Source organism: Citromicrobium bathyomarinum (assembly GCA_001306305.2).
In the GTDB taxonomy this organism is placed as follows: Bacteria; Pseudomonadota; Alphaproteobacteria; order Sphingomonadales; family Sphingomonadaceae; genus Alteriqipengyuania; species Alteriqipengyuania bathyomarina.
Window position 1 is genome coordinate 1347501 of the sequence record CP155577.1, and the last position, 230686, is coordinate 1578186.

The following is a 230686-nucleotide window of genomic DNA, read 5'->3' on the forward strand; positions in this document are numbered from 1 at the left end:
GGTTAGAGCGCACCCCTGATAAGGGTGAGGTCAGAAGTTCAAATCTTCTCAGGCCCACCACTATCCCGTTTGGTAAGGGGCCTTAGCTCAGCTGGGAGAGCACCTGCTTTGCAAGCAGGGGGTCATCGGTTCGATCCCGATAGGCTCCACCAGCCAACCGGAACTCCAGAGATGAGGAAAACAGATCCTGCTTCGGCAGGTAGGCGACATCTGGTCGCCGTCTTTGACATTGTGAATGGGTTTTATAATCGATGCCGCGGCGCATAGTGCGTCGGCTTTCGGGCCGACAAGCATGTGCTGCAACATTAATCAGATGATTTATCTGGCTGAGATTAAATTCTTTCCGCGCCATCGCGAAGACGAACGGGCTTTTATGCAGGCCTGTCGTTGATGGTGTGGATTCTCAAGCGTGAGGTAAGAGCATTTGGTGGATGCCTTGGCGTATACAGGCGATGAAGGACGTGGCACGCTGCGATAAGCGTGGGGGAGCCGTGAGCAGGCTTTGATCCCGCGATTTCCGAATGGGGAAACCCACCTTCACCATTTCTCTTCGATGGTCCTTCGGGACGATCGGAGCGAGGTGGACAAGGTATCACCGAAGTGAACACATAGCTTTGGTGAAGCGAACCCGGGGAACTGAAACATCTCAGTACCCGGAGGAAAAGACATCAACCGAGATTCCCGTAGTAGTGGCGAGCGAACCGGGACCAGGCCAGTGCCTTGGATTTAACTAGCGGAACAGTTTGGAAAGACTGGCCATAGCGGGTGACAGCCCCGTACGCGAAAGTGATTTTCAAGGACTTGAGTAGGGCGGGACACGTGAAATCCTGTCTGAATATGGGGGGACCACCCTCCAAGCCTAAATACTCGTATACGACCGATAGCGAACACAGTACCGTGAGGGAAAGGTGAAAAGCACCCCGATTAGGGGAGTGAAACAGTACCTGAAACCGGATGCTTACAAGCAGTTGGAGCCCCATAGGGGGTGACAGCGTACCTCTTGCATAATGGGTCAGTGACTTAGTCTATGATGCAAGCTTAAGCCGTTAGGTGTAGGCGCAGCGAAAGCGAGTCTGAATAGGGCGACAGAGTATCATGGATTAGACCCGAACCCCGGCGATCTAGGCATGGCCAGGTTGAAGGTGCGGTAACACGCACTGGAGGACCGAACCGGTGAATGTTGAAAAATTCTCGGATGAGCTGTGTTTAGGGGTGAAAGGCCAATCAAGCCGGGAAATAGCTGGTTCTCCGCGAAATCTATTGAGGTAGAGCGTCGGATGTATGCCGATGGGGGTAGAGCACTGGATGGGCTAGGGCTGCGCGAGCGGTACCAAACCTAACCAAACTCCGAATACCATCGAGTCTTATCCGGCAGACAGACGGCGGGTGCTAAGGTCCGTCGTCAAAAGGGAAACAGCCCTAACCTACAGCTAAGGTCCCCAAGTCATCACTAAGTGGGAAAGCATGTGGGAATCCCAAAACAACCAGGAGGTTGGCTTAGAAGCAGCCATCCTTTAAAGAAAGCGTAACAGCTCACTGGTCTAAATAAGGGTTCCTGCGGCGAAGATGTAACGGGGCTCAAGTGATGCACCGAAGCTTAGGGTGTACAGTTTACTGTACGCGGTAGCGGAGCGTTCCGTAAGCGAGTGAAGGAGAAGGGTAACCGACTCTGGACGTATCGGAAGTGCGAATGCTGACATGAGTAGCGACAAAGAGGGTGAGATGCCCTCTCGCCGAAAGACCAAGGGTTCCTGCTCAACGCTAATCGGAGCAGGGTTAGCCGGCCCCTAAGACGAGCCCGAAGGGGGTAGTCGATGGGAACCACGTAAATATTCGTGGGCCTGAAGATGTGTGACGGATGACGGACGTTGTGTGTCCTTATTGGATTGGGCACGCAGCCAAGTTGTCCCAGGAAATAGCCTCTTCATATAGACCGTACCCGAAACCGACACAGGTGGTCAGGTAGAGTATACCAAGGCGCTTGAGAGAAGTATCCTGAAGGAACTCGGCAAATTGCCTCCGTACCTTCGGAAGAAGGAGGCCCCATTATTGCGCAAGCAGTAGTGGGGGGCACAGGCCAGGGGGTAGCGACTGTTTAGCAAAAACACAGGACTCTGCTAAGTCGGCTTCAAGACGACGTATAGGGTCTGACGCCTGCCCGGTGCTGGAAGGTTAAGAGGAGGAGTGCAAGCTCCGAATTGAAGCCCCAGTAAACGGCGGCCGTAACTATAACGGTCCTAAGGTAGCGAAATTCCTTGTCGGGTAAGTTCCGACCTGCACGAATGGCGTAACGACTTCCCCACTGTCTCCAGGATATGCTCAGCGAAATTGAATTCTCCGTGAAGATGCGGAGTACCCGCGGTTAGACGGAAAGACCCCGTGCACCTTTACTGCAGTTTCAGAGTGGCATTAGGAAAGAGTTGTGTAGCATAGGTGGGAGGCTTTGAAGCGACGGCGCCAGCTGTCGTGGAGCCATAGGTGAAATACCACCCTGCTGTTTTCTGATGTCTAACCTCGCACCGTTAGCCGGTGTAGGGACCCTCTGTGACGGGTAGTTTGACTGGGGCGGTCGCCTCCTAAAGAGTAACGGAGGCGCGCGATGGTAGGCTCAGGACGGTTGGAAACCGTCTGCGAGAGTGCAATGGCATAAGCCTGCCTGACTGCGAGACTGACGAGTCGAGCAGAGACGAAAGTCGGTCATAGTGATCCGGTGGTCCCTCGTGGAAGGGCCATCGCTCAACGGATAAAAGGTACGCCGGGGATAACAGGCTGATGATTCCCAAGAGCTCATATCGACGGAATCGTTTGGCACCTCGATGTCGGCTCATCACATCCTGGGGCTGGAGCAGGTCCCAAGGGTTTGGCTGTTCGCCAATTAAAGTGGTACGTGAGCTGGGTTCAGAACGTCGCGAGACAGTTTGGTCCCTATCTGCCGTGGGCGTCGATACTTGAAAGGAGTTGCCCCTAGTACGAGAGGACCGGGGTGAACGTGCCTCTGGTGTACCTGTCATCCTGCCAAGGGTGCCGCAGGGTAGCTATGCACGGACGGGATAACCGCTGAAAGCATCTAAGCGGGAAGCCTCCCTTGAGATTAGGTATCTTCGAACCGTCGTAGACCACGACGTTGATAGGCCGGGTGTGGAAGCGCAGTAATGTGTGGAGCTAACCGGTCCTAATAGTTCTGATCATGCTTGAGAGTTCGCACCATCAATGACAGTCCTGCCTGCAGGCTTCGTTGACCGGAAAGAATACTCGAAGCCAGATAGACGCCTCGAATACCAACACATCGATTATAAACCGCCGCACGCAAGCTTCATTGCTTCGTGGTCATAGCGCCTGTGACCCACCCGATCCCATCTCGAACTCGGACGTGAAACCAGGCAGCGCCGATGGTACTAGTGCAAAAGCACTGGAAGAGTAGGTCGCCGCGAGGCATTGCAGCTTGCGGGCAGCGGAAGTAACCCATTCACTTGTCGAAGGGCTGACCCATCAAGGGCGGCCCTTTTGGCGTCTCTGACGCCTACGCCAAACCCGACCCCCTCGAGGGAAAGGCAAGGCACAGGCTGCCACAGCAGCCGCCGGCGGTCCTCGCCGGCTCATAGGTGACGCGGGATGGAGCAGTCCGGTAGCTCGTCAGGCTCATAACCTGAAGGTCGTTGGTTCAAATCCAACTCCCGCAACCACCTAAGCAACTCCGTCATATCCCTACCACCACCCATCCCGCAGAGACCCTGCGATCAATCGGCCGTGACCCCGCGGTCGCCCAGACGCCCGCGCAGCAGACCAAAACTGTCCTCAAAACGCTATTGCGAATTAAACGCATGAGCGCTACGCGCCCGTGAACCTTCACGGAGTCTCTCATGTACCGCTACTTCGTCGGCGCGCTCGCGCTGGCACCGCTTTCGACCATCGCGTTGGCGCAGGACATCGCGCCTCCCGATGGCGCCTCTTCCGACGCGGACGAGCAGAGCACGATTATCGTCACCGCAGCTCGCACCCAGCTTCCGGCGAGTGCGCTGCCGCTGACCGTCGACATTATCGACAGCGAGGCGCTGGAGCGGCAGGTGCAGATCTCCGGCTCCACCGTCGACGCGGTATCGGCATTGCTGCCGTCCTTCTCGCCCACTCGCGAGAAGCTGACCGGGGCGGGGGAGAGCCTTCGCGGTCGCGCTCCGCTCTACGCGATCAACGGCATTCCCCAGTCGACCCCGGTGCGGGACGGCTCGCGCGACGGCTACACGATCGATCCGTTCTTCATCGACCGGGTCGAGGTGATCTACGGCTCGAACGCGCTGCAAGGGATCGGTGCGACCGGCGGTGTGGTCAATCAGGTGACGGTTGGCGCACCGCGAGAGGACGGGGTTTCGTTCCGCACGCTGTCGCAGGTGACGCTGCCGACCAACTTCGAAGGCGAAGGTATCGGTGCGAAGACCGGGGCGCTGGTAGGCTATCGGGCCGGGCCGTTCGATGCCAGTGTCGGGGCCACCTACGAAAAGCGTGGCGCCTTCTTCGACGGGAACGACAACCGGATCGGTGTCGACGGGACGCAGGGCGACATTCAGGATAGCGATAGCTGGTCGGTCTTTGCGCGCCTGGGCTACGAGCTGGCCACTGGCGCAAAACTGGAAGTGGTCGCCAACCGGTTCGAGCTGCAGGGCAACGCGAACTATGTGTCCGTGCCGGGTGACCGCTCTGCCGGGATCCCTGCGAGCAGCATTCGCGGCGTGACGCCCGGCGACCCGCCTTCCAACAAGGCGGAACTCCTCTCCGCATCGCTGGTCGATCCCGATCTCGGCGGCGGCACCTTCGTGCTGCAGGGCTTCTACAGCCGCACCAATGATGTGTACGGCGGCGGCGTGTTCGGCACTTTTCAGGACCCGGCGATCGATCCCACGGGCAACCTGTTCGACCAGTCGGCCAACCGTTCGCGCAAGCTTGGGGGCAAGGTCAGTTACGAGCGTGCGGTTCCCGGCTTCGACGACCTGGTCCTGACGGCAGGCTTCGACGCGCTGTTCGACCGCACCGAACAGGTACTGGTGCAAACCGACCGGGTCTGGGTGCCGCAGACCGATTTCCGCAGCCTCGCTCCGTTCCTTCAGGGCAATCTCGCGCTGGCCGACGGGCTGGTGCGTCTCGCTGGCGGGCTGCGGTTCGAGAATGTCCAGCTCAAGGTCGACGATTTCACGACTCTGGCGAGCTACGGCCCGGTCAGCGTGACCGGGGGCTCTCCGTCCTTCGAGGATGTGCTGTGGAACGGCGGCATAATCGTCGAGCCGATCGACGGCCTTCGCGCCTACGGCAGCTATGCCGAGGGTTTCACGATCGCCGATGTCGGGCGGATCCTGCGAGGGATCAGCCAGCCAAATATCGACGTCGATGACTACCTCTCGCTCGAACCGGTGGTGTCGAACAATCGCGAACTCGGGCTCGAATGGGATCGCGGCGCCCTGAAAGCTTCGGCGAGCTATTTCTGGTCGTCGAGCGAGTTCGGATCGATCCTCGTCCTGCGCAACGACGTGTTCGAAGTGGAGCGCCAGCCGATCGAGATCGAGGGCTTCGAAGCCAGCCTTTCGTGGCAGACGCCGGTGCCGGGCCTCGCGCTCAGCGGGGGCTACGCCAACCTCACGGGACAGACCGATGGCGACGGAGACGGCCTGATCGATGAGGATCTCGACGGTGCGAACATCTCGCCCGACCGGATCAACCTCGCGGCGGACTACAGCGCGGGCCGTTTCAGCGCGCGAGCTCAGGCCCGCATGTATCTCGAACGCGAGTTCAACGACGCGTCCACCGCGACCGATTTCGATGGTTACACGCTGGTCGACGCGTTCATCTCCTACCGCACCGATTTCGGAGAGATTTCGCTGGCGGCGCAGAACCTCACCAACGAGTTCTTCATCACCTATGACAGCGACACCGTGCGGGTGACCGACAGCCGTCGGTTCTTCTCCGGCCGCGGGCGCACCTTCACGCTGAGCCTCCGCAGCGAGTTCTGATGAAGCTGCTCTCGCTCCTGCACCGCTGGACGGGCGGCATCGTCGGCATTTTGCTGGCGGTCATCGGCCTGTCCGGCACGGTGTTGCTGTGGGAAGGCAGCTGGATCATGCTCGACGGGGCGCATGATCCGGCAGTTACCGATCCCGTGGCGATGGGGCGTGCGATCGAGGTTGCGAGAGAGGCCGCGCCGGGCCTTTCGCGCGTGACCTTTGCCGGGGATGAGATCGGTCTGCACCAGGCGGTCTATTCCGACGGCAGCGGGGCCTATATCACGCAGGACGGGACCGTCGTCGATCGCTGGTCCGGCATGTGGGAGCGGCCCGAGCTCTGGCTGTTCGATCTGCACCACTACCTGTTCCTGGGCGAAACCGGGAAGACGATTACCGGGGTGCTGGGCATCCTCTTGCTCGCGTTCACCATCAGCGGAACGATCCTGTGGTGGCGCACACGCAAGACGTTCCGGTTTCGCCTCTGGCCGCCCCGCTACACCGCCAGCGCCATCGTGCGACACCATCGCGATCTGGGCGTGGTCGCCTCGCCGCTGCTGATCGTGGCGGCGGCGACGGGTACGCTGATGATCTTCCCGGCGGTGAGCGCTTTTCTGCTGTCCCCCTTCGGCGAGGCACACCAAAAACCCGCGGTTCCGACCGAGCTTGCCCCGGTCGGTCCGGCGACCGACTGGCAAAGCGTGATGCGCAACGCGCAAGAAGCCTTCCCGTCGGCAGCGCCGCGACGCCTGATGTTGCCATCGAAGCCCGGCGAGCCGATCGCAATCCGCTTCCGCCAGGATTTCGAATGGACGCCGAACGGGCGCAGCTACGTCTGGATTGCTCCGGACAGCGCAGCGGTGGTCGGCACGGACGACCCTGCGAAGGCCGGTGCGGTGTCGGCGATCAGCGAGACGTTCTACCCCATTCACGCGGCCAAGGTTGGCGGGATCGTGTGGCGGCTCGCGATGACCTTTGCCGGGCTGGCGCTTGTCGTCCTCGGCCTCCTAGCCAGCTATAGCTTCTGGAGAGGGCAGATCGGCAAGCCAGCCGGTCGTCGGCGAGTGGCACCGCGTCCCGGACGAGCGATCGGGCAGCCCTGACGCATCGCGGACATCACACGTCGGGCAGGCGCTGGTCGGCGAAGCCCCATCCGGCGAGGGTCTTTGACTGCGCGCGATCGTGCAGCCGCTTGGCATCGCCGATGGTAAAGCCGCGGGCGTTGTTTAGCTTCTTCAGCTCGTTCCACGCCACGGGTGCTGCGACCGGTGCGCCTTCTCGCGCGCGGGCGGAGTAGGGCATCACCGCCGTGCTGCCGCGCTGGTTGCGCAGCCAGTCGATGAAGATGCGGCCCTTGCGTTTGGCCTTGCTCATGGTCGCGGTGAACCGGTCGGGCTCGGCCTGCGCCAGCGCCTTGGCGAAACGTTCGGAGAAGCTCTTGTGCGTATCCCATGAATGACCGGGCGTCAGTGGCACGACGACATGCACACCCTTGCCGCCAGTCACCATCGCGAAACTGGTAAGGCCGATGTCGGCGAGGTGTTTGCGCAGGTCCATCGCCGCTTCGCGCACGTCGGCAAAGTCCAGCCCTTCATCTGGATCGAGATCGAAGACCATCCGGTCCGGCTTCTCGACCGCGCCGGTGCGCGCGCCCCAGCCGTGGAACTCGATGGTGCCCATCTGCACGCACTGAAGCAGGCCGCGTGCGTCCGAGACGAAGAGGTAATCTTCGGTGCCGCCGTCCTTCTCCTTGATCGGAACTGCCTTCACGCCATCGCCGAAGCCGCCGTTATCGTGCTTCTGGAAAAAGCACTTCTTCGCGCGCCCTTGCGGGCAGCGCACAAGGCTCAGCGGGCGTTCGGTCGCGAAAGGGAGCATCAGCGGAGCGATGGCTTCGTAGTAATCCGCCAGATCGCCCTTGGTCTCTCCGCTGTCGGGGAAGATCACCCGGTCGCGGCTGGATATCTCCACGCTGGCGGAGGGGGATGGCGCGGTATTCTTGCGTTCGTCGCCGACATCCTTCGCCTCCTTGTCCTGCCGCAGCCCGAGGAAGCTGGCGTGGCGGACCCGACCCTCCGCGGTCAGCTCGGCATAGGCGATTTCGGCGACCAGATTTGGGGTGACCCAATGCGCCTTGCGTGCGTCGGCCTTGGGCACGTCGAGCGGCGGTGTCTTCCGCTCGATCCGGTCGAGCTTGCTGCCGAGGCGGTCGAGATCTTCGCTGTCGAACCCGGTGCCGACCTTCCCGCGATAGATCAGGTCTTCACCATCTTTCGTGGCGAGCAGGAGGGATGCGAAGGGCCGCGCCTTGGCCGAGCTTTCGGACCAGCCGACGATAATGAACTCTTGCCGCTGGACGCACTTCACCTTGACCCAGCTTTTCGTTCGGCTGTGGCGGTAAGGTGCGTCGATCCGTTTGGCGATGATCCCTTCCTGACCCGCACCGCACATCTGGGCATAGAGCTTCTCGCCAGCGCCGATGATGTGGTCTGCGACATGTATTGGCGGCTCGGCATCGCTTAGCAGTGCCTCGAGGCGTTCCTTGCGCTCGATATTGGAATGGCCGGTCAGGTCTTCGCCATCCACTTCGAGCAGGTCGAAGGCGAAGAAGGCGAGCTTGTCCTTCGGCCCCTGTGCCCCGTGCCCGCGCTTGAGCACCGATTGCAGCGTCGAGAAATCAGGATTGCCGTTCTTGTCCAGCGCGATGATCTCTCCGTCGATCAGCGCAGGGGGCAGGTCGAGAGCGGCGATCGCTTCCACCAGCGGGCCGAACTTCTCGGTCCAGTCGTTCTGGTTGCGGGTCCACACCGTGACCTTGTCGCCTGCGACCGCGATCAGCGCGCGATAGCCGTCGAACTTGATCTCGTGCATCCAGCCATTGCCCGTGGGCACTTCGTCGACCAGCGTGGCGAGCTGCGGCTTGGCGAATTTGGGCGGCTTGCCTGCCTTCTTGCCGCGACGAGCGTGCTTCATCTCGGCGAGAGGCTCGACTGCCTCGTCTTCGCCGGTTGCTTTGTCAGGCTCGCGCCCTGCGGCGATTTCCGCCATCGAGCGTCCGGTATCGACGCTGGTCAGCGCCTTTTCGACCAGCGCATCCCCTTCCTGCGCGTGCTCGTCGTCCAGCTTGCGCAGCAGCCAGTTCTCGCGCTTCTCGCCCTTTTTCGGCTTCATGCGGATCAGCAGCCATTCGCCCTTCATCCGCTCTCCGTCGAGAACGAAGTGGAGGTGGCCTTCCTCGATATCGTCGGCGCTCTTGCCCTCGATCGGGTGCCAGGTGCCGCGGTCCCAGAGCATCACCGTGCCGCCACCATATTCGTTCGCCGGGATGGTGCCCTCGAAGGTCGCGTAATCCATCGGATGATCTTCGGTCCGCACCGCGAGCCGTTTAATGTCCGGGTCGGGGGAGGGGCCCTTGGTCACCGCCCAGCTTTTAAGCACGCCGTCGGCTTCCAGCCGTAGATCCCAATGCAGGCGCGTGGCGTCGTGCTTCTGGACCATGAAGATGCGGTCCTTGCCGCTCTTGCCTGCCTTGCCCGCAGGCTCCTTGGTGCGCGAGAAATCGCGCTTCGCGTTGTATTCGGCGAGCGGGTCGTCCTTCTTCGCCATCGCCTAGGCGCTCTTTTTCTTCTTTGTGGAGGATTTGGTGGGCTTTTCACCGTCGACCGATTTCTTGAGCGCGGCCATCAGGTCGATCACGTTGCCGCCGCCATCGCCGGACGGCTTCTCGACATCCTCGATGACCTTCTTGCTGCCCTTCGCCTTGGCCTTCTTGTCGATCAGCTTGTGCAGCGCTTCGGCATAGCGATCTTCGAACTCGCTTGCGTCGAAGGGGGCGGATTTCTTCTCGATCAGCGTGCTGGCGAGGTCGAGCAATTCCTCTTCGGGCTTGTCGTCGCCGATCGAGCCGAAGAATTTCTGCCCCTCGCGAACCTCGTCGGCATAGCGCAGCGTTTCGAGTAGCATGCCCTTTCCGCAAGGCTTGATCGCGACCAGTTTCTCCTGCCCGCGCACCGACAGTTGGCCGAGCGCGGTCTTCTTCGCCTTGCGCAGCGCCTCGCGCAGCACAATGAAAGCCTCCTCCGCCAGGTCGTCCTTGGGGACGACGTAATAGGGCTTCTCGAAATAGAGCGGATCGATCTCGGTCTGGTCGACGAACTGGACCAGTTCCAGCGTCTTCTTGCTCTCGACCTTGACCGCCTCGATCTCCTCGTCCTCCAGCAGGACGTAGTTGTTCTTCGATAGCTCGTAGCCTCGGATGATGTCGTCGCGGTCGACCGGGCCGACACCCTCGACCACCTTTTCGTAGGAGATGCGCTTGCCCGAAGGCTCGTGGATCTGCCGAAAGCTGATCTTGGCTCCGCTTTGCGAGGCGGAGTAGATTTCGACCGGGATCGACACCAGCGCCAGCCTGATTTGTCCCTGCCAATATGCGCGCGCGGCCATGCAACCTCCTTGTTTGCATGCCGAACGAGCGAGAACCGCGATTGGTTGCGAGCATGCCATCCGAGTGCCGAGGCTATCCTAGGTTGATATCGGAACGGCTGGTTCTCCCACCCGTAAGACCACCGGGTGTCAGCCAGCAGGGAGTGCGTCCATGAGTTCCGAAAATACGGTAAGCATCAATGGACAGCCCCATGCGCTGCCGGACGACCCGCGGGTCAGCCTGCTCGATATGCTGCGCCATCATCTGGGCCTGACCGGCACCAAGAAAGGCTGCGATCATGGCCAGTGCGGAGCCTGCACCGTGCTGGTCAACGGCGTGCGGATCAATTCCTGCCTGACGCTGGCGGTGATGCACGATGGCGACGAGGTGACCACGATCGAAGGGTTGGGCACTGCCGAGAACCCCTCGCCATTGCAGCGCGCCTTCGTGGAGCGCGATGCCTACCAATGCGGCTATTGCACCCCCGGCCAGATCTGCTCCGCGACCGCGATGCTGGAAGAAATCGCTGTGGGTCTGCCGAGCGATGCGAGTGCTTCCTTGGAAGGCCCGATGGAGGTCTCCGCTGACGAAATTCGTGAAAGGATGAGCGGCAATATCTGTCGCTGCGGGGCCTATGCTAACATCGTCGATGCCATCCGCGATGTCGCAGCCGGAGAGGTCGCATGAGGCCGTTCGATTATCGGCGCGCCGAGGGCATGGACCATGCGGGCCAACTGGTCGCCGCAAAGAACGCGCAGCCGATCGCCGGCGGCACCAACCTGCTCGACCTGATGAAGCTGCAAGTCGAAACCCCGCAGGCGCTGGTCGATATCAACCGCGTCGGCCATGCGGAGATCGAGGATACCGACGACGGCGGGCTGTGGATCGGCACTTTGGCGACCAACACCGCCACCGCTGCGCATCCGCGCGTGCGGGCTGACTACCCGGTGCTGGCGCGCGCGATCCTTGCCGGCGCGACGCAGCAACTGCGCAACCGCGCGACCACCGGCGGCAACCTGTGCCAGCGGACCCGCTGTTATTACTTCACCAATATCGATCAGCCCTGCAACAAGCGCGAGCCGGGATCGGGCTGCGGCGCGATTGAGGGGATTTCCAAGCTGCACGCGGTGCTCGGCACCAGTGACCAGTGCATCGCGACCTATCCGGGTGATATGGCAGTGGCGCTCAGCGCGCTGGACGCAACAATCCATATCGCCACCGCCGACGGCAGTACGCGCGCCGTGCCGGTCCGCGAATTTCACCGTCTGCCGGGCGATACGCCGTGGAAAGACAACGTGCTGGAACCCGGCGAGCTGATCACCGGCGTCACCGTACCACCGCCGGGCGAGGGCGCGCAGATCTACCGGAAGGTGCGAGAGCGTTCGTCTTACGCTTTTGCGTTATGCTCGGTCGCGGCGATTGTCGAAATGGATGGCGACCAGATCGCGCGTGCCGATCTCGCCTTCGGCGGACTTGCGCACAAGCCGTGGTTCGATCCCAAGGTCGGCGAAGTGCTGGTCGGCCAGCGCCCCGGCGCTAGGCTGTTCGACGAGGCAGCCGATATGCTGCTGCGCGATGCGCGCGGCTATGGCGAGAATGATTTCAAGATCCCGCTGGCCCGCCGCACATTGGCCGCGGTGCTGGCCGAAGCCACGGGAGTTGAACTGTGAGCACATATCTCAAGCAGGATGAACCGGACAACGCCAACCGCCTCGACCAGATGCGTCAGGGCGTGCTGGGCACCGATACGGCGCGGATCGAGGGGCTCCTGAAGGTCACCGGGGCCGCGCCCTATTCGGCGGAGTACCAGCTCGAAGCCTGCCTTGAAGGGGTGCTCGTCACCGCGACGATCGCCAAGGGAGAGGTTACCGGTATCGACACGGATTCCGTACTCTCGATGCCGGGCGTGGTGACGGTCATCGACGATCCCGCGCTGATTGCGCGACCTGCGCAGGGGACTGCCGGAGAGGCGCCGGAACAGCCCGCGCGCAAGATCGGCTATTTCGGCCAGCCAATCGCACTGGTGGTCGCCGAAACCTTCGAGCAGGCGCGCGATGCAGCCAAGCACCTTTCCGTAAGCTACCGCGAGGACGACGACGCTGCGTTCGATCCCGAAGCGGTCGAGGCGGAGACCAAAGATGGCGCAACCTCGCAGGGCGACCTTGCTCATGCAATGAAGGTAGCGGCAGCCTCGGTCGACCAGACCTACCGGACGGAGGGCCATTCCTCCGCCGCGATGGAACCGCATGCGGCGATCGCACAGTGGGATGGCGACACGCTGACGGTTTATGCATCGCTGCAGATGCTCAACTACAACATCTCCGAACTGGCGGATTCGCTGGGACTGGACGAGGACAAGGTACGGCTGGTCTCGCGCTATGTCGGCGGTGGCTTCGGATCCAAGCTGGGTATCAGCGAGGAAACCGTCGCGGCCAGCGTGGCGGCGATGAAGCTGGAACGCCCGGTCCGCGTGGCGATGCTGCGCCAGCAGGTCCTGCAGTGCATCATGCGCCGCTCCGAAACCCGCCAGCGGTTCCGGCTCGCGGCGGGCGAAGACGGGAAGCTGACCGGTTTCGGCCATGAGGCGCGCGTCTCCAACCTGCCAGGCGAGAGCTTTGCCGAGCCGGTGCTGCAATCGAGCCATTTCCTCTACGCAGGCGAAAACCGCGAACTGAGCATGGAGGTCGCGCGCATCCACCGGATGACCGCAGGCTCCGTCCGCGCCCCGGGGGAAGCAGTGGGGATGCCTGCGCTCGAATGCGCGATGGACGTGCTGGCGGAGAAGTGCGGGGTTGATCCGGTCGAGCTGCGGTTGCGAAACATTCCGGACAAGCATCCGGCCAACGGCACACCGTTCTCCTCGCACAAGCTCGCCGAATGCCTCAAGCAGGGGGCCGAGGCGTTCGGCTGGGACAGCGGTCCGCGAAGCCCGCGTCACACGCGCGAAGGCGAGTGGTGGATCGGCACGGGCATGGCGAGTGCGGCGCGCGTTCACAATGTCGGCGAGGCCAAGGCACGCGTCACGCTGAAAGCCGACGGTATCGCTTTGGTGGAAACCGACATGACCGATATCGGCACCGGCACCTACACCATCCTGGCGCAGACCGTGGGCGAGATGCTGGGCCTGCCGGTCGAGAAGGTGCTGGTTGAGCTGGGCGATACCCGCCATCCACGCGGACCGGGCTCGGGCGGAAGCTGGGGCGCGGCCTCGATCTGCTCTGCGGCCTACCTTGCCTGCCTCGCGCTGCGCGAGACGCTCGCGGAGCGGGCGGATGTTTCCGAGGAAAACTTGCAATTGAAGGACGGCGCCGTGGTCGGCGGCGCATCGCTGGTTCACCTGCTCGACGGCCGGGATTTGGCCGAGGAAGGCCATTACGAGCCGGGCGATGTCGCAGACGACTTCACCGCCGCCGGGTTCGGCGCGTTCTTCGCCAAGGTGCGGGTCAACCGCTTCACCGGAGAGACGCGCGTGCAGCACATGACCGGCGCGTTCGGCTTCGGCCGGGTGCTCAACGCCAAGACCGCGCGGTCGCAGTGCCTCGGCGGGATGACCTGGAGCATCGGCGCGGCGCTGACCGAGGCGATGCTGTTCGATCCCGTGGACGGCCACCTCGCAAATTGCGACCTCGCGGAATACCACGTGCCTGTGAACCGCGATGTCCCCGATCTCGACGTGCTGTTCGTGGAGGAACGCGACGGCGCGGCGAGCCCGATCCAGGCGAAGGGCATCGGCGAACTCGGCATGTGCGGCGGCGCGGGCGCGATCGCCAACGCGATCTACAACGCATGCGGTGCGCGCGTGTTCGAGTTTCCGATGACGCCGGACAAGGTGCTCGCCGCGATGCCGGACTGATCGGGCCGGACTGATTGGACGTCAGAGCCCGCCGAACTTGCCCGCCTGATAGTCGCGGATCGCTTGCGCGATCTCTGCCTCGCTGTTCATCACGAAGGGGCCGTGCGCCACCACCGGCTCACCGATCGGATCGGCATGCCCGAAAAGGATACGGCACCCGTTCTCGCTGGCGACCGCGAGGCCATCGCCATCGCCGACCTGGGCCAGCGTATGTTCGGGCACGGTCTCTTCGCCGATCTTCGCCTCGCCTTCGACGGTGTAGAAGAAGACGTTGCGACCTGCCGGTGCGGGGAGGGTGGCGCTTCCACCGGGCGCGACCTCCACGATAGCCAGCATCACGTCGGTTAGCGAGTGGATCGGCGCTCCGTCGGTGCCGGAGACCGCGCGCATCGAGACGCCTTCGCCCAGCTCGATTGCGGGGATATCCGCCGCAGGCACCGGGATATAGGCAGGGTCGGTCATCTTCAGCCGCGCGGGCAGGTTGACCCATAGCTGCAGGATTTCCAGCGGCCCGCCGGTGCGCTTGAACTCTTCCGGCGAAAGCTCGGCATGGACCAGCCCGCTGCCCGCGGTCATCCACTGCACGCCGCCCGCCTCGACCACGCTCGCGCCGGAACCGCTGTCGTGGTGGGCGAGACTGCCTTCGAGAATGAAGGTCACCGTCTCGAACCCGCGATGCGGGTGCGGGCCGAAAGGCAGCCCGCGATTGCCGGGCGGGTAAGTCTGCGGGCCGTGATGGTTGAGAAACAGGAACGGGTCGACCTGCGGAAGACCCGGGCCCGGCACGGGGCGGCGCGTGGTCAGGTCCTGAATGTCATCGCGCATCGCGCGGTGGAGAGAGAGAAGCTGGCGGCTGCTCATGCGTTGTTCTCCGGAATCAGCGGGTCAGGTCCGGCTGGCACGATGCCGTTCGGATTGATCCGCTCGTGACTCTCGTAATAGTGGTGTCTGATGTGGCGGAAATTGACCGTTTCCGCGATCCCGTCCAGCTCGTAGAGCCGCCGGGTCAGCGCGGAAAGGTTGGGGTAGTCCGCAATCCGGCGGATATTGCACTTGAAGTGCGTGTGATAGACCGGATCGAACCGGATCAGAGTGGTCCACAGCCGAATATCGGCTTCGGTGAGCCGGTGCCCGACCAGCCACTCCTTTCCCTCAAGCCGTTCCTCCAGCTCGTCCAGCACCGCGAACAGCGGCTTGACCGCTCTGTCGTACGCATCCTGCGTGGTCGCAAAGCCGGCCTTGTAGACGCCGTTGTTGACTGCGTCGTACACCCGGTCGTTCAGCGTATCGATCTCATCGCGCAGGTCGGCGGGGTAGAGGTCTAGGTCGTTGGCGCCGCATTCGTCGAAAGCGGTGCCGAGCATGCGCAGGATGTCCGCGCTCTCGTTGTTGACGATCGTCTCGGTCTTCGTGTCCCACAGCACCGGCACGGTGACATGGCCAGAATAGTCGGGCTTGGCGTGGGTGTAGAGCTGGTGGAGGTGGTCCGCGCCGATCGCGGGATCGCCGGTCACGCATTCGCCCTCGCGGAAGGACCAGCCGCCTTCCTTCATCAGCCAGTGCACGACGTTCAGCTCGATCGCGTCGGTCAAACCTTTCAGATGCCGCGCCGCATTGGCCCTGTGCGCCCACGGGCACGCGAGGCTGATATAGAGGCGATAGCGGCCCGGTTCGGCGACGAAACCGCCTTCCCCGGTGGGACCGGGCGATCCGTCGGGCGTGATCCAGTTGCGAAACGCGCTCTCGTCGCGCTCGAACTCGCCACTGTCCTCGTCGTTATGCGCCCACTCGTCGTGCCATGTGCCGTTCTTCAGGAAACCCATCGTTCTAGAGATCCTCTGCCGAGAAGGGGAATTGGCGCTTGCCGTGCTGCACCGAGATCCAGTGCGTGGTGGTGAAGGCCTCGATCGCCCAGCGCCCGTTGAACCGGCCGACGCCCGAGTTCTTCATCGCCCCGAATGGCGCGAAGGGGCTGTCGTTGACCGGCTGGTCGTTGATGTGCGTCATGCCCGCTTCGATCTTCTTGGCGAAGGCGAGAGCGCGGCCCTCGTCGCGGCTGAAGACCGAGCTCGACAGGCCCATTTCGGTCGCGTTCGCCAGTTCGAGCGCGTGCTCTTCGTCCCGTGCGCGCTGGATAGGGGCGACTGGGCCGAAGATCTCGTTCGCGATCAGGCAATTGTCCTCGCCCACATCGGTGAAGACGTGGGGCGGGATGACGAGCCCGTCGGGCTCTCCGCCCAGCGCGCAGGTCGCGCCCTGGTCCTTCGCCTTGGCGATCATGTCCATGATGCCGTCGAACTGGTCGCGGTTGACGACGGGGCCGATGAAGCAGTCCGCCGCATCACGCTTGCCGACCGGTAGCTCCTTCACTCGGGCGACGAACTTCTCCACGAACTCGTCGTGCACCGCGTCCTCGACCACGATCCGGTTGGCGATCATGCAGATCTGGCCCTGGTGCATGAACTTGCCCCAGACGCTCGCCTCGACCGCATAGTCGATATCCGCATCGTCGAGCACGACGATCGGCGAATTGCCGCCGAGTTCGAGTTCGAGCGACTTGATCCGGTCGCCATCGAGCGCCGCCTTGCCGACGCCGCGCCCCACGGGGGTGGAGCCGGTGAAGCTGACCACCGACGGAATCGGATCGCGCACCAGCGCATCGCCGACCTCGGAACCGCTGCCGGGAAGGACCGAGACGAGGCCCTTGGGCAGGCCCGCTTCCTCGCAGATCGCGGCGAAGATGGTCCCGCCGGTGACCGGCGAATCGCTGGCGGGTTTGAGCACCACGCCGTTGCCCAGCGCCAGCGCGGGGAAAAGTGTGCGCGCGGTCAGCTGGAGCGGGAAGTTCCACGGGCTGATCAGCGCGACCACGCCCGCCGGCTGGCGATAGGCGCGGCTTTCCTTGCCCGGGATATCCTCGGGCAGGATCGCGCCTTCGACCATGTAGGGCAGGGCGGCCGCCTCCTGCCGCGCGACCTGCGTCACCAGCATCAGTTCGAGCGCGGCCTTGACCTGCGTCCCGCCGACTTCGCGCACGATCCACGCGGCGATCTCGTCCTTGCGCGCCTCCAGAATGTCTCCGATCGCGAGCATCTTCGCCGCGCGGGCCGAGGGCGGAAGCGCGGCCCATTCGCCTTGTGCTTGCCTGGCGGCCTTGCACGCCTCGTCGACGTCGCTGGCCTGCGCGGTCTTCATCGAGAAAATCTCGCTTTCGTCCCACGGGCAGATGTTTTTCAGGGTGTCGCCTGTGCCTTCGCGCCATTCACCGGCGACGAAGAGGCGGTCGAGCTTGCTGTATTTTTCGGACATATCTGGCGAACGGGCAGCTGCCGGTATCGTTTCAGCATGTCACGGGGCAAATTCGCGATCTCTGTTATCGGAGCGAGTGGAGGGAGGCGGGCTCAGACCAATTGCTTGGCCAGCTCGCGCCATTGCCCTGCAGAAGGCTCGCGCCGCTCGTCTGCAATGTAGAACAGCGTGTCGCCACCCCTGATCTCCCGCTCGCCCACGCAGTTGAGGTCGAGATGTTTGCCGCCAGCCTCGCTCACGCCGATCAGCGTGATCCGGTGCGACCGCTTCAGCGCGACCAGCGCCTCCAGATAGGAGAGCGGCGGAGTTTCCTCGGGCACGCGCAGCGAGAAGGCGGTGCTTTCCGTGCGCGAGGAGAACAGCAGGTTTGCAAGGCGCGAGGCCCCCGGATCGTGCGCCGCGCGCACCATCATGTCGATCGAGATCGAGGAGAAGACCTCTATATTGTCGATCTGGTGTTCGATCAGCCGCGCGGCATCCTCGTTCTCCATATGCGCGACGATATGCACATCGGGTGCCGCCGCACGCGCGGCCAGCGTCGCTGCCAGCGTGTCGTCGTCGGTTGCGCCGCGGATCAGGATCGTACTCGCGCGGCTCGCGCCCGCACGCTTGTAGCTGTCGAAGTCGGACAGGGTCTCGGCGAACACGAAGTCGATCGCATCGGGCATTGGGCTCGTGTCGACCGCTGCGGCCAGCAGCACGGGCCGGGCGTGATAGGACCGGTCCGCCAGCAGGGTTTCGATCAGGCGCTTCGTCGCGCGTTCCTGCCAGCCGACGATCACGACATGATCGTGGCGGCTGGCATAGCTTGCTTTGCCGTCCAAACCTCGCCTCCAGTGGTTGCCGATATCGCTCACCGCCTTGCCCAGCACCGCGGTAAACAGCGCGATCGCGCCGGGCAGGATAATGATTGCCGCCGCCGTTCGCCCCGCTGCGGTCTGCGGGCTCAGGTCGCCATAGCCGACGGTGGTGGCGGTGGTGGTGTAGTAGTAGAAATAGACCAGGAAGTCGCTGATCAGCGCGGTCTCGCCCGTCACGACGAGCACGAAATAGCTGAGCAGCGCGTGCAGCACGATCACCGCGATCAGCACGCTCCAGCGCAATGTCGCGATCGCGTAGTAGATCCGCTGCCATGTGCGCCGCATTGCCCCCATAGGTCCACTGCATACCGGATGCGCGCGCGATACCTCAAGGGGCCACGCCGAATGCGGGAACGAGCAGTGGAGGGCACGGTTCTCGAAAGAGGAAGGTGAAAGGACCGCCATGACCGAAAAGGGGCAAACGCTTCGCGACATTCCGGTCGGGATCAAGGCGAAGGGCGACCGCGTCGAGTTCGACTCGATGGGCGAGGTTCGCGTGCCCGCCGACCGCTATTGGGGCGCGCAGACCGCCCGCTCGCTCCAGCATTTCGATATCGGCGAGGATCGCATGCCGGTCGAGCTGTGCCGTGCCTATGGGTATCTCAAAAAGGCCGCTGCCATCGTCAACCGCCGCGCCGGACTGCTTGCGGCAGACAAGTGCGAGGCGATCACGCGCGCCTGCGACGAGCTGATCGCGGGCGAATTCGATGACCAGTTCCCGCTGCGCGTATGGCAGACAGGCTCTGGCACGCAGACGAACATGAACGTCAACGAGGTGATCGCAAACCGCGCGATTCAGCTGCTGGGCGGCGAACTGGGCAGCCAGAAACCGGTCGCGCCCAATGATGACGTCAACAAGAGCCAGTCCTCCAACGACACCTTCCCCACCGCGATGCATCTGGCCGCGCTGGGCGCGCTCGACGCGCAATTGATCCCCGAGATCGAGCAGCTGGCCGAGGTGATCGAGCAGAAGGCCGGCGGCTGGATGGACACGGTCAAGATCGGTCGCACCCATCTTCAGGACGCGGTGCCGCTGTCGGTCGGGCAGGAATGGAGCGCGTGGGCCGAGGCGTTGCGCGCGGCAGTTGCCGATCTTGAACATGCGCGCGAGGGACTGCTCGCCATCTCGCTTGGCGGGACGGCTGTAGGCACCGGGCTCAATGCGCCGGACGGCTTTTCGGATCATGTCGCGAAAGAAATCGCGTATCTCACCCGCCTGCCGGTGCGCACCGCAGCCAACAAGTTTCACGCGCAGGGAACGCTCGACCCGATCGTGCGCCTGTCGGCCGCGCTGCGGGGCGTTGCGGTCGCGCTGATCAAGATCGCCAATGACGTGCGCTGGCTGGCGAGCGGCCCGCGCTGCGGGATCGGCGAGCTCAAGCTGCCCGCGAACGAGCCGGGCTCTTCGATCATGCCGGGCAAGGTCAACCCGACCCAGAGCGAGGCGCTGCTGATGGTGGCGATGCAGGTGATCGGCCACGACACCGCCAACGCGATGGCGGGAAGCTGGGGCAATCTGCAACTCAACGCGATGCGCCCGGTGATCGCGGCGAACGTGCTCCACTCGATCCGCATCCTCGCCGATGGCTGCGCGAGCTTCCGTGAAAACGCGATCGAGGGCACCACGCTCGACGAGCAGCGGATCGAGCAGCATCTGGAGCAGTCGCTGATGCTGGTGACCGCGCTGGTGCCGGAAATCGGCTATATGGACGCAGCGCATATCGCAGAGGCCGCCGCCAAGAACGGCACCACCTTGCGCGAGGAGGCGATCGCCAGCGGCAAGATCAGCGAAGAGGATTACGACCGGATCGTGCAGCCGAGGACCATGATCGGCAACGGGCTGGCCGGGGCCTAGATTCAGGTGACGTAGCGTGCCGTAGCGGCAGTGTCGCCGCGGACCTGCTACGCATTTGACTCATACCCTTCGATCGCGCCAAGCGGTTTGGAAACACGCAAAAGCGACATACGAGGAAGGACAAGAGAATGGGCATGCGCGAACTCGCCGGGCTGAAGGTTGCCGAGGAACTGGCCGACTTCATCGAAGCGCAGGTGCTTCCCGGTCTCGACATCGACGCAGACGCTTTCTGGAGCGGCGCAGCGGACATTTTCAGCCGTTTCGTGCCCCGCAATCGCGACCTGTTGCAGAAGCGCGAGGCGATCCAGTCGAAGATCGACGAATGGCATCGGCAGAACCCCGCGCCGATCGATGCCGACGCCTATCGCACCTTCCTGACCGATCTCGGCTATCTGGTGCCCGAGCCGGACGCCTTCAGCGTGAACCCGCAGAATGTCGACCCGGAACTGGCGCAGATTGCCGGCCCGCAGCTGGTGGTGCCCGTGCTCAACGCGCGCTTCCTGCTCAATGCCGCGAACGCGCGCTGGGGCAGCCTGTACGACGCGCTCTACGGCACGGACGCGATTCCCGGCACGCCCAAGCCGGGCGGTTACGACGAGGAACGCGGCGCGATGGTGATCGACTGGGGTCGCCAGTTCCTCGACCGCGCGGTGCCGCTGGAAGACCAGCTGTGGAGCAACTGGGATGGCAGCGAGCCCAAGCTGAAGGCCCCGGCTCAGCTGGTCGGGCGCAATGGCAAGAACTGGCTGATCCGCCACAATGGCCTGCACGTCGAAATCGTGATCGATCCCGATCACCCGGTCGGCGCGGGCGACAAGGCCGGGGTCGCCGACATCGTGCTGGAGTCCGCAATCTCGACCATCTGCGATTTCGAGGATTCGGTCGCGGCGGTGGATGCAGAGGACAAGGTGCTGGGCTATTCCAACTGGCTCGGCCTGATGAAGGGGGACTTGCGCGAAACCTTCATGAAGGGCGGGGAGGAGATGACCCGCACGCTCAATCCCGATCGCGAATATGTCGGCCTTGATGGCGAGAGCTTCACGCTGCCCGGGCGCAGCCTGCTGCTCGCGCGCAATGTCGGCCACCTGATGACGACGCCCGCGGTGCAGCTCCCCGATGGCGGCGAGGCGCCCGAGGGCATCCTCGATGCGATTATCACCGCGACGATCGGCTGCCATGACCTGAAGCGCACCGGCACGCTTTCCAACAGCCGCGAAGGCTCGATCTATCTCGTGAAGCCCAAGATGCACGGGCCCGAGGAATGCGCGCTGACCAATGACCTGTTCGACGCGGTGGAGGATATGCTCGGCCTCGCGCGGCACACGATCAAGGTCGGCGTGATGGACGAGGAACGGCGGACCTCCGCCAATCTCGCGGCGTGCATCCATGCGGTGCGCGACCGGATCATGTTCATCAACACCGGCTTCCTCGACCGCACGGGCGACGAGATCCACACCGCGATGCGAGCGGGTGCGATGAAGCGCAAGGGCGCGATGAAGGAGACGCCCTGGATCGCGGCCTACGAGGATCGCAACGTGCAGATCGGGCTCGCCTGCGGCCTTTCGGGCAAGGCGCAGATCGGCAAGGGCATGTGGGCCATGCCCGATCGGATGGCGGACATGCTGGCGGAGAAGATCGGCCACCCGCGCTCGGGCGCGAACACCGCTTGGGTGCCATCGCCGACCGCGGCAACGCTGCACGCGACGCATTACCACATGGTCGATGTCTTCGCGCGGCAGGACGAGCGGGCGAAGGAAGCAATCGCGCCGCTATCCGACCTGCTGACCATCCCGCTCCACCGGGGCGAGAACTGGTCGCCCGACGAAATCCGTGCCGAGCTGGAGAACAACGCGCAGGGCATCCTGGGCTATGTCGTGCGCTGGGTCGATCAGGGCGTGGGCTGTTCCAAGGTGCCCAACATCGACGACGTCGGCCTGATGGAAGACCGCGCAACGCTGCGTATCTCCAGCCAGCACATCGCCAACTGGCTGGAGCATGGCGTGGTCAGCCCCGAGGAGGTCGACGAGGTGCTGGTCGCGATGGCGAAGAAGGTCGATGCGCAGAATGCGGGCGACCCGGCCTATCGCCCAATGGCCGATAATCCGGAGCAGAGCCTCGCCTTCCAGGCCGCGCGCGCGCTGATCTTCGAAGGGACCGAACAGCCCAGCGGCTATACCGAGCCGCTGCTGCACGCCTATCGCCAGAAGGTGAAGGCGGGGGGCTAGCTCAGGCCGAGCAACTCGCACCGCCCAGCACGCAGAAGCGCGCGCAGTGGGGGTGGTTCAGCTTCACCGCGGCATTGGCATCGGCCAGCGTTTCGCCGAAGTCGAACTCGCGATCATGAGGAATCAGCGTGCACGCCACCACGCGCGGGGCGGGTTCGCCCTTGCGGTGGACGACCATGCGGCTGGTCGCGCACATGATGTCGGCAGGCGACTTGCCGAGAATGTCCCAGCAGGCGGTGGTGATTTCGGCGACGTCCTTGTCCGCGTCCATCTCGGGGAAAAGGACGCAGCGTGAGGGATCATGCGCGTCGATACGGATGGTCTCCCGTTCGAATAGCGCGGCATAGCCGTCGCGCGCCTCGACCATCCCTTCGCCGGGCAGCAGCCTCCCGGCAACCGCGATACGAAAGCCGTGCTCGGACAGCCAGCGGAGCCCGCCGATCGCGGCATCCCAGCTGTTCGGCCCGCGCTCGCCCTCGTGCACGGGTTTGGTGTGATGGTCTAGGCTGACGCGGATCGTCAGCTTGTCGCCATAGGCCTCGCGCAGGGCCAGCAGCTTGGCCTCGTGCCGACGCATCGGCTTCATCGCGTTGGACAGCACCAGCACGTCGAACCCGCGCGAGAGCGCGTCTTCCAGCATGGCCATGAAATGCGGGTTCATGAACGGCTCGCCGCCGGTGAAGCCGATCTCGCGCGTCGACCACCCATCGCGCTCGATCTCGTCGAAATAGCGCGCGGCGTACTCTGCGGTCAGGTATATCAGCGCATCGTTGGTCGGGCTGCTCTCGATATAGCAGGTCGCGCAGGCGAGATTGCACAGCGTGCCGGTGCACAGCCACAGCGTCTCCAGCTCCAGCAGCGGAACCTGCGCGCGCGGCGATCCGTCGGCGGTGATGTCGGGATCGGTGAACTTGCCTTCGGGCAGGGCATCGGCCTCGACCGCGAAGGGCGAGGGGCCTTGCGGCGCGTTGCGGCTTTTGGAACGCGACGCCATCAGCGCAGCGTCTTCCTGAACCATGCGCGCGTTTTGGCGTAGCCCTTGGGCACGCTGCCGAACACCGTGCCTTCCCACGCGCTGAACGCTGCCGCCTTGGTGATCTCGCTGCGGGTCGGATAGGCGATAATCGCGCTGCCCATAGCGAAGGTGCTCGCCTTGCCGGTAATCGCTTGCGTGAAAGGCAGCAGCATTTCGCCCGCATTTTTGCCGACGATGCTTGCGCCGAGAACTTTCTTGCCGACCATCACCACCTTCAGGTGGCCCCGCGTGTCCCCTTCCGCAATGGCGCGTTCGTTGTGGTCGAAGCCTTCGCGCACCACGGTCACCTTGTCGCCCAGCTCCTCGCGCGCCTGCGCCTCGGTCATCCCGATCTGCGCGACTTCGGGGTCGGTATAGGTGCACCAGGGCAGGGCGGACCAGTCGACCTTGGTCGGCACGCCCAGCGTGATTTCCAGCGCGACGTTGGACCCTTCGTAGTCAGACACATGCGTCAGCCGCGGGCCCTCGCGGCAATCGCCGATCGCGTAGATATGCTTGAGGTTCGTGCGCCGCCGCGCATCGACCTTGATCCCGTTGCGGCCCAGCTCGACGCCGATCTCTTCCAGCCCGTAGCCTTCGGTGCGTGCCTTGCGCCCGGTGGCGATCAGCAGGTGCGTGCCAGCAACCTCCTGCCCGTCTTCCAGCGTCACGGTGAGGCTGGCGAGCACGCCGGGCGTCACCCTGGCGGCTGTGCCCTTCACGAACATCACCCCTTCGGCCTTCATCTGTTCGACCACCACCGCGACCGATTCCGGATCGTCGCGGCCCATGAGCTCGCCCGGTTCGATGATGGTGACTTCGCTGCCCAGCCGCCGGAAGCTCTGCGCCATCTCCATCCCGATCACCCCGCCGCCGATGATGACGAGGTGCTGGGGCAACTGGTCGAGATCCCAGATATTCTCGTTGGTCAGGTAGGGCACGCTATCCAGCCCCTCGATCGGCGGCACCATCGGTTCCGACCCGGTGGCGATGACGATCTTTGGGGCACTCAGCTCGACATCGCCGACCTGCACCTTGCGCGGGCCGATGAAGTGCGCGTGGCCGCGATAGACGTCGCAGCCCATCTCCTCGAACCGTTCCTGGCTGTCGTGCGGCGCGATGTGCGCGATCGCTTCGTGGATATGCGCGTGCACGCCGGTCCAGTTGACCTTCGCGGCGGCCATCTGGATGCCGAAGCGTTCGTACTCGTTCGCTTCCGCTGCGCGTTTGGCGGCGGTAATCAGCGCCTTGGACGGTACGCAACCGTTGTTGAGACACTCGCCGCCCATCTCGGCCCGCTCGATCAGCGCGGCCTTCAGGCCGAACATCGCGCAGCCGCCCGCAGCGGTGAGACCGGCCGCCCCCGCGCCGATCACGATCACGTCATGGGTAAATTTCATGCCTGTCCCTGAAACCAAGCTTGCCCGAGAACCGAACCTCGTGCTGTGTGTGGCATATTCGCAGGCAAGGGTCGAAACGTTTCATGAATCTCGAAAATTCGCAGAACTATTATGGCGAGGTGCTGCAAGGCTCCGCCGATCTCAAGACCGATGCCTGCTGCACGCTCGACGCACCGCCGCCCGCGCTGATGGCGCTGCTGCGCAATGTGCATGAGGATGTCCGCGCGCGCTATTACGGTTGCGGGCTGGTCGCCCCGCAGGCGATCGAGGGGGCCAAGGTGCTCGATCTCGGTTCGGGCAGCGGGCAGGACGCCTATCTGCTGGCGCAGATGGTGGGCGAACATGGCTCCGTCACCGGCGTCGACGCGACCCCCGCGCAGCTGGCGGTCGCCCGCGAGCATGAGGACTGGCACCGCGAGCGGTTCGGCTATGCGAAGAGCAACGTGCGCTTCATCGAAGGCGACATCGAAAAGCTGGGCGACCTCGATCTGGAAGATGGCAGCTTCGACGTCATCGTCTCCAACTGCGTGATCAACCTGGTTGCAGACAAGCGCGCGGTGTTCGACGCGGCCTACCGCCTGCTCAAGCCCGGTGGGGAGCTCTATTTCTCCGACGTCTATTCCGACCGCCGCGTGCCCGAGGGCCTGCGCGACGATCCCGTGCTGCATGGCGAGTGCCTGTCGGGCGCGATGTACTGGTTCGACTTCATCGCCTCGGCCAAGGCCGCCGGGTTCCTCGACCCGCGACTGGTCACCAGCCGCCCGCTGGGGATCAACGATCCGCAAATTCAGGAAAAGCTGGACGGGATCGCCTTCCATTCGGCCACCGCGCGGCTGTTCAAGCTGCCCGAGTTTGAGCCGCTGTGTGAGGATTATGGGCAGGCTGTTCGCTACAAGGGCACGGTCGCGGGCGAGGAGCGCGTGTTCGTGCTGGACGATCATCACAGGATCGAACGCGGGCGCATGTTCCCCGTGTGCGGCAACAGCTGGAAGATGCTGGCCGACACGCGCTTTGCCGAGCATTTCGAGTTCTTTGGCGACTTCGGCACGCATTACGGCATCTATCCCGATTGCGGCACGCTGTTTCCGCTCGCCGGAGCTACGCCCCAGGTCGCGACCGGCGGCGGCTGCTGTTGAGCCGGATTCTTGTAACGGGTGCCGCCGGGCTTATCGGCGGTGAAGTCTGCGCGCGGCTGGTCGCGGCAGGGCATGGCGTGACCGCGCTGGTCCACCGCAACCCCGAGGTGCGCGCGAACGACGGCAGCACCGTCGCGATTGCCGAGGCGGTGCCGTGCGATATCCGGCAGGACCGTCTGGCGCTGGACGCAGCGACGTTCGACCGGCTGGCACAGGCGCACGACCTCGTGATCCACTGCGCGGCCACCATCCGTTTCGACCTGACCGACGCCGAGTACGAGGCGACCAACACGCGCGGTACGGCGAATGTGATCGCGCTGGCGCAGGCGGGCGGGGCAGGGCTGCTGCATGTCAGCACGGCCTATGTTTGCGGCACGCGCGACGGGATGATCCGTGAGGACGATCCGCTGCCCGACAGCAGCTTTGCCAATGGTTATGAGGCGAGCAAGGCGGCGGGTGAGCGCCTGGTGCGTGCCTCCGGCCTCGACTGGGCGATAGCGCGGCCCGGGATCACGCTGGGCGAATATCAGAGCGGTCGGGTACGCCAGTTCGACGCTCTCTACATGGCGTTCCGGCTGATCGCGGAGGGACGCATCAGGCTGGTGCCAGCAGGGGCGGACGCGACGCTCGCCTTCGTGCCGATCGACCATGTCGCTGGCGGGATCGCGGCGATGGTCGAGAGCTGGGAGGCCGCGCGCGGTGGAACCTACCACCTCGTCCCGTCCGAGCCGCTGCCGATGGCCGATTTCGCGCGCGCGATCGGCTCGGTCGAAGGGCTGCGCTCGCCCACGCTGGTCGATCCCGCGCGCTTCGATGCAAGTACGCTGCCACCGCTCGAACGGCGGCTGCATGGGCGGGTTTCGGCGCTTTATGCCAGCTATTTCCAGCGCGACCCGCGCTTCGACGACAGCCGCTTTCGCGCGCTCACCGGGATCGAATCCGGCCCGGCGGACGAGGCCTATCTGCGCCGGTTGATCGATTTCTGCACGGAGGAAGGCTTCCTGCCCGCTGCCGGAGTGCTGGCGCGCTAGCTCACCGGATATCGGGGTAGTCGCGCTCCATGCGCCCGCGCAGGCCGAGGGCCCACAGGATGCCGACCTTGAAGTAGATCCAGTTGGCTTTGAGCGGACCCCACGCGGCGATCCGCCGGTCCGATGTCCGCACCACGCGGGGGACCATGCGGATGCGGCCCAGCCGCGCGAATTTCACGCACAGGTCCGCTTCTTCCATCACCATGTCGCCCGGCGTACAGCCGCCGATGGTCAGAAAGTCGGCGCGGCGGAAGAACATCGCATGGTCGCCGAACAGCAGGCGCACGCCGCGAAAGAACAGGTGCGGGCGGCACAGCAGCGGCGCGTACCAAGTCTTCACGTAATTGTGCGCGCTGGTCAGCCAGCGGGTCTTCGCGCCGGTAATCAGAGGAGTGAAGCTGGCGAGCGCGATGCGCTTGTCGGCGAGAGTGTCGCGGATCACCGCGACCATGTCGGCAGGCGGAAAGCTGTCGGCATGGACCACGCAAACCAGAGGTGCCCCGGCGGTTTCGACGCCCGCGTTGATCTGCCGCGCACGCCCGCGTTCGGCGGAGAGTGTCTGCCACCCGGCTGCGCGCGCCAGAGCAAGCGTGTCGTCACTGCTTCCTCCGTCGACGACGATGATCTGCGCAGGCTTTGGATCGAGTGTGGCGAGATGCTCGGCGAGCGCGGGAATAGCCGCCGCCTCGTTCAACACCGGCACCACGATCGCGACGCCTGTATCGCTCACGCCAGCAGTTCCGGCCATGCGGCGAGATCCTCGCCCGTATCGATATCGGTCAACTCGGGCAGCAGGTGCGGGACGATGCCCCTGGCCTCAAGCCGCCGCATGGTTTCGGGGAAGACCGCGTCCGTGCTCCACTCCATGTCGACGAACAGGTCGGGGCAGGGTGCGCGCAGGCCGAGCAGCCAGTAACCGCCATCATCCGCCGGGCCGATCACTGCCTCGTGGCTCGAAAGAGCATCGCCAGCCTCGCGCAACAACGCGGCCGTCAGACCGGGGCAGTCGCTGCCGATCATCATGCCCGGAGTGGGTACGCGGGTCAGCTTTTCGCCCAGATCGCCGTCACCCTGATCGCGTACGTCGAGTTCGCTGCCGAGCCACTCGCGGAAACGGTCCGGCTCGCTACCCGTCACCCGCAGATGGAACGGCAGGCCGCTGCCGCGTGCCTCGCGCACGGTCAGTTCCAGCAATGTGCGGTAGAGCTGCGCCGCGCCTTCGGCGCCCAGCGTCGGGATCAGCCGGGTCTTGGCCTTGCCCGGCTCCGGCCAGCGGGCGAAAATCGCGATCTCGGGCGTCATCCTTGCGGGCATAGCGACAGCGCGCGACTTTTCCCATAAGCCAACAGGCATGGCCCGCATTTCACCCCTGACCGTACTCGCCGTCGCGCTGGTCGGCGGGTTGTGGCTGGCCGAGCGGGCGCGGCCGCTGCGCCGCCAGACGCACTCCACCGCAACCCGACAGGCGCGCAATCTCGCGCTGGGGGCGGGTACGATGCTGGTGGTCACTGCGATCGAGATGCCGCTGCTTACCCGGCTGGCCAAGGGCAATGTCCGAGCCCGGCGGGGCCTCGTGCAAGTGCTGCCGCTGCCGCGCCCGTTGCAGATCGTGCTGGGCGTCGCGGCGATGGATTACGCTTTTTACTGGTGGCACATCGCGACCCACAGGGTGCCGTTCCTGTGGCGGTTTCACCGGGTGCATCACATCGATCCGGACATGGACATGACCACCGCGCTGCGGTTTCACGCGGTCGATATGCTGGTCTCATTGCCCTTCAGGGTCGCACAAGTGGTGCTCAGCGGGGCAGACGTGCGCATACTGATGGCACACCGGCGCTTCTTCGATGCATCAGTGCTGTTCCACCATTCCAACCTCGCGCTGCCGGGGCGGTGGGACGAGACCCTGTCGCTGATCCTCACCACGCCGAAGATGCATGGCGTGCATCACTCGAAGGTGTGGGAGGAGATGAACAGCAATTGGACCAGCGGGCTGAGCCTGTGGGACCGGCTGCACCGCACCTTGCGCAGCAAACCGCAGGAGCGGATCGAGATCGGGGTCGCGGACGCGGACGCGGACGCGGCCTCGCTGGCGGACCTGTCGCTGGGCAACAGTCTGACCGCGCCGTTTCGCGTGACGCCCGCGCCGCTCCCGCCGGGCGCTGTCAGCCTGCGCTAGCCGCCCTTGCGCTGCGCGGCTGGCGGCGTGCCGCTGAGCACCTTGCGCACCAGCAGCACCGCGACCAGCCCGCCGACGAGGTTGGCGGCCAGTTCCGCAGCGTAGATCGCGTCCGAATCCCAGACAGGCCGCAGCAGCCAGCCGAATGGCAGCATCACCAGGAACACGCGCGCGCAGCTTTGCGCCAGCGCGAGGCCTGCCTTGTCGACCGCGTTGAGGATGCCATTGCCCACGATCAGCAGGCCGAACCCGGCATAGCCCCATGCGGCGATCTCCAGATAGCGGGAGAACTGGCGCACGATGGCCGGGTCGTCGGTGAAGAAGCCTGCAAACCACTTCGCCGCTGCGACCAGCGCGACCGCAATCACCAGGCCGTAGATCACGCTGAACAGCCCTGCGCCGCGCGCCGCCGCGCGCGACCTTTCGGGCTGGTTTGCGCCCCAGTTCTGACCGACGATGGCGCCGATCGAACCCGACAGCGCAAGCAGCGGGACGATCGCGAAGCTCTGCAGCCGGCCCGCCGCGCCGAAGGCGGCGACTGCGGACTGGCCTTCCAGCGCGATCAGCGCGGTCAGCACCGACAGGCCGATGGGGTTGATCGCGTTGGAGAAGGAGGCCGGGCCTGCTACCTTCATGATCGCCACGATCGGCTCGCGCGGGTTCTCGCAATCGCGGATCAGCGCCGGATTGAACGGCAGGTGCGTTCGCCCGACGCACACGACCGCCAGCACCACCGCAATCGCCCAGCCGATCAGCGTCGCATAAGCCGCGCCTGCGATCCCGAAGCCTTCGAACCCGAATGCGCCGGTGATCATGATCGGGTCGAGCACCCAGTTGACCGCCGCGTAGGCGATGTTGATGAAGCTGCTCATCTTCGCTTCACCCTGTCCGCGAAGCACTCCGTTGAAGCCCATCAGCACGAGCGAAAACGGGAAGGCGAGCGCGAACGGGTCCATATAGTCGCGGATGAGCGGCAGCAGGTTGTCCGGCGCATTCATCAGCCGGAACAGCGGCTCCTGCAGCAGCCACAGCGCGAGCCCCAAGATCACGCCGACCACCGTGGCGAAGACCACGCCCAGGTTCGCCCGCCGTGCGGCCTGATCGTGATCGCCCGCGCCGAGCGAACGCGCGACGACCGAATTGATGCCGACCATCACGCCCACGCCAAGACTGGTCAGCGCGACCGAGATCGGGAAGATGAAGCTGATCGCGGCGAGCGGGTCGGGCCCCAGCTGACCGATGAAATAGGCGTCGATCAGGCTGATCGACATGATCGCGGCGACACCGATGATCATCGGCAGGGTCTGCGTCACGAGATGGCCCGGAATGCTCCCGCGCGTCAGCTTTGCTTGTTTGCTCATTGCGCGGGTCGGTAGACCGAACGTCGCGCAAGCTAAAGCGCCAAATCCCCGCGCTTGTGCGCGCGCCACGCGTTGTCCTATCATGCCCGGCAAACAGACATGAAGGAGAGGCCCGATGGCGACGCAGGCGAAGCTCGATTACGAATGTTCGAAGGAAGAATGGCAGGCGCGGCTCGATCTCGCCGCCTGTTATCGCATCTTCGACCTGCTCGGCTGGTCGGAATCGATCTACAACCACATTTCGGTCGCGGTGCCGGGCGAAGAGGGCGCTTTCCTGATCAACCCCTTCGGCCTGCTGTACGAGGAAGTGACGGCCTCCAACCTCGTAAAGATCGATGTCGAGGGCAATAATATCGGCGGTTCGCCCTACATGGTGAACAAGGCGGGCTTCACCCAGCACGCGCATTTCCACAAGCATCTGGGCGAGCGGGCAAATGCTATCTGCCACGTTCACACCACAGCGACGATGGCGGTGTGCAGCCACAGGGACGGATTGCTGCCGACCAATTTCTACGCCTGCAACTTCCAGAACCAGATCGGCTATCACGATTTCGAGGGTGTCACGGTGCGCGCCGAAGAGGGCGACCGTCTGCTCGAGAACCTCGGCGACAAGTCGATCCTGATGCTGCGCAACCATGGCCCGGTCGTGATGGCCAAAACGATCCAGCAGATGTTCGTGATGATGTGGTCGCTGCAACGTGCATGCGAGATTCAGGTCGCCACGCTCAGCCAGGGAGAGGCGGTAGTGGTGCAGCAGGACGTGGTCGATGTCCACCAGCGCGACCTTGCCGTCATGCAGGGCCAGGGCGGCGCGGGCGTGTTCGATTTCGAGGCGTGGAAGCGCAAGGCGACGCGGATCGACGACAGCTGGCAGCAGTGAGCGATCCTGCACCCGCCGAAGCGCGCCATTGCGGCAAGTGCGGCGGGCGCAGCGCCGAAGGGTTCGTGGTCGACATGGGCTATGGCGAGGTGCAGCCCGCCCGCTGGCAGGAAGGCACGCCGCAGACCGGCTGGACCGGCAGCGTGAAAGTGGACAAGAAGGCGCTCAAGCCGCTGCGCGCGTTCCGTTGCGAGCGGTGCCATCTGGTCGAGTTTTATGCGGATTAGCTTGGTGACGCCTTGACGAAGATGACGGTCAATAATCGGCCGGTGCAATATCTGCTCGACCCCGAAACCCCGCTGCTGTTCGCACTGCGCGAGGCAAGCAACCTCACCGGCACCAAGTTCGGCTGTGGGACGGGCGATTGCGGTGCGTGCATGGTGCTGATCGACGGCGTGCCGCTGCGATCCTGCCTCGTCTCGATTGAGGAGGCGGAAGGGCGGTTGATCACGACGATAGAGGGGCTTTCGCGCGATCGTTCGCACCCGGTGCAGCAGGCACTGGTCGCCGAACAGGCGATCCAGTGCGGCTTCTGCACGCCGGGGATCGCGATCGCCGCGGCCGCGCTGCTCGAGGCCAATCCGTCGCCGAGCCGCGCGGACATGGACGTCGCGATCCCCAACATCTGCCGCTGCGGGGTTTATCCGCGACTGGCGCGGGCAATCGTGCGGGCAAGCGAGGCGGCGAGCGGTGCGCAGGCCATTGAAGCCGCCCCGCCACCCGCGATCGATCCCCAAGAGGCGGCGCGCGATGTCCCGGCGCTCGCACCGGTCGAGCCGCGCGCCGACTAGCGGTTACATCTTCAGGCGAACGCCGAAGCGGGCGCTGAACGGACGACCCGGCTGGATGTTGTTGTCGCCGTGAGCGCTCGGATAGTAGGTCTCGTCGAACAGGTTCTCGACGTTCACCTGCACCGCGATCCGGTCCGTGACGTCGTAGAAGATCGCCGCATCCACCCGGACGTAGTCGGGCAGCGTCACGTTCTGGCTGAAGCTGGCGAACTGTTCGCCCTGATAGATCAGGCCTGCGCCCACGCCCAGCCGGTCGGTCAGGTTGAACCGGTTCCATGCGGTGATCTGGTGTTCGGGCAGTTGCTGCAGCCGCGTGCCGGCGACCGCAGCATCGGTCGTCTCGGTAATCTCGCCATCGAGATAGGTATAGCCGAGGCTCGCCTCCCAGAAGGGCAGGATTTCGCCGGTCAGGCTGATCTCGAAGCCTTCTGTGCGGCTCGCGCCGGTCTGCAGCGTCAGCCCGGTATTGTTCGGATCGGGCGCGGTTGTGTTCTCCCGCTCCAGCCGGAAGATCGATGCAGCGGCGAGCAGGCGCGGACCGATCGCCCATTTGACGCCGATCTCGTAATTGGTGAACTGCTCGGGCTCGAACGCGGCGTCGCCGGGGCTCAGGATCACGAACTGGTCGCCCGCCTGCGGCAGGAAGCTTTCGGAATAGGCGGCGTAGAGCGAGACGTTCTCGACCGGCTTGACGATCAGGCCGACGCGCGGGCTGAACTGCTCGTCCACCCGGCTGCCATCCACGGCATTGACGAGGTCGACCGTATCGAGATCGAAGCGGTCGAACCGCAGGCCCGCGACCAGTTCGACGAAGTCGCCAATTGCGATCTGGTCCTGCACATAGGCGGAGAAGGTCGTCAGATCGCTGTCGCGCGCGCGGCTGGGTGCAGTGGTGAAGGGCGGGACGAAGATCGTTTCGGCCAGCGGCGCGCTGCTCGCACCGGCGAAGGTCACGTTGTCGCGGCTATTCTGCGTGTCCTGCCTGCCGCCCTCGATGCCGACCAGCAGCGTGTGCCCGATCGGACCGGTATCGAATTCAGCGACCAGGTTGGCCTGCCCGATCAGGTTCTCGCGCTGTGTCGCATCGGCGTAGCCACCAAGGCTGACCGAGGTGCCGTCGGTGCCGCGCGGCAGGATGTTGGCATAGGCCTTGTCGTAACTGGCGTACTGCAGCGCCGCGTTGACGCTGACCGCGGGGGACAGACGATGCGTCACCCGCGCGCGGGCGATGTGCGCTTCGATCGTGCTCCGGTTGAAGTCGGGATCGCCGAAGAAGGTGTCATCGTACCCGGTCAGCGGCCCGCTCTGGAAGGAGGGGACGCCGCGGTCGGTGGTCCGCCGGTCATCATCATAGGTGTACGACACGTCGAGCCGTGTGTCCGGCCCGATATCGACGCCGAGCGTGGGCGAGATGCCGATGAAGCGACCCTCGTAGAAATCGCGGTTATTGTCGAATTCTTCGTAGGTGGCGTTGAGGCGCAGGCCGACCGTCTCGGTCAGCGGCTGGTTGACGTCGGCGAGCAGCGCGAAGGCGCCGAAGGTGTCGAGAGAGGCATCGAACTGACCGAAGCCTTCGTTCGTCTGAGCCTTCTTGCTGACACGGTTGACCACGCCGCCGCCGCCACCGCGCCCGAAGATCAGCGCATTGGCGCCCTTGAGCACTTCGACCCGGCTGATGTTGTAGAGCGAGCGATAATATTGCGCGTCGTCGCGCAGACCGTCGAGATAGAAGTCGGCGGTGGTTTCCTGCCCGCGGATGAAGATCTCGTCACGGTGGCCTTCGCCCGATTCGAGGCTGATTCCGGGCACGAAGCGCAGAGCCTCGCCCAGCTGGCGAATCGACTGGTCCTCCAGCTGGTCCTCGGTGATGAAGGTGGCCGATTGCGGCACATCGATCAGCGGGGTCGGGGTCTTCGTGGCGGTGCTGCCATCCGCGGTATCGTATCCCGCACGCTCGCCGGTCACCACAATCTCGGCGGGAAGGTAGTCGCGCTGGGGCGTCGCGCCGTCCTCTGAATCGGTATTCGCCATTGCGGGGCTGGCAGTGGCGCAGACGATCGCGGCGCCGAGGAAAAGGCCGGACCGGAAGGAAGAGCGGTGCATGAGAATCCCTGATGCGAGTAATTAGCGTTTGCGGGATGCCCGCTATTGATAATTAGTCGCACAGGCAAGCCCCTGCGTGGGGAATGAGACCCGCGCAAACGAACCGACCCAACATGAACACCCTGGCGGGGGGCAGGATGAACCGACGCGCGAGGCCCGTCTCAGGAGCCCGAACGCGCGCCGGTTCACTTGCGGCTCTAGTACGCTCCTTGCTGTGCGGGTGCCGTGGCCTCCCCGATCAGCGCGCGTGCCTCTGCAATTGCCGCATCCTGCGCGATTGTGCCTTCCTGCAGCTCGTTTCCGATGGTCAGCAGCCGGGCGCTGATAACCGTGCCGGTCTCGGCCTCTTCCTCGATCGTGATGCCGCCATTCGCCTCGGCTACCTCGGCCCACATGTCGCGCACCGCCGCCCAGTAATCCTTGGTGGCCGCCCAGTAGGCGTCGGCAGCGCCGGTGTTGTAGCCATCGAACCGGTCGTAGGTGTTGAGGACGTATTCCTGCACCACCGGCTTCAGCCCGTCTTCTGCCGAAGCATCGAGCATCATCTTGGTGTTGTCCTGCCAGTGGATCCAGCCGGTCGGGGTCAGCTGGTGGCGGTTGATCCCTTCGTAGCGGTCGTAGATCGGATGGCGCACTGCGTCGCGGCGGGCGAGCGGGCGGGTGGTCCAGTTGGAACGCCAGCGGCGAATGCCCTGACTGTCCTGCCATTCGCCCCACCCGGCATAGCGCGGGCTGTCGTCGACCTGATAGACGGTCTGCGACCAGCGGCCGTTGCGCATCCGCTCGGGCATTTCCTTCCATTCCCAGGTATTGGGGCCGGTATAGGCGAGGATCTTCTCGGGCTCGTATTGCCAGTCCTGCCGCCAGTGCTTGATGACGAATTCCTCGCCCTCGTCGCCGACCACCAGCAGGTGCTGGAGGACGATTCTTGTGCCGGTATCCTCGATCACGCGGACCGATTCATACCCGCCCGAAATCTTGCGATCGAGCGGTTCGTAGCCTTCCATCCAGGGCGTCGATTCCTGCATGTCGAAGCGCACCTTGTAGTCGCCCGCCATCGACAGGATGGTCTCGCGGTCCTTCTGGAAGTGCGCGCGCTCGACCGCTTCGCCGCGGTCCGCGATGGGGCCGTCGGCGAGCGCGGGGCTGGCGATGGCAGTGGTGGCGAGCAGGGCTGCGCCGATCAGTGTCGTCAGTTTCATGTGGTCCTCCCTCAGAATGAAAAGTTGATCGAAACGCTGGCGTTGCGGCCCGGCCGGGTGAAGGCCGAGGTGATCGTCGATGTGGCGGAAAGGCCGCGCACGTCCTGCCAGTAGGCGTAGGTCTCGTCGGTCAGGTTGAAGATGCCGGCGCGCAGCTTGAGCGCATCGGTAATCGCGACGAAGGCGGTCGCGTCGAGCACGGTGAACGCGTCGGGGCGATAGCAATCGCCGGTGCACGTGCCGGTCGTCTCGTCCAGTTCCTTGCGCGCATGGTGGATCGCGGTCAGGTTGATGCCGAAGCGCCCTTGCGGATGGCGGTATCCGATACCCGCCACCAGATTGAGCGGATCGATGGTCGATAGCGGCTGCGGCGCGGCGCCCGGCGACAGGATGTCGCCATCGGCATAGGCGATCGCGAAGTTCGCCGTCAGGCCGTTATCGGCGCGGTAGGATGCCTTGGCCTCCGCCCCCTTGATCTCGACCGCGTCGAAATTGACGTACTGGTATTGCGCCGGGTCGGCGGGGGTGAACGATCCGCCCACGATCTGCTGGCTGATGAAGTCGTCGTAATTGGCCTTGAAGCCAACCACCTGCAGCGAGACCGCATCGCTCGAAAAGCGAATGCCGCCCTCCCAGCTCTCGCTGGTTTCCGGGCCGAGGTCCGGGTTGGGCAGCGAGGTGTAGCCGTAGGCGAGGTTCTCGAAGAAATTGTTCACCTGATAGGGCGTTGGCGCGCGGAAGCCTTGTGCGTAATTGGCGAAAAGCAGGGTGTTCTCGGCCAGCTTCAGCGTGACGCCCAGCTTGGGCGACAGGCGGTTTCCGCTCTGGGCCGATCCGGTGAAGCTGGGCAGCAGCGGATCGTCGGTCGGCGAGAGGTCGTAGAAGTCGAACCGCACCGCAGGAAAGATCGTCAGCCGGTTGTCGAACAGCGCGATCTCGTCGGCGAGGAAGATCCCGCCCAGCGTGAAGTCGGTCGCGGGGAAGGCGCGCGAGGGGAAGACCTCGCCTGCGGGCGGCTCGGTCCCGTCGCGCAGGCCCTCCTGCCGGGTGAAGCTGACATCGCCGCCGAAGGCCAGCACATGGCCGATCGCGCCGGTCGAGAAGACCTTGCGCGCCTCGGCCACGCCGCCGAAGACCTCGTTCTCGAAGGTGTTGAGCCGTTCGCGATCGGGGCGCGGGGTGGCACCGACGGGGGAGCGGTCCTCGTCCGCGAACTGCACGTCCTTGCCCGTCTGATAATAGGCCGCGACATGCGCGTAATCGACCGCGCCACCGCCGCTATAGGTCCAGTCGAGTGAGACGCGCTTGCGGCTCGTCGTGTCGTTGGCGGTCAGGTCGTCGACGATCCAGCTGGGGGAGGGGCCGAACAGGAATTGCGGGCCTTGCCCGGTCAGCACGTCGGTGAACAGCGCGCTGTCGAGGTACTCGCCCGTGAGGCGCAGGCGGTGCGGCCCCTGTTCCCACACTAGCTTGCCCAGAAACGCGTCGGACTCGCCATCCTGCGGGTTGGGCAGCGTGCGCGCCTCGCCGAGCCCGCCGACCGTGGCCTTGTTCTCCAGCTCGTGGAAATCGCGGCGGGTGTAGGCGAGCATCGCGGAGAACGCGCCGCTCTGCCCGGCGAGCGCGACGGTTTCGGAGAATTCCTCGTCAGCGCTCGAATAGGAAGCGCTGGCGAAACCGCCGAAAGCATCGGTGCCGATCAGGTCGACCGGATCGCTGGTGGTGAAGCTGACCGCGCCAGCCAGCCCGTCACTGCCATAGAGCGCCGATGCGGGCCCGCGCAGGATCTCGACCGACTTGACCAGGCTGACATCGGTATAGCCGCCACGGCCCGCTTCCTGCGCGCCGAAGGTGAAGCCCTGCGGCGTGCGGATGCCGTCGACCTGGATCAGCACGCGGTTGCCGCCGATCCCGCGGATCACGAAATCCTCGTTCCGCGCGCGGCCCAGCGTGCCCAGCGCCGCCCCGAAGCGGGCAGGAGCGCGGCGGACGGAGACCCCCGGTTCGTAGCGGACCAGATCCTTGATGTCGGTCACCATGTCGTCGGCAATGTCCTCGGCGTCGATCACGGTGACGGTGGCGGGCACATCCTCGATAGCGAGCGGAGTGCGGGTTGCGGTGACGACGATCTGTTCGCCTTCGCCAGCCGCCTGCGCGGCCTCTTCGCTACCGGTGGCGGCGTCCTCCGCATGGACCGCGCCGGGCAGGGCGGATGCGCCCAGCAAAAGCGCGATACGGAAAGTGTGGTCCCTCATAGCGATCCCTTTTGTTGCAATTGATTCGCGATAGCTCCGCCTAATGAGAAGGGTTCGCAATTACAACCGCTGTATGTCGAGAGTCTCGTCTTGGCTGGGGATCGACGCGGCGCTAGGCGAGCGGCATCAGTTTCATCGAAGGGATGCGGATCATGAAAGCGACCATCTGGCACAATCCGAAATGCGGCACTTCGCGCAAGACGCTTGCGATCCTTGAGAGCCTCAAGGCGGTCGACCTCACCGTGGTCGAATATCTCAAGGAGCCGCCGACCCGCGACAAGCTGGCCCAGCTGTACCGCGATGCCGGGATCACCCCTGCCGAAGGGCTGCGCACACGGGGCACGGACGCCGAAGAGCGCGGCCTGCCCGATGCCGATGCGGACACGATACTGGATGCGATGGTCGCTGACCCGATCCTGATCGAGCGCCCGCTGGTCGAGACGGAGAAGGGCGCACGCCTGTGCCGCCCGCAGGACCGGGTGCTGGAAATCCTCTGATCTGAAGGGGCTTGGCTAGCCCGGGTACGTGCGGAGCGACCTAGTCGTCCGCGCGTGCCATCAGCGCCTCGTCGCTGTCGAGCCGGGTCCAGCCGATCACCATCACCGCCACGCAAAAGCCGATGATCGCGGCGAAACCTATCCAGTCGCTATGGCCGTACAGCCACACGCCCAGTGCGGGCGCGTAGATGTAGCTCGCGCCATTCACGCTGGCGACCTTGCCCGAAACCTGCCCCTGCTCCGGACGGCTGACCGCAAGCGACATGCCCGAGGTGAAACCGGGGCGGAACAGGCCGAAGCCGAGCGCGGCGACGGCAAAGCCAAGCGCGATTCCGTGAAGGTCGCCCGCCGTGCCGAAGATCGCCGCGCCAACCACGCTCAACGCCATGCCCGCCAGTGTCGAGACGCGCGGGCCGAGATGCAGAATGGGGATCAGCCCCCATTGCGCCAGCAGGGTCGCCACCGCGCCGATCATCAGCACGATGCTGACCGGTCCGGCACCCGCCAGCGGATCGTCGCGCAGGCCCAGCCGGTCGAGCACGAGGAAGCCCGCGATACCCAGCATCATCGCCTGCGCGTGGCCGCCCAGCAGCCCCGCCAGCAGCCACGGGCGAATGCGCTTGTCGGCCCATTTCAGAGCCGGTGCTTCGGCAGGCATGGACGTGTCCTGCCCGGGGGGCGTATCCGCGTCCTCGTCCGACGGCTTGTCGGTCGCATGGCGGCCTGCGCCGCTGCCGCCATAGGGCGCATCGAAGGCCAGCCCACGCGCGGCGAAGCGCGGCTCGTCATTGGGCAGGCGGAGCCGCAGCGCGACCATCGCGACGATCCCGATCAACGCGAAGGAGAAGAACGGGCCGGTCAGCCCCACCAGCGGGAAGATCAGCAAGGGGGCAAGAGCGGGGCCGATCACCGTGCCGAGCCCGAAGCTGGACGAGATGAGCGACAGCGCCTGCGTGCGCTCGGCGCGCGGGGTGCGGCTGGCGACATAGGCCTGCACTGCCGGCGGCGCGGCGGAACCCAGCAGCCCGTAGAGCGAACGGCACAGCGCAAACAGCAGCAGGGTCAGCAGCGGGGTCAGCCAGCCCGCAAGGCCGATCCACAGCACCGCGCCGCACAGGCCCATCGAGGCGACGAAGCCCGCGAGGCCCAGCCCCATCATCGCCTTACGGCCGCGCCTGTCCGACCGGCCTGCCCAGTAGGGGGCGAAGATCACCCAGAGCAGTGCGGACCAGCTATAGGCCAAACTGATCCACACGTCCGCAACGCCCAAGGCCGTGCCGATCGAGGGCATGACCGATTGCATCGCGGTGTTGCCCGCCGCCGAGACCAGCACGACGGTGAACAGCAGCGCCATGCGCCCGCGCGGGATGCCCTGATGGTCTGGCGGAGCCGGTGGGCTCAGAAGGGAATTCTCGGAAGCGGAGGGGGGATTGTCGGCCATTACGGCGCGACGCTAGGCCGCGCGCGCGCAGGTGGCAATCGGCGCTCCCCCATAAAGGCTATTCGAAGGTTTCGCCCATGCTTTCCGCGCTCGGCCCGGCGAGCTGGCGGTGAACTGCGGCGAGGACGCCCAGCATCAGCACGATGACGACCGCATTGACCGCCGAATTGATCAGCCCCGAACCGATCAGCATGACTTCCTCCCCCATCAGGCCGAAGACCAGCATCACGATCATGCCGATCACTCCGCTGACGACCACGAGGGCGATGAAAAGCAGCAGGTAGAAGAAGAACAGCCGCACCGAATTGCCCTTGGTCAGCCGCCACGACCGCAGCAGGGCGGTGAGGGGGTTGTAGACCTTGTCGATCGCGATGACCGGCGCGAGCAGCGAGAACTTTACCATCAGGTAGATGAAGGCGACGAACAGCAGGAGGCCCAGGATCACTGCCAGCGCGGTGATTTTGCTTGCGATTGCGACCCCCATCAGCACGCCCCCGATCACGCCCACGCCGATATACAGGATGATCGTCGCTGCGATCGAGGTGAGGAAGCCGATCGCGCCGACTGCGATCGCCTGGCCCACGGTCGGGCGGTTGTCCGCCCGCAGCAGCGCCAGCAGCGCGAGCGTGCCGACCGTCTGCGCCACCACCAGCAGCAGCATGATCCACCAGATGTCCGCGTAAAATGCCATCACCTGATCGAATGCCGCGGACGGATCGTTCGAATTGGGCTCGACCGTGAAGTTGGCCGTCTCCGGCATCAGCAGCGCGAAGGCGAGATAGGGCAGGAAGAAGAACACCCCCGCCACGGTCGCGACCACGCCCAGATTGGCCTGAATCAGGCTGAGCGCTTCGGTCCACGCGCGATTCATGTCGAGTTTCATTGGCAACCCCCTTGTGTGCGGCTCTTGATAAGCGCCGGGTCATGGGCCACGCAAACGAAAATGGCCGGACTTGAACAGATCGAATGGCACGTCGCCGCGCAGCAGGTGCCCTATCGCGAGGCGCTGGACCAGATGGAGGCGCGCAACGCAGCGATCGAGCGGGGCGAGGCGCGCGAGCTGATCTGGCAGCTGGAGCATCCCCCAGTCTACACCGCTGGCACCAGCGCTGTGGCGAGCGAGCTGCTCGATCCGCGGTTCGAAGTGGTCGAGGCGGGGCGTGGCGGGCGCTACACCTATCACGGCCCCGGCCAGCGGGTGACCTACACACTGCTCGACCTGCGCAAGCGCGGCAAGGATGTGCGCCGCTTCGTCCATTCGCTGGAAGGATGGGTGGTGGAGACGCTCGGCGGGCTGGGGGTGGAGTGCTGGACGGTGCCCGAACGGGTCGGCATCTGGACCAAGGGGCCCGATGGGCGCGAGGCGAAGATCGGCGCGATCGGTGTGCGCGTGCGCCGCTGGGTGACGATGCACGGCTTTGCGGTCAACCTGTCGCCCGACCTGTCGCACTTTACCGGAATCGTCCCCTGCGGGATCGACGAGTTCGGCGTCACCAGCCTCGCCGATCTGGGGATCGCGCTTGCACCGGAGGCGTGGGATGAGGCATTAAAGGCCACCGCGCCCACGTTTCTCGAGGCGCTCGAACGACAGGATGCGTCATGACCCGCAGGATTTTGGCCATTGGTGCAAGCGCTTTGCTGCTCGCCTCGTGCGGGGGAGGCAAGGATGCCGCCGAATCAAAAGAAGCCGAGGATACCGGCCCGCAGGGCGAAGTGCTGGGCGGTACGATCACCGACTCGATGTTGCCGGTGGTGATGGTCCAGTCGCAGTCGCCCAAGCGCGGCGGCGAAGATGGTGAAGAAGGCGAGGATGGCGACGCCTCCCAGGATGGAGCGGACGACGCCGAATAGCGCCGCCCGCTCGCAGATCATTGCGCCTGCTCGCGGCGCGCCGGGTCAGGCGCTCGCCGCAGCTTCCTCTTCCAGCGTCGGATAGTCGATGTAGCCCGCTTCGCCCGGCAGATACCAGCTTTGCGGCACGTTGACGTTCTCTGCCAGATGCGCACCCTTGGCGATCCGGGTGGGCAGGTCCGGGTTGGAGATGAAGGGCCGGCCGAAGCTGATCGCGTCGGCACGCCCGCTTTCCACATCCTTGGCGGCCTCCTCCGGCGTGTAGTCGCTGTTGAGGACCAGCGGGCCTTTGTAGATGTCCCGGATAAGCGCATCCTGCTGCGGCACGTCGGTCGCGCCGAAGGTGCCGTTCGGCCCGGGCTGGCGCAGTTCGAGGAAGGCGACCTTGCGATCTTCCGCCACCTTCGCTGCTGCGCCGAAGGTTTCCGCCGGATCGGGATCGTCCGCGCCTTGCGTCTCGCCATTGGGCGACAGGCGCAGGCCCACCCGGTCCGCGCCCCATGCGTCAATCAGCGCGTCGAGTACCTCGCCCAGCAGGCGGGCGCGGTTTTCTGCCGAACCGCCATATTCGTCTTCGCGCAGATTGGTGCTGCGACGCAGGAACTGGTCGATCAGGTAGCCATTCGCGCCGTGCAGCTGCACCCCGTCGAAACCGGCAGCCTTCGCGTTCTCGCCCGCCTTGCGATAATCTTCGACCACGCGCTTGATTTCGTCGATCGAAAGCGCGCGTGCCTGTACGTGGTCCTTGCGGCCCGTGGGGGTGTGCGCGTGGCCCGGCGCGGTGGTCGCGCTGGCGGATACCGGCGGATTTCCGCCAAGGAAATCGGGGTGAACAATCCGCCCCATGTGCCACAGCTGCAGGACGATCCGCCCGCCTTCCTCGTGCACGCCGTCGGTGATCGGCTTCCAGCCCTCGACCTGCTCGTCGCTCCAGATGCCCGGCGCGTTCGGCCAGCCGAGCCCTTCCACGCTGATCCCGGTCGCTTCGCTGATGATCAGCCCGGCGCCCGCGCGCTGGCGGTAATAGGTTTCCATCATCTTATTCGGAACGAAATTCGGCGGGGTCGCGCGGCCGCGCGTCAGTGGCGCCATCAAAATCCGGTTGGGCGCGGTGATCGCGCCGAGGCGGATCGGCTGGAACAGGGCGTCGTGCATGGAGGTGTTCTCCTTATTTGGTTGACCCGTGGGCGTCGGGCGGAGTTAGGGGCGCGCCATGGCCACGACAAGCAACGCGCATGAAAGAACGCCTTTGCAGGGGGCAAGCCAAAACCCGCGCGCGCTGCACTGGGCGGCGCTGATCGCGGGCAATGTGGCGCTCGCGCTCGGGCCGTGGTCGGTCCGCCTGGCGGACAGCGGCCCGGTGTCTGCGGGCTTCTGGCGGCTGGTACTGGCGTTGCCGATCATCTGGCTGATTGCGCGCAGTGCGCGTCAGCCTGTGCTGGGCGTGCCGCGCCGCACCGCATGGCTGGTCGCGCTGGGGGCGGTCGCCTTCGCGCTCGATCTGGCCAGCTGGCACATCGGGATCGAACATACCCGGCTGGGCAACGCGACGCTGTTCGGCAATGCGGGCAGCATCGTGCTGCTGTTCTGGGGCATCGTGATCGCGCGGACCATGCCCGCGCGGGCCGAGTGGGCGGCGATCGTGCTGGCGCTGGGCGGCGCGGCCATCCTGCTGGGGCGCAGCGCACAGATCAGCGCGGATACCCTGATGGGCGACCTGTTCTGCATCACCGCCGGGATGCTTTACGCGATCTACCTGCTGTGCCTGCAGGATGCGCGCAAGGGGCTGGGCGGGTGGAGCCTGCTGGTGCGGGTGTGCTGCATCGCCGCGCCGGTGCTGCTGGCGGTGGCGCTGTTGCGCGGCGAGCCGGTGTGGCCGCACGACTGGCCCCCGCTGATCGTGCTCGCGCTGCTGAGCCAGGTCGCGGGGCAGGGCCTGCTGGTCTTCGCTCTGCGCGCCTTCCCGCCGATGATAATCGGCCTGGCGCTGCTGATGCAGCCTGCGGTGGCGGTACTCTCCGGCTATCTCGCGTTCGGCGAAACGCTCGGCCTGCTCGATCTCGTCGGCATGGCGATGGTTGGCGCGGCGCTGGCGGTCGCGCGTGCGCGGGTCGGCTGACACCCTATTTGGGGTGGTCTTCCAGCCGCTTGCGGAACAGCGCGAAGCGGGCCTCCACCTGCTCCAGATCCGGACCGGTGAGGGAGGCTTTTGCCTGGCGCATCAGCTGGTCCGCCTCGTCGCGGATGTTCTTGTGGCGCACCGGATCGGTGATCGTCACAGCGGCGCTTTCTAGAGAATCAAACATGACCGCGGCTGCCGGCGGACTGGTCGCCGCAGCAGACCGGATCGTGCCGAAGCCGCGCCCGAGATAGTGGCTGAAATCGTCCGCCATCGGCCGCAGCGGGCGTCGCCCGTCCTCGTCGGGTTCGCCCACCGACCAGTTCAGGTCGCGCTTGCCCAGTTCGGCGGTGGCCGCGCCGATCCAGTGCAGCGCGGAGATAGCCGTGAAAGGGTCGTTGATGCCGGGCGACAGCGCGCGCAGCCCGATCTCGACCAGTTCGTCGATCATGAAATGCAGATCCTGCGCCGGGGTCCGCGCATCGCCCAGCGCAATGCACTCGCGCACCTGCTCGTCGCAGGCATCGTCCGGCTTTTCGGACCAGTACCCGATGGCGACCGAGGGGTGGCAGAAATCGCCGGTCCGCACCGCCAGTTGCAGTTCCGACCCGCTCTTGCGCGCAACCTTGAGCAGCTCGTTCCAGTTGATCACCTGGATGTAGCCGGTGCGCGAGGCAAATACGGGCGTGCCCTCGCGCACCTCGCCTTCCACGCGCGCCTTCATCGGTTCGTCGAAATTGTCGCGGATCGCGTTCAGCAGGCGGCGACCGATCCCTTCCAGCACCGCATTGATCCTGATCGAGGAGGGCACGTGGTTGAGGAAATAGACCAGCACCATGACCGAGACCGCCATCAGCACGTAGGCGATCAGCAGCGACAGCTGGGGCACGAACCCGTCGCCTTGCGAGGTCAGAACGCCCGATTCATCGGGCATCCGCACCGACAGAAGCACCGTGATCGCGTAGACGAAGGTGCCGATGAAGGTCGCCAGGCTCAGCTGGTTGCCGCGATCTTCCATGAAGTTGGTCAGCAGCCGGGGGCCGTAATTGCCGCTGGCATAGGCGACCGCCGCAATCGTAATCGAGAAGACGGTGGACGCCACCCCGATCATCGAACTGGCGATCACGGTCAGCATGTTGCTGGCCCCCTGGGGCCGGGCGGGGGGCAACCAGTTGAGATGATCGACCCACTCGGTAAGGCCCCGCCGGTCAAGCTCCACCGTCAGCATCGCCAGGAGCAGGGTCGAGATCGCGAACAGCCCCGGGAAGAACCAGTAGCTAGCGTTGATATCGCTCCATAATTTTTGAAATCTGGCGATCATCTGGGGTATTTCACTCCGGTTTGGTGGCGAAGTTAGGGACTTTGCCCGCGTGTGTCTCGCAGCGAAACGGGAATGCGCAGATTATCCTTACCAGAATTGCGCTGCGGCAGGCTTCCTGCGATTGGACGCGGGCATGGCGGGGCCGGATTTCCCGCCCTCTGAAAGGACACACATGGCTGCCCCGATCGCCGATCCCACTGTTGCAGAGCCGCAGATTGCTCAGGCCGACGCAGCGATCTCGGCCATAGAGAACCTCGTCACCCTGACCAGTCAGCAGTACCATCTGGGTTCGTTAATCCTTATGGTTAGTTACGCGGCGTTCTTCGCGTTCATTCTGTTCTTCCTGATGAGCGTGCAGAACCTCGCACCGCGTTATCGGCTGGTGCCGATTCTCTCGGCGGTGGTGATGGCGAGCGCGGGGCTGACCCTGCTGCAGGAATTCGGGCTGTGGAAGGAGAGCTATGCCTACGTCGACGGTCTGTATCGCCCGCTGGCGCAGAACGACAGCTTCTCCAACGCCTATCGCTACGGCAACTGGACGATCACCGTGCCGATCCTGCTGGCTCAGCTGGCGATCGCGATGGGGCTTCGCCAGGCGGAGGTGCATCGGCGCGCGCTGCGCATGGCGGTGCCCGGCGTACTGATGATCTGGACCGGCCTCTACGGCCAGTTCGGCGCGGTTGGCGATTTCTCGCATCTTAACCTGTGGGGTGTGATTTCGTCGATCTTCTTCCTGTGGCTGATCCTGGAAGTGCGCCAGACGCTGATCGCGGGGCTGGCGACGACGCCCGACATCCTGAAATCCTGGCCCAGCAACCTGTGGTGGTTCTTCCTCGCCAGCTGGGGCCTCTATCCGCTTGCCTATGCCCTGCCGCAGCTTGGCGCGACGGGCGATCTGGTGGTTGCGCGTCAGGCGATCTATTCCTTCGCCGATATTGCTTCCAAGCTGATCTACGGCATCATTCTCGCCCGCTTCGTCCTGCGGCGCAGCGCCTTCGAGGGCTATATGCCCGCCGCCGAAGCGCTCGCCCCCACGCCGGACAAGCCCAATACCGGCGGGCCCGGATTACGACGCGCTCCCTGACAGCAGCACGTCATGCGAGAAGGGCCGGGGAAGTGGATCTCCCCGGCCCTTTTTCGTGTGTAAGATGTTCGGCTGGCGGTGTCAGTCGATCGTGTCGAGATCGCCCTTGCCGATCGTGCCGCTGGCCATTTCCAGCATCTTGTCGAGGCTCTGCTTGGCCTGCAGGCGCAGGCCTTCCTCGATCTCGATCCGCGGCTCGAGGTCGCGCAGCGCGGTGTAGAGCTTTTCCAGCGTGTTGAGCGCCATGTAGGGGCAGATATTGCAGTTGCAGTTGCCGTCTGCGCCCGGCGCGCCGATAAAGGTTTTCTCCGGCAGCGCCTTTTCCATCTGATGGATGATGTGCGGCTCGGTCGCGACGATCAGCTTGTCGCCCTCGAACGTCTCGGCGAATTGCAGGATGCCGCTGGTCGAGCCGACATAATCCGCATGCTCGACGATCGCCGCCGGGCACTCGGGATGCGCCGCGATCGGTGCGCCGGGGTGCTGGGCTTTCAGCTTGAGCAGTTCGGTCTCGCTGAAGGCTTCGTGCACGATGCACACGCCCGGCCACAGCAGCATGTCGCGGTTGAACTTGCGGTTGAGATAGCCGCCCAAGTGACGGTCCGGGCCGAAGATGATCGGCTGGTCTTCGGGAATCTGCTGGAGGATCGTCTCGGCCGAAGAGCTGGTCACGATCACGTCCGACAGAGCTTTCACCTCGGTCGAGCAGTTGATGTAGGTCAGCGCGATATGATCGGGATGCGCCTCGCGGAAGGCCTTGAACTTTTCCGGCGGGCAGCTGTCTTCAAGGCTGCAGCCCGCGTCCATGTCGGGCAGGACGACGATCTTTTCGGGGCTCAGGATCTTGGCCGTGTCGGCCATGAACTTGACCCCGCAAAAGGCGATCACGTCCGCATCGGTCTCCGCCGCCATCTGGCTGAGCTGGAGCGAATCGCCGACGAAATCGGCCAGATCCTGGATTTCGGGCCGCTGATAGTAATGCGCCAGGATAACCGCGTTGCGTTCCTTGCGCAGGCGCTCGATCTCGGCAAGCAGGTCGTCGCCGGTCGGCGGGCGGGTCTGGTCGTTCATGGTCTAGTGGGCCCCGGTCGTTCGTGTTGGGTGACGCATATAGGACGAACGGGCCCGCGCGCGAGTGTGTTCCTCGCAAAAGCGCATCGGGGGCCTGCGAAGCAGGCTCGCCGAGAGCGAAGATGGCCAGCTTGCCTTGCCCCGGGGGCGTGGGGATGCAAGAGCGCACCTCTATGACCGATCCCGTATTGCAAGAAGCCGCCGACAATCCCTCGCAGTGGCGTCTGGTCGCCAATCGCCCGGTGTTCTTCGGGTCGGCGATCCTGATCGTGGCGTTTGCGCTGTTCGGGGCGCTTTTTTCGGAGACGGCAGGGCAGGTATTCGATCGCCTGCAGGCGCTGATCGTGGCCGATTTCGGCTGGTTCTACATCCTCACCGTGGCCGGTTTCCTGATCTTCATCGTGTTCCTAACGGTCAGCAAATACGGCGACATCAAGCTGGGCCCGGACTGGAGCGAGCCGGAATACAGCCACCTGTCGTGGTTCGCGATGCTGTTCAGCGCCGGCATGGGGATCGGGCTGGTGTTCTTCGGCGTGGCCGAGCCCATGCTGCATTATGCAGAGCCACCGCGCGGTGATCCGCTCAGCGTCGATTCCGCGCGGCAGGCGATGGTGCTCACCTTCTTCCACTGGGGCGTGCATGCCTGGGCGATTTACGCGGTGGTCGGGCTGTCGCTGGCCTATTTCGCGTTCCGGCGCGGCTTGCCGCTGACCCCGCGCTCCGCACTCTATCCGCTGCTGGGCTCGCGTATCCACGGGCCGATCGGCCATGCGATCGACATTTTCGCGGTGCTGGGCACCATGTTCGGCGTTGCGACTTCGCTGGGGCTGGGCGTGCTGCAGGTCAATGCGGGCCTCGCCTATATTGCAGGCGTCCCGCAATCGGCTGGCATCCAGATCGCGCTGATCGCCGGGATTACCCTGCTGGCGACGCTGTCGGTCTATCTCGGGCTCGACAAGGGCGTGAAGCGCCTGTCCGAATTCAACATCGTGCTCGCGGTGATCCTGCTTGGCTTCGTGCTGGTGACCGGCTCGACGATCTTCCTGCTGCAGGCCTTCGTGCAGAATACTGGGGCCTATCTCGGCCAGGTGGTGGAGCGCACCTTCCGCCTCTACGCCTATGAGCCGAACGACTGGCTGGCCAACTGGACGCTGTTCTACTGGGGCTGGTGGATCGCGTGGTCGCCCTTCGTCGGCATGTTCATCGCGCGGATCTCGCGCGGTCGCACGATCCGCCAGTTCGTGCTCGGCGTACTGGTGGTGCCGGTGCTGTTCACCTTCCTGTGGATGACCGTATTCGGCAACACGGCCATTTCGCTCGACATGGCAGGCGTCGCGCCGCTCGCCCAGGTGGTTCAGGACAACCTGCCCACCGCACTCTTCGCGACCTTGGCCGAGCTGCCATTGTCGTCGATCACATCGGTTGCGGCTACGCTGCTGATCGTGACCTTCTTCGTCACTTCGGCGGATTCGGGCGCGCTGGTGATCGATACGATCACCAATGGCGCGGCAGAGGCGCCGCCGGTGTGGCAGCGCGTGTTCTGGGCGATTTGCGCGGGCGCAGTTGCGGCAGTCCTGCTGGTCGCAGGCGGTCTGCAAGCCTTGCAGACGGCCGCCATCGCAAGCGCGCTGCCCTTTGCGGTGGTGATGATCTTCATCTGTTACGGCCTGCTCAAGGCGCTGGCGATGGAGCATGCCGGCGGTGTGCCCGATTACGGTGTGCTGCCCAGCCAGCCGCTCGACCCCGAGATCAGCTGGAAGAAGCGCCTGTCCACCATCACCGGCTCGTTCCGCAAGGAACAGGTGGCCGAGTTCCTCGAACAGAAGGCCTTGCCCGCGCTGGAAGACGTGGCGGCGGAAATGCGCCGCCGTAGTCTGGCCCCCGAACTCACCCGCGATGGCGGCGACGTGCTGCTATCGGTCCCGCATGGCGAACACGGCACCTTCAGCTACGAAGTGCGCGCGCGCTCCTTCCGCCCGCCGAGCTTCGCGTGGGCCGAAGCGCATCGCCCCGGCGACGAGAACAAGCGCCATTTCCGGGCGATGGCGCGCAGCTCCGAAGGCGGCCATCCGCTCGATGTGACGGGGTACACGACCGAACAGCTGATCGGCGACCTGCTCAACCGTTACGAGCATTTCCGCCACGCGCGGCGGCTGGCCTGATCGCCGCGCGCTGGCAGTTAGCGGTCAGCGAGTGGAGGTCTTTTCGGCAGTTTTGGTCGCCGCCTTGGCGGGGGAACCCAGCTTCCTGGGCGTATCGCCGTCGAAGCTGACCTCCACCGTGATCCCGCGATAGCCTGCCGCGGCGAGCGGCACGGCGATGTTCTGCTGCACGGCTGCGCGGGCAGAGGCGCGTGCGAGTTCCATCAGCGCCGGGCTGCGCGCGCTGTCGAGCGCCTCGCGCTCTGCGATCTGCGTGTTGTTGCGGCTCAGATCGTCTTCCGCATCGCGCGTGATCCATAGCCCCTCGCGCATGTACTTCGCGCGCGCTTCATCCAGATTGGGCTTGCTCAGCTCGAGCGCGGGTAGCCGCACGTCCATGGTCTGCGTTTCCGCGTTCCATGACAGGCGCGATCGGTCCATCTTCGACAGATCGACGGAGTAATCCACCCGCGCAGGGATCACCGCGATCTGGCGGCTTTGCAGCGCCCCGAAAAAGCGGCTGTCCTTACTCGCGACGACCGGCGCGAATTCGGCGGTGAACACCACCAGCCGGTTCTGCTTCTCGAACGAGACCAGCGTGGTGCCGATCGGGTCGCCCATCCGGTTGGGGCCGTAGGTACGCCAGCCAATCCATGCGATCGCGGCGAGCAGCAGGATCACCAGAAACCACGGCAGAAACGGCGGGCGTGCCTTCTTGACCGGTTTTGCGTCCTTCGCTGACGCTTCATGCTCGACGGCGGTCTCGGTCTGATCGTCACTCACAGGCATTCGTCTCCACTAAAGGGCGGTCCATCGCTCTTCAGAACGGTTAACCATGTCGCGCCGTTCCAGATCGATGAGGTGGGCGTGAACCGACATTTGCGCGGCCTTCTCCAGTCGCGGATCGAGCCCCTTGTACATGATCGGGATGAACTCAGGCAGACTCCGGGGGCCATCGGCCAGCACCTTCAGGATCTGGCGCTCCCGCTGACGGCGATGCCCGAGCATCGAGCGGACCAGTTGCTGGGGCGTTTCGACCGGTGCGCCGTGGGCGGGATAGTAGACCCGGTCCTCGCGGCTGTAGAGCTTGTCGAGGCTTTCGAGGTAATCCCCCATGTCGCCATCGGGCGGCACGATTACGCTGGTCGACCAGCCCATCACATGATCGCCGGTAAACAGCGCGCCGCTTTCCTCCAGCGCGAAGCACAGGTGGTTGGAGGTGTGGCCCGGCGTGTGGACCGCGCGCAGCGTCCAGCCGTCGCCCGAAACGGCCTCGCCGTCTGAGAGAACCCGCTCTGGCTCGTAGGTGGTGTCGAATGACTCGTCGAGACGCGGGCCGCTATCCGCGATCACCAGCTTTGCGCAGCCCATCACCGGGGCGCCCGTACGCTCGGCGAGCGGGGTGGCACCGGGCGAGTGATCGCGGTGGGTGTGGGTGCACAGGATCGCGGAGATGCGCGCGTCGCCCGCTGCGGCGAGGATCGCGTCGAGATGCTCTGCCTCGTCAGGGCCGGGGTCGATCACCGCCCGATCCGAACCGTGGCCGACCAGATAGGTCTGCGTCCCGGTGAAGGTGTAGGGCGAGGGATTGGGCGCGAGCACTCGGGTGACCAGCGGCTCGGGCTTTTCGGGCGTGCCGGTCGGCCATGGGCGGGGCGGAATCTGAACCATCGCCATTGCATATGGGCACCGCGCTGGCGCATGTCACGCCGCAGATAATCGAGAGAGGTCAGCCTTGAGCGAACATATCCTGGTGATCGACGCCGGAACCACCTCGACCCGCGCGATCCTGTTCGGGCGCGACGGCGCGGTCGCGGGCACTGCGCAGGCCGAGATCACGCAGCACTTTCCGCAGCCCGGCCGGGTCGAACACGATGCGCAGGAAATCTGGCAGGCGAGCCTCAATTGCGCGCGCCGCGTACTCGGCAACCGCCCGCCCGAAAGCATCGCCGCGATCGGGATCACCAACCAGCGCGAGACGGTGGTGGCGTGGGACCGCGAGACGCTGAAGCCGCTCGCCCGCGCGATCGTCTGGCAGGACCGGCGCACCGCGGATGTTTGCCGGCGGCTTCGCGACGAGGGCCGCGAAGAGCCGGTCCACAAGAAGACGGGCCTGCTGCTCGATCCCTATTTCTCCGCCACCAAGATGCGCTGGATGCTCGATAACGTCGATGCGGTCGCACAGGCGCAGGAGGCCGGGCGGCTTGCCTTCGGCACGGTCGAGAGCTGGCTGGTCGCGAAGCTATCGGGCGGGGCCCATGTCAGCGATGCGAGCAATGCCAGCCGCACTCTTCTGTTGCCGCTGGGCGAAGCGGGTTTCTCGCCCGATCTGTGCGATCTGTTCGGCGTGCCGCACGAGGCGCTGCCGCAGGTGGTCGACACGCATGGCGAGATCGCCCGTACCGATCCCGAACTGTTCGGCCGCGCGATCCCGATCTGCGGGCTGGTCGGCGATCAGCAGGCGGCGACGATCGGCCAAGGCTGCCTGTCGGAGGGCGAGATCAAGGCGACCTACGGCACAGGCGCTTTCATCCTTGCCAATCATGGAACCCAAATCCCGCATTCCGAGCATCGCCTGCTCTCAACCGTGCTCACGCAGAACGACGGCCAGCGCACCTATGCGATCGAGGGCTCGGTGTTCGTCGCGGGCAGTCTGATCCAGTGGCTGCGCGATTCACTCGGTCTGATCGACAGCGCGCAGGAAACCGAAGCGCTGGCCCGATCGGTCGAGAATTCGGGCGAGGTGGTGATCGTGCCTGCGCTTGCAGGGCTGGGTGCGCCGCACTGGCGGGCCGAGGCGCGCGGGCTGATCGCGGGCCTCAGCTTCTCCACCGGCAAGGCGCATATCGTGCGCGCCGCGCTCGAATCGATGTCGTGCCAGACCTACGATCTGGCGACCGCCTTCGCTGCCGACGGCGCACGCTGGGAAAGCCTGCGGATCGACGGGGGGATGAGCGCGAACGACTGGCTGGCGCAGGATATTGCGGACATCCTGAACATCGCGGTCGAGCGGCCGCGGTTCGTCGAGACCACGGCACTGGGCGCGGCGGTCGCGGCAGCGACCGGGGCCGGCTGGTTCGCCGATCTTCAGGGTGCGGTCGAGGCGATGCGCGGCCCGATCGACCGGTTCGAACCGGAGATGGACGAGGGCGTGCGCAAGGAACGGCTGGAGCGCTGGGCGCAGGCGCTCGCGAACGCGTGAGGCCGCGCGGCTAGCCTTGCGCGAACTGACGCTCGAGTCGCTCGTGCAACTGGCCGCAGGAGGGCTGGCTATTGCTGCGCGCCATGCGATATTCCGCATCGATCCGCGCGACCCGGGCATGCAGACGCTGCGTCTGGGCGACCAGCGCTCTGGTCGACAGGTCGAGCATGTCCATCAGTTCCGCGCTCGGCGCGCGGTCGGGCGGCAGCTGGGTGTGCCGTTCCCATTGCAGGTCGCTCATCTGCCCGGCGAGGAAGGCGCGATGATTGAGCAGCCAGGCGAGCACATGCATGATCCGGGTGGTCGCCTTGAGCCCCTCGCATTCGAGTGCGCGCCGCAGCGGCAGGTCGATCGGCATCAGTTCGGTCGCGGCGGGGACGAAGGCCGTACGCACCTCATCGGCGAGCACGTTGGCCTCGCAGTAGAGTTCCTCGATGATCAGAGCGGTGATATCGACCGTGTGCTGCATGAGGGTGTCGCCTAAGCCGTTCGGGCTGCTGCGATAAGTGGCCCGCACCAGCCTGTCCCGCGAAGGGGCGGGTGCAACGTAGATGTGCATATCTCCCGCAGGAATCTTGCGCGCCCGTGCAAACAGGCGTGCGCCCCGGGCAAGCGCTCAGGCGATGATGTCGGGGATAAGCTCGTCCTCGATCGCCGCCATCCGGTCGCGCAGTTGCAGTTTGCGCTTCTTGAGGCGTGCGATCTGCAATTGATCGGGCGATTCCATTGCCGACAGCGCGGCAATCGCCGCGTCGAGGTCGCGATGCTCGATCCGCAATTGTTCGAGCCGTTTGCGCAATTCCGCTTCGGTCACGCGAGACGTTCCTCATGGTCGACAAGTGGTAGCCGGCAGGCGATCCGACGCACGCAACGCCGGTTTAATCGCATTGCCTCATAACACCCCTTCGCAGGAATGCGATTGTGTGGTTTTATCCGATTGCGATGGCGGGCAGGCCCAAGCGATCGCGAGGGCCTTTTTCCCCGCCATTAGCGGATGCTCGTCCCCCGGCGAGCAGCTTCGATGACCAAGGAGAAGAGGCATATGAACGCTTCGCACATCACCGCCCTCAAGACCAAGCATGCCACGCTCGACGAGGCGATTGCCGAGGAAATGCGCAAAGCCGCGCCCGATGATGCGACGATCCGAACCCTCAAGAAACAGAAGCTGCAACTCAAACAGGAGATGGGTGGCAGCTGACCGCGATCTAAAAAACGGTCAACCATTTCCCCTGCGCGCCGCAATAGGCTAGTCGCTTGCATATGAAAGCGACAGCCGCGGCGCGACAGATCCTGACCGGCCTCCATGCGTTGATGGCGACGCGCCTGTCTGCGCAGGAAAAACTCGACCGCACGGTGGAACTGGTGGGCGAGGCGCTCGATAGCGAGGTCTGCTCGATCTACCTCCTGCGCTCGGGCATGCTCGAACTGTTTGCCACCCGCGGGCTGAACCAGTCGGCGGTCCACGTCACCCGGATGACGGTGGGCGAGGGGCTGACCGGCACGCTGGTCGCGAACGGCGAGACGCTGAACCTCGCGCAGGCCAAGGCGCATCCTGACTTCCAGTACCGCCCCGAAACAGGCGAGGAGAAATTCTCCAGCTTCGCAGGCGTGCCGATCGTCTATCGCGAACGGGCGGTGGGTGCGCTCAACGTCCAGCACGTCGATCCGCGCCGGTACGAGGATGTCGAGATCGAGGCGCTGCAGACCACCGCGATGGTGCTGAGCGAGCTGATCGTGAATGCCGAGCTGATCGACGAACGCTCGGCAGACGAGGCCGCGCCCGAACGCAGCGGCCCGGCGCAGCTTTCGGGGCTGGCGCTGGTCAAGGGGCTGGCGAGTGGCACTGCCGTCTATCACCAGCCGCGCATCACGATCGACAAGGTCGTTGCCGAGGATACCGAGTTCGAGCGCCAGCGGGTCTATCGCGCGTTCGAGCGGATGCGCGAACAGATCGACCAGATGGGCCAACAGGCCGAATTCGGCGCAGGGGGAGAGACCGACGAGGTGCTCGCCGCCTACAAGGCGTTCGCCTACGACGAAGGGTGGAGCCGCCGGATCAACGAAGCGATCGACGCAGGGCTTACCGCCGAGGCCGCGATCGAGCGCGTGCAGCAACGCACCCGGATGCGGATGCGCGAGATCGACGATCCGCTGCTCGCGGACCGGATGCACGATCTGGAGGATCTGTCGAACCGCCTGCTGCGGATCGTCGCGGGCCAGATGGGCACGGCTGCGACCACCGGCCTCAAGAACGACACGATCCTGATCGCCCGCAACCTGGGGCCTGCCGAACTGCTCGAATATGACCGGCGGCGGCTCAAGGGCGTGATTCTGGAAGAGGGTTCGCTGACATCGCATGTGGTGATCGTCGCGCGGGCGATGGGCATCCCGGTGCTGGGCCGCGTGCGCGGTCTGCGCGGCATGATCGGCGAGGGCGATCACATATTGCTGGATGCGGACGCAGGGGTCGCCCATGCGCGTGCTCAGCCGACGATCGTGGAAGCGTTCGAGGCGCGCTTCGCAAAATCCAAGGAACGCCGCGCAGCCTATGCCGAGCTGCGCGATGTCGAACCGTTTACCCGCTGCGGCACCCGCATTCAGGTGATGATGAATGCCGGCCTGCGCGATGACCTGACCACGCTGTCGCTGGTCGGTGCGGACGGGATCGGGCTGTTTCGCACCGAGTTCCAGTTCCTCGTCGCGGCCACTCTTCCGGGGCGCGAGAAGCAGACGCGCTTCTACAAGGATGTGCTCGACGCCGCGGGCGACAAGCCGGTGGTGTTCCGCACGGTCGATATCGGGGGCGACAAGGCGGTCCCCTATGTGTCGAGCGACAGCGGCCTGCAGGACGAGAACCCGGCGATGGGCTGGCGCGCGCTGCGGCTCGCGCTGGAACGCGAAGGCCTGTTCAAGGCGCAGGCGCGCGCACTGATCGAAGCGTCGGGCGGGCGCACGCTCAGGGTGATGTTCCCGATGGTCTCGGAACCGTGGGAGTTCGACGCGGCGCGCAAGGTGTTCGAGGAACAGCGCGAGTTTCTTCGCAAGCACAAGCGGATCAGGCCGCCCGAAGAGATAGAGTACGGGGCGATGATCGAGGTGCCTTCGCTGGTCGAAGTGCTCGACATGCTGGTGCCCAAGGTCTCGTTCCTCTCCGTCGGGACCAACGACCTGACCCAGTTCCTGTTCGCCGCCGATCGTGCGAACCCCAAGCTTGCGGCGCGATACGACTGGCTGAGCCCGTCGATCCTGCGCTTTCTCAAGCGGATCGTCGATGCGACCACCGGCCACGAGGTGACGCTGGGCCTGTGCGGCGAGATGGGCGGTCGCCGGCTGGAGGCGCTTGCGCTGCTGGGGCTGGGCTATCGCCGACTGTCGATCACGCCGGTCTCCGTCGGCCCGATCAAGGAGCTGATCCGCCAGATCGACCTCGCCGAAATCGGGGCTTTCATGGCCCAGCTGACCGCCCAGCCGCCCGCCGATACCCGCGCGGCAATCACGCAGTGGGCGCAGGAGCGCGGGATCGAAACCGACTGACCGTGTCTCGCTTGCGAGAAAAGGCCCGGAAATCATGCCATCCGGGCGTTGGCTTCGGGCACGAAGGCCGCTAGACCGGGCGCGTGGCAACCGGGGGCAGCTGGGGCGCGCCAAGGATGGGATATGGCAGAAGACGAAGCCACTTTTGAAATAGACAATTCGGAGCCGACCGCTCCGGGTGAGCGGCTGCGTGCCGCGCGAGAGGCCAAGGGAATGAGCGTGGAGGACGTCGCGTCCGCCACCCGCATTCCCAAGCGGCATCTGGAAACGATCGAGGATGGCGATTTCGCCGTCCTTCCGGGGCGGACCTACGCGATTGGCTTTTCGCGCAGCTACGCCCGGGCCGTCGGGCTGAACGACGAGGAAATCGTCAACGATGTGCGCGAGCAGCTGGGCATCGAAGACCCGGCGGAGCGGCTGCGCGACGGGACGATGCAGACGGAGGACCCCACGCGACTGCCTTCGCGCGGGCTGGTGATCGCATCGATCATCGCGGGGATCGTGCTGCTGATCGGCGTTTTCGCCTTTTCGCGCAGCTTCTTCTCCCCGGAATCCGAGGCGGACTCACTGCTCGCCGCAGAAGAACAACGCACCGAGGCGGAGCAGCAGGCGCAGGCCGCCGCTACGCAGAGCGTCGCTCGCGCCGCTGCGGTCGAGGGGCCGGTCGTGTTCACCTCCACCCAGGACGGCATGTGGGTGCGCTTCTACGACGGCGATGAATCCAACGTGCTGATGGAAAGCCTGATGGGCAAGGGCGAGAGCTACACCGTGCCCGACACGGCGAGCGATCCGCAGGTCCGCACCGGACGCCCGGATGCCTTCACGATTACCGTGGGCGGGAAGAGCGTACCGCGCCTTGCAGAGAATGATGCCGTGGTCAGCGATGTGCCGGTGAATGCGAAAGCGCTGCTCGCCCGGGATGGCGTCGGCCTGCCCGGGACTGCCGCAGCCGATCCCGCCGCGCAAGGTGGCCCGGGTGGCGCGCAGCGCTGAGCGCTGGCACCACTGGTGAGAAAAATTGGGGGGCGATGGTTCAGGCCCGGTTCGTGCCGTGCCGCGCACCATCGCCCGATGGACACAGAGAGGGATTCGATGATTTTGGCCAAGGCACCCGCAAGGAAACGGCTCGCGATTTACGGCGCGCTGGCAGGGCTTTTGTTGACGAGCGGCGTGCCCGCCATGGCGCAGGACAACGATTCCTCGCGCATCCGCAAGCTTGAGGCGGAAATCCGCGCACTTCAGCGGCGGGTCTTCCCGGGCGGCGATGGCCGCTATTTCGAACCCGAGATTTCCGGCCCTGCGAACAGCGGCCCAAATGCCAGCACCCAGACCACGGCAGTGACCGATATTCTTGCCCGTCTCGATGCGCTCGAAGCATCGATCCAGTCGCTCACCCGTCAGGTCGAAGTGGTGACGAATACGCAGGACGGGATCGAGCAGCGGCTCGCCGTGCTCGAAAACGCGACCGCCACCGGTGGCGCCCCCGCCGCGCTGCTGCCTTCCGGCAACGCCGGCGCGTCGAACACGGGCACTGCGGCCACCACCACCACCCGGCCGGATCCGACCACGCCCACGCCGACGCCCGCTACAGCCACCGGGCCGAGCGCGGAGCGACTGGCAGCGGTCCGCGCGATCGCCAAGCCGCAGACCGACGACGCGGGTGACGACGACTATTCCTACGGCTTCCGCCTGTGGGAAGCGGGCTTCTACCCCGAAGCGCAGCAGGCACTCGCCGCCTTTGTCGAAAAGTATCCGGACCACTGGCGGACCACTTATGGTCGCAACCTGCTGGGCCGCGCATTCCTCGACAATGGGCAGGCGCGCGAGGCGGCTCCGTGGTTCCTGAAGAACTATCAGGCCGATAACGACGCGGCACGTGCGCCGGACAGCCTGCTCTATCTCGCCGAATCGATGATCGAACTGGGCGATACCAACCGCGCCTGCATCGCGCTGGCCGAGTTCAGCGAAACCTACCCCGCGCTCGCGACCGGTCGGTTGAGCGATCAGTACCAGGCCAGCCGTCGCAAGGTGAGCTGCTCCTGACAGGCAGGCCGCCCGACCCTGCGCTGATCGAGCGGTTCCGGGCCGACCTCGCGCAGGTCTGGCCCGACGATCCCGATCTCGCAGGGGTTTCGCTGGGAATCGCTGTATCGGGCGGACCGGACAGTCTTGCGCTGCTTTTGCTCGCCAATGCGGCGATGCCGGGGCGGGTGAGGGCGGCGACGGTCGATCATGGCCTGCGCCCCGAAAGCGCGGACGAAGCGGCGTTCGTCGCCCGCGTCTGCGAGGGGTTGGGAATTCCGCATGCTACGCTGCGGGTGGATGTCTCCCCCGGCAACCTGCAGGCCAATGCGCGCGCCGTGCGCTACGAGGCGCTCGGTTGCCATTTCGAGCAGGTCGGCGCGTCGGTTTTCGCCACCGCGCATCATGCCGACGATCAGGCCGAAACCCTGCTGATGCGCCTCAACCGGGGGAGCGGGCTGGCGGGGCTCGCAGGGGTGCGGCCCTGGTCGGTCTTCTTTCCCGAAGGCATCATCGAGGAAATGGTGATGGTGCGGCCGTTGCTCGGCTGGCGGCGCGGGGAACTCGCGGCGGTGGTGCGGGCGGCGGGGATCGAGGCGGTCGACGACCCTTCCAATTCCGACGACGCCTTCGACCGCGCGCGGATGCGCAAGGCGATCGCCGATGCCGAGTGGCTCGATCCACTGGCGATGGCCCGCTCCGCCCGACACCTTGCCGAGGCCGAGGAGGCGATCGGGGACTATGTGTCGAGTGTCGCGAACCAGCTGATCTGGCGCGATGGCGCCTGTTATTTCTGCATGGGCTATCCCCGACTGGTGGAGATCGGGGTGGTCGAGAAGATCCTTGATCGGCTGGGCGGGGGCGAGGTGCGCAGGTCAGAGGTCGCACGCATGGTGGACCGGCTGCGCGCCCGCGAAAACGCGTCTCTCGGCGGTGTGCTCGCCAAGCGGGCATGGGTGAAAACCGGGCCCAACTCGACCAGCGACAGCGTCAAATTCGAAAAAGAGCCCCAGCGCAGGGCGTAAGCCGTCCTGCGTTAGAGGATCGGCTCGCCCATCTTCAGCGTTTCGCCGCGCGTAATCACGACCTTGTCGCCCTTCTTGGCCACCGCGAATACCTTGGCCGCGAATTCGTTTGGCAGGCCGATGCAGCCGTGGCTGGCATAGCCGTTTTCGACCTGCGACCCGTGCAGCGCAACGCCGTCGTTGGTCAGGAACATCGAATAGGGCATCGGCGCGTTGTTGTACTTTTCCGACACATTGTCGCGCATCTTGTAGCGGATCGGGAAGACGCCGAGCGGGGTCGGGTGCTCCTGCGTGCCGACCAGCACTGCCGCCGCGCCGATCTCGTAACCGCCGCGGAAGACCGAGATGACCCGGGCGTCCAGATCGACCGTGATCACGATCGGGCCAGCGGGGACGCCTTTGGTATCCCAGTGCCATTCGCCGTACTTGATCGGGCCCTTGATCGGCAGCACGCGCTTGACCACCATCGGTTCGGAGCGCGAGGCCCGCGACGGGGCTGAGCGGGCGACGCTGCGGCTTGCACCGCTCGCGCTGCTGCGCGCGTCGTAGATCACCTCTCCATCATGGTCCTGGGCGTCGAGTCCGGCGTCATCATCCGTTCCGTCGCCTGCGACGGTTTCGTCGCTCAGGCTCGCATCGGTTACGGTCCCGGGGTCGAATTGATCGCTGTCGCTACGCGCGTTCCCGTCCTCGTCGAACTTGGAGGGATCGACCGGGATGGCGTCCTCGATATTCGGCGCGCTAGCCGCGGTGTTCGCGGCTGTATCGGCATACATCATGCGCGTGCCGATTGCCGCGCCGCCGAAAAGCAGCACGGTTGCGAGCGTTGCTCCGCCGATCCAGAGAAGTGCCTTGGTCATAGTAGTCTTTCCTGCCTCGCGCGCGCGGCAAATCCCAGCGGGCTGCGCCACCGCGTATCGGCGGGGGACGCTATAGCGGACAAAAGTTAACGCGCTGCGGAAAATCTCGCCGCCGCCCGCTAGCTGCGGGTTACCTCGACCGTCTTTTCGCACAGCTCGACCATGCCGAAACTGGTCAGGAAGCTGACATCGGCGGCATCGCGGCCGACGCCGATCTTCACGATGTCTTCCGCCGTTCCCATGCCCGTCGCATCGACCAGTTGCCAGGTCCCGCCTGCATCGCTGCCCGGGTCTTTCAGGAACACCTCGGCCACCGCGTGGAAATCGGGCGGGGTCACGTCGGGCGCGTAGCAGGCGACGAACCGCGCGGGGATCACGCTCGCGCGGGCCAGCGTAACCACCATGTGCGCATAGTCGCGGCAGATCCCGCGCCGTTCGACGAAGCTGTCGAGCGCGGTGGTCGACGCATCCGAACTGCCCGGAGAATAGGTGAACTTGTCAGCCACCCAGCTGCGGATCGCCTCGACCCGCGCTCCGCCCGAAGTTCCCCCGAACTGGTCCTCGACAAAGCTCTGGAACTTGTCGGCGGGACAATAGCGGGAATCGAACAGGTATTTGACCGGGGCGGCGGGCATCTCGCTCGGCCGCAGCTGTTCGAGCTGGTCGAGCGCGGCGATCTGGCGGCGAATCTCGACCTCTGCCTCGTGGCGCACCTCGAACCGGCCATCGGCGCGGGCCCACACCCGCTCGCCGATATCCTCCTGCGCCGGGATCCGCGTGCAGCTGTCCGCGTCGGTCAGATCGGTCCGGCAGTTCAGCAGATATTGCTCGGGAATATCGGCGACCGCGAACTGCATCAGCGCGTCGGTGGGGGCCTGCGTGGTGAAGGCGAAGCTGGATCGGATGGAAATGGCCATACCCGATCAACGCCCCGCCAGCGTAAAGTGCCGGGCGGGATCGTCTTTATTCGTTCGGGGCACCGAACAGATCGTGCTCGTCCGCGTCCTCGACCTGCACCTCCACGATATCGCCGGGGGCGAGGCTGGCGGAGACATTGCGCAGGAACACGTTGCCATCGATCTCGGGCGCGTCGGCCTGCGAGCGGCCGGTTGCACCAATATCGCCGTCTTCGTCAGGCTCGCCGACCTCGTCGATGATGACCGGCAGCGTGCGACCGATTTTGGCCTGCAGCTTGGCCGCGCTGATCCGCGCGGTCGCTTCCATGATCCGGGCGTAGCGTTCTTCCTTGACCGCTTCGGGCACCGGATCGGGCAGGGCATTGGCCGCCGCGCCCTCGACCGGCTCGAACCGGAACGCGCCGACGCGATCCAACTGGGCCTCTTCCAGCCAGTCGAGAAGGTATTGGAAATCCTCTTCCGTCTCGCCCGGAAAGCCGACCACGAAGCTGGAGCGAACGGCTATGTCGGGGCAGATCTCGCGCCAGCCCTTCAGCCGTTCGAGAACCTTGGCCTCGTTCGCCGGGCGCTTCATGCGCTTGAGGACAGACGGCGCCGCGTGCTGGAACGGGATGTCGAGATAGGGCGTCAGCAGCCCTTCGGCCATCAGCGGGATGACCTGATCGACATGAGGGTAGGGGTACACGTAATGCAGCCGGACCCACGGCGGCCTTCCCTGATCGGTGCGCAGCTGACCCAGCTCGCGCGCCAGATCGGTCATGTGCGCGCGCACTTCGCGGCCCTTCCACTCGCGCGCATCGTGGCGCGTATCGACGCCATAGGCCGAAGTGTCCTGGCTGATGACCAGCAGTTCCTTCGTGCCCGCCGCGACCAGCTTTTCCGCCTCGCGCAGCACCGCGTCGATCCGCCGGCTCGCGAGTTTTCCGCGCAGATCGGGGATGATGCAGAAGGCGCAGGAGTGATTGCAGCCCTCCGAAATCTTGAGGTAGCTGTAGTGGCGCGGGGTCAGCTTGATGTCCGCCAGATCGGGCTGAGGGATCAGGTCGATGTACGGACCCTGGCTGGGCGGGGCGTGTTCATGCACCGCCTCGACAACCTGTTCGTACTGGTGCGCGCCGGTCACCGCGAGCACCTGCGGATGCGCGGCGCGGATCGCGTCGGCTTCCTCGCCCATGCAGCCGGTCACGATCACGCGGCCATTCTCGGCAATCGCCTCGCCGATCGCCTGCAGGCTCTCTTCCTTGGCGGAATCGAGGAAGCCGCAGGTGTTGACCAGCACGATGTCCGCGCCCGCATAATCGGCGCTCATCGCGTAGCCATCGGCCCGCAGGCGGGTGAGAATACGCTCGCTATCGACGAGCGCCTTGGGGCAGCCGAGGCTGACCATGCCGACCTTCTTGGGGTCGGGGATCGAGGTGGTGGTTGTTGTCATGATTGCGCGCGCCTCTACACCCAAGTGACGCTTTGCGCTAGGTGGCGCGTCGAACACCAATGGAGGCTGCAAATGGGTCAGATCGATCTGCTGAATATCGTCCTTGGCGCAGCCGCGTTCTTCTTCGTGGGAATGGTCTGGTACGGCGTGTTGTTCGGGAAGATCTGGAAGCGCGCGATCGGGCGCGGCGAGGATGAGGGGTTCAGCGGAGACCGGCCGCTGTGGCTGGTGTTCGGCCTGACCTTTGCCTTCGCGTTGCTGATTTCGCTGACGTTGGCACACCAGTTCGCGATGTCGAGCCCGTCGGTGCGCGCGATGATGATGATCTCGGTCGGTTACGGCCTGATGCTGATGGTGCCCGCAGTGGGTATTCGCTATCTCTATCTCAACGCCCCGTGGCGGGTGTTCGCAATCGACGCGGGCTTCTTCGTCACCGCAATGGCGGCGATGGGCGCGGTGTTCGTGGCGCTGCGCTGACCACGCTGAGTCACGCTATTGCGGGCGCGCTTCGCCGTTGTGCCCGTCGCCGCGTTTCTCACCCTCGACCGTCGGCACGATCTCGACCACGATATCGCCCGCCTGCAGGTTCTGGCACTCGTCTTCCCAGAAGCCCAGCGCCTCGCCATTGCGATAGATCCTGAGGCCCCGGCCGCCGGTCTTCAGCGCGGAGATCGCGCAGCCGCATTCCTCTGCTGTGACGGGGCGCTCAACCAGCTGGACCCGCCCTGCGACGGAGGCCAGATCGGCGAGATAATCCGCGATATGCGCGCCCTTGACGCTGCCCGCGAGCAGCAGCCCGGTGAAGTGGACCGGGTTGATGACGTTGTTGGCCCCGGCCTGCCGCGCGAGGCTCTCGTTGTCCGACGCGCGCACCACCACGCTGATCGGCACCGCAGGCGCGAGCGCGCGCACGGTCAGTACGATCAGGATCGAGGTGTCGTCGCGCCCGGCAGACACAAGCACGCTCTGCGCGCGGTCGATCTTGACCGCCTTGAGCGTTTCGTCCCGCGTCGCGTCGGCGGCCATGATGTTGCAGCCCAGCGCTTCGGCATCGGCGAGGCGTTCCTCACTAGGGTCGATCACGACGATGCATTCCGGCTCGACCCCGCGATCGATCAGTTCGGCAACCGATTCCGAACCCGACACGCCGTAGCCGAGCACCACGATGTGGTCGGACAATTGCTCCTGAATGCGGTTCATGCGGAATTTCTCCCAGCTGCGCTGAATGAGGAAGTTGTAGGCGGTGCCGACGAAAATGAAGAGCACGGCGAAGCGTACCGGGGTGACGATCACCGCCTCCACCAGCCGCGCGCGATCGGTGATCGGCGCGATGTCGCCGAAGCCGGTCGTGGTGATCGAGATCATCGTGAAATAGACGACGTCGAGGAAGCTGACCTCGCCATCGAGGTTATCGACCAGCCCCTCGCGATCCCACCAGTGGATCATCACCACCAGGAAGATGAGGCCCAGCGCCAGCCCCAGCCGGATCGACAGGTCGCCCCATACGGGCACCTTCACCGCGCGCCGCAGTGGCTGGAAGCGCGGGCCGCGCACTTCGCGTGCGCTCGCACCGCTGCCGACCCGTTCGACCTGCTGGCGTCCCCGTTTCCCCCGGTCGCTGCTCAAGGCTGATGCTTTCTCATTGGAAACGAAGGGTTAGACTCGTGCTGCGCGCGCGGCAACCGAATCGCGTCAGCCGTAACGCTCGCCCAGCTCGCCGAGCGAGGCGTGGTGCGTCAGATCGAGCTGCAGCGGGGTGACCGAGACGAAGCCTTCGTTGATCGCTTCCAGATCGGTGCCGTGGTCCAGCGTGTGCTCGATCGCCTGCAGGCCGAACCAGTAATATTTGAACCCGCGCGGATCGCGCCCTTCGACCACGGTGCCGCGCGAATAGTCGTGGAAGCCCTGACGGACCGCGCGGATGCCCCTGATCTGATCGGCGGTAAGGGCGGGGAAGTTGACATTGACCAGCGTGCGCTTGGGCAGCGGCGTGTCGAGCAGCGGGCCCATCACCTTCTCGCCCCAGGCGCGCGCGGCTTCGAACGTGTCGTCGGTCGCCGCGCCTTCCTTGCTGGTTACCTGGCTTAGTGCGATCGAGCGGATGCCCGCCAGCGCGCCCTCAATCGCGGCGGACACGGTGCCGGAATAGGTGATGTCGTCGGCCAGGTTTGCCCCGCGATTGACGCCGGAGAGGATAACATCGGGCGGGCCGTCCATCACCTGCCGCAGACCCATGGTGACCGCGTCGGTCGGGGTGCCGGTGACGGAATAGCGCCGCTCGCCATGCTTGCGCAGGCGGACGGGGCGGGTGAGGGTGAGGGCGTGGCCCATCCCCGACTGCTCTTCATCCGGCGCGCAGATCCAGATGTCGTCGGAGAAGGCGCGGGCGATCTCCTCCAGCACTTCGAGGCCGGGGGCGTGGATGCCATCGTCGTTGGTGAGGAGGATTTTCATCTGTATTCCTTCTCTAATTCGTCATGCTGAACTCGTTTCAGCATCCAGGTTCCCTTCCGCTGCGAACTTCAGCGCAGATGAGAACTGGACCCTGAAACAAGTTCAGGGTGACGACTAAGATTACTCCGGGCTGATCCGCGTCAGACCGCCCATGTAGGGATGCAGCGCTTCGGGCACGTCGATGCTACCGTCTTCGCTCTGGTAGTTCTCCAGCACCGCCACCAGCGTGCGGCCCACGGCGAGGCCCGATCCGTTGAGCGTGTGGACGAACTCGGTCTTCTTGTCGCCGCTTTCCGGGCGATAGCGCGCGCTCATCCGGCGGGCCTGGAAATCGCCCACGTTGGAACAGCTGGAAATCTCGCGGTAGGCACCCTGGCCGGGCAGCCACACTTCCAGATCGTAGGTCTTGCGCGCGCCGAAGCCCATGTCGCCGGTGCACAGCAGCATCTTGCGGTAGGGCAGGCCGAGTGCCTGCAGCACGCCTTCCGCGCACTGCGTCATCCGCTCATGCTCGGCTTCGCTGTCCTCGGGGCGCACGATGCTGACCAGCTCGACCTTTTCGAACTGGTGCTGGCGGATGAAGCCGCGCGTATCCTTGCCCGCCGCGCCCGCTTCGGAACGGAAGCATGGGGTCAGCGCCGTCATCCGCAGCGGCAGATGCGCTTCTTCGATGATGTGCCCGCGCACCGCATTGGTCAGGCTGACCTCGGCGGTGGGGATCAGCCAGCGGCCGTCGGTGGTGTGGAACAGGTCGTCGGCGAACTTGGGCAATTGCCCGGTGCCGAACACCGCATCGTCGCGCACCAGCAGCGGCGGGTTACATTCCAGATAGCCGTTCTCGGTCACCTGCCGGTCGAGCATGAACTGGCCGAGCGCGCGGTGCAGCCGGGCGATCCCGCCGCGCAGGAAGGTGAAGCGTGCGCCGGCGATATTGGCACCGATCTCGAAATCGAGGCCCAGCATCGGGCCGATATCGGCATGTTCGCGCGGCTCGAAGTCGAACTCGCGCTTCTCGCCCCAGGTCGACAGCTCGACGTTTTCTTCCTCCCCCGCGCCCTCGGGCACGTCCTCGGCGGGTAGGTTGGGGATCGCGGCGAGCATGTCGTCCATCTCGGCGCCGAGCACGCGCGCGTCTTCCTCCAGCCGGGGCAGGGTGGTCGCCTTGAGCTCGGTCACCTCGGCCTTCAGCCGGTCGGCTTCCTCGGTATTGCCGCTGCCCATCGCCTGGCCGATCGCCTTGGAGGCGGCGTTGCGGCGGTTCTGTGCGTCCTGCAATTCGGTCAGGACGGCGCGGCGGCGGGTGTCGAGGTCGAGCAGACGCGCGGTGACCGGCTCTGCCCCGCGACGGGCGAGCGCGGCGTCGAAAGCTTCGGGTTCGCGGCGGATGGTGGCGATGTCGTGCATGGCTCGCGCCTATACGAGCCTGACCGCGCTTGGCCAGTATCAAGTTGGCCAGCGATCGCTGTTTGAGGGCCCCGGAGCGATTCGGAAGCTGGATGCGGCATCGGCCCACCGATTTAAGGCAGACGAAGACGCTCGGGTGCCTGCAGCCGATCGAAACTGTGACCCAAATGGCCCAGGGTAACGCGTATGCGTCCGTGAAACCGAACGGTCACAAATGCTCCCCGAAAGTGTCACGTCGCGTCTCTAGCGCCCCTCTCGCGATCACTATTCGCGTCCACATATTCGAATCTTCGGTTTTTTGAGGGGACCGCTCGCTGTGAAAAATCTCCATCGCTCGCTCGTAATCGGTTGTAGCGCGCTGGCTCTTGCCGGCTGTGGTGCCGATGAAATCGTCTCGCCCGGCACGGGCGGCAATGTGACGATCAACAACCCGGCCCCCACGCCGGCCCCGGCACCGGCTCCGACGCCGACCAGCACGCTGGCAACCCCGGCGGCCAGCTGCCCGCAGATCGCCAACCCGACGCAGCTGCTCGACCTCGGCACGATCTCCGGCCCGACCGGCACCTATCGCCGTTGCCGTCTGCCCGAGAGCTTCACGGCATCGTCGACCCTGCCGCGCGTTGCCGGCACGCTCTATGAACTCAACGGCCAGACCGACGTCGGCGTCGACCAGGGCTTCGGCTCGACCAACACTGCCGTGACGCTCGACATCGAACCGGGCGTGATCATCTTCGCGTCGGGTAACGACTTCCTCAACGTCAATCGCGGTAATAAGCTGAACGCGGTCGGCACGGCAGCCAAGCCGATCATCTTCACCAGCCGCCAGAACGTGGAAGGTAGCACCAGCACCGACACTTCGGGCCAGTGGGGCGGGATCATCCTGTCGGGCCGCGCGCCCGTGGTCGACTGCTTCATCGGTTCGGAAGCGGCAGGTACCTGCGAACGCCGTGTCGAAGGTGCGACCAACCAGATCCTGTACGGCGGCGCGCAGTCGGGCGACAGCTCGGGCACGCTCAGCTACATCCAGATCCGCTTCTCCGGCTTCGCACTGGCGAATGGCGACGAACTCCAGTCGCTGACCACCGGCGGCGTCGGCTCGGGCACGGTCATCAACAACATCCAGAGCTACAACAGCTCCGACGATGGTGCTGAATTCTTCGGCGGCAGCGTGCGCGCCTCGCGTCTCGCGATCATCGGCGCGGAAGACGACTCGCTCGACACCGATACCGGCCTCAAGGGTCTGTTCGACCAGGTCCTGATCGTGCAGCGCCCGGCCGCCTCGGACACCGTCATCGAACAGGATTCGGACGGTAACGAGGAAGCGTCCCCGCGCACCAACGTGCGCGTGAACAACGCCACCATGATCGCGCAGAGCAGCATCGGCGACCGCGGCATCCGCGTGCGCGGCAGCTCGGACTTCTCGCTGTTCAACTCACTCGTCTGGGATCGTCTGGGCACCAATAACGGCTGCATCAACGTGCAGGGCGTTTCGGTGGATCGCGCCGCCGGTGCCAACGACGAATCCGGCCCGGTCGTATTCAACTCGGTGGCGCTGCAGTGCGCGACCAACTTCCGCGGCGGCAGCGGCTCGACCGCGGCGCAGGTCGAAGCGCGCTTCGATGCGGGCGCGGCCAACACCAAGGCCTTCACCAACACGCTTGCCCGCCTGACCGGGATCACCACCGGTGCTCCGTTCATCAACGGCAGCGCGGAAAACACCTACAACCCGATCTTCGATGCGAACGCCGTGTCGAGCTTCTTCCCGACCGGCCGCAGCTACATCGGCGCCGTGCCGAGCGAAGCGGCGAACTGGGCCGAAGGCTGGACCTGTAACTCGGCGACGGTGACGCTGGGTCTGAACAACACCGGCAGCTGCGACACGCTGCCGCAGATCTGATCGAGCCAACAGGGGGAGGGGCCGGGCGCTGGTGCGCCGGGCACCTCCCTTGCTCGATTTTCCGATGACGCCCCGGCCATTGCGGCCCGGGTGCACCAGTCTTTCAAGACCTTAGCATGAGGGGGTCTCATACCATGTCCACCGGCAAGCAGTTGGCAGGGCTGCTATTGCTCTCCACCGCGCTCACCTTCCCGGGTGTCGCATTCGCTCAAGGCACGGGTACGGCCCAGTCCGGCAACGCGGCTGCCCAGCCCGCGGTCGAGACGCCCGCTGAGGAGCCCATCAACCCAGACGAAAACGATGCCGCGCAGGAAGGCGAGGGCGAGATCGACGTCTCCGTTCCCGGCGGCAACGTGATCACCGTGACCGGCCGCCGCGGCCCGCGCGACATCACGCGCGGATCCAGCCAGGTCGTCTCGGTGCTCAGCACGGAAGACATCGCGCGCACTGGTGAAGGGGATATCGCCGGCGCGCTGAGCCGCGTGACCGGCCTTTCCAACACCGGCAATGGCCGCGTCTTCGTGCGCGGCCTTGGCGACCGCTATTCGCTCGCGCTGCTCAACGGCCTTCCGCTGCCGTCGCCCGAGCCGCTGAGCCGCGTCGTCCCGCTCGACATCTTTCCGACCGACATCATCGCCTCCTCGCTGGTCCAGAAGACCTATTCTGCGAACTTCCCCGGCGAATTCGGTGGCGGCGTGATCAACCTGACCACGCAGGCGATCCCCGACGAAAGCTTCCTCAAGGTCAGCCTCGGGGTCAGTGGCGACACCGAAACCACCTTCGAGAACGGGTTGCTGTACTACGGCAGCGATATGGACTGGTACGGCTTCGACGGCGGTCGCCGCGATCCGCAGCCCGCGCTGCAGGCCTATCTCGATGGCACGGTCGAGCTTGAAGAGCTGCCTCTGGCGGATCGTCAGACGATTGCCAGCACACTCTCCGTGCCCAACCTGATTGTGCTCCAGAAAGCCGACAAGCTGCGCCCCAACATGTCGGGCGGCCTGACCGGCGGAACCAGCTTCTTCGTCGGCGACGACGCGGAACTGGGCATCATCGCGACCGCCAACCTGAGCAACTCGCTGCGCAACCGCAACGTCCTCAGCCAGACGCCGGTGCGCCAGGAAACCGTGACCCCGGCCGACGACTTCCGCCGCTTCGTGACCGATAACCGCATCCTGCTCAACGGGCTGCTCGGCTTCGGGCTGGAATATGGCGATCAGAAGATCCGCTGGACCAACGTGTATATTCGCGACGTGCTCAAGCAGGCGTCGCTCAGCCAGGGGCGGATCATCGTCGGTTCGGGCGATGACGGGTTCGACAAGCTGATCCAGCAAAACGGCTGGTTCGAACGCCAGCTGATCGATTCGCAGGTGGTCGGCGAATTCCAGCTCGGCAGCGACATCTCGCTCGACCTGCGTGGCGGCTATGCCCAGACCGATCGCGAGAGCCCGTACGAATATCGCTTCGACTATGTCCGGACGAACAACCCGAACGATCCGTTCGGCGATTATTTCGTCAACCCGCTGGACAACAACCTGCCCGGCGGCCAGGCGGCGGTCGCGTTCTCCGACCTGACCGAGAAAGTCTATTACGGCGGCGGCGATCTGACCGTGCCCGTCATGCCCGATGTGCTGTCGCTGACCGCCGGCGCCGCCTACACCGACACGCAGCGCTATTCGGAACGCCGCGCGTTCCAGTTCACCGCGCCGAGCAACTTCCCCAACGGCATCGCGCTGCTGCGTCCGGACCTGCTGATCGCACCCGCGATCATCGAAGCATCGAACGTGCCCGGCTTCGCTGCGCCGGGAGTGTCCGCGCCGGTCGATCTGCGCGAACTGACCGAGGATACGCCTGCGTTCGACGCCCGGCTGAAGGTGATGGCCGGCTATCTGAAGGGCAATCTGACGCCGATCGAGGGGCTGACCATCGATGCGGGCGTGCGCTATGAGGATGGCAAGCAGACCGTCGCCCCGGCGCAGGTCTTCACCAACCAGCCCAACCTCGGCGCGGTGACCGCGATCGAGAACAGCTACTGGCTGCCTTCGGCCACGATCACCTACGAGTTCGACAATGGGCTGCAGCTGCGTGCGAGCGCGTCGAAGACGATCGCCCGTCCCCAGTTCCGCGAACTGCTGCTGCAGGAATATACCGATCCGGAAAGCCTGCGCTCCTTCGTGGGTAACCCTGCCTTGCAGGACAGCACGCTGTTCAACGCGGAAGTGCGCGGCGAATACTATTTCGGGCAGGGCAGCCGCGTCTCGCTGGCGGGCTTCTACAAGTCGATCGACAACCCGATCGAGGCGTTCTCGCAGTTCACCGACAACTCGCAGTCGACCAGTTTCGCCAATGCTCCCAAGGCAGAACTTTACGGTGCCGAGGCCGAGCTGGTGTGGAACTACGACCTCTACGATCTGGGCGGCTTCTTCGAAAGCAAGCGCGCTCTGCTGATCGCGAACTACACCTACACCCAGTCCCAGATTCAGGTGAAACCGGGCGATCAGACCTTCATCTTCATCACCGGTGTAGGGGCGAGCCCGCGCGATGCGACCTCGCTGTTCCGCGATGGCGATCCGCTGACCGGCCAGTCCGATCATCTCGCCAACATCCAGGTCGGGTTCGAGGATATCGACCGGCTGAGCCAGGTGACGCTGCTGTTCTCCTACGCCAGCAACCGCGTGACCAGCCGTCTGGGCCAGAACGCAGGCGGGCTGCCCGACGTGATCGAGAAGCCGGGCGCCAGGCTCGATCTCGTGATCCGGCAGGGTGTCGAGCTGGGCGGTGTGCCGCTGGAACTGAAGTTCGAGGCGCGCAACCTCACGGGGACGGACAATTACGAGTACGTCGCCAATGACAGCGGCCGGGTCGATGTGAACAGCTATCAGGTCGGCCAGAGCTTCGCGCTGTCGCTGTCCGCCGAGTTCTGATCCGACCTTCACGCATCAAGACCGAAAAGGCCCGCGGCGATCCCGCGGGCCTTTTCTTTTTGAGTGCTGGAGTGAAAGCTCGCGGTCCTGCGACGATCCGACGTCAGCCTTCCAGATCGAACGCGTAGCCCTGCTTGCGCACCGTCCGGATCGCCTCGGGCCCGTCCGCTGCCCGGAATGCCCGCCGCAGCCGCCCGATCCACACATCGACCGTGCGTTCGTCGATCGGCGGCTCCAGCTTGCCGAGCCCTTCGATGATACGCTGGCGGGAGAGCACCTCGTCGCGATGTTCGACGAGGAAGCGCAACAGGCGGAACTCGTTCGGGCTGAGCTTCAGCGGCGTGCCATCCCACCGCGCCTGCTGCGCGGCGGGAACGACTTCCAGCAGGCCGACCCGCTTGCGCGGCGGTGAGCGCTGGATTCCATGCTGCGATTGCAGCGTCAGGATGCGGTCGAGCACGCCGTTGCGATCGAGCGGGCCGACCACGTAATCATCGGCACCCGCCTTGATCGCCCGGCGGCGATCCTCGTCGTCGTCCTGCTCCAGCACGATGGTGATGTGGGCATCGGCCAGCCGATCGTCGGCGCGCAGGCGGCGGACCATTTCCAGCCCGGAGATTTCGGGCATGATCCAGTCGACGAATATCCAGGTTGGCCCGTCGACCAGCGCGGACGGGCCGCCGGGGCCGATCCCCTGGAAATCGAACATCTCCCCCGCCGCACTCTGCGGGCTGGGGCCGGGCAGTTCCCCGGTCAGCAGGATATTGACCTTGCGCATGGCTGGTTCGACCTCTTTGCCGCGCAGCCGTGCCGTCATCGTGTGACCGGTTCGTGACGACTTCAAACCCGTGCGAAAAGGGGCCGATCGATCTACGCGAGCGATCGCGACCCGCCACATCTGCAAGCTTGCGGGCAGCGCGGCAAGGGTGCCGGAACGGGCTTACCCACCGGGCGCAAAGAACCACGTTCAATTCGAGCCGTTTCGAATCGGCTCTTTCGCACCCTGTGCCGCGTCCGGCGGTGGAAGCAGGGCAGCGAACCCGAAAAGCCTTTCGCCGACACACCTACTCCCATAGACAGGAAGGCGATGCCCCGGCTTGATCTCCGAATATTCGTGCTCGTCAGCATCGGCCTGCTGCTCGCTGCCTGCGCCGGTGCGCAGGACGAGCGAACGGCCGAGGAAGTGCCGGTCGTCGCGCAGGAGGTGCGCTTTGTTCCCGAGATGTCGCAGGTGGAAGCCATCGGCACGGCCCGCGCGGCAACTTCTGCCGAGCTTTTTCCTGAGACCGCGGGCCGCGTCACCCGCGTGCTGTTCAGCGCCGGCGACTACGTGCGGCAAGGCGCGCCGCTGCTGCAGCTGGACGACCGGGCGGAACGGCTGGATGTCGAAGCGGCGCAGGTCTCGGTGCGCGAGGCGAGCCAGCTGCTGGGCCGCTATCGCCGGATCGAGGACACGGGCGCCATCTCCGAAAGTCAGATCGAGGCGGGCGAAACCGCGCTCGCCGCCGCGCGCGTGCAATTGCGCCAGGCGCAGACGGCACTGGCCGATCGCACGGTCCGCGCGCCGTTCGCCGGCCATGTTGGACTGACCGAGATCGATGCGGGCGACCGCGTCAATGACTCCACCCCGATCACCCAGATCGACCAGCGCGGCACGCTCTATGTCGATTTTCCCGCGCCAGAAGAGGTCTTCGCGAACCTGAGCCCGGGCGACACGGTGGAGGTGACGCCATTCTCCGAACCCGGACGCACGATCGAGGCAGAGGTGGTCGCGACCGACAACCGGGTTTCGCAGGACAGCCGCGATTTCATCGTGCGCACCGCCATCCCCAATCGCGACGACAAGCTGCGCCCCGGCATGAGCTTCCGCGTCCAGTTCACCCAGAGCGGCACGATGCGCGCCGCCGTGCCCGAAGAGGCGATCGTGTGGGGCGGGGAGGGATCGCACCTGTTCCTCGTGCGCGAGGGCAAGGCGGTGCGCGTGCCCGTCACCATCACCTCGCGCCGCGATGGCCGGGTGTTCGTCGAAGGGCGGATCGCCCGCAACGACCGGGTGATCGTGGAAGGCGTGCAGAAGGTACGCGACGGGCAAGACATCCGCCTCGTCCGCCAGGCGCGCCAGCTCGAACAGGATGTCCGCGTCGAGCAGGCGCCGACGCGCGGCGGCGATGACGACTAGGTTCGACCTGCCCATGCTGGCGGTCAAGCGACCGCTGCTGATCGGTGTGCTCAACCTGCTGATCGTGATCGCGGGGATCGCCGCGCTGATCGGCGTGGAGGTGCGCGAGCTGCCCAATGTCGATCGGCCGATCGTCTCGGTCACCGCCAGCCTGCCCGGCGCCGCGCCCGAAACGATGGATGCGGAGGTCACCAGCATCCTGGAAGATGCGGTCGCGCGCGTTTCGGGCGTGCGCCAGATCAGCTCTTCGAGCGAGGAGAACAATTCGCGCATCCGGGTCGAGTTCAACCCGGGCGTCGACCTCGACACTGCGGCAACAGACGTGCGTGAGGCCGTCAGCCGGACGCAGCGCGACCTGCCCGAGCGGGTCGAGCAGGTGACGGTGGTGAAGGCCGATCAGGACGCGCAGCCGATCATGACGCTCGCCGTGCTGAGCGATGCTTACGATCAGGCCGAACTGACCCGTCTGGTCGACAACGACATCATTCCCGAACTGCTGACTGCCGAGGGCGTGGCCAGCATCGAACCATTCGGCGCGCGCGAGCGGCAGATGCGCGTCGCGGTCGATCCGCTGCGCCTCAACCGCTTCGGCCTGACGCTGACCGATGTCGCCGATGCGCTGGAGAATGCGCCGTTCGATGTGCCGGTCGGCTCGTTCCGGTCCGACGCGCAGAGCCTCGTCGTGCGTGCCGATGCCAGCGCCACCGAGCCCGAGCGGATCGAAAACGTAATCGTCAGCGGCAATGTGCGGATCGGCGACGTCGCGCAGGCCGGTTTCGCGCCCGCCAATGCCAGCAACTTCGTGCGCCTCGACGGGCGGCCGATCATCGGGCTGGGTGTGGTGCGACAGGCCAGTTCCAACACGATCGAGATTTCGGACTCGATCCGGCAGGCGGTGGAGCGGGTCAACCGGCGGTTCGACGATGTCGAGGTCCAGATCGTGTCCGACGATGCCGAGTTCATCCGCATTTCGGTGCGCGAGGTGCTGATCACACTCGGCTTCACCATTTTGGTCGTGGTCGCGACCATGCTGATCTTCTTCCGCGCGTGGCGGCCCACGATGGTCCCCAGCACGACCATTCCCGTCGCACTGGTCGGCGTGATCGCGGGCATCTGGCTGATGGGCTTTTCGATCAACCTGCTCACCCTGTTGGCGCTGGTGCTGGCAACGGGGCTGATCGTCGACGACGCGATCGTGGTGCTGGAGAACTGCCAGCGGTTGCAGAACAAGGGACTGGGCAGGCGCGCGGCGGCGGTGGTCGGCACGCGGCAGGTGTTCTTTGCCGTCGTTGCGACCACCGCCGTGCTCGTCTCGGTCTTCGTGCCGATCAGTTTCCTTCCGTCGGAGACCGGGCGGCTGTTCCGCGAATTCGGCTTCGTGCTGGCGGTCGCGGTGATCCTGTCCAGCTTCGTCGCGCTGTCGCTGGTGCCCGCGCTCGCCGCGAAGTCCGATCTGACCAGTGATGAAGCGGACGGCGATGAAGCTGGCAAGAGCCGCCTGTCGCGCTTCGGCACCGCCGTCACCGGGCGCTATGACCGCCTGTTGAAGCGCGCGCTCGACGCGCCGCGTGCGACGATCATCGGCTCGGTGCTGATCGCGGGGCTCGCCGGGTTCCTCTACACCCAGCTCGACAACGAACTGGTGCCGGACGAGGATCGCGGGGTCGTCACGGTCGACGCGACCGGCCCCGACGGCGTCGGCCTCGCTTTCATGGATCGCGAGCTGGACGAGATCGAGCAGGTGCTCCAGCCTTATCTCGACAGCGGCGAGATCGAGAGTACGTTTTCCATTGTCGGCCGCTACGATCCCAACCGCGTGCGCGTGACCGCGCAGCTGGCCGACTGGGGCGAGCGGGACCGCAGCCAGACCGAGATCGTGCAGGAGCTGAACGGCCCGCTGGCGGAAATTCCCGGATCGCGCACCAATGCGCGCGGGCGCGGCACGCTCAGCTTCGGCGGCGGGGGCGAAGGACTGGAGGTCGCGCTGACCGGCCCCGAGTACGACCGGATCTACGCAAGCGCCGATGCGCTGGCGACCGCGATCGACACCCAATCGGACATCCTCTCGAACGCCGAAATCTCCTATCAGCCGACCCAACCGCAGCTTTCGGTCCGGATCGATCGCCAGCGCGCGTCGGACCTGGGCGTGGATCTCAACGACCTGTCGCAGACGCTGCGCGCGATGGTTGGCGGAGAGGAGCTGGTCGATTTGAACGTAGGCGATCAGGCGGTGCCGATCTTCCTTACCGCGCAGGCGGTCAGCGTGACCAACCCCAACGACCTGCGCAATCTCTATGTTCGCGGATCGGGCGGTGCGACGGGCGGCAACACTCTGGTGCCGCTGTCGGCGCTTACCACGATCGTCGAAGAGGGGATTGCCGCCGAACTCGACCGGACCGAACAGCGCCGCGCGATCGAGGTCGATGCCGACATCGCGGCGGGCACTCCCCTGCGCGACGCGGTCGACGAGATCGAGCGACTGGCCGAGGAGACGGTGGCCGAGGATATCGACATACTGCTGCAAGGCGATGCGGAAAGCCTTGAGGAAAGCTCCAACGCGCTGGCGCTGACCTATGGTTTTGCCCTTGCCATCGTCTTTCTGGTGCTGGTCGCGCAGTTCGAAAGCCTCACCAGCGCGCTGGTGGTGCTGCTCACCGTGCCCTTTGCACTGGCCGCAGCGGTGTTCGCGCTGTTCCTGTCGGGCGTGTCGCTCAACATCTATTCGCAGATCGGGCTGGTGATGCTGATCGGTCTGATGGCCAAGAACGGGGTGCTGATCGTCGAATTTGCGGACCAGCTGCGCCATCAGGGCCGCAGCGTGCGGGAAGCGGTGGAGGAAGCTGCCGCGATCCGCCTGCGACCGATCACCATGACGCTGATCTCCACCGTGATCGGCGCGCTGCCGCTTATCCTCGCCAGCGGAGCGGGGGCCGAGGCACGCCAGTCGATCGGCTGGGTGATCTTCGGCGGGCTTGGCATTGCCAGCATCTTCACGCTGTTCCTCACCCCCGTGCTCTATCTCGCCATCGCCCGCTTCGGCCAGCCGCGCAGCGTCGACCTCGACAAGCTGCGCGAGGAGATCGATTCGCTGGACGAGGATATGACGGTGGCGCCCGCATGATCCGCACTCTTGCTCTCCTGTCGGCGGCCACGGCGCTGTCGGCCTGCGCCTCGCTCGATCCCTATCCGGTCGATCGTCCGGTCATCGCGCCGCAGGCCTATGCGGCAGATTTGCCGCCCAGCGGGGTGGCGGAGAACTGGTGGCAGGGGTTCGGGGATTCTGTGCTCGACGATCTGGTCGAGCAGGGCCTCACCGCCAATCTCGACATTGCCATTGCGCGCGACCGGCTGCGCGCGGCGGATGCGCTGCTGCAGGCGGAGCGTGCGGATCGCCTGCCCCGCCTCGACGGTGCAGCGGATGCGGCGATCGGCATCGGGACCTCCGACAGCGATTCCGCCAGCATCGGTCTGCTGGGCACGTTCGATCCGGACATTTCCGGACGTCTCTCGGCACAGATCCGTGCCGCCGCCGCCGACTATGCGCAGGCGGAGTATATCCTCGCCGATCAGCGCAGGCTGGTCGCCGCTGCCATCGCCGCGCAATATATCGAATATCGCCGCACCGGCGCGCAGCTGGAGCTGCTGGCGCAATCGACTGAGTTGCAGGAGCGCACGCTCAGGATCGTGACCCTGCGGTTCGAGGCGGGGCTGGCCGCCAATCTCGATGTGCGCCGCGCGGCCGCCGACCTCGCACAGACGCGCGCGCGGCGCGGCCTGATCGAGATTGCGCGCGCGGGCGCCGCCAACCGTCTGGCGATCCTGCTGGGGCAGTCGCCCGGTCTCTTCACCCCGCCGCCTGCGCCGGGCGAACAGACGATCCCCGATTATGCCGGCGGGCCGCCTGCGGGCACGCCTGCGGACCTGCTCCGTCGGCGGGCCGACGTGCTCGCCGCCGAGGCAGCGCTGCTGCGCGCCTCGGCAATCGTCGGGGCGGAGCAGGCGGACCTGCGCCCCTCGCTGACCATTCCAGCCAGCGTGACACTGGGCGACGGCAGTATTGGCGGCATCCTCGACGAATTCATCGCCAGCATCGGCGCCGCGCTCGATCTGCCGCTGTTCGACGGAGGCCGCAGGCGTGCCGAGGTGGACGCTGCGCGGGCCGAGGCGGATGCGCGCTTCGGCGAATACCGCCTGACATTTCTCGAAGCGCTGGGTGAGGTCGAAAATGCGCTCGTCGCGCTGGACGCCAATGGCCAGCGGATCGATGCGCTCAGCGAAGCGATCGAGCAGAGCGAAGCTGCGCTGGAACAGTCGGACGCGCTTTACCGCGAAGGCCTGGCGACCTTGTTCGACGTGCTCGATGCCCAACGCCAGCTGATCGCGAGCCGGCAATCGCTTATCGACAGTCAGGCTGCGCTGGCAACGTCCTTCATATCGTTCCACGCGGCGATTGGCGCGCCGGATGGTGGGCTGCGTTAGGCACTGAGACCCTATCTGGACACGATCGACAGCTACTTCTGCCACTTGAGAGATAAGTGGGCGGCCGATCCGGTAAAACTGCAGAATCTCGAGGACAAGCGAATCGAGCTGGAATTCCTCATCCAGGACTGGTTCGATCCCAATGTCTGGCAGATCGAGAACCGTAGCGAACGACAGCGCGTCAGAAGCGAAATCTTGGCGGCGGAGAGAGGCGCGGCGTTCAACGCGAGCGAGGTGAGCGCGGCGCTGCCCGAGTATAACTTCGATACTGTGATGTTGACCGAACTCGTCGCGTCGGTCGACATTCCCAACATTGTCGGGATCGATGCCTGCGCGGGCATGCTAAGAGCGTCCGTGAGGGCGGTAGAGCCGGAACTGCTCGTTTCCCTCCAAGGCGTTCGGGGAGCGCTCGTGCAGTATCTCGGAAGAAGCGAGCGGACCGGACAGCTTTATATGTGGCGAGCCATAACGAGCCACATGAGCGATCAGTTGAGCCGCGCGTCCGGACGACGCGAACAGCGCGTATCGCGCGACCAGGTGGTCTGCGTGCAGAAGGCAGCGGCGGATGCTGCCGTTCTGGCAGCGCAACCAACGCAGACGCAGCCTGCGCTAGATATCGACATTTCCGATGTCGGCGGCAGGGAGTAGCGGCCCGACCGAATTTCTCAGACTCGCTCAATCTGTCAGTTGGAGGACGAGAATGTATCGGCTCTTCATGCTCATTGCCGCCTGCCTGTCTTGCGCGGCTTGCGATAAGCCCTCGCTGTACGAGACCAAATTGGCCGCTCTGCCAGAGCTCCAGCAGGAGGAAGGGAAGCTTCGCCTAAAGGAGTGCGATCGTCTGGAGGAGACGATCGCCAGTTCGCAGGATTTCTCGGTTGGCGGACGGGGAGCCGGTTTCGGCTTCCAGCTACGCAGCGCGGAATTCAAGAACTCGTCGGCGAAAGATCAGTACCTTCTGTCCCTTCTGAACACCGTCAAGGTGTGTCGCGAGTGGGCGGTATTCGAAGCATCCCAAGAAGAGTTCGATAACGCGTTCCTCGCCATGGTGGATGTGGCCGCGAACAGTTTCGATGCCCAAGTCGTGTCGATAGACGAAAAGATCAGCGGCCTGATCGCCGCCTACCGATCGAATGGGTCGGTCGGTCGGAATGAGCGAATCCGGGCGGGCGAAGTCGAATCCTTGCGCAAGCTGGCCGCCCAGCAGCGCACGGTCGAGCAGAGACTGGCAACCATCGAAGGTCTTCTGACAAATCCGCGACCGCCGTCGAACGCGATGTCCGTTATCGATACGGGCTCCCTTCTTGAGGGCCAATGGCGAATAATGTTCGATCGAGGGTCAGACCGGGTGAACCCGGATCAGATTGAAAGGGTGCGCGGTGAGGTGGCCGCCATGCGGGAGCGATGCGAATTATGGCGCGCAAGCGTGATCGGTTACTCCAGCATAGTTGGGGGAGAAGAGATCAACGATGCCCTTGCCGCCCGACGCGCTAGGAACGTTCATCGATCGCTCGCCATAAATCCGGACGACGACTGGGCTATCGGTGGGGCAGGTGAGACGCAAATGTTCGGCTCGGAAGAAGCTCTGAATCGAGCGGTTCGAATCCGGGCGTGGTGCAAGGTCCGCGTCGAGTAGAGGCGCAAACCAAGGCCTTTCCCGAGCGCTGCTAGTTCGAATCGGAGCGTCGGCCAATTGGTTACTGAGTCCGGGCCAGAGAACGAGGAGAGACCGCTCAAACTACCGACTGGCGCAGTCTATGACGGCGCTATTGCGCTTCGGGAAAGGGCGGAAAGCTGAGCGGGTTTCGTCGAAAACGCAGAAAATCGTCAAGGCTTGGCCGGAGAGGCCTGCCGGCCTTTTCACGGACCAGCTTCGCGGTCCGCGTAAATCGTCGAAAAGATGGTGGGCGCGGCAAGGATTGAACTTGCGACCCCACCCGTGTGAAGGGTGTGCTCTACCACTGAGCTACGCGCCCGGACGGCCCCTCGGGGCCATGCCGAGGGGCGCATTTGCCAATCCTGTCGCTTCAGCGCAAGCGCTTAATCGCCGAAAAGACGGACAAGCACATTCAGCCAGTCGCCATTGCGCGCATCCGGCGTCTTCCGGACCGCGCTGGAAGGCTCCGGGCAGGCGAGGCAATAGGCGCGCATTCCCGGCGTTGCGATGATCTTCTGCAAATCTTGCGCGATCCGTGCCGGCGTCTGTGCTTCGCGCTGAGCGGTCATCGCGAACAGGTCGCCGCCGCGTGCCCTGGCATCGCCGCCGCCGACCAGCTGACGCAGCAGTGTCTGGTATTCGCTGGATTCGCTGCCGAGGAAGCGCGCGTGGTAGGCGTCGTCTTCCAGCCCGGCCTTGCCCGCGACCCATGCCAGCGCATCGTCGAGATCGCCGAACTGGTCGACCAGCCCGTTCTGGCGGGCGGTGCCGCCGTCCCACACGCGGCCCTGGCCGATCGCATCGATCTGCGCGGGCGTCTTGCCGCGCGACTTGGCGACGATACCGAGGAAGCGGTCATAACCGTTCTCGATCGAGGCCTGCAGGATCTGCTCGGTCTCCGGATTGAAGCCGCCGACGAAATCGGGCTGGCCCGACAGCGGCGTGGTGCTGACTCCATCCGCGCTCACGCCGACCTTGCTGGCCAGCTTCTCGAAGGTGGGGAGCACTGCGAAGATGCCGATCGAGCCGGTGATCGTTTCGGGTTCGGCAAAGATGCGGTCGGCCGGGGTCGAAACCCAGTAGCCGCCGCTGGCCGCGACATTGGCCATGCTGACCGCGACGGGGATGCCCTTGGCCTTGTGCCGCAGGATCGCCTCGCGGATCGCTTCGGAGGCGAGCACGGAGCCGCCCGGCGAATCGACCCGCACGACCAAACCCTTCAGATCGTCGTTCAGCGCATCGTCGAGCAGGTCGGCGATCCGGTCGCCGCCCGCGGTGCCGGGGCCGGCATCGCCATCGACGATCTCGCCCGCGATGGTCACCACGCCGATCGCATCGCCACTATCGTCGAATGGCTTGTCCGCCAGCCAGGTGGCAAGATCGGTATGGGCGAAGGAGCCGGGCTTGCTGTCGCTCTTGTCCTTGCCCGCAATCTCCGCAACGCGATCACCGAAGGCGGTCCAGCTGCCAAGCTTGTCGACCATGCCTGCGGCAACGGCTGCCTTGGCAATGTCGCCATTGGCCGATGCGACCCACTCGGCAGGGGTCTGCGCGACACGTTCGATGTCGATCTTGGGGCGGGCCTTCTTCACGCTCGCCTGCCATTCGCTCCACAGCTCGCCATACAGCTCGCGCGCATTCTCGCGTGCGGGTTCGGACATGGAATTGCCCAGATAGGGTTCGACCGCCGACTTGTAGGTGCCGACCTTGAACACGCGTGCATTGACGCCGAGCTTGTCGAGCAGGTCGCCGTAATACAGGCGCTTGCCGCCCGGCCCGGCGATCATCGCGCCGCCCAGCGGATCGAGCCAGACTTCGCTGGCATGTGCGGCGAGGCGCAGGCCGTCGTCCGAATAGGCCATGCCATAGGCGAGCACAGGCTTGTCCGCCGCGCGTACCCGGTCCAGCGCAGCGCCCATTTCGCGCAGGTGCACCGCGCCCGCGCCGAGGAACGTGCGCATGTCGAGCACGACCGCCTTGACCCGGTCATCTTCTGCAGCGGTGTCCAGCGCATGGACCAGATCCTGCACGTCGTGCTCGCCGGTCGGGGCTTCGCCGGAGAGGAGTACGGAGAACGGGTCGATCGGTGACTTTTCCTCGACGATGAAGCCATCGAGGTCGAGCAGCAGGGCGCCATCCTTGACGCTCGCCGGGTTGGGCCGCGCGGTCAGGATTGCGAACAGCAGCGCGAAGAACAGCAGGAGGAACAGCAGCGAGAGGCCGTCCTTGATCCCAACCAGCAGTTTCCAGACGTTCTTCGCAAATTCCATGGTATCGAGAGCCCCGTAGCTTTTAGCTTCCCATACCTAAGGGGCGTTAACACGAACCTCCAGCCGAATGTGCTTGAGCGACATACATGCCTCGACTAGTGGCATTGCTTTAATGGCATCCGCAGGTTCCCCCCCGAATTCCGACCGCTTCCCGGCGGGCGGACACGCATTCCCGCATCCCAGCCTGACCGGCATCGCGCAGCTGGAGCGGCACGAGATCCTCTATCTGCTCGCCGAGGCGGAGCAGTGGGTCGAGTTCAACCGCCAGCCGGACAAGCATTGCGACCTGCTGGCCGGGATGACGATCATCAACGCCTTCTTCGAAAACAGCACGCGCACGCTGCTCAGCTTCGAGATTGCGGGCAAGCGATTGGGTGCGGATGTGGTCAACATGCATGCCGCGCAGTCGAGCGTGAAGAAGGGCGAGACGCTGCTCGACACCGCGATCACGCTGAATGCGATGCGAGCGGACGCGATCGTCATCCGCCACGCGTCGAGCGGCGCGGTCGACCTGATCGACGGCAAGGTGGATTGCCCGGTGCTCAACGCGGGCGACGGGAGCCACGAACACCCTACGCAAGCGCTGCTCGATGCGCTGGCGCTGCGCCATGCGCTGGACGAGCGGGGCGAGGGCGCGGAGGACTTTACCGGCCTCGTCGTCACGATCTGCGGCGATATCGCGCATAGCCGCGTCGCGCGATCCAACATCCTGTGCCTGCAGGCGCTGGGTGCCAGCGTGCGGGTCTGTGCGCCGCCCGCGCTGATGCCGGCGGGGATCGAGATGATGGGCGCGAAGCCTTACGTCGATTTCGATGCCGCGCTGGAAGGGGCGGACGTCGTGATGATGCTGCGCCTTCAGGCGGAGCGGATGAGCGGGCAGTTCATCCCCTCCACCCGCGAATACCACCACCTCTACGGGCTGACGCAGGAGCGTCTGCGCCGCGCCGCGCCCGATGCGCTGGTGATGCATCCCGGGCCGATGAACCGCGGCGTGGAGATCGACAGCGACGTGGCCGACATGCTCGACCGGTCGATCATCACCCGGCAGGTGGAGATGGGCGTCGCGGTGCGGATGGCCTGCCTTGACGTGCTGACCCGCCGCGCGCGCGGGGTTCCCGGATGGGAACGCCCGCTGGGCCAAGGGCAGTGGAAGTGAGGGGGCGGCAATGAAACAGACCCGACCCATCACCTTCGTCAACGGCAAGCTGGTGACGCCCGAGGGTGTCGTCGACGGCGCTCTGCAGATCGCCGACGGGATGATCGCCTCGATCGGGGCAGGGGGAGCCCAGCCCGACGACGAGGTTGTCGACGCGAAAGGCAAACTGGTCGTGCCGGGCCTCGTCGATCTCGGCGTGTTCGCGGTCGACAAGCCCGCGTTCCATTTCGGCGGGATCAGCCGCGCCGCGCTGATGCCCGATCAGTCGCCGCCGCTCGATCTGCCGAGCCGGGTCAACTACATCGCCAAGAGCGGCAAGCCCGACTTCTGGGTCCACCCGCTGGCCGCTGCGACACGCGGACTAGCCGGGGAGGAACTGGGCGAAGTCGCGCTGATGCGCGAGGCGGGCGCACGCGGGATCGCCACCGGCAGGCGCTGGATCGCCGATAGCGGCGTGATGCTGCGCGTGCTGAGCTATGCGGCGATGCTCGACATGGTCGTGGTCGCGCATGCCGAGGATGGCGGGCTGGCGGTCGATGCCGTGGCAAGCGCGGGCGAAATGGCGACCCGGCTGGGCCTGCCCAGCGCACCGCCGCAAGCCGAGGCGCTGGCTGTCGCGCGCGACATCGCGCTCGCCGAGATGGCGGGTGCGCGCATTCATTTCCGTCAGCTGACGACCGCCGCCGCGCTCGATCTGGTGCGCAGCGCCAAGGCGCGCGGTGTGGCGGTGACCGCGGGTGTGACGCCTGCGCATTTCATGCTCTCCGACCTCGCGATCGGGGACTTCCGCACCTTTGGCAGGCTCTCGCCGCCTTTGCGCAGCGAAGACGATCGCCACGCGGTGGTCGCGGCGATTGCCGACGGGACGATCGATGTGATTTCGAGCGGGCACGATCCGCGCGGACCGGAGGACAAGCGGTTGCCCTTCGCCGATGCGGAGCCCGGGATGGCAGGTGCGGAAACGTTGCTGTCGACCACGCTCACGCTGGTGCGCGACGGGGTTATCGATCTGCCGCGCGCGTTCGATCTGCTGGCGGGTGCGCCCGCGCGGCTACTTGGCGTCGATGCGGGCCTGCTGCGCGAGGGCCATGAAGGCGACATCGCACTGGTCGATCCGGAGAAGCCGTGGATCGTGGACCGGCGCAAGATGGCCGCGACTGCCGACAACACTCCGTTCGACGGTCAGCCGATGCAGGGCCGGGTGCTGGGCCTGTGGAAGGGCGGCGTCAGGGTCGACTAGCCAGTCGACCGACGCCCCCGTTCAATCTGAGAGCCACTTAGCGGGTCGCGACCCGGCGGCCCGCGTCGAGCGTGCCGGGTAGCGGCCTGCTCTGTTCCCACGCGATGCAACCGTGACCGGAGGCCTTGACCGTGCGGCACAGCGACTGCGCGCTCGATGCGGCAAGATTGCCGGCCGACAGGCGGTAATAGATCCGCCCGTTGACCTTGGCGCGGGTGATCACCTGCTCGCGGCTTGCGACCTGCGGGTGGCGTTTGACGAAGATCGCCCAGCCGCGCTTGGCATCGGCTTCGCTGCCATAGCTGCCCAGCTGCACCAGGTGCGTGCCGCCTGCGAGGTCTTCGCGCGCTGCGGAGGCCGATGCCTGGGCGGGCTTGGCTGCCGCAACCGGTGCGGGCGCAGGCGCGGCTCGCGCAGGGATCGACTGGACCACCGGTGCGCTGGCGAAACTTGCGGCGGGCGCAGGCTTGGGCGCGGGCTTCGGCGTGGCGGAGGCCTTCGCATCCGCCTTGGCAAAGGTGCTGTCGAAATCGGTTGAGACGGTGTCGCGCGCGCCCACCGCAGCGTCGAGCGGGGCGAGCGCGCGGGCCGCTCCGCTGGAAGCAAGCAGATCGACCGGCGGAAGTTCGCCCGTGACCGGGCTCGCGGCAGCGGTTGCTGCGGCAGCCTTTGCGAGCATCTGATCCGCATTCGGAGCGCCGCCCAGCGCGAGTTGCGCGGGCATGCCGGAATCGGCCTGCGGCTGCACGCCGAGCAGGTTGGCGATGCGGGCGGTGTAGTCTTCCGGCCGGGCGACGCGCGCCCATTCGGAAATGCGCGCATCCAGTTCACCCGGGGCGACGTCTTCTGCGGCGATGATCCGCGCGGCGGCCCAGTTGCCGCCCAGCGCGTAGGCATAGGCGAGATTCTGGCGCATGGTCGGAGTATTCTCCCCGCCACGCAGCGCATTCTGCATGATCTGTGCGCCCAGTTCGGGATTGCCCGCCAGCGCATAGGCGAGGCCCAGATCCGCCGGAGCGATCGCATCGCGCCATTCGCCCAGCGTCTCGATCGCGGCGCGGTTGTCGCCCAGTGCGATCGAGGCGAGTGCATAGCGCAGCGCGGTGCGCGGGCTCACATCGCCGAGCACCAACGCCTCTTCGAGCGCCTGCTGTGCGGATGCGAAGCGGCCCGCCGCGAGGTAGGAGGAGCCGAGCTCTGCCTTTGCCGCCGGATCATTCGGCGCGGCAAGCACGGCCTGTTCGGCCAGGGTGATTGCCTTTTCGGTATTGCCGTCGGCGCGGGCCGTGGCGGCATCGCTGGCCGATGCGGTTTTCGAACCGCCGATGCCGCTGGCGCAGCCGGTCAGGCCGAGCGTGGCCAGCGCGGTGGCAAGCATCAGGGTTTTGGAAAAGTTCTGGCGGATCATCGGTTCATCCCTCCTTGTGGGGGCGCGATTGGACGCGGGCGACAAGCTGTTCGAGCTCGGGTGTGGCGGCGAACATGGCGTCCACCGCTTCGGTGACGAGCGCTTGCGCGCTCCGGTTGGCGAGCGTGCAGGCCAGCCGCAGCTTGAGATGACGCTCTGGGTCCAGGCGCAGCGTGAAGGCGGTGCGCTTGCCCTTCGTTGTGGCCTTTGCTTCGCCCCTCACTTGAGGCGCGCTGGCGACCGCGAGACCGGGACGCGGGAGGCGCGGGGCCTTGGTGCGAACGGCCGCGACCGGTTCGGCTACGTCCGGCTCGCTGGGAGTTTCGTCGGCGCGATCCTGCTCCGGTGCGGTCTCATACGTGGGCGCGGCTGTGCTGCGCGCGTGCTTGCCAAGCGGGGCGAACGCGCTGTCCGGCGCGTCTTCGGCGGCATCGTGATAGTCGGCTGGCTGAGCGGTCTCGCGCGCGACCGGCTGCGTATCGCCGGGTTCGCCCAGATCGTTCCAGCCCAGATCCTCCAGCGCACTCTCCGCCGGCAGCGGGTGCTGCATGTGCGCCCCCGCGACTGTGCCATCGACCATCGGCGACTGACGGCGCATGGCCGGTTTCGCGCCGCCCTTGCGGGCAAGCAGGCCGGGGGAAAGCGAGGCAAAGCTCATGTCGGTCATGCCCGGTGCACCTACTGCGCGACCCGGCGGCCGAACACGCCCTGGCGCGGGGCCTGCGGCAGGTGGGCCGCCGCGCCGGGTGCGGCGAAGACCGTCCGGCGGAAGTTCTTTTCCAGCCGGTCGGACACGTAATTCCACAGCGCGGCGATCTCCGTCGCGCTACGGCAATCGGGATCGATTTCCATGACCGTGCGGCCGTCGATCATCGATGCGGCGAAATCGGTCCGGTGATGGACGGTCACCGGAGCGACTGTGCCGTGCTGGCTCAGCGCGACCGCCGCTTCCGAAGTGATGCGCGCCTTGGGTGTCGCGCCGTTGACCACGAAGACCAGTGGCTTGCCCGCGCGTTCGCACAGGTCGACCGTCGCGCCGACCGCCCGCAGGTCGTGCGGGCTGGGACGGGTCGGCACGACGATCAGTTCTGCAACCGAAATGACCGACTGGATCGCCATCGTGATGGCGGGCGGGGTGTCGATGACGGCAAGCTTGAAGCCCTGCTCGCGCAAGGTGTGAAGATCATGCGCGAGCCGCGCGACCGTGGTCTGCGCGAAGGCCGGATAATCCTCCTCGCGCTCGTTCCACCAGTCCGCCAGTGAGCCCTGCGGATCGATATCGATCAGCACCACCGGCCCCGCGCCTGCACGCTGGGCCTGGACTGAAAGATGGCCGGACAAGGTGGTCTTGCCCGATCCGCCCTTCTGTGAAGCCAATGCCAATACCCGCACCGGGACTGTTCCCCCAATTATTGCACGTCCCGCATCGTTCACCCGCAAACGGGTTCGATGCACGCGTATGGCTTCGCAGGATGTCCTTTATTTAGGGTTAAGGCAGGGAAGGCCGATCGCTTCGCATACTGAGAAAGACCGACGGTAAAGCCAGCCTGCGAAAACGTCGCACAACGGGGCGGGACGTTGCTACTGCGTGGCGAGTGGTTCGCAGGCGTGGTAATCGCGGGTTAACCATCTCCCGCTAGCGCGGAAGGTGAACACGTGCGATCGGCAATGACGGGGAACACCATGACGACGCGAAACGGTCGCAAATTCGGCCTCCGGGCGTCCCTTGCAGGCGCATTGCTGACCCTGCCGGGGCTGGCGCTGGCCGACGTCAATGATGGCGTCGCCGCGTGGGAGCGCGGGGATTACGAGACCGCCGTTGCCGAATGGCGCGGACCTGCTGGGCAGGGCGATGCCGACGCGCAGTTCAACCTGGGCCAGGCCTATCGTCTTGGTCGCGGGGTCGAACAGAACACGCGCCAGGCCGAAGTCTATTACGCAAAGGCCGCAGCGCAGGGGCATTTGAAGGCGGCGGACAATCTGGGGCTGCTGTTGTTCCAGAACGGCCGCCGCGAAGAGGCGATGCCCTACGTCGTTGATGCCGCCGAGCGCGGTGATCCGCGCGCGCAATATCTGCTGGGCATCGCGCATTTCAACGGCGACCTGGTCGCACGCGACTGGGTGCGTGCCTATGCGCTGATTACGCTCGCCAATGCGGCGGGCCTGCCGCAGGCGGCCAGCGCGATGCAGCAGATGGACACGCATATTCCGCTCGACCAGCGGCAGCAGGCGCAGGCGCTGGTGCCGCAGCTCAAGCGCAATGCCGATGCGCAGCGTGCGAGCCGTTTTGCCGCCGCCGATCTTGGTACGAGCGATGCTGCGCCCTCGCGCTCCGCATCCGTTCCTGCCGCAGCCCCGCCTGTCGCGACCAGCGCGCCGGGTGTCCCGACACCGGGCCGCCCGGACCGTATCCCGCGCCCCATCACTCAGACCCGCGTGGCGCCCTCCGTGGCCGCCGCACAGTCCGCGATTGCCGAGGCGAGCCGCGTCACCGGCACCGAGAGCCCCGCAGATGCGGGTGCGACTTTCGCGCGTCGCAGCACGCCCGCAGCAGCCGATCCGCGCGCGGTCGAGCCGCAGCCGACCACGCCGGTCGTCGCGCGCGCCGCCCCGCAACCGCGACCGCGACCCGAGCCGCGTGTCTCACCGCGTCCCGAACCGCAGCCAGCGCCCGTGCGGGCGGGTGCGGGCAGCGGGCCCTGGAAAATCCAGCTCGGTGCCTTTGCCGTCAATGGCAATGCGGAGCGTCTGTGGGCGCGCCTTTCGGGCCGCAGCGAGCTTGCCGGGGCGACCCGCGTGCTCGAACCTGCGGGCCGCGTGACCAAGCTGCTTGCTGGCGGCTATGCCAGCCGCGATGCGGCGCAGAGCGCGTGCAATGCGCTCAAGCGCAGTGGGCAGGACTGTCTCGTCACCCGCTAGGCTTTTCATCGGGCGAGATCGCGCGCCCGTCGAAGGCAATTCCCCTGTGCCCACCCTGCTGTTAGGTGTCGGGTAACAGGGGGAATCTTTTCAATGACCGAAGCGGTAGCGGCGGCAACGCCGGATCAGGATACGAGGGCCTCAGGCGCTGCCGAAAAGGCTGCGCCGATTTCAGCCACCGGCGCTGCGCGTCTGCTGAGTCTCGATTTTACCCGCGGGATCGCGGTGATGGGCATTCTGGCGGCCAATATCGTCGCCTTCGGTCAGCCGATGATCGCCTATATGTGGCCCGAAGGCTTCCTGACCCCGCATGATGCGACGTCGGACTGGATGTGGGTCGCGCAGTTCGTGCTGATCGACGGCAAGATGCGCGGGCTTTTCACGCTGCTGTTCGGGGCGGGGATGTATCTGTTCCTGGAGAAGGCATGGGCGCGCAAGCAGGGGCGCTGGCTTCAGGCGCGGCGGCTGTTCTGGCTGCTGGCGTTCGGCATGGTCCATTTCTTCTTCATCTGGCGCGGGGATATCCTCACGCTCTATGCCACCTGCGGATTTATCTGCCTGCTGTTCGTGAAGTGGGGCCCCAAGACCCAGCTGGGCGTGGGGATATTCTTCTATGTTGTCGGTGCCGCGATCTTCAGCGCGCTGGCGGGCATGTTCTACTGGATCATGGAGCTTGGCGGCGCAAAAGTGCTGGCCGAGGCAGGCGGACAGGGCGGTGGTCCTTCAACCCCGGCAGAGGTGCGCGATAGCTTCGGGGTGATGAAGACACAGGGCCTCGATATCGCGCAGGCCGACGCGTCGCTGGTTCAGTCGGGCGATTATTTCGGCTGGGTCCACTACAACCTGACCGAGCACTGGGTTGAGCCGCTGACCGGTTTCCTGTTCTTCGGATTGGAGACCATCCCGCTGATCCTGATCGGCATGGCGCTTTATCGCCTTGGCCTGTTCGACGGGCGTCTGAATGCGAAGAAGCAGGCGATCTGGGGCGCGATCGGTGTCGTGATTGGCCTCGCCGGATCGCTTGCCATCGGGCTGTGGGCGCTGGAGCGGGGGCTCAGCTTCCATTCGACCTTCCTCAGCTTCGTCGGCACCAGCGCCTTCGTCCGCCTGCCCTTCGTGATCGGGCTGGCCGCGCTGCTCGCGCTGTGGGGGCCGAAGGCGACCGGCTGGCTGGGATCGCGCGTCAGCGCGGCGGGCCGGATGGCGTTCTCCAACTATCTGGGCACGTCGATCCTGATGCTGTTCGTGTTCCACGGCTTCGCGCTGGGCCTGTATGGCGAGCTTACGCGGCCGCAACTCTACATCGTGATGCTGGCTGCGTGGGCGATCATGCTGGCGTGGTCGAAGGCGTGGCTGTCGGTCTATCGCTTCGGCCCGCTGGAATGGCTGTGGCGCTGCCTGACCTATGGCAAGCTGTTCCCGATCCGGCGGACGCGCGAGGCAGGGTGATCAGAGCGGCACTCGCGATCGGCCTCGCCGCCGTGCTGGGTGGGTGTTCCGAGCCGATCGAGACGCGCGATATCCCCGGCGTCTATACCGGAACGCTGGGCGAGGGCGCGGCCTATCGCCTCGAGATGGGCGAGGACATGCGCTACCGCTTCTGCCGGGCGGAGGAAGCAGACTGCACCCCGCCCGAAGATCGCGGAGACTATCAGGTGGTGCGGCTGGGCTCGACATCCATCGTCCGCTTCAGCCTGTTATGCGCGCCGTTCGAAGGGGAATGCAGGAATTACGAGGCCGACGCAAAACTGCGCCGTCCGGGGTCGGTCGAGATCGCCTTCGTCGACGAGGCGGGCACCGCGCATGTGTTCGTGAAGCAGCGCTAGGAGGCGGGCGCACATTTTGACTTGTTTGTGAGAACAAGTCGCATTAACAATGTCCTTGCGAGTCGTTTGCAGGAGACTGTTCCGCCAATGTACGTTTGCATCTGCAATGCCATCCGGGAGACGGATCTGCGCCGCGCCGCCGTGCACTGCTCGGGCGATGCAGAGGCGTGTTACGCGGCGCTCGGCAAGCGTCCGCAATGTGGCTCATGCCTGTGCGATGCCGATGCGATCGTGTTCGAGGAACGCGAGCTCGGGTGCTGCAAGGCTGCGGCCTAGGCGCATTCGCAATAACGCGCCTGCCACTGCGAGGCGCTCTCAAAAGCCCGGAAATCTGCGATTTTTTGCGCCTTCGCCCTTGCGGAGTTGCCTGATCGACGCCTAAGCGTGGGGCAATTCACATTCACAGGAGCATGCGGCCATGAAGGGCGACGACAAGGTCATCGAATATCTCAACAAGGCGCTCACCAACGAGTTGACCGCGATCAATCAATACTGGCTGCACTACCGCGTGCTGGCCGACTGGGGCGTGACCAAGCTTGCCGAATACGAACGGCACGAGTCGATCGACGAGATGAAGCATGCCGACTGGCTGGCGGAGCGGATCCTGTTCCTCGAAGCGCTCCCGAACTTCCAGGCGATTCACAAGCTGAAGGTGGGCGAGACGGTCGAGGAAATCCTCAAGGCCGATCTGGCGCTGGAGATGGAAGCGATCCCGCTGCTGCGCGATGCCGCAGAATACGCCAAGAGCGTGAAGGACTACACGTCCGAACAGCTGTTCGAGAACATCCTCGCGAGCGAGGAAGAGCATGTCGACTTCCTCGAGACGCAGTTCGACATGATCGAGCGGATGGGCCTGCAGAACTACGTCCAGCTGCAAAGCCACCCGGCGGGCGAGGGCGAGACCGGCGCAGGCGCGCCCTAGGCCCTCTGGCCGCGCCTGCTAGAGCGATGCGCCGGAGTCATCGTCCTCCGCCGCGCGCTCTGCCTTGCGGCGCATGATTTCCCGGCTGCGACGGCGGCGATCTTTCGCGCTGCCCGTCGCCAGTCGCGTTTCCAGCAGGAACAGCACCAGTCCGGCGACCATCAGGCCCATGGTGGTAATCCAAGCGACTGCGGTTAGCGTGCCGATCTGCGTCTCGATGAAGGCGCTGACGAACAGCAGGCCGATGACGATGCAGATCGCCAGGGCGCTGGCGGTGCAGAACATCACCGCGCCCTGCGCATAGACCCTGCGCCGCTCCAGTATCGGCAATTCTTCCGGCCTGCGGCCCGCTTCGCCGAGCTCGGCCGCTTCTTCGATCGCCTCGATCCGGGTCGCGATCCAGATCAACCGCTGGGTCATCGTGTTCATCACCGCGCCGATCGCGGCGAGTAGGAACACCGGCGTCAGGCTGAGTTGCAGCACCTGCTGCACGCGCATCGTGTTGCTGGTGCGGTTGACCAGATCGCTCGCAAAATCGGCGCCGGAAGCAGCCAATAGGTCGATCATTGCTCGCTCGCGTAGGGGTTCTTCGATGTCTTCAGCACCACCCGCACGGGCACTGCGTCGAAGCCCAGTTCGCGCCGGATGCCGTTGACCAGATAGCGTTCGTAAGAGGTCGGCAGCATGTCCAGCCGGGTGCCGAACACCACGAAGCGGGGCGGGCGGGTGCCGGCCTGGGTGATGTAGCGCAGTTTGATCCGCTTGCCGCCCGGGGCGGGAGGCGGGTTCGCCTCCAGCGCATCGTCGAACCAGCGATTGAGCGCGGAGGTCGACACGCGCTTGCTCCAGGTCTCGCGCAGCTGGAACGCGGCGGCGATCAGCTGATCGAGGCCCTTGCCGGTCTTCGCGCTGACCGCGATCAGCGGCAGACCGCGTACCTGCGCCAGCCCTTCATCGAGCGCGAAGCGGATGCCGTTGAACAGCTTGCTCGGCTCGGCGGCCACATCCCACTTGTTGATCGCGATCATCAGCGCGCGCCCTTCCTCGATCGCGAGGCTGGCGATCTTGAGGTCCTGATGTTCCAGACCCTTGGTCGCATCGAGCATCAGAACGACGACTTCGGCGAAATCGACCGCGCGGCGCGCGTCTGCGACCGAGAGCTTTTCCAGCTTCTCGACCACGTTGCGCTTCTTGCGCATCCCCGCAGTGTCGATCAGGCGCACTTCGCGCGTGTCGCCGCTGTCGGGATCGGTCCATTCCCAGTCGATCGCGATCGAATCGCGGGTGATGCCTGCTTCCGGCCCAGTCAGCAGGCGATCCTCACCCAGCATTCGGTTGATGAGGGTCGATTTGCCCGCATTGGGCCGCCCGACGATCGCGAGCTTCAGCGGCCCGGTGGGGACGCCGTCTTCGTCCTCTTCGCCCTCATCCATCGCCTCCAGCGCGTCGCCCGCTTCGGACTTCTCGCCAATGATTGGCCACAGCGCCTCGAACAGGTCGGCAGTGCCTTCGCCGTGTTCGGCGGAAATGCCGATCGGCTCGCCCAGGCCGAGCGAGTAGGCTTCGAAAATGCCTGCGTCGCCGCTGCGCCCCTCGGCCTTGTTGGCGACCACGATCACAGGGACGTCTGCGGTGCGAAGCCAGTTGCCGATCTCGTTGTCGAGCGGGGTGAGCCCGGCGCGCGCGTCGACCACGAACAGCACCGCGTCGGCATCGGCGATGCTGACTTCGGTCTGCATCCGCATCCGGCCCGGCAGGGTGCTGGGGTCTTCGTCTTCCCACCCGGCGGTATCGACGATGGTGAAGCGCATGCCCGCAAGCGTCACGTCACCGAATCGCCGGTCACGCGTGACGCCCGGCTGATCGTCGACCAGCGCGAGCTTCTTGCCCGCCAGCCGGTTGAACAGGGTGGATTTGCCCACATTGGGGCGCCCGATAATGATTACGCGAGGCAGCATAGGGACGGCAGTTGGGCCTTGCCCGCGCCGTTGGCAAGCGCCCTCGCGCTCCTGGTAGACGAAAAGGCGAAGGAACGGGGCGCAAAGGTAAACGCGCTGTTAACCAGTCTTCTGAGGCTGATGGAAAGGCACGACCGGCAAAACTTTGCCGTATGAATTGCCGCCCCCATCTCTTCGTCCTCCCCCTCGCCGCAGTCGCTGCAAGTCTTGCAGTTCCGCCACTTGTCGCCGCTCAGGCACAGGTCGCCGCGGACGCAAGCGCGGCGTCGAGCGGCAGCGAATTGCCGCCTTACCTGCAATGCGTGCCCTATGCGCGGCAGGTCAGCGGGATCGATATCTACGGTGATGCCCACACCTGGTGGGATCAGGCCGAAGGCCGGTTTGCGCGTGGCCACACGCCTCGTGAAGGCGCGGTTATGGCTTTCGTTCCCACCGGCAATATGCAGCTGGGCCATGTCGCGGCGGTCGCCAAGGTGATCGATTCGCGCACCGTACTGCTCGACCATGCCAACTGGTCGCCGATCAATGGACGGCGCGGGCAGATCGAACGCAATGTGAAGGCAGTCGATGTCTCGCCGAACAACGACTGGAGCCAGGTGCGTGTGTGGTACTATCCGCTGCAGGCGCTCGGCACCACGCCGTGGCCGGTGCAGGGCTTCATCTATCCCGATGGCAAGGCGAAGCCACGCACGCAGCAGCGCTTTGCGCAGGCGGTCCCCGCGCCGGTTCGGCCGCAGCCGACCCGTGAAGAGCCGTCGCGCGCCTTCCTCGCCGCCTTTGCCGATGCGCCCCCGGCGCGCGCACCGCAGACGCGGACAAGCCAGCCGCGCGTGACGCAGGCGGCATACAGGCCCGCACAGGCCGCGTCCCAGGCGAGCTACGCGACCGCGCGACCGCTCACTCCGCGCCGCGTACAGGCGAGCGCAGGGCGGTCAGGCGGCGATGCTGTGGTCGAGCGCGCCGTCGCGCTCTACGATTAAAGGCTTGGAGCGGGGGAGGGCTCAGTCGTCCAGACGGGCGACCGGCGCATCCTCGCCCAGATCTTCGAACCAGGCCTCGACAGGGCCCTTCAGCTTGAGGGTGAGCGGCTGGCCCTTGCGGTCCATCGTCCGCCCGGCCTGCACGCGTACCCAGCCTTCGCTGATCGAATATTCCTCGATATCCGTGCGCTGACGGCCCTTGAAGCGGATGCCCACTCCGCGCTGCAGCACCGCCTGGTCGAAATGCGGGCTGCGCGGATTGACCGACAAGTGCATCGGCGGGACGTCCGCACCCTTGGTTTCGGGGGCTTGCGTGGGGGTGTTCTCGGGGCTTTCTTCGGTCATGGCGCTGGCCGATAGACAGACCGGCGGGGCCTGACAATACGGCGCGCGTATCGGTGGCGTATCAATCGGGCGTCAGGCTCGACCCGTAGAGCGAGAAACGGCGCGCGTGCGCAATCCGCAGTCCCGCATCGAGACGCTCGCGATCAATCTCGCTGGTCCATGAACTGCGCTCCAGCAGCGGATTGCCGCCGGGGCCGTCCTTTTCGAGTTCCTTGGACGAGAGACGCCCATTGGCCGGATTGACCGGCGGAACGATCAGCCTTCCGAGCGCCTTGGCGCGCTTTTTCATCTTCGATTTCATTTTTTCACCCATCCAAATTTGACATATTTGTTACACTATCCACTGTGTATGTAACCTAAACGTCATAATCAAGTTTCCGCGCCCTTCCGGAAATGCCCGCAGGCGGAGCGCTTGCCCTTTGCGCGCAGACGCTCTAGACGCGCCGGTCTGTCGTGGATGGCTCCCGCCATTCGCGCGTCCTCGTTCGGATTGCGGGCGTGGCGGAACTGGTAGACGCGCTTGGTTTAGGTCCAAGTATCGCAAGATGTGGGGGTTCGAGTCCCTTCGCCCGCACCAGCCTCGCCCCGCGATGCAATCAGCACTCTTTGTCGGAAAGCACGTAAGACCACTCATGCAGATCACCGAGACCGCCAACGAAGGCCTCAAGCGCGCCTATCTCATCACGATCCCCGCGAGCGAGATCGACGACCGGATCAAGGCCGAGGTGAAACGCATCGCGCCTCAGGTGCGCATGCCGGGCTTCCGCCCGGGCAAGGTGCCCGCCAACCTCGTACGCAAGATGCACGGCGAGCAGCTGCACGCGCAGGTCGTCAACGACACGATCCAGTCTTCGGTCGACGAGCTGATGAAGGACAAGGGCCTGCGCCCGGCGATGCAGCCGACCGTCGCGCTCAAGGACGGCTACGATCAGGGCAAGGATGCCGAGATCGACGTTAGCCTCGAAATCCTGCCTGAAATCGACACGCCCGACGTGGACGGCATCAAGCTGGAACGGCTGGTCGTGCCGGTGGACCAGAGCGCGATCGACGAGACGCTGCAGCGCATCGCCGACCAGAACAAGACCTACAAGGACGCCGCGAAGACCAAGAAGGCAGCCGATGGCGACCAGGTCATTATCGATTTCGTCGGCTCGATCGACGGTGTCGAATTTGAAGGCGGCAAGGCCGAAGACGCCCCGCTGGTCATCGGCTCGGGCACTTTCATTCCCGGCTTCGAAGACCAGCTCAAGGGTGTGAAGACGGGCGACGAGAAGACCGTGAAGGTCACCTTCCCCGAAGAATATCAGGCCGACCACCTGGCCGGTAAGGACGCCGAATTCGCGGTCACCGTGAAGGCGGTGAAGACGCCCGAAGACAGCGAGATCGACGATGATTTCGCCAAGAACCTCGGCCTCGAAAGCGCGGACAAGCTGCGCGAACTGGTCAAGGCGCAGATGGAGCAGGAAACTGCCGGCCTGACCCGCACCCAGATGAAGCGCCAGCTGCTCGACGCGCTGGCCGCCGGTCACGATTTCGCCGTGCCCGAGGGCATGGTCGATGCCGAATTCGAGCAGATCTGGCAGCAGCTGATGCAGGAAGCCTCGCGCGAGGAAGATTCCGAAGCGGCCGTCAAGGAAATCGAGAGCGAGCGCGACGATTACCGCCGCATCGCCGAGCGCCGCGTGCGTCTGGGCCTGCTGCTGTCCGAAATCGGTCAGGCCAATGGCGTGCAGATCAGCAGCCAGGAAATGTCGATGCTGATGCAGCAGGCTGCGCAGCAGTATCGCCCGGAAGACCGCGAGCGGTTCATGCAGTTCATCCAGAACGAGCCGATGGCTGCCGCCCAGCTGCGCGCTCCGCTGTATGAAGACAAGGTCGTCGACTTCCTGTTCGAGAAGGCCGAAATCGAAGAACGCGAAGTGACCCGCGAAGAGCTGGAAGCCGCGATCGAAGCGGAAGAAAGCACCGAAGCCGAAGCCGCCAAGGCGAAGAAGGCCCCGGCCAAGAAGGCGGCTGCGAAGAAAGCTCCTGCCAAGAAGGCCGCTGCCAAGTCGGACGACAAGGCTGACGACAAGCCCGCAGCGAAGAAGGCCCCGGCCAAGAAGCCCGCAGCCAAGAAGGACGATGCTTCCGCCGAGAAGAAGCCCGCCGCCAAGAAGGCTCCCGCCAAGAAGCCTGCGGCCAAGAAGGCCCCGGCGAAGAAGCCTGCTGCCAAGAAGGACTAAGCGCGCAGGCGCTCAGTCTTGAGAGACAAACGCGCGGGGCGGTCGGCTAGTTGCCGGTCGCCCCGCTCGCGTTTTCGGCTGCCGGATTTCCCGCCTCAGGCATCCAGCGGGTGAAATCGGGTGTCGGGATGCTCGCACTGCGCGCCCGCTCGTAGGCTGCGCCTGCCTTCAGCACTTCCCAGTCCTGCCATTTGCCGCCGATGATGGAGAGGCCAACGGGAAGCTCCTCGATCGCGCCCATCGGCACGGTCAGGTGCGGATAGCCCGCGATTGCAGCCGGGCTGCCGAAGCCGATCCTGCCGTTGAAATTGTCGCCGTTGACCAGATCGCTGACCCAGGCCGGCCCGCGCGTCGGGGCGACCAGGAATTGCACGTCGTACTCGGCCAGCAGCCGGTCGATGGTCTGCTCACCGGCGAGGTGGACCGCGTTCTCGCGTGCCGCCTCGTAAGCTTTGCGATCGGTTGTGGTCTCCGCCAGCTCGAAGATGCCTTGCCCGAACCAGCGCATCTCGGCGCGCTCATGCCGCTCGTTGAAGGCAATCAGATCGGCGAGGCTGCGCGGCGTCATCTTCTCGCGACCACCGATCGGCGGGATCGAGCCGAGGTATTGGCCCATCCCCTCGCGCAGCTCGAACAGCAGCACCTGGAAGCTGTCGCGCGATATCTCCTCGTTCGCCTCGAACTCGATATCGACCAGCGTTGCGCCTGCCGCCTCCAGATCGGCCAGCGCGGCGTCGAACACTGCGCGCAGGTCGGCACGGTTGCCTGCCTGCCTGCGCATCACCCCGATCCGCACGCCCGCCAGTGAGGCATCGGGCAGCCCTTCGGCAAAGTCGCGCTTGTAGCGGTCAGCCTCGGCCGTGGCAGGGTCTGCCGGGTCGCTGCCCGCAATCGCGGTCAGCAGCACGGCGGCATCCGTCACGCTGCGGGCCATCGGCCCGGCGGTGTCCTGCGTGCTGGAGATCGGCACCACATGAGTGCGGCTGACCAGCCCGACAGTAGGCTTGAACCCGACCACGCCGTTGATGCTGGCGGGGCAGGTGATCGATCCGTTGGTCTCGGTCCCGATTGCGGCCCATGCGAAGCCCGCGGCGACCGCTACAGCGCTGCCCGAGGATGATCCGCAGGTATTGCGATCGATCGCGTGGGGATTGCGGGTGAGACCGCCCACCGCGCTCCATCCGCTGGTGGAGTTGAAATCGCGGATATTGGCCCATTCGGAAAGATTGGTCTTACCCAGCACCACACCACCTGCCTCGCGCAGGTTTGCGATCAGCGGTGCGTCGCGGCGGGTCATGTTTCCGGCGAGCGCGAGGCTGCCGGCGGTGGTCGCAAATTCGCGGGTCTCGATATTGTCCTTCACCAGCACGGTGCGGCCTTCGAGAGGGCGTTCGGTCATCGTAACGGCAACTGCGGCAGCGTCGGGATTGAAGGCGATGACGGCGTTGAGCATCGGCCCCGCATCATCCAGCGTCCTGATTCGGGCAATCTGCGCGTTTGTGTCGACAATCGCGCTGGGCGGCATTTCCTGGATGACGATCACGTCATCGGCGCTCTCCGCCTCATGTGCCAACGACGGCGATGCAGCGACAATGGCGAGCGCGAGTACCGCGAGCGAGGTGTATGTCTTCATGGGGCGCGATGCTGCGTCAGCACCGCGCCCCCGTCAATTGCCTGTGCGGATTACCCGAAGGTCACTTCCTTGGCATTGTTGATCACCGTGCCGAGGATCCCGTAATCCTTCGCTTCTTCGGTGTTCATCCAGAAATCGCGATCGATATCCTTGATCACCTTTTCCACCGGCTGGCCGGTCGCATCGGAAATCTTGTGCGCGATGCGTTCGCGCATTTTGACGATTTCCTGCGCCTGGATCGCGATGTCGCTGGCCATGCCGCGCGCACCGCCCGAGGGCTGGTGGATCAGGAAGCGCGTGTTGGGCAGGCAGAAGCGGCGCTCTGCCGGAACGCTGAGGAAGATGTGCGTCGCGATGCTGGCGACCCAGCCGGTGCCGATCATGGCGACGGGCGAGGCGATGAAGCTGATCAGATCGTGGATCGTGTCACCCGATTCGACATGGCCGCCGGGCGAATTGACGATCACCCTGATGGGCTCGTGGCTGACATGGTCGAGATAGAGCAGCTGCATCGAAATGCGCTCCGCCATCTTCTGGTCCACGCCGCCGAAGATCAGCACGGTGCGTGCATCGAGGAACTTGTTCATCATCGCCGCGCCGGCGTTGGAGATGTCCTTGTCCGTCTCTTCCTCGTCATCGGCGCGGAAGGGGATGGGGTTGCTGGGCATCGTCATAAATCAGGCTCCTTGGGCGCATCGCCATCAAGAATTGGGCACCGCGCATGTTGTTGCGGCACAACTGGCGCGCGCGGGCTTTCCATTCAAGCCTTGATGATGAAAGGATGAGACCAGATATAGGCGGCCAAGACAGATAAGGACCCTTCATGCAATTCGACGAATCCGGCTATTTCCGCGACCCCGCAACCGGCGCGCTGGTGCCCGTGGTGGTCGAACAGACCAGTCGCGGCGAACGCAGCTTCGATATTTTCAGCCGCCTGCTGCGCGAACGGATCGTGTTCCTCACCGGCCCGGTGGAAGATGGCATGGCCAGCCTCGCGGTGGCGCAGCTGCTGTTTCTCGAGAGCGAGAACCCGTCCAAGCCGATCAGCATGTACATCAACTCGCCCGGCGGGGTGGTGACGGCCGGGATGGCGATCCACGACACCATGCAGTACATCCAGCCGCGCATTTCCACGGTGTGCGTGGGCCAGGCCGCGTCGATGGGCAGCTTCCTGCTGGCTGCGGGCGAGCCCGGCATGCGGATCGCGCTGCCCAATGCGCGGATCATGATCCACCAGCCTTCGGGCGGCGCGCAGGGCATGGCTTCGGACATCGAGATTCAGGCGCGCGAGATCCTGCGCATTCGCAAGAACATGAACGAGCTCTACGCCAAGTACACCGGCCAGCCGCTGGAGAAGATTGAGGAAGCGATGGATCGCGATACCTTCCTCGATGCGCAGGAAGCCATGAAGTTCGGCCTCGTCGACAAGGTCTTCGAAAGCCGTCCGCAGGGCGATTCGGGCGACGACTCGAGCAGCGAACCCGAAGGATCGGGCGGGGCACCGGCCTGACGGGCCTCCCGCCGTCCCGGCGCCGGCGTGGCCTCAAGGCCACAAGGCTCTGAAAAATGAGGGCGTAAATTTACGCGGGGGCTGTCTTCAGCCCTTCGCAAGGCGATTCGTGCGACACATGCCTAGGTTGCATTGGCGTGCATGAAAGTTACATTCGTAAGGTTCTCCGCAGCTGCGGGGATTCGAGGATAGCAGGATTATGAGTAAATTGAGCGGAACGGATAGCAAAAGCACGCTGTACTGCAGCTTCTGCGGCAAATCGCAGCATGAGGTGCGCAAGCTGATCGCCGGGCCGACCGTTTTCATCTGCGATGAGTGTGTCGAGCTGTGCAACGACATTATTCGCGAGGAAACCAAGGCCGGGCTGACCGGGCGCAAGGAAGGCGAAGTGCCGACCCCGTCCGAGATCTGCGCCACGCTCAACGATTACGTGATCGGGCAGGAACGCGCGAAGCGCGTGCTCTCGGTCGCGGTGCACAACCACTACAAGCGTCTGAAGCACGCCGGGAAACAGGGCGACGTCGAACTGGCGAAGTCGAACATCCTGCTGGTCGGTCCGACCGGTTCGGGCAAGACGCTGCTCGCGCAGACGCTGGCGCGTACCTTCGATGTGCCCTTCACGATGGCCGACGCGACCACGCTGACCGAAGCGGGCTACGTGGGCGAGGATGTGGAGAACATCATCCTCAAGCTGCTGCAGGCCAGCGACTACAATGTCGAGAAGGCGCAGCACGGGATCGTCTACATCGACGAGATCGACAAGATCACGCGCAAGGCGGAAAACCCCTCCATCACCCGCGACGTGTCGGGCGAGGGCGTGCAGCAGGCGCTGCTCAAGCTGATGGAAGGCACCACTGCCAGCGTGCCGCCGCAGGGCGGGCGCAAGCATCCGCAGCAGGAATTCCTGCAGGTCGACACGACGAACATCCTGTTCATCTGCGGCGGTGCCTTCGCCGGGCTCGACAAGATCATCGGCGACCGCTTGCAGAAGCGCTCGATCGGCTTCGGCGCGCATGTCGCCGACCCGGACAAGCGCCGGATCGGCGAACTGCTCGAAAAGAGCGAGCCGGAAGATCTGCTCAAGTTCGGGCTGATCCCCGAATTCGTCGGCCGCCTGCCGGTGATCGCCTCGCTGCACGACCTCGATGTCGATGCGCTGGTCACGATCCTGCAGGAGCCCAAGAACGCGATCGTCAAGCAGTATGCCAAGCTGTTCGAGCTGGAAGGCGTGGAACTGACCTTCAACGATGACGCGCTGCGCGCGATTGCCGAGCGTGCGATCAAGCGCAAGACCGGTGCCCGTGGCCTGCGCTCGATCGTCGAGGGCCTGCTGCTCGACACGATGTACGACCTGCCCGATCTGGAAGGCTGCAACGAAGTCGTGATCGACAAGGACGTGGTCGAAGGCCGCAAGGAACCGATCCGCGTGTTCGACGGCGAAGGCGGCAAACGCACCGCGTCGGACGCTGCCTGATCGCGATGGTGTTTGTGCGATGGTGGCCGCATTTAGCGACGGTCGTTGTCGTCACTGCGGCAGCTGCTGCTCTGGAGCTTTTTGTACCACAAGTGGCAGATTCGGAGAGCGAATGGTTTGCTTATATCGCCGGTTGGGCAACGTTATTCGGCTTATCGGTCGCTCTTATTGAAGTGCATAGGGTCACGACCAAAGCCCAAGCGGTGGCGAAGGGACAGCGAACCGTCTCCGATAAAGTTCAGCAGGAAAGAAAAAATCGCGATTTGACCGAGTGTCGGTTGGCTATCGAGTCCGCGCTAGAGCTTTTCGATCAGCAAAAGCCTGCTTCTTCGCGCGATCTAAGTAGAATAATATATCTTTATTCATATTCGTTCCCGGACGAATATAAAGACGATAAGTCTCTAGTTCACGGCCACTGCTTGGTAATTCGGGGTTATTTAGCAAGCAGCGCGACGCCTAGCTATCGCGATACAGCTGCTATTCGCGGTGCGATGACAGACATGACTGCGAACATCGGGCGTGAACTATCGTCGCTAAAGTACGGAGAAATAATATGATTCCGAAGCCTTTGCGGCCGTTCATTCAAAAGTTGAGAGAAGAAACGGATGCTGGAAATATTGACTGGGTCGAGGCAGCCGGTGAGCGCGCCTTCAGTGCCTCCCATAAAGATTTTCATCTTCACATATGGACTGGATTTGACGACTTCACCGAACGGGCATTTGCATCATTCAAAATGAGCGGACCATCTTCGATCTCTTTCAGTACTGATCACGGTGAACCCGATTACGAGATTCTTATGGACCTTGTTTCCTCAGTAGAGGTAAATGCTGCGAATTTTGACGAAGATGTAATAAAGAACTTTTTCTCCTAGAAAACCCCGCCCGGCAGGAGGTAGTGCCGGGCGGGGCCCTGGTGCGACACCGGTGCTGGATAGCGGGGGTGCGCTTGCCGGTGCCGCTAGGGGAGGAAGAAGATCAGTTCGGCATCGATACCGTGTCGGTCACGTGGATCACGCCGTTAGACTGGAACACATCGGCCTGCGTCACGGTGGCCATGCCGCCCTTTTCATCGACCAGCACGACATTGCCGCCCATCATCTTTGCGGTCAGCGTGCCGCCTTCCACGGTGGTCAGCTTCGCCATGCCGCCACCCTGCCTGATCTTCATCATCAGATCGCTGGCCGACACCCGGCCCGGAACCACATGATAGGTCAGGATCTTGGTCAGCATCGCCTTGTTCTCGGGCTTCAGCAGCGTGTCGACCGTGCCAGCAGGCAGCTTCGCGAACGCAGCATTGGTGGGCGCGAACACGGTGAAGGGTCCGGGGCCGGACAGCGTGTCGACCAGGCCGACAGCCTTCACAGCGGCGACCAGCGTGGTGTGATCCTTCGAATTGACCGCGTTTTCGATGATATTGCGCGTGGGATACATCGCCGCACCTCCCACCATCACCGTCGTATCGGCACTGGCGCTGGCCATCTGGCCGTCGTCCATATCGTAGGAAGCGCATGCGCCCAGCAGGGCAGCACTGGCAGCAAGCATAAGGGCAGCTTGGGCTTTCTTGGCGAACATCGTCGATCTCCTCATTTCCGTTTTCCCGTCGGTGAGGAGTTACGAGGCGGGTCGCGCGGCGGATGCAGCGCGCGCCGGAAATCTTTTTGGTGCTCAGGTTTTCGCCAGAGTGCCCTGAGCCACCACCGGCCCCGGCGCAGATTTGTCCGGCGCGCCGCCGAGTGGTTCTTGGCTCAGCAGGATCTGCGCGCCCTGCCGCATCGCGCCCGCAAGCGCGGGGTCGAGCGACACGCGTTGCTGCGTGCCCGGTGCGATCACGCCCAGCGATTGCGGCTGTGCACCTTCGCCCGGCGGCATCAGCCACAGCTCGTGATCGTGCACCCCGTCGGCGGTCAGGCCATCGGCGGCGACAAGCAGTTCCTCGCGCTCGGGCAGGAAGGTTACGCCGATACGCAGCGGGGTGTCGGCAATCGGGATCGAGGCGACCAGTGGCGGCGCATCGGTCGCAGGATCAGGCGCAGGCGTGTTGTCCAATGGCACGAACAGCAGCGCGACGGCGGCAACCGCCGCGACCGCGCTACCGGCGGCGATCCGCTGCCACACCGCGACCCGGCGCTGGAGCAGAAACACGGGGCTGGGTGCCTCGTCCCGCTCCTCCAGCTCGCCTGCGATCCGGCTCCACACCTCGGGCGAAGGGGCGGCGCGCGCAGGTTCGTCCAGCAGCGGAGCCAGCCGCGTTTCCCATTGTGCGACCAGCCCCGCAAACGCAGGTTCGCGCGCCATGCGACCGCGCACTGAGAGCAGGTCTTCGCCTTCCAGCAGACCCATCGCGTATTCCGCAGCGAGCAGCTCGTCGCCGGAGAGTTCGGGCATATCGTGTCCGGGCGTGCTCATTCACCGCCCTCCATGCAGGTGCGCAGCTTCAGCAGGCCGCGCCGGATCCAGCTTTTCATCGTCCCCAGCGGCACTGCGTTGCGCTCCGCCAACTCGGCATAGGTGCGTCCTTCGAGGAAGGCGGTGCGGATCGCCCCGCGCTGCGGCTCGTCGAGCGTGTCTAGGCAGGCGTGGACCCGCGCGGTCCGCTCCGCATCGATCAGCAGATCGTCGGCGGACGGGTCGCCATCGGGTAGCTCTGCCGCCGCTTCCACGGGCACCGCGCCGCGCCGCACCTTGCCGGTGCGCAGCCGGTCGACCGCGCGGTTGCGCGCAAAGGTTGCCAGCCACGCGATCGGGCTGGCGCGCTTCGCGTCGTAGCGGGCGGCATTGCGCCAGAGGGTGATGTAAACGTCCTGCAAGGCGTCTTCGGCTTCTTTCCTGTCCCCCAAGATACGCAGGCAAATGCCGAAAAGCTTCACGCTGGTGAGGCGATAGACCACTTCGAGGGCTTCCCGGTCTCCCTTCGACAGGCGGAGCATGGCCGCCTTCAGCTGCTCGCGGCGTTCTGGGCTGGCCGGTGTCATTGCGGCGATACGCTCGCGGAGGACTGGTGGTTCAAAAGTTCGCTCACGGTGACGATGTCATATCCGCGATCGCGCAACTGGGCCAGAATCATCGGCAGAGCTTCGCGCGCGGTGGCGTTGCCGCGATACATGGGGTGGATCAGGATGATCGATCCGGGGCGCACCCGCTCCACGATGTCGCGCGCGTAGTCCGCCGGTTCGGGGAACTCTTCGGCCCGGTCCGCGACATCCCAGGTGATCGTCTTCAACCCCGCACGCTCCACTTCCAGCGGCAGGCCCACCAGCTTGCGGCCATAGGGCGGGCGAAACAGGTCGCTGTCCGATCCGATGCCACGCAGCAGTTGCCCGGTCTTGCCGAGTTCCTCGCGATAGAACGCCCGGGACCGGCCGACATTGCGCTGGTGGCTGTAGGTGTGGTTGCCCAGTTCGTGGCCCGCAGCAAGGATCTGGCGCGCGGCCTGCGGGTGACGTTTCAGGTCTTCGCCGATCAGGAAGAAGCTGGCCCTGGCATCGTACCGGTCGAGGATCGGCAACACGGCAGCAACTCCGCGCGGCGTCGGGCCATCGTCGAAGGTCAGGGCGACGATCTTGTCGTCGGTCTCGACCCGGCAGGTCAGATCGCCGATGAGCTGGAAGCACGGGGCCTTGGATAGGCTGTTGAGGCCGACCAGCAGGGCCAGGACGGCGACGATTCCCACACCGCCCCAGACAACAAGCTTTCTTCCCATCAACACCCACCCTCGCAGTTGCGCGTCCGCTCGATCTGCAAGGTGGTATGGCCGATCTTGTGCTCATGGGCGAGCCGCTGCGCGACCAGAGCGAGGAAGGCGTCGCCCGGATGGCCCTCTGGCATCACCAGATGTGCGGTCAGCGCGGTCTCGGTGGTCGACATGGGCCAGATATGCAGGTCGTGCACCTCGGTGACGCCGGGCTCGCTTTCCAGCGTGGCGCGCACTGCGGATTCGTCCACCCCTTCGGGAACGGCGTTGAGGCCCAGCTTCAGGCTGTCGCGCGCGAGGCCCCAGGTGCCCCAGCCGATCACAGCGAGGATCACGAGGCTGGTGGCGGGATCGAGCCACACCGCGCCGGTCAGCAGGATCGCGACGCCGGCAATGACCACGCCGACCGAGACCAGCGCATCCGCCGCCATGTGCATGAACGCGCCCTGGATGTTGAGATCGTCCTTGCGTCCGCTGACGAACAGCAGCGCGGTGGCGGTGTTGATGACGATGCCGACGCCCGCGACCCAGATCATCGTCCAGCCTTCCGGCTCCACCGGGTTCATCAGCCGGTCGATTGTCTCGAACAAAATCGCGCCGATGGCGATCATCAACAGCGCGGCATTGGCTAGCGCGGCGAGGATCGTGGAGCTTTTAAGGCCGTAGGTGAAGCGCGGGGAGGGCGGCCGCTTGGCCGCCGCGCTCGCCCCCCAGGCGATCAGCAGGCCGAGCACGTCCGACAGGTTGTGGCCCGCATCCGCGACCAGCGCCATCGAGCCGGAGATATAGCCGAAGCTCGCCTCGACCACGACGAACACGGTGTTGAGCGCGACGCCGATCGCGAAGGCGCGCCCGAAATCGGCTGGCGCATGGGAATGGCCGTGCCCGTGCGCATGGTCGTGAGAATGATCGTGACCCATCGATCGATTGCCCTTCTGCCGGCCCCTGTCTGCCATCGGCGGACTAGGCGCAGCCTCCGCCGCTGCACAAGAAAAATCTCGTTAAATCAGCTAGATATGGAATATCATTCGACAAGATCGAAGAACCCACAGCGACGTCGCAAACGCCCAAGTCGCTGAAAGTGCCAGCTATTCGCGGGCCGCTATTGATAGACACACGCGTCCAGCCCTTCGCGCGCCATGGTGCCGATCGCGCGCGCGGTCCGGTCGCCGTGGCGGCGCAGCCAGCCCTGCGGGTTCTTGACCTCGCGCTTCTTGGGGCTGGGCAGGGCGACCGCCATACGCGCCGCCTCGCTATTGCTCAGCCGGTCGGCACCGTGGCCGAAATAGCGTAGCGATCCGGCTTGCGCGCCATAGGTGCCGATCCCGGTTTCGGCGACATTGAGGTACACCTCCATGATCCGCCGCTTGGTCCAAAGCTTCTCGATCAGCACGGTGAACCACGCTTCCAGCCCTTTGCGGAAGAAACCGCCGCCCTGCCACAGGAACACGTTCTTGGCGGTCTGCTGGCTGATCGTCGATCCGCCGCGCAGCTTGCCGCCCTTCATGTTGTTCTCCATCGCGGCCTCGATCGCGGCATAATCGAACCCGTCGTGGACGCAGAAATTCTGGTCTTCCGCCGCGATCACCGCGCGCACCAGGCTGCGGTCGATATTGTCGAGGCTGCGCCAGTCCTTGGTGTAGCCGTTTTCGTCCAGGATCATCGTCCAGGTGACGGGCACGGGCACGAAACGGAAGGCGAGCGTGAGGAACAGGCTCAGCCCGATGAAGGTCGCGACGAGTGCGGTCAGGATCTGGAAGGCACGGAAAAACACGATCGGCTATCTAGAGGCTGCGCCGCAGGGCGACAATCACCCGCGTACGCGTGGCCCGCAAATCCGCATCGCCCCCTCCCGCAGCCGCGCGCGCGACCTACATGGCAGGTCTGAAATCCATGAAAGGCGATCGTGCTATGAAACTATCGGGCAACACCATCCTCATCACCGGCGGCGGCAGCGGCATCGGCCGCGAGCTTGCCCGCCGCTGGCACGATCTGGGCAACACGGTGATCGTCGCCGGGCGCACACGCGATGCCCTGGAGGAGACCGCACAGGGCTACGACAACATCCACGCGATGACGCTCGACGTCGCGCAGCCGGGCGAGGTCGAGCGCTTCGCGAGGGAAGTGGTCGAACGCTTCCCCGAGCTCAACGCGGTGTTCAACAATGCCGGGATCATGAAGTACGAGGACATCACCGCCTCGCGCGATCTCGGCGATGCCACTGCGGAAGTGACGATCAACCTGCTCGGCCCGATCCGGTTGACCGATTCGCTGGTCGACCATCTCAAGACCCGCGAGAACCCGGTCATCGTCAACGTCACCTCGGGCCTCGCCTTCGTGCCGCAGCCCAAGGCCGCGACCTATTCCGCGACCAAGGCGGCGCTGCACAGCTACACCCTGTCGCTGCGCCAGCAGCTCAAGGGCAGCATTGAGGTGATCGAGCTGGCCCCGCCGGGCGTGCAGACCGAGCTGACCCCGGGCCAGTCGGAGCGTGAAGGGTACATGCCGCTTGACGCCTATATCGAAGAGGTGATGACGCTGTTCCAGCAGCAGCCGACGCCTGAGGAAGTGTGCGTCGAGTTCGTCCGCCCGTTCCGCAATGCCGAGAAGGACGGCAAGGTCGGCGAGTTCATGGAGATGCTCGCCAACCGCTGACACGAAAAACGCCGCCCTGCACGATGGCGGGGCGGCGTCTTGTTCGGGTGCAGCAATGCGAGGGCGTCAGGCCGCGACGGGCATCAGCTTCTCGCTCGCGATGCGCTGCATCGCCTTCTGAAGCTTCTCGAACGCGCGCACCTCGATCTGGCGGATGCGTTCGCGCGACACGTCGTAGACCTTGCTCAGCTCTTCGAGCGTCTGCGGGTCTTCGGTCAGGCGGCGTTCGGTCAGGATGTGCTTCTCGCGATCGTTGAGCGAATCCATCGCTTCCAACAGCATGGCGTGGCGCACCTGCGCCTCCTGCGTGTCGGCGGTGGTTTCGTCCTGCAACGGGCGATCGTCGGTCAGCCAGTCCTGCCACTGGCTGGCGTTTTCCTCGTCGCCGCGCATCGACACGTTGAGCGAGCTGTCGCCGCCCATCAGCATCCGGCGGTTCATGTTGATCACTTCCTGCTCGGGCACGCCGAGGTCGGTTGCGATCTTCTTCACATCGTCGGGATGCAGATCGGTGTCTTCGTACGCGTCGAGGTTCTTCTTCATCCGGCGCAGGTTGAAGAACAGCTTCTTCTGCGCGGCGGTGGTGCCCATCTTCACCAGGCTCCACGAGCGCAGGATATATTCTTGGATGCTCGCCTTGATCCACCACATCGCATAGGTCGCGAGGCGGAAACCACGATCGGGTTCGAATTTCTTGACGCCCTGCATCAGACCGACATTTCCTTCGGAAATCAGGTCGGACACGGGCAGGCCATAGCCGCGATACCCCATCGCGATCTTCGCGACGAGCCGCAGGTGGCTCGAGACCAGCTGGGCCGCAGCCTCGGGGTCTTCGTGCTCTTCGTACCGCTTGGCGAGCATGTATTCCTGCTCTGCCGTCAGCACGGGGAATTTCTTGATTTCCGACAAATAGCGGTTGAGGCTTTGCTCGCCGCCGAGGGCCGGAATGGCTACTGCCTTGCTTTTACTCACTTCGTCCCTAACCTTTCTGTGTCAGCCCATCCCCCCGTTTGGGCCCCGAACCCCTGCTGGGCATTCGGGATGCTTGGGCCACACCTCTTCATATAGGCCACTTCCCGGAATTTTTCGAGTTGTGTTCATCGATTTCAACGAGCGATTTCGTCGATCAGTTCCCCCATGTCCCGGGGCAGGTCGGCCCGAAATTCGAGCCGTTCGCCGGTTGCGGGATGGATGAAGCCGAGGCTGGCTGCGTGGAGCGCCTGCCGGCGGAACGCCAGTTTCTCGATGATCGGCCGCAAGGCCTTGGGATCGCGTCCATATTGCGGGTCTCCCAATAGCGGATGACCGATTGACGCACAGTGAACGCGTACCTGGTGGGTTCGCCCGGTCTCCAGCCGGCATTCAAGAATGCTTGCGACCCCGAAAGTTTTGGTTGTGCGATAATGCGTCACCGCGTGCTTCCCGCGGGTCGACTGGGGGTCGAGCACGGCCATTTTCTTGCGATCGCGGTCCGACCGGCCAAGGCGTGCGTCGATCGTCCCTTCGGCGGGCCGCGGCTGGCCTGCGCACACCGCAACGTAGCGGCGCGAGATGCTGTGATCGGCGAACTGCCGCGCCAGCCCCTCGTGCGCGGCGTCGGTCTTCGCGACCACCAGCAGGCCGGAGGTATCCTTGTCGATCCGGTGGACGATTCCGGGCCGTTCGACCCCGTTGATCCCCGAAAGCTGCCCCCGGCAGTGATAGAGCAGCGCGTTGACCAGCGTGCCGTCGCGATTGCCCGCCGCCGGGTGGACCACCATGCCCGCAGGCTTGTCGACCACGATCAGATGCGCGTCCTCGTACGCGACGACCAGCGGGATATCCTGCGGCTCCGCCTCCAGCGGGGTGGGTGCGGGCAGGGCAATGGTGAAGGGCGTTCCCGCCGCAACCTTGGCCGATGGCGATGTCGCGCGCTTGCCGCCCACGCTCACCTGCCCGTCCGCGATCAGCCCCTTGATCCGCTCCCGCGAAAGATCGGTGGCGTCGGCCAGCGCCTTGTCGAGACGGGCGGGGGCGGGGATGGTGCCGGTGAGGGTTTCGGGTGTGGACACCAGCGCCCCCTAGCTCATTTCGTCACCCCCGCGAAGGCGGGGGCCCCGCTAACCCTGCGCATATCGACACAAGCGGGATTCCCGCCTTCGCGGGAAAGACTGTATTGGGGCAAGGTGATCATTCAACGCCAGTGCCTCGACCACCTCCTCGCAGCTGCGAGCGATGCCCACCCGCACGAATGCTGCGGGCTGTTGCTGGGCGAAGGCACGACGATCACGCACGCCCAACCCACCGCCAATGTCCACCCCGATCCATCGCGCCATTTCGAGATCGATCCGCATGCGTTGATCGCCGCGCACAAGGCTGCGCGGGGCGCAGGGCCGCAGGTGATCGGCTATTACCACTCGCACCCCACGGGCGATCCGACTCCGTCCGCCACCGACCGCGCCAGCGCCGCGCATGACGGGCGGGTCTGGGCGATCGTCGCAGGCCGCGAAGTCCGCTTTTTCAGGGATGGGGAAGAGGGATTCGTGGCGCTTTCCTACGCAGTCGCACCGCGCTAGGCAGGCGGCGATGACCAATCGCGCACCCACCGATCCGACACCGCTCCTTTCACCCGTGAAACAGGGCAGGTTTTCTCTCCCTGGACTGTGTGTCAGGTGTGTCAGGGCAATGCATGCGGGAGGCCGGGGATGAGCGGTATGGACGAAACCGATCCGCTGCTGCTCGCCAGCCAGCTGTGTTCGCGCCTGTGCCACGACATGCTCAGCCCCGTAGGCGCGCTGACCAACGGGCTGGAGCTTCTCGCGGACGAGAAAGACCCGCAGATGCGCCAGCGCTGTTTCGAGCTGCTGGAGCAGAGCGCGCGGACCAGCGCGGCCAAGCTCAAGTTCTTCCGCCTCGCCTTCGGGGCAGCGGGCGGGTTCGGCGAACAGGTGTCGATCGATGAACCCAAGGCGGTGATCGAGACGCTGGCCGCCGATGCCAAGCGGGTCGAGCTCAACTGGGCGATCGAGGCGGCGAGCGTGTCGAAATCCGCGGCCAAGGTGATGCTCAACCTCGCGAATATCGGGCTCGACGCGCTGGTGCGCGGCGGCACGCTGGATGTGGGGATCGAAGTCCGCGACGACGCGACCGAGATCGTGGTGCGCGCAGCGGGCGCCAAGATCGCGTTCGATCCGGTGATCGGCGAGGCGCTGGGCGGGCGAATGGACCCGGCCGAGCTGACCGGGCGCACCGCGCCTGCACATCTGCTGGCGATGCTGGCCGACAAGGAGGGCGGGCTGATCCAGACACATGCCGAGGTAGGCACGCTGCTGATGGGCGCGACGCTTCCCAATGGCGGCTCCAATACTCCGGCGTATGCGGGATGAGCGGGGCGGAGCACGACGAGGGGGGGATGGACGAACTGGTTCACGCCGAGCGGCTCTCGCCCAATTACGACGAGCGTAATGCGCCCGTCTCGATGGTCGTGCTCCACTATACCGAGATGGAAGGTGCGGACGCCGCGATCGAGCGGCTGACCGACCCGGAGGCCAAGGTTTCCGCGCACTACATCATCAGCGAAGCGGGCGAGGTGACCCGGCTGGTGCCCGAGGAGAAGCGCGCGTGGCACGCGGGCGTCTCCTACTGGCGGGGCGAGACCGATGTGAACACGGTCAGCGTCGGGATCGAACTGGACCATCCGGGCCACGCCTATGGCTACCGCAAATTCGCCGATGCGCAGATCGCCGCGCTGGTGCCCCTGCTGGCGCGGATCGTGGAGCGTTACGACATCCCTCGCGCCAATGTGGTCGGCCATTCGGACGTTGCTCCGCAGCGCAAGACCGACCCCGGCGAGCTGTTTCCCTGGGCGCGGATCGCGCAGCTGGGCCTGTGCCTGCCGCGCCCGACCAAGCTGGAGCTGGGCGATCCGTTCGACAATGACGGGGCGTTCTACCTCGCGCTGGAGCGGTTCGGTTACGACATCAGCGACGGGCGCAAGGTGGTCGAGGCGTTCCAGCGGCGCTGGCGGCCCGAACTGATCGACGGCGTGATCGACGGCGAAATCCGCGCGATCCTGTTTCAGCTACTGCTCGACCGCGACCGCGGGCTGGCGCGCTAGTCAGGCGCAGTGGTCTATCTATTCGCGATTTGAGCGCTATATCGGCCGCGCCAGGAGGCCGGGCAGCCGCGGGTATGCGAATACGCGAGGAAAGTCCGGGCTCCACGAAGTAAGGGTGGCGGGTAACGCCCGCCGTGGGCGACCACAGGGAAAGTGCCACAGAGAGCAAACCGCCGACGTTCCTGCACAGGAGCGGGCAAGGGTGAAAGGGTGCGGTAAGAGCGCACCGGGGGCCTGGTAACAGATCCCGTCATGGCAAACCCCACCCGGAGCAAGGCCGAATAGGGACCCCGCGCCATTCGTGGCAGGAGCGCTTCGCTCTTGAGGGTCCGGGTTGGCTGCTCGAACCGTCTGGCAACAGGCGGTCTAGATGAATGGCTGCCACCCGTCGCAAGACGGGTACAGAACCCGGCTTACAGGCCTCCTGGCACCGCCTGCTCCGGCGCTATTCGCGACCGACGCTGGTGTACTCAAACCCGGCCTCGCGCATGTCGGAAGGCTTGTAGATGTTGCGCAGGTCGACCAGCACGGGGGCATTGGCAAGCTGCTTGACCCGGTTGAGGTCGAGCGCGCGGAACACGTTCCACTCGGTCACGATGACGACCGCATCGGCGCCCTCGATGGCGGCGTAGGGATCGTCCTTCATCTCCACCTCGGGCATCAACGGGCGGGCCTGCTCCATGCCTTCCGGATCGTAGGCGGCGACGGAAACCCCGGCATCGACCAGCGCCTGCGCAACGCCGATCGCGGGGGAATCGCGCATGTCGTCGGTGTTGGGCTTGAAGGTCAGGCCCAGCATCGCGACCCGCTTGCCCCGCGCTGCGTCGAGGCCGCCGAGCGCGTCGATCACCTTGCGGCCCATCGCGCGCTTGCGGGTGTCGTTGACCTTCACCACCGCCTCGACGATCCGCACAGGGCTCTCGTAGTCCTCGGCGGTCTTGAGCAGGGCGAGCGTATCCTTGGGGAAACACGAGCCGCCATAGCCGGGCCCGGCGTGGAGGAACTTGGAACCGATCCGGTTGTCCATCCCGATGCCGCGGGCAACGTCCTGCACGTTCGCGCCGACCTTCTCGCACAGGTCGGAGATCTCGTTGATGAAGGTGATCTTGGTCGCGAGGAAGGCGTTGGCGGCGTACTTGATCAGCTCGCTGGTGCGCCGCCCGACGAACAGGATCGGCGATTCGTTGAGGAACAGCGGGCGATAGACTTCGTGCATCACCTCGCGCCCGAAATCGTCCTCGGCCCCGATCACGATGCGGTCGGGACGCTTGAAATCCCCGATCGCGGCACCCTCGCGCAGGAATTCCGGGTTGGAGACCACCGACACCTTCAGGCCGCGCTCGGTCACGGCGGGGCTTTGCGAGAGTATCCGTTCGACCTCGTCGCCGGTCCCCACGGGAACGGTCGACTTGGTCACCACGACCGCGTCGTTGGTCAGCGATTCGCCGATCTCGCGCGCGACAGCGTAGACGAAGGAGAGGTCCGCATGGCCATCGCCCCGGCGGCTGGGCGTGCCGACCGCGATAAAGATAGCACCCGCACCGGCAATGCCCTCGGCCAGATCGGTGGTGAAGGACAGGCGGCCCGCCTTCGCATTCTTGTCGACCAGATCGTCCAGGCCCGGCTCGTAGATCGGCATGATGCCTTCGCGCAGCCGCTGGATCTTGTCCTCGTCCTTGTCGATGCAGACCACGTCATGGCCGAAATCGGCAAAGCAGGCACCCGAGACCAGGCCGACGTAGCCCGAGCCGACCATTGCGATTTTCATGGCTTAATCATCCCATTGTTCGATCGCGATATCTCCGTCGCGATCGACTGCCTGAATATAGCGGCGCGTTTCACCGTCCAGCACCAGCGCCGTCAGGCGCCCGTAGCGGAAAGCGCCGGTGTCGATGCCGATGCGGTTGGGCCGCTGTTCGACATCTTCGAAGATCGTGTGCCCGTGGACGATGACCTTTTCGAACGGTTCGCCGTGCGCCAGAAAGCGGTCACGGATCCACAGCAGATCCTTGCGCTTCTGCTGGTCCAGCGCCTGTTTCGGATTTACGCCTGCGTGAACGAAGGCGTAATCGCCCGCGACGATGATCTCTTCGAAGCTGGCCAGAAAATCGCGATGTTTCTTTGGCACAAGCGTGTGGAGACGCTTGCGCAGCTGGTCGACTTCCAGATCGTTGTACTCGGATTTGGAGATCCCGTAGCTCAGGATCGTCTCGCGCCCGCCATGCTTGAGGAAGTGCTTGAGCACCTCGCGATCCTCGAAGCTTTCGAGGAACATTTCCTCGTGATTGCCGGCCAGATAGCGGACCTTGCGCCGCTTGCCCCAGGCACGAGCGGTATCGATCACCTGCGCGCTGCCGGGGCCCCGGTCCACCAGATCGCCCAGCAGCACCACCGTGGTTTTCGCTTCGGGCGCCTGGGCATCGTCTGCCTCGATCGCTTCGACCAGCGCCTCGAACAGCCGATCGCACCCGTGAATATCACCGATCGCGTAGAAGCGCTCGCCCGGCGGCGTGGAGGCGCTGGGGGCCGATGGCGCTTTGCGAAAGAGGGTGCGGAGGGGCTTTAGCATCGCTTTATCGGTAATGGTGCATGCGGTCGCGGGGCGCGCCTGTTGCGGTGCCCGGATGCGGCGCGAGATAGGCCCTCGCCGCTGCGACCGCAAGCGCTGCCGGTCAGGGCTTTGCCTGACGCGCCTCCTCGTAGACCTTTGCCTCTTCGGGGTGCTGCGTGGTCAGGCGCAGCGCGACATAGCCGATAATCGCCGAGATAATCGAACCCAGCAGGATGCCGATCTTCGCCTCATCGACCAGCAGCTGCGAATTGCCGAACGCCAGCCCGCTGATGAACAACGACATGGTGAAGCCGATCCCCGTCAGGATCGTGACCCCCCATATCTCCATCCAGTTCGCGTTTTCGGGTTTCTTCGCGATGCCCAGCTTTACCGACAGGAACACGATCGTGAAAATGCCCAGCTGCTTGCCGAGGAACAGGCCGGTCGCGATCGCAAGCGGGAGGGGCGCGAAAATCTGTTCGACCGTCATGTCGAGGATGTGGACCCCGGCATTGGCGAAACCGAAAATGGGCACCACCAGATAGGCGCTCCACGGCGCGAGTGCATGCTCGGCCTTCTCCAGCATCGAATGGCCATCGACCTTGCGCATCGGAATGGTCAGCGCGGCCAGCACGCCCGCGATGGTCGCGTGAACGCCGGAGAACAGTACGGCCAGCCACAGCGCGATCGCGCCGAGAAGGAACGGCCAGAAGCTCTTCACCCCAAAGCGGTTCATGCCGACCAGCGCGCCGAAGACGACGAACGAAATCGCCAGCCACATGACGTCCAGATGGGCGGTATAGAACACCGCGATGACCAGCACCGCGCCGATATCGTCGACGATCGCGACGGTCAGCAGGAACAGGCGCAGCGAGGCGGGGACGCGGCTGCCGAGCAGGCCGAGAACACCCATAGCGAAAGCAATGTCGGTCGCCGCCGGAATCGCCCAGCCGCGGATCAGCTCCGGATTGCTGCCCGCGATGCTGACGAAAATCAGGGCCGGCACCGCCATCCCCGCGCCTGCGGAGATGATCGGCAAGGTCCGCTTGTCCGCACTGGAGAGCTCGCCCGCGATCAGTTCGCGCTTCACCTCCAGCCCGACGACGAAGAAGAAGATGACCATCAGGCCATCATTGATCCACAGGTGCAAGTCGTTGAGGTAGAAGACCTCTTTGGGCCACCAATAGGTGTAGAGGAGGTCGTGGTAATCTTCCGCCAGAGGCGAGTTCGCCACCACCAGCGCCGCCGCAGCGACCAGGATTAGCAGCACGCCCGCCGAGGCATCGCTGACGAAGAGGGCGCGCACCGGAGCGATGGCACGGCGGATCGGTTTGCGGATCGGTTCGAGCATGGGGCCCCTTTTTCTCAATCTTTCGCGCGTTGCAAGGCCCCGAACGCTTCGATAGGTTGCTACCTGAGGGCAAGGGGGGGACCGGGCAGCATGCTAGCGGCGGAACTAACGCCAGTCGACTGGCTCGTCCTGCTCCAGCACGAACTGCTTCTGTTCGCGAGCCTTTTCTTTCTTCTCGGTACTCTCGACGAGCTCGCGATCGACGCGCTCTATCTGGCCGGACGCGTGCGCGGGCGTATTCGCACGCCCCGGATCGATCGATCTGCTGTCGAAGGGCGCGCGATTGCCGGGCCGGCCGCAGCGATCATCCCTGCCTGGCACGAAGACGACGTGATCGGCGCGACGATGCGGCACCTGCTGGATGCATGGCCGCAGGCTCAGCTGCGCCTCTACGTTGGCTGCTATGCGAACGACCCGGCCACCATCGGGGCAGCAACGCGGGCCGCGCGGGGCCAGTCGCGGGTGCGCATCGTGGTCCATTCGGCACGCGGCCCGACGACCAAGGCGGACTGCATGAACCGGCTCTATCGCGCGATCGAGGAGGACGAACGGCGCGAGGGGATGCGCTTCCGGATGGTGGTGATCCATGATGCGGAGGACATGGTCGACCCTGCCGCCCTGTCGCTACTCGATGCGGGGCTGGCAAAAGCCGAACTGCTGCAATTGCCCGTGTTGCCGATGCGCCAGCGCCGGTCGCGCTGGGTATCGGGCCACTACATCGACGAGTTTGCCGAGGCGCATGCCAAGGCGATGGTGGTGCGCGACTGGCTGCGCGCAGGCTTTCCCTCGGCAGGCGTGGGCTGTGCGGTCTCTCGCGAGCGGCTTGCCCTGCTCGACGTCCAGAGTGGGTGCAGCGGACCGTTCGACGCTAGTAGCCTGACCGAGGATTACGAACTGGGGCTCAAGATCGCGGAAGCCGGCGGCGCAACCAAATTCGTCCGGGTACGCGGAGAAGACGGGCGGTTGATCGCCACGCGTGCCTTCTTTCCCCGCACGCTGGAGACCGCAGTCCGGCAGAAGACCCGCTGGGTATGCGGCATCGCGCTGCAGGGGTGGGATCGGATGGGCTGGAGTGGGCGGCCGCTCGACGGCTGGATGCGCGTGCGCGACCGTCGCGGGCCGCTCTCGGCGCTGGTGCTGTTCGTCGCCTATCTGCTCGTCTTCCTGACTGGTGGGTTGGCAATCGCCCACCAGCTGGGGTTGGCGCGCGCGCCGGTCGTCACCCCCGCAACCAAGGCGCTGCTGATCGCCAACGCGGCAAGCCTTGGCTGGCGGGCGGCGTGCCGCGCGCTGTTCACCGCGCGCGAGTACGGGCCAAGGGAGGGCATGCGGGCGGTTTTGCGCATTCCCTTGAGCAACATCATCGCGATCATGGCTGCGCGCCGTGCGGTCGCTCAATATGTGTTCAGCCTGCGGGGCGGGACCCTGCGGTGGGACAAGACCGAGCATCGCGAACATCCTGCGGTCTCGCAGGAGATGCTGGCATGATCGGGTCGGGCCGCAGGGGAGGGCGCCCGCTGATGGCGATGTTCGCCATCCTCGCAGCGTGGGTCGGCGTTCGCGCCTCGTTCTGGGAGATACCCTTCGCTTTGCCACCGTCCGGCGGACTGTTCGCCAAAGCCCGGACAGATGCGTTGGAGGAGGCACCCCGTTCGGACCCCGATGGGGTTTCGCAGGCCGATACGTTCCAGCAATTGCATGCCGAACTGGTGGGAGCACGCGGAGATGCCGTTGCCTCCGGCAGTGCTGTCCAAGGCAACGAGGGAGGCGTTTCGCTGGCCATTGTGGCCCATACTCCCGCCGCTGCGCAGCTTGCCCGATCGAACCTCTCTGCCAATCACCAGTTGCTCTATGCCGCCGCCTTCGGGTTGGTGCCGCCCTATGACCGTCTTGCGATGATCTCGCCCGAACAGCGGAGAGGGTGGATAAAGGCCTCGGTCCCGCCTTCACCACACCCCCGATCGCGGTCTGCGCAGGTGGATCGCTGGTCCGCCGATGCGTGGCTGCTGGTCCGCCAGGGAGGGGCCGGCCCGCGATTGGCGAGTGTCAATCCCGCAAGCTACGGCAGCGACCAGATCGGTGCGGTGGCGCGTTACTCGCTTGTCCCGGGCTCTGCGCTGCAGCCGACGGCCTATGCCCGCGCCAGCAAGGCGCTGGTCCCCGGTGGCGAGAGCGAGGCGGCGGCAGGCGTCAGTATCGGTCTTGCACGAAACGTCCCGCTGCGCGTGCATGGCGAGCTGCGGGTGACCAACCGCCCCGGCGGTACGCAGGTGCGCCCCGCCGCCTACGTCGTAACCGGGCTGCCGCGCCGTCAGGTCGGGCCAGTGCTAGAGGCGGAAGGCTATCTTCAGGCTGGCTACGTGGGTGGCGACTACGCCACCGGCTTCGTCGACGGCAGGGCGATCGTGGAAGCACCGGTGATTCGGAGCGAGAGGGAGCAGGTGGCGATCGGCGGCGGCGCATGGGGCGGGGCGCAGCGTGGTGCCACCCGGCTTGATCTCGGCCCGACGGCGAGTGCAACCCTGACCACCGGGAGGACGACCCTCCGCGGCTCGGTCGACTACCGGTTGAGGGTCGCAGGCGACGCGGTGCCGGGCGATGGACTTGCGGTGACGCTGGCGGCATCCTTTTAGTACCGAATTAAGCCGAGGGACGCTTTATTCGCAGGGGCGAAAGGACTACGGCTCGACCCCGAAAATGGATGTCTATCTTCCCATCGCGAATCTCTCGGTCAACGGGCTGGTCATCGTCGCGCTCGGCGCGCTGACGGGGATCTTGTCGGGCCTGTTTGGGGTCGGCGGCGGGTTCCTCACCACGCCGCTGCTGATTTTCTACGGCATACCGCCGACCGTTGCCGCCGCATCCGCCGCAACCCAGGTGACCGGGGCCAGCGTTTCCGGGGTGCTCGCGCACAACCGGCGCGGCGGGGTCGATTACCGGATGGGCGGCGTGCTGGTGGTGGGCGGCATCTTCGGCGCGCTGATCGGTGCCGCCCTGTTCAGCTTCTTCCAGTCGATCGGTCAGATCGATGTGGTCATCAACATCCTCTACGTCTTCATGCTTGGCTCGATCGGTGCGCTGATGATGCGCGAGGCGCTGGCTGCGCTGAACATCCGCCAGTCCAAGGGCCTCAAACGTGCGGCCAAGCGGCGCCACCACCCGCTGGTCGCCGCGCTGCCCTATCGCTGGCGTTTCTATCGCTCGGGGCTGTACATCTCCCCGCTCGCGCCGCTGATTCTGGGCACCGGCGTGGGCATCCTGACCATGCTGATGGGCGTTGGCGGCGGCTTCATGCTGGTGCCGGCGATGCTCTATATCCTCGGGATGAGCGGCAAGGTCGTGGTCGGCACCTCGCTGTTCAACATTCTGTTCGTCACTATGGCATCGACCATGACTCATGCGCTGACGACCAAGGCGGTCGACCTCGTGCTGGCGGCGCTGCTGCTGGTCGGCTCCGTCCTCGGCGCGCAGTTCGGCACGAGGATCGCGTTGAAGCTGAAACCAGACTGGCTGCGTCTTGCGCTGGCGACGATCGTGCTGCTGGTCGCGCTGAGGATGCTGTTCGGTCTCAGCATCCAGCCGGACGAGGTGTATTCGGTGGTCAATCTGTGACGATGACCGCGCCCTGGCGTTTCGCCTTTGCGATCATGTGCCTGTTTGCGCTGTGCGGCCAGAGCAATGGTTCGCCCGACCCGGTGCTGGTGCCCGAAGTGTCGCAAAGGGAAGTCCAGGTGCGGCAAGGCTTCACCGGCACTGACCTGCTGCTGTTCGGCGCTGTGATCGACCCCACGGGCCGCGAGAAGGACTTCGACGTGATCGTGGTGCTGAAGGGGCCGAGCCAGTCGATCCGCCTGCGTGAGAAACGCCAGATCGGCGGCATCTGGATGAATGCGGAAAGCACCGCGTTCCGCTCCGCCCCCAGCTATTTCGCAGTCGCATCCAGCCGCCCGATCGACCAGATCGTGGATGAGAAGACTGCGGCAATCTTCGAGTTCGGGACCGAGTTCATCCAGCTCAGCCCGGCCGGTTCGATCGACCCGGAAGAGCAGGCGCGCTTTCGCGCCGGGCTGGTCGACCTGAGGGAGCGGCAGGGCCTCTATCGCACGATCGAGGATGGCGTGCAGGTTCGCGAAGGCGTCCTGTATCAGGCGCGGATCGGCCTGCCGTCCAATGTTCAGACCGGGCAGTACACGGCGGAAACCTTCGCGGTTCGCGACGGGCGCGTACTCGCCAGCGCGGTGGCGGAGGTCTCGGTGCGCAAGGTCGGGTTCGAGCGGTTTGTGGAGGTCTTCGCCGACCGCGAACCTCTGTTCTACGGTCTTGTCGCGATCGCGCTGTCGCTGTTCATGGGCTGGCTCGCAGGGCGACTGTTCAACAGGTCGTAATCCTCTTCCCGATGATTTTGACCGGTTTTTAACCCTGCCGCGGTTACCGCAAGCGCTGGTTCCAAGCGGACGGAGCCACGCAAAAAGGGCGGGATATTCACGATGACGGATCTCGGGGGTCTTGATTTCAAGGGGCGTGCCGATCTGGCCGCGCCGGTCGACCACGACGATACCGCGCATGCGCCGACGGCCAACAACGCGCTCCAGCCGATGGGTGTGGTCCTCGACGTATCGGGCGCCGGCGCGATCGTCGCGCTCGATCCAGAACGGCTGTCCGAATGCGCGCAGGACACCGATCCCGCGATCATCGCCTCGGGCCAAGTCGGCAGCCAGGTGAAGATTCGCGCGGGCGAGAACTGGCTGCTCGCCACCATTCGCAGCCAGCGCCGCGACCGGCGCGGTACCGGCGGCATCATCGCGGAGATCGACTTTCTCGGCGAAGGCCGGGAAGAGAAGCTGACCGGGCGGATCCACGGCTTCCGTCGCGGCATCACGCGCTATCCGGTGCCGGGCGGGATGGTCTTTCCCGCCAGCACCAGCGATCTGCGGCACATTTTCGCGAGCGATGGACGCTCCTATATCGAAGTGGGCACGGTGTTCCCCACGCGCGACATTCGCGCCGGGCTCTATATCGACACGCTGCTGGGCAAGCACTTCGCGCTGCTGGGTTCGACGGGCACGGGCAAGTCGACCGCCACCGCGCTGATCCTGCACCGCATCTGCGAAGCGGCGCCGCAGGGCCATGTGATCATGGTCGATCCGCACGGCGAATATGCGAGCGCGTTCAAGGAGAACGGCGCGACGCTGGATGTGAGCAACCTCAAGATGCCGTACTGGCTCATGAACTTCGAGGAACATTGCGAAATCCTGCTCACCAGTCGCGGGAACGAGCGGCAGGGGGATGCGGACATCCTTGCAAAGTGCCTGCTCGCCGCGCGGCTCAAGAACCGGATGGCCGAAGACCTCGGCAAGATCACCGTCGATTCCCCGGTGCCATACATGCTCTCGGACCTCAGCGCCGCGCTCAACAAGGAGATGGGAGAGCTCGAGAAGGCTTCGGGCACCGCGCCCTACATGCGGATCAAGGCCAAGCTGGACGAGGTGAAGTCCGATCCGCGCTACCGCTTCCTGTTCTCCGGCATGCTGGTGGGCGACACGATGGCGGAGTTCCTCTCGCGCATCTTCCGCCTGCCGACCGATGGCAAGCCGATCTGCGTGATCGACGTCTCCGGCGTGCCGTCCGACATCACCAGCACCGTGGTTGCGGTGCTGAGCCGGCTGGTGTTCGACTATGCCGTGTGGGCGCGCGAGGAGCGCACCCGCCCGATCCTGCTGGTGTGTGAAGAGGCGCACCGGTACGTGCCGAACGAGAAGAACTTCGACAATTCCTCGGTCGGCAAGGTGCTCAGCCGGATTGCCAAGGAAGGGCGCAAGTACGGCGTCGCGCTGGGCCTCATCACGCAGCGCCCGTCGGACCTCGCCGAGGGCGTGCTGTCGCAATGCGGCACGATCATCTCCATGCGGCTCAACAACGAGCGCGACCAGGCCTTCGTCAAGGCCGCGATGCCCGAAGGGGCGCGCGGCTTCCTCGATGCGATCCCCGCGTTGCGCAACCGCGAGTGCATCATCTGCGGCGAGGGCGTGACGATCCCCATCCGCGCCGCGTTCGATACGCTGGAGGAGCACCGCCGCCCCGCCTCGGAAGACCCCAGCTTCAGCGCGCTGTGGAGCGAATCCGGCGGCGAGGAAGAGGCGATCGAGCGGGTCGTGCGCCGGTGGAGATCGCACGCGTAGCTCTTGGGGTTCGCTGGCGCGAACCGGTCGCCACCCGCCCCGCCCCCCCACCCGGCCACCAAGGGTACACCCATCATGTGGTGGCCGGGTGGGGAGGCGGGGCGGGCGGTCTGCACCAACACACTACGTGCCCCGCGTATCGCCGAACAGATGAATATGCAGCCGGTCGGATAGGCGGTAGCCGTGTTCGAGGCACAGCGGCACCAGCCAGTCCTGCCGCGCGCGCAGCGTCGCGCCGTCGGTGCCTTCGGCCATCACGAACACGCGGCCGCGGGGTAGGGCATTGGCCCGCACGACCTCGCGCACTTCCTCGACATCGGCAGGTTCTGCGACCACGAACTTGAAGAACGCGCGCCCGTCGCTGGCGTAGCGGCGCAGCACTGCGGGGACGATCGCCAGTTCGCGGGCATTGCCCGAGTGGGTGAGCTTGGGGCTGATATTGAACTGGTCGACCCACACTTCGAGCTTGGGCGGGGGGAAGGCAGTGCCGTTGGTCTCTATCTCCACGGTCACGTCGGGCAGCAGCGCGAGTAGCTGCGCCAGGGCGGGGGCCTGCAACATCGGCTCTCCCCCGGTCACTACCAGCCGCCGCTGGCCTAGCGCCGCGATCCGCGCGGCGACATCCTCCACCTCCAGCGTCACCTGATTGGCCTTGCGATCGAAGGTCTGGCCCGAGCGATGGGGCCGCTCGTCACCCGCAAAGTGCCAGGTATAGGCGGTATCGCACCACACGCAGGCAAGGTTGCAGCGCGACAGGCGCACGAAGGCGGTCGGTTCGCCCGCGCTCGGCCCTTCGCCCTGTACCGAGGCGAAGATCTCCGGCCCGCCGGTGTCGTCGGTGGCGAGAACGAGGCTCATCGCGTTGTAGGGTTCCTGACACACCTGACACACAGTCCAGGGGTTGAAAAACTGCCCCCTTTGTGGGCGCACGCAACACGGATGCCGGTGGTGGAGGGAAGGGCGATCATCGGTCGGTCTTGCCAGAAATCAGGGCAGTAGGAAATCGCGCGGCAGTCGGTGGGGTACAGATGCTGCCCGCCCGCAACATCAGTCCCATTGGGCGGGGTCCAGCGCGAGCAGCCTTGCCAGCTGCTCGTACAGCGCCGGCATCTGGTCGCGCATCGCGAGAGGTCGCTCGAAGAAGGTGACGATCGCTTCGGCGAAAAACTCCTGATGGCTGGTCGCGCCATAGGGGTCGATCAGAGTGGATTGCCCATTCTCGACACGCCGGACTTGGTCCTGAAAGGCGTCGAGCATGGCCTTTTCCCAACCCGCATAGGCCTGCCCCTTGCGCAGCAGCGGGATGCCGTTGGTGTGGCCCGAGAGGCCATCCAGCTGGTGCGCGAATTCGTGGATCACCACATTATGCCCGTCCTCGGCATCCAGACCGCCCTGCAGCGCGTGGTCCCATGCCAGGATTACCGGGCCACGGGCCCAGCTTTCACCCAGCGTCGCGTGCGTGTTCTCGTGCACGAACTGGCCGTCATGCGTGTCGCGGTTGGTGAGGAAGGCCGACGGGTAGATCAGCACGTTCCTGAGCGTATCGTACCAGACCGGGCTGTTGACGATCAGCAGGCAGGCCTGCGCCGCAATGGACAGCCGCATGTCGTCACTGACTTCGAGCCCGTTCTGGCCGCGGAAGGTGATCTGATCGAGGAAGAGATTGATCTTCCCCTCCAGCGCGGCCCGCGTGGGTTCGGGCAGGCGACGCACAAGCGGCACCAGCCTCTCGACCGTCGCGCGCTGCTCCGCCGATAGCGCGGACGCCAGCAACGCCCTGCGCCTGCGCCGCTTCGCGTAACCTCGGTAAAGCACGAAAGCGGCACCGAGCAGCGCAATGCCGAGAATGATCCAGGGCGTCATTGGGCAGAAGTAGGATCGCTCTCACGGTTTTCGTAGAGGGCGATCCTCCGACTTACCCCAGTCTTGCCAGTGCAGCGCGCAGCCGGTCGATCTCGCTGGCGTGGAAGGCCGCGTCCGCTTTCGCCTTCTCCACCGCTTCCGGCTTGGCCTTTTCGACGAAGGAGGGGTTGGACAGACGCTTGTCGAGCGAGCCGAACTCCTTCTGGCTCGCCTCCATCGCCTTGGTCAGACGCGCCTTTTCCGCCTCGACATCGACGTGGCCTTCCAGCGGGATGATGAACGCATCCTCGCCCGCCGCGACCTGCATCGCCGGACCTGCGGGAGCTTCCTCGCCCAGATGCAGCGGGGTGAGGCGGGCAAGGCGCTCGATCGCCGCCGCGCTGCGCTCGACCACGCGGGTCGCCAGCGGGGAGGGGGCGGGCAGCCATGCCTCCAGCTTCGCGCCCGGGGCAATGCCCAGCTCGCTCTTGGCTCCGCGGACTGCGGTGGTCAGCGCGATGACCCAGTCGATCGCGGCGACAGCATCGGCGTCGACCTCGGCCTGCGGATCGGGCCATGCGGCCAGCATCAGCTCGTAGGGGCGCTCGCCGCCCTGGAACTGCGCCTGAGCATGCCACAGCTCCTCGGTGACGAAGGGCATGAAGGGGTGCAGCATGACCAGGATCTGGTCGATCGCCCACCCGGCAACCGCGCGGGTTTCCTGCGCCGGCGGGCTGTCCGCATCCGCGGCGTCGCCGGCGAAGACTGGTTTGATCAGCTCCAGATACCAGTCGCAGAAGCGATCCCACACGAAGTGGTAGATCGCGTTGGCGGCGGCATCGAAGCGCAGGTCGGCCAGCGCCTTCTCGATCGTCGCCTTGGTCTCGATCACCTCGCCGATGATCCACGAATTGACCGCGAGGCGGGCTTCGGGCGCGGCGATGGACTGCGACGCGCCGATGCCGTTGGTCTGGCAGTAGCGGACTGCGTTCCACAGCTTGGTGGCGAAGTTGCGATACCCCTCGACCCGCTTCTCATCCATCTTGATGTCGCGGCCCTGGCTTTCCATCGCCGCCATGAAGAAGCGCAGCGCATCCGCGCCGTACTGGTCGATCAGGATCAGCGGATCGACCACGTTGCCCTTCGACTTGCTCATCTTGGAGCCGTCGGCGGCGCGCACGAGGCCGTGGAGGTACAGCTTCTCCCACGGCTTCTGTCCGGTGTTGAAATAGCCCGCCATCAGCATCCGCGCGTCCCAAAAGAACAGGATGTCGAAGCCCGAGATCAGCAGCGAGTTGGGATAGTGCTTTTCGAGCAGGTCGGTCTTTTCCGGCCAGCCGAGCGTGGCGAAGGGCCACAGGGCGCTGGAGAACCACGTGTCGAGAACGTCGTCGTCCTGAACCAGGCTGACGCCCGGCCCGGCGAGGCTTTGCGCCGCGTCGGCATCCTCGGCCACGATCACGCGGCCATCGTCGGCGTACCATGCCGGAATGCGGTGCCCCCACCACAGCTGGCGCGAAACGCACCACGGCTGGATGTTCTCCATCCAGTTGAAGAAGGTCTTCTCCCAGGTCTTGGGGACGATCTCGACCTCGCCGCTACGCACCGCCTCGATCGGCTTCACCGCGAGCTTTTCGGCGTCGACATACCACTGGTCGGTCAACCACGGCTCGATCACCACGCCGCCGCGATCACCGAAAGGCGTCGCGATCTGGCGCGGTTCAGCGTCGTGCTCGACTTCCTCGCCCTTCTTGGTCCTGGCGATGTGCGGGATCAGGTAGCCGTCGGCCTTGAGCCGCGCGACGACGGCTTCGCGCGCGCCGTTCAGTTCGTCGCGGCGGAAGCGGTGGAGGCCGATGAACTCCTCGGGCACCAGCCCGTCGGCTGTCTGCACGACATCGCCGTTCTGATCGAGCATGTTGAGCATCTCGGCGGGCTTGAACCCGGCGCGCTTGCCGACCTCGAAATCGTTGAAGTCGTGCCCCGGGGTGATCTTCACCGCGCCCGAACCCAGTTCGGGGTCGGCATGCTCGTCCGCCACGATGGGGATGCGGCGCCCGGTGATCGGCAGGATCACATGCTTGCCAACGACCGATGCGTAGCGCTCGTCGGTCGGATGAACCGCCACGGCCATGTCGGCCAGCATCGTTTCGGGGCGGGTGGTGGCGACCTCGATATAGTCACGACCATCGGCCAGAGTTACGCCCTCTTCCAGCGGATAGCGGAAGTGCCAGAAGCTGCCGGCGATCGTCTGCTGCTCGACTTCGAGGTCCGAAATCGCGGTCTTCAGCTTCGGGTCCCAGTTCACCAGCCGCTTGTCGCGGTAGATCAGCCCGTCGTTGTACAGGTCGACGAACACCTTGGTGACGGCTTTGCTGAAATGCTCGTCCATCGTGAATTGTTCACGCGACCAGTCCATCGAGCAGCCCAGGCGGCGCAGCTGGCCCGTAATGGCACCGCCGCTTTCGGCCTTCCACTCCCACACCTTCTGGATGAAGTCCTCGCGGGAGTAGTTGGTGCGCTTGTCCTGCTTCGCTTCCAGCTGCCGCTCGACCACCATCTGCGTGGCGATACCGGCATGGTCCATGCCGACCACCCACAGCGCATCCTTGCCGCGCAGCCGTTCGTAACGGACGACGATGTCCTGCAAGGTGTTGTCGAGCGCGTGGCCGATATGCAGGCTGCCGGTGACGTTGGGCGGCGGGTTGACGATGGTGAAGGGTTCCGCATCCGGGCGTTCGGGCCGGAAGCAGCCATTCTGTTCCCAATGCGCGTACCAGCGCGCTTCGATGTCGGCGGGGTCGAAGGTGGTCGAGAGCGTGTTCGTCATGGTGTGTGCCATAAGCAGCGCGAGACGCGATTGTCACCACACGGCTTGTGATCATAACGCTTTGCCCGCATAGCGTTGCCCGATGGCGACCGAGGCGGACTATACTCTGGACAAGGGGGATGGGGGGCGCACGGTCCTGCGGCTCAAAGGCCCGTACCTGCTTTCCACCATCGCCAATGTCGACCGCGGCCTGCGCAAGCTGGACGATGATATCGACGTGATCGACCTTGCCGAGGTGAGCGAGATCGACACTGTCGGTGCCTGGTTCGCCTGCACGCTGGCGCGCAATCACTCCGCCTCGATCGAAAATGCCAGCGAACGGGCCGACCGCCTGCTGACAGCGGTGGGCGAGAGCGCCAACAGCTCCGATGTCTCCGCCCCGCGGCTGCCGCTGCTGACGCGCGCGCCCGAAGCAATGGGCGAAAAAGTGTTCGAAGCCGGGCGCGGGATCGTCAGCGTGGTCGGCTTTTTCGGACAGATACTGGCGGGCGCGGCCTCGCTGATTCGCCATCCGCGCCGGTTCCGCCATCGCGCGATGGTGCATCAGTTCGAATCGGTCGGCGTCAACGCGCTGCCCATCATCGGCTTGATGAGCTTCCTGATCGGGATCGTCATCGCGCAGCAGGGCGCGGTGCAGCTGCAGGCCTTCGGGGCCGAGGCGCTGACGGTGAACCTGGTCGGCCGAATCACCTTGCGCGAACTGGGCGTGCTGATGACCGCAATCATGGTCGCGGGCCGATCCGGATCGGCCTTCGCGGCGCAGATCGGCACGATGAAACTGACCGAAGAGATCGACGCGATGCGCACGATCGGCATCTCGCCGGTCGAGGTGCTGGTGATCCCGCGGCTGGTCGCCTGCGTGTTCATGATGATCCTGCTGGGCTTCTATGCCTCGTGCATGGCGATCATCGGCGGGGCGGTGGTGTCCGACGTGATGCTGGGCATTCCCTTCTGGACCTTCCTGATGCGCATCCACGAGGTCGTGCCGGCCCACGATGTGTGGGTGGGGATGATCAAGGCCCCGGTGTTCGGCCTGATCGTCGGCATGTCGGGCTGCTATCAGGGGATGCAGGTGCGCGGCAATTCCGAGGAAGTCGGGCTGCGCACGACCAAGGCGGTGGTCCAGGCGATCTTCACGGTCATCGTGCTCGACGCATTCTTTGCGGTGTTCTTCACCGGGATCGGCTGGGGATGAACACTATCGTCAACGAGATTTTCGGCGAGGAAAAGCCTGAGCGGCACGAGCGGTTTCAGGGCGAGTACCCTGTGCGTGTGCGCGGGCTGGTCAATTCCTTCGGTGATCAGGTGATCCACGAAGACCTCGATCTGGATGTGAAGCGCGGGGAGATTCTCGGCGTGGTCGGCGGGTCGGGCACGGGGAAGTCCGTGCTGATGCGCTCGATCATCGGCCTCCAGCAGCCCGACGATGGGCACATCGAGGTCTTCGGCCAGTCGATGACCGACGCCGAACCGGACGAGGCGCTGGGCGTACGCAACCGCTGGGGCGTGCTGTTCCAAGGCGGGGCACTGTTCTCCACCCTGACCGTGGGCGAGAACGTGGAAGTGCCGATCACGCAGTTCTACCCCGACCTCGACGCTGAGATCGCCCGCGAGATCGCGCGCTACAAGGTCGTCATGTCGGGCCTGCCCGAGGAAGCGACCTCCAAGTTCCCGTCCGAACTTTCCGGCGGGATGAAGAAGCGCGCCGGGCTCGCCCGCGCGCTCGCGATCGATCCGGAACTGCTGTTTCTGGACGAACCGACCGCCGGGCTCGATCCGATCGGCGCCTCTGCCTTCGACGAGCTGCTGCGCGGGCTGAAGGAAACGCTGGGGCTGACCGTGTTCCTGATCACCCACGACCTCGATACCCTGTTCGCGATCTGCGACCGGGTCGCGGTGCTGGCCGACAAGAAGGTGATTGCGGTGGGCACGATCCCCGAACTTCTGGAAATGGACCATCCTTGGATTCAGGAATACTTCAACGGCCCGCGCGGGCGTGCGGCGCAGGGGAAGCCGGTGGATGGTTAGCGCGATGGACAAGCCCGTCCATTCGCGGGCATAGGGACGCACATGGAAACAAGAGCCAACCATGTCTGGGTGGGTGCGGTCACGCTCCTCTTGCTCGCCGCGCTTGCGCTGTTCATCGTGTGGATCGCGGGACTGGGCGAGAACGACCGCAAGGAATACGACATCTTCTTCAAGCAGTCGGTCGCCGGGCTTGCCAATGGCAGCTCCGTCTCCTTCGCCGGGGTGCCGGTGGGGCAGGTGCGCGACATCTCGCTGTGGGAGACCGATCCCGAATTCGTCCGCGTGCGCATCGCGGTAAAGCCCGAAGTGCCCGTGCTGGTCGGCACGACCGCCACCGTGCAGAGCTCTTTCACCGGGGTTTCGACCATCCTGCTGGACGGCGCGCGCAAGGGCCGCCCGCCGATCACCTGCGAAACCACCGCGTGCCCCGAAGGCGCGCCGGTGATTCCGCCCAAGGCCGGCGGGTTCGGCGAAATCCTCGCCAATGCGCCATTGCTGCTGGAGCGCCTGTCGACTCTGACCGAGCGGCTGACCATGCTGCTGTCGGACGACAACCAGCGCGAACTTTCGGGCATCCTGCGCAACACCAACCGGGTGACTGCGGATGTCGCGGACGCCACGCCGCAGCTCAAGGGCGCGCTTGCCGAGATGCAGATCACCCTTCGCGAGGCGAGCGAAGCGCTCGATTCCTTCGAACGGACGACCAATTCGGCGAACGAACTGCTCAACAACGAGGGCGAATCGCTGGCCAAGGAGCTGCGCGGGACGCTGCAGAAAGCCAATCAGGCGGCCGACACGCTCAACCAGACGCTCGAACAGGCGCAGCCTGCGGTCCGCTCGCTCAACGAAAAGACCCTGCCGAGTGCGAATGCCACGCTGGAAGACCTGCAGGCGACCAGCCGTTCGCTGCGCAGCCTGACCCAGCGGATCGAGGACAAGGGCGCGTCCGACCTGATCAACTCGCCCAAGCTGCCCGATTACGAACCGGAGGATTGATCGACGTGCCCGCAACCCGCATGCCTCGCATGGCCAGCCTGCGCCTTTCGATCCTGGCCACCGCCACGCTCGCGCTGGGCGGCTGCATCAGCTTCGGCGAAGACCCGCCGCCCGCGCTGCTCACCCTGACGCCGTCGGTCCAGATCGCCGAGGGCGCCGGGCCGGGAGGCGAGGCGAGCGGCGTGCTGACCGTGCGCCAGCCGGAGGTGCCGGGCAGCCTGTCCGTCACCCGCGTGCCGGTGCAGGTCGATCCCTCGACCATCGCCTATCTGAAGGATGCGGTGTGGGTCGACCGGCCCAGCAAGCTGTTCCAGAACCTGCTCGTCACCACGATCCGCGAGCGGACCGGGCGACTGGTGCTGGACGATGTCGAAAGCCGCGCCGCGTCGGACAGCGTGCTGCGCGGAACCCTGCGCGAATTCGGCTATGATGCGCGCAGTGGCGCGGTGGTGGTCACCTACGACGCGATCCGCGAGAATGGCGGGAAACTGCAGACCCGCCGCTTCACCGCGCGCGTGCCCGGCGTTCCTGCAGAGGCTTCGCCGGTCGGCGTTGCGCTGAACGATGCGGCCAACCAGGTCGCGATCGACGTGGCCGACTGGATCGGTCGCTAGGGCGCGGGAGTACCCGCAGACACCCGCGCTATTCAGGAAGGGAAGGGCACCTAGTCCTTTGCGCGGGCGGCTCGCGCGAAGGCCAGCGCCTTGGTGAACTCGGCTTCGCGTTCGTTGCGGCGCGACAGCGCCTCTTCGTCGAAGCCCCAGCGTTCTGCCTGCCAGTCCTGTTCGAGGTTGGCCGCGCCCCATAGCGCCTGCGGGTCTGCATCCTCGTCCAGCCCGGCGAGCGCGATGCACAGTGACGCGGCGAGCGATGCGGCAATGTCCAGCCCGACCAGCGCGAAGGCGTTCTCCGTTTCGAGACGACTGCGGATCGCAGCGAGGCTCTGCTCTGACTGAGGGCGGTGGAGGATGCCGTGGGTGCGGGTCAGCTGTATGCCCAGATCGGCCTCGATCCTCCCGATGATCGGCTCCCACACCTCGGCCTGCCGGTGTGCTATCGCCTCGTCAGGTTCCGCGCGATAGCAGAGCGTGTCGCCATCGGCGAAGCCCAGCAGGCGGGTGATTATCGGTTCGGGTGCTGCGCGCGCGGCATCGATCGCGCGATCGGCCAGATCGCGCAGCGGCAGGTCTTCCGGGGCGAATTCCTCGCCCGTTGCGGCCCACTCTGCGCGCAGAAGCTCGCCGAGTGCGCGGGTCGGCACCACCTGCGGCGCACCGCCGCGCGTCTTTACCGCGCGTTCGTCCAGCCAGACCTGCCAGCCGCCCTCGACCGCGCGCAGCGTCGCCTCTTTCCAGAATCGCTTCACGGGTTCTGCCGCTTCCAGTGCTTGGCGAGCAGGACGGGCACGATGAAGAACAGCAGCGGCCCGGCGACGAACAGGATCGGGCCGAATGCGCCGCCCTCGATCCGGTCCGCGACCATCATCGCGCCGGTGAAGGTGACGAAGATGCCCGCCAGCCGGATGAATTGCAGCAGCCAGTAACGGCGCGCGGCGCGTTCCTCCCCAGAGTGGTCGGGCGCACGTTCGGGGGCATTATCGGGCAAGGATCAACTCCGTCAGCTGGCTGGGCGCATCGGCCACCGAGACCGCGCCGGCGCGCAGCAGCTCGGCAGGCTCGTGGTAGCCCCAGGCGACGCCGATCGGCGCTACGCCCGCGCATTTCGCCATGTCGATATCGAAGGAGGTGTCGCCGATCATCACCGCATCGCTCGCCTGCGCACCGCATTCGACCAGCGCCGCCTCCAGCATCGCGGGATGCGGCTTGGACGGGTGGCGATCGGCGGTCTGCAGGCTTTCGAACAGGTCGGACAGGTCGTTGGCGGCGAGGGTGGCGATCAGCCCGCGATCCGATTTGCCGGTCGCGACCGCAAGGCTCCACCCCGCATCGCGCAAGGCGTGCAGCGTCTCGCGAATGCCGGGGTAGAGCGGTTCGCGCAGGGCACCGCTTTCCCGCGTCGCGCGAAAGCTGGCCTTGTAGGCCTCGACCACTTCCAGCGTCGTCTCGTGCTCCGCATCGGGGACCAGCTGGCGCACCGCCTGCAGCAGGCTGAGGCCGACGATCCGCCGTACCGCGTTGCGATCCGGCTGCGGCAGGCCGACCTCAGCAAAAGCAACCTCCATCGAATCGCACACCGCCGCCTGCCCGTCGACCAGCGTGCCGTCGCAATCGAACACCGCGAGCCGCACGCTCATGCGCCGAGGCTCCGCATCAGCGCGGCGAGGGCGGGCCGGCCGGCGGCCTCCTGCCCATCGGCAATTCGCGCGCGTTCTTGGGGGCTCTTCTTCTGCGACAGCTTGAGGGTGGGGCGCCAGGCCTGCACTTCCATCTCGAACCCGGCGATCCCGCGGAACAGCCCGCCCCAAGTCGCCTCGCTCGTTTCCTCCGCCCGCCAGGGCTCGCCCTCGATCCGTGCCTCGTGCTTGGCGATCGCGGCGTGGAGGAAGGCTTCCAGCCCCTCGTCCGCCATCCGCCGCACGCGGCCTTCCAGCTCCAGCGCGACGTAGTCCCATGTAGGCACCGTATCGCGGTTGTCGTACCAGCGGGGAGAAACGTAGGCGTCCGGCCCGTTCAGCGTGATCAGCGCGGTCGCGCCGTTGAGATGGCGGGTCAGCGCATTGCCGCGTGCGAGGTGGAACTGGACCGCACCGTCTCCGGTCGAGAGCAGCGGCGTGTGCGCCACGCGCGGGCCATCCGGCGTGGTCAGGAATACCATCCCGAAGCCGATCTGGTCGATCAGCGTTTCGAACAGCTGGCGATCATCGGACCGGAACAGCGGGTTGGGGTGCATCAGCGCTTGCCCCCACCTTTGCCCTTCGGCTTGGCGCGCGCCTTGCTCTTGGCGGTCGCCTTGGAGACGGTGCGCGAGCGGCGTTCGCCCCGGCGCGCCTTGCGGTACTGCTTGGCGTGCTGCTTCGCGTCCTGCTTCTTCTCCGCCTTGGTCTTGGGCGGGGCCTCTTCGCGCAGCGGCTGCGCATCGCTCAGTGAGAGGTCGAAGCCCATCTGCTCCATCGTCGCGGCGAAGTGCTCGGGCAGTTCGGCGGTGACGTCCAGCTGGCCGCCGCCGGGCTGGCTGATGATCAGGCGGCGCGCGTGGAGGTGCATCTTGCGGCTGACGCTGCCGGTCAGGAAGGCTTCCTGTCCGCCATACTTGCCATCGCCCACGATCGGGTGGCCCATCGCCGCGCAATGCACGCGCAGCTGGTGGGTGCGGCCGGTCAGCGGTTCGAGTTCGAGCCAGGCGGCGCGGTTGCCCGCCCGCTCGACCACGCGGTAGCGCGTCTTGGCCGGTTGTCCGCCTTCCGTGTCGACATGCATCTTCTCGCCGCCGGTGCCCGGCTGCTTGGCGAGTGGGGCGTCGATCTCACCCACGTGCTGTTCGGGCACGCCGACCACCAGCGCCCAGTAGACCTTCTTCGCACTGCGACCCGCGAACCGCTTGCTGAACGCCGCCGCGCTCCCGGGCGTGCGCGCGATCAGCAGGACGCCGGAGGTATCCTTGTCGAGCCGGTGGACGAGGCGAGGGCGAGGGCCGTCACCCTCGACGAAGGCGTCGAGCAGGCCGTCGACATGGCTGAAGGTCTTGCTGCCGCCCTGCGTTGCAAGGCCCGGAGGCTTGTTGAGCACGATCGCGTTCGGCGTCTCCTTGATCACCATCGCGCGTGCCTGCGCCTTCTGGTCCTCGGTCAGCTCGCGGCGGCGGGGCGGGGTCTTCGCGCGCGCCGGATTGCCCGGGGGGATGCGCAGTACCTGCCCCTGGGTGAGCCGGTCGTCGGGCTTTGCCCGCGCGCCGTCGACCCGGATCTGCCCGGTCCGCGCCCAGCGCGCGACGGTGGCGAAGCCGACTTCGGGCAGGTGACGCTTGAACCAGCGGTCCAGCCGCACGCCCTCGTCATCCTCGGCCACGGTGTATTGCCGGACCTCTCCCTTTTCGGGGCGCTTTTCATTTTCCGGCATTGATCAGAACACTCGTGTGATGGTGAGGCCGCAAACCAGCGCGGCGATCGACAGGACGACCGAGGCAGCGATGTATAGCAGCGCAATGCCCAGCTGGCCGTCCTCGATCAGCAGCCAGGTTTCCAAGCTGAAGGAGGAAAAGGTGGTGAACCCGCCGAGCAGGCCGACGCCCAGCATCAGCCGGGCAGGCTCTTCGAAATCGCCGCCCAGTCCGCGTGCGAGGCACCCGACCAGCAGCCCCATGCCGAGCCCGCCGATGCCATTGGCAGCAAAAGTCGGCCAGGGGAAGCCACCGACCGGCTGGATCGAGAGCAGCGCGGTCATTGCGCGGCCCAGCTGGTAGCGCAGCAACGCGCCCATTCCGCCGCCGAATGCGACGCATAAAGAGGCTGTGATGGGGGAAAGACTGGTCATTTTCGCGTGCAACCCTATCTTTGCGCGAGCCCCGCGCCAAGCGGGCACGCGCATGGCAGCACAAATGAAACGCGCAGATGCTTGCGCGAGGGGCCTATTTTGGCTATGTAGCGCCCATTGAAGCTGGCCGCTTCGGCGTTGCCGGCCTCTTCCATGTGACAATTCCGGGCTTTTCGTGCTTCGGCGCGAATCGCAGGGCTATGAACTGAAAGGCGTTTCTTTTTATGCAAATCATCGTTCGCGATAACAATGTCGACCAAGCGCTGCGGGCACTCAAGAAGAAGCTGCAGCGTGAAGGCGTCTATCGCGAGATGAAGCTGCGCCGCCACTACGAAAAGCCGAGCGAAAAGCGCGCCCGTGAAAAGGCTGCCGCCGTTCGCCGCGCTCGCAAGCTCGAGCGTAAGCGCGCAGAGCGCGACGGCCGCTAGGCCCGGTGGGTGCTCTGCATCCGTGCAGCGTGCCCGCCCACAGCATTGAACGCCCAGCCTTGAACTGGTGAACGGCTTGCGCCAGATGGGCGCGAGCCGTTTGGCGTTTGTGCGCGCCATTCATCCAGTATTGCTTCAAACAGCCTTCCAGGATCCGACCAGATGACAGAAATTACGCGCGTCCCCCTCCGCCCGATTGCGAAGGGCTCGCTCGCCAAGCTGTGGATCGGCGTCATCGTCGCAGTCGCCCTGGCGGTGCTGCTCGCGTGGAGCCTTTCGCCCAAGGGTGTCGAACTGACCGTGGTCCAGCCGGGCACCGGCCCCAGCCCGAGCGATGACGACGTGATTTTCGTGAATTATGTCGGCCGCCTCGACGATGGCACCGTGTTCGACGAATCGCGCCCGCTGCCTCTGCCCCCGCAGGCACAGGGCATCTTCCCCGAAGGCAACCCGCTGCCGCTGGGCAACATGATCCCCGGCTTCACCGAAGGCGCGAAGCAGATGCAGAAGGGCGGCAAGTACGAACTGCATATTCCCGCCGACCAGGGCTACGGCGCAGAGCCGCCCGCCGGCGCACCGATCCCGCCCAATGCCGATCTGACCTTCGATGTCGAACTGATCGATTTCATGAGCCGCGAGGAATTCGACCGGCGCGTGGCGATGATCACCGCGCTGATGCAGCAGCAGGGCGCGATGCCGGGCATGGCTCCGGGCGAACTGCCGCCGCCCGACGCAGCGCCGATGCCGGAAGGGGCTGCCCCGCCGCAATAAGGCGGGTATAGAGCCGCTCCTTGATGGGGAGCGGACCATGGTTGACGACAAGACGATGGATGGTGGCGAGGCCGAGCCCGCCACCGCCCGCAACCGGGCCGAATCGCTGTGGCATCTGCGCCCCTGGCTGTTTGCAGGCCTGCTCGGCGTGGCAGGCCTCGCCATCCATCTCCTGCTCCACCATGCAAACGACAGCGGCCCGCGCGTGGCGGGGGCAGCGTTCATCCCTTTCGCCTGTGGAGCCTTCGTCTTCACTGCCGAGCGCGGGCGATACCTCGCCCCTGCGATCTTCTCTGTCGTCACCGGCCTGATCGTCGGCGGGCTGACCTGGCGTGCGGTCGGCGCGGGCAATGATATCGCAGATGGCGGCTATGCGATCGCCGCCGGGGTATTCGCCTGCCTGCTGGCGGTGCCGCTGTTCCAAGCCGATTTCCTCCATCGCCGCCTGCGGACCGATTACAAGGACATCCACTATTTCGTGTGGACCGACGCCATCACCGGCGCGGGTGCACTCGCGTTCTTCCTGATCGCCTGGCTGCTGATCTGGCTGCTCGCATCGCTGTTCGATCTGGTGGGCATTCCCTTGCGCGATCTGGTGCAGCAGGACTGGTTCACCGCGACCTATGCCGGGCTGACGCTGGGCGCGGGGCTGGGCACGCTGCGCAACCAGCTGAAGATCATCGGCACGCTGCAATCCGTCGTGCTGCTGGTCCTCTCGATCCTCGCACTCCCGCTCGCAGTGGCCATCGCCGTGTTCCTCGGCGCGGTGGTCGTCTCGGGACCCAGCGTGCTGTGGAACGCGACCGACAGCGCGACCCCGGTGCTGCTCTCGATCGCGATCGGCGCCTACGTACTCGCCAATGCGGTGCTGCGCGACCGGGATGCGGACATGGTCGGCGGGCCGGTGCTCAAGTGGTCGGGCTATGCGCTGGCGCTCGGCATTCTGCCGCTGACGGTTTTCGCCGCGATCTCCACCGGCGTGCGGATCGACCAGCACGGCCTTTCGCCCGAACGGCTGTGGGCGCTGTGTTCGCTGATCGTCGCGGTCGCATTCGGGCTCGCCTATTTCGTCGACGCGCTGGTGGGTGCGCGGGGAAGCTGGCGCGATCGGTTGCGGGCATCGAACCTGAAGCTGGGGCTGGGGACGGCTTTGTTCGCGCTGTTCCTTGCGCTGCCGGTCCTCAATTTCGGTGCGATCTCGACCAGCGACCAGCTGGCGCGGCTGAAGAGCGGCGCGATTTCGGTGGAGGAGTTCGATTTCTCCGCGCTCAAGTGGGATTTCGGGGAGCCGGGGCGCCGGGCGCTGCAACGGCTCGCGGGGTCTGACAACGAAGCGATAGCAAAGGGTGCGCGGCAGGCTCAGTCGCAGGAGGCGCGGCCCTATCGCTGGGCAGGTGAGAGACAGGCGCCGGAGTCTCTCTCAATCAGTTGGCAGGGCGGGGACGACGCGTTGCAATCTGCCATCGAAGACTATCTGCTAGCCAATCGAAACATGTGCACCTCCGAGTATCCTTGCGCTGCGATCGAAGCGGGCATGCTTCCCTCGGGCGATCGCCTGGTGCTCGTCACTAGCGGCTCCAACCCTGAGTATTTGGGTGTCGCCGAAGGTGGAGACGTCACCCAATATTATGCAAGGCAAGGTCGGTTATTGGAGCAACCCTTCGAAATGGCCGTTGATTTGGACGAACCTGGCCGTGAAGGGCCTCCCGAAGCTGAAATCCGCCCCTTCGAAGGTCGCCAGCTCTATGTCGATGGCGAGCCGGTGGGCGAACCCTTCAAGTGACGTTTTAGGCCGTACTCCCGCTTGATGCTGCGGTGCGGCGCGGCTAACGCAGCTTCATGTCAATCACCCGCGAAGAAGTGGCCAAGATCGCCAGCCTCGCGCGCATCCGGATGGATGACGCGGAGCTGGATCGCATGGTCCCCGAACTCAACAATATCCTGGGCTGGGTCGAGCAGCTGGGCGAGGTCGATACCTCCTCGGTCGAGCCGATGACCGCCGTGATCCCGCAAGCGACGCGGCTGCGCGACGACGTGGTCGATGCCGATCCGCTGACCGCCGGCGGGCGGCGCGAGGATGTGCTCGCCAATGCGCCCGCTGCCGAGCACGGATTTTTCGGCGTGCCCAAGGTGATCGAGTAGTCTCGGTCTCGGAAATTCCCGCTCGTGCTGAGCCGGTGGTGCATAGCGCCGTCTCCGACTCCGAAGCGCGGGCATGGCCTGGACCGATGGGTTCGCCCTTCGACAGGCTCAGGACGAACGGATATTAAATGAGCGAAGACCTTACCAATCTCGGCGTCAAAGCCATCCGCGACGGGGTCGCCGGCGGCGATTTCACCGCGCGCGAAGTGGCCGAAGCCTTCAACGCCAATGTCGCCGCCGCGAAGGACCTGAACGCCTTCATCGTCGCCACGCCGGAGAAAGCTCTCGAAGCCGCCGACGCCATCGATGCGAAGCGCGCGAAGGGCGAGGATCTGGGCAAGATGGGCGGCGTGCCGATCGGCATGAAGGACCTGTTCTGCACCTACGGCGTGCAGACCACGGCTGCCAGCCACATCCTCGAAGGCTTCGTGCCGCAGTACGAAAGCACCGTATCGGCCAACCTGTGGAAGGCGGGCGCGGGGATGCTCGGCAAGCTCAACCTCGACCAGTTCGCGATGGGTTCGTCGAACGAGACGAGCTATTTCGGCAACGTCCTCTCGCCGTGGAAGAAGGCGGGCAGCAATGCTGCGCTGATCCCGGGCGGGTCTTCGGGTGGTTCCTCTACCGCCGTTGCCGCGCGGCTGGCACCGGCTGCGACGGGCACCGACACCGGCGGCTCGATCCGCCAGCCTGCGGCAGTGACCGGCATTACCGGCATCAAGCCAACCTACGGTCGCTGTTCGCGCTGGGGCGTGGTCGCCTTCGCGTCCAGCCTCGACCAGGCGGGGCCGATGGCGCGCGACGTCACCGATTGCGCGATCATGCTGGAGGCGATGGCCGGGTTCGACCCCAAGGATTCAACTTCGCTCGATATGCCCGTGCCCGAGTGGGAGAAGGGCCTTAACCCCGACCTCACCGGCAAGAAGGTCGGCATTCCGAGCGAATATCGCATGGAGGGGACCGATCAGGCGATCCTCGATAGCTGGGAGCGGGGCAAGGAATGGCTGCGCGACGCAGGCGCCGAGATCGTCGATATCTCGCTGCCGCACACCAAATACGCGCTGCCCGCCTATTACATCATCGCCCCGGCAGAAGCCTCCTCCAACCTCGCGCGCTATGACGGCGTGCGCTACGGCCTGCGCGACCTGCCCGAAGGGGCTGGCCTGCAGGACATGTACGCGGCCACCCGCGCGGCGGGCTTCGGCGACGAGGTGAAGCGGCGCATTCTGATCGGCACCTATGTGCTCAGCGCGGGCTTCTACGACGCCTATTACACGCAGGCGCAGAAGATCCGCACGCTGGTGGCGCAGGACTTCGAGAAGGCGTGGGGGGAGTGCGACCTGATCCTCGCGCCGACCACCCCCAACGCGGCCTTTCCGCTGGGCGGCTTCGACGGCGATCCGCTGGCGATGTACCTCAACGACGTGTTCGCCGTGCCGGCCTCGCTGGCCGGCCTGCCCGCGATGAGCGTGCCCGCCATGCTCAACGGCGACGGCCTGCCGCTGGGCCTCCAGATCATCGGCAAGGCCTTCGACGAGCAGGGCGTGCTCAACGCCGGCCTGGCGATCGAGCAGCGCAGCGGGTTCGATGCGAAGCCGGAGAAGTGGTGGTGAGATGAGAGGCTGCCTGAACGCCTTGACGTTCCTGGTGATACTCGCGGTGGCGGTCTTCATTGTCCTCGCCGCGATCGGCTGGATCAGGGACGGTGGCAGCTCGACCGACGCGGCGAGCGATCAGGCAGGCAGGGCGACCGGGCTTCCGGCCGCAGTGAGAGTTTTAGAGGTATACTGATGAGCACTTATCGCATCCAGGGCGCGACGGGCGAATGGGAGGTCGTGATCGGCCTCGAAGTCCACGCGCAGGTCACCTCCAACGCCAAGCTGTTCAGCGGCGCGTCGACCGAGTTCGGCGCGGAGCCCAACACGCAGGTCAGCCTGATCGACGCTGCGATGCCGGGCATGCTCCCCGTGCCCAACCGCGAGTGCATCCGGCAGGCGGTGCGCACCGGCATGGCCATCGAAGCCCAGATCAACGCGTGGAGCCGGTTCGACCGCAAGAACTACTTCTACGCCGACCTGCCGCAGGGCTACCAGATCAGCCAGCTCTACCACCCCATCGTGGGTGAGGGGCAGCTGCTGATCGAGGCGGACGAGAAGGCGGGCATCCCCGAGGACAAGGTCATCGGGATCGAGCGCATTCACGTGGAGCAGGATGCAGGCAAGCTGATGCACGATCAGCACCCGACGATGTCCTACGTCGATCTCAACCGCACGGGCATCGCGCTGATGGAAATCGTCAGCAAGCCGGACATGCGTTCTCCCGCAGAAGCAGGCGCTTACGTGCGCAAGCTGCGCTCGATCCTGCGTTACGTGGGCTCGTGCGACGGTAATATGGAAGAAGGCTCAATGCGCGCGGACGTCAACGTCTCCGTGCGCAAGCCGGGCGAAGAATTCGGCACGCGGACCGAGACCAAGAACGTCAACTCGGTGCGCTTCGTGATGCAGGTCATCGAATACGAAGCCAATCGCCAGGTCGATGTGCTGGAGAATGGCGGCACGGTTGACCAGGAAACGCGCCTGTTCGATGTCGCCACCGGTACCACGCGCACGATGCGCAGCAAGGAAGACGCGCACGATTATCGCTACTTCCCCGATCCCGACCTGCTGCCGCTCGAACTCGACGACGCATTCCTGAGCGAGTGCCGCGAGAGCCTGCCCGAACTGCCCGACGCCAAGCGTGCGCGGTACGAAGGCGAGCTGGGCCTCACGCCCTACAACGCGCGCGAACTGACCGCCGAGGTGGAGACCTTCGGCCGCTTCGAAACGCTGCTCTCCGCCACCGCGGCGAAGATCGGCAAGCCCGAGAAGGCGGTCGCCACGCAGGTCGCCAACTGGGCGCTGTCGGTCGCGCCGGGCGTGATGAAGTCGCTCGGTGAGGAAGCCGATCCCGCGCACGCCACTGCGGAAGCGCAGGCCAGCATCCTCGCGATGCAGGACAAGGGCGAGATTTCCGGCGGACAGGCCAAGGAAATCTACGAGATCGTCCTCAAGACCGGCCGCGACCCCGAGGAAATCGCCGATAGCGAAGGCCTCAAGCAGGTCAGCGACACCGGCGCGATCGAGGAAGCGATCGATGCGATCATTGCCGCCAACGAAGACAAGGTGGCGGAGTATCGCGGCGGGAAGGACAAGCTGTTCGGCTTCTTCGTCGGCCAGACGATGAAGGCGATGCAGGGCAAGGCCAACCCGGCGGTGGTCAACCAGATCCTGAAGGATAAGTTGGGGTGAGGATCGACGAGCTGTGATCACGTTCAGCGAGTTGCTTGAGCGTGACGGGTTCGATCCGTCTAAGATAGTCGTCTTCCGCCATCGTCCGATGGAACCGGAGCTGAATCGTAACTTCGACTGGATTGTAGCGGAGCGTCCAGACCTGTTCGATTGCTATCAGAACACTCACGGGACACGCACGGAGTCGGCGCTAAAACGGGCTAACTATGTGGCCAGCTTCTTACGTCACGGACCGGGCGCTGCATTGTTTTTGGGGTTCTTCGAGATTCGCGGCTGGCGTGACCTCACGTCGGCCGAGTGGGCCGCCCGTCCATCGCATGTCGAGTTGGTCAGATACGGGATGAGCGGCGCTTCGGGCGGCGCCTCGCGAGAGATCATCTCCGAATTCGACCTTGTGGAGACGAGCTATTTGGCCGCGTGGAAGCATAGGCTCGTGATCGATTGGCCGGGTCTTGAACGCTCTTGGTATCGGTGGGCGGATCGCAACACTTTCAGCGTCAAGGCTATTGCCCAAGCTGACCAGTTGGCCGGAGAGCTGCCTAGTTGGGATCAAATTGCTTTGACCTTCGACCAGTTGGCGATCATGCCGACGAGCTGGAAATCGGCACTTCGCCAATGGCGCGGTATCTACCTAATAACTGATATGAGCGACCGGATGGCTTATGTCGGCTCGGCCGGTGGTTCTGAGAACCTGCTGCAGAGATGGACGGACTACTCGAAGTCCGGGCATGGGGGGAATAAGCTCCTGAAAAGGCGCGACCCCAAGAACTTTGTCTTTTCGATTCTTCAGCGCACTTCTCCCGACCTTGATCGTGCGGAACTCTTGCGTCTTGAAAATAGCTGGAAGGTCCGACTGCTAAGCCGCGCACCCTACGGGCTCAACGAAAACTGATGGCCATCCCAAGCCCCAGCATCGTCCTCGTCAATCCGGAGATCGCCGGGAATACCGGCGCGGTCGGGCGTACCTGCGTGGCGCTCGACATGGAACTGGTGCTGATCCACCCGCTTGGCTTCACGATCACCGATACGCGGCTGAAGCGGGCGGGGCTGGATTACTGGCAGCATATCCGGCTGGCGGAATTTCGCAGCTGGGAGGCGTTTTTTGAAGAGCGCAGCCCTCGCGCCGACCAGCTGTTCCTGTTCGAGGAATATGCTCCGCGCGATTTCTATCAGCCGGAATATCCGGAGGACGCCTATCTGGTGTTCGGGCGGGAGACCAAGGGGTTACCGCCCGAGATCGTGGAGGCGCATCGCGCACAGATGGTCAGCCTGCCGATGAAGAGCGACAAGGTGCGCTCGCTCAACCTCGCCAACACGGTCGCCGCCGCAGCCTATCAGGCCATGCGCGCGCGGTTTACTGGGTCTGGTTCGTAATCGTGTAGGTTGCGGTGCAGGTCCACGCGGCGTCGCCGGTCCCGGTTTCGCGGCAGCTGACCCGGTTGCCATCGGGACGCTGGCTGACCGGCTTGCCGTAATCGGTCTCCGCCTTCAGTGACATCCGCATCGACGCCACCACCTGGGTGGGGCCGGTCGCGCTCACCTGCACCATGCGGCTTTGCGGGGCGTCATCCTCGCCCTCGTAGGGCTCATCGGAGTCCTGCGCACCGCTCGCATCGACATAGCGGCTGGCGACCCAGCCGGTCAGGCAGTCGCCCGAATAGGCGCGGGGGCTGCCGACCGAGTTCTCCAGCCCGCAGCGGTCATCCGCGGGCAGGGTGCCATCGCTCAGATACACGATCCCGAACCAGCCGCCCTGCCGGTCGCACAGGTAGAAGGGCGCGTCATCGCCCAGTTCATCGATCATGGTCGCATCGGCGCTGGGTGCTTCGCGCACGGCGAGGAAATCGTCAGCTCCGCGGGGCAGATTGGCAACCCTGCCGATCCGTTGGCACGCGCTCGCGAGCGGGCCGTCGCGCCCGATCCTGACCGCGAGTGCGGGCGGGGCCGTGCCCTCCGCCTCCGGGGTTTCCACCGCGTATGGATCCTGCGAGGAGATGATTGCGCTGTCGGTGGGCGCAGGTTCGGGCTCGCTGTCGGGCGAGCTGCGCTGACCGAGCAGGAAGGCGACTGCGCCGACCAGCAGCACGACCAGCGCGATCAGCACGGCCATTGTTCGATTGATCTGCATCCGGCACTCCGCGACACGACGCCGCATCGGCGGCAGCTCCTCGGGCCCTTCTAGCCACGAAATCGCGCCAACGGGAAGCCCCGGAAGGTGCCTGCAAAAAGGGCCCCGAACCCATCGGTCCGGAGCCCTTTTTATCTTCGCAAAAAGCGGGGCTTAGCCCTGCTTCTCGCCGGTCAGCGGCATGTCGCCGAAGGCGCCCGCGTTGACCTTGCCGGTCATCTGGTCGCCATTGACGGTGGCTTCGCAGTTGAGCTCCATCGGCATCGGGACGGTCATGTCCATCTTCCACTTGAGCGTGTCGCCATCGATGGTGCCGTCCTTCACGTCCATCGAGCCCATTCCGCCGGCCATCGAGCCGGTGAAGGTGTTGCCATCATCGCCCGGGACGACGGTGAAGGTGCCCTTCTGGTCGCCCATCGGGCTCTTGACGACGGTGTCATAGGTTCCGGCTACGGACATAAGCGTTACTCCTCTCACGTGTGTGGGTAGGACGGGCCATCGCCCGTACCTACATTCATGTCAATAAACGTTACTCGACCTCGATGGTTTCCACCGGCAGGCCGAGCTGGTCGAGCTGCGGGCGGACCTTTTCGGCATCGCCGACCACGACCCACACGAAGCCATCGGGGTTGATCGCCTTGCGTGCCGCAGCATTGAGGCTTTCGGCCGTCTGCGCGCGATACTTGTCTGCGAGCGTTTCGTAGTAGTCCATCGGGCGATCGAGCATGACGTTGCGCTGCATCGCGCCGAGCACCGCGCCCGAAGTCTCGAACTGGCCGGGAAGCTGGCGGATCTCGTTGTTGACGTTCCGGGTCAGCTCTTCCTCGGTCACACCACGGGTGGTGACGAATTCATCGACTTCGCGGATCATCTCCGCCAGCGCATCGCCTGTGCGGTCGGCCTGAACCGGTGCCTGGATGAAATAGGCGACCGCATTCTCGTCGAGCCGCGGTGCGCCACGCACGCCATAGCTCCAGCCCTTGGTCTCGCGCAGGTTCATGTTGAGCCGGGCGAGGAAGTTGCCGCCCAGCGCGTTGTTGGCGTTGGTCAGGTCGACGATCGACTCATCGCTCGAAGAGAACGGCGTGATCTCGCCGCCGACGATGAAGCTCTGCGGCGAATTGGGCCGGTTCACCAGCACGACCCGCGCCGATTCGGGCGCCGTGGCGAGCGAGCTGAAGTCTTTCTCGCCCTTCGGCGTCGCCGGAGCGGACCAGTTGCCGAACGCTTCGGTAAGGTCGGGCATGACCTCATCCAGCGAAAGGTTGGAAACGACGAAGATCGTCGCGTTGTCCGGGCGCAGCCAGGTCTGCTTGAAGTTCACCAGATCGTCGCGGGTCAGCGCGCCGACCGACTCGACCGTGCCCGAGCCGCCATAGGGATTGTCTTTCCCGTAAACGAGCGGGGTGGCGACGTAGTAGGCCATGCCGCTGGGGCTCTTGAGAGCCTGCTGGATGCTGGTGACGGTCTGCGTGCGCACCCGCTCGAGCTCCTGCGGATCGAATGCAGGGTTACGCACCACATCGGCCAGCAGGTCGAGCGAGGGTTCGAGGTTGGCGCTCAGCGAAGAAAGCGTGAAGCTCGACCGGTCGACGCCGCCGCCGGTGCTGATGTTCGCACCGAGCCGCTCCTGCGCTTCGGCGAGTTCGCGCGAATTGAGGCTGGTGGTGCCTTCTTCCATCAGGCCCAGCGTCATGCCTTCGAGCCCACGCTTGTCGAGCGGGTCTGCCGCAGAGCCGGCATCGAAGCTGATCGTTACGCGGGTGGCAGGCACCGCGTCGCGCTGCGCGTAATAGACCTTGATGCCGTTGGGCAGCGCGGCTTCGGTCACGTCAGGGAAGTCGAGCGCGGTGAGCTGGGAAATTTCGGGTGCCGGGCGGGCCTTGGTCACCGTGATTTCGCTGGCTGCGGGCGCTGCCTCTTCCGCCGCGTCGTCGGTTGCAACGACGCTGGCGGCTTCTTCGTACTCGCCTTCGCGTTCGCCGGGTTCGAGCACCAGGGTCATCGCGGGGCGGGTCATCCACTTTTGCATCGCCGCCTTGACTTCAGCCGGGGTCAGCGTGGCGAGGATGTTCATCTGACGCTCGAAGAAACCGGGATCGCCGGCAAGCACTTCGCCCTGCGCCAGCGTGACCGCCTTGCCGCCGAAGCCGCCGACCTGTTCGAGCCCGCGGATCGTGCCGGCGAGGTTCGAGGTTGCTGCACGGCGCACTTCGTCTTCGGTCGGCCCGTTTTCGATGAAGTCGGCGAGGATCTCGTTCAGGCGCTTCTCAACCACGGCGGGATCGACGCCGGGCTTCACGGTCGCGCCGACGTCGAGGATGCCGACCCGCTGGAAGGCGTAGTTGCCCGCGTTGACGCTGATCGCGAGCTTTTCGTCACGGACCAGCGCATTGTCGAGCCGGCTGGAGGACAGCCCGCCGAGGATCTGCGCGCCGACGGACAGCGCGGTCAGATCGCGGTCCGTGATACCGGGGACGGAATAGTACTTGTCGATGCTGGTCGCAGCGACCTGGTCCTTCATGACCTTGCGGATGTCCTGCTTCAGAACGGGGACATCGGCCTCAGCCGGATTATTGACCGGGCCGCGCGGGATCGCGCCGAAATACTTCTCCACCAGCGGCTTCGCTTCGGCGGCGGAAATGTCACCCGCGAGCACCAGGGTCGCGTTGTTGGGGCCGTAATTGTCGCGGAACCACTTCTGCACGGTGTCCAGCGTGGCAGCGTCGAGATCGGCCATCGAACCGATCACGTTGTGGTCGTAGGGGTGCCCTTCGGGGTAGAGCGCCTTGATGATCTCGTAGAACACCAGGCCACCCGGCTGATTGTCGCCCTGACGCTTCTCGTTCTGGACGACGCCGCGCTGGTTATCGAGCTTTTCCTGGGTGATCGCGCCCAGCAGGTAACCCATGCGGTCGCTTTCCAGCCACAGCGCACGGTCCAGCGCGCCGGTCGGCACGGTCTGGAAATAGTTGGTGCGGTCGAAATTGGTGGTGCCGTTATAATCGGTCGCGCCCATTTCCTGCAGGTACTGGAAATAGTCGTTGGGCGCGTTTTCCGACCCGTTGAACATCAGGTGTTCGAACAGGTGGGCAAAGCCGGTTTCGCCCTTGGGTTCGTCCTTGGAACCGACATTGTACCATACCGCCACGCCGACGATCGGCGCCTTGCGGTCTTCGTGGACGATCACGGTCAGACCGTTGTCGAGTTCGAACTGGGTGTAGGGGATCGCGACCTGATCGACCAGATCGTCGAGCGGGGCAGCCTCGGCGCTCTCGGCATCCTGCGCGAAGGCCGGAGTTGCGACCAGAGCGGGTGTGGCAAGCGCGACCGCAAGCGCGGTCAGGCTGGTCTTGGTGGTACGAAGCATGTCTGTGTCCCCTAATTCGGAAAGAAGCAGTCTCGGCGAAATCAAAAGCCTGAAATCCGGTGGCTAAATAAGCACTTTCAGCGTTGGCTGGAAACCGTTTTGCGGCTGGTCGCGTGGGTCAAGGCGTCCTCCCGCCAGAAATGAACCGGTTTCAAGCGATGCTGGATGAACAGCGTTGCCTGATCGACGAAGTGCGGGCTGTCAGGCCGGGTGGTTGCCGCGCCGTATGGCTGGATCGAGCGCGAGGTTACGCGCTGGCCCGGCAGCCATTCGACCCACTGGATGAAGCTGTCGCCATGCTTGACCGACAGCCGCCCATCATCATCGACATTCCAGGTGGTCGAGGCGCGCAGCGTGTCCGATCCGCCGTCCAGCGGCAGATCGACATCGCCTTGCCGCAGACGCAGCAGTTCGCTCATCGGTGGGGTCAGGCTGCCGAAGTACTTCTGCAGGTGATCCTTCGATCGGCGCAGTTCCTCCGCCGCATCGGGCCAGGGCGATTTCTGGTAGCTCGACGCCATGAATTCGCGGACCATCAGCAGCGCGATCGCATCTGCGCGGCCGATATTGTCGGCGGTCAGATCCCATTCCAGCATCAGCCTGCGGGCCTCGGCGAGGTCGGGATGCTGCTTCGGGTCGATCGCGCGGACATCGTCCATCATTCGCTTGATATAGCCCGCATTCTCATACGCGGTGTCGTACTTGATCCGCATCAGCGTATCGCTGTCGAGCCGGTCGGCCTCGCTCATCAACTTCCATGCGCGCAGCCCGCGATTGGTCATCTTGAGCTCGACCCCCATCAGCGGCGAGACGCTGTCGGGCGACAGGTCGCTGCCTTCGCCCGCGGCAAGGAACGGCGTGTTGTTGGCGTTCATCAGCCACCCGCTCGCCGGGTTGAGATATTGGGGCAGGGACGCGTAATCGACCGTGTCCTGCCAGATCAGCGCACTGTCGTCGCCGGGCAGCACGGTGCGCCAGTCGGGCCCCGCCTGTCGCTCGGGAATGGCGGCGTTGTAGACATAGGCGATATTGCCCTCGGCATCGCCGTAGATGAAGTTGGTCGAAGGGATCTGCCCGCGCGACAGGATGCCGTACCACTCATCATAGGTCTTCGCCTTGTTGAGCCGGTAATAGGCGTCGAGCTGGCCGATGCTGCCGATCCCGCCGTAACGGATGGCAAAGGCACCGTTGTCGTTCTTCACCACCGGCCCGTGCACGCTACGATAGACCGTGCGCCGGATCGGCAGGGTGAAGGGGCCGACGCGCACCGGCAGGGTGATGTCGGTCGCCTCCAGATCGCGCCACTTGCCGTCGAGGCGATAGCGGGTGCCGGAGTCGTCCAGTACCAGCTTGTAGATATCGATCATGTCGGGCGTATTGACCGTGTTGGTCCAGCCCAGCGTCTCGTTATGGCCGAGGAAGGGGAAGGGGCTGCCGGGGAAGTTGGCGCCCGCATAGTGCCATCCCTCGTCGCTCTGGACGATCAGTTCATACCACGCGACCCCGCCGCGCCAGGGCTGGTGCGAATTGGAGACCAGGATGGTCGGCCCGCCCGACTTCTCCGGCGCGACAGCAAAGGCGTTGGAGCCTGCGTATTCCGCATCCTCCCCCATCGGGATCGGTCCGGCATCGGCCGTCTTGCGCGGCTCCGGCGCAGCATCGTCCATGATCCGGGGCGCATCGTCGATAGTCGAGGTGCCGCTCAGCGAAGGGCCGTATTCGGGTGGCAGCGGCTTGCCTTCGACCAGCGGGCCCAGATAGCGGTCGAGCCCGAAGAAGAACGGCTGGCGCAGCGCGAAGCCTGCGGCAATGTCGATCCCGTTGACCGGGAAAAGCTTGCCCAGCTTGATCTCGCCCGGATGATCGCGCGCGTAATCGTTGAGGCCGACTGCATAGGCGTCCAGCAGCGCGCGCGTATCCGCGGGCAGTTTGGGCCACTCGCGCTCCGCCGTCTCGCGCGCGCCGGTCAGGTGGTAGGCATAGTCGATAGCCGCGCCGTCCTGCCCAGCAATCGCGCCATAGCGCCCGCGGCTCATCGCGACGACATCCTGCAGGGTGGTGAAATCGTCTTCGGCATGCGCGATGGCGACGCCATAGGCAACGTCGGCATCGGTTGTGCCGTAGACATGGGGCACGCCGAACTCGTCCCGCACGATCTGGGCGGTGTAGGTCCGGTCGCTGTCGGGAGCATGGCCCTCGCGCGCGAAAAACGGCTCCCACGTCATCAGCCCGATTACCGCGATCAGCACGATCGCGAGCACGGCCAGGCCGAGGCCCCCCAGTACCTTCTTCATCCCGAATCCCATCTTCTTTTTTAATTACTTGCTGCGGGACATGCGCGATTTCGATTGCATGTGGCAACCCTTCGCACCGGACTGTGCAGCCTCGTGTCGTTCGTCCCGCCGCGAGACCACGAGGTCGATCGACTATGCAAAAATTTGCAAGAGACCCTTACGTGGCCGGATGGCAACACTATTTCAGGGCGGCACGGAAAAAGGGGACCGCACATGAACCTCGAAAACTTTACCGACCGCGCGAAAGGCTTTCTCCAGTCCGCGCAGACCACCGCCATCCGCCTGAACCACCAGCGCATCACGCCGCTGCACATTCTCAAGGTGCTGCTCGACGATAGCGAGGGGATGGCTGCGGGGCTGGTCCAGCGCGCGGGCGGCGATCCGGTGAAGGCCGAACAGCGCGTCGACGACGAACTGGGCCGCATCCCGGCGGTCAGCGGCAGCGGTGCACAGGCGAGCCCGGGGCTCGACAATGACTCGGTGCGCGTGCTCGACCAGGCGCAGCAGATCGCGGAAAAGTCCGGCGACAGCTTCGTCACCGTGGAGCGGCTGCTGGTCGCGCTGGCGCTCGCATCCAACAGCAAGGCGGGCGGCGTGCTCGCCGACGCAGGCGTCGATGCCAAGGCGCTGGAGCGCGCGATTGCCGACCTGCGCGGCGGACGCACCGCAGACAGCGCCAATGCCGAACAGGCTTACGACGCAATGCAGAAATATGCCCGCGACCTGACCCAGGCGGCGCGCGATGGCAAGCTCGACCCCGTCATCGGCCGCGACGAGGAAATTCGCCGCACGGTGCAGATCCTCGCCCGGCGGACCAAGAACAACCCCGCGCTGATCGGCGAACCCGGCACCGGCAAGACCGCGATTGCCGAAGGGCTCGCGCTGCGCATCGCCAATGGCGACGTTCCCGATAGCCTCAAGAACCGTACGCTGATGGCGCTCGACATGGGCGCGCTGATTGCGGGCGCGAAATATCGCGGCGAGTTCGAGGAACGGCTCAAGGCCGTGCTCGACGAGGTGAAGGGCTCCGACGGGCAGATCATCCTGTTCATCGACGAGATGCACACGCTGATCGGGGCAGGGGCCTCCGAAGGCAGCATGGACGCGTCCAACCTCCTGAAACCGGCGCTTTCGCGGGGCGAGCTGCACTGCATCGGCGCGACCACGCTCGACGAATACCAGAAATACGTCGAGAAGGACCCGGCGCTGCAGCGGCGTTTCCAGCCGGTCTATATCGAGGAACCCAGCGTCGAGGATACGATCAGCATCCTGCGCGGGATCAAGGAAAAGTACGAGCTGCACCACGGCGTACGGATAACCGACGGCGCGATCGTCGCCGCGGCGCAGCTTTCCAACCGCTACATCCAGAACCGCTTCATGCCCGACAAGGCGATCGATCTGATGGACGAAGCGGCGAGCCGCATCCGGATGGAGGTGGAGAGCAAGCCCGAGGAGATCGAAAATCTCGACCGGCGGATCATCCAGCTCAAGATCGAAGAGCAGGCGCTCGCCAAGGAAAGCGACGATGCGAGCAAGGAACGGCTCGAAAACCTGCGCGAAGACCTCGCCAATCTGGAACAGCGTTCGTCCGAACTGACCACTCGCTGGCAGGGAGAGCGTGACAAGATCCATGCCGAAGCGCGGATCAAGGAAGATCTCGACGCGGCGCGGCTGGAGCTGGAGCAGGCGCAGCGCGCGGGCGACCTCGCCAAGGCGGGCGAGCTCCAATACGGGCGCATCCCAGAGCTTGAGAACAAGCTCAAGGAAGCCGAAGGCCACACTGCCAACGCGCTGCTGCGCGAGGAAGTGACCGAAGAGGATATCGCGGGCGTCGTCGCGCGCTGGACGGGCATCCCGGTGGACCGGATGCTTGAAGGCGAGCGCGACAAGCTTCTGAAGATGGAAGAAGTGCTGGGCAAGCGCGTGATCGGGCAGGAGGCTGCGGTCGAGGCGGTGTCCAAAGCCGTGCGCCGCGCGCGTGCAGGCCTCAAGGACCCGGGCCGTCCGCTCGGCAGCTTCCTGTTCCTCGGCCCCACCGGCGTCGGCAAGACCGAGCTGACCAAGGCGCTCGCCCAGTTCCTGTTCGACGACGACAACGCGATGGTCCGCATCGACATGAGCGAATTCATGGAGAAGCACGCGGTCGCGCGTCTGATCGGCGCACCTCCGGGCTATGTCGGCTATGAAGAAGGCGGCGTGCTGACCGAAAGCGTGCGGCGCAGGCCCTATCAGGTCGTGCTGTTCGACGAGGTCGAGAAGGCGCACTCCGACGTCTTCAACGTGCTGCTGCAGGTGCTCGACGATGGCCGCCTTACGGACGGACAGGGCAGAGTGGTGGACTTCTCCAACACGCTGATCATCCTGACGTCGAACCTGGGCAGCCAGTACCTGTCGAACATGACCGACGATCAGCAGGTCAGCGATGTCGAGCCGCAGGTGATGGACGTGGTGCGCGGGCATTTCCGCCCCGAATTCCTCAACCGGCTGGACGAGATCATCCTGTTCCACCGCCTGAGCATGGAAAACATGGCACCGATCGTCGAACTCCAGGTGGCGCGCGTCCAGAAACTGCTCGCCGACCGCAAGATCGAGCTCGAACTGACCGATGCGGCGAAGCGCTGGCTGGGTCGGGTCGGATATGATCCGGTCTATGGGGCGCGTCCGCTCAAGCGCGCGGTCCAGCGCTACGTACAGGACCCGCTCGCCGAGAGACTGCTGCAGGGCGAGATTCCCGACGGCAGCACTGTCAAGATCGACGAGGGCGATGGCGAACTGGCGATTTCAGTCGATTGATTGCGCATTTCGTAAGCCTTCGTACCTGAGCGACTTCCCCAAGGGATTGAGCCGCATCAAGGATGGCGCGCGCTGTCCATAGCCTCTCCTCCTGCCGGGCATTTCGTCCGGTGAGAGGAGAGCAATGTCATGACGTCACGATATGTGACCATGCTTCTGGTGATCGCGGGCTTCGCGCTCGCCCCGGCAAGTATCCAGGCGTCTGACGACGACGACCGGCCGGGTGTCGCGATCTACCCCGGCCCGGGCGACTACGAGAGCTGCGACGAGTTCAACTGCTCCTGGGGCCAATGCGACGACAATGGCTGTTCCGTGATCTTCACCTATCCGCGCCGCTACGAGGTTGCGCCGCCGCGTCCGTGATCCCGCGTGGACGAGCATCGTCGGACGCAGCGCCCGGCGATCCACTACGGACAACAAAAAAGGCCCCGGTTTCCCGGGGCCTTTCCTGTTTGGCTTGGTATCGCGCTTAGAAGTCGGCGCGGATACCGGCGTAGAAGTAACGACCGAAGGTGTCGTACGGATCGCCACCGGCAGTGCCGAGCTGGCCGAACGGCGGCTGCTCGTCGAGCAGGTTGTCGACACCGACGTAGAAGTTGAACGCATCGTCCACATCCCAGTCGATCCGCACGTTGTGGTAGATCTTCATCGGGAAGGTCGGATCAGCGTACTGGTCGACGTTCGACGGATCGAGCGTGGTCAGTTCGCCCGGGGTACAGGTGCCGCCGGTGTAACCGGTCGAGCCCGAAGCGGGGCAACGGCCGATGTACGGGAAGGCACTTTCGTATGCACCCTTGGTCATTTCGTCGAGGAAGCGCATCGACCAGGTGAACTCGACATCACCGATGTCATAGCTCGCGCTGAACGAAGCTGCCCATTCCGGATCGCCAAGTTCGCCGCGGATGCGGTTGGGAACTTCGCTGTCATCCGGGTTCTCGAAGAAGTCGAGCTTCAGGAGGTGCGTAGCGATTGCACGAACCCGCAGGCGGTGATCGTTTTCGAACGTGTAGTTGTACTGCAGATCGAAATCGATGCCTTCGGTCTTACGCGACGCAAAGTTGATCCCGCTCGACAGCAGCGCCGGGTCGCTGAACAGACCGGTCGTCGGGTCACGCGAAATCGACACACAGTACGGGTTGTTGATCCCGTTCGCGTCGTTGTAGCAGTTGTTCAGGATCGTCTGCGGACCCAACGTCGCGATCTGATCTTCGATCTCGATGTTGTAGTAGTCGACCGTGAAGCTCAGGCCCGGCACGAAGCGCGGCTGAAGCACCACACCGAGAGTGAGCGACTTGCCCTTTTCCTCGATCAGGTTCGGGTTGCCGCCCGAGGTGTAGGCAGTCGACTGCGAGCGAGCCAGACAGTTCACGAACGGATCGCCAATGTCCAGCAGGCTGGGATCGACGATGCCGGCACAGGCTGCTGCGATCGCCGGGGTGATCGTCGCGGGGACGCCGGCGGCGGCACAGTTGGCAGCCCGGTTCGGGTTGTTGGTGATGTTCTGCGCATCGCAGGGGTCGGCCAGGAAGCCGAAGTTCTGCGAAGCGGGCGAGAACAGGTCGCTCTGGGTCGGAGCACGCACCGAGGTAGCGTATGCCGCACGGAACCGGATGTCCGGGATCGGGGCGTAGATACCGTTGATGTTGTAGGCCCAGACGGTGCCGGTGGCGGTGTTGTAGTCCGACACGCGCGCCGCACCCGAGATCGTCAGCTCATCCGCGAACGGAAGATCGGCGAGCAGCGGGATCGCGACTTCGGCGAAGCCTTCCAGAACTTCGAGCTTCGGCGGATCGAAGGTCGGGATCTGGTTGAGGAAGGTACCACCCGCCTGCACCAGCTCGTCGAACGCGCTGTAAGCGGTTTCGGTACGATACTCGGTGCCGAAAGCGAAGGCGATCGGGCCGCCCGGCAGTTCGAACAGCTGCGACAGGTCGCCCGAGACGCTCGCCAGAATGTCGAACTCTTCGGCCTTTTCGTCGCGGGTCGTCGTGGTGTTCACGAAGTCCAGCGCGGCCTGGCTCGGTGCGCCGAAGCCGAACACGTTGATCGGCACACAGTCCGGACGGGTCACGGTGACCTGGTTCACGCGGCAGACGATCTCGCCCTGGGCGTTACGAGCAGCGTCGAGAGCCAGCAGGAAGCCGTCTTCGTTGCCGTCGAGGTCGAACAGCTTGAGGTTGTTCAGCGATTCGAGGTGCGATTCGAAGCGGCCATAGTTGACCGAAACTTCGTACTGCCAGTCTTCGTTGAAGGTACCTTCGACGCCGGCAACGACGCGGTAGGTGTCACGGCTCTGGAATTCGCCGCGGCCACCGAAGTCGACGTTGAAGCGCGAGATGGTGAACGGGGTGGCGTCACGGGTCGCGTTACAGAAACCGATCCCTGCCAGCGTGTTGAACGCCTGGTCGGTCAGGAACGGGTTGTCGCAGCGCAGGTTGGAGCCGCCGCCGAAGAAGCCCGGGATGGAACCCTGGAAGAAGCTCGGCTGGCCTTCCTGAATTGCGTCCACGTGGGCGTACTTGGCTTCGATGAAGGGCTGGAAGCCTTCGCTGAACTCGTAACGGGCCAGCAGGTTGACCGTGTAGCGTTCGAGGCCGGCAGCGAGCTGACCGGTGTTACGCAGGGTCGAACCTGCGCCGCCGATGACGTTGCTGGTGTACGAACCCAGCGCGTCACGCGGGCGCGAGCGGATGATCGAGCCGTCCGGCTGGAACACGAGGATGCTGCGATCGCCGTACGCGCCAAGGAAGCCGCCATCGGAGATGTTGTTGTTGGTCACGCCGCACAGCGGAGCGGTATCGATGATGCCGTCGGTGCCGTTGGGCTCACCGCCGGTCGGTTCGACCGTGTTGTACTGGCAACGGCCGCTGAAAGCGCCGGTCAGTTCGTCGCGGTCGCGGAAGTAGAGCGGGTCGGCATTCGCATATTCGGCAGCGATCGCGATGTTACCGCGACCGTCGGCGAAGTTGGTGCCCCACACACCGGCGACGAACTGCGTCGCGCGATCGCCGCGCTCCGAGATGCCGGCCTGGCCGCGCAGCGACAGACCGTCGTAGTCGCGCTTGAGGACGAAGTTGACGACACCGGCAACCGCGTCCGAACCGTAAATCGCGGAGTTACCGCCGGTCACGACGTCGACACGCTCGAGCAGGTCGGTCGGGATGGTGTTCACGTCGACCAGGTAATCGCCGGGCAGGGCCGTGATGTGGCGACGACCGTTGACGAGAACCAGCGTACGGCTGGTGCCGAGGCCGCGAAGGTCGAGCAGGTTGAGGCCTGCGGTACCGATGAAGCGGGTCGAGTTGCCCTGGCTGAAGGTGGTACGCAGCGACGGAAGGTCGTTCAGCGCGTCACCGAGCGAGATGTCGCCCTGATCGGTCAGTTCGCCGGCGGTGACCGAGGTCAGCGGCACGGGCGAGGAAATGCTGGGGCGCGCAATGCGCGAACCGGTAACGACGATCATGCCTTCCGCAGGAACGGCGGCACTGGAATCGACGGGCTCGGACGTGTCGCACACGCCATTGTCGTTGGCATCGACGCAATCGGCTTCATCCGCGGTGGTGTCCTGCGCGAAGGCAGGCGCGCCGAAAGCAAGAGCCGCAACGCCGGCGGTCGCAAAAAGCGCCCCGCGACAACGTGCGACGGTGGAGTAACTGGTTTTCATCTGATCTTTCCCCCAAGAAAGAGCCGGCTGCGACCCGGCGAAATGAGTTGCGCAAACTTCCAAAAGCAGGTGGCCCCGTTTTTGTGACTTTCGGCCATGCTGAAGGGCGTGCCCTGGCGCAATCGAAAAGCTTGAGCGTGAGAGGCTTTGTTGGTCCATGTTGCACTTTCGCAACATCGAGAAGTCGGCTCGGTGACACGACTTGCGAACGCACCGGTCGCCGGCGCTTTTCGTCTGCCGGATCGCCAGTGCTGGCCCGCAGGCCGGATGGCTATTCGATCCGTACGCCCTTGACCCCGAGCTGGCCGTTCACACGAATGAAGAAGGAGCCGAGCGCAGCGCGCTTGAACACGACGGCCTGACCGCTCTTGGGCGGATTGAAGCGCATCGGTGGGTTGGAAATCTGCCACACCGAGCCTTCCTCGGTCGTTATGAGGTAGCCGCTACGGCCATAGGGGGCGACCCGGGTTATGGTGGTCTCCAGCAGGTCCATGTCTTCTTTGTCGTCGCTGCCGAACAGGCCCTTGGGAATCGTGAAGCCGAACAGCTTGCGCTTTGTCTGGCGGACCTCCTCGCGGTCGACCAGGCGGACCTCGCCTTCCTCGCTCGCGGCGACCACTGCGCCGACCTCGCGGTCGTAGCAGGCGAGACGGGCCTCGGGCTCCTCGATCGAGCGACATGCTGCGAGCCGGTCGAGATAGCCGGGCGAATCATCCTGGGCGAGCGCCGGTGAGGCCAGGCCGACAAGGGCGATCGAGAGGGCGGCCGCGGGGAGGGAAATTTTCGGTCCGGTCATGGGTCTGCGAAAGCCTCTTCGTTTCGATTTCTGGGCGCTTGGTAGCACGGCGTGTCGTGTGCGAAACTGTCACCGAAAAGTCACAGGCGCATGCTCTCCGGGCCGGTTGGTACGCGGTCCTTATTGAAAGCGAGCGGTCCGGTGACCTAGAGCAGGCCCATCGGAAACAAGCTCCGAGAAATTTGTGCGCTCATTGGCGCATTCCTACGAAGGGGACTTCAATGACCAACCGTTTTAACAAGGCGGCCTTGCTTGCTGGGACCGTGATGGCCGGCGCGGTGTTTGCCACGCCCGCCATGGCGCAGGGTACCCCGGACGAGCCCGCGCTCGAAACCGGTGCGTCCGAGCCCAATGGCGAACTGATCGTCGTCACCGGTTCGCGCATCGCCCGTCGCGACCTCGAAACTGCGGCTCCGGTTGCGGTCGTGAACTCGGAAGAGTTCGAACTGTCGGGTTCGGTCAACGTCGAAAGCGTGATCAACACCCTGCCGCAGGTTGTGCCGGGCACGACCTCGTTCTCGAACAACCCGGGCGATGGCACGGCGACGCTGAACCTTCGCGGTCTCGGCGCAACCCGCACGCTGGTGCTGGTCAATGGCCGTCGCTGGATGTTCTACAACACCGACCAGGTCGTCGACCTCAACACCATTCCGCAGTTCCTGCTTGAATCGGTCGACGTTGTGACCGGTGGTGCTTCGGCCGTTTACGGTTCGGACGCGATCGCCGGGGTCGTCAACTTCCGCCTCAAGGATGTGCAGGGCGTCGAAGTCGGTGGCCAGTACTCGCTGACCGAGCGTGGCGACGGTGCGCGCTACGAAGTGCACGGTGCGATCGGCAGCGAATTCGCCGATGGCCGCGGTAGCGCCACGGTCTATGCCGAATACTACAAGCGCGATTCGATCTTCCAGGGCGACCGCGACTTCTCGAACTTCGCCCTCGGCGGTGAGACCGACGGCGGCGACCTGCAGCAGTTCGGTTCCTCGACCCTGCCCAGCGGTGTGCTCCGCTACCTCGGCGGTGCGCAGGGCAACACCGGCCTTCCCGCCGGGACCGAATTCGGTGCAGCGGGCGCTTCGGGCTTCGGCACCGGCGTCGTCTTCGACCAGCCGCGTGACTTCCGTCGTCGTACAGGCGATCTCTACAACTACGCTCCGGTGAACTACCTGCAGCTTCCGCAGGAACGTTACCTGCTCGGCGGCTATGCCGACTACGAGCTGGGCGGCGGTCACCGTGCCTACGCCGAAGTTTCCTACGTCAACAACCAGGTTGAAGCCGCACTGGCAGCAACCCCGGTGACCGGCAACTTCAACGTCGATCTGGCAACCGTGCAGCCGTTCCTCGTGGCAGGCGACTTCGCACAGCTGCAGGCGATCGACGCGGCGGAAAGCGCACAGAACGCGCTGGACGGCGTGGCTGACGATCCGGGCGTGGTGAACTTCTACGTTCAGCGTCGTATCGTCGAAACCGGCCTGCGCCAGAACCTCGACGAGCGTAACTCCTTCCGTATCCTCGGCGGGATCACCGGCCCGATCGGCGATTACCTGAACTACGATGCCTACTACATGTATGCGCGTACTCGGAACGCCAACATCCAGCAGGGCAACATCTCGCGCTCGAACTTCCAGGCCGGGCTGGACGGCACGGGCACCCCGATCAACATCTTCGGCCCCGGCACGCTGACGCCGGAAATGGTCGACTCGATCACCATCCAGGCACAGAACGGCGATATTTCGTCGCTTCAGGTCGCAACGGCGGTGATCTCGGGTACGTTCGGCGACTTCGCCATCACTGAGGCATCCGATCCGGTCGGCTTCGCCGTCGGTGGCGAATACCGCAAGGTTGCCGCGCAGTTCATTCCGGATACCGCGCTCGCTTCGGGTGACGTCATCGGCTTCAACGCCGGTGAGCCCACCAATGGCGATTACGATGTCCGCGAACTGTTCGCCGAACTCGCGATCCCGGTCCGCTTCGGTACCGCAGCTCTCGATATCTCGGGTGCGGCGCGCTACTCCGACTATTCGAGCGGCACGATCGGTGGCGTTTGGACCTATGCCGGTGGCGTCGAATTCGCGCCGATCCCGGACATCAAGCTGCGTGCGCAGTATCAGCGTGCGGTTCGCGCTCCCAACGTGGGTGAACTGTTCGGTGGTCTGGCGATCGGCTTCCCGGGTGCGACCGACCCCTGTGCGGTTGCCGGTGCGCAGAACGATGCCACGCTCAACGCGCTGTGCATCGCGACCGGTGTTGCGCCGGGCAGCGTTGGTGACCCCAACATCCGTCCGGACACCCAGGTGCCCGCCATCTTCGGTGGTAACGCCGCTCTGGGCGAGGAAACCTCGGACAGCTACACCTTCGGTGTGGTGCTGCAGCCGCGGTTCATCCCGGGTCTCTCGATCACGGCCGACTACTTCAACTTCAAGATTGAAGACGCGATCGCGACCTTCGGTGGCGGCCTGAACAGCACCCTGAACCTGTGCTACAACGTCGTTCAGGACATCAACAGCGAGTACTGCCAGGTCATCGTCGGCACCCGTCAGGGCAACGGCGCGATCACCACGGCGAACCCGCCGCTGCTGAACCAGGCGAACGTTGCGAAGCTCGAAGTGTCGGGCATCGACTTCCAGGTCGCTTACGGGACGAGCCTGCCGTTCTCGCTCTTCACCGACACCGGTGAGCAGCGTCTGCAGCTGTCCTTCCTCGGCACCTGGACCGAGAAGAGCGATCTGTACCCGGTGCAGGGCTTCGACACCGTCAACGAATGTGCGGGCCGCTTCGGCGCGACCTGTGGCGAACCGACGCCTGAGTTCAAGTGGACCAGCCGTGCCTCGTTCATCGATGGCCCGGTCACCACTTCGCTCCGCTGGCGTCATGTCGGTTCGGTCACCGATGACGATGACACGCTGGACTACACGCAGTTCAACGGGGTCGAGAAGATCGATGCCTACGACCTGCTTGACCTGACGTTCTCCTATGCGGCGAGCGAAGCGCTGACCCTGAGCGTGGGTGTGAACAACCTGTTCGACACGCTGCCGGGTACGCCTCTGTTCGATGCCAATGGTATCGTCACCAACCGTCCGAACAGCCTCCTGCTTGGCGACAACCAGGAACAGGCCAACACCTACCCGAGCACTTACGACGTGCTGGGCCGCGACTTCTTCGTCAGCGCGATGATCAAGTTCTAGTCACGCGCGGCGAAAGCCGAAAAAAGGCGGCGGGCTCTTCGGAGCCCGCCGTTTTTTTTGTGCAAGCGATGGACGCAGGCAATTTTGCGGAGAGGGGATATGCCGCGCGATCGGATGGCTGCTCGGGGCGCAGGCGTCCTCTCGGAAAGAGTGCGGGAGCAGGTTTACCCGCTCGTCACGCCGCAGGCCGCGCTACGGACCCTCGGTTGATCCGAGAACTGCTGACCGTCTGGCCAGGGAAGCTTGCCGCGCGTCGGGCGTCAGGCGCGTTTGAGCGCGATCATCTCCGCAAAGACCCGACCGGCAGCATCGCTCAGCTCCTCGGTCTCGCTCACTGCGAGCCCGGCGGCGGCGAATGCGCCGAGGAAACCGTCCCGCGCGTCGGCCGTCGCGCAGGCGGCCTCAAGCGAGGCGATCCGCGCCAACTCGTTCCGTGCCTGTGCCTCGATCCGGTCGAGCAGAGTGGCAATCCCCGTCGCGGTATCGCCCGCCTGCGCGCCCATCAGCAGCGAGCGCCGCACGGCTTCGGGTATCTCCCAGGCGGCCGACTGGTCGCCATGCTTCGTCCGCCCTTGCTCGACGATTTCTGCGACCATCACGGTCGCATCGGGCCATGGCGGCGGCTCGTCATTCAGTGCGGCCTTGGTCTTGGCCATCAGGCTGATCTCATCGACGACCCAGCGGATCTGTTCGGCGCGGGCGATGTTGTGCGACAGGATCGCGCCGTCGCCACGGTGGATCACCGTGCCCACCGCCGCATCTTCGCTGGCCACGCGGGCGATCTCCTGCGCCACTTGCGGCGTGTTGCCATATTCGATGCCGAACTGGCTGACGATTGCATCGAAGCTAGCGTCTGCGAAAGGAAGGTCTTCCATCGCGGTCGCCGGACGAAGATCGACGCCCGGCGGTGGTTGAGGCAGTTGCGGTGCCAGATCGATCCCGGTCAGCACCGCATCCGGGCGACCGGTGCCGATCCAGTGAAGCACGCGCGCATCCCCGGTGGCGAGATCGAGCACCCGCGCGCCCTGCGGCAGGCGCGAGGCGAAGGCGCGCCACGTCCGTTCCAGTGTTGCGAAAACCGATTGCCAGCGCGCGGGCAGGCACCCGGTGCTGCCATGCGCCCCCTGCTGCGCCCAGAATTCACTCCAGGCGTGATCCGTCGTCGTCTGTCCCATCGCCCAAGCCCCCCCTGGCGATTACATCGAACGCGGCTGTCATCCGCATTCCCGATCCGAAGGAGGTTGTGCCATGATAAAGCGTGCTTGGGAACAGGGCGAGATGGCCTTCTTTGGGGGCGATCCGATGCAGCGGTGGCAGGTCGAGCCGCAGGTCGGGAGCAGGGCGACCCAGTTCGAGCGTGCCCTGCGAGCCGTCCTCATCCGGCGGCGGCAGCATCAGATACAGCGCCGACGAGAGGATGCCCTGCGGGTGGATATGCGGCGCATGGTGATCGCCGCCCGACCTCAATCTGACCGACCAAGATCCGTTCAACCGCCATTCGCCAGAGCAATGGCGCAGCAGCGGATGGCTGGCATCGCGCGCAGGCAGACTTTCGCGATAGGTACCCACGGTGGACAGGATCGCGCGCTTCAGATCGGCGAGGGCGGGTTCGGTCCGGTCGAACAGAATGCCCCGCGTCTGCGTGCCCCCGCGCAGCGACTGGCCGAGCGGGAAGGCCGATGTATCGTGCAGCCGGCCGAGCAGTGCGATCGCGGGGGGCATGACCTCTTCGCTATCGGCCAGGGGCAGCAGCTGGACCAGTCCCTCCTGCTCGTGCAGCCAGGCGGCCTTTTCCGGATCGGTCACGCGCCAAAGCAGGCCGGTCAGCGCCCATGCGCTGACGTCGAAAGGCGCAAATTCGCGCGCGCGGGCCAGCGCCGCCTCTGCGCCGGCCCAATCCGCCCTTCGCAGCGCGTGCCGCGCTTCATGCAGGGCCCGGTCGAGATTGTCGGTGGAGAGTGCCGCCGTCGCCCGCTCGGCCCGCTCGTCATCGCCCACCGCGCTCGCGTAGACCGCTTCGAGCAGCGCGAACTGCTCGATCCCGGGAAAGGCGGCGCGTGCCGCCGTCGCCCGCTCTCTGGCGGCGAGCGGCGCGCCTGCTGCGCCCAGCGCGGCGATATGCGCGATTGCGATATTGGGGTCGCCGGGCGCCTTGCGCGCCGCGTCCTCGAAATGGCTGGCAAAGTCGCTCTCGCCCGCGCCGAGGCGCAGCTGCGCCAGAAAATCGAGCCCGGGCTGCCATGACGGCGCCTGATCAGCGATCTGCTGCGCCAGCGCGCGCGCCTCCGCCGTGTGGCCGGTCGCGTCGAGCGCCTGCGCGCGGTTCAGCCACAGATGCGGATCGCTTTGCTGGCTGCGCAGGGCGAGGTCGATCCGCGCCAGTGCATCGCGCTCCGCCCGCTCCAGCGCGACCCGCGCGCGCCCCGCCAGCCCGCGCGGGTGATGGGCGTCGATCGTCAGGCACTGGTCGTACCAGCGTGCCGCCTGCGCCAGGTCGCCGGCCAGCCGCGCGGCATTGGCGCGGGTGGAGCAATAGCGGGCATCGCGGCGGCCCGCGCTTTCATGCGGGGCGAGCGCGGCAAGCGCGGCCTCGGGCGCATCGGCCTGGGTTTGCGCGATGGCCAGGTTGATCGCAAAGGGCAGGTGACCGGGCGAGAGCCGCGCGGCGGCGGCAAAGCGCTCCGCCGCAAGTCCGTACTCGCCGCGCCGCATTGCGAAATTGCCCGCGCTGTCGTGCAGCGGCGCCTCGTTCGGATGCTCGCCAAGGCCTTGCGCAATGATCCGCTCGGCCTCGTCCTTCGCGCCGCGCTGCTCGGCCGCAATCGCGCGCTGGTGCCACTCGCGCGGTGAGAGCGAAGGTGCGCCCGCCATCAGCGGTCGCGGAACCAGCCCGTGATCGCCAACCGGCCGGCGGGGGCGAAGGGGGGCACGAAGCTGACCAGATGGCTCTGCGGGACGGCGAACATGTTCAGTGCGTTGAAGCGCGGGCGAAAGCCTTCGATCACGTCGCCATCATCGTCGAGAAACAGCAGGTATCCGCCCCAGTCCGGGTGCCAGTCTTCGCGCGCGAAGTTGAGCACGTAGGCGACCTTCCAGCCTTCCGCGACATGGCTGTCGCTATGCCGCCCAAGATAGTGCTGGGGGGCGAACATGGTCGCCTGCCCGTCGGCCTTGGCCAGCGTGTCGAACCCGGTGATCTCGCGCACCAGCTCCATGAACGGGTCCGCGTTGATGTGTTCGAGCAGCAACTCGTGCGGGCCGCCCGGATTGAAGCCTTTCTGGAGCGCCTCGACCAGCGAGAACTGGGCATAGCGAAAGCCATAGTCGCCCCGTGCGGTCGCCTGCGCTGCCGCATTGGCCATTCTGTTGACCTGGTCCGCGCCCCCCGGGGCCATGATCTCCGCATTGGAAAAGCCGCGCGGCGGCGTGTCCGGGCTGTCGCCTGCGCGCACTGCCATGCCCCACGGCGTGCCCTTCATCAGGATGCTCTGGATCTCCTCCGCCGCTTCGCGCGTCAGCACGTCGCGCACCTGCACGCGGCCCGTCTGGGCAAAGCGTTTCGCCAGCGCGGCGCGGTCGAGGTCCGGGTTGATTTCGAAGAGTGTTCTGGTGGTCATGACTGGGGGCAGGGCATAGGCCCATGCCCACCTGTGAGGCAAGCTAGGCGCGCGTAGCCATGCTTGACACCGCGCAGCCTGCCCGTCACTTCGGTTGCGAAACGAAACTTGGGAGAGTGACTTATGGCGGATGCTTATATCGTCGATGCGGTGCGTACCGCGGGTGGCAAGCGCGGCGGCAAGCTGGCGGATGTCCATCCGGTAGACCTTGCCGCGCAGACGCTGGATGCGTTGATCGAGCGTACGGGAATCGACCCCAAGGTGGTCGACGACGTGATCATGGGCTGCGTCAGCCAGGGCGGCCAGCAGGCGATGCAGGTCGGTCGCAACGCAGTGCTCGCGACCAAGCATCTGGGCGAGGGCACTCCGGCGGTCACGATCGACCGCCAGTGCGGCTCCAGCCAGCAGGCGATCCAGTTCGCCGCGCAGGCGGTGATGAGCGGGACGCAGGACGTTGTCATCGCCAGCGGCGTCGAAAGCATGACGCGGGTGCCGATGGGCTCGACCGCGATGTTCCACATGAAGGAAGGGCTGGGCAATTATAAGTCGCCCGGCCTGGAGAAGAAGTACCCCGGCATCCAGTGGAGCCAGTTCATGGGCGCCGAGATGGTCGCCGAAAAGCACGGCTTCTCCAAGGAAGAGATGGACCGCTTCGCGCTCGCCAGCCACGAGAAGGCGGCTGCGGCGACCAAGGCTGGCGCGTTCGACAAGGAAATCGTGCCGATCCCGATCGAGACGCCCGAAGGTTCCGAAATGCACACGGTGGACGAGGGCATCCGCTTCGACGCCACGCTGGAAGGGATCGCCGGGGTCAAGCTGCTGAGCCCCGATGGCCGGATCACCGCCGCCTCCGCCAGCCAGATCTGCGACGGGTCGAGCGCGGCGCTGATCGTGTCCGAGGCGATGCTGAAAGAACACGGCCTGACCCCGCTGGCACGGATCGTCGATCTGACGGTGACCGCAGGCGACCCGGTGATCATGCTGGAAGAACCGCTGTTCGCGACCGACAAGGCGCTCAAGAAGGCGGGGCTCAGCATCAACGATATCGACCTTTACGAGGTCAACGAAGCCTTCGCCCCGGTTCCGATGGCGTGGCTGAAGCACACCGGCGCCGACCCGGACAAGCTCAACGTCAACGGTGGCGCGATCGCGCTCGGTCACCCGCTGGGCGCCAGCGGCACCAAGCTGATGGCCACGCTGATCCATGCGCTGCACGCGCGTGGCAAGAAGTACGGGCTGCAGACGATGTGTGAAGGCGGCGGCGTCGCCAACGTGACCATCGTCGAAGCGCTTTAGTCGTCGAGGCGACCTAGTGATTCCGGTCTACGAACAAAGGGATGGGAGAGGGGTGGGAATACTTCTCGACGAATTTGAGAGACGTATTTCTACCCTGCCTGGCGGTCAAAAGGTCGCCATAATTTTACGGGATGGGCATGACAGCGATCTACGTGATCTTTTCAAGCGTCATGACGTTTTCGTGAAGCTCGATCGACTAGCGCGTGAGCATCTTCATGTCTTTTACGCAGATGATGCAGCTATCGCAGAGAAATTTGATTCGGTGGCCGCCAATGCGCTTCCCCACGAAAATGATCAAAAACTGAAGATCGTTTTCGGTACATCAATCGCCCCCTTTGGTTTTGAAAACGTAGAGATTTATACTCTGGAAGGCTATGACGACGTGGGGGCTTTTCAAGAAATATACGAACTGGTCCGCACGTACGGAGTGAAGTCCCGGGTGCGGAGTGACAAGTGGTCTTTTGTGCGGATAACTCAAAAAATAACCACTCAGGCATTCGCAGCCTATTTAGGCAACGTTGCAGCTAGTTAGAGGACGAAGAATGGAAATTTCCGCAAACACCCCTGCCGTGGTCACCGGCGGCGCATCGGGCCTCGGCCTTGCCACCGCGCGCGCCATTGCCGCGAAGGGCGCCAAGGTCGCGATCTTCGACATGAAGGAAGACGAAGGCCAGAAGGTCGCCGAAGAGCTCGGCGGCACCTTCTGCAAGGTCAACGTGACCAGTGAAGACGATGTCGCAGCCGCTTTCGCCAAGGCGCGTGAGGCACATGGGCAGGAGCGTATTCTGGTCAACTGCGCCGGGATCGGCAACGCGATCAAGACCGCCAGCCGCTCCAAGGAAGACGGCAGCATCAAGCATTTCCCGCTCGCCGCGTTCGACTTCGTGATCCAGGTCAATCTGGTCGGCACGTTCCGCTGCATCGCGCACTCGGCGGCCGGGATGCTGACGCTCGATCCGCTGAACGAGGATGGGGAGCGTGGCGCGATCGTCAACACCGCCAGCGTCGCCGCTGAAGACGGCCAGATCGGCCAAGCGGCCTACTCGGCCTCCAAGGGCGGCGTCGTCGGCATGACCCTGCCGATCGCGCGCGACCTGATGGGCGAGGGCATCCGGGTGAACACGATCCTGCCCGGCATCTTCCACACCCCGCTGCTGATGGGCCTGCCCGAAAAGGCGATCGAAGCGCTCAACGCCTCGGTCCCGTTCCCCAAGCGGCTCGGCAAGCCGGAAGAATACGCCAAGCTGGCGATGGTCATGCTGGAGAACACCTACTTCAACGGCGAAGACGTGCGCCTCGACGGCGCGATCCGCATGGCGCCTCGCTAAGCAATATCCTCCCCGTTTCTCCGTCAGGATGAACGGGGAGGATCTGGCACCCGTCTGCGGCCTTTCCTACCGGGCGGCGCCTGCTCTATCGCATGGGCATGTCGCGCGCCGATGCCCCCTCTTCAGACGATCAATCGGGCATTGTGAGCCACGGGCCTGTTTTCTCTCCCAGGACACTGTGTCAGGTGTGTCAGGGAGGAGACCCGAATGCCTGATTTCACCCAGATCAAGCTCGACATCGACGGCCCGATTGCGACGATCACGCTCTACCGGCCCGAGAAGATGAATGCCTTCACGCACCAGATGCGTGACGAGATCATTGAGGCCATCGATATCACCGACGCGGATGACGCAGTGCGCGCGGTGATCGTAACCGGCGATGGCGAGCGCGCCTTTTGCGCCGGGGCCGACCTGACGCCGCCGAAGAACCCGGATGGCACCGACAAGCACGTGTTCTCCGACCCCAAGACGGTCGACGACCTGTCCGATCCGCTGGTGCGCGATGGCGGCGGGCGGCTGGTTTTGCGGCTGTTCAATTCGCAAAAGCCGCTGATCGGCGCGTGTAACGGCGTGGCGGTGGGTGTGGGCGCGACGATGCAGTTGCCCTTCGACATGCGGCTGTGTTCGGACAATGCGCGGTTCGGGTTCGTCTTTGCCAAGCGCGGGATCACGCCGGAGGCATGCTCCAGCTGGTTCCTTCCGCGTCTTGTCGGCATGTCGACTGCACTGGAATGGTGCATGACGTGCCGCATCTTCGACGCGCAGGAAGCGCTCGATGCGGGGCTGGTCCGCTCGGTCCACCCGCAGGGCGAGCTGATGGATGCTGCGCGCGCACTGGCGGCCGAGATTGCCGAGAACGCCTCACCCATCTCGGTCGCGATGACCCGTGCGATGCTGTGGCGGCTGTCGGCGGAAGATCACCCGATGAAGGCACACCGGATCGACAGCCGCTCGATCTACCGTCTCTCTCGCGGGGCCGACGCAAAGGAAGGCATTGCCAGCTTCCTCGAAAAGCGGCCGCCCGAATTCACCGGCAAGGTCAGCGAAGACATGCCCGATTTCTATCCCTGGTGGCAGGAGCCCGAATATAAATGAGTGAAGCTTGGCATATCGGAGTCCTCGGCGGCTCGGGCCTGTACGAAGGGATCGAACTGGAGAACCAGCAGCAGATCGAAGTCTCCTCGCCCTTCGGTGAACCCTCCGGCCCGGTGACCACCGGCACGGTCGGCCACGTGCGGCTGACCTTCATGGCACGGCACGGGGCGGGGCACGCGAAGTCGCCCGACACGGTCAACTATCGCGCGAATATCGACGTGATGAAGCGCTGCGGCGTGACCGACCTGATCGCGATCAGCGCGATCGGCTCTCTGCGTGAGGAAATGGCGCCCACGCACTTCGTGGGCGTCGACCAGTTCATCGATCGCACCAGCGGGCGCGCGAGCAGCTTCTTCGGGGAAGGGCTGGTGGCCCACGTCTCCCTGGCCGATCCAGTCTGCCCCCGGCTCGCCGCGCTGGTCGCCAATGCGGCGGAGTCCAGCGGATCGACCGTGCATCGCGGCGGGACCTATGTGGCGATGGAAGGCCCGCAATTCTCCACCCGCGCCGAAAGCCGGATGTATCGCGGCTGGGGCGGGGACGTGATCGGGATGACCGGGATGCCCGAAGCGCGGCTCGCCCGCGAGGCGGAGCTGCCCTACGCGCTGATCGGCATGGTCACCGACTATGACAGCTGGCGCGATGAGGAGGCCGGGGTCGAGGCGTTCGATATCCTGTCGGTGCTCAAGGGCAATGCCGACCGCGCGCGCGCGATGCTGGACGAACTCGTTGCGACTCTGCCCGATACCCGCGCTCCAAGCCCGGTCGACACCGCGCTCGAACACGCGATCATCACCGCACCCGAAATGCGCGACAAAACGCTGATGGCAAAGCTGGACGCGATTGCCGGGCGGGTACTCGGCGAATAGCGGCTACCCGCTGAACGCGTCGGCGATCGAGCAGCCTGCCGGGCCGAGAATGACGATGAACAGCGTCGGCAGGATAAACAGGATCAGCGGCACGGTCATGATCGCGGGCAGGCGCGCGGCCTTCTCCTCGGCGCGCATCATCCGCTCGTTGCGGAATTCGGCCGAGAGGACGCGCAGCGCCGATGCCAGCGGGGTGCCGTAACGCTCGGTCTGGATCATGGTGGTGACCACGCCCTGCACCGCTTCCAGATCGACCCGGTAGGCGAGGTTGTCGAACGCCATCTTGCGGTTGTTGAGGAAGGAGAGTTCGATCGAGGTCAGGAGGAATTCGTCGCCCAGTTCGGGATAGGCGCGGCCCAGTTCCTTCGCCACGCGGGTGAAGGCGGAATCGATCGTCAGCCCGGCCTCGGCGCAGATCACCAGCAGGTCGAGCGCGTCGGGCAGGCCCTTGCGGATCGCGTCGGTGCGCTTCTTGGCCTTGTTCGCGATGTAGAGTTCGGGGCCCTTGTAACCGATGAAGACCGCGATCGAGAGCGCACCGAGCCGCTTGAAGCTGCCCCAGTCGGCGAACATGTCGGACACGTAGAAGAGGTAGAATGCAATCAGGCCGAGCACGATCGGCAGCACCGCACGCGCGCCGATCACGTAGACCGCGTATTCCTTGTTGCGGATCCCTGCATGGGCGAGCTTTTGCTGCACCACCTCCAGCTGGCTCTGCTGCAGGACCTTGAAGTTGGCCAGCGTATCCTTGACCTTGTCGGTCTTCTGGGTCCGCCGGACCAGGCTTTTGCGCTTCCGCGCGGTTTCCCGCACGATCCCGGCCTTAAGCTCGTCGCGCCGCTCGTTGAGCGCCTTGATCCGCTTGGCCATCGGGTCGCGCACGGTCACGGCGGCGTAGATCGCCAGCATAACCGCCATTGCTGCGATTCCGGCGAGCACGGTGGCGACCGCGATCACGTCCACACCCATCAGGGTCGGGTTTGCGGGCGCACCGAACAGGAAGCCGGCAGAAAGGGAAATTGCGCCGTTCATCAGATCTCGAAGCTCACCATCTTGGACATGATGAAGACGCCCAGGCTCATCCAGACCAGCCCCCCGATACCGGCGATCATCAGCCGTTCGTCGATAAAGAACGCTCCGAGATAGGAGGGATTGACCCACCAGATCATCGCGAACACCAGGAATGGGAGAGAGCCGACGATGTAGGCCGATGCCTTGGATTCAGAGCTCATCGCCTTGATCTTCAGCTTCATCTGCGCGCGCTTGCGCAGCACGTCGGAGAGGTTGGAGAGCGTTTCGGCAAGGTTGCCGCCGGTCTCCCGCTGGATCGCAAGAGCGATGACGAAGAAGTTGAATTCCGCGATGCCCAGCCGGTCGGCGCTTTCCTGCATCGCTTCTTCCATCGAACGGCCGATCTTGATCCGCTCGATAATGCCCTTGAACTCGATCCCGACCGGGCCGGGGATTTCCTGCGCGACCACCGCCAGCGTCTCCGTAACCGGCAGGCCCGACCGAAGGCCGCGAACCAGCAGGTCGATCGCATCGGGGAAACGCGCATTGAACTGGGCAGTACGCCGTTTCATGAAGAAGCCGACCGCCATGTGCGGCACGCCTGCGCCGATCAGCAGCCCGGCAATGGCGGAGAGCAGCGGCACGCCAGTCTGAGCGTAGACGATCATGCCGATCATCACCGCCAGGCCGATGCTGGCGTAGACATATTGCTTGACGGTCCAGCCCATGCCGGTCGCCTGCAGGCGCAGCGCGAGCGCCTGCGAGCGTGAGCCGTTGCCGGCGGCCTTTTGGATCTTCGGTTTGCGCGCAGCCAGCGCCTTCTTCATCTGGCTTTCGACCCGCGCATTGGCATCGTCGGTGTGGCGCGTGCGCACACCGCTGAGCCGACGCTGCAACTGCTTGCGGGTCGACGGACCGGCCAGCGCGGCGGCCACCAGGCCGATCGCGGCCAGAAAGCCCAGCGACAGAATGAAGAGCTGGATGACGTCCATGATGGCTTGCGTTCGGACGCACGCGGGGCGTTACGCGACCTTTGCGGGCGCGCGTGCCCTTATGCGTCGACCTTCGCGGCTCCCTTCTTGGATTTTGCCTTGGGCTTGCCCTTCGAAGAGGACAGCAGGTTCTTGAGGTCGATCGAGCCGAGCAGCGATTTCTTGTCGGTCGATGCGCCGGTATCGATCTCTTCATCGCTCGCGGTGAGGATGCGGTCCGCGACGGTGCGAAGCTGCGCGGTGACTTTGCTCGATTTGTTCGCTTCCACGAAAGCCTGGCCCAGTTTGGCGGCGGTGGTCGCCGCCTTCGGGTCGTAGGGGATGACGAAATCGACCTTGCGCTCGACCGACGCTTCGTAATCACCACGGGTGATTTCGCTCAGGCCGTTCTGCACCCTGTTGGCGAGAAGCAGCGGCTGTGCGTGGGGTGCGTGCGTTTTCAGCCAGCTGAGAATGCGGATCGTGTCGCGCGCCGATGCGAGCGTGAATTCGCACACCAGCGCAACAACGTTCACATCCGCCAGCAGCTGGGGGAAGTTGATCAGCATGTTGCGCGGCATATCGATCACCGTCATTTCGAACGCCTGCCGGAATTCCTCTTCCAGCTGCACGAAACCCGCGCCGTCGGTCATCAACGGCGAATTGATCGGCGCTTCGGCAGACAGAACGGACAGATTGTCGTTCGCACGGATCATCGCGCGTTCGATGAACAGGCCGTCGATCCGACCGGGATTGTCGATCGCGTCGGTCAGCCCGCGACCCGGCTCGAGGTCGAGCGTGAGGGCGCCGGTGCCGAAGTGCACATCGAGATCGAGCATTGCGGTCGGCAGCTTGTGCTCGTCGCTGAACAGCCATGCGAGCGAGGTCGCGATGGTTGAGGCGCCAGAGCCGCCGCGCGTGCCCACGACCGCAGTCGAGATATGCCGACGAGCGGCCTGCGCATCGACGGCCTTGGGCGCGGAGAAGACCGCCTGTGCTTCGTTGAGCGCATCGCGCACCTGGCCCGAGGCGAGCGGCTTCAGAAGATAGTCGTGAATCCCGCTGGCGATCAGATCGCGATACAGACGCACGTCGTTGACCTGACCCACGGCGATCACGACGGTCCCCGGTTCGCACACTTCGGCGAGCGCGTTGATATCGGTCAGCGGGTCGCTGCATTCGGAAAGATCGACCACCAGGATATTGGGGCTGGCCGCAACCGCGAGCGACTGGATCGCATTGCGCAGGCCACCCTTGGCGCATTTTTCCGGCGCCCAGCCCAGTTCGGCGACGACCGGCCGCAGCGTATCGATTGCGGTGTCGTCGCACAGGAAGGCGGCGAAGGGATCGCGATTGCCTGACATGCCTGAATTCCACGGAGCGTTCATCGTGTGTCCTCGTTCAATCGCTGTGGCTCAGTCCGGGCTGCCCGAACCCGTTGCGGGCGCGCTGCTCGCGGACGGCGAGCCGCCGCTGCGGTAGGCCTCTATCGCCCGGTTCGAGCCGTTGACGCTGGAGCCGCCCCTGCTGGACTGTCCCCGCACGAGGTCTTCCGGATTGGCGACCATCGCCGCGTAGTTGCTGTTGGTGGCGCAGCCGTAATTGCGGCTGGTCGCATTGGCGAAATTGCCATCGCCATCGTCGGTCCAGTTGGGGCAGGTCGGCACGGTGGCGACCGAGCGGGTGACGACCACCCGGGTGCGTCCGGGCTCGACGAAGCCCTCGGTCACCGGGGCCTGATCGCTCAGGAGCAGGCCGTAGCGTTCGACGATTCCTGCGACCGCCGCGATCGTCGCCGGGCTGGCGGTGTCCGCCTCGACCGCGACGCGATCGCCGTAATCCAGATCGAGCGCCTCGAACCAGCCCGCCAGGCGGCGCTGTTCGGGGATCGGCAACCCGCCCGGGCCTGCGGCCACGTCGAGCGTGTAATGCGTGCGCTCCACCACCGGCTGGTTGAGGCTGTAGAGGCTGCGGTTGAAATCGGGTGCGGCGCATCCGCCAAGGCCCAGCACGAGGGCCGAGGTGAGCATGGCGGCGGCAAGACGGGCGTTGCGTTTCATGGTCACTGGTCCTCTCAATCGTTCAGGCTGAAGCCCGGCGCGGCAGACGCACTGCGCTGCCGCTCGCGCGGCTTTTCGGCGCGCTGCGGACCGGGCTGCTGCCCTTGCGAGATCTGCGGCCCGCGTGACTGCCGGTCGCTGGTGGTGGGGCCGGGGCGATCGGGCACGCCGCCCTGCGGGACGGTTTCCTTGAAGCCCAGCTGGCTGAGCGTGTCGGGGCTGTTGTAGCCATCGGTCGGCAGGCGGATGTCGTTGCCGTCGACCGGCTTCACCAGATAGGGGGTGATGACGATGACCAGTTCGGTCTCGCCCTTGCGGAAGCTGTTGGAGCGGAACAGGTTGCCCAGGATCGGAACGTCGCCCAGGCCCGGCGCCTTGTCGATCGTGCTCTGGGAATTGTTGGTCATCAGCCCGGCGATCATGAAGCTCTGGCCCGAACCAAGCTCGACCGTGGTCGATGCGCGGCGGGTGATCAGCGCGGGGATCTGCACCCCGTCGAGCGAGACCGCGCCTTGCGAGGACAGCTCGCTGACTTCGGGCGACACGCGGATCGAGATGCGGCCATTGGCCAGCACCGTGGGCGTGTAGGTCAGTTTGACGCCGTAGTTGCGATATTCAACCGAGGTCGCGCCGAGCCCCTGGCTGATCGGGATCGGGAATTCGCCGCCAGCCAGAAAATCTGCGGTTTCGCCCGACAGCGCGGTCAGGTTGGGTTGCGAGAGCGTGCTGACGAGGCCGTTGGTCTCGGCAAGGTCGAGCGCTGCAGCGAGGTCCATACCGAACAGGCTGCCCAGCCCCGCGATGGTGGCTCCGGTGCCGTTGCCGGTGATGACGGTAGAGCCGTCGCTACCGCCGGTCACACCGACGCCGACTGGGCCGCCGGGGGTGTATTGCGGCGCAAAGTTTCGCCCGCGGGTGACCCCGAACTGGAAGCCGTTGGTGGCATCCGAGCTGAGCAGGTTGGCCCCGATCGCGCGGACCAGCGAACGGCTGACCTCTGCGAAGCGGACCTGAAGGTTGACCTGCAACGGCGTCGCCGTGGTCAGCCGGGCGATCACATTGGTCTCATCGCCCAGGAAGGCAGAAACCAGACGCTCCGCCTCGGCTGCATCTTCCGGGTTGGCGACCGTGCCGGTCAGCAGCACGGTGTTGCTGCCCATCGTGGCGACGGAGATCTTCGCCTGCGGCATTGCGAGCGCAAGCATCTGGTCGAGGCTGCCGATATTGGAGCCGACCCGCACGTTGGCGGCCCAGATCACATCGCCCGCAGCGTTGCTGGCATAGACGGTGGTCTCACCGCCCGACTTGCCGAACAGATAGAGCTGGCGCTGCGACTTGACCTGAATGTCCGCAATCGAATCATTGGCGATGAACACATCCGCCATCGATCCGGGCACGTTGATCAGCTCTCCCTTGCCGATCGACAGGACGATGTCCTGCGTCGGGCGGACGACGGATTGTGCGTCGGCCATCGTCGGGACGATCGAAAGCGGTGCGGCGCACAGCGCGGCACCGAGCAGCATGGGCCGCAGCCGAGGCCGCGTCCGTTTGCCTGCGGGGCGCGATGCAGTGCTTGTGGTGGCGTTCATTATGCTTGCCTTTTCCATGATCAGTCCCGCCTGAGCTGGCTGGTCTGCGCGGTATCCGTCTTGACCGTGCCGGTCTTGCCGGCGGGCACGGCGGTGCTTTCCTGTCCGCGCATCACGCGCACGACGGGGCCGCTGAAAACGGGTGGTCCGACGGGAGTGCCATCGGGCACGGCAACCGGCCCGGCAGCGACCTGCGGGGCAGATCCACCGTTGTTCTGCGGTTGCGGAACGCGCCGCTCAAAGCGCGAGACGTCGGCGCCGGTGACGAAAGAGGCGCCCGTGTCGCTGGGCATGTTGCGTGCACGGGCGAGCAGGCGCGCTTCTTCTTCGGGCGTCGCATCGTCGGGGATGGCGATGTCACCCGAAGCCAGCGCACGCTCCAGATCGGTGCTGTTGTCCGCGATCGAGCGCAGCGAGAGGCTGAGCGTGCCGACGGTCTGCGCGACCGCGATCTTTTCGGCGATCTTGGGCGTCACCTCCAGAGTGACGGTGCTGAAGCCGTTGACCACCGTCTGGCCGTCCACCGTGTTCTGCGAGGTCGACTGGTCGGTCGCGAGTACGCGCAGATTGCGCAAAATGGTTTCGGTGGCTTTCACGCCTTCGGTCTCGTGGGTCATCATCAGATCGACCCGGTCGCCGGGGAAGACGAAGCCTGCGACACTGGTCTGGGCGTTCACCGGCACGGTGATTGCGCGCATGCCGGGGCCAAGCGCTGCGGCCAGGAAGCCGCGATCGCCCGGCGCGACCAGCGCGCCCTGGGTGACCGGTTCGCCGGCGGTGATCTGGTAGCGTACCACGGTGCCCAGCAGTTTGGACACGTCGGCCTCGCCGTCGATGAAATAGGCGTCGCGGACCAGTTCCTGGGGCCAGGCCTGATAGCTGATCGCATCCTGAGTGATGATCGTGCCGACCGGCAGGCTGCGCTGGGCGACCAGCACGCGCGGGCCCGTCGGCTCCACCGGGCCGGTTGCCGCAGCCACTTCCGGGGCGGACGCGCCGGCAAACATGCTGCGCGCGATGAACGCTGTGCCCGCTGCGATGACCAGTGCCGCCAGCAGCAGAACCAGCTTCTTCCTATCCATGACTTAAAAGTCCCCCAGATCGAACATATCCACGCCGAAGGGCGGGATGGCTCGCTTGACTAAGCGACAACTGGTTAAAATGGAGTTCATTGAACTTCTCGCGCTTTGCTGCGGCATTGCGGGCAGAGCCTGCATCTTCAGGCGGTTAGGCCGATCGCTGCACCGGCAGCGGGGAAGTAATGGACGCTCAGGATCCACAGGCCGGCAGCGGAGATCGCCACGCCATAGGGGATCGCCAGCCGCTCCTTGCGGCGGCGCATGATGTGCCACGCGCCGAACGCCAGTGTCAGCACACCGCCGAGGATCGCCATCACGAACACCAGTTGCAGGAAGGGAAGCGGGGCGATCCACAGCGCGAGCGCGGTCAGCAGCTTCACATCGCCGCCGCCCATCGCACGCAGCGCGAACAGCACGGCGAGGATCGCGAAGGCCGCCACCGCGACCGCGAATTGCAACGCCACGCCGGGCCACAGCGAGAGGCTGCTGGCCCACCAGAACAGCGGCGCGCCCAGCGCAACCCCGCCGGTCAGCCAGTTGGCGATCCTGCGCGATCTGAGATCGGTGATCGCGGCCGTGACCAGCGCGATTGCCAGTGCAATCAGCAGTGCATAGTGCAGATAGTCGCTCAGCATGGACGGGCCGCAGGCCTCCCTAGTGGTGGACAAACCTGCTACCCGTCCGCGCTTACCAAAAAGTAACCACGAACCTCCGGATCATTCAGACCAATGTCGCCAGAACCGAGCCCATCCTTCGATCGCCGCGCCATCCCCGACGCCGCGAGTGAGAGCCACTGGGAAACCGCCGATGGCGCAAGGATTCGCCGGATCGACTGGCCGGTTGCGGCGGAAACTGCGCGGGGATCGATCCTGTTCATGCCCGGACGCGGCGATCACTACGAGAAATACCTCGAAACGCTGGACGAGTGGGCGCGCGAGGGCTGGCACGTCACCGCCAGCGACTGGCGCGGGCAGGGCATCTCGGGCCGTCTCGGCAAGGACGGGTTGACCGGCCATATCGACGATTTCGGCATCTGGACCGCCGATCTGGCGGTGCTGTGGGACAAGTGGGTTGCGGAAACGCCCGGCCCGCATGTGCTGATCGGGCATTCGATGGGCGGGCATCTGGTGCTGCGCGCACTGGTCGAAGGGCGCGCAACACCCGATGCGGCAGTGCTCTCCGCCCCGATGCTCGGCCTGGTCGGCACGCCGGGGCCGCTATGGCTGCTGAGTGCCGTCTCAAAAGGCATGGCGCGGCTGCGCGGTCCGCGCCAACCTGCATGGAAGACGAGCGAGAAGCCCGGCGCACTGCCCGAAGATCGCGGCGCGCTGCTGACCCATGATCCGGATCGCTATGCGGACGAGCTGTGGTGGCGCAACGCGCGGCCCGATGTCGCGATGGGCCCGGCAAGCTGGGGCTGGGTGGCCGCCGCGATCGCTTCGATGCGGGTGATCGAGGCGAAGGGGGCGCTGGAACGGGTCGACACGCCGGTGTTGCTGTTCGGCACCACCAACGACCAGCTGGTCGCGTGGGACGCGATTGCGCGCGCGGCAGCGCGGCTGCCCTTTGCCGAACTGCTGCAATTCGGCGACGAGGCCCATCACGAGATTTTCCGTGAAGTGGATGAGATACGCGGGCGCGCAATGGATGGCATCGCCGACTTTCTCGATCGCAAAGCGCCGCGCAAATCCTAGATAGCTTTGATGGCCGAATATGATCTTGCGATTATCGGCGCGGGGATAGCCGGGGCGAGCCTTGCCGCGGAAATCGCACCGCATGCCCGCGTCCTGCTGCTGGAGGGTGAGGATGCGCCCGGTTACCACACGACCGGGCGTTCGGCGGCGTTCTGGGAGGAATGCTACGGCGGGCCTGAGTTGGTACCGCTCAGCCGTGCGTCGGAAACTTTTTTGCGTGAGGGCGGCTTTCTCAGCCCGCGCGGCGCGCTGTATATCGGGCGGGCCGAGGATGCGGGGAAGCTGGATGCCTTCGCGGCACGTTTCGCCGATAGCGGCGCGCGCTTCGATAGGCTGGCGACCGGTGCGGCGCGCGATTACGTGGCGAGCCTGCTGCCCCAATGGTGCGAGGCGATCTGGCAGCCGCATTGCGCCGATATCGACGTAGCGAGCCTGCACCAGCATTATTTGAAGGCGGCGAAACAGGGCGGAGCACGGCTGGAAGTTCGTGCGCTGGTCCAGTCGCTAGACCGCCAGGGCGAGGGTTGGGCGATCCGCTGCGCCGACGGTCGCGAATGGCGCGCGGCGGCGATCGTCAACGCGGCAGGGGCATGGGCTGATACGCTCGCCGGGATGGCGGGTGCGCGCCCGCTGGGCATCCAGCCGCTCCTGCGCACGATGCTGCAGCTGTCGGTCGATCCGCCATTGCCCAGGGAAGGGCCGCTGACGCTCGACATATCCGGGCGGTTCTATTTCAAGCCGGAAGGCGGCGGCAGTCTGTGGCTCAGCCCGCATGACGAAACTCCGGTGCCGCCCGTCGATGCTGCGCCGGAGGAGCTGGCGGTTGCGCAGGCGATCGACCGGTTCGGGGGAGTGGTCGATGCAGAAATCCGCAAGGTCGAGCGGACCTGGGCCGGACTGCGCAGCTTCGCGCCGGATCGCAAGCCGGTCTATGGGTGGGACCCGCGGCTGTCCGGATTCTTCTGGTTCGCAGGGCAGGGCGGCTTCGGCATTCAGACCGCACCCGCCGCCGCGCGGCTCGCCAGCCAGCTGTTCCTCGAGAGGCCGCGCGATGCGATGACGCAGGCGCTGGACGAGCAGAGCTTCTCCCCAGCCCGCTTCGGGTAGAGATCAGCCACCCGATCAGTTAGGCTGCCCTCCCGCGAACCTATCGAAGGAGGAGAGGCACAAAATGGCCCACACATTCGAGATTTACAAAGACAAGGCCGGGGAGTTTCGCGTCCGGTTCAAATATAATTCCGAGATCATGTTCTCGACCGAGGGCTACTCCTCGAAGGCGAGTGCGCAGAACGCGATCGATTCGATCAAGAGTAACGGCCCGGGTGCCGAGGTGATCGACAACTCCTGAGGCCGGTTTAGCCCGGGGCTCTAGCGCAGGCTTTCCGCAGCATCGCTGGCGAGCCTGTCGACCCGCTCGTTCTCCGCATGGCCGGAGTGGCCCCTGACCCAATGCCAGGTGACGGAGTGCGTTGCGGTCAGCTCCGCCAGCTGGCGCCACAGATCCTCGTTCTTGACCGGCTTCTTGTCGGCGGTGCGCCAGCCGCGCTTCTGCCAGCCGGGCAGCCACTTGGTGATCCCGTCGATCAGGTACTTGCTGTCGGTATAGAGATCGACCGTGCAGCCCCGCTTGAGCGCCGATAGCGCCCGAATCGCGGCGGTCATCTCCATCCGGTTGTTGGTCGTGTCGGGCTCTGCTCCGGAAAGCTCCTTCTCGGTCTTTCCCTTGCGCAGCAGCGCGCCCCAGCCGCCCGGGCCGGGGTTACCCTTGCAGGCCCCGTCGGTGAAAATCTGTACGTCGCTCATGGTAATCCGTCTAACTCTGGAACGCGGCTTCGCTCCGGTCACGGTAGAATGCAAGCCGCTGCGCGAACTGCATCGGGTTTTTGCGGCGAACCAGCCCGTCGGCCGGGGTGGCGAACCAGTCTTCCACCCGTGTGGCGACGAACCGCAGGCACGCACCCTGGGCGAGGATCGGCAGTGCCTGCCGCTCTTCCTGCGTGAGCGGGCGCCTGCTCTCGTACCCCGCCATCAGCGCGCGGCCGATCGAGGGGCGGAAGTCGTTCCCCGTGGCGGTGAAGCTCCACGCGGCGTGGGTTACGGCAAGATCGAAGGCGAGCAGCCCGGTGCACGCAAAGTAGAAATCGATCAGCCCGGTGACCTGCTCGCCCACGAACAGCACGTTGTCGGGGAACAGATCAGCGTGGATCGTCCCGTCGGGCAGGCCTTCGGGCCATGACTCCAGCAATGATGCGCCGCAATCGGGCAGGATGTCGGGCAGCGCCGGATCGACCTCCCCCAGCCGCGCCGCATGGTCACGAACCATCCCGACGCAGGTCGGGATGCCGAGCGATGTCTGCCGCGTCTGCGTGAAATCGCGCGTCGCCAGATGCAGGTCGGCCAGCGCGACGCCCACGGCGTGGGCCTGCGCCTCGTCCGGGTCGTCGATCGAGACGCCGGGCAGGAACTCGATCAGCGCGGCGGGCTTGCCGCGCACCAGTGTCATGTTGGCATCGTCGCGGGTGTGGATCGTGCGGGGGACTGGCTGGCCCTTGCCTGCCAGGTGATCGAGCAGGGAGAGGAAGAACGGCAGGTCCGCCGCCTCCGTGCGCGCTTCGAACACGGTCAGGATGAAGCGGCGCGCTGCACCATCCCGCTCGGTCTCGATCAGCCAGTTCGAATTGGAAACGCCCTCGGCAATGCCCTTGGCAGAGCGCAGCGCGCCGACATCGAAGCGGGCGAGAAACCGGGCGATCTCGCCCGCGGTGAGGTGTGTGTAGACGGCCACGATCGCGGCGAGGCGTGCGTCAGTCTGCCAGCTGGCGGGGCAGCTTGAAGGTCATCTTCTCCTCGGTGACCAGCACCGGGCGTTCTTCGACCGTGCGCCATTCGGAGAGCTTGTCGACCACTTCGCGGACCAGCGTTTCCGGCGCGGAGGCACCTGCTGTCAGGCCGACAGTGCCGACGCCTTCCAGCCATTCGGGCTGGATCTCGTCCGCCCGCTGGATCAGCTTGGCGGTGGTGCCGCAGCGCTCTGCCACTTCGACCAACCTGAGCGAATTGGAAGAGTTCGGGGCGCCGATCACCAGCACCAGATCGCTGCCCGGCGCGAGTTCCTTGACCGCTGCCTGCCGGTTGGACGTGGCGTAGCAGATGTCTTCCGCCTTGGGGGCGGCGATCGAGGGGAAGCGCGCCTGCAGCGCCGCGATGATCTCTGCGGTATCGTCGACCGAGAGTGTCGTCTGGGTCAGGAAGGCGAGATCGTCCTCGCTGGTGAAGGGGAGGTTCGCGACGTCCTCCACCGTCTCCACGAGCGTCATCTCGCCCTTGGCGACTTGACCCATGGTGCCGATCACTTCGGGATGCCCGGCGTGGCCGATGAACAGGATGTGCTTGTCTTTTTCGAGCAGCCGTTCCGCCTGGCGGTGAACCTTGCTGACCAGCGGGCAGGTCGCGTCGACATAGAGCAGCTCGCGCCGTTCCGCTTCTGCGGGCACAGATTTGGGCACGCCATGCGCGCTGAACACCACCGGCGCGTCGTCGGGCACCTCGTCCAGTTCCTCGACGAAGATCGCGCCCTTTGCCTTCAGGCCTTCGACCACATAGCGGTTGTGGACGATTTCATGGCGAACATAGACCGGCGCGCCGTATTTTTCGAGCGCACGCTCGACGATCTCGATTGCTCGGTCGACCCCGGCGCAAAAGCCGCGCGGCGCGGCGATGAGGATCGTGAGGCCTGGCCGGTCGTCCTCCTTGGCGGGAGTTTGATCGGCGGGCATCTGTTCAGCGGGAAATGCGGCGTTCATAAGCCGCTATCTAGCCATTCTGCTCGCGCGCCGCTAGGTGCCGGGACGAGTTTGACGCGTTCGATGCTCGATCGAGTGAGGGATACGACCGAAATATGCATGCTGCCGTTCGCCTTATCGCCCCCGCTGCTGCGGTTCTCGCGCTGTCTGCCTGCGCCAAGCCGGGCGATCTGGTCGTCAACCAGGGCGTCGGGGTCACGGCGGTTCGCAGCCTGTGCCCTGCGGTGGGCATCCCGGACTACACCGGCGATATCACCACCTTCAGCTCGCCGACCAGCCGCCTGGCGCGCGACATGGACGTCGAAGCGACGATGACAAACCTGCGCACCACGTGCGACGAGCAGGGCGAGCGGATCTATGCCAACGCCACCTTCGATGTTTACGCGACCCGCAGCGACACCCGCGGCGCGCGTACCGTCGAGCTGCCCTATTTCTCCGTCGTGCTGCGCGGTGGCAGCTCGGTGGTGACCAAGAAGGTCGGCACGGTGCGGATCGCCTTTGCTGATGGACAGGACCGTGCGGTCGGGCAGGGGCAGGCCGGTGCCTTCATCAATCGCGCCGATGCAACCTTGCCCGCCGATGTGCGCGAGCGGATCACGCGTGAACGCAAGGCGGGCGACGAAGACGCCGCACTCGACCCGCTGGCCGATCCCGAAGTGCGCGCCGCCGTGCAGTCCGCCAGTTTCGAACTTCTGGTCGGCTTCCAGCTGTCCGACGAGCAGCTGGCTTACAACGCCACCCGCTAGGGCCTGAAAGAGCGGGAGCGTACCGCTCCCGCAAGCGCACGCTCTTGTCCCCGGCGTCAAACCGGCTAAGCGGGCGCTCATGTCAGATATTGCCACGATTTACGCCGCCTATGCAGAGCGGATCGATGCCGTGCTTTCCGCGCTCGAAGCTGAAGGCACGCTGCCTCCCGATGTGAGCCGGGCCAACGTGTCGGTCGAGCCGCCGCGCGATCCCGCGCATGGCGACATAGCGACCAACGCCGCAATGGTCCTCGCCAAACCGGCCAAGACCAATCCGCGCGCGCTCGCCGAGCAGATCGTCGAGCATCTGAAGCGCGACCCCGACATCGAAAGCGCCGAGATCGCCGGGCCGGGCTTCATCAACCTGCGCATCGCGGATCGCGCATGGGTCGACGAGATTCGCGCGATCGGTTCGCTCGGTGGGGAATATGGTCGCTCGTCCATGGGCAAGGACACGCGGATCAACGTCGAGTACGTTTCCGCCAACCCGACCGGACCGATGCACATGGGCCATTGCCGCGGCGCGGTGGTGGGCGATGCGCTGGCCAGCCTGCTCGATGCGACGGGGCATTCGGTCACCCGCGAATATTACGTCAATGACGCAGGCGGGCAGGTCGATGTGCTCGCCCGGTCGGCGCATGTCCGCTATCGCGAAGCGCTGGGCGAAAGCGTCGGCGAGATTCCCGAAGGGCTCTATCCCGGCGAATATCTGATCCCGGTCGGCAAGGCGCTGGCCGAGGAATTCGGCGATGAATACGCCGCCGCGCCGGAGAGCGAATGGCTGCCGCTGTTCCGCCCCCGCGCGGTCGCGGCGATGATGGACCTGATCCGCGCCGACCTCGCCAAGCTTGGCATCGCGCACGACGTGTTCGCCTCGGAAGCCGAGCTTCAGGCCGCGGGCAAGCCTGCCGAGGCCGAAGCCTGGCTGCGCGAGCAGGGCCTCGTCTACGATGGCGAGCTGGAAAAGCCCAAAGGCAAGACGCCCGAAGACTGGGAGCCGGTCGAGCTGCCGCTGTTCCGCTCCACCCAATTCGGCGACGATCAGGATCGCCCGATCAAGAAGTCCAATGGCAGCTGGACCTATTTCGGCGCAGACCTCGCCTACCACATGCAGAAAGCCGAGAATGCGGATGCGCTGATCGATATCTGGGGCGCGGACCACGCAGGGACGGTCAAGCGGATCAAGGCTGCGGTCGCTGCGCTATCGCAAGGGCAGGGCAAGCCGATCCCGTTCGATGTAAAGCTGGTCCAGATGGTCCAGCTGATGCGCGATGGCGAGCCGGTGAAGATGTCCAAACGCTCGGGCAACTTCGTGACGCTGGCCGATGTTGTCGACGAGGTTGGCAAGGATGTCGTGCGGTTCACCATGCTGACCCGCAAGCCCGAAGCGCAGATGGATTTCGACTTCGCCAAGGTGGTCGAAGCGAGCAAGGACAATCCGGTCTTCTACGTCCAGTATGCCCACGCGCGCATCTGTTCGACCATGCGCAAGGCGGCGGAGGAAGGGCTGGCCCCGTCCGACGAGGCGCTCGACGCGCTGACCGCCGACGATGTCGCGCTGGTCAAGCTGGCCGCGCAGTATCCGCGGCTGGTCGAATCGGCGGCGCAGGCGCGTGAGCCGCACCGGATCGCCTTCTACCTCTACGACCTCGCGGCCGCATTCCATGCGTTCTGGAACGCTGGAAACGATGATTCTTCAAAAAGGGTCATCCTGACACAGGATCGCAAGCTTAGCGGGGCAAGGCTTTATTTGGTCGCTCAAATAGGTCAGGTTATCCGCAATGGGCTGGGTCTCCTCGGGGTGGAGGCCGTTGAGGAGATGTAACGATGATCGATCGGGATGATCGCGAGGGGGATCGCGACGGGGACGATCGCTCCCAGGTCGAGCACAATCAGGCTGAAACGACGCCCGCCGATGGCACGGCGAATGGTGACGAATCTACTCCGGCCGACGAGGCCGCGGTTGCGGATGAAGCGCCGCGCGAAGGTCCGGCACCAGAAGAGCAGCCCGCGATGCAGCTTGCCGGCGGGTCCGACGAAGGCGGCACCGTAAGCGAGGCTGGCGAACCACAGGCCGAACAGCCCGAGGCGGATGATGGCGTCGAGGATGCCAGCGAAGACGCCGTTGATGAGGGCGAGCCCGGCTTCGACGGTAACGATCTCGGCCTGGTAAGCGACGATGATGCGCTGCCGTGGCTCGAATCGTCCGATTACGAGGAAATCGAGAGCGTCGATGCGTGGCGCGTCACCGGCTTCGTGGTGCTTGGGCTGGTCCTGCTCGCCCTGCTGGTCGGCGGGATCTGGTACTTTACCGATCGGACGGGCGACAACGCGCCGCAGGCCGATGGCAGCGTGATCGCGGCTCCCGAGGGCCCCTACAAGGAGCGGCCCGAGAATCCCGGTGGCAAGACCTTCGAGGGGACCGGAGACATGGCCCCGGCAGTGGGCGAGGGCGAGAGCCGCGAGGGTCGTCTGGCGGAAAAATCCGCCACGCCCGAACCGATTGCCGAACCGTCGCCTGCCAAGGAGCCAGAGGCGGAATCGAGCGCCTCGGCAGCTTCCGACAACCGGATCGCGGTGCAGGTCGGTGCCTATCGCGATCAGGCGACCGCGCGGGCAGGCTGGGCTGCGCTCCGTCGGCAGACCGATGCGCTTTCCGGTGTCGAATACCGGATCGTGAAGGGGGAGGCGGATATCGGCACGGTCTATCGCCTGCAGGCGCTGCCCGGCGATATGGCGGCGGCGCGCCGCCTGCGCGATGCGCTGCAGGCCGATGGGGTGGCGAGCCAGATCAAGCGCTAGGGGAACGCCCGGGCGGGCATGCGCTCGCCCGGATTTCCACCGTCATGGACCCTCCCGTTCTTGCAGCGGGGCAGCTTTCCGGCCACCTTTCCCATGTCATGACGCCAGCAATCTTCGGCTGTTCCGGCCCTGAACTGACCGCCGACGAGCGGGCATTTTTCCTTGAGGCCGACCCGGCAGGTTACATCCTGTTCAAGCGCAACTGCGAGAATCCCGAGCAGCTGCGGCGGCTGACCGATAGCTTGCGGGAAATCCACGGACGCGATCGCCTACTGGTCTCGATCGACCAGGAAGGCGGGCGTGTCGCCCGTCTCGGCCCGCCCGAATGGCGCAAATGGCCTGCGCCTGCGCGCTTTGGCGAGCTGTACGAGAAGGCGCCTGCCTCGGGCATAGAGGCGATGCGGCTCAACAGCGAGGCGATGGCGACCGAACTCGCAGCTGCCGGGATCACGGTCGATTTCCACGCGCCCTGCGACGTCGCCCGGCCCGAAACCGACGACGTGATCGGCGATCGTGCGCTGGGTGCCGAACCGATGCAGGTCGCCGCGCTGGGCCGCGCGATTCTCGACGGGATGGCCGCGGCGGGCGTGGCCGGCTGCCTCAAGCACATGCCCGGCCACGGCCGCGCGACGGCCGACAGCCACAAGCACCTGCCGGTGGTCGACGCGCAGGATGCCGATCTCATGATCGATATCGCGCCGTTCGAACATCTGGCGGGCCGCGCAACCATCGGGATGACCGCGCATATCGTGTTTACCGACTGGGATGCGCAGCGGCCTGCGACGCAGTCGCCGTGGGTGGTCGAGAACATCATCCGCCAGCGAATCGGCTTCGACGGTCTGCTGCTCACCGACGATATCGACATGCAGGCCCTCGACGGGACGATCCCGGAACGTTCGGTCCGCGCGCTGGATGCGGGCTGCGATCTGGTGCTCAACTGCTGGGCAAAGCTGGACGACATGGCCGGCATCGTCGAGGCCTGTGGCGCCATAAGTAGCGAGAGCGCAGCGCGGCTGGACCGCGCGCTTGCCAGCGTCGAGGTGCCGGAAAGCCCGGCCGATCCCGACGCGCTGGTCGCGATACGCGATGCGCTGTTCGCAGCGGCGGACGTGGCGCTGTGATCAATCCGCCACCTGCCGATTCCGAGGGCGGCACGGTGCTCGATTTCGGAGAGGCGCTTGACGAGGAGGGTGACTGGCGCGGGATCGCCGCGCCCGATGGCGCCGAACAGGGCGCGCTTCATCTCGCGCTCGACGGGTGGGAAGGTCCGCTCGACCTGCTGCTGGAACTGGCGCGCAAGCAGAAGGTCGACCTGCGCGAAATCTCGATTCTCGCACTGGTCGACCAGTATCTCGATTTTCTGGAAGGCGCGGAACACCTCAAGCTGGAGGTCGCTGCCGATTACCTGGTGATGGCCGCGTGGCTGGCCTACCTCAAATCCGCGCTGCTGCTGCCCCTGGACGAGCAGGAGGATCCGAGCCCCGAAGAGCTCGCGCTGCGCCTGCAGCTGCGGCTCCAGCGGCTGGGCGCGATGCGCGAGGCGGCAGGCCGCCTGATGGGCCGCGACCGCTTGGGCCGTGACGTGTTCCTGCGCGGCCAGCCAGAGGGGCTGCGGACCGATCGCACGGTCAGCTGGCAGGTCGGCTATTACGATCTGGTGCGCGCCTACGGGCAGGTGAAGCTGCGTAATGCACCGGCGCTGCATACGGTGCGGGATCGGCAGGTGATGACGCTGGAAAGCGCGCTCGACCGGGTTTCCAGCATGCTCGGCGTAGCGATGGACTGGATGGAACTGCGCGACTTCCTGCCCCCCGGCGCGGACCGGCGGCTGCGCAAGTCCGCGCTGGCGAGCAGCTTCGTCGCCGCGCTCGAACTCGCGCGCACGGGCCGTGCGCAGCTCGCGCAGGACGATATCTTCGGCCCGCTGCGTCTGCGCCGGGCAGCGACATGAGCGGACAGCCCGAATCGCTCGATCGCTCGCTGGAAGCGGCGCTGTTCGCTTCGGAAGATGCGCTGAGCGTGGATCAGCTCTCCACGCACCTCGGCGATGCGGATAAGGGCGAAGTGCGGGCGGCGCTCGCGCGCCTCGCCGAATTCTACGCCCCGCGGGGCATCCATCTGGTGGAGCGGGGCAAGCGCTGGCATTTCCAGACCGCCCCTGACTGCGCGCATCTGCTGCGCCGCGAACGCGAATCGCTGCGCAAGCTCAGCCGCGCGGCCACAGAAGTGCTCGCGATCATCGCCTACCACGAGCCGGTGAGCCGGGCGGAGATCGAATCGATCCGCGGGGTGCAGACCTCTGGCGGCACGCTCGACGTGCTGATGGAGGCGGGCTGGGTGAAGCCTGCAGGGCGGCGCGAGGTGCCCGGACGTCCGCTGATCTATGCGACCACGCCCGAATTCCTGCGCCATTTCGGGCTCGAATCGCGCAGAGATTTGCCGGGAATCGACGAATTGCGGGCGACTGGCATGCTCGATCCGGTGGAGGAGGCCTTCGAGGCGGAGATGGCGGGCGACGACGCAGACACCTCCGCCGACGAGGCCTGACCCACGCGGGCGATGATTACGCGCAGCTCGTCGTTGGCGGGTGGAAGTCCGTCGCCGTAACGCCTATATGCGGGCCGAAGATCACACAGAGGCAGTTATGTTCGGACAAGTCGGTATCTGGCAGATTCTCATTCTCGCGATCGTCGTGCTCGTCCTGTTCGGGCGCGGCCGCATCTCCGAGATGATGGGCGATTTCGGTAAGGGGATCAAAAGCTTCAAGGAAGGCATGAACGAGGACAGTAGCTCTTCGTCGGACAAGCCTGCCGCGCGTATCGAAGGCCCTGCCCACGATGCCAAGCCCGCCGGGGAAACCGTCAGCGAGAGCAAGACGGCCGAGCCGACCGACCGCGCTTCCTGATTCAATAGAGGGCTCCGCAACCGATGTTCGATATCGGAGCCTCCGAGCTGCTGATTATCGCGGTCGTCGCGATCCTCGTGATCGGGCCGAAGGACATGCCGCTGGCGCTGCGTACGGCAGGCCGGTGGATCGGCCAGATCCGTAAGGTTTCGGCGCATTTCCGTGCCGGGCTCGACGCGATGGTGCGCGAGGCCGAGCTAGAGGAAATGGAAAAGAAGTGGCAGGAGCGCAACGCGCAGATCATGCGCGATCATCCCGGTGAGATGACCGAGCTGCCGCCCGCGCCTACCGCCGACTCTGCGCACGATCCGCATGCCAACGATCCGGTGCCCGGCGCAACGCCGACGATTTCGGCATCCGCAGAGGCGCGACTGGATGCGGAGAGTGCTGCAACGCCTGCCGAGAAGCCTGACAGCGCCGTAGAGCCGCGCCTGCCGCTCGACCAAGACGAACCCCGTCGGGATCGCGAGGCCTGAGCATGGGTATTTTGCGCGACATCGATGAAACGCAGGCGCCGCTGATGGAGCACCTTGTCGAGCTGCGCACGCGCCTGCTGCGCTCGGTCTTCGTGCTCGCAATCGCATTCGGCGTATGCTTCTATTTCGCCGACCAGATCCTCGCGTTTCTGGCCCGACCGCTGGCTGAGGCATTTCCTCCGGGACAGGGCAGGCTGGTCTATACCAAGCTGTACGAGGTCTTCTTCGTCGAGATGAAGGTCGGCCTGTTCGGCGCATTCTGCGTCAGCTTTCCGTTCATCGCCAACCAGCTGTGGGCCTTCGTTGCGCCGGGGCTCTACGCGAAGGAAAAGAAGGCGCTGCTGCCCTTCCTGATCGCGACCCCGATCTTCTTCATTGCCGGGGCGAGCCTGGCCTATTTCGTGGTCATGCCGACCGCATTTCGCTTCTTTCTGGGCTTCCAAGGCAGCGCGGGCGGGTTGCCGATCGAGGCACTGCCCAGCGCGGGCGAGTACCTGAGCCTCGTGATGCAGTTCATCCTCGCCTTCGGGATCAGCTTCCTGTTGCCGGTTCTGTTGCTGCTGCTCGAGCGAGCGGGACTGGTCCAGCGCGCCACGCTGGCCAAGGCGCGGGCCTACGTCGTCGTTGGCGTGCTGGCACTGGCTGCGGTCGCCACTCCCCCGGACCCGGGCTCGCAGCTAATCTTGGCCATTCCGCTTTACCTGCTGTTCGAAGGATCGCTGCTGGTGATGCTGATCCTGCAGAAGCGCGAGAAGCGGGCGTCGGGTGACAATACGGAGTCGTCCGAAGTCGCCTAGGTTGTCGGCAGCCGGCCGGGATCGTGGACACAAAAAGAAAGGGCCCCCGAAGCGGGAGCCCTTTCAGCATTCGAACTGATGTCCGACTTAGGCGCTGACGGGATCGTCGTCGTCGTCGGAGATTTCGATGATGCCGTAGATGATCAGACCCAGGCCGATGGCACCGAGAACATAAGCACCGGCACCCAGACCGGCGAGTTCGCTCTCTTCAGCGGTCGGAGCTGCAACGCGTTCGGCGCTGACTTCGGCGACTGCGGGAGCGGCGGTAAGCGTAAGTGCGGCGGCGGCCGCAGCGAGCGTGCGAATCTTCATGCGATATTTCCCCTTCTTCTTCTCTTCCAAGCGACTTGCGCCGAACCGTACAGATATTTGTGGGATTTGCAACAGTGGGGACCTGACAATGGCTGTTAGGAAGGCGTGGAAGAGGAAACCAGGATGCCCATTCGCAAGATCGGCAGGTTCGCAGCGCCCGATCTAAAGTATATCGTCCATAAACGCAAAAAGGGCCCCCGAAACGGGAGCCCTTTCTTTATGCGATAAGTCGCGAAAGACTTAGCTGCTGACCGGCGTATCGTCGTCGGTGTCGGCAGCGATGATGATGCCACCGATGATCGCGGCAACAGCAGCAACGCCGAGAATGACGCCACCGCCGAGTTCGCTTTCGCCTTCAACCGGAGCAGCGGCACGATCGGCGCTGATTTCGGCAACCGCGGGAGCGGCGACGAGCGACAGAGCGGCTGCAGCAGCGGCCATGGTACGGATCTTCATAACTTAAGTCTCCTCAGGGTATCGAGTAAGCTGTCGAAACTGGTTCGGGGCGAGTAATGATTGGATTTGGGCGCTATTGCAACCCGGAAAACTCAAAAAAAAGAGGGCAGGGCGTGTCATGTTGCCATTTGGCAACGACCACTCTTTACCCGTCCTTAGTTGCTGACCGAAAGGTCGGGATCGTCGTTGCCGTCGGTTACCAGAATGACGGTGGCGATCACCATAGCGATGCCCATGGCGGCCAGAATGCCGCCAGTGCCGCCCAGCTCGCTCCCGCTTTCGACCGGAGCCATATCCCGGCTGCCGGCCAGCGCTCCGACCGGAGCGGCTGCGAGGCCGAGAGCAGCAGTCAAAAGAGCAATCTTGCGCATTCTTCGATCTCCTTCCGGCATGGCGAGAGGGCCACGCGATCTTGATGTAGACCACCTCTGGCAAGCAAAACCCCCGCGGTTTGCACGCAGGGGCTGGCGTCCCGTGGACTTTGTGGAGACCGCCCTAGGTAAGAGTTATGAAACTTTGATTACCGGCGATGTTGCGACGGTTTCGCCAGAAGCTGGCGCTCCGCGTCACCGCCCGCGACGGTAGGCGCGCACGCCGCCGACCCATGTCTCGAGCACCTGCGTCTGGCGGATGGCTTCCGGGCTCGCACGCGAGATATCGCGATCGACGACCACGAAGTCGGCCCGCTCGCCTTTCACCAGCCGCCCGAACCGACCTTCGGCGAAACCTGCAAAGGCGGCGTCGCTGGTGAAGCCGCGCCATGCCTCCATCCGGGAGAGGCGCTCGTCCGGCATCCAGCCCTCCAGCGGGAGGCCGTCCGCGTCCATCCGGGTCATCGCGACCGCCATGCCGACGAAGGGATTGGCAGATTCGACCGGAGCGTCCGATCCCAGCGCAAGCCGCGCACCGCTTTTGGCCAGGCTCGCCCACGCATAGGCCCCGAGTAGCCGGTCCGGCCCCAGCCGGGCCTCGGCCATCACCCGGTCGGAGGTCTGGTGGACCGGCTGGACCGAGGCGATGATGCCGTATTCGCCGAAACGCTCGATATCGAGCGGATCGACGATCTGCGCATGCTCGATCCGCCAGCGGCGATCGCCGCGATAGCTTTCCGACAGTTCCTCGATCGCGGCGAGCGCTTCGGCATTGGCGGCATCGCCGATCGCGTGAACCGCGATCTGATAATTCTCCATCGCCGCGCGGCTCATCAGATTGCGCAGCTGCGTGTCGGACAGCAGCGGCAGGCCGGTATTCTGAGGATCGTCGGCATAGGGCTGCTTGAGCCACGCCCCGCGCGAGCCGAGCGCGCCGTCGAGATAGAGCTTCACGCCGTTGAGGCGCAGGCGATCCTGATACAGCCACGGGGTCGGTCCGGTGCCGCCGATCACCTCCATCGCCTCGATCCCGGCGGCGTAGGACATGATCCGGATGCGCAGCTGGTTCCTGTCGCCCGCACGGCGATAGGTCTGCCAGTCGAGCAGGGTGGTCCCCATGTCTGCGACCGCGGTGATCCCCTGGGCGAGCAGAATCTGTTGCGCTTCCTGCAGCGCCGCATCGCGGTCGACCGGGCGCGGCTCGGGCACCACCTTTTGCACCAGATCGGCCGCCGCATCGACGAATACGCCCGCAGGTGCGCCCGCCGCGTCGCGTTCGATCCGCCCGCCCACCGGGTCCTTGGTGTCCGCGCCGAGCTCTGCGGTCTCTATCGCAAGTGTGTTGGCCCAGCCGGCATGGCCGTCCACCCGTTCAAGAAAAACGGGCCGGTCGCTCACCGCACGGTCCAGTTCCTCGGCGGTGGGGAAGCGTCCCAGGCCCCATTTCTCCTGGTTCCAGCCGCGCCCGAGGATCCACGGGCGACCCGGATTCTCGCGCGCGAACTGCGTGATCAGCGCAAGCGCCTCTTCGAGCGAGTTCGTCTCCGAAAGATCCAGTGTCAGCGCGCCGAAGCCGATACCCATCACATGCAGATGCGCATCGATCATGCCCGGCACGATGATCTGCCCGTCCATGTCGGAGAGATATTTGGGGTGCTCGGGCCGCTTGTCGCCCTTGTCGAGCACCTCCAGAATCGTGCCGTCGTCATCGACCCACAGGCCGGTGAAGCGATCGACGTCGCCATCCTCGTCGATCCGGATGCCTTTTACGTTGTCGATCAGCACGTCGGCCGCTGCCGAGGTGGAACACAGCAGCGCAAGAGTTGCGCCGAACAGGGGCAGAAGCTTCATGGAAGGTATGGTCTTCTTTGTAACGAAGGAGTTACGCGCTGGACTAACGCCAAGCCGGCGGCCTGCCAATGGCGTGCACGCCTATCGGGCAGGCAAGCGCGTCTATGTTGCAGGGGAGGCAAGCTGCCTCTAGGCGTCGCCGCATGACCAAGCCCAACGCTTCCGCGCTCGACCAGCTGACTCTCGACGATGTGCGTGCCGCGCACGCAAGGATCGGGGATGCCGTCGTGCGCACACCGATGCTGAAATCGCAGACCCTGTCGCAGATTGCCGGCGCGGAAATCTGGCTCAAGTTCGAAAACCTGCAGTTCACCGCGGCCTACAAGGAGCGCGGGGCGCTCAACGCGCTACTGCTGATGTCGGAAGAAGCGCGTGCGCGCGGGGTGATCGCGGCTTCGGCGGGCAATCACAGCCAGGGCCTGTCCTATCACGGAAAGCGCCTCGGCGTGCCGGTCACCATCGTGATGCCCAAGACCACCCCTGCGGTGAAGGTGATGCAGACCGAAGCGGTCGGCGGCGATGTGGTGCTCGAAGGCGATAGCTTCGACGAAGCCTATGCCTATGCGCGCCAGCTGGAAAAAGAACGCGGGCTCACCTTCGTGCACCCGTTCGACGATCCCAATGTGGCGGCGGGTGCGGGCACGGTCGCGCTCGAAATGCTGGAGGACAAGCCTGATCTCGATTGTCTCGTCGTGCCGATCGGCGGGGGCGGGCTGATGAGCGGAATGGCGACGGTCGCCAAGGCGATCAATCCCGACATCCACATGGTCGGGGTCGAGGCTTCGCTATTCCCGTCGATGCACAATGTCCTGTCGGGCGCTGACAATCCCACCGGTGGCGATACGCTGGCCGAAGGTATCGCGGTCAAGGAGCCGGGCCAGTTCACCCGCGCGATCATCGCCGAGCGGGTCGACGAGATCCTGCTGGTGGGCGAACCGGATCTGGAACACACGGTCGCGCTGCTGCTGCAGATCGAGAAGACCGTGGTCGAAGGCGCGGGCGCTGCGGGCCTCGCCGCGGTCCTGGCGAACAAGGAGAAGTTTGCGGGCAAGAAAATCGGCCTACCGCTGTGCGGCGGCAATATCGATTCACGCCTGCTCGCCACCGTGCTGCTGCGCGATCTGGCGCGGCAGGGGCGGCTCGCGCGGCTGCGGATCGCGCTGAAGGATCAGCCGGGCGCGCTGCACAAGGTCGTCTCCCTGTTCGAACGGCACAACGTCAACATCATCGAGGTCTATCACCAGCGGGTGTTCACCAAGCTGCCGGCAAAGGGCCTGATCACCGAAATCGAGTGCGAGGCGCGCAACAAGGAGCAGGTCGACGCGCTGATCGCGGACATGCGCCAGACGGGTTACGACGTTCATTCCGTCGAACTCGCCTGATCCGTTTTGCCACAGATGTGCAAAATAAGGTCTCGTTAACCCTGCTTTGTGGTTAAGGCCCTTCTAAGACGGGGGCTGGTGAGGCATATCCTTTGGCCAGCCGCCGATCGATAGATTTACGCCATCGCCAGGAGCGCCAGGCCTAGCCGTGACTGCCCCCGTTCGTTTCCCTCGCTTTTTCGTGACCAGCCCCGCGCCGTGCCCCTACCTGGCCGACCGGATGGAGCGGAAGGTCTTCACCGAGCTGAAGGGGCCGCATGCGGACCAGCTCAACGAAGCGCTCGGGCGGATCGGGTTCCGGCGCAGCCAGACGGTCGCCTACCGGCCCAGTTGCGTGAACTGTCAGGCCTGCGTCTCGGTTCGGGTGGTGACTTCCGAATTCGCCCCGTCCAAGGCGCAGAAGCGGATTCTCAAGCGCAACAGTGATCTGATCGCGACCGAATGCCGCCCGTGGGCGACTTCGGAACAATTCGAGCTGTTGCGGGATTATCTCGCGAAGCGCCATCCCGAAGGCGGGATGACGCGCATGGACGAGGTGGACTATGCCGACATGGTGGAGCATACGCCCGTGTCGAGCTATGTTATTGAATACAGGGAGCCGACAGACGACGGCTCCACGGGTCGCTTGGTTGGCGCCTGCCTGACAGACAGGCAGGGTGATGGGCTGTCGATGATCTACAGCTTCTACGACCCGGAGAACGAGGTACGGTCGGGTCTTGGCAACTACATCATTCTCGATCACATCCGCCGGGCAGCCGAAGAGGGCCTGCCCTATGTCTATCTCGGCTACTGGGTCGAAGGCTCCGCGCGGATGCAGTACAAGATTCGCTACCGCCCGCTCGAACGGCTCGGCCCGCGCGGATGGCGCCGGCTTGGAACCGAAGAGCAGGATCGTCTCATCCAGGAAGCCGTGCGCGAAGGCGGCGCTGCTGCCGGAGCAGGCGACAAGGCGCTCGCCGTCACCCGCTAGGTTCGCGCGCGGTGCGTGCATTGCCGCGCTTGCCGCAGTGCTTGCCAGCCATCCCGGCTACGCTTTTGCGCAGGATCGCTCGGCCAGTCCCGAACTCGAAGCGCTGATCCCCGACGAAGCGATCGACAATGCGCAGGAATGGGCCGCCGATGGCGTGCCTCCCGAAGAGCCGACGCCGATCGACGGGCCCAATCCGTTCCCGGCCGACGCCCCGGAGCTGGAGCCCGAGAGCCCGCTGGCCGATCTGCCCGGGCTGACCATCGACTGGCCCGATCCGCTTGAGCTGGCGCCGGTCGAGCAGGTCGAGGACGACGGCACGGCGACCTTCGCCGACGACAATCCGCTGCAGGCGGGGCCGCTGCTGATCGATCCGGTGGTGATCGATCTGACGGAACAACTGGCGCTCGCCTTCCCGAGCGAGCCCGACGCGTTCCCGCAGATGGATGATTTCGTCGACCAGTTCACCAGCCTTTCCACGATCGAGGCCTATGGCGACAGCGAGACCAATGTCGGCCAGCTGGGTGCGCGGGCGCGCGAGGACGAGGAATTGCTGGTGCGCCTGCTGCGCGCCTATGGCTATTACGATGGCGAGATCGTGCGCGAGGTCGGCCCCAATCTGATCGACGGGTCTGACGAGCGGCCGCAGGTCCGCTTCAACGTGCTGCCGGGCGAGCGTTTCACATTCGGCACTATCGATCTGGGCGATCTTGATCAGGCACCCAACTTCCAGGAACTGCGTGGCGCGTTCGAGCTCAAGCCCGGCGACTATGTCGACAGCTACGACATCGTGCGCGAGCGGGGCGATCTGGACACCGCGCTGGGCAATACCGGCTATCCCTTCGCCGAGATCGACGCGCCCGAGCTGCTGATCGACCATGCCCGGATCGAAGGCGATCTGACGATGCCGGTGCGGCCCAACGGTCGCTACGTCTTCGGCAAGGTGATCTCCGAAGAGCCGGACTTCCTCTCCGGCAGACACCTCGGTTCGATCGCGAGGTTCGAGCCTGGCGATATCTACAACCGCGACGACGAGCAGGATTTGCGCCGCGCGATCATCGCCACCGGCCTGGTCTCTTCCACAACCATCACTCCGGTGGAGGCAAAGGCCCCCGCCAATGGCGAGCCGGGCGTGGTCGACATGAAGGTCGGCCTGACCAAGGCGAAGCTGCGGACCATCGCGGGCGCTATCGGCTATGGCACCGAAGAGGGCGTCCGCGTCGAGGCAAGCTGGGAGCATCGCAACCTGTTCCCGCCCGAAGGCGCGCTGAAGCTGCGCGGCGTTGTCGGCACGCAGGAACAGCTGGCGGGCATCACCTTCCGCAAGAGCAATTTCGGCGGGCGCGACCGCATCCTGACGGTCGACGCCTTCGCCAGCTCTCTCGACAACACCGCCTTCGCCGCAGACACCGCCAGCCTGATCGCAACCTACGAGAAGCTTTCGACGCTCCTTTTCCAGAAGCCGTTCAGCTGGAGCATGGGGCTTGAACTGGTCGCATCGGACGAGCGGCTTGCGTTCGATATCGATAACAGCAGCCTCGACAGCGCCACCCCGCCGCCGCGCCAGACCTATTTCGTCGCCGCGCTGCCGCTCTACGGGCAGATCGACACCACCGACGATCTGCTCAACCCGACCGAGGGTTTCCGAGTCTCGCTGCGCACTTCGCCCGAGGTTTCGCGCACGAAGGGGATGCAGAGCTTCTACGTCCGCAACCAGGCGGATGCGTCCTATTACAAACAGATCGGCGAGAATGGTCCGATCCTCGCCGGGCGCGTCGGCGTCGGCTCGATCACCGGGGCCGGGCTCAACGACATCGCACCCTCGCGGCGGTTCTTCGCTGGTGGCGGCGGCTCCGTGCGTGGCTTCGGCTATCGGGCCATCGGGCCGCGCAACGACGATAACGATCCGATCGGCGGGCGCTCGCTGGTCGAAGTCTCGGCCGAAGTGCGTATTCCGACCCCGCTGTTCGACGGCGCGGTGCAGGTCGTGCCCTTCGTCGATGCAGGGTCTGTCGGGGTGGAGCAATATCCCGATTTCGAGGACATTCGCGTCGGCGCCGGTGTCGGTGTGCGCTACCTGAGCGGATTCGGCCCGCTGCGGCTGGACGTCGCCTTCCCGATCAATCCGCGTCCGACCGACAGCTTCGTCGCTGTCTACGTCTCGCTGGGGCAGGCCTTCTGATGAGCGAAGAGGCGATCCGGGAAGAGGCGACCGAAGACGCGCCGCGGGCAAAGAGCACCGGTACGCGCATCGCCAAGTGGGCCGTGGGTATTGTGGTCGTGCTGGCATTGCTGGGCGCGGCATTGGTCGCAGGCCTCAACAGTCCGATCGGCAAGCGCTGGATCGTCGACCAGGTCGCCAAGATAGAGCCCAAGTCGGGCCTGCGTATCTCGATCGGGCGGATCGAGGGCAGCATCTACAGCGATCTCGTCCTGCACGACCTCTCGCTCGCGGACCCGCAGGGCGTGTTCCTGACCGTGCCCGAGGTCGATCTCGACTGGAATCCGTTCGCCTGGCTTAGCAGCGGGCTCGATATCGACTCGGTCGAAGCGCGGCGGGGCGAGCTCAAGCGTTTGCCGAAACTCAATCCCGGCGATCCGGATTCGCCTATGCTGCCGGGCTTCGACATCCGGATCGACGAGCTCGAGCTGGTGGACTGGACGCTGGCCCCGGGCATCGCGGGCGATGCGCGGCGGCAGGTCAATCTGGTCGGCAGCGCGGATATCCGCGATGGTCGCGCGATGGTGAAGGCCAACGGGCGCTTCGGGGAGGGCGACCGGCTGGTGCTCGACCTGACTGCCGAGCCCGATGGCGATCTCTTCGATGTCGACATGCGCGTCGATGCGCCAGCAGGCGGAGTGATCACGAGTCTGGCCAATCTCGATGGAGACTATGTCGGGCGGATCGACGGCGACGGCACTTGGAAAGACTGGTCGGGCGACATGCTGCTCAACCGTAACGGCGAATCTGTCGCCCGCTTCCGGCTGAGCGCGAAGGACGGAAAATACGGCGTTGTCGGGCGGGCCGACACGACACCGTTCCTCACCGGAATTCCTCAGCGCGCGCTGGGCCGCGACACGCGTATCGAGGCCGCCGGTACTTTTGCGGACCGGGTTCTCGACGGCAAGCTCAAGCTGATCGGGCAGGGCCTCTCGCTGGTCGCCGAAGGCGGCGCGAACCTGGCGGATAATCGCGCGGACGCCATCAAGTTCGAGGCCGCGGTGCGCGATCCGCGCCTGTTCGGGGAGAACCTGCAACTGGTCGGCGCACAGGCGAGCGGCACGATCGACGGGCCGTTCCGCGATCTCGCCATTCCCTTCCGCCTCGTGGCGCAGCGCTTCGATGCTGGCAGCGCCACGATCAGCAATATCGCGCAGGAAGGCACCGCGACCTATGATGGTAGCCGCTGGGTAATCCCGATCGACGCACGCGTCGGACGGATCGAGACCGGCAATGCGCTCGCCGATCCGCAGCTGATCGGCGGCACCGCCAACGGCCGGCTGGTGTTTACGGGGCGCGAGCTGGTGTCCGACAGCATCCGGATCAATTTCCCCGATGCCAGCGCGCAACTCTCGCTCAACGGCAATGTCGCGGAAAACCGCTGGCAGGTGCGCGGACCGGTGGCGGTCAACGGGCTCGCCTTCGACCAGATCGGCCGGGTCAATGCAGGCGGTTCGATCGACTTCCTCTATAACGGTGCCTGGAACCTAACCGCCGACGTGCGCGGGCAGGTGCCGCGCGTCACCAACGACACACTTGTCAATCTGGCGGGGCCGGTGATCGACTTTTCCGGCGGGGTGTCGCTTGCGCAGAACGCGCCGATCGATTTCCGCCAGGTGCGGCTCGACTCGCGCAAGCTGAACATGGTGCTCGACGGGCAGGTTACGCCGGGTACCACACGCGTGGCCGGGCGCGGACGGCAGGCGCAGTACGGGCCGTTCACTGTCGAAGCATCACTGACAGACCGTGGCCCCGAAGCGGTGCTGGTGTTCGCAGAGCCGCTGCCCGCTGCGGGTCTGCGCGACGTGCGCGTGGCGCTGAGCCCGATCGAAGAGGGCTTCCGGATCGAGACCGAGGGCGATTCGACGCTCGGCCGGTTCGATGGCACGCTCGGCCTGTTCTCGCCCCCGGGCGGGCCGACCCGCATTGCGGTGGAAACTCTGACCGTCTCCGAAACCAGCGTGACCGGCGATCTGACGCTGGGCGGCGGCGCTGCCAGCGGTACGCTGGCGCTGACTGGTGGCGGGCTCGACGGGACGATCATGCTCGCGCCGCGCAGCGGTGGGCAGGGCTTCGACGTTGCGCTGGCGGCGCGCAATGCGCGCTTCGGCGGGGCAACCACGCTCGAGATCGCGGAGGCCGACATTGATATGAGCGGTCAGATCGCGGACGGCGATACGACCATTCAGGGCACAGCGAGCGCGCAGGGAATCCTCTACGGCAACCTGTTCATCGGGCGGATGACCGCCGATGCGCGGCTGGTGAACGGGCGCGGCGATGTGAATGCGGCGATTGCCGGGCGGCGCGGGCGCGGGTTCGCGTTGCAGCTCGCAGCCGACATCGCGCCCGACCGTATTGCGCTGGCCACGCGCGGCAACCTCGCCGGGAAAGAGTTGACGATGCCGCGCCGCGCGGTGCTGACCAAGCTCGAAGGTGGCGGCTGGGCGCTCCAGCGCTCTCAGATCGATTACGGCGACGGCTTCGTGATTGCCGAGGGCCGCATGGGTGGCGAAGCCACCCGGTTCGACCTCAATGTGCGCGACATCCCCCTGTCGCTGGCGGATATCGTGATGGGCGATGCGGGGCTCGGCGGATCGCTGTCGGGCACAATCACCTATGCCGCGCCCAAGGACGGGCTGCCCACCGGGGAAGCGCGCGTGAGGGTCGACAAGTTCACCCGCTCTGGCGTGATCCTCGCCTCGCGCCCGGTCGACCTGTCGCTGGTCGCGCGGCTTGAGACAGACCGGCTTCAGACGCGCGCCATCCTCGACGATAACGGGACCGAAGGCGGACGAATCCAGGCGCTGATCTCCGACCTGCCGCGCAATGGCAGCCTGTTCGAACGTCTTCAGGCGGGCGACTTGTTCGGTCAGCTGCGCTATCGTGGCCCAGCGCAATCGCTCTGGCGGCTGGCTGCGATCGACCTGTTCGACTTTTCCGGGCCGGTCGCGGTTGCCGCCGATCTTCGCGGCACGCTGGCCGACCCGCGCGTGCGCGGGTCGCTGTCGAGCGATGATCTGCGCGTGCAGAGTTCGGTTTCCGGAACCGATATTCGCGACGCGAGCGTGCGCGGTGCCTTCGCCGGGTCGCGTCTGCAGATCACCGAGTTCCGTGGCACTGCGCCGAATGGTGGCGCGATCAACGGAAGCGGTGTGATCGACCTTGCCAATCTGGGCCCTGGTCGCGGGCCGGAAATCGATATTCGTGCCGCGGCGCAAAAGGCGCAGCTGATCGATGCTCGCGGATTGCAGGCAACCGTTACCGGCCCGCTGCGGATCGTTTCCAATGGATCGGGCGGCACCATCGCCGGGCGCCTGCTGGTCGAAAAGGCAAGCTGGCGTCTGGGCAACGGGGCACAGACTGCGAGCATTCCCACGATCAACACGCGCGAGATCAATCTGCCGCGCGATCGCTACCAGCCGTCTGCACCGGGCGCACCGTGGCGCTTCTTGGTCGATGCGCGCGCGCCGAGCCGCGTCGATGTGGACGGCATGGGGCTGGACAGCGAATGGAGCGCCGATGTCCGCGTGCGCGGCACCACGCAGGAGATGCGGATCGGGGGCGAGGCAAACCTGATCCGGGGTGACTACACCTTTGCGGGCGCACGCTTCGAGGTCACCCGCGGGCGGATCGAGTTCGATGAGAGTCGCGCGATCGACCCCCGGCTCGACATCGTCGCGGAGACCGACAATAACGGGATCGATGTGACGGTCAGCGTGGAGGGCAATGCCCAGCAGCCTGAGATCACCTTCAGCTCCAACCCCTCCCTGCCGGAAGAGGAAATCCTCTCGCGCCTGCTCTTCGGCGGTTCCATCACCAGCCTGTCTGCCACCGATGCCTTGCAGCTCGGCGCGGCGGTCGCTTCGCTGCGCGGAGGCGGCGGGCTCGACCCGATCAACCAGCTGCGCAGCGCCATCGGGCTCGATCGGCTGCGGATCGTCTCGGCGGACCCGGTGCTTGACCGGGGGACGTCGATTGCGCTGGGCAAAAACATCGGACGGCGGTTCTATGTCGAACTGATCACAGATGGGCGCGGCTACAGCGCGACCGATGCGGAATTCCGGATCACCAGCTGGCTTTCGCTGCTGGCCACGGTTTCGACCGTTGGGCGTAACGGTGTGTCCGTGGAGGCGAGCCGGGATTACTAGCCAACCTGCTGCGGCCTCCAGCGCGACCTGACAAGAGCTCTTGACTGACAAGAGCTCTTGACTGTAAAGAGCTCTTGTCAGCACCCGGGGTGGGTGCTGCCGGGAGAATGGTCGGTTGCAAAATCGTGTGAAGCACTACCGCGAAGGGACGGGCTGGAGCCAGGGCGAGCTTGCCCGCAGGCTCGGCGTGTCCCGCCAGACGATCAACGCGGTCGAAACCGACAAGTACGATCCCTCTCTCCCGCTGGCACTGCGCATGGCGAAGCTGTTCGCCGTCGACGTGCCGGATTTGTTTATCGACGACTGGGAGCCCTCCGAATGACTACCAATATCCAGCAAAAGCCGATCTGGCGTCGGCTTGCAGTCCCGCTGATCGTGGGAGCAGTCTCTGGCGGGTTGGGCGCATTCGCCTTCCTCCAGCTGACCGAGATCGACGGCGGCGACGGGCTGGGTACCTCGCGCGAAATCGCCGGCCTCGTCGGGGTCCTTTATGCCCTGTGCGGAGTGGCCGTTCTGCTCGGTGCTCTGAACCCCGCGGTGGGCGCCAAATTCCTCAATGTCGAGGATGCGGACGAACTGCGCGAACAGTCGCGCATGCTGGCTTACAGCGGGGTAGCGACGGTGCTGATCGGCCTTGCGCTGGGCGTGCTGGCGGTCTCTGGGGAAGGTGGCTTCGTCGCCGCCGAGATCAGCGCGATCGTCGCCGTCGCCTCGATTATCGCCGCCTCTATCCTGAGCATCGCAATGCAGCGCCACATCGACGAGCTGCAACGGGCCCTGTCGAATGATGCGGTGGCGAGTGCCTTTTATCTGATGGCATTTTTCGGCGGCGGCTGGGCGTTGCTTGCTCATCTCGACTTTGTCGCGCCGCCTGCGCCGCTCGACTGGCTGACCATGTTTGCGGCGACCCTGCTGATCGGCGCGTTCTGGCAGACTGCAAGACGTGGGCTGATGATGCGCGGACCCAATTGAGGGCGGGGCGAAAGGCAAACAAAAAGGCCGCCGGATCGCTCCGGCGGCCCTCCTGGTGATCTTTGCGATCCGGCGCGATTACGCGCTGTAGTACATGTCGAATTCGACCGGGCAGGGGGTGGTTTCGGTGCGCATCACCTCTTCCCACTTCAGCTCGGCATAGGCGTCGATCTGGTCCTTGGTGAAGACGTCACCCTTGAGCAGGAATTCGTGGTCTTCCTCCAGCGCGACCAGTGCTTCGCGCAGGGAGCCGCACACGGTCGGCACGTCGGCCAGTTCGGCCGGCGGCAGGTCGTAGAGATTCTTGTCCATCGCCTCGCCCGGGTGGATCTTGTTGGTGATCCCGTCGAGGCCCGCCATCAGCAGCGCCGAATAGGCGAGGTAGGGGTTGGCCATTGCATCGGGGAAGCGGAATTCGACGCGCTTCGCCTTTTCGCCCGCACCATAGGGGATGCGGCACGAGGCCGAGCGGTTGCGGGCCGAATAGGCGAGCAGCACCGGCGCTTCGAAACCCGGGACCAGCCGCTTGTAGCTGTTGGTGGTCGGGTTGGTGAAGGCGTTCAATGCCTTGGCGTGCTTGATGACGCCGCCGATGTAATAGAGGCAATTGTCCGACAGGCCGGCATAGCCGGTGCCTGCGAAGGTCGGGTCGCCGTTCTTCCAGATCGACATATGCGTGTGCATGCCGCTGCCGTTATCGTCCTTGATCGGCTTGGGCATGAAGGTCGCCGACTTGCCGTAGGCATGCGCGACCTGGTGCACGACGTACTTGTAGATCTGCATGTTGTCGGCGGTTTCGACCAGGGTCGAGAAGGTCAGGCCCAGCTCGTGCTGCGCTGCGGCAACCTCGTGGTGGTGCTTGTCGCAGTTGAGGCCCATTTCCTTCATCGTGGCGACCATCTCGCCGCGAATGTCGACCGCGGAGTCGACCGGCGCGACGGGGAAGTAACCGCCCTTGGCGCGGGGCCGGTGGGCCATGTTGCCCGCGTCGTATTCGCGGCCCGAGTTGGTCGGCAGCTCGATATCGTCGATGGAGAAGCCCGAACCGGCATAGCCGTCTTCGAAGCGGACATCGTCGAACATGAAGAATTCGGCTTCGGGGCCGACATAGACGGTGTCGCCCACGCCGGTCGACTTGAGATAGGCTTCCGCACGCTTCGCGGTGGAGCGCGGATCGCGTGCGTACCAGTCGCCCGTGTTGGGCTCCACGATGTCGCAGAAGATGATCATCATCGGGGTCGCGCTGAACGGATCGAGATAGACCCGCTCCAGATCGGGGCGCAGGATCATGTCGGATTCGTTGATGACCTTCCAGCCGGCGATCGACGAACCGTCGAACATCAGGCCGTCTTCCAGTTCATCCTCCGTCAGGACATCGGCGACCATGGTCAGGTGCTGCCATTTGCCCTTGGGATCGGTGAACCGCAGGTCGACCCACTCGATATCCTGTTCCTTGATCTGTTTCAGAATGTCGCTGGCAGTTGACATGATGCTCCTTTCGGATGGTTTTCGGGCGGAAATGCCCGGGAAATCTTATCGCAGGTAAATGCTAGATCGCGTCGTCGTCCCGTTCGCCGGTGCGAATGCGGAGCGCGGAATCGATCGTTGAGACGAAGATCTTGCCGTCGCCGATACGGCCCGTCTGGGCGACGCCCGCGATCGCTTCGACCACGCGCTCTGCCAGCGCGTCGGCCACGACGACCTCGAGCTTCACCTTGGGCAGGAAATCGACGACATATTCGGCACCGCGGTAGAGTTCGGTGTGGCCCTTCTGGCGTCCGAAGCCCTTGGCCTCGATCACGGTGATGCCCGAGACCCCTACCTCGTGCAGCGCCTCCTTCACCTCGTCGAGTTTGAAGGGTTTGATGATCGCTTCGATCTTTTTCACCGCGTGCCGTGTCCTTCCCGTTCGGGTCTGCCGCTGCGAGTCGGCGAATTGTCACACGAGCCTAGTGCAATGTTGCACTGCGATAAAGGGGCAACCTCATTGCGCGAAATCGGGCCTTCGCGCTGCATTTGTGCCTATCGCAGTTGCAGCGACGCAGTTTCAGGAAAGCCTGCCATCAGGTTGAGGTTCTGGATCGCGGCCCCGCTGGCCCCCTTGCCGAGGTTATCGAGCAGGGCGACGAGGCGCACGTTCCAGCCGCCTTCATTGCCGAAGACGTGGAGCCGCATTCCGTCATCCGGCGCAGCATCGCGGTGCAGCAGCAATTCGCCCGGATCGCCCTTGGCCATCACCTCGACGACCTCGGAATCCGCGTAGAACCTGGCCAGCTCGTCGCGAAGGGTGTCGGCGGTCGGTTCGGTCCGCATCGCACCAAGATGCAGCGGTACCTCGACCAGCATTCCGCGATAGGCGGGCACCACACTGGGCGCGAAGAGCACGGCGTGATCGAGGCCTGCATGGCGCTGCATCTCGGGCAGGTGCTTGTGGGTGAGGTTGAGGCCGTAGGTGCGAAAGGCGATGTCGGGCTCGTCCGCAAACCGTTCGATGAGCGCCTTGCCGCCGCCGGAATAGCCGCTGACCGCGTTGACGGTGAAGGGCCAGTCGGCGGGCAGCAGCCCGGCACGCACCAGCGGTGCGACCAGCGCGAGGAAGCCGGTCGGGTAGCAGCCGGGGTTGCTGACGCGGACGGCGTCCGCAATCCGTTCGCGCCCGATCAGTTCGGGAAAACCATAGGTCCAGCCGTCGGCGACGCGGTGTGCGGAGGAGGCATCGACGATGCGCGTCTTCGCTGCCGGGTCGACCAGCTCGACCGCCTCGCGCGCGGCATCGTCGGGCAGGCACAGCACTGCGAAGAGCGTGTCGTTGAGCGCCTCGCGCCGCGCATCGGCATCCTTGCGCCGCGCCTCTTCGAGGACGACGGGCGTGAAGTGGGGATGCGCCTCGAGCCGGGCGACGATTTCCAGCCCGGTGGTCCCTGCAGCGCCATCGACGAAAACTTCGGTGGTCATGACCAGCGGCCCATCAGGGGAAGGCCGAGCGCCGGACATAGCCCGACGGACCTTCGGGGCCGAGGCAGCCCCATACCCAGCTTCCGGTGACGTCGAGAGCTTCGAACGTGGCACCTGGCTCCAGCGTGGTGATCACGTCGTCCTCTTCGAGGGTGGAACGCACCAGCGGCGCGGGGGCCTCGCCGATCTGCATCGGCACCGGCACCGCATAATTGGCGACGAGAAACCGCGGCGCGAGGTCGATATGCGCAAGGTCGCGGCGCAGCGGCAGCGTGCCCTTGTCGGGCCACACGACGGGGCCGGTCAGGCCGATCTGGCCTGCATGCGGGTGACTGGAAGGAAGATCGCTCACTAGAGTGGTTTGGTCATCATGTTCTGTTGTTTCTGGCCGCTTAGCCTGTGCGCCGCGGCTGAACAACCTCGGCGCGCTTTGCGACCACTTATGGCGCTCTTTTTCTAGGCCCCGAAGCGCTCGCGCAGCATGTGCCAGCTGGCGCGCAGTCCGTAGGCCTCACCGCCCTTGGGCCGCCCCGGTCTGGCGGTCGGCCGCCACGCGTAGGTGTCGAAATGCGCCCAGTCGATGTCTTCGCCTACGAACTGGTCGAGGAACAGGCCCGCGACGCTTGCGCCTGCAAAGCCGTTGGTGGGCGCGTTGATGCAGTCGGCGAGCGGGGAATCGAGCCATTCGCGGTAGAGAGCGGGCAGCGGCAGACGCCACGGCTCGTCATCATGGGCCTTGCCCGCAGAAATCAGCGCCGCGGCGGTTTCGTCGCGCCGAGTCATCAGCGCGGGATAGTCCGGCCCCAGCGCGACCCGCGCCGCGCCGGTCAGCGTGGCGAAGTCGATCAGCAGCTCGGGATTTTCCTCGCTCGCCCGGTCGAGCGCGTCGGCCAGAATCAGCCGGCCTTCTGCATCGGTGTTGGTGATCTCGACCGTCAGCCCCTTGCGGCTCTTGACGATATCGCCCGGGCGCAGCGCGTTGCCCGAGATCGCATTTTCCACCGCGGGCACCAGCAGGTGCAGGCGCACCGGCAGGTTGTGCTGCATCACCAGCTTCGCGAGCGCGATCGCGTGCGCCGCGCCGCCCATATCCTTCTTCATCAGCGCCATGCCGGTGGAAGACTTGATGTCGAGCCCGCCCGAATCAAAGGTGACGCCCTTGCCGACGATCGCCATGACGGGCGCGTCCTTCTTGCCCCAGGTCAGATGCATGATCCGCGGGGCATGGTGGCGCGCAGCCGCGCGGCCGACCGCGTGGACCAGCGGATAGTTCTGCTCGAGCTGATCGCCCCGGGTCACCTCGAGCCTGGCGTCGTGATCCTTCACCAGCGCTTCGAACTCGGCCTCGATCCCTGCCGGGCCCATCACCTCGGGCGGGGTGTCGACCAGCCGCCGCACCAGATTGACCGCTTGCGCCTCCGCAATCGCGGGTTCGATCGCCTTGGCGTTCTGGGTCAGCAGCACGCGTGCGCCCGGAGCTTCGGCATCGCTGCGGAACGCGAGGTTCTTGTACTGGGCCGTCTGCCAGCCGTGCAGGGCGGGGCCGGGCTCGCGCCCCTTGAGGCGATAGGTTCCGGCAGGCAGCACCTCGGCCAGCCGTGCGAGGCACCAGCTGGACAGCGAATCCGGATCGGCCACGCCGCCGACCGCGAACCACGCATTGCCTTCACCCGGCGTCGCGGGGACGATCGCGGTTTCGTAGCCCTTGCCGGTGAAGTTCTGCGCCTCCAGCATGGCGCGCTGGCCGTCGTTCAGGCCCTTCGCCCAATCGGCGAAGCCTGCATCGTTGACGAGGTGGAGGTCGGTTGCGTTCTGGCCCTTGTCGGGCTGTATCAAAGCCGTATCATTCATCCTATTATGCATGGCGACGAAGGCGCGCCGTGCCAACCGGATTCGCGCCGCGACAAGGGATTGAGATGATAATGGCCGCAGGTTTTGCGAAGCTTGTGCTGGTGATGGGCCTTGGTGTGGCGGGCTGTTCCTCGCCCGAAGACATGCAGCGCGATGTCGGGGTGGACCAGGACAAGGCCGCCGCCACCGCTTCGGCAGATGACGCGAAGGATGGCGAGAAGCCTGCCGGGCAGGGACGCGAGATTTCCGAAGAAAACGATCTCTACGCCTTTTCCTTCACCTATCCCGAAACGCTCGGCGCGGTGCCGGCGCTGAAGGACCGGCTCGACCAGCAAGCCAAGCGCGAGGAGGCCGACCTGCAACGCGCCGCCCGCGAGGCGAGCGAGGAGGCACGCGAGAACGGCTTTCCCTACAACCGCTACATGGTCACGATCGAGTGGAAGCCGGCCGGGCAAACCGACGAATGGCTCAGCCTGATCGAGAATGGGGCGACCTATTTCGGCGGTGCGCACGGCAATTACGGTCTCAGCTCCGTGCTTTGGAACAAGGGGGCGCAGCGCCTGCTCGAACCGATCATGCTGTTCGAATCGCAGGCCGCGCTGTCCGAAGCTCTGGGCGAGAGGTTCTGCAACGCGCTCGATACGCAGCGCATGGCCCGGCGTGGCGGCGAGCTGGACGAGGGCGACGATACCTTCAACCGCTGCCCCGACCTTGAGGAGCTGGAGCTTGTGCTGCTGTCCAATGGGCACAAGTTCGACCGGATCATGCTCTACGCGGCACCTTACGTGGCCGGGCCTTATGTCGAGGGCGATTATGAAGTCGAACTGAGCGTAGACGATGCGATCCGCGCGGCGGTGAAAGAGCGCTATCGCGACGATTTCGTCGGCTGACCTCGCTTTTTCGCGCGGTCGTGCGTATCTAGTGCGCCATGACCGAATACCAGACCATCGAAGCCGATTCCGACGTCTACCGCGACGGCACAATCAAGCTCCACGGCCCCGAAGGGTTCGAGGGGATGCGCAAGGCCGGGCGACTGGCCGCCGAAATCCTCGACCAGATGCCCGAGCTGGTGAAGCCCGGCGTAACCACCGCGAGCATCGACGATGCGATCCGCGGGATGATGCTGGATGCAGGCGCGGTGCCCGCGACGCTCGGCTATCGCGGCTACACGCACAGCAGCTGCATCTCGGTCAACCACGTGATCTGCCACGGCATCCCGGGCGAGAAGACGCTGAAAGATGGCGACATCCTCAATATCGACGTGACCCCGCTGCTCGACGGCTGGCACGGCGATACCAGCCGCATGTTCTTCGCCGGCGATCCGCCGCTCAAGGCGAAGAAGCTGGTCGAGGCGACGCACGAGGCGCTGATGATCGGGATCGACGCGGCGAGCAAACCCGGCGCGCGGCTGGGCGATATCGGCGCCGCGATCGAGGCGCATGCCAAGCAGCACCGCTATGGCGTGGTCCGCGAATTCTGCGGGCACGGGGTGGGGCGGCTGTTCCACGACGCGCCCGAAGTGGTCCATGTCGGCGTGGCGGGCAGCGGGCCGGAACTCAAGCCCGGCATGTTCTTCACCATCGAGCCGATGCTCAACGCGGGCAAGCCATGGGCCAAGGTGCTTGGCGACGGCTGGACCGCCGTGAGCCGCGACAAGTCGCTCTCCGCACAGTTCGAACACTCGCTCGCGATTACCGAGGATGGGGTGGAGATCTTCACGCTCAGCCCCACGGGCCGCGACAAGCCGCCCTACTGAGCTTCGCCAGGCATTGGTGCCTAATCCCGCGCCGCCCGAATAGCCGCAGCGGCGGCGAAGGGCGCGATTGCGCATAGGACCAGGCTGAAGGCACCGGCGAACAGCGCGCCGCTCATGTCCACGCGGGCGAGATGGCCCGCGCCGAAAATGACCAGCGGCACGGCCAGCGGCGCGAGCATCAGCCCGGCGAGCGCGGTGCCTCCCCTAAGCGACGCCAGCAGCGCGGCGGTCATCAGGCCGATCGCGGCGAGGCCCGGCGTGCCTGCCAGCAGGCTCGCGAGCAGTCGCCAGAAGGTCGGTCCGCTCAGCGATAGCAGTGCCGAGGCGGGCAGGGTGGCGATAAGGATCAGCGGACCGAAACTGAGCCAGTGCGCGATCAGCCGCGCGGTCATTGCCACTTCTTCGCTGATCCCGCGCAGCCGCAGTTGGTCGAAAACGCCTGCGTCGCGGTCTGCCGCAACCAGCCGGTCGAGTGGCAGGATGCTCGCAAGCAGCGCGGCGACCCACAGGACTCCGCCACCCGTGCGCGCGAGCAGGCTCGGCTCAGGCCCGACGGCGAAGGGGAACAGCACCGCGACCAGCAGGAAGAAGATCAGCGGCAGAAAGGCGGAGCCGCGCGCACCGCCGGGCAGCAGGATCGCGAGGTCGCGGCGCAGCAGGATCGCGAAGGCGCTCATGCTGCATACTCCGCCAGATCGAGCACCCGTGCGGGCAGATCGACCGGCTGGTGCGAAACGTACAGGCACAGCCCGCCATCGCCGCAATGCTCCGCGATCAGATCGGCGAGCAGCGCCTGCGATGCGGTGTCGAGCCCGGCGAAGGGCTCGTCGAGGAGCCAGATCGCGCGGGCCCGCAGCAGCAGGCGGGCGATCACCGCGCGCTGTTTCTGGCCGGTAGACAGGTAGCCGGTCGGGATATCCGCCAGCGCATCGACACCCAGCCGCTCCATCGCACCGGTCGGATCGCCCGCGCCATCCAGTCGCGCCCAGAACCGCATCGCGTCACCCAGTTCGCGGTCGAGATCGAGCGCATGGCGGCCGTCTACCAGGCCAACCTCGCCGGTGCGCTCCACTTCGCCCGCAAAGGGCCGCGCGAGCCCGGCGAGGATCCGCATCAGGCTGGTCTTGCCCACGCCATTGGGCCCGCGCACATGCAGCATGTCGCCGGGGCCGAGATCGAGCGTCAGCTTGCGGAAAAGCAGGCGCTCGCCGCGACGGCAGGCGAGATCGCGAGCGGAGAGGCGGGCTTGCATGGCTGCGCGGGTTAGGCGAGGGGGCGCGTGACGGCAATATCATCCGGTAGCGAAAGGACATTCCCATGGCGGTCGAGAAACTGAGCGAAGAGGAACGTGGAAGCTGGCTGGAAGCGCTCGACGGGTGGGAAATGGCGAGCGACCGCGACGCGATCGTGCGCACCTTCAAGTTCGAGGATTTCAGCGAGGCATGGGGATTCATGAACCGGGTCGCGCTGATCGCCGAGAAGAACGACCATCATCCCGAATGGTCCAATGTATACAACACGGTCGAGATCACGCTGACCACGCATGATGCGGACGGTCTGTCGCATCGCGACGTGCACATGGCACAGGCGATCAACGGGCTCTAGATTTACAGCGTTCAGGCGACCGGTTCACGGAAGCGAAGTTACAGGTCAGGGTCCGCCCATCGCGCCTGCGTTGCGGCGGACCTGTTTGCGCATCTGCCCCCGCAGAAAGCGCGAGGCGAAGCCGACTCGTTTGGCGGTCTTGCCGACCAGCGTGTGCAGCTTGTCGCCATTGACCGCAGCCCACGCGGCCTCTCCGACATCGGCGACCGGAGTGATCTCTAGCCCGGCGGCCTTCACCCGGTCGCGGATCGCTTCGTTGGTCTGCCCATTGGGGAGCTGGTCGATCAGCGGGGTTTCGATGAAGCTGGGCATGATCGACCGCACGTTGATGCCGTATTCGGCCCATTCGCCATCGAGGCTTTCGGTGATCGCGCGCACGCCGAACTTGGTCGCGGAATAGACGCTGGCGCCCGCGGTGCCATAAAGGCCCGCCGCGCTCGCGGTGTTGAGCAGGCACGATCCGGGTGCGGTCTTCTTGAGGTGCGGCAGCGCGGCCTGCGCGCCGAACAAGACGCCCTTCAGATTGATGTCGAGGCAGCGTTCGATCTCCTCGACGCTGTTCTGGTCGAGCGAGCCGCCCAGCGGGATGCCCGCATTATTGGCGACCACGTCGATCCGGCCGCCTGAGGCCATGGAGAACGCATTGAGCGCTTCGTCCCACGCATCCCGGTCGCGCACATCGAAGGTGTGGCCGAAGCTGAAGCCGAGCCCGATCAGGTGCTGGGTTTCGACCATCCCCTTTTCGTTCACATCGCCGAGGCCGACGAACCAGCCTTCCTTGGCGAAACGCTGCGCGATGGCGCGCCCGATGCCGGACGCGCCGCCGGTGATGAAGATCGCTTTCCTGTCCATGAGGCTTCCCGTCTGCTTCCGTTGCATCTGACCTCATGCCCACCCGTGGCCCCTCCCGCAAGCGGCGGGAGGGGAGGGTGTCGGCTCAGTCCCCGTCGATCGCGGCCTTGAGGCCCTGAACGAAGTCAGCGCCTTCCTCGATCTGGGCGGTCGATTCCTCGATTGTCTCGCCGATCGGCTCGGCGCGCCCGCCAAGGCAGGTGGCGAGGAAGTTCTCGGTCACCGCGTTGAACGCGATGTTGTTGGACGGCTTCGCGAAACCGTGCCCTTCGTCGGGGAACAGCACGTAGGTGACGGGGATGTTCTTCGCCTTCATCGCCTCGACGATCTGGTCGCTTTCCGCCTGGTTGACGCGCGGGTCGTTCGCCCCCTGGCCGATCAGTAGCGGCTTCACGATCTGGTCCGCCTTGTACAGCGGCGAGGCGTCGATCAGCAGCTGCTTGCCCTCGGGCGTGTTGGGGTTGCCCATCCGCTCGTGGAACTGTGCGACCACCGGGGCCCAGTAGGGCGGAATGGTGGAGAGCAGCGTTTCGAGGTTGGACGGGCCGACGATGTCGACCCCGCAGGCGAAGGTTTCGGGCGTGTAGGTCAGGCCCACCAGCGTGGCATAGCCGCCGTAGGAGCCGCCCATGATCGCGACCTTGTCCGGAATCGCGACGCCTTCGTCGATCGCCCACTTCGTGGCGTCGATCAGGTCGTCGTGCATGGTCTTGGACCATTGCAGGTTGGAGGCGTTGATGAAGTCCTTCCCGAACCCGGTCGAGCCGCGATAATTGACGCTCATCACCGCATAGCCGCGATTGGCGAGCCACTGGTGGTAACCGTTGAAGCCATAGGCGTCGCGCGCCCACGGTCCGCCGTGGACCAGCAGCACCATCGGCACCGGCTTGTCCGGCACGCCGTCGCCATCGCTGTCGCTGCCCGGCGGCAGGGTGAGGTAGGAGGGGAGGGTGAGCCCGTCGCGGCTCTTCAGCTCGAGCGTATGCATCGGCTGCAGCGGCGCGCCTTCCAGCTCAGGCCGGGTGACGTAGAGTTCGGTCAGCGTGTTGGCGGTGCGATCGTAGAGGAAGCTCTTCGCCGGGCCGACCACCGGATCATTGCCGATGATCCACTTGGTATCGTCCTCGGTGCGCGAGGAAATGCCGAACTCGCCTGTCAGGTTGGCTTCGAGGAAATCGAGCGAGGCCTTGATTTCCGGATCGAGCGCGACCCATTCGTTCTTGAGGTAATAGACCGAATAGGCCTCCACCTCGCCGGTCTTCTGGTCGCGGATCGATCCGCCGATATCGGCCTTCTCGTCCTGCGCGATCACCCGCGTTTCGCCCGTCTCGACGTCCATCGCGGTCAGCGCGGCGGTGTTGCGACCGCGGCTATCGAGCCAGTAGAGCGTCTTGCCGTCGGTGGTGAAACCCGCCGGGCTGGTGGTCAGCGAATCTTCGAGGCCGGTGCTGCCGAAAGGCTCTTCCTCGACAGCGTTGTCGACCACCTTGAAGAAATCCATCCCGCCTTCGGCGTTGGGTTTCAGCGCCAGGCGCACGTCGAGATTGTCGTCCGCGACGAACCCGGCATAGCCGTTGTTCTCGATCAGCTCGGTCAGCTCGCCGGTGTTGAGGTCGAGCATGTAGACGTCGTGATATTGCGGATCGCGGTTGTTGAGGCCGATCAGGATCTTGTCCTTGATCCGGTCGGACCCGCCGACGACCATCACCCGCGTGTTCTCGAAATCGGTCAGCGTGGTTTCCACGCCGGTTTCGACATTGACGCCGTAGAGCAGGAAATTCTCGTCCCCGCCCTTATCCTGAATATAGAGCAGGCTGGCGCTGTCCGGGGCCCAGAAATACTGGCGGATCGGGCGATCGGTCGCCTTGGTCATGACCTTCGCGTTGTCGAGATCGTCCGCCGGGGCCATCCACACGTTGAGCACGCCGTTCGACGGGGCGAGCCAGCTGATCCACTTGCCATCGGGGCTGATCTGACCGCCTGCGCGGGTCGGATTGCCGAACAGGCTTTCGCGCGGGATCAGCGGGGCTTTGGCGGCGGGGGTGGCTGCGGTCATGCTATCGTCCGTATGAGCAATGGATGGTGCGGCGGCTAGCGTGAGCGCGGCTGCGGCGCAACCAATGGCCAGACTCGTGCTCAGGGCGATCTTGCGGGTACGAAACATCAAACCTCTCCTCCTCAGGTCAATGATCGCAACCGTAAATGAGCCTTGTCACCATGTAAAGGGACATTGACGGGTCGCGTCGTCCCGCGCGGCAGTCAAAGTGCCGGATTGTCGTAGCAATGCCAGGTGAAGATCGCGACCGCGCCGCGGTGCGGGCGCCACGGTTCGGCGAGGGCGCGAGTTGCCTTCTCGTCCGGGCGTTCTTCGTGGCCGAGGATCTTGCCGATCCCCGCCATCACCGCCAGATCGCCCGCAGGCCAGATGTCGGGGCGGCCTTCCGCGAACAGCAGGTAGATTTCGGCCGACCAGCGCCCGATCCCCTTGATCCGGGTGAGCTGGGCAATCGCCTCCTCATCGTCCTCCGGCAGGTTGTGAAGGTCCAGCTCGCCCGCGTGGACCAGTTCGCACAGGCTGCGCGCATAGCCCTGCTTCTGGCGCGACAGGCCGCACGCACGCAGCGTGTCGAAATCGCGTTCGAGCAGGCATGACGGGGTGAAATCCTCGCCCAGCTCGGCCTCCAGCTTGGTCCACACGCTCGCCGCGGAGGCGACGCTGACCTGCTGGCCGACGATGGTTCGCAGCAGCGTCTTGTACCCGGTCGGGCGGATGCGCGGTTCGGGATAGCCGGCGATCTCCAGCGCGCGCGCCATGTCGGGCTCGATCGCAGCCACGCTGTCCAGCCCGCGGCGTATCTGTTGTGCGCTCAGGCCCATGGCCGATCCTCCGATTGTGTGGGCCGACCGCCCCTACGCTTGGCCAGTTGCCCGTCGCTTTGCTTGCGCATTTGCGTACCCATCTGCTTGCATTGCCGAAACGCAGCTTTTAGCAGCCGCGTCAACGGCGCGCGCGAGAGCGCCGCCCGGGGATGAGATAAAGGACAGCCAATGCCCAAGCTTACCGTGGTCGACCGCAGTGGAACCGAGCGCACGATCGAGGTCGGCGACGGCCTGACCGTGATGGAGGCGATCCGCGACAACGGCTTCGACGAGTTGCTAGCGCTGTGCGGCGGGTGCTGCTCGTGCGCGACCTGCCACGTCCATGTCGACCCGGCGTTCGGCGACAAGCTGCCCGCGATGAGCGAGGACGAGGACGATCTGCTGGAAAGCAGCGACCACCGCAACGAAACCTCGCGCCTGTCGTGCCAGATCGAGTTCACCTCCGATCTCGACGGGCTGAAGGTCCAGATCGCTCCCGAGGATTGAGCGGCAAGACTGACTTGCAGGCCCGATAGCGGATCGCGGTTGCTGCGCGGGCCGCTCAGGCGCTAAGCGGTTGCCATGAAAGCTCCCGCCCCCCTGCCACGCGCTCTCGACCTTATCGGCAACACCCCGCTCGTCCGGCTTGCAGGGCCGAGCGAGGCGGCGGGCTGCGACATCTACGGCAAGTGCGAATTCGCCAATCCGGGCGGCTCCGTGAAGGACCGCGCGGCGCTGTGGATCATCCGCGATGCCGAGGCACGCGGAGAGCTGAAGCCGGGCGGCACGATCGTCGAAGGAACGGCGGGCAATACCGGGATCGGGATCGCGCTGGTCGCCAATGCGCTCGGCTACAAGACGATCATCGTGATGCCCGACAACCAGGCGCGCGAGAAGATGGATACGCTGCGCGCGCTGGGTGCGCAGCTGGTGCTGGTGCCGCCGACCAAGTTCGCCAATCCCGGCCACTTCGTCCACACCTCGCGCCGGCTGGCGGAGGAGACCGAGGGCGCGATCTGGGCCAACCAGTTCGACAATATCGCCAACCGCCGCGCGCATATCGACAGCACCGCGCCCGAATTGTGGGACCAGCTGGAAGGCCGGATCGACGGCTTCACCTGCGCTGCGGGGACCGGCGGCACGATCGCCGGCGTCGGCTTGGGGCTGAAGGAAAAGGACGAAAACGTCCGCATCGCGCTGACCGACCCGCACGGCGCGGCGCTGTATAATTACTACGCCAACGGAGAACTGTCGTCAGAAGGTTCTTCGGTGGCCGAAGGGATCGGGCAGGGGCGGATCACCGCCAATCTCGACGGCGCGCCGATCGACACGCAGTTCCGCATCTCCGATGAGGAGGGGCTGGAATGGGTCGCGCGTCTGCTGAAGGAAGAAGGCCTGTGCCTCGGCCTGTCGTCGGGCATCAACGTCGCGGGCGCGGTCGCGCTGGGCAAGCAACTCGTTGCGGACGGCCGTACAGACGCCCGCGTCGCGACGATTTTGTGCGACAGCGGCTTCCGCTATCTCTCGACGATCTTCAACGCCGAATGGCTGCGCGACAAGGGCTTGCCGGTGTTTGACTGGCTTCGCGATTGACCCGCACCGCGCGGGCACTAAATTCGCTGGCCATGGCCCTGATACCGGACTTCGAAGCGCAACGCCCCGCCGCCGATCCAGTCAATCCCCGCGATGCGGAGGTGATGCAGCGGCTGCGTGTCGGGATTGGCGGGATCGTGACGGTTCTGCTGGTCGTCGGCCTCGCCAATGTCATCACCGACCGCGTGTTGCGGACCGAGGAAACCACGGTGCCGCAGGCAGCGCCGACGGTGGAGCCCAGCGCTGCAACCCCCGCGAGCGATCCGCTGTCCGATGCGGGCGTGGTCCCCGATTTGCCCGAACAGCCCGAAGCCGAGCCCATCCCCGAAGGTCCCGTGCTGCCCGAGCAGGGCGAAGGTGCCCCGGTTGAGTAGGATCCGGGCTTGAAGAAGGGATGGCTGGCCGTCGGCCTCAGCGCCGCGCTGGGGCTGGGCGCGATGGCTGCTGCAGCTTTGGGTTTCCACGGCTTTCCGGGGGAAGACCCGGGAGAGCGGGACGGGCGGATCGGTCTGATGAGTTCGCTGCCGCTCTACCGCGCTCCGGAATCGAGCGTGGCCGAGGCGCTGGCCGCGCAGTCGGTGCGGCACCACTGGGTGCGCGCCGTGCTGGAGAAGCGCGGGACGCTGGAGCCGCTCGACGTGCTCGATCCCGAAAGCCTGGGGCAGGTCGACCGCCTGCTGCTGGTCCAGCCGCGTGCATTGACCGCGGCGGAGAATGTCGCGCTCGACACCTGGGTGCGTGCGGGCGGAAACGTGCTGCTGGTCGCGGACCCGCTGCTGGTCGGCGAGCCGCGTTTTGCGCTGGGCGACCCGCGCAATCCCCAGGCGATCTCGCTCAGCGGCCCGATCCTTGCGCGCTGGGGCCTTGCGCTCGAACCGGGGAAGGATGGGGACGGCGGGGTCCGTTTCGTTTCCATGGGGGATCACGAGTTGCCAGTGGCGCTGGGCGGGCGCTTCTCGCTGCGCCCCGCTGCGGGCGGGGGGCAGGGCGAATGCCGCCTGCGTAACGATGCATTGATCGCGGTGTGCAGCATCGGGGCGGGGAGCGTCGTCGCGCTGGCCGACGCGACCCTGTTCGAAAGCGATCCTGCACCCGCCGGGGCCGAGGATATGCTTGCGGCACTTTTGGGGATGGCGCGGGACGACGTCCGCTAGCCTTCTCAAAAATCCATGAATCTGAAAGGCTTGAGCGGCCCCGGGTGATCCCTGAGCTTCCGGTCTTTACCCGATCCCAACCTAAGGAATTAACCTTGTGTCGCGCCGGAAAATGGCGCAATTGCGCGCTTGGACGTTCGAATTCGTAAGGTTTTCAACAACGATTCCTAAATTTCCCCTTTAATCCCCACTCGTCCCGCGATAATACAAATCTCGCATCGGACAGGATTCGACCCGCGCGTGGGATTCCACGCGAACCGGGGTGCTTGGCGCACCGCGGGGCGGGGAGGTTTTGTCCTTGGAAAGGCGCTCACAGGGGAAGAGCGAAACCGTGTCGGAGGCGTTTCAGGGATATAGCGGGCAGGCCTTTTCGCTTCGCAGCGAAAAGGGTCGGTTCACGCTGCCTCCCGCCTTCCGCAACGCGGTGAAGGCCTCCACCGAAGATCGCCGGCTGTGCCTCACCAAGCACGAGAAGTGGGATTGCCTGGTCGGCTTCGGCACCAAGCGGGTCGAGGATTTCGAAGCGATCCTCGATCGTGAAGAGGAATCGGCCTACAAGTTCGGGCGCGATTTCGACCGCGACACTCGCGCGATCCAGCTCAACAGCTTCGAGACCATGCCGTTCGACGACAGCGGGCGTTTCATCATGCCCGAATTCCTGCGCGACATCGGCGAGATCGAGGATGCGCTGTTCTTCCAGGGCGGCGGGCGCTTCTTCACCGTCTGGAACCCGGCCAAGCTCTACGAAATGGGCCCCGAAATGGCGATGCCCAAGGCCGCCTGCCGCGCGCTGGAAAAGGACGCGCGCGAGAAGGGCAAGAAGAAGTGAGCGCCCCGTCCCCCCACATCCCCGTCCTCCTCGACGAAGTGGTTGCCGCGCTGCGGCCCGTACAGGACGAGCTGATCGTCGACGGCACGTTCGGCGCTGGCGGCTATACGCGCGCTCTCCTCGACGCAGGGGCGACGGTGCACGCCTTCGACCGCGATCCGACCGCGCTCGAGAATGCGCAGGGGTGGCCCGAGCTGGCCGAGACTCCGCCGCGCCTCGTTCTGCATCGCCGTGCCTTTGCCGACATGGCAGCCGCGCTGGCGGAGCAGGGCATCGCCAGGGTCGATGGCATCGTGCTCGACATCGGGGTCTCCTCGATGCAGCTCGACCAGGCGGACCGCGGCTTCTCCTTCGCTGGCGACGGCCCGCTCGACATGCGGATGGACCCCGACCTGCCGAGCGCGGCGGACTTCCTCAACAGCGCCGACGAAGCCGAGATCGCCGATGTGATCTACCAGTATGGCGAGGAGCGTCAGTCGCGCCGGATCGCCCGCGCGATCGTGGCCGCGCGCCCGCTGGAGACGACCGGGCAGCTTGCCCGGCTGGTCCGCAAGGCGACAGGGCACAAGCCGCACGACAAGAAAGACCCTGCCACGCGCACCTTCCAGGCGATCCGCATCCACGTGAACGGAGAGCTGGAGCAGCTGCGCGGTGCGCTGGCCGCGGCCGAGCGTCTGCTGGCACCCGGCGGGCGGCTGGTGGTGGTCTCGTTCCACTCGCTCGAAGACAGGATCGTGAAGCGTTTCATGCGGGACGCTTCCGGTCAGGCCGGTGGCGGTTCCCGCCATCTTCCCCTCGCGGAGACGCCGCCGGCCACGTTCGACAAACCGCTCCGCGCCGTGCGCGCGGGCGAGGCGGAGCTGGCACGCAACCCCCGCGCGCGCTCCGCAATCCTGCGTGCGGCCACCCGCACTGATGCAGCCCCCCGAAAGGAACTGATCGATGGTTAGAGGTAGCCGTCTGCGGCAGATCGGCTGGGCGATCTGTATCGGCATCGTCTTCGGCGGGTTCATGCTGCTGACCTTCAGGGTCAACGCGGTGAAGAGCGAGGTCGTGCGTGCCGAGCGTCAGATCGTGGCGCTGGAACAGGAAAAGCTCGCACTGGAAACCGAGTTCGAAACGCGCGCCAACCAGCAGCAGCTGGCCGACTGGAACGCGATCGAGTTCGGCTATGCCCCGCCGCGCGCGGACCAGTTCCTCGAAACCGAACGCCAGCTGGCGAGCTTCAGCGCGCCGCGCGCGCCCGGCTCGCCCGACCCGATCCGCTTTGCCCGCGAGATGGAGGCGAGCGATTATCCTGCGCTGGTTTCCCCGCTGGCCGATCACGACGGCGAGGGCTCGCAGGAGGAAACTTCGAGCAAGGAGGCCGAGCTCGCCGCTGCCGCTGCCGCTGCGGGTGATGCCCATCTTGCCCTGGCGAGCCTCGACCGGTGAACGCCTACGCGATCGACTCCATGGTCGCAGCCGGCCCTCTGCGGGTCGCCAACAAGCGGCTTGAGGCGCTGCTGGTCGCGCGCATGCGGGCACTTTTGCTGATGCCCGCCTTCGGGCTGGTGGCGGTGGTCGCGCTGATGCGGATCGCGACCTTCGGCGTGCTCGGCGCGCCCGATACTCCGCTGTCGATGGAAGAGCGTCTGTTGCCCCCGCGCGGCGAGATCACCGATCGCAACGGCCTGCCGCTGGCGCGCAATTATGATGCGTTTGCGCTGTGGTACAATCCCACGGCGATGAAGGACGGTGGCAGTCCGCTGGTCCACCGCCCGGAGGAAGTCGCAGCAAAGCTGGCCGCGATCTTCCCCGAGTTGGACGAAGCGGATGTCGCCGCGCGTCTCGCCAGCGGTCGCGCGCAATATCTGCGCCGCCGTCTGCTGCCCGAAGAAGCCAACCGCGTGTTCGACCTCGGCGAGCCTGCGCTGGAGCTGCCGGCGGAAAAGGACCGTTTCTATCCGCAAGGGTCGATGGCGGCGCACGTGCTCGGCTACGTCAAGGATGGCGAGGGCCATCTGGGCATGGAATCGGTCCTCAACGACCGGCTGACCGACAGTTCGCTGCGCGGCGAGCCGACCGCGATTGCGCTCGACCTGCGGGTCCAGGGCGCGCTGGAGGACGAGCTCAACAAGGGCATGCTGTCGGTCAATGCGCGCGGCGCGGCGGGCGTCGTGCTGGATGTGGATACCGGCGAGGTGATCGCGATGGCATCGCTGCCCGCGTTCGACCCGAACGATATCAAGACCTCCGACCTGATGATCAGCGATGCCGAGGCGAAGCTTGGCCGGACCCCGCGCGTGTTCAACAGCGTGACCAACCAGGTTTATGAGCTGGGATCGACCTTCAAGCCGCTGACCGTCGCCGCCGCGATCGACGCCGGGATCGTGCGCGACCTGAGCCTGCGATATGACGCAAAGCCGGTGAAAGTCGCCGGGCGCACGCTTGCGGACAGTCACAACCTCGGGGACACGCTCAATGTGCCTGAAGCGCTGATTCACTCCTCAAACACCGTGACCGCGCGGGTCGCCGACAAGCTTGGCCCCGAACGCCTGCGCGACACGATGCGCGCGCTGGGCCTGGCAGAGCGTCCCTATATCGAACTGCCCGCACGCGGCGCGCCCTTGTGGCCCGGGGAGAAGTGGTCGCGCGTGACCACCATGACAGTCGCCTATGGCCACGGCATCGCGGTCACTCCGCTGCACCTTGCCTCTGCCTATGCCGCGATGGTCAATGGCGGGGTCTGGCGTCCGGCCACCTTGTATAAGGTGGAGCCGGGCCAGGAGGCTGCCGGGCGGCGCGTGTTCAAGGAAGACACCAGCGCCCGCATGCGCCAGCTGCTGCGGATGATCGCGGTCTACGGCACCGGGCAGAGCGCGGATGCGCCGGGCTATCGCGTCGGCGGGAAGACCGGTTCGGCGGAAAAACCCTCCGCCGGCGGCTATCGCAAGAAGCTCCTCGTCTCGACCTTCGCCGCCGCCTTCCCGATGGACAACCCGCGCTATGTCGTGGTCGCCATGCTGGACGAGCCGAAGGGCACCACCGCCAGTTCCTTCCAGCGGACCGCCGCGTGGAACGCCGCGCCGATCGTCGGCAAGCTGATTCCGCGCATCGGCCCGATGCTCGACGTACGGCCCGACCTCAGCCGCGACATCGACATCTCCGATCTGCGCCCCCTGATCCGGAGCGACATCAAGTGAAGCTGAACCGCCTTCTCGAACAGGCCGGACGCGAGGATCGCGGGGCCGAGGATGCGATCGTGACCGGTTTCGCGATCGATCACCGCAAGGTCGCGCCGGGCACCGTGTTCGGCGCCTTTGCGGGCGCGAAGGTCAATGGCGAGGATTTCATCGACGCCGCCGTGGCAGCGGGCGCGATCGCAGTCGTCGTGCGGCCTGGAGCAAAGGTCGAAGGCGCGCTGCAGATTGCCGACGAGGCACCGCGCAAGGCCTTCGCCGAGATTGCCGCGCAGTATTTCACTCCGGCGCCCGACACGATCGTCGCGGTCACTGGCACCAACGGCAAGACCTCCACGGTCGAAATGACCCGCCAGCTGTGGCGGATGCTGGGCGAGCGTGCGGCGAGCATCGGCACGCTGGGCGTCACCACCCCGGACGAGAGCGTTTCCACCGGGCTGACCACGCCCGATATCGTGACCTTCCACGCCAACCTGAGCGGTCTGGCACGCGAAGGCGTGACCCACATTGCCTACGAAGCATCGAGCCACGGGCTCGACCAGTATCGCAACTACGGCGCGCGCGTGGTCGCAGGGGCGTTCACCAATTTCAGCCGCGACCACCTCGACTATCACGAGAGCATGCAAGCCTATTTCGAGGCCAAGATGCGGCTGTTCGACGAGGTGATCGCGGATGGTGGCACGGCGGTGATCTGGGCCGATGGCGGCGAGTGGGCCGACAAGGCGCGCACGCGGGCCGAAAAGCGCGGTCTGCGGATCTTCACGGTCGGGCCGCAGGGCGACGACATCTGCCTGATCGGCCAGGAGCCGAGCCAGCTCGGCCAGAGCGTCGAGATCGCGCGCAATGGCGACCGGCGCACAATCCGCCTGCCGCTGATCGGCCAGTACCAGGCCGCCAACGCGCTGACCGCCGCCGCGCTCGCGCTGGCAAGCGGCGCGGACGAAGCGCGTTTGTGGGATGCGGTCGGGCGCTTGCAGCCCGTCCGCGGACGGCTGGAGCGCGCGGTCATCACCCAGTCCGGTGCGCCGGTCTATGTCGACTATGCGCACACGCCGGACGCGCTGGAGGCGGCGATTGCCGCGCTGCGCCCGCATGTGAACGGTCGCCTGATCGTGGTGTTCGGTGCGGGCGGGGATCGCGATACGGGCAAGCGCGGGCCGATGGGCGAAGTCGCCTCGCGCCTCGCCGATGTGGTGATCGTGACCGACGATAATCCGCGCGGCGAAGACCCGGCGGATATCCGCCGCGCGGTCATGCAGGGCGCGGGCGAGAACACGCGCGAAGTCGCCGGGCGGCGCGAGGCGATTGCGCAGGCCATCGAAATCATCGGTCGGGACGATATCGTCCTGATCGCGGGCAAGGGCCACGAAGAAGGCCAGATCATCGGGTCGGGAGACACCATGCGGGTATTGCCGTTCAACGACGTACAGGTCGCGCGCGAGGAAGCCTCGCGGATCAATGCCGGTTCTCAGGAGAGAGGCCAATGAGCGTTGCAGCACTCGCCCATCCGCGCATGCGCGCATGGCCCAAGGTCGCCCGTGACAGCCTGCGGCTTGCCCTGTGGAGCGCCGACGAGATCGCCGAAGCGACCGGCGGCGTCGCGTCGGGCGATTTCCAGTGTTCCGGCGTCGAGATGGACAGCCGCGATGTGCGCCCGGGCGATCTGTTCGTCGCACTGAAGGGCGAAGCGATGGACGGCCACCGCTTCATCGACAAGGCATTCGCCGCGGGCGCTGCCGCCGCGATCGTCGACCGCCCGATCGACTGGCCGCATGTGCTGGTGGAAGACACCACCGCTGCGCTCCACGCGCTGGCCGCTGCGGCGCGTACGCGCGGCGAGGCGACGCGCATCGCGGTGACCGGTTCGGTCGGCAAGACCGGGGTCAAGGAAGCGATCTTCTCCGCCCTCGACCGCGCGAGCCGCGGCCAGGCGCACCGCTCCGTGCGCAGCTACAACAACCACGTCGGCGTGCCGCTCAGCGTTGCGCGGATGAGTCCGCGCGCCCGCTACGGCGTGTTCGAGATGGGCATGAACCACGCAGGCGAGATCGCGCCGCTGGCCGACCATGTGCGGCCCGATGTCGCGGTCATCACCACCATCGCACCCGCGCATATAGAGAATCTGGGCTCGCTCGAGGCGATTGCCGACGAGAAGGCGCAGATATTCACCGGCCTCAAGCCCGGCGGCGCGGCGATCATCCCCGCCGACAGCGAGCAGTTCGAGCGGCTGAAGGCCCATGCCGAAGCGGCGGGGGCGGAAGTCTTCTCCTTCGGGCGTGCCGATCACGCGCGCGTCCGCCTGCTCGACGCGATCCCTGCGGCCAATGGCGGGGCATCGCTGGTTACTGCGCAGATCGACGATACACGGCTGTGCTATTCGGTCGCCGAGCCGGGCGAACACTGGATCGCCAATTCGCTCGCGGTGATGGCGTGCATCTATGCGGTCGGCGGCGATCTGGGCGCGGCGGGCATCGCGCTGGGCGAGATGGGCGGCCTGAAGGGTCGCGGTGCGCGCCATGCGATTGCGGCGGCGGGCGGCCGGGCGCTGCTGATCGACGAGAGCTACAACGCCAACCCCGCCTCCATGCGCGCAACGCTGACCCAGCTGGGCCAGACCCCCGCCAGCCGCCGGATCGCGGTGCTTGGTGCGATGGGCGAGCTGGGCGAATTCAGCACACGCTTCCACGAGGCGCTGCTCGAACCGATCGAGGAAGGCCAGGTCGATTACGCGGTGCTTGTCGGCGATGCGATGGAGCCGCTGGTGCGCAAGATGGGGACGGCGCATGCGAATGGCCTTGGCAACCCGCCGGCCTTCGCCCATTGCGCAGGGCCTGCCGAAGCGATCGCCGCGCTGGAAGAATTCGGGCTCAACGCCGGAGACGCGATCCTCGTCAAGGGATCCAACGCCGTCGGTCTGGGCCGTCTGGTCGATCACTTCGTCAGCCGAAGCTAAGCAAGGGACCGGGGACGGCCGACAATGTTCTATTTGATCGCGGAATGGTTCGAATTCGAAGGGTTGTTCAACCTCTTCCGCTACCAGACGTTTCGTGCGGGTGCGGCGATCCTCACCGCGCTGTTTATCGGCCTGCTGATCGGTCCGAAGCTGATCGCGGTTCTGCGCGTGCGCCAGGGCAAGGGCCAGCCGATCCGCGAGGACGGGCCCAAGACCCATCTGGCCAAGGTGGGCACGCCGACGATGGGCGGGCTGATGATCCTGATCGCGCTGGTGCTCAGCCTGCTGCTGTGGATGGACCTTTCCAGTCCCTTCGTCTGGGCCTGCCTTGCGGTGACCATCGGGTTCGGCGCGATCGGCTTCATGGATGATTACGACAAGGTCACCAAGAACAGCCACAAGGGCGTTTCGGGCAAGGTCCGCCTGCTGATGGAGTTCATCGTCGCAGGCATCGCGGCCTATATCATCGTCAGCCAGATCAACACCTGGCTCTACGTGCCTTTCGTGTCCGACCAGGCGATCCCGCTGGGGCCGTTCTACTACGTCTTCGCAGCGATCGTGATCGTGGGTGCGGGCAATGCGGTGAACCTGACAGACGGGCTCGATGGCCTCGCGATCATGCCGGTGATCATCGCCGCGGGCACCTTCGCGCTGATCGCCTACCTCGCCGGGCGCGCGGACTTTTCCAGCTATCTCGGCATACCGTACGTGGAGGGCGCGGGTGAGTTGGCGATCTTCTGTGCCTGCATCATGGGCGCAGGGCTTGCCTTCCTGTGGTTCAACGCGCCGCCTGCCAATGTCTTCATGGGCGACACCGGCTCGCTTGCGCTGGGCGGCGCGCTGGGCGCGATCGCAGTCGCCAGCCACCACGAAATCGTGCTCGCCATCGTCGGCGGGCTGTTCGTGTTCGAGGCGCTCAGCGTCATCATCCAGGTCTTCTGGTTCAAGCGCACGGGCAAGCGCATCTTCCGCATGGCGCCGGTCCACCACCACTTCGAACAGCTCGGGTGGAGCGAGACGAAGGTCGTGATCCGCTTCTGGATCATCGCCATCGTGCTCGCACTGATCGGGCTCAGCACGCTGAAGCTGCGGTGATCCTCTCGCCCGCCTGGAAGGGCCGCAAATACGCGGTTCTCGGCCTGGCACGCACGGGCCGGGCGACGGTCGAGGCGCTGCTGGCGGCGGGCGCCGAGGTGACCGCGTGGGACAGCAACGAGGACGCGCGCGAGGCCTTTGCCGGCCGCGTGACGCTGGCCGACCCGGTCGAGACCGACCTGACCGGGTTCGAGGCTGTGCTGGTGACGCCCGGCGTTCCGCTCAACACCCATCCGATCAAGCCGCATGCGGACAAGTTCGGCGTGCCGGTGATCGGGGATATCGAGCTGTTCGCGCAGGCCCGCGAGCACCTGCCGCCGCACAAGGTCGTCGGCATTACCGGCACCAACGGCAAGAGCACCACCACTGCGCTGACGCACCACATCCTGAAGACCGCGGGCGTGCCGACCACGATGGGCGGCAATATCGGCCTGCCGATCCTCGGCCAGGAGCCTTTGCCCGAGGGCGGCGTCTATGTGCTGGAGCTGTCGAGCTACCAGATCGACCTGACGTTCTCGCTCGATTGCGATGTGGCAGTGATATTGAACATCACACCAGATCATTTGGATCGGTACGAGAGTTTTGAGGCCTATGCTGAGGCCAAACTGCGTCTGTCCGATCTGCAGTCGGCAGGAAGGCCGACAGTAATCGGCGACGAGGTTCTTGGGTTGTGGAACCCCGGGCGTAACGTTGCTCCCGAGGACCTCTGGGTTTGTGACCGAGAGTACCCGCTTCCGGGACAAAGCAATTGGCCAACGCTTCAAGGTCCACACAACTCGGAGAATGTCGATGCAGCAGGATGCTTAGCTTCGCAGCTAGGTATTGAAGATGCTGTTATAGACCAAGCACTCCGCACCTTCCCCGGCCTGCCGCATCGTATGGAGCGGGTCGGCGAGCGTGCGGGCGTGCTCTACGTCAACGACAGCAAGGCGACCAACACCGCCGCGGCCGCGCCTGCGCTCGCCGCATTCGAAAAAATCCACTGGATCGTCGGCGGGCAGGCCAAGGAGCCGGGGCTGGGCGAAACCGAACAGCACATCGGTCACGTCACCGCCGCCTACACAATCGGCGAGGCGGGCGACGCCTTTGCCGATGCTCTCGCGCCGCATTGCCCGGTCAGCCGCTGCGGCACGCTCGATATCGCGGTGCACACCGCCGCGCTCGCCGCGAAGCCGGGCGAGACCGTGCTGCTGAGCCCCGCCTGCGCCAGCTTCGACCAGTTCCGCGATTTCGAAGATCGTGGCGACCGCTTCCGCGCGCTCGTCCACGCGCTTGCCGATAGCGAGGCCACGCCATGAACATTGCGCCTGCAACCGCGATTGCCAGCGATCTGCCCGGGCGCAGCGGTCCACGCCTGACCCAGCGCGCGCGGCTGAAAATCTGGTGGCGCGAACTGGACCATGTTTTACTCGGCCTGATCGTGCTGCTGATGGCGGTCGGTTGTGCAGCGATCGCCGCCGCCTCGCCCGCAGGCGCGGATCGCCTGTCGAGCGACACGGTCACGCTCGATCCGCTACACTTCCTGTGGCTGCACCTGCGCTGGCTCGCGGTCGGGATTGCCGCGATGCTCGGCCTGTCGATGCTCAGCCGCGAAAGCGCCCGCCGCTTCGCCATCCTGCTGTCGCTGGGGATGGTCGCCGCGCTGATACTGGTGCCGCTGATCGGGACCGAGGTGAACGGCGCGCGGCGCTGGCTGAACCTTGGCTTCTCCTTCCAGCCGTCCGAATTCCTCAAGCCGGGCTTCGCGATCACGCTGGCCTGGATCATGAGCTGGAAGCTCAAAGACCCTAACATGCCGGTGTTCGGGCTGGTGACCGGCGCGCTGGCGCTGGTGGTCGGCCTGCTGATGGCGCAGCCCAACCTGGGCGATGCGATCCTGTTTACCGGCGTGTGGTTCGTGCTGGTGCTGCTGGGCGGAGTATCCGCGCGCCAGATTGCCGGGCTGATCGCCGCCGGGATCGGCCTGCTGGCGGCCGCCTACATGTTCTACGGCAATGCCCGGAACCGGATCGACTCCTTCTTCTCCGGCGGGACCGATTACGATCAGGTCGACCTTGCCCAGCGCACCCTGCTGGCAGGTGGCTGGGACGGCGTCGGCTTCTGGGTCGGGCGCGCCAAGTTCCGCCTGCCCGAGGCGCAGACCGACTACATCTTCTCGGTCGTGGGCGAGGAGTTCGGGCTGATCGCCTGTGCGGGCATCGTGCTGCTGTTCTGCGCCATTGTGCTGCGGGTGCTGATGCGCGCCGCGAGCGAGGAGAACTTCTTCGCGCTGCTCGCCGCATCGGGCCTGATCGCGCAGCTGGGCGGGCAGGCGTTCATCAACATCCTCGTCAACCTGTCGCTGTTCCCGTCCAAGGGAATGACGCTGCCGCTGGTCAGCTATGGCGGGTCGTCGACGATCGCGATATGCTGCGGCTTCGGCCTGCTGCTCGCGCTGACACGGCGCAACCCCTTCCTCACACGAGAAACCGCAGGCCTTCGCAACATGCTCTTCGACAAGGAAAAAGACAGATGAGCGGGGCCAATCGACATTACGTGCTCGCCGCAGGCGGCACCGGCGGGCACATGCTGCCCGCCTTCGCGCTGGCGCAGGAACTGCACCAGCGCGGCCATCACGTGGCGCTGATCACGGACGAGCGCGGGGCGAATATCCCCGGCAAGCCCGATTTCATGCCCGCGCACATCATGCCGGTCGGCCGGTTCGGGAAGAACCCGATCCGCTGGATCAAGGGCGTGAGCAAGGTGATGGAAGGCCGCAGCATGGCCAAGCAGCTGTTCGACAGTTTCGAACCGAGCGCGGTGGTCGGCTTCGGCGGCTATCCCTCGCTGCCCGCGCTGCTCGCGGCGCGCAGTGCGAAGATCCCCAGCGTGATCCACGAACAGAACGCGGTGCTGGGCCGGGTCAATCGCCTGCTCGCCCCGCGGGTGAATGCGATCGCGACCTCATACCCGCAGGTGCAGCGGATGAAGTCCAGCTGGTCGCGCAAGGTCCATCTGGTCGGCAACCCGGTGCGGCCCGAAGTGCTCGCGCTGCGTGACGAGCCGTTCCCGACCTTCAGCGAAGACAGCCTGCTCAAAGTGCTGGTGACCGGCGGCAGCCAGGGCGCTAGCGTGCTCGCGCAGGTGGTGCCCGATGGTCTGGCCATGCTGCCGCCCGCGCTGCGCCAGCGGTTGCAGGTGACCCAGCAGTGCCGCCCGGAAGATGTCGGCGCGGTGCGCGAACGCTATCGCAATCATGACATTCCTGCCGAACTGGCGACCTATTTCGAGAACATGGCCGACCGGCTCGCCGATGCACACCTGTTCATCGGGCGTGCGGGCGCGTCGACCATTGCCGAACTGACCGCAGTGGGCCGCCCTGCGATCCTCGTGCCCCTGCCGATCGCTACCGACGATCATCAGGCGGCCAACACGCGTGAGATCGTGGAAGCGGGCGGCGCGCGGATGATCCGCCAGAGCGCGTTCACGCCCAAGGAGCTGGCGCGCCAGATCCAGGTGCTCAGCCAGCGCGCCGGCACGCTCTCCAACGCGGCGCACAAGGCGTGGAATTGCGGACGGCCCGATGCGGTCAAGGAACTGGCCGATCTGGTCGAAAGCTTCGGCGGGGCCGAATTGATGGATGTGATCCGGGTGGGTCAGAACAATGCACGCGGCGCGTCGCAGGGCGTGCCCGTGGGGCAGGGCGCTGCGCGAGATGCCGCAGAGGAGCCTGCTTCGTGAAGGGTGTCGCAACCGATATCGGGATGATCCACTTCGTCGGCATCGGCGGGATCGGCATGTCCGGCATTGCCGAGGTGATGCACAACCTGGGCTATCAGGTGCAGGGCTCCGACATTGCCGAGGGCCCCACGGTCGAGCGGCTGAGGAAGCGCGGGATCGAGGTCGCGATCGGCCACGCGCGCGAGAATGTCGATGGCGTGGCGGTGGTGGTCACCTCCACCGCGGTCAAGCGGACCAATCCGGAAGTCGAGGCGGCGCTGGAAAACCGCATTCCCGTGGTCCGCCGCGCGGAAATGCTCGCCGAGCTCATGCGGCTGAAGTCGACCATCGCGATTGCGGGCACCCACGGCAAGACGACCACCACCAGCATGATCGCCGGCCTGCTCGACTGCGGAGAGATCGACCCGACGGTGATCAATGGCGGGGTGATCGAACAGTTCGGCTCCAACGCGCGGCTCGGCGATAGCGACTGGATGGTGGTAGAGGCCGACGAGAGCGACGGCAGCTTCCTGCGGCTCGACGGGACCATCGCGGTGGTCACCAATATCGACCCCGAACACCTCGACCATTACGGCGATTTCGAAGGCGTGAAGCGCGCTTTCGTGGAGTTCATCCACAACGTGCCGTTCTACGGCGCGGCGATCCTGTGCGTCGACCACCCCGAAGTGCAGGCGGTGATCGCCAAGGTCCGCGATCGCCGGGTGATTACCTACGGCTTCTCGCTGCAGGCGGATATCTGCGCAGTCAATGTGAAGCCCGAGGCGGGCGGCAACCGGTTCGATGTGATGGTCCGCCAGCGCGGGCAGGAAGATCGCCGGATCGAGAACGTGTTCTTGCCGATGCCGGGCCGCCACAACGTTCAGAACGCGCTCGCCGCGATTGCGGTCAGCCTCGAGATGAACTGCTCGGACGAGGTGATCCGCGAAGGTTTCGCCCGTTTCGGCGGCGTGCGGCGGCGCTTCACCCGGGTCGGCACCGTGCCGGTCGAAGGTGGCAGCGCGACCGTGATCGACGACTATGCCCACCACCCGGTGGAAATCCGCGCCGTGCTTTCCGCCGCGCGCGAAAGCGTGGACGCGATGGACACGCCGGCACGGGTGATCGCGGTCATGCAGCCGCACCGTTTCTCGCGCCTTGGCGAACTGATGGGCGACTTCCAGGCCTGCTTCAACGAGGCGGACCAGGTCTACGTCGCGCCGGTCTATGCTGCGGGCGAAGACCCGGTCGAGGGTGTCGACGCCGCAGCGCTGGTCGACGGGATCAAGTCGCTCGGCCACCGCCACGCGCAGACCATCGCGGATCGCGAAGAGCTGGTCCGCGCGCTCGCCCCGCAGCTGGAGCCGGGCGACCTGGTGCTGTGTCTTGGCGCGGGCGATATCACCAAGTGGGCGGCGAAGCTGCCCGGCGAATTGCAGGCCGCGCGCGAGCAGGTGAACGCATGAGCGAGACGCTCACCCTCCCAGCCGAAAAGCTGCCCGACGTGCGCGGCAAGCTGACGCAGCATGCCCCGCTTGCCAAGCTGGTCTGGTTCAAGGCGGGCGGTGCGGCCGATTGGCTGTTCGAACCGGCCGATGTGGACGACCTGTGTGCGTTTGTGCGCGACCTTGACCCCGCTGTGCCCCTCTTGCCGCTGGGTCTCGGATCGAACCTGATCGTGCGCGACGGTGGGGTGCCCGGGGTGACCATCCGCCTCGGCAAATCTTTTGCAAAGATAGAGACTGCAGGCGATCATACGCTCCATAGCGGCGCCGGCGCGCATGGCGTGCTGATCGCGTCCACCGCGCGTGACAATGGCATTGCCGGGCTCGAATTCCTGCGCGGTATCCCCGGCACGCTGGGCGGCTTCGTCCGCATGAACGGTGGTGCCTATGGGCGCGAAACCGCCGATGTGCTGGTCGATTGCGACGTGGTGCTGCGCGATGGATCGCTCAAGACGCTGCCGGTCGCAGAGCTTGGCTACACCTATCGCCACTCCCAGCTGCCCGAGGGCGCAGTGGTGGTCGCAGCTCGGCTGAAGGGCGAGGCGGGCGATCCCGAAGCGATCGGCGCGGAGATGGAGCGGATCGCGCAGGCGCGCGAGGAAAGCCAGCCCGTGCGAACCAAGACCGGCGGCTCTACCTTCAAGAACCCTCCGGGCGAGAAGGCATGGCAGCTGGTCGACGCGGCAGGCTGTCGCGGAATGATGCGCGGCGGCGCGCAAGTGAGCGAGAAACACACCAACTTCCTCATCAACACCGGCACCGCGACCAGCGAGGATATCGAGCAGCTGGGCGAAGATGTCCGCGCGAAGGTGCGCGCAAACTCGGGCGTCGAGCTCGAATGGGAAATCCAGCGGGTAGGGCGGCCGTGAACCAGCAAGTCCTCGATCCGGGTGAACAGAAGTGCATTGATGATATTGCCGAACACGGCTGCCATATCCTCAAGGTCTTCGACGCTGACGGGGATCAGCCGAACTTCGCTTATTCAGTCGGTTTTCCCGTTGGTGTGGGGCAGCCTGAGGTACTGGTGTACGGGCTCAAGCTGGACCTGATGCAATCGATGATAAACGAACTGTATCGCCAGTGCGCGGCAGGCCTCCAGATGGCAGATGGCCTGAAAGTCGAGAATCTTATCGACGGGCACGAGTGCATTCTCAAATTCTGCAACGATCGCGCGGCGATCGAAGAACACCTTGGCTGGGCTCTTTGGTATCATCGTTCGCAGCGCGGAAAAGATGTCGATCACTTTTATCAGATCGTGTGGCCGGGCGCCGTGAATGGCCTGTACCCTTGGGACAAGGGCGTTTCACAAGAAGTGATTGATGCGCAGCCCGCTCTTTATGAAGGTTGGACAGTCCAATGATCCTCTCCAACAAACTCCACGTCGCGGTCCTGATGGGCGGCTGGGCCAATGAGCGGCCCGTCTCGTTAATGAGCGGGGAGGGCGTGGCCAAGGCGCTCGAAGCGCGCGGGCACACCGTCACACGGATCGATATGGACCGGCAGGTCGCCGCGCGGATTGCCGAGGCGAAACCGGACATCGTGTTCAACGCGCTCCACGGCGTGCCGGGCGAGGATGGCACGGTGCAGGGCATGCTCGACCTGATGGGCGTGCCCTATACCCACAGCGGCCTCGCCACCTCGGTGATCGCGATCGACAAGCAGCTGACCAAGCAGGCGCTGGTTCCGCGCGGCATTCCCATGCCCGGCGGGCGGATCGTCAAGACCGACGACCTGTACGAAGGCGACCCGCTGCCGCGGCCCTATGTGCTCAAGCCGGTCAACGAAGGCTCCTCGGTCGGGGTGGCGATCGTCACCGACGAGAGCAATTACGGCAACCCGATCGCGCGCGATGCGAAGGGCCCGTGGCAGGAATTCCCCGAACTGCTCGCCGAACCCTATATTCGCGGACGCGAGCTGACTACGGCGGTGGTCGGCGGCAAGGCGCTGGGCGTTACCGAGCTGATCGTCGAGAGCGGCTTCTACGATTTCGAGAACAAGTACACCGACGGGCGCACGCGCCACGTCTGCCCCGCCGAAATCCCCGAGGATGTTGCCGAGGCCTGCCTGCGCTACGCGCTCGAGGCGCACCGCATCCTCGGCTGCAAGGGCACCAGCCGCACCGATTTCCGCTGGGACGACCAGCAGGGGCTGGACGGGCTGTTCGTGCTTGAAACCAACACCCAGCCGGGCATGACCCCGCTCAGCCTGGTGCCCGAGCAGGCAAAATACTGCGGAATGAGCTACGAGGATCTGGTCGAGACGATTATCGCCGATGCGCTCGCAGACAGGGGAGGACATGATGGCGCGCAAGGTCAAGCGTAAGGCAACCGGCGTTCGCCGCGCGGCCACGTCGCGTTCGCGTGCGTCGAAGGCCCGGGCGGCAACCCGGCAGAGCAAGGGTGCGGTCAACACCGCGCTCAACGCGCTGCCGATCAGCCAGCGGCAATTGCAGGGCGGCTTCCTCGCGCTGATCCTCGCGGGCGCGGCGGCGCTGGCGTGGATGGTCGCGAGCGCGGCGGGCGTGCCCGCCTTGCTGCACCAGCAGCTCGCCACCAGCGCGGGCGCAGCGGGCTTCCAGATGCGCAATATCGACCTCACCGGGGTCGAGCGGATGAACCGCCTCAAGGTCTACGAAGAAGTGATGGAGCATCGCGGCACGCCGATGCCGCTGCTCAACCTGGCGGCGATCCGCGACGATCTGCGGCGCATGCCGTGGGTGGCCGAGGCGCGCGTCTCGCGCCAGCTGCCGGACAAGCTGGTGATCGATATTCAGGAGCGCACGCCCCACGCGGTGCTGGTGAAGCCCGACCGGCTGGTGCTGATCGATCGCAACGGGATCGAACTCGATCCGATTTCGGAGAAAGACGCGCAAGGGATGCTGCGCATTTCCGGCGCGGGCGCTGCGCAACAGATCGAGTCGCTCGATCACGTGCTCGCCGCCGCGCCTGCGCTCCAGCCGCAGATCGCCAGCGCGCACCGTATTGGGGAGCGGCGCTGGAACATCGTGTTCAAGACCGGCCAGATCCTCGCGCTGCCGCAGGGTGAGGACGAGGCGGCGGAGGCCTTCATCGATTTCGCCCGGATGGACGGGCTCTATCGCCTGCTCGGGGGCAAGGCGGCCGTGATCGATCTGCGCGTGCCCGATCGCTACGTCTTGCGGGAGCCCGGACGCGCGGACCGGTTCGCCAACAAGGGGAGTGCGGAATAATGGCTGCAGCACGTATTGCGCGCGTCTTCGGCGCGG

General features: G+C 65.3%; 209 protein-coding genes, 5 tRNA genes, 2 rRNA genes and 1 other RNA gene (2 of these 217 only partly in view). 123 read left to right on the plus strand and 94 right to left on the minus strand.

The annotated features are described in order from the left end of the window. The 7 genes from VO57_006670 to VO57_006700 all read left to right on the plus strand — a co-directional run. Positions 1-60 (plus strand) — tRNA-Ile (locus VO57_006670); it begins 17 nt to the left of the window's first position. A 16-nt stretch (positions 61-76) separates the two neighbouring features. Then, positions 77-152, plus strand: a tRNA-Ala gene (locus tag VO57_006675). Between the two features lie 252 nt (positions 153-404). Then, positions 405-3196, plus strand: a 23S ribosomal RNA gene (locus tag VO57_006680). Positions 3197-3319: 123 nt separating this feature from the next. Next, positions 3320-3434, plus strand: a 5S ribosomal RNA gene (gene rrf, locus VO57_006685). Positions 3435-3606: 172 nt separating this feature from the next. After that, a tRNA-Met gene (locus VO57_006690) sits at positions 3607-3683 on the plus strand. A gap of 177 nt (positions 3684-3860) precedes the next feature. After that, positions 3861-5996 (plus strand): TonB-dependent receptor, encoded by a 2136-nt coding sequence (locus tag VO57_006695; protein XBL71017.1) that lies wholly within the window; start codon positions 3861-3863, stop codon positions 5994-5996. Beyond that, positions 5996-7087 (plus strand): PepSY-associated TM helix domain-containing protein, encoded by a 1092-nt coding sequence (locus tag VO57_006700; protein XBL71018.1) that lies wholly within the window; start codon positions 5996-5998, stop codon positions 7085-7087. The genes VO57_006695 and VO57_006700 overlap by 1 nt, the downstream gene beginning before the upstream one ends. A 13-nt stretch (positions 7088-7100) precedes the next feature. Here VO57_006700 and ligD read toward each other — a convergent pair whose 3' ends face one another. Together ligD and VO57_006710 are read right to left on the minus strand one after the other, a co-directional pair. Further along, on the minus strand, positions 7101-9590 hold the full coding sequence (ligD, locus tag VO57_006705) for a DNA ligase D (protein XBL71019.1): 2490 nt from the start codon (positions 9588-9590) through the stop codon (positions 7101-7103). A 3-nt stretch (positions 9591-9593) separates the two neighbouring features. Continuing rightward, positions 9594-10427, minus strand: coding sequence for a Ku protein (locus tag VO57_006710; GenBank protein ID XBL71020.1), 834 nt, complete (start codon positions 10425-10427; stop codon positions 9594-9596). Between the two features lie 151 nt (positions 10428-10578). Between VO57_006710 and VO57_006715 the strand changes: the two genes are divergently transcribed. From VO57_006715 to VO57_006725, 3 genes are read left to right on the plus strand one after another with little or no spacing between them, the layout of a single operon-like run. Continuing rightward, entirely contained in the window at positions 10579-11094 is a 516-nt protein-coding gene (locus tag VO57_006715; protein XBL71021.1) for a 2Fe-2S iron-sulfur cluster-binding protein, read from the plus strand. Then, positions 11091-12077, plus strand: a complete 987-nt coding sequence (locus tag VO57_006720) for a xanthine dehydrogenase family protein subunit M (protein XBL71022.1) — start codon at positions 11091-11093, stop codon at positions 12075-12077. The genes VO57_006715 and VO57_006720 overlap by 4 nt, the downstream gene beginning before the upstream one ends. Next, the gene (locus VO57_006725; protein XBL71023.1) at positions 12074-14260 is read left to right on the plus strand and encodes a xanthine dehydrogenase family protein molybdopterin-binding subunit; all 2187 of its coding nucleotides are present in this window, start codon (positions 12074-12076) and stop codon (positions 14258-14260) included. The genes VO57_006720 and VO57_006725 overlap by 4 nt, the downstream gene beginning before the upstream one ends. 21 nt (positions 14261-14281) lie before the next feature. Here VO57_006725 and VO57_006730 read toward each other — a convergent pair whose 3' ends face one another. The 4 genes from VO57_006730 to VO57_006745 form a co-directional block, all read right to left on the minus strand. Next, the gene (locus tag VO57_006730; GenBank protein XBL71024.1) at positions 14282-15121 is read right to left on the minus strand and encodes a pirin family protein; all 840 of its coding nucleotides are present in this window, start codon (positions 15119-15121) and stop codon (positions 14282-14284) included. Then, positions 15118-16083 carry a glutathione S-transferase family protein gene (locus VO57_006735; GenBank protein XBL71025.1) on the minus strand — a complete coding sequence of 322 codons (966 nt, stop codon included), beginning with the start codon at positions 16081-16083 and terminating at the stop codon, positions 15118-15120. The genes VO57_006730 and VO57_006735 overlap by 4 nt, the downstream gene beginning before the upstream one ends. A 4-nt stretch (positions 16084-16087) precedes the next feature. Further along, positions 16088-17569, minus strand: coding sequence for an aldehyde dehydrogenase family protein (locus VO57_006740; GenBank protein ID XBL71026.1), 1482 nt, complete (start codon positions 17567-17569; stop codon positions 16088-16090). 92 nt (positions 17570-17661) lie between these two features. Further along, positions 17662-18714 carry an ion channel gene (locus tag VO57_006745; GenBank protein XBL71027.1) on the minus strand — a complete coding sequence of 351 codons (1053 nt, stop codon included), beginning with the start codon at positions 18712-18714 and terminating at the stop codon, positions 17662-17664. Between the two features lie 118 nt (positions 18715-18832). Here VO57_006745 and fumC point away from each other — a divergent pair, with 118 nt between their 5' ends. Both fumC and VO57_006755 read left to right on the plus strand, forming a co-directional pair. Next, positions 18833-20284, plus strand: a complete 1452-nt coding sequence (gene fumC / locus VO57_006750; protein XBL71028.1) for a class II fumarate hydratase — start codon at positions 18833-18835, stop codon at positions 20282-20284. A 134-nt stretch (positions 20285-20418) separates the two neighbouring features. Beyond that, positions 20419-22509 (plus strand): malate synthase G, encoded by a 2091-nt coding sequence (locus tag VO57_006755; GenBank protein XBL71303.1) that lies wholly within the window; start codon positions 20419-20421, stop codon positions 22507-22509. A gap of 1 nt (position 22510) precedes the next feature. Here the strand turns inward: VO57_006755 and VO57_006760 are convergent, their stop codons facing one another. Next, positions 22511-23527, minus strand: a complete 1017-nt coding sequence (locus VO57_006760; GenBank protein ID XBL71029.1) for a radical SAM protein — start codon at positions 23525-23527, stop codon at positions 22511-22513. After that, positions 23503-24924 carry an FAD-dependent oxidoreductase gene (locus tag VO57_006765; GenBank protein XBL71030.1) on the minus strand — a complete coding sequence of 474 codons (1422 nt, stop codon included), beginning with the start codon at positions 24922-24924 and terminating at the stop codon, positions 23503-23505. Before VO57_006765 ends, VO57_006760 begins: the two co-directional genes overlap by 25 nt. An 83-nt stretch (positions 24925-25007) precedes the next feature. On the opposite strand from VO57_006765, the gene VO57_006770 reads away from it, so the two are divergent. Further along, positions 25008-26060 carry a methyltransferase domain-containing protein gene (locus tag VO57_006770; protein XBL71031.1) on the plus strand — a complete coding sequence of 351 codons (1053 nt, stop codon included), beginning with the start codon at positions 25008-25010 and terminating at the stop codon, positions 26058-26060. Then, positions 26057-27091, plus strand: coding sequence for an SDR family oxidoreductase (locus tag VO57_006775; GenBank protein ID XBL71032.1), 1035 nt, complete (start codon positions 26057-26059; stop codon positions 27089-27091). Before VO57_006770 ends, VO57_006775 begins: the two co-directional genes overlap by 4 nt. Position 27092: 1 nt before the next feature. Here VO57_006775 and VO57_006780 read toward each other — a convergent pair whose 3' ends face one another. Continuing rightward, a complete protein-coding gene (locus VO57_006780; GenBank protein XBL71033.1) occupies positions 27093-27839 on the minus strand; it encodes a glycosyltransferase in 747 nt (248 codons plus the stop codon). Further along, positions 27818-28393, minus strand: coding sequence for a TIGR04282 family arsenosugar biosynthesis glycosyltransferase (locus VO57_006785; GenBank protein XBL71034.1), 576 nt, complete (start codon positions 28391-28393; stop codon positions 27818-27820). Before VO57_006785 ends, VO57_006780 begins: the two co-directional genes overlap by 22 nt. A 49-nt stretch (positions 28394-28442) precedes the next feature. Here VO57_006785 and VO57_006790 point away from each other — a divergent pair, with 49 nt between their 5' ends. Further along, positions 28443-29267 carry a sterol desaturase family protein gene (locus VO57_006790; protein ID XBL71035.1) on the plus strand — a complete coding sequence of 275 codons (825 nt, stop codon included), beginning with the start codon at positions 28443-28445 and terminating at the stop codon, positions 29265-29267. On the opposite strand, the gene VO57_006795 is transcribed toward VO57_006790, so the two are convergent. Further along, positions 29264-30628 carry an MATE family efflux transporter gene (locus VO57_006795; protein XBL71036.1) on the minus strand — a complete coding sequence of 455 codons (1365 nt, stop codon included), beginning with the start codon at positions 30626-30628 and terminating at the stop codon, positions 29264-29266. The genes VO57_006790 and VO57_006795 overlap by 4 nt on opposite strands. A gap of 115 nt (positions 30629-30743) precedes the next feature. Between VO57_006795 and VO57_006800 the strand changes: the two genes are divergently transcribed. From VO57_006800 to VO57_006810, 3 genes are read left to right on the plus strand one after another with little or no spacing between them, the layout of a single operon-like run. Next, a complete protein-coding gene (locus VO57_006800; protein XBL71037.1) occupies positions 30744-31508 on the plus strand; it encodes a class II aldolase/adducin family protein in 765 nt (254 codons plus the stop codon). After that, complete coding sequence (locus VO57_006805; GenBank protein XBL71038.1) at positions 31505-31735, plus strand: hypothetical protein; 231 nt, start codon at positions 31505-31507, stop codon at positions 31733-31735. The genes VO57_006800 and VO57_006805 overlap by 4 nt, the downstream gene beginning before the upstream one ends. Before the next feature lie 12 nt (positions 31736-31747). Further along, the gene (locus VO57_006810; GenBank protein XBL71039.1) at positions 31748-32299 is read left to right on the plus strand and encodes a (2Fe-2S)-binding protein; all 552 of its coding nucleotides are present in this window, start codon (positions 31748-31750) and stop codon (positions 32297-32299) included. Positions 32300-32302: 3 nt separating this feature from the next. Here the strand turns inward: VO57_006810 and VO57_006815 are convergent, their stop codons facing one another. The 3 genes from VO57_006815 to VO57_006825 form a co-directional block, all read right to left on the minus strand. Then, complete coding sequence (locus VO57_006815; protein ID XBL71040.1) at positions 32303-34402, minus strand: TonB-dependent siderophore receptor; 2100 nt, start codon at positions 34400-34402, stop codon at positions 32303-32305. Between the two features lie 197 nt (positions 34403-34599). Then, positions 34600-35604, minus strand: a complete 1005-nt coding sequence (locus VO57_006820) for a DUF6607 family protein (protein XBL71041.1) — start codon at positions 35602-35604, stop codon at positions 34600-34602. A gap of 11 nt (positions 35605-35615) precedes the next feature. After that, positions 35616-37859, minus strand: a complete 2244-nt coding sequence (locus VO57_006825) for a TonB-dependent hemoglobin/transferrin/lactoferrin family receptor (protein ID XBL71042.1) — start codon at positions 37857-37859, stop codon at positions 35616-35618. 152 nt (positions 37860-38011) lie between these two features. Between VO57_006825 and arsC the strand changes: the two genes are divergently transcribed. Continuing rightward, complete coding sequence (gene arsC / locus VO57_006830; protein ID XBL71043.1) at positions 38012-38356, plus strand: arsenate reductase (glutaredoxin); 345 nt, start codon at positions 38012-38014, stop codon at positions 38354-38356. 40 nt (positions 38357-38396) lie between these two features. Here the strand turns inward: arsC and VO57_006835 are convergent, their stop codons facing one another. Together VO57_006835 and VO57_006840 are read right to left on the minus strand one after the other, a co-directional pair. Next, the gene (locus tag VO57_006835) at positions 38397-39797 is read right to left on the minus strand and encodes an MFS transporter (protein ID XBL71044.1); all 1401 of its coding nucleotides are present in this window, start codon (positions 39795-39797) and stop codon (positions 38397-38399) included. Positions 39798-39855: 58 nt separating this feature from the next. Next, on the minus strand, positions 39856-40680 hold the full coding sequence (locus VO57_006840) for a glycerophosphoryl diester phosphodiesterase membrane domain-containing protein (protein ID XBL71045.1): 825 nt from the start codon (positions 40678-40680) through the stop codon (positions 39856-39858). A 60-nt stretch (positions 40681-40740) separates the two neighbouring features. Between VO57_006840 and lipB the strand changes: the two genes are divergently transcribed. Both lipB and VO57_006850 read left to right on the plus strand, forming a co-directional pair. After that, positions 40741-41400: a lipoyl(octanoyl) transferase LipB gene (gene lipB / locus VO57_006845; protein ID XBL71046.1), complete on the plus strand. Its 660-nt coding sequence runs from the start codon at positions 40741-40743 to the stop codon at positions 41398-41400. Further along, complete coding sequence (locus VO57_006850) at positions 41397-41648, plus strand: hypothetical protein (protein ID XBL71047.1); 252 nt, start codon at positions 41397-41399, stop codon at positions 41646-41648. Before lipB ends, VO57_006850 begins: the two co-directional genes overlap by 4 nt. Before the next feature lie 45 nt (positions 41649-41693). Here the strand turns inward: VO57_006850 and VO57_006855 are convergent, their stop codons facing one another. Continuing rightward, a complete protein-coding gene (locus VO57_006855) occupies positions 41694-42803 on the minus strand; it encodes an alkene reductase (GenBank protein XBL71048.1) in 1110 nt (369 codons plus the stop codon). A gap of 58 nt (positions 42804-42861) precedes the next feature. On the opposite strand from VO57_006855, the gene VO57_006860 reads away from it, so the two are divergent. Next, positions 42862-43767, plus strand: coding sequence for a DMT family transporter (locus VO57_006860; GenBank protein XBL71049.1), 906 nt, complete (start codon positions 42862-42864; stop codon positions 43765-43767). Between the two features lie 4 nt (positions 43768-43771). Here VO57_006860 and VO57_006865 read toward each other — a convergent pair whose 3' ends face one another. Continuing rightward, the gene (locus VO57_006865) at positions 43772-45088 is read right to left on the minus strand and encodes a DUF2254 domain-containing protein (protein ID XBL71050.1); all 1317 of its coding nucleotides are present in this window, start codon (positions 45086-45088) and stop codon (positions 43772-43774) included. A 172-nt stretch (positions 45089-45260) separates the two neighbouring features. Here VO57_006865 and VO57_006870 point away from each other — a divergent pair, with 172 nt between their 5' ends. Further along, on the plus strand, positions 45261-46172 hold the full coding sequence (locus tag VO57_006870) for a bacteriorhodopsin (protein XBL71051.1): 912 nt from the start codon (positions 45261-45263) through the stop codon (positions 46170-46172). A gap of 81 nt (positions 46173-46253) precedes the next feature. Here the strand turns inward: VO57_006870 and nadA are convergent, their stop codons facing one another. After that, positions 46254-47243, minus strand: a complete 990-nt coding sequence (gene nadA / locus VO57_006875; GenBank protein XBL71052.1) for a quinolinate synthase NadA — start codon at positions 47241-47243, stop codon at positions 46254-46256. Positions 47244-47416: 173 nt separating this feature from the next. Here nadA and VO57_006880 point away from each other — a divergent pair, with 173 nt between their 5' ends. Continuing rightward, positions 47417-49405 (plus strand): BCCT family transporter, encoded by a 1989-nt coding sequence (locus VO57_006880; protein XBL71053.1) that lies wholly within the window; start codon positions 47417-47419, stop codon positions 49403-49405. Between the two features lie 24 nt (positions 49406-49429). On the opposite strand, the gene VO57_006885 is transcribed toward VO57_006880, so the two are convergent. Together VO57_006885 and VO57_006890 are read right to left on the minus strand one after the other, a co-directional pair. Then, positions 49430-50167: a DUF4230 domain-containing protein gene (locus VO57_006885; GenBank protein ID XBL71054.1), complete on the minus strand. Its 738-nt coding sequence runs from the start codon at positions 50165-50167 to the stop codon at positions 49430-49432. A gap of 15 nt (positions 50168-50182) precedes the next feature. Beyond that, the gene (locus VO57_006890; protein XBL71055.1) at positions 50183-51055 is read right to left on the minus strand and encodes an MBL fold metallo-hydrolase; all 873 of its coding nucleotides are present in this window, start codon (positions 51053-51055) and stop codon (positions 50183-50185) included. Between the two features lie 64 nt (positions 51056-51119). On the opposite strand from VO57_006890, the gene glpK reads away from it, so the two are divergent. Beyond that, entirely contained in the window at positions 51120-52586 is a 1467-nt protein-coding gene (gene glpK / locus VO57_006895) for a glycerol kinase GlpK (GenBank protein ID XBL71056.1), read from the plus strand. 10 nt (positions 52587-52596) lie between these two features. Here the strand turns inward: glpK and VO57_006900 are convergent, their stop codons facing one another. Together VO57_006900 and VO57_006905 are read right to left on the minus strand one after the other, a co-directional pair. Then, on the minus strand, positions 52597-53055 hold the full coding sequence (locus VO57_006900; GenBank protein XBL71057.1) for a DUF1465 family protein: 459 nt from the start codon (positions 53053-53055) through the stop codon (positions 52597-52599). A gap of 147 nt (positions 53056-53202) precedes the next feature. Beyond that, complete coding sequence (locus tag VO57_006905) at positions 53203-53400, minus strand: DUF465 domain-containing protein (protein XBL71058.1); 198 nt, start codon at positions 53398-53400, stop codon at positions 53203-53205. 228 nt (positions 53401-53628) lie between these two features. Here VO57_006905 and VO57_006910 point away from each other — a divergent pair, with 228 nt between their 5' ends. The 5 genes from VO57_006910 to tilS all read left to right on the plus strand — a co-directional run bounded on the left by VO57_006910 (position 53629) and on the right by tilS (position 59167). Then, positions 53629-53784, plus strand: coding sequence for a DUF465 domain-containing protein (locus VO57_006910; GenBank protein XBL71059.1), 156 nt, complete (start codon positions 53629-53631; stop codon positions 53782-53784). A gap of 62 nt (positions 53785-53846) precedes the next feature. Continuing rightward, positions 53847-56120: a phosphoenolpyruvate--protein phosphotransferase gene (gene ptsP, locus VO57_006915; GenBank protein XBL71060.1), complete on the plus strand. Its 2274-nt coding sequence runs from the start codon at positions 53847-53849 to the stop codon at positions 56118-56120. Positions 56121-56243: 123 nt separating this feature from the next. Then, entirely contained in the window at positions 56244-57113 is an 870-nt protein-coding gene (locus VO57_006920; protein ID XBL71061.1) for a RodZ domain-containing protein, read from the plus strand. A gap of 105 nt (positions 57114-57218) precedes the next feature. After that, positions 57219-58163: a tetratricopeptide repeat protein gene (locus tag VO57_006925; protein ID XBL71062.1), complete on the plus strand. Its 945-nt coding sequence runs from the start codon at positions 57219-57221 to the stop codon at positions 58161-58163. Between the two features lie 92 nt (positions 58164-58255). Beyond that, the gene (gene tilS / locus VO57_006930; GenBank protein ID XBL71304.1) at positions 58256-59167 is read left to right on the plus strand and encodes a tRNA lysidine(34) synthetase TilS; all 912 of its coding nucleotides are present in this window, start codon (positions 58256-58258) and stop codon (positions 59165-59167) included. Positions 59168-59178: 11 nt separating this feature from the next. On the opposite strand, the gene VO57_006935 is transcribed toward tilS, so the two are convergent. The 3 genes from VO57_006935 to rimO form a co-directional block, all read right to left on the minus strand. After that, entirely contained in the window at positions 59179-60027 is an 849-nt protein-coding gene (locus VO57_006935) for a L,D-transpeptidase family protein (GenBank protein ID XBL71063.1), read from the minus strand. A 119-nt stretch (positions 60028-60146) separates the two neighbouring features. Next, positions 60147-60944, minus strand: coding sequence for a transglutaminase family protein (locus VO57_006940; GenBank protein ID XBL71064.1), 798 nt, complete (start codon positions 60942-60944; stop codon positions 60147-60149). A gap of 46 nt (positions 60945-60990) precedes the next feature. Further along, the gene (rimO, locus tag VO57_006945) at positions 60991-62376 is read right to left on the minus strand and encodes a 30S ribosomal protein S12 methylthiotransferase RimO (GenBank protein XBL71065.1); all 1386 of its coding nucleotides are present in this window, start codon (positions 62374-62376) and stop codon (positions 60991-60993) included. A gap of 72 nt (positions 62377-62448) precedes the next feature. Between rimO and VO57_006950 the strand changes: the two genes are divergently transcribed. After that, positions 62449-62853: a DUF1761 domain-containing protein gene (locus VO57_006950; protein XBL71066.1), complete on the plus strand. Its 405-nt coding sequence runs from the start codon at positions 62449-62451 to the stop codon at positions 62851-62853. A 15-nt stretch (positions 62854-62868) separates the two neighbouring features. Here VO57_006950 and VO57_006955 read toward each other — a convergent pair whose 3' ends face one another. The 3 genes from VO57_006955 to serS all read right to left on the minus strand — a co-directional run bounded on the left by VO57_006955 (position 62869) and on the right by serS (position 66234). Continuing rightward, complete coding sequence (locus VO57_006955; protein XBL71305.1) at positions 62869-63930, minus strand: potassium channel family protein; 1062 nt, start codon at positions 63928-63930, stop codon at positions 62869-62871. A 138-nt stretch (positions 63931-64068) separates the two neighbouring features. Next, entirely contained in the window at positions 64069-64830 is a 762-nt protein-coding gene (gene surE / locus VO57_006960; protein XBL71067.1) for a 5'/3'-nucleotidase SurE, read from the minus strand. A 120-nt stretch (positions 64831-64950) separates the two neighbouring features. Beyond that, on the minus strand, positions 64951-66234 hold the full coding sequence (gene serS / locus VO57_006965) for a serine--tRNA ligase (protein XBL71068.1): 1284 nt from the start codon (positions 66232-66234) through the stop codon (positions 64951-64953). Positions 66235-66550: 316 nt separating this feature from the next. Here serS and VO57_006970 point away from each other — a divergent pair, with 316 nt between their 5' ends. Then, on the plus strand, positions 66551-68131 hold the full coding sequence (locus tag VO57_006970) for a hypothetical protein (protein ID XBL71069.1): 1581 nt from the start codon (positions 66551-66553) through the stop codon (positions 68129-68131). 116 nt (positions 68132-68247) lie between these two features. Beyond that, positions 68248-71055, plus strand: a complete 2808-nt coding sequence (locus VO57_006975; protein XBL71070.1) for a TonB-dependent receptor — start codon at positions 68248-68250, stop codon at positions 71053-71055. A gap of 103 nt (positions 71056-71158) precedes the next feature. On the opposite strand, the gene VO57_006980 is transcribed toward VO57_006975, so the two are convergent. Then, positions 71159-71872 (minus strand): response regulator transcription factor, encoded by a 714-nt coding sequence (locus tag VO57_006980; GenBank protein ID XBL71071.1) that lies wholly within the window; start codon positions 71870-71872, stop codon positions 71159-71161. A 270-nt stretch (positions 71873-72142) separates the two neighbouring features. Here VO57_006980 and VO57_006985 point away from each other — a divergent pair, with 270 nt between their 5' ends. From VO57_006985 to VO57_007005, 5 genes are read left to right on the plus strand one after another with little or no spacing between them, the layout of a single operon-like run. Further along, positions 72143-73234 (plus strand): efflux RND transporter periplasmic adaptor subunit, encoded by a 1092-nt coding sequence (locus VO57_006985; protein ID XBL71072.1) that lies wholly within the window; start codon positions 72143-72145, stop codon positions 73232-73234. After that, the gene (locus VO57_006990) at positions 73224-76355 is read left to right on the plus strand and encodes an efflux RND transporter permease subunit (protein ID XBL71073.1); all 3132 of its coding nucleotides are present in this window, start codon (positions 73224-73226) and stop codon (positions 76353-76355) included. The genes VO57_006985 and VO57_006990 overlap by 11 nt, the downstream gene beginning before the upstream one ends. Beyond that, complete coding sequence (locus VO57_006995; protein XBL71074.1) at positions 76352-77713, plus strand: efflux transporter outer membrane subunit; 1362 nt, start codon at positions 76352-76354, stop codon at positions 77711-77713. Before VO57_006990 ends, VO57_006995 begins: the two co-directional genes overlap by 4 nt. Before the next feature lie 45 nt (positions 77714-77758). Further along, positions 77759-78361 (plus strand): hypothetical protein, encoded by a 603-nt coding sequence (locus VO57_007000; protein XBL71075.1) that lies wholly within the window; start codon positions 77759-77761, stop codon positions 78359-78361. A gap of 52 nt (positions 78362-78413) precedes the next feature. Then, positions 78414-79349, plus strand: coding sequence for an OmpA family protein (locus tag VO57_007005; protein ID XBL71076.1), 936 nt, complete (start codon positions 78414-78416; stop codon positions 79347-79349). A gap of 265 nt (positions 79350-79614) precedes the next feature. Here VO57_007005 and VO57_007010 read toward each other — a convergent pair. Then, positions 79615-79689 (minus strand) — tRNA-Val (locus VO57_007010). A gap of 64 nt (positions 79690-79753) precedes the next feature. Then, entirely contained in the window at positions 79754-81640 is a 1887-nt protein-coding gene (gene sppA, locus VO57_007015; GenBank protein XBL71077.1) for a signal peptide peptidase SppA, read from the minus strand. A 112-nt stretch (positions 81641-81752) separates the two neighbouring features. On the opposite strand from sppA, the gene VO57_007020 reads away from it, so the two are divergent. Further along, positions 81753-82796: an aspartate carbamoyltransferase catalytic subunit gene (locus tag VO57_007020; GenBank protein ID XBL71078.1), complete on the plus strand. Its 1044-nt coding sequence runs from the start codon at positions 81753-81755 to the stop codon at positions 82794-82796. Between the two features lie 10 nt (positions 82797-82806). Then, positions 82807-84036: a dihydroorotase gene (locus tag VO57_007025; GenBank protein ID XBL71079.1), complete on the plus strand. Its 1230-nt coding sequence runs from the start codon at positions 82807-82809 to the stop codon at positions 84034-84036. A 37-nt stretch (positions 84037-84073) separates the two neighbouring features. Here the strand turns inward: VO57_007025 and VO57_007030 are convergent, their stop codons facing one another. Genes VO57_007030 through VO57_007040 form a run of 3 tightly spaced genes read right to left on the minus strand, consistent with a single transcriptional unit; the run spans position 84074 to position 86836 of the window. Further along, the gene (locus VO57_007030; protein ID XBL71080.1) at positions 84074-85444 is read right to left on the minus strand and encodes a tetratricopeptide repeat protein; all 1371 of its coding nucleotides are present in this window, start codon (positions 85442-85444) and stop codon (positions 84074-84076) included. A gap of 4 nt (positions 85445-85448) precedes the next feature. Further along, positions 85449-86111 (minus strand): hypothetical protein, encoded by a 663-nt coding sequence (locus tag VO57_007035; protein ID XBL71081.1) that lies wholly within the window; start codon positions 86109-86111, stop codon positions 85449-85451. A gap of 11 nt (positions 86112-86122) precedes the next feature. After that, positions 86123-86836 carry a ParA family protein gene (locus tag VO57_007040; GenBank protein XBL71082.1) on the minus strand — a complete coding sequence of 238 codons (714 nt, stop codon included), beginning with the start codon at positions 86834-86836 and terminating at the stop codon, positions 86123-86125. Positions 86837-87127: 291 nt separating this feature from the next. Between VO57_007040 and VO57_007045 the strand changes: the two genes are divergently transcribed. From VO57_007045 to bfr, 5 genes are all read left to right on the plus strand, one after another. Further along, positions 87128-88363 (plus strand): SPOR domain-containing protein, encoded by a 1236-nt coding sequence (locus VO57_007045; GenBank protein ID XBL71083.1) that lies wholly within the window; start codon positions 87128-87130, stop codon positions 88361-88363. Positions 88364-88456: 93 nt separating this feature from the next. Next, entirely contained in the window at positions 88457-89812 is a 1356-nt protein-coding gene (locus VO57_007050; protein ID XBL71084.1) for a DUF418 domain-containing protein, read from the plus strand. Then, positions 89809-90189, plus strand: coding sequence for a hypothetical protein (locus VO57_007055; GenBank protein ID XBL71085.1), 381 nt, complete (start codon positions 89809-89811; stop codon positions 90187-90189). Before VO57_007050 ends, VO57_007055 begins: the two co-directional genes overlap by 4 nt. Positions 90190-90276: 87 nt before the next feature. Continuing rightward, positions 90277-90465, plus strand: a complete 189-nt coding sequence (locus VO57_007060) for a ferredoxin (protein ID XBL71086.1) — start codon at positions 90277-90279, stop codon at positions 90463-90465. Positions 90466-90607: 142 nt separating this feature from the next. Continuing rightward, entirely contained in the window at positions 90608-91111 is a 504-nt protein-coding gene (gene bfr / locus VO57_007065; GenBank protein ID XBL71087.1) for a bacterioferritin, read from the plus strand. A gap of 18 nt (positions 91112-91129) precedes the next feature. On the opposite strand, the gene VO57_007070 is transcribed toward bfr, so the two are convergent. Together VO57_007070 and der are read right to left on the minus strand one after the other, a co-directional pair. After that, positions 91130-91678: a DUF2721 domain-containing protein gene (locus VO57_007070; GenBank protein ID XBL71088.1), complete on the minus strand. Its 549-nt coding sequence runs from the start codon at positions 91676-91678 to the stop codon at positions 91130-91132. Further along, positions 91675-93069, minus strand: coding sequence for a ribosome biogenesis GTPase Der (der, locus tag VO57_007075; GenBank protein XBL71089.1), 1395 nt, complete (start codon positions 93067-93069; stop codon positions 91675-91677). Before der ends, VO57_007070 begins: the two co-directional genes overlap by 4 nt. A gap of 152 nt (positions 93070-93221) precedes the next feature. Between der and VO57_007080 the strand changes: the two genes are divergently transcribed. After that, positions 93222-94049 (plus strand): CHAP domain-containing protein, encoded by an 828-nt coding sequence (locus tag VO57_007080; protein XBL71090.1) that lies wholly within the window; start codon positions 93222-93224, stop codon positions 94047-94049. Between the two features lie 21 nt (positions 94050-94070). On the opposite strand, the gene VO57_007085 is transcribed toward VO57_007080, so the two are convergent. Together VO57_007085 and VO57_007090 are read right to left on the minus strand one after the other, a co-directional pair. After that, positions 94071-94394 carry a DUF3297 family protein gene (locus tag VO57_007085; protein XBL71091.1) on the minus strand — a complete coding sequence of 108 codons (324 nt, stop codon included), beginning with the start codon at positions 94392-94394 and terminating at the stop codon, positions 94071-94073. 61 nt (positions 94395-94455) lie between these two features. Beyond that, positions 94456-94683, minus strand: coding sequence for a hypothetical protein (locus VO57_007090; GenBank protein XBL71092.1), 228 nt, complete (start codon positions 94681-94683; stop codon positions 94456-94458). 203 nt (positions 94684-94886) lie between these two features. Between VO57_007090 and VO57_007095 the strand changes: the two genes are divergently transcribed. Continuing rightward, positions 94887-94971 (plus strand) — tRNA-Leu (locus VO57_007095). A 55-nt stretch (positions 94972-95026) separates the two neighbouring features. Then, complete coding sequence (gene tig / locus VO57_007100) at positions 95027-96619, plus strand: trigger factor (protein XBL71093.1); 1593 nt, start codon at positions 95027-95029, stop codon at positions 96617-96619. A 46-nt stretch (positions 96620-96665) separates the two neighbouring features. Here tig and VO57_007105 read toward each other — a convergent pair whose 3' ends face one another. Together VO57_007105 and VO57_007110 are read right to left on the minus strand one after the other, a co-directional pair. Beyond that, positions 96666-98252: an amidase gene (locus VO57_007105; GenBank protein XBL71094.1), complete on the minus strand. Its 1587-nt coding sequence runs from the start codon at positions 98250-98252 to the stop codon at positions 96666-96668. Between the two features lie 50 nt (positions 98253-98302). After that, entirely contained in the window at positions 98303-98926 is a 624-nt protein-coding gene (locus VO57_007110; protein XBL71095.1) for an ATP-dependent Clp protease proteolytic subunit, read from the minus strand. A gap of 149 nt (positions 98927-99075) precedes the next feature. Here VO57_007110 and VO57_007115 point away from each other — a divergent pair, with 149 nt between their 5' ends. From VO57_007115 to VO57_007130, 4 genes are all read left to right on the plus strand, one after another. After that, on the plus strand, positions 99076-99762 hold the full coding sequence (locus VO57_007115; GenBank protein ID XBL71096.1) for an ATP-dependent Clp protease proteolytic subunit: 687 nt from the start codon (positions 99076-99078) through the stop codon (positions 99760-99762). Positions 99763-99961: 199 nt separating this feature from the next. Beyond that, a complete protein-coding gene (gene clpX, locus VO57_007120) occupies positions 99962-101236 on the plus strand; it encodes an ATP-dependent Clp protease ATP-binding subunit ClpX (GenBank protein ID XBL71097.1) in 1275 nt (424 codons plus the stop codon). Positions 101237-101250: 14 nt separating this feature from the next. Beyond that, on the plus strand, positions 101251-101793 hold the full coding sequence (locus VO57_007125; protein ID XBL71098.1) for a hypothetical protein: 543 nt from the start codon (positions 101251-101253) through the stop codon (positions 101791-101793). After that, positions 101790-102107, plus strand: a complete 318-nt coding sequence (locus VO57_007130) for a hypothetical protein (GenBank protein ID XBL71099.1) — start codon at positions 101790-101792, stop codon at positions 102105-102107. Before VO57_007125 ends, VO57_007130 begins: the two co-directional genes overlap by 4 nt. A gap of 103 nt (positions 102108-102210) precedes the next feature. Here the strand turns inward: VO57_007130 and VO57_007135 are convergent, their stop codons facing one another. The 6 genes from VO57_007135 to mtgA form a co-directional block, all read right to left on the minus strand. Continuing rightward, on the minus strand, positions 102211-102729 hold the full coding sequence (locus tag VO57_007135) for a fasciclin domain-containing protein (GenBank protein ID XBL71306.1): 519 nt from the start codon (positions 102727-102729) through the stop codon (positions 102211-102213). Between the two features lie 171 nt (positions 102730-102900). Further along, positions 102901-103641 (minus strand): anti-sigma factor, encoded by a 741-nt coding sequence (locus VO57_007140; protein ID XBL71100.1) that lies wholly within the window; start codon positions 103639-103641, stop codon positions 102901-102903. Continuing rightward, a complete protein-coding gene (locus tag VO57_007145) occupies positions 103638-104207 on the minus strand; it encodes a sigma-70 family RNA polymerase sigma factor (GenBank protein ID XBL71101.1) in 570 nt (189 codons plus the stop codon). The genes VO57_007140 and VO57_007145 overlap by 4 nt, the downstream gene beginning before the upstream one ends. Beyond that, on the minus strand, positions 104204-104935 hold the full coding sequence (locus VO57_007150) for a polysaccharide deacetylase family protein (GenBank protein ID XBL71102.1): 732 nt from the start codon (positions 104933-104935) through the stop codon (positions 104204-104206). Before VO57_007150 ends, VO57_007145 begins: the two co-directional genes overlap by 4 nt. Continuing rightward, complete coding sequence (locus VO57_007155; protein ID XBL71103.1) at positions 104935-105846, minus strand: cation diffusion facilitator family transporter; 912 nt, start codon at positions 105844-105846, stop codon at positions 104935-104937. Before VO57_007155 ends, VO57_007150 begins: the two co-directional genes overlap by 1 nt. A 182-nt stretch (positions 105847-106028) precedes the next feature. Further along, positions 106029-106703, minus strand: a complete 675-nt coding sequence (gene mtgA, locus VO57_007160; protein XBL71307.1) for a monofunctional biosynthetic peptidoglycan transglycosylase — start codon at positions 106701-106703, stop codon at positions 106029-106031. 134 nt (positions 106704-106837) lie between these two features. On the opposite strand from mtgA, the gene VO57_007165 reads away from it, so the two are divergent. Beyond that, complete coding sequence (locus VO57_007165; GenBank protein XBL71104.1) at positions 106838-107581, plus strand: SDR family oxidoreductase; 744 nt, start codon at positions 106838-106840, stop codon at positions 107579-107581. Positions 107582-107647: 66 nt separating this feature from the next. Here the strand turns inward: VO57_007165 and rpoH are convergent, their stop codons facing one another. Beyond that, the gene (rpoH, locus tag VO57_007170) at positions 107648-108553 is read right to left on the minus strand and encodes an RNA polymerase sigma factor RpoH (protein ID XBL71105.1); all 906 of its coding nucleotides are present in this window, start codon (positions 108551-108553) and stop codon (positions 107648-107650) included. 134 nt (positions 108554-108687) lie between these two features. Then, positions 108688-109632 (minus strand): RluA family pseudouridine synthase, encoded by a 945-nt coding sequence (locus VO57_007175; GenBank protein ID XBL71106.1) that lies wholly within the window; start codon positions 109630-109632, stop codon positions 108688-108690. Positions 109633-109746: 114 nt separating this feature from the next. On the opposite strand from VO57_007175, the gene VO57_007180 reads away from it, so the two are divergent. The 4 genes from VO57_007180 to rnpB all read left to right on the plus strand — a co-directional run bounded on the left by VO57_007180 (position 109747) and on the right by rnpB (position 112109). Continuing rightward, a complete protein-coding gene (locus tag VO57_007180; protein XBL71107.1) occupies positions 109747-110136 on the plus strand; it encodes a M67 family metallopeptidase in 390 nt (129 codons plus the stop codon). A 129-nt stretch (positions 110137-110265) separates the two neighbouring features. Further along, positions 110266-110946: a histidine phosphotransferase family protein gene (locus VO57_007185; protein XBL71108.1), complete on the plus strand. Its 681-nt coding sequence runs from the start codon at positions 110266-110268 to the stop codon at positions 110944-110946. A 26-nt stretch (positions 110947-110972) separates the two neighbouring features. Beyond that, positions 110973-111677: an N-acetylmuramoyl-L-alanine amidase gene (locus tag VO57_007190; GenBank protein XBL71308.1), complete on the plus strand. Its 705-nt coding sequence runs from the start codon at positions 110973-110975 to the stop codon at positions 111675-111677. 50 nt (positions 111678-111727) lie between these two features. Then, positions 111728-112109, plus strand: an RNA gene (gene rnpB / locus VO57_007195) — RNase P RNA component class A. Between the two features lie 13 nt (positions 112110-112122). On the opposite strand, the gene VO57_007200 is transcribed toward rnpB, so the two are convergent. The 3 genes from VO57_007200 to nhaA form a co-directional block, all read right to left on the minus strand. Continuing rightward, entirely contained in the window at positions 112123-113445 is a 1323-nt protein-coding gene (locus tag VO57_007200; GenBank protein ID XBL71109.1) for a UDP-glucose/GDP-mannose dehydrogenase family protein, read from the minus strand. 3 nt (positions 113446-113448) lie between these two features. Further along, a complete protein-coding gene (locus tag VO57_007205) occupies positions 113449-114246 on the minus strand; it encodes a metallophosphoesterase family protein (protein XBL71110.1) in 798 nt (265 codons plus the stop codon). 103 nt (positions 114247-114349) lie between these two features. Then, positions 114350-115579, minus strand: coding sequence for a Na+/H+ antiporter NhaA (nhaA, locus tag VO57_007210; protein ID XBL71111.1), 1230 nt, complete (start codon positions 115577-115579; stop codon positions 114350-114352). A 90-nt stretch (positions 115580-115669) separates the two neighbouring features. Here nhaA and VO57_007215 point away from each other — a divergent pair, with 90 nt between their 5' ends. The 5 genes from VO57_007215 (at position 115670) to VO57_007235 (ending at position 121758) form a co-directional block, all read left to right on the plus strand. Continuing rightward, positions 115670-117067 carry a glycosyl transferase family protein gene (locus VO57_007215; GenBank protein ID XBL71112.1) on the plus strand — a complete coding sequence of 466 codons (1398 nt, stop codon included), beginning with the start codon at positions 115670-115672 and terminating at the stop codon, positions 117065-117067. Further along, on the plus strand, positions 117064-118212 hold the full coding sequence (locus VO57_007220; protein XBL71113.1) for a hypothetical protein: 1149 nt from the start codon (positions 117064-117066) through the stop codon (positions 118210-118212). Before VO57_007215 ends, VO57_007220 begins: the two co-directional genes overlap by 4 nt. Before the next feature lie 64 nt (positions 118213-118276). Further along, a complete protein-coding gene (locus tag VO57_007225; protein XBL71114.1) occupies positions 118277-119191 on the plus strand; it encodes a sulfite exporter TauE/SafE family protein in 915 nt (304 codons plus the stop codon). A 2-nt stretch (positions 119192-119193) separates the two neighbouring features. Continuing rightward, on the plus strand, positions 119194-119964 hold the full coding sequence (locus VO57_007230) for a TIGR02186 family protein (protein XBL71115.1): 771 nt from the start codon (positions 119194-119196) through the stop codon (positions 119962-119964). Between the two features lie 102 nt (positions 119965-120066). Further along, the gene (locus VO57_007235) at positions 120067-121758 is read left to right on the plus strand and encodes a DUF87 domain-containing protein (protein ID XBL71116.1); all 1692 of its coding nucleotides are present in this window, start codon (positions 120067-120069) and stop codon (positions 121756-121758) included. Positions 121759-121881: 123 nt separating this feature from the next. Here VO57_007235 and VO57_007240 read toward each other — a convergent pair whose 3' ends face one another. From VO57_007240 to VO57_007250, 3 genes are all read right to left on the minus strand, one after another. Further along, positions 121882-122616, minus strand: a complete 735-nt coding sequence (locus tag VO57_007240; GenBank protein ID XBL71117.1) for a 7-carboxy-7-deazaguanine synthase QueE — start codon at positions 122614-122616, stop codon at positions 121882-121884. A 189-nt stretch (positions 122617-122805) separates the two neighbouring features. Next, a complete protein-coding gene (locus VO57_007245; GenBank protein ID XBL71118.1) occupies positions 122806-123621 on the minus strand; it encodes a M90 family metallopeptidase in 816 nt (271 codons plus the stop codon). A gap of 52 nt (positions 123622-123673) precedes the next feature. Further along, a complete protein-coding gene (locus VO57_007250) occupies positions 123674-126430 on the minus strand; it encodes a valine--tRNA ligase (protein XBL71119.1) in 2757 nt (918 codons plus the stop codon). Between the two features lie 82 nt (positions 126431-126512). Here VO57_007250 and VO57_007255 point away from each other — a divergent pair, with 82 nt between their 5' ends. The 4 genes from VO57_007255 to VO57_007270 are packed head-to-tail and all read left to right on the plus strand — an operon-like array spanning position 126513 to position 130068. Continuing rightward, positions 126513-127625: an ABC transporter permease gene (locus VO57_007255; GenBank protein ID XBL71120.1), complete on the plus strand. Its 1113-nt coding sequence runs from the start codon at positions 126513-126515 to the stop codon at positions 127623-127625. Then, positions 127622-128458, plus strand: a complete 837-nt coding sequence (locus VO57_007260) for an ABC transporter ATP-binding protein (protein XBL71121.1) — start codon at positions 127622-127624, stop codon at positions 128456-128458. The genes VO57_007255 and VO57_007260 overlap by 4 nt, the downstream gene beginning before the upstream one ends. A 42-nt stretch (positions 128459-128500) precedes the next feature. Continuing rightward, the gene (locus tag VO57_007265) at positions 128501-129454 is read left to right on the plus strand and encodes an MlaD family protein (protein ID XBL71122.1); all 954 of its coding nucleotides are present in this window, start codon (positions 128501-128503) and stop codon (positions 129452-129454) included. Between the two features lie 20 nt (positions 129455-129474). Further along, positions 129475-130068 (plus strand): ABC-type transport auxiliary lipoprotein family protein, encoded by a 594-nt coding sequence (locus VO57_007270; GenBank protein XBL71123.1) that lies wholly within the window; start codon positions 129475-129477, stop codon positions 130066-130068. Positions 130069-130118: 50 nt separating this feature from the next. Here VO57_007270 and VO57_007275 read toward each other — a convergent pair whose 3' ends face one another. From VO57_007275 to crcB, 6 genes are read right to left on the minus strand one after another with little or no spacing between them, the layout of a single operon-like run. Continuing rightward, positions 130119-130820 carry an ATP12 family protein gene (locus VO57_007275; protein XBL71124.1) on the minus strand — a complete coding sequence of 234 codons (702 nt, stop codon included), beginning with the start codon at positions 130818-130820 and terminating at the stop codon, positions 130119-130121. Further along, positions 130817-131059: a hypothetical protein gene (locus VO57_007280; GenBank protein XBL71125.1), complete on the minus strand. Its 243-nt coding sequence runs from the start codon at positions 131057-131059 to the stop codon at positions 130817-130819. The genes VO57_007275 and VO57_007280 overlap by 4 nt, the downstream gene beginning before the upstream one ends. Next, entirely contained in the window at positions 131049-131708 is a 660-nt protein-coding gene (locus VO57_007285; GenBank protein ID XBL71126.1) for an HAD-IA family hydrolase, read from the minus strand. Before VO57_007285 ends, VO57_007280 begins: the two co-directional genes overlap by 11 nt. After that, positions 131705-132304, minus strand: a complete 600-nt coding sequence (locus tag VO57_007290; GenBank protein XBL71127.1) for an FMN-binding negative transcriptional regulator — start codon at positions 132302-132304, stop codon at positions 131705-131707. The genes VO57_007285 and VO57_007290 overlap by 4 nt, the downstream gene beginning before the upstream one ends. Then, positions 132304-133470, minus strand: coding sequence for an RluA family pseudouridine synthase (locus VO57_007295; GenBank protein XBL71128.1), 1167 nt, complete (start codon positions 133468-133470; stop codon positions 132304-132306). The genes VO57_007290 and VO57_007295 overlap by 1 nt, the downstream gene beginning before the upstream one ends. A gap of 3 nt (positions 133471-133473) precedes the next feature. Beyond that, entirely contained in the window at positions 133474-133884 is a 411-nt protein-coding gene (crcB, locus tag VO57_007300) for a fluoride efflux transporter CrcB (protein XBL71129.1), read from the minus strand. Between the two features lie 224 nt (positions 133885-134108). On the opposite strand from crcB, the gene rpsU reads away from it, so the two are divergent. The 8 genes from rpsU to VO57_007340 all read left to right on the plus strand — a co-directional run bounded on the left by rpsU (position 134109) and on the right by VO57_007340 (position 141886). Beyond that, complete coding sequence (rpsU, locus tag VO57_007305; GenBank protein ID XBL71130.1) at positions 134109-134312, plus strand: 30S ribosomal protein S21; 204 nt, start codon at positions 134109-134111, stop codon at positions 134310-134312. Positions 134313-134474: 162 nt separating this feature from the next. Next, on the plus strand, positions 134475-135083 hold the full coding sequence (locus VO57_007310) for an FKBP-type peptidyl-prolyl cis-trans isomerase (GenBank protein XBL71131.1): 609 nt from the start codon (positions 134475-134477) through the stop codon (positions 135081-135083). Positions 135084-135120: 37 nt separating this feature from the next. After that, complete coding sequence (locus tag VO57_007315) at positions 135121-136866, plus strand: DUF4153 domain-containing protein (protein XBL71132.1); 1746 nt, start codon at positions 135121-135123, stop codon at positions 136864-136866. 56 nt (positions 136867-136922) lie between these two features. Then, positions 136923-137225, plus strand: coding sequence for an Asp-tRNA(Asn)/Glu-tRNA(Gln) amidotransferase subunit GatC (gene gatC / locus VO57_007320; protein ID XBL71133.1), 303 nt, complete (start codon positions 136923-136925; stop codon positions 137223-137225). A 128-nt stretch (positions 137226-137353) separates the two neighbouring features. Beyond that, entirely contained in the window at positions 137354-138838 is a 1485-nt protein-coding gene (gene gatA, locus VO57_007325; protein XBL71134.1) for an Asp-tRNA(Asn)/Glu-tRNA(Gln) amidotransferase subunit GatA, read from the plus strand. A gap of 177 nt (positions 138839-139015) precedes the next feature. Then, on the plus strand, positions 139016-140512 hold the full coding sequence (gatB, locus tag VO57_007330) for an Asp-tRNA(Asn)/Glu-tRNA(Gln) amidotransferase subunit GatB (GenBank protein XBL71135.1): 1497 nt from the start codon (positions 139016-139018) through the stop codon (positions 140510-140512). A 13-nt stretch (positions 140513-140525) separates the two neighbouring features. Continuing rightward, positions 140526-141404: a GIY-YIG nuclease family protein gene (locus VO57_007335; GenBank protein ID XBL71136.1), complete on the plus strand. Its 879-nt coding sequence runs from the start codon at positions 140526-140528 to the stop codon at positions 141402-141404. After that, complete coding sequence (locus tag VO57_007340; protein XBL71137.1) at positions 141404-141886, plus strand: tRNA (cytidine(34)-2'-O)-methyltransferase; 483 nt, start codon at positions 141404-141406, stop codon at positions 141884-141886. The genes VO57_007335 and VO57_007340 overlap by 1 nt, the downstream gene beginning before the upstream one ends. On the opposite strand, the gene VO57_007345 is transcribed toward VO57_007340, so the two are convergent. The 4 genes from VO57_007345 to VO57_007360 form a co-directional block, all read right to left on the minus strand. Next, positions 141867-142667 (minus strand): hypothetical protein, encoded by an 801-nt coding sequence (locus VO57_007345; GenBank protein ID XBL71138.1) that lies wholly within the window; start codon positions 142665-142667, stop codon positions 141867-141869. The genes VO57_007340 and VO57_007345 overlap by 20 nt on opposite strands. 126 nt (positions 142668-142793) lie before the next feature. After that, entirely contained in the window at positions 142794-143099 is a 306-nt protein-coding gene (locus VO57_007350) for a hypothetical protein (protein ID XBL71139.1), read from the minus strand. A 70-nt stretch (positions 143100-143169) separates the two neighbouring features. Further along, complete coding sequence (locus VO57_007355; GenBank protein XBL71140.1) at positions 143170-146010, minus strand: pitrilysin family protein; 2841 nt, start codon at positions 146008-146010, stop codon at positions 143170-143172. Between the two features lie 77 nt (positions 146011-146087). Beyond that, positions 146088-148304, minus strand: a complete 2217-nt coding sequence (locus tag VO57_007360; GenBank protein XBL71141.1) for an acylase — start codon at positions 148302-148304, stop codon at positions 146088-146090. 213 nt (positions 148305-148517) lie between these two features. Between VO57_007360 and clpB the strand changes: the two genes are divergently transcribed. Further along, entirely contained in the window at positions 148518-151097 is a 2580-nt protein-coding gene (gene clpB / locus VO57_007365; GenBank protein XBL71142.1) for an ATP-dependent chaperone ClpB, read from the plus strand. A gap of 129 nt (positions 151098-151226) precedes the next feature. Then, complete coding sequence (locus VO57_007370) at positions 151227-151460, plus strand: hypothetical protein (protein ID XBL71143.1); 234 nt, start codon at positions 151227-151229, stop codon at positions 151458-151460. A 106-nt stretch (positions 151461-151566) separates the two neighbouring features. On the opposite strand, the gene VO57_007375 is transcribed toward VO57_007370, so the two are convergent. Together VO57_007375 and VO57_007380 are read right to left on the minus strand one after the other, a co-directional pair. Next, complete coding sequence (locus VO57_007375) at positions 151567-154761, minus strand: TonB-dependent receptor (protein ID XBL71144.1); 3195 nt, start codon at positions 154759-154761, stop codon at positions 151567-151569. Between the two features lie 271 nt (positions 154762-155032). Beyond that, complete coding sequence (locus VO57_007380) at positions 155033-155557, minus strand: hypothetical protein (GenBank protein XBL71145.1); 525 nt, start codon at positions 155555-155557, stop codon at positions 155033-155035. A 221-nt stretch (positions 155558-155778) separates the two neighbouring features. Here VO57_007380 and VO57_007385 point away from each other — a divergent pair, with 221 nt between their 5' ends. Further along, a complete protein-coding gene (locus VO57_007385) occupies positions 155779-158739 on the plus strand; it encodes a TonB-dependent receptor (protein XBL71146.1) in 2961 nt (986 codons plus the stop codon). A 260-nt stretch (positions 158740-158999) separates the two neighbouring features. Here VO57_007385 and VO57_007390 read toward each other — a convergent pair whose 3' ends face one another. From VO57_007390 to VO57_007400, 3 genes are read right to left on the minus strand one after another with little or no spacing between them, the layout of a single operon-like run. Further along, entirely contained in the window at positions 159000-159914 is a 915-nt protein-coding gene (locus VO57_007390) for a class I SAM-dependent methyltransferase (GenBank protein ID XBL71147.1), read from the minus strand. Then, positions 159880-161610 (minus strand): putative 2OG-Fe(II) oxygenase, encoded by a 1731-nt coding sequence (locus VO57_007395; GenBank protein XBL71148.1) that lies wholly within the window; start codon positions 161608-161610, stop codon positions 159880-159882. The genes VO57_007390 and VO57_007395 overlap by 35 nt, the downstream gene beginning before the upstream one ends. Further along, positions 161610-162356, minus strand: a complete 747-nt coding sequence (locus VO57_007400; GenBank protein XBL71149.1) for a 2OG-Fe(II) oxygenase family protein — start codon at positions 162354-162356, stop codon at positions 161610-161612. The genes VO57_007395 and VO57_007400 overlap by 1 nt, the downstream gene beginning before the upstream one ends. 123 nt (positions 162357-162479) lie before the next feature. On the opposite strand from VO57_007400, the gene VO57_007405 reads away from it, so the two are divergent. The 5 genes from VO57_007405 (at position 162480) to mtnP (ending at position 166944) form a co-directional block, all read left to right on the plus strand. Continuing rightward, complete coding sequence (locus VO57_007405) at positions 162480-163652, plus strand: acetyl-CoA C-acetyltransferase (GenBank protein ID XBL71150.1); 1173 nt, start codon at positions 162480-162482, stop codon at positions 163650-163652. 52 nt (positions 163653-163704) lie between these two features. Then, a complete protein-coding gene (locus VO57_007410; GenBank protein ID XBL71151.1) occupies positions 163705-164184 on the plus strand; it encodes a hypothetical protein in 480 nt (159 codons plus the stop codon). Between the two features lie 10 nt (positions 164185-164194). Next, the gene (locus VO57_007415) at positions 164195-164980 is read left to right on the plus strand and encodes an SDR family NAD(P)-dependent oxidoreductase (GenBank protein XBL71152.1); all 786 of its coding nucleotides are present in this window, start codon (positions 164195-164197) and stop codon (positions 164978-164980) included. Between the two features lie 207 nt (positions 164981-165187). After that, positions 165188-166075: a crotonase/enoyl-CoA hydratase family protein gene (locus VO57_007420; GenBank protein XBL71153.1), complete on the plus strand. Its 888-nt coding sequence runs from the start codon at positions 165188-165190 to the stop codon at positions 166073-166075. Continuing rightward, complete coding sequence (mtnP, locus tag VO57_007425; GenBank protein ID XBL71154.1) at positions 166072-166944, plus strand: S-methyl-5'-thioadenosine phosphorylase; 873 nt, start codon at positions 166072-166074, stop codon at positions 166942-166944. Before VO57_007420 ends, mtnP begins: the two co-directional genes overlap by 4 nt. Positions 166945-166947: 3 nt before the next feature. Here mtnP and VO57_007430 read toward each other — a convergent pair whose 3' ends face one another. From VO57_007430 to VO57_007460, 7 genes are all read right to left on the minus strand, one after another. Next, on the minus strand, positions 166948-167976 hold the full coding sequence (locus VO57_007430; GenBank protein ID XBL71155.1) for a type II secretion system F family protein: 1029 nt from the start codon (positions 167974-167976) through the stop codon (positions 166948-166950). Next, entirely contained in the window at positions 167976-168947 is a 972-nt protein-coding gene (locus tag VO57_007435; GenBank protein ID XBL71156.1) for a type II secretion system F family protein, read from the minus strand. Before VO57_007435 ends, VO57_007430 begins: the two co-directional genes overlap by 1 nt. A 59-nt stretch (positions 168948-169006) precedes the next feature. Beyond that, the gene (locus VO57_007440) at positions 169007-170314 is read right to left on the minus strand and encodes a pilus assembly protein CpaE (GenBank protein XBL71157.1); all 1308 of its coding nucleotides are present in this window, start codon (positions 170312-170314) and stop codon (positions 169007-169009) included. A gap of 27 nt (positions 170315-170341) precedes the next feature. Next, complete coding sequence (locus VO57_007445; protein ID XBL71158.1) at positions 170342-170986, minus strand: CpaD family pilus assembly protein; 645 nt, start codon at positions 170984-170986, stop codon at positions 170342-170344. Between the two features lie 14 nt (positions 170987-171000). Beyond that, positions 171001-172575: a type II and III secretion system protein family protein gene (locus tag VO57_007450; GenBank protein ID XBL71159.1), complete on the minus strand. Its 1575-nt coding sequence runs from the start codon at positions 172573-172575 to the stop codon at positions 171001-171003. A gap of 20 nt (positions 172576-172595) precedes the next feature. Further along, a complete protein-coding gene (gene cpaB / locus VO57_007455; GenBank protein XBL71160.1) occupies positions 172596-173657 on the minus strand; it encodes a Flp pilus assembly protein CpaB in 1062 nt (353 codons plus the stop codon). Positions 173658-173794: 137 nt separating this feature from the next. Further along, positions 173795-174289: a prepilin peptidase gene (locus VO57_007460; protein XBL71161.1), complete on the minus strand. Its 495-nt coding sequence runs from the start codon at positions 174287-174289 to the stop codon at positions 173795-173797. Between the two features lie 93 nt (positions 174290-174382). Here VO57_007460 and VO57_007465 point away from each other — a divergent pair, with 93 nt between their 5' ends. From VO57_007465 to VO57_007475, 3 genes are all read left to right on the plus strand, one after another. After that, positions 174383-175348, plus strand: coding sequence for an alpha/beta hydrolase (locus VO57_007465; GenBank protein ID XBL71162.1), 966 nt, complete (start codon positions 174383-174385; stop codon positions 175346-175348). Between the two features lie 9 nt (positions 175349-175357). Next, positions 175358-176455 (plus strand): FAD-binding oxidoreductase, encoded by a 1098-nt coding sequence (locus VO57_007470; protein ID XBL71163.1) that lies wholly within the window; start codon positions 175358-175360, stop codon positions 176453-176455. A 64-nt stretch (positions 176456-176519) separates the two neighbouring features. Continuing rightward, positions 176520-176696: a YegP family protein gene (locus VO57_007475; protein ID XBL71164.1), complete on the plus strand. Its 177-nt coding sequence runs from the start codon at positions 176520-176522 to the stop codon at positions 176694-176696. 20 nt (positions 176697-176716) lie between these two features. Here VO57_007475 and rnhA read toward each other — a convergent pair whose 3' ends face one another. From rnhA to ispH, 3 genes are read right to left on the minus strand one after another with little or no spacing between them, the layout of a single operon-like run. After that, a complete protein-coding gene (gene rnhA, locus VO57_007480) occupies positions 176717-177151 on the minus strand; it encodes a ribonuclease HI (GenBank protein XBL71165.1) in 435 nt (144 codons plus the stop codon). A gap of 10 nt (positions 177152-177161) precedes the next feature. Beyond that, positions 177162-178133, minus strand: coding sequence for a homoserine kinase (locus VO57_007485; protein ID XBL71166.1), 972 nt, complete (start codon positions 178131-178133; stop codon positions 177162-177164). Between the two features lie 19 nt (positions 178134-178152). Continuing rightward, complete coding sequence (ispH, locus tag VO57_007490) at positions 178153-179124, minus strand: 4-hydroxy-3-methylbut-2-enyl diphosphate reductase (protein XBL71167.1); 972 nt, start codon at positions 179122-179124, stop codon at positions 178153-178155. A 122-nt stretch (positions 179125-179246) separates the two neighbouring features. Between ispH and VO57_007495 the strand changes: the two genes are divergently transcribed. The 9 genes from VO57_007495 to tatC all read left to right on the plus strand — a co-directional run bounded on the left by VO57_007495 (position 179247) and on the right by tatC (position 186877). Continuing rightward, positions 179247-179897, plus strand: coding sequence for a hypothetical protein (locus VO57_007495; protein ID XBL71168.1), 651 nt, complete (start codon positions 179247-179249; stop codon positions 179895-179897). A gap of 79 nt (positions 179898-179976) precedes the next feature. Next, complete coding sequence (argS, locus tag VO57_007500) at positions 179977-181722, plus strand: arginine--tRNA ligase (protein XBL71169.1); 1746 nt, start codon at positions 179977-179979, stop codon at positions 181720-181722. Between the two features lie 2 nt (positions 181723-181724). Further along, complete coding sequence (locus tag VO57_007505; protein ID XBL71170.1) at positions 181725-182699, plus strand: SPOR domain-containing protein; 975 nt, start codon at positions 181725-181727, stop codon at positions 182697-182699. A gap of 98 nt (positions 182700-182797) precedes the next feature. After that, positions 182798-183820, plus strand: a complete 1023-nt coding sequence (nagZ, locus tag VO57_007510; protein XBL71171.1) for a beta-N-acetylhexosaminidase — start codon at positions 182798-182800, stop codon at positions 183818-183820. 83 nt (positions 183821-183903) lie between these two features. Next, a complete protein-coding gene (locus VO57_007515; GenBank protein XBL71309.1) occupies positions 183904-184650 on the plus strand; it encodes a ScpA family protein in 747 nt (248 codons plus the stop codon). Continuing rightward, positions 184647-185246 carry an SMC-Scp complex subunit ScpB gene (gene scpB, locus VO57_007520; GenBank protein ID XBL71172.1) on the plus strand — a complete coding sequence of 200 codons (600 nt, stop codon included), beginning with the start codon at positions 184647-184649 and terminating at the stop codon, positions 185244-185246. The genes VO57_007515 and scpB overlap by 4 nt, the downstream gene beginning before the upstream one ends. Positions 185247-185343: 97 nt before the next feature. Next, positions 185344-185604, plus strand: coding sequence for a twin-arginine translocase TatA/TatE family subunit (gene tatA / locus VO57_007525; protein XBL71173.1), 261 nt, complete (start codon positions 185344-185346; stop codon positions 185602-185604). Between the two features lie 23 nt (positions 185605-185627). Next, positions 185628-186080, plus strand: a complete 453-nt coding sequence (gene tatB, locus VO57_007530; protein XBL71174.1) for a Sec-independent protein translocase protein TatB — start codon at positions 185628-185630, stop codon at positions 186078-186080. 2 nt (positions 186081-186082) lie between these two features. Then, complete coding sequence (gene tatC / locus VO57_007535; GenBank protein XBL71175.1) at positions 186083-186877, plus strand: twin-arginine translocase subunit TatC; 795 nt, start codon at positions 186083-186085, stop codon at positions 186875-186877. Between the two features lie 87 nt (positions 186878-186964). Here tatC and VO57_007540 read toward each other — a convergent pair whose 3' ends face one another. From VO57_007540 to VO57_007555, 4 genes are all read right to left on the minus strand, one after another. Next, positions 186965-187219, minus strand: coding sequence for a hypothetical protein (locus VO57_007540; GenBank protein XBL71176.1), 255 nt, complete (start codon positions 187217-187219; stop codon positions 186965-186967). A gap of 210 nt (positions 187220-187429) precedes the next feature. After that, positions 187430-187645, minus strand: coding sequence for a hypothetical protein (locus VO57_007545; GenBank protein ID XBL71177.1), 216 nt, complete (start codon positions 187643-187645; stop codon positions 187430-187432). Between the two features lie 155 nt (positions 187646-187800). After that, entirely contained in the window at positions 187801-188016 is a 216-nt protein-coding gene (locus VO57_007550) for a hypothetical protein (protein XBL71178.1), read from the minus strand. A gap of 195 nt (positions 188017-188211) precedes the next feature. Continuing rightward, the gene (locus VO57_007555) at positions 188212-189867 is read right to left on the minus strand and encodes an amidohydrolase (GenBank protein ID XBL71179.1); all 1656 of its coding nucleotides are present in this window, start codon (positions 189865-189867) and stop codon (positions 188212-188214) included. Positions 189868-190010: 143 nt separating this feature from the next. Here VO57_007555 and VO57_007560 point away from each other — a divergent pair, with 143 nt between their 5' ends. The 6 genes from VO57_007560 (at position 190011) to VO57_007585 (ending at position 199557) form a co-directional block, all read left to right on the plus strand. After that, entirely contained in the window at positions 190011-191249 is a 1239-nt protein-coding gene (locus VO57_007560) for a threonine ammonia-lyase (protein ID XBL71180.1), read from the plus strand. Between the two features lie 148 nt (positions 191250-191397). Continuing rightward, positions 191398-192219, plus strand: a complete 822-nt coding sequence (locus VO57_007565) for an arginyltransferase (protein XBL71181.1) — start codon at positions 191398-191400, stop codon at positions 192217-192219. 37 nt (positions 192220-192256) lie between these two features. Next, positions 192257-194398, plus strand: coding sequence for a BamA/TamA family outer membrane protein (locus VO57_007570; protein ID XBL71182.1), 2142 nt, complete (start codon positions 192257-192259; stop codon positions 194396-194398). After that, positions 194398-198585, plus strand: coding sequence for a translocation/assembly module TamB domain-containing protein (locus VO57_007575; GenBank protein ID XBL71183.1), 4188 nt, complete (start codon positions 194398-194400; stop codon positions 198583-198585). Before VO57_007570 ends, VO57_007575 begins: the two co-directional genes overlap by 1 nt. Before the next feature lie 115 nt (positions 198586-198700). After that, complete coding sequence (locus tag VO57_007580) at positions 198701-198907, plus strand: helix-turn-helix transcriptional regulator (GenBank protein ID XBL71184.1); 207 nt, start codon at positions 198701-198703, stop codon at positions 198905-198907. Next, positions 198904-199557, plus strand: coding sequence for a hypothetical protein (locus VO57_007585; protein XBL71185.1), 654 nt, complete (start codon positions 198904-198906; stop codon positions 199555-199557). Before VO57_007580 ends, VO57_007585 begins: the two co-directional genes overlap by 4 nt. A 78-nt stretch (positions 199558-199635) precedes the next feature. On the opposite strand, the gene glnA is transcribed toward VO57_007585, so the two are convergent. The 5 genes from glnA to VO57_007610 form a co-directional block, all read right to left on the minus strand. After that, the gene (glnA, locus tag VO57_007590) at positions 199636-201045 is read right to left on the minus strand and encodes a type I glutamate--ammonia ligase (protein XBL71186.1); all 1410 of its coding nucleotides are present in this window, start codon (positions 201043-201045) and stop codon (positions 199636-199638) included. Between the two features lie 61 nt (positions 201046-201106). Continuing rightward, the gene (locus tag VO57_007595) at positions 201107-201445 is read right to left on the minus strand and encodes a P-II family nitrogen regulator (GenBank protein XBL71187.1); all 339 of its coding nucleotides are present in this window, start codon (positions 201443-201445) and stop codon (positions 201107-201109) included. A 134-nt stretch (positions 201446-201579) separates the two neighbouring features. Beyond that, entirely contained in the window at positions 201580-202512 is a 933-nt protein-coding gene (gene argC, locus VO57_007600) for an N-acetyl-gamma-glutamyl-phosphate reductase (protein XBL71188.1), read from the minus strand. A gap of 13 nt (positions 202513-202525) precedes the next feature. Continuing rightward, positions 202526-202864 carry a hypothetical protein gene (locus VO57_007605; GenBank protein XBL71189.1) on the minus strand — a complete coding sequence of 113 codons (339 nt, stop codon included), beginning with the start codon at positions 202862-202864 and terminating at the stop codon, positions 202526-202528. Positions 202865-202968: 104 nt separating this feature from the next. Next, positions 202969-204363 carry a leucyl aminopeptidase family protein gene (locus VO57_007610; GenBank protein XBL71190.1) on the minus strand — a complete coding sequence of 465 codons (1395 nt, stop codon included), beginning with the start codon at positions 204361-204363 and terminating at the stop codon, positions 202969-202971. 71 nt (positions 204364-204434) lie between these two features. Here VO57_007610 and VO57_007615 point away from each other — a divergent pair, with 71 nt between their 5' ends. Beyond that, the gene (locus VO57_007615) at positions 204435-205253 is read left to right on the plus strand and encodes a DUF4163 domain-containing protein (GenBank protein XBL71191.1); all 819 of its coding nucleotides are present in this window, start codon (positions 204435-204437) and stop codon (positions 205251-205253) included. Between the two features lie 38 nt (positions 205254-205291). After that, positions 205292-206119, plus strand: a complete 828-nt coding sequence (map, locus tag VO57_007620) for a type I methionyl aminopeptidase (GenBank protein XBL71192.1) — start codon at positions 205292-205294, stop codon at positions 206117-206119. A gap of 20 nt (positions 206120-206139) precedes the next feature. On the opposite strand, the gene VO57_007625 is transcribed toward map, so the two are convergent. Both VO57_007625 and ccmA read right to left on the minus strand, forming a co-directional pair. After that, on the minus strand, positions 206140-206796 hold the full coding sequence (locus VO57_007625; GenBank protein ID XBL71193.1) for a heme exporter protein CcmB: 657 nt from the start codon (positions 206794-206796) through the stop codon (positions 206140-206142). Next, positions 206793-207371, minus strand: coding sequence for a heme ABC exporter ATP-binding protein CcmA (ccmA, locus tag VO57_007630; GenBank protein XBL71194.1), 579 nt, complete (start codon positions 207369-207371; stop codon positions 206793-206795). Before ccmA ends, VO57_007625 begins: the two co-directional genes overlap by 4 nt. A 65-nt stretch (positions 207372-207436) precedes the next feature. On the opposite strand from ccmA, the gene VO57_007635 reads away from it, so the two are divergent. Beyond that, on the plus strand, positions 207437-207724 hold the full coding sequence (locus tag VO57_007635) for a 4a-hydroxytetrahydrobiopterin dehydratase (GenBank protein ID XBL71195.1): 288 nt from the start codon (positions 207437-207439) through the stop codon (positions 207722-207724). A gap of 45 nt (positions 207725-207769) precedes the next feature. Here VO57_007635 and VO57_007640 read toward each other — a convergent pair whose 3' ends face one another. The 3 genes from VO57_007640 to VO57_007650 all read right to left on the minus strand — a co-directional run bounded on the left by VO57_007640 (position 207770) and on the right by VO57_007650 (position 211453). After that, positions 207770-208576 carry an SDR family oxidoreductase gene (locus VO57_007640; GenBank protein ID XBL71196.1) on the minus strand — a complete coding sequence of 269 codons (807 nt, stop codon included), beginning with the start codon at positions 208574-208576 and terminating at the stop codon, positions 207770-207772. Positions 208577-208661: 85 nt separating this feature from the next. Then, positions 208662-210632, minus strand: a complete 1971-nt coding sequence (locus tag VO57_007645) for a S9 family peptidase (protein XBL71197.1) — start codon at positions 210630-210632, stop codon at positions 208662-208664. 203 nt (positions 210633-210835) lie between these two features. Continuing rightward, on the minus strand, positions 210836-211453 hold the full coding sequence (locus VO57_007650) for a DNA-3-methyladenine glycosylase (GenBank protein ID XBL71198.1): 618 nt from the start codon (positions 211451-211453) through the stop codon (positions 210836-210838). Positions 211454-211624: 171 nt separating this feature from the next. On the opposite strand from VO57_007650, the gene VO57_007655 reads away from it, so the two are divergent. From VO57_007655 to ftsA, 20 genes are all read left to right on the plus strand, one after another. After that, positions 211625-211942, plus strand: a complete 318-nt coding sequence (locus tag VO57_007655) for a 2Fe-2S iron-sulfur cluster-binding protein (protein ID XBL71199.1) — start codon at positions 211625-211627, stop codon at positions 211940-211942. 75 nt (positions 211943-212017) lie between these two features. Further along, complete coding sequence (locus tag VO57_007660) at positions 212018-213028, plus strand: cysteine synthase A (GenBank protein XBL71200.1); 1011 nt, start codon at positions 212018-212020, stop codon at positions 213026-213028. Between the two features lie 32 nt (positions 213029-213060). Next, positions 213061-213402 (plus strand): hypothetical protein, encoded by a 342-nt coding sequence (locus tag VO57_007665; protein XBL71201.1) that lies wholly within the window; start codon positions 213061-213063, stop codon positions 213400-213402. 9 nt (positions 213403-213411) lie between these two features. Next, positions 213412-214182 (plus strand): hypothetical protein, encoded by a 771-nt coding sequence (locus VO57_007670; protein XBL71202.1) that lies wholly within the window; start codon positions 213412-213414, stop codon positions 214180-214182. A 298-nt stretch (positions 214183-214480) separates the two neighbouring features. Further along, positions 214481-215011, plus strand: coding sequence for a division/cell wall cluster transcriptional repressor MraZ (locus VO57_007675; protein XBL71203.1), 531 nt, complete (start codon positions 214481-214483; stop codon positions 215009-215011). Then, positions 215008-215961, plus strand: coding sequence for a 16S rRNA (cytosine(1402)-N(4))-methyltransferase RsmH (rsmH, locus tag VO57_007680; protein ID XBL71204.1), 954 nt, complete (start codon positions 215008-215010; stop codon positions 215959-215961). Before VO57_007675 ends, rsmH begins: the two co-directional genes overlap by 4 nt. Continuing rightward, positions 215954-216445 (plus strand): hypothetical protein, encoded by a 492-nt coding sequence (locus tag VO57_007685; protein ID XBL71205.1) that lies wholly within the window; start codon positions 215954-215956, stop codon positions 216443-216445. Before rsmH ends, VO57_007685 begins: the two co-directional genes overlap by 8 nt. Beyond that, the gene (locus VO57_007690) at positions 216442-218196 is read left to right on the plus strand and encodes a penicillin-binding protein 2 (GenBank protein XBL71206.1); all 1755 of its coding nucleotides are present in this window, start codon (positions 216442-216444) and stop codon (positions 218194-218196) included. Before VO57_007685 ends, VO57_007690 begins: the two co-directional genes overlap by 4 nt. Beyond that, positions 218193-219680 carry a UDP-N-acetylmuramoyl-L-alanyl-D-glutamate--2,6-diaminopimelate ligase gene (locus tag VO57_007695; protein XBL71207.1) on the plus strand — a complete coding sequence of 496 codons (1488 nt, stop codon included), beginning with the start codon at positions 218193-218195 and terminating at the stop codon, positions 219678-219680. Before VO57_007690 ends, VO57_007695 begins: the two co-directional genes overlap by 4 nt. Further along, entirely contained in the window at positions 219677-221146 is a 1470-nt protein-coding gene (gene murF / locus VO57_007700; protein ID XBL71208.1) for a UDP-N-acetylmuramoyl-tripeptide--D-alanyl-D-alanine ligase, read from the plus strand. The genes VO57_007695 and murF overlap by 4 nt, the downstream gene beginning before the upstream one ends. A 24-nt stretch (positions 221147-221170) precedes the next feature. After that, positions 221171-222241, plus strand: a complete 1071-nt coding sequence (mraY, locus tag VO57_007705; GenBank protein ID XBL71209.1) for a phospho-N-acetylmuramoyl-pentapeptide-transferase — start codon at positions 221171-221173, stop codon at positions 222239-222241. Continuing rightward, a complete protein-coding gene (murD, locus tag VO57_007710) occupies positions 222238-223539 on the plus strand; it encodes a UDP-N-acetylmuramoyl-L-alanine--D-glutamate ligase (GenBank protein ID XBL71210.1) in 1302 nt (433 codons plus the stop codon). The genes mraY and murD overlap by 4 nt, the downstream gene beginning before the upstream one ends. Continuing rightward, positions 223536-224756, plus strand: a complete 1221-nt coding sequence (locus VO57_007715) for a putative peptidoglycan glycosyltransferase FtsW (GenBank protein ID XBL71211.1) — start codon at positions 223536-223538, stop codon at positions 224754-224756. The genes murD and VO57_007715 overlap by 4 nt, the downstream gene beginning before the upstream one ends. Continuing rightward, positions 224753-225961 (plus strand): undecaprenyldiphospho-muramoylpentapeptide beta-N-acetylglucosaminyltransferase, encoded by a 1209-nt coding sequence (gene murG, locus VO57_007720; GenBank protein ID XBL71212.1) that lies wholly within the window; start codon positions 224753-224755, stop codon positions 225959-225961. The genes VO57_007715 and murG overlap by 4 nt, the downstream gene beginning before the upstream one ends. Then, positions 225958-227403, plus strand: coding sequence for a UDP-N-acetylmuramate--L-alanine ligase (gene murC, locus VO57_007725; protein ID XBL71213.1), 1446 nt, complete (start codon positions 225958-225960; stop codon positions 227401-227403). The genes murG and murC overlap by 4 nt, the downstream gene beginning before the upstream one ends. Then, positions 227400-228311 (plus strand): UDP-N-acetylmuramate dehydrogenase, encoded by a 912-nt coding sequence (gene murB / locus VO57_007730; protein XBL71214.1) that lies wholly within the window; start codon positions 227400-227402, stop codon positions 228309-228311. Before murC ends, murB begins: the two co-directional genes overlap by 4 nt. Continuing rightward, complete coding sequence (locus VO57_007735; GenBank protein ID XBL71215.1) at positions 228308-228802, plus strand: DUF4262 domain-containing protein; 495 nt, start codon at positions 228308-228310, stop codon at positions 228800-228802. The genes murB and VO57_007735 overlap by 4 nt, the downstream gene beginning before the upstream one ends. Next, positions 228799-229764 (plus strand): D-alanine--D-alanine ligase, encoded by a 966-nt coding sequence (locus VO57_007740; GenBank protein ID XBL71216.1) that lies wholly within the window; start codon positions 228799-228801, stop codon positions 229762-229764. The genes VO57_007735 and VO57_007740 overlap by 4 nt, the downstream gene beginning before the upstream one ends. Continuing rightward, complete coding sequence (locus VO57_007745; GenBank protein XBL71217.1) at positions 229715-230650, plus strand: FtsQ-type POTRA domain-containing protein; 936 nt, start codon at positions 229715-229717, stop codon at positions 230648-230650. The genes VO57_007740 and VO57_007745 overlap by 50 nt, the downstream gene beginning before the upstream one ends. Then, on the plus strand, positions 230650-230686 hold the beginning of the coding sequence (gene ftsA, locus VO57_007750) for a cell division protein FtsA (GenBank protein XBL71218.1). It continues 1211 nt past the right edge of the window; the window shows 37 of its 1248 coding nt (coding positions 1-37); the start codon lies at positions 230650-230652; its stop codon lies beyond the right edge, outside the window. Before VO57_007745 ends, ftsA begins: the two co-directional genes overlap by 1 nt.

Coding starts and splice junctions, on each gene's coding strand:
- nadA (XBL71052.1), bottom strand. CDS start 47,243: ATGAACGACCAGACCCGCCCGCCGACCGGCGACGACCTGCTTGCCGAG.
- VO57_007415 (XBL71152.1), top strand. CDS start 164,195: ATGGAAATTTCCGCAAACACCCCTGCCGTGGTCACCGGCGGCGCATCG.
- serS (XBL71068.1), bottom strand. CDS start 66,234: ATGCACGACATCGCCACCATCCGCCGCGAACCCGAAGCTTTCGACGCC.
- tatC (XBL71175.1), top strand. CDS start 186,083: ATGGGTATTTTGCGCGACATCGATGAAACGCAGGCGCCGCTGATGGAG.
- VO57_007295 (XBL71128.1), bottom strand. CDS start 133,470: ATGCCGGAAAATGAAAAGCGCCCCGAAAAGGGAGAGGTCCGGCAATAC.
- VO57_007715 (XBL71211.1), top strand. CDS start 223,536: ATGAACATTGCGCCTGCAACCGCGATTGCCAGCGATCTGCCCGGGCGC.
- VO57_007250 (XBL71119.1), bottom strand. CDS start 126,430: ATGACGAACACGCTCTCGACCACCTTCGACCCCGCCGACATCGAAGCG.
- VO57_006920 (XBL71061.1), top strand. CDS start 56,244: ATGGCAGAAGACGAAGCCACTTTTGAAATAGACAATTCGGAGCCGACC.
- VO57_007555 (XBL71179.1), bottom strand. CDS start 189,867: ATGAAGCTTCTGCCCCTGTTCGGCGCAACTCTTGCGCTGCTGTGTTCC.
- ptsP (XBL71060.1), top strand. CDS start 53,847: ATGAAAGCGACAGCCGCGGCGCGACAGATCCTGACCGGCCTCCATGCG.
- VO57_007385 (XBL71146.1), top strand. CDS start 155,779: ATGACCAACCGTTTTAACAAGGCGGCCTTGCTTGCTGGGACCGTGATG.
- VO57_007560 (XBL71180.1), top strand. CDS start 190,011: ATGACCAAGCCCAACGCTTCCGCGCTCGACCAGCTGACTCTCGACGAT.
- VO57_007360 (XBL71141.1), bottom strand. CDS start 148,304: ATGAAGAAGGTACTGGGGGGCCTCGGCCTGGCCGTGCTCGCGATCGTG.
- bfr (XBL71087.1), top strand. CDS start 90,608: ATGAAGGGCGACGACAAGGTCATCGAATATCTCAACAAGGCGCTCACC.
- VO57_007205 (XBL71110.1), bottom strand. CDS start 114,246: ATGCTAAAGCCCCTCCGCACCCTCTTTCGCAAAGCGCCATCGGCCCCC.
- VO57_006740 (XBL71026.1), bottom strand. CDS start 17,569: ATGTCCGAAAAATACAGCAAGCTCGACCGCCTCTTCGTCGCCGGTGAA.
- tatB (XBL71174.1), top strand. CDS start 185,628: ATGTTCGATATCGGAGCCTCCGAGCTGCTGATTATCGCGGTCGTCGCG.
- VO57_006785 (XBL71034.1), bottom strand. CDS start 28,393: ATGACGCCCGAGATCGCGATTTTCGCCCGCTGGCCGGAGCCGGGCAAG.
- rpsU (XBL71130.1), top strand. CDS start 134,109: ATGCAAATCATCGTTCGCGATAACAATGTCGACCAAGCGCTGCGGGCA.
- VO57_007270 (XBL71123.1), top strand. CDS start 129,475: ATGCCTCGCATGGCCAGCCTGCGCCTTTCGATCCTGGCCACCGCCACG.
- crcB (XBL71129.1), bottom strand. CDS start 133,884: ATGACCAGTCTTTCCCCCATCACAGCCTCTTTATGCGTCGCATTCGGC.
- VO57_007050 (XBL71084.1), top strand. CDS start 88,457: ATGACCGAAGCGGTAGCGGCGGCAACGCCGGATCAGGATACGAGGGCC.
- VO57_007640 (XBL71196.1), bottom strand. CDS start 208,576: ATGGACAGGAAAGCGATCTTCATCACCGGCGGCGCGTCCGGCATCGGG.
- map (XBL71192.1), top strand. CDS start 205,292: ATGACCGAATACCAGACCATCGAAGCCGATTCCGACGTCTACCGCGAC.
- VO57_007655 (XBL71199.1), top strand. CDS start 211,625: ATGCCCAAGCTTACCGTGGTCGACCGCAGTGGAACCGAGCGCACGATC.
- VO57_007030 (XBL71080.1), bottom strand. CDS start 85,444: ATGATCCGCCAGAACTTTTCCAAAACCCTGATGCTTGCCACCGCGCTG.
- VO57_007105 (XBL71094.1), bottom strand. CDS start 98,252: ATGAAGACATACACCTCGCTCGCGGTACTCGCGCTCGCCATTGTCGCT.
- VO57_007135 (XBL71306.1), bottom strand. CDS start 102,729: ATGGACGACGGCCAGATGGCCAGCGCCAGTGCCGATACGACGGTGATG.
- mraY (XBL71209.1), top strand. CDS start 221,171: ATGTTCTATTTGATCGCGGAATGGTTCGAATTCGAAGGGTTGTTCAAC.
- sppA (XBL71077.1), bottom strand. CDS start 81,640: ATGGAATTTGCGAAGAACGTCTGGAAACTGCTGGTTGGGATCAAGGAC.
- murF (XBL71208.1), top strand. CDS start 219,677: ATGAGCGTTGCAGCACTCGCCCATCCGCGCATGCGCGCATGGCCCAAG.
- VO57_006855 (XBL71048.1), bottom strand. CDS start 42,803: ATGCACGACGCCCTGTTCCAGCCGATCCGCCTCGGCGCGATCACCGCG.
- VO57_007450 (XBL71159.1), bottom strand. CDS start 172,575: ATGAACGCCACCACAAGCACTGCATCGCGCCCCGCAGGCAAACGGACG.
- VO57_007340 (XBL71137.1), top strand. CDS start 141,404: ATGGCCATCCCAAGCCCCAGCATCGTCCTCGTCAATCCGGAGATCGCC.
- VO57_007645 (XBL71197.1), bottom strand. CDS start 210,632: ATGACCGCAGCCACCCCCGCCGCCAAAGCCCCGCTGATCCCGCGCGAA.
- VO57_007260 (XBL71121.1), top strand. CDS start 127,622: ATGAACACTATCGTCAACGAGATTTTCGGCGAGGAAAAGCCTGAGCGG.
- VO57_006710 (XBL71020.1), bottom strand. CDS start 10,427: ATGGCCGCGCGCGCATATTGGCAGGGACAAATCAGGCTGGCGCTGGTG.
- VO57_007660 (XBL71200.1), top strand. CDS start 212,018: ATGAAAGCTCCCGCCCCCCTGCCACGCGCTCTCGACCTTATCGGCAAC.
- VO57_007290 (XBL71127.1), bottom strand. CDS start 132,304: ATGCACCCCAACCCGCTGTTCCGGTCCGATGATCGCCAGCTGTTCGAA.
- VO57_006730 (XBL71024.1), bottom strand. CDS start 15,121: ATGAGCAGCCGCCAGCTTCTCTCTCTCCACCGCGCGATGCGCGATGAC.
- VO57_007285 (XBL71126.1), bottom strand. CDS start 131,708: ATGAGCGTGCGGCTCGCGGTGTTCGATTGCGACGGCACGCTGGTCGAC.
- VO57_007665 (XBL71201.1), top strand. CDS start 213,061: ATGGCCCTGATACCGGACTTCGAAGCGCAACGCCCCGCCGCCGATCCA.
- VO57_007470 (XBL71163.1), top strand. CDS start 175,358: ATGGCCGAATATGATCTTGCGATTATCGGCGCGGGGATAGCCGGGGCG.
- VO57_007355 (XBL71140.1), bottom strand. CDS start 146,010: ATGCTTCGTACCACCAAGACCAGCCTGACCGCGCTTGCGGTCGCGCTT.
- VO57_006745 (XBL71027.1), bottom strand. CDS start 18,714: ATGCGGCGCACATGGCAGCGGATCTACTACGCGATCGCGACATTGCGC.
- VO57_007625 (XBL71193.1), bottom strand. CDS start 206,796: ATGAGCGCCTTCGCGATCCTGCTGCGCCGCGACCTCGCGATCCTGCTG.
- glnA (XBL71186.1), bottom strand. CDS start 201,045: ATGTCAACTGCCAGCGACATTCTGAAACAGATCAAGGAACAGGATATC.
- argS (XBL71169.1), top strand. CDS start 179,977: ATGTCAGATATTGCCACGATTTACGCCGCCTATGCAGAGCGGATCGAT.
- VO57_006790 (XBL71035.1), top strand. CDS start 28,443: ATGGCCCGCATTTCACCCCTGACCGTACTCGCCGTCGCGCTGGTCGGC.
- gatC (XBL71133.1), top strand. CDS start 136,923: ATGTCAATCACCCGCGAAGAAGTGGCCAAGATCGCCAGCCTCGCGCGC.
- VO57_006935 (XBL71063.1), bottom strand. CDS start 60,027: ATGACCAAGGCACTTCTCTGGATCGGCGGAGCAACGCTCGCAACCGTG.
- VO57_007025 (XBL71079.1), top strand. CDS start 82,807: ATGAAACAGACCCGACCCATCACCTTCGTCAACGGCAAGCTGGTGACG.
- argC (XBL71188.1), bottom strand. CDS start 202,512: ATGACCACCGAAGTTTTCGTCGATGGCGCTGCAGGGACCACCGGGCTG.
- VO57_006695 (XBL71017.1), top strand. CDS start 3,861: ATGTACCGCTACTTCGTCGGCGCGCTCGCGCTGGCACCGCTTTCGACC.
- VO57_006880 (XBL71053.1), top strand. CDS start 47,417: ATGACCGATCCCGTATTGCAAGAAGCCGCCGACAATCCCTCGCAGTGG.
- VO57_006860 (XBL71049.1), top strand. CDS start 42,862: ATGGCCACGACAAGCAACGCGCATGAAAGAACGCCTTTGCAGGGGGCA.
- VO57_007380 (XBL71145.1), bottom strand. CDS start 155,557: ATGACCGGACCGAAAATTTCCCTCCCCGCGGCCGCCCTCTCGATCGCC.
- VO57_007465 (XBL71162.1), top strand. CDS start 174,383: ATGTCGCCAGAACCGAGCCCATCCTTCGATCGCCGCGCCATCCCCGAC.
- VO57_007240 (XBL71117.1), bottom strand. CDS start 122,616: ATGAGCCTCGTTCTCGCCACCGACGACACCGGCGGGCCGGAGATCTTC.
- VO57_007110 (XBL71095.1), bottom strand. CDS start 98,926: ATGACGATGCCCAGCAACCCCATCCCCTTCCGCGCCGATGACGAGGAA.
- VO57_006795 (XBL71036.1), bottom strand. CDS start 30,628: ATGAGCAAACAAGCAAAGCTGACGCGCGGGAGCATTCCGGGCCATCTC.
- VO57_007745 (XBL71217.1), top strand. CDS start 229,715: ATGCGCTCGCAGACAGGGGAGGACATGATGGCGCGCAAGGTCAAGCGT.
- VO57_007080 (XBL71090.1), top strand. CDS start 93,222: ATGAATTGCCGCCCCCATCTCTTCGTCCTCCCCCTCGCCGCAGTCGCT.
- VO57_006770 (XBL71031.1), top strand. CDS start 25,008: ATGAATCTCGAAAATTCGCAGAACTATTATGGCGAGGTGCTGCAAGGC.
- VO57_007140 (XBL71100.1), bottom strand. CDS start 103,641: ATGAGCACGCCCGGACACGATATGCCCGAACTCTCCGGCGACGAGCTG.
- VO57_006715 (XBL71021.1), top strand. CDS start 10,579: ATGAGTTCCGAAAATACGGTAAGCATCAATGGACAGCCCCATGCGCTG.
- VO57_007130 (XBL71099.1), top strand. CDS start 101,790: ATGATTCCGAAGCCTTTGCGGCCGTTCATTCAAAAGTTGAGAGAAGAA.
- fumC (XBL71028.1), top strand. CDS start 18,833: ATGACCGAAAAGGGGCAAACGCTTCGCGACATTCCGGTCGGGATCAAG.
- VO57_007165 (XBL71104.1), top strand. CDS start 106,838: ATGAAACTATCGGGCAACACCATCCTCATCACCGGCGGCGGCAGCGGC.
- VO57_006975 (XBL71070.1), top strand. CDS start 68,248: ATGAGGGGGTCTCATACCATGTCCACCGGCAAGCAGTTGGCAGGGCTG.
- VO57_007430 (XBL71155.1), bottom strand. CDS start 167,976: ATGAACGGCGCAATTTCCCTTTCTGCCGGCTTCCTGTTCGGTGCGCCC.
- VO57_007650 (XBL71198.1), bottom strand. CDS start 211,453: ATGGGCCTGAGCGCACAACAGATACGCCGCGGGCTGGACAGCGTGGCT.
- VO57_007440 (XBL71157.1), bottom strand. CDS start 170,314: ATGAACGCTCCGTGGAATTCAGGCATGTCAGGCAATCGCGATCCCTTC.
- clpX (XBL71097.1), top strand. CDS start 99,962: ATGAGTAAATTGAGCGGAACGGATAGCAAAAGCACGCTGTACTGCAGC.
- VO57_007585 (XBL71185.1), top strand. CDS start 198,904: ATGACTACCAATATCCAGCAAAAGCCGATCTGGCGTCGGCTTGCAGTC.
- VO57_006865 (XBL71050.1), bottom strand. CDS start 45,088: ATGATCGCCAGATTTCAAAAATTATGGAGCGATATCAACGCTAGCTAC.
- VO57_007245 (XBL71118.1), bottom strand. CDS start 123,621: ATGACGCCCTGGATCATTCTCGGCATTGCGCTGCTCGGTGCCGCTTTC.
- VO57_007185 (XBL71108.1), top strand. CDS start 110,266: ATGAGCGGTATGGACGAAACCGATCCGCTGCTGCTCGCCAGCCAGCTG.
- gatB (XBL71135.1), top strand. CDS start 139,016: ATGAGCACTTATCGCATCCAGGGCGCGACGGGCGAATGGGAGGTCGTG.
- VO57_007220 (XBL71113.1), top strand. CDS start 117,064: ATGATCGGGTCGGGCCGCAGGGGAGGGCGCCCGCTGATGGCGATGTTC.
- ispH (XBL71167.1), bottom strand. CDS start 179,124: ATGCCCGCCGATCAAACTCCCGCCAAGGAGGACGACCGGCCAGGCCTC.
- mtnP (XBL71154.1), top strand. CDS start 166,072: ATGAGTGAAGCTTGGCATATCGGAGTCCTCGGCGGCTCGGGCCTGTAC.
- VO57_006780 (XBL71033.1), bottom strand. CDS start 27,839: ATGGCCGGAACTGCTGGCGTGAGCGATACAGGCGTCGCGATCGTGGTG.
- VO57_007370 (XBL71143.1), top strand. CDS start 151,227: ATGACGTCACGATATGTGACCATGCTTCTGGTGATCGCGGGCTTCGCG.
- VO57_007420 (XBL71153.1), top strand. CDS start 165,188: ATGCCTGATTTCACCCAGATCAAGCTCGACATCGACGGCCCGATTGCG.
- VO57_007310 (XBL71131.1), top strand. CDS start 134,475: ATGACAGAAATTACGCGCGTCCCCCTCCGCCCGATTGCGAAGGGCTCG.
- VO57_007150 (XBL71102.1), bottom strand. CDS start 104,935: ATGGGAAGAAAGCTTGTTGTCTGGGGCGGTGTGGGAATCGTCGCCGTC.
- VO57_007200 (XBL71109.1), bottom strand. CDS start 113,445: ATGAAAATCGCAATGGTCGGCTCGGGCTACGTCGGCCTGGTCTCGGGT.
- VO57_006950 (XBL71066.1), top strand. CDS start 62,449: ATGGGTCAGATCGATCTGCTGAATATCGTCCTTGGCGCAGCCGCGTTC.
- VO57_007060 (XBL71086.1), top strand. CDS start 90,277: ATGTACGTTTGCATCTGCAATGCCATCCGGGAGACGGATCTGCGCCGC.
- VO57_006940 (XBL71064.1), bottom strand. CDS start 60,944: ATGGCCATTTCCATCCGATCCAGCTTCGCCTTCACCACGCAGGCCCCC.
- nagZ (XBL71171.1), top strand. CDS start 182,798: ATGACGCCAGCAATCTTCGGCTGTTCCGGCCCTGAACTGACCGCCGAC.
- VO57_007035 (XBL71081.1), bottom strand. CDS start 86,111: ATGACCGACATGAGCTTTGCCTCGCTTTCCCCCGGCCTGCTTGCCCGC.
- VO57_007495 (XBL71168.1), top strand. CDS start 179,247: ATGCATGCTGCCGTTCGCCTTATCGCCCCCGCTGCTGCGGTTCTCGCG.
- murB (XBL71214.1), top strand. CDS start 227,400: ATGAGCGAGACGCTCACCCTCCCAGCCGAAAAGCTGCCCGACGTGCGC.
- clpB (XBL71142.1), top strand. CDS start 148,518: ATGAACCTCGAAAACTTTACCGACCGCGCGAAAGGCTTTCTCCAGTCC.
- VO57_006990 (XBL71073.1), top strand. CDS start 73,224: ATGACGACTAGGTTCGACCTGCCCATGCTGGCGGTCAAGCGACCGCTG.
- VO57_007505 (XBL71170.1), top strand. CDS start 181,725: ATGATCGATCGGGATGATCGCGAGGGGGATCGCGACGGGGACGATCGC.
- VO57_007070 (XBL71088.1), bottom strand. CDS start 91,678: ATGATCGACCTATTGGCTGCTTCCGGCGCCGATTTTGCGAGCGATCTG.
- murG (XBL71212.1), top strand. CDS start 224,753: ATGAGCGGGGCCAATCGACATTACGTGCTCGCCGCAGGCGGCACCGGC.
- VO57_006735 (XBL71025.1), bottom strand. CDS start 16,083: ATGGGTTTCCTGAAGAACGGCACATGGCACGACGAGTGGGCGCATAAC.
- VO57_007005 (XBL71076.1), top strand. CDS start 78,414: ATGTATCGGCTCTTCATGCTCATTGCCGCCTGCCTGTCTTGCGCGGCT.
- VO57_007435 (XBL71156.1), bottom strand. CDS start 168,947: ATGGACGTCATCCAGCTCTTCATTCTGTCGCTGGGCTTTCTGGCCGCG.
- VO57_007090 (XBL71092.1), bottom strand. CDS start 94,683: ATGAAAAAGCGCGCCAAGGCGCTCGGAAGGCTGATCGTTCCGCCGGTC.
- VO57_007155 (XBL71103.1), bottom strand. CDS start 105,846: ATGGGTCACGATCATTCTCACGACCATGCGCACGGGCACGGCCATTCC.
- VO57_007400 (XBL71149.1), bottom strand. CDS start 162,356: ATGACCACCAGAACACTCTTCGAAATCAACCCGGACCTCGACCGCGCC.
- VO57_006985 (XBL71072.1), top strand. CDS start 72,143: ATGCCCCGGCTTGATCTCCGAATATTCGTGCTCGTCAGCATCGGCCTG.
- VO57_006890 (XBL71055.1), bottom strand. CDS start 51,055: ATGGTTCAGATTCCGCCCCGCCCATGGCCGACCGGCACGCCCGAAAAG.
- nhaA (XBL71111.1), bottom strand. CDS start 115,579: ATGCTCGAACCGATCCGCAAACCGATCCGCCGTGCCATCGCTCCGGTG.
- VO57_006700 (XBL71018.1), top strand. CDS start 5,996: ATGAAGCTGCTCTCGCTCCTGCACCGCTGGACGGGCGGCATCGTCGGC.
- tig (XBL71093.1), top strand. CDS start 95,027: ATGCAGATCACCGAGACCGCCAACGAAGGCCTCAAGCGCGCCTATCTC.
- VO57_006900 (XBL71057.1), bottom strand. CDS start 53,055: ATGCAGCACACGGTCGATATCACCGCTCTGATCATCGAGGAACTCTAC.
- VO57_007085 (XBL71091.1), bottom strand. CDS start 94,394: ATGACCGAAGAAAGCCCCGAGAACACCCCCACGCAAGCCCCCGAAACC.
- ligD (XBL71019.1), bottom strand. CDS start 9,590: ATGGCGAAGAAGGACGACCCGCTCGCCGAATACAACGCGAAGCGCGAT.
- rimO (XBL71065.1), bottom strand. CDS start 62,376: ATGACAACAACCACCACCTCGATCCCCGACCCCAAGAAGGTCGGCATG.
- VO57_007740 (XBL71216.1), top strand. CDS start 228,799: ATGATCCTCTCCAACAAACTCCACGTCGCGGTCCTGATGGGCGGCTGG.
- VO57_006825 (XBL71042.1), bottom strand. CDS start 37,859: ATGAGGGACCACACTTTCCGTATCGCGCTTTTGCTGGGCGCATCCGCC.
- VO57_007550 (XBL71178.1), bottom strand. CDS start 188,016: ATGCGCAAGATTGCTCTTTTGACTGCTGCTCTCGGCCTCGCAGCCGCT.
- VO57_006835 (XBL71044.1), bottom strand. CDS start 39,797: ATGGCCGACAATCCCCCCTCCGCTTCCGAGAATTCCCTTCTGAGCCCA.
- der (XBL71089.1), bottom strand. CDS start 93,069: ATGCTGCCTCGCGTAATCATTATCGGGCGCCCCAATGTGGGCAAATCC.
- VO57_007350 (XBL71139.1), bottom strand. CDS start 143,099: ATGTCCGTAGCCGGAACCTATGACACCGTCGTCAAGAGCCCGATGGGC.
- VO57_007405 (XBL71150.1), top strand. CDS start 162,480: ATGGCGGATGCTTATATCGTCGATGCGGTGCGTACCGCGGGTGGCAAG.
- VO57_007395 (XBL71148.1), bottom strand. CDS start 161,610: ATGGCGGGCGCACCTTCGCTCTCACCGCGCGAGTGGCACCAGCGCGCG.
- VO57_007255 (XBL71120.1), top strand. CDS start 126,513: ATGGCGACCGAGGCGGACTATACTCTGGACAAGGGGGATGGGGGGCGC.
- VO57_007115 (XBL71096.1), top strand. CDS start 99,076: ATGCAATTCGACGAATCCGGCTATTTCCGCGACCCCGCAACCGGCGCG.
- VO57_006755 (XBL71303.1), top strand. CDS start 20,419: ATGCGCGAACTCGCCGGGCTGAAGGTTGCCGAGGAACTGGCCGACTTC.
- VO57_007020 (XBL71078.1), top strand. CDS start 81,753: ATGGCATCCGCAGGTTCCCCCCCGAATTCCGACCGCTTCCCGGCGGGC.
- VO57_007225 (XBL71114.1), top strand. CDS start 118,277: ATGGATGTCTATCTTCCCATCGCGAATCTCTCGGTCAACGGGCTGGTC.
- VO57_007230 (XBL71115.1), top strand. CDS start 119,194: ATGACCGCGCCCTGGCGTTTCGCCTTTGCGATCATGTGCCTGTTTGCG.
- VO57_007345 (XBL71138.1), bottom strand. CDS start 142,667: ATGCGGCGTCGTGTCGCGGAGTGCCGGATGCAGATCAATCGAACAATG.
- VO57_007375 (XBL71144.1), bottom strand. CDS start 154,761: ATGAAAACCAGTTACTCCACCGTCGCACGTTGTCGCGGGGCGCTTTTT.
- VO57_006800 (XBL71037.1), top strand. CDS start 30,744: ATGGCGACGCAGGCGAAGCTCGATTACGAATGTTCGAAGGAAGAATGG.
- VO57_007615 (XBL71191.1), top strand. CDS start 204,435: ATGGCCGCAGGTTTTGCGAAGCTTGTGCTGGTGATGGGCCTTGGTGTG.
- scpB (XBL71172.1), top strand. CDS start 184,647: ATGAGCGGACAGCCCGAATCGCTCGATCGCTCGCTGGAAGCGGCGCTG.
- VO57_007265 (XBL71122.1), top strand. CDS start 128,501: ATGGAAACAAGAGCCAACCATGTCTGGGTGGGTGCGGTCACGCTCCTC.
- surE (XBL71067.1), bottom strand. CDS start 64,830: ATGAAAATCCTCCTCACCAACGACGATGGCATCCACGCCCCCGGCCTC.
- VO57_007610 (XBL71190.1), bottom strand. CDS start 204,363: ATGAATGATACGGCTTTGATACAGCCCGACAAGGGCCAGAACGCAACC.
- VO57_006840 (XBL71045.1), bottom strand. CDS start 40,680: ATGAAACTCGACATGAATCGCGCGTGGACCGAAGCGCTCAGCCTGATT.
- VO57_007190 (XBL71308.1), top strand. CDS start 110,973: ATGGACGAACTGGTTCACGCCGAGCGGCTCTCGCCCAATTACGACGAG.
- VO57_007390 (XBL71147.1), bottom strand. CDS start 159,914: ATGGGACAGACGACGACGGATCACGCCTGGAGTGAATTCTGGGCGCAG.
- VO57_007235 (XBL71116.1), top strand. CDS start 120,067: ATGACGGATCTCGGGGGTCTTGATTTCAAGGGGCGTGCCGATCTGGCC.
- VO57_007445 (XBL71158.1), bottom strand. CDS start 170,986: ATGAAACGCAACGCCCGTCTTGCCGCCGCCATGCTCACCTCGGCCCTC.
- VO57_007575 (XBL71183.1), top strand. CDS start 194,398: ATGAGCGAAGAGGCGATCCGGGAAGAGGCGACCGAAGACGCGCCGCGG.
- VO57_007635 (XBL71195.1), top strand. CDS start 207,437: ATGGCGGTCGAGAAACTGAGCGAAGAGGAACGTGGAAGCTGGCTGGAA.
- gatA (XBL71134.1), top strand. CDS start 137,354: ATGAGCGAAGACCTTACCAATCTCGGCGTCAAAGCCATCCGCGACGGG.
- VO57_007545 (XBL71177.1), bottom strand. CDS start 187,645: ATGAAGATCCGTACCATGGCCGCTGCTGCAGCCGCTCTGTCGCTCGTC.
- VO57_007145 (XBL71101.1), bottom strand. CDS start 104,207: ATGACACCGGCCAGCCCAGAACGCCGCGAGCAGCTGAAGGCGGCCATG.
- rnhA (XBL71165.1), bottom strand. CDS start 177,151: ATGAGCGACGTACAGATTTTCACCGACGGGGCCTGCAAGGGTAACCCC.
- VO57_007045 (XBL71083.1), top strand. CDS start 87,128: ATGACGACGCGAAACGGTCGCAAATTCGGCCTCCGGGCGTCCCTTGCA.
- VO57_006995 (XBL71074.1), top strand. CDS start 76,352: ATGATCCGCACTCTTGCTCTCCTGTCGGCGGCCACGGCGCTGTCGGCC.
- VO57_007685 (XBL71205.1), top strand. CDS start 215,954: ATGGTTAGAGGTAGCCGTCTGCGGCAGATCGGCTGGGCGATCTGTATC.
- VO57_006760 (XBL71029.1), bottom strand. CDS start 23,527: ATGGTTCAGGAAGACGCTGCGCTGATGGCGTCGCGTTCCAAAAGCCGC.
- VO57_006870 (XBL71051.1), top strand. CDS start 45,261: ATGGCTGCCCCGATCGCCGATCCCACTGTTGCAGAGCCGCAGATTGCT.
- VO57_006765 (XBL71030.1), bottom strand. CDS start 24,924: ATGAAATTTACCCATGACGTGATCGTGATCGGCGCGGGGGCGGCCGGT.
- VO57_006720 (XBL71022.1), top strand. CDS start 11,091: ATGAGGCCGTTCGATTATCGGCGCGCCGAGGGCATGGACCATGCGGGC.
- VO57_006815 (XBL71040.1), bottom strand. CDS start 34,402: ATGCACCGCTCTTCCTTCCGGTCCGGCCTTTTCCTCGGCGCCGCGATC.
- VO57_007475 (XBL71164.1), top strand. CDS start 176,520: ATGGCCCACACATTCGAGATTTACAAAGACAAGGCCGGGGAGTTTCGC.
- cpaB (XBL71160.1), bottom strand. CDS start 173,657: ATGGATAGGAAGAAGCTGGTTCTGCTGCTGGCGGCACTGGTCATCGCA.
- VO57_007460 (XBL71161.1), bottom strand. CDS start 174,289: ATGCTGAGCGACTATCTGCACTATGCACTGCTGATTGCACTGGCAATC.
- tatA (XBL71173.1), top strand. CDS start 185,344: ATGTTCGGACAAGTCGGTATCTGGCAGATTCTCATTCTCGCGATCGTC.
- VO57_007215 (XBL71112.1), top strand. CDS start 115,670: ATGCTAGCGGCGGAACTAACGCCAGTCGACTGGCTCGTCCTGCTCCAG.
- ccmA (XBL71194.1), bottom strand. CDS start 207,371: ATGCAAGCCCGCCTCTCCGCTCGCGATCTCGCCTGCCGTCGCGGCGAG.
- VO57_006820 (XBL71041.1), bottom strand. CDS start 35,604: ATGAAACTGACGACACTGATCGGCGCAGCCCTGCTCGCCACCACTGCC.
- VO57_006980 (XBL71071.1), bottom strand. CDS start 71,872: ATGACGGCACGGCTGCGCGGCAAAGAGGTCGAACCAGCCATGCGCAAG.
- lipB (XBL71046.1), top strand. CDS start 40,741: ATGGCCGGACTTGAACAGATCGAATGGCACGTCGCCGCGCAGCAGGTG.
- arsC (XBL71043.1), top strand. CDS start 38,012: ATGAAAGCGACCATCTGGCACAATCCGAAATGCGGCACTTCGCGCAAG.
- VO57_006850 (XBL71047.1), top strand. CDS start 41,397: ATGACCCGCAGGATTTTGGCCATTGGTGCAAGCGCTTTGCTGCTCGCC.
- VO57_006910 (XBL71059.1), top strand. CDS start 53,629: ATGAACGCTTCGCACATCACCGCCCTCAAGACCAAGCATGCCACGCTC.
- VO57_007315 (XBL71132.1), top strand. CDS start 135,121: ATGGTTGACGACAAGACGATGGATGGTGGCGAGGCCGAGCCCGCCACC.